The 230084-nt window shown below is 43.5% G+C and carries 248 protein-coding genes, 4 pseudogenes and 7 riboswitches (2 of these 259 running past the window's edge); of the genes and pseudogenes, 64 read left to right on the top strand and 188 right to left on the bottom strand.

From position 1 onward, the window contains the following. The 3 genes from mreBH to NSS75_RS08105 form a co-directional block, all read left to right on the top strand. On the top strand, positions 1-953 hold the 3' portion of the coding sequence (mreBH, locus tag NSS75_RS08115) for a cell shape-determining protein MreBH (RefSeq protein ID WP_024121252.1). The gene continues 55 nt to the left of window position 1, outside the view; only the last 953 of its 1008 coding nucleotides appear in the window; its start codon lies off the left edge, out of view; its stop codon occupies positions 951-953. A gap of 102 nt (positions 954-1055) precedes the next feature. Further along, positions 1056-1187: a protein YkpC gene (locus tag NSS75_RS08110; RefSeq protein WP_024121251.1), complete on the top strand. Its 132-nt coding sequence runs from the start codon at positions 1056-1058 to the stop codon at positions 1185-1187. A gap of 113 nt (positions 1188-1300) precedes the next feature. Beyond that, the gene (locus tag NSS75_RS08105; RefSeq protein WP_024121250.1) at positions 1301-2533 is read left to right on the top strand and encodes an aminopeptidase; all 1233 of its coding nucleotides are present in this window, start codon (positions 1301-1303) and stop codon (positions 2531-2533) included. Positions 2534-2560: 27 nt separating this feature from the next. Here NSS75_RS08105 and NSS75_RS08100 read toward each other — a convergent pair whose 3' ends face one another. Further along, on the bottom strand, positions 2561-3472 hold the full coding sequence (locus NSS75_RS08100) for a ketopantoate reductase family protein (protein WP_268498072.1): 912 nt from the start codon (positions 3470-3472) through the stop codon (positions 2561-2563). 60 nt (positions 3473-3532) lie between these two features. Next, positions 3533-5152, bottom strand: coding sequence for an ATP-binding cassette domain-containing protein (locus NSS75_RS08095; protein WP_024121248.1), 1620 nt, complete (start codon positions 5150-5152; stop codon positions 3533-3535). 184 nt (positions 5153-5336) lie between these two features. Between NSS75_RS08095 and NSS75_RS08090 the strand changes: the two genes are divergently transcribed. Further along, positions 5337-5606 (top strand): hypothetical protein, encoded by a 270-nt coding sequence (locus NSS75_RS08090; RefSeq protein WP_268522373.1) that lies wholly within the window; start codon positions 5337-5339, stop codon positions 5604-5606. A gap of 34 nt (positions 5607-5640) precedes the next feature. Here NSS75_RS08090 and lepB read toward each other — a convergent pair whose 3' ends face one another. The 16 genes from lepB to NSS75_RS08010 all read right to left on the bottom strand — a co-directional run bounded on the left by lepB (position 5641) and on the right by NSS75_RS08010 (position 22044). Beyond that, the gene (lepB, locus tag NSS75_RS08085) at positions 5641-6222 is read right to left on the bottom strand and encodes a signal peptidase I (RefSeq protein WP_213418590.1); all 582 of its coding nucleotides are present in this window, start codon (positions 6220-6222) and stop codon (positions 5641-5643) included. Between the two features lie 142 nt (positions 6223-6364). Beyond that, positions 6365-8266 carry a PTS fructose transporter subunit IIABC gene (locus tag NSS75_RS08080; protein WP_198097619.1) on the bottom strand — a complete coding sequence of 634 codons (1902 nt, stop codon included), beginning with the start codon at positions 8264-8266 and terminating at the stop codon, positions 6365-6367. Between the two features lie 14 nt (positions 8267-8280). Beyond that, complete coding sequence (gene pfkB, locus NSS75_RS08075) at positions 8281-9192, bottom strand: 1-phosphofructokinase (RefSeq protein ID WP_101860676.1); 912 nt, start codon at positions 9190-9192, stop codon at positions 8281-8283. Continuing rightward, entirely contained in the window at positions 9189-9944 is a 756-nt protein-coding gene (locus NSS75_RS08070; protein WP_024121244.1) for a DeoR/GlpR family DNA-binding transcription regulator, read from the bottom strand. The genes pfkB and NSS75_RS08070 overlap by 4 nt, the downstream gene beginning before the upstream one ends. A gap of 278 nt (positions 9945-10222) precedes the next feature. Next, the gene (skiZ, locus tag NSS75_RS08065; protein WP_059352849.1) at positions 10223-11416 is read right to left on the bottom strand and encodes a sporulation-delaying-protein transporter subunit SkiZ; all 1194 of its coding nucleotides are present in this window, start codon (positions 11414-11416) and stop codon (positions 10223-10225) included. Further along, positions 11413-12105: an ABC transporter ATP-binding protein gene (locus NSS75_RS08060; protein ID WP_024121242.1), complete on the bottom strand. Its 693-nt coding sequence runs from the start codon at positions 12103-12105 to the stop codon at positions 11413-11415. The genes skiZ and NSS75_RS08060 overlap by 4 nt, the downstream gene beginning before the upstream one ends. After that, the gene (locus NSS75_RS08055) at positions 12106-13242 is read right to left on the bottom strand and encodes an efflux RND transporter periplasmic adaptor subunit (RefSeq protein ID WP_024121241.1); all 1137 of its coding nucleotides are present in this window, start codon (positions 13240-13242) and stop codon (positions 12106-12108) included. A gap of 4 nt (positions 13243-13246) precedes the next feature. Then, positions 13247-13942 (bottom strand): toxin SDP protection protein YknW, encoded by a 696-nt coding sequence (gene yknW, locus NSS75_RS08050; RefSeq protein WP_024121240.1) that lies wholly within the window; start codon positions 13940-13942, stop codon positions 13247-13249. A gap of 121 nt (positions 13943-14063) precedes the next feature. Next, a complete protein-coding gene (locus NSS75_RS08045) occupies positions 14064-15878 on the bottom strand; it encodes an ABC transporter ATP-binding protein (protein ID WP_024121239.1) in 1815 nt (604 codons plus the stop codon). Positions 15879-15888: 10 nt separating this feature from the next. Further along, complete coding sequence (locus tag NSS75_RS08040) at positions 15889-17646, bottom strand: ABC transporter ATP-binding protein (protein WP_339236895.1); 1758 nt, start codon at positions 17644-17646, stop codon at positions 15889-15891. A 236-nt stretch (positions 17647-17882) separates the two neighbouring features. Continuing rightward, positions 17883-18116 carry a molybdopterin converting factor subunit 1 gene (gene moaD, locus NSS75_RS08035; protein WP_024121237.1) on the bottom strand — a complete coding sequence of 78 codons (234 nt, stop codon included), beginning with the start codon at positions 18114-18116 and terminating at the stop codon, positions 17883-17885. After that, positions 18109-18582, bottom strand: coding sequence for a molybdenum cofactor biosynthesis protein MoaE (locus NSS75_RS08030; RefSeq protein ID WP_024121236.1), 474 nt, complete (start codon positions 18580-18582; stop codon positions 18109-18111). The genes moaD and NSS75_RS08030 overlap by 8 nt, the downstream gene beginning before the upstream one ends. Then, on the bottom strand, positions 18582-19103 hold the full coding sequence (gene mobB / locus NSS75_RS08025; protein ID WP_101860671.1) for a molybdopterin-guanine dinucleotide biosynthesis protein B: 522 nt from the start codon (positions 19101-19103) through the stop codon (positions 18582-18584). Before mobB ends, NSS75_RS08030 begins: the two co-directional genes overlap by 1 nt. Then, positions 19064-20356: a gephyrin-like molybdotransferase Glp gene (gene glp / locus NSS75_RS08020; RefSeq protein ID WP_103671627.1), complete on the bottom strand. Its 1293-nt coding sequence runs from the start codon at positions 20354-20356 to the stop codon at positions 19064-19066. Before glp ends, mobB begins: the two co-directional genes overlap by 40 nt. A gap of 17 nt (positions 20357-20373) precedes the next feature. Beyond that, a complete protein-coding gene (locus NSS75_RS08015) occupies positions 20374-21393 on the bottom strand; it encodes a MoeB/ThiF family adenylyltransferase (protein ID WP_216394611.1) in 1020 nt (339 codons plus the stop codon). 51 nt (positions 21394-21444) lie between these two features. Then, positions 21445-22044: a molybdenum cofactor guanylyltransferase gene (locus NSS75_RS08010; RefSeq protein ID WP_216394612.1), complete on the bottom strand. Its 600-nt coding sequence runs from the start codon at positions 22042-22044 to the stop codon at positions 21445-21447. A gap of 132 nt (positions 22045-22176) precedes the next feature. Between NSS75_RS08010 and NSS75_RS08005 the strand changes: the two genes are divergently transcribed. Beyond that, positions 22177-23142: a sporulation protein gene (locus NSS75_RS08005; RefSeq protein ID WP_216394613.1), complete on the top strand. Its 966-nt coding sequence runs from the start codon at positions 22177-22179 to the stop codon at positions 23140-23142. Between the two features lie 41 nt (positions 23143-23183). On the opposite strand, the gene rok is transcribed toward NSS75_RS08005, so the two are convergent. From rok to ahpA, 3 genes are all read right to left on the bottom strand, one after another. Next, a complete protein-coding gene (gene rok, locus NSS75_RS08000) occupies positions 23184-23759 on the bottom strand; it encodes a transcriptional regulator Rok (protein WP_024121230.1) in 576 nt (191 codons plus the stop codon). Between the two features lie 451 nt (positions 23760-24210). Further along, positions 24211-24669: a thiol-disulfide oxidoreductase YkuV gene (gene ykuV, locus NSS75_RS07995; RefSeq protein ID WP_103671624.1), complete on the bottom strand. Its 459-nt coding sequence runs from the start codon at positions 24667-24669 to the stop codon at positions 24211-24213. 81 nt (positions 24670-24750) lie between these two features. Then, complete coding sequence (ahpA, locus tag NSS75_RS07990; protein WP_010334066.1) at positions 24751-25293, bottom strand: biofilm-specific peroxidase AhpA; 543 nt, start codon at positions 25291-25293, stop codon at positions 24751-24753. A gap of 244 nt (positions 25294-25537) precedes the next feature. On the opposite strand from ahpA, the gene NSS75_RS07985 reads away from it, so the two are divergent. After that, positions 25538-26341, top strand: coding sequence for a mechanosensitive ion channel family protein (locus NSS75_RS07985; protein ID WP_024121228.1), 804 nt, complete (start codon positions 25538-25540; stop codon positions 26339-26341). 34 nt (positions 26342-26375) lie between these two features. Here the strand turns inward: NSS75_RS07985 and NSS75_RS07980 are convergent, their stop codons facing one another. The 16 genes from NSS75_RS07980 to fadH all read right to left on the bottom strand — a co-directional run bounded on the left by NSS75_RS07980 (position 26376) and on the right by fadH (position 40206). Continuing rightward, on the bottom strand, positions 26376-26621 hold the full coding sequence (locus tag NSS75_RS07980) for a YkuS family protein (protein ID WP_010334064.1): 246 nt from the start codon (positions 26619-26621) through the stop codon (positions 26376-26378). A 60-nt stretch (positions 26622-26681) separates the two neighbouring features. Continuing rightward, positions 26682-27806, bottom strand: a complete 1125-nt coding sequence (locus NSS75_RS07975; RefSeq protein WP_185848005.1) for an N-acetyldiaminopimelate deacetylase — start codon at positions 27804-27806, stop codon at positions 26682-26684. Positions 27807-27876: 70 nt separating this feature from the next. Further along, positions 27877-28587: a 2,3,4,5-tetrahydropyridine-2,6-dicarboxylate N-acetyltransferase gene (gene dapD, locus NSS75_RS07970; RefSeq protein ID WP_024121226.1), complete on the bottom strand. Its 711-nt coding sequence runs from the start codon at positions 28585-28587 to the stop codon at positions 27877-27879. A 105-nt stretch (positions 28588-28692) separates the two neighbouring features. Continuing rightward, the gene (locus NSS75_RS07965) at positions 28693-29148 is read right to left on the bottom strand and encodes a flavodoxin (protein ID WP_024121225.1); all 456 of its coding nucleotides are present in this window, start codon (positions 29146-29148) and stop codon (positions 28693-28695) included. 15 nt (positions 29149-29163) lie between these two features. Then, positions 29164-30057, bottom strand: coding sequence for a sialidase family protein (locus NSS75_RS07960; RefSeq protein ID WP_213418584.1), 894 nt, complete (start codon positions 30055-30057; stop codon positions 29164-29166). Continuing rightward, entirely contained in the window at positions 30047-30523 is a 477-nt protein-coding gene (locus tag NSS75_RS07955) for a flavodoxin (RefSeq protein WP_213418583.1), read from the bottom strand. Before NSS75_RS07955 ends, NSS75_RS07960 begins: the two co-directional genes overlap by 11 nt. A gap of 115 nt (positions 30524-30638) precedes the next feature. Next, on the bottom strand, positions 30639-31520 hold the full coding sequence (gene ccpC / locus NSS75_RS07950) for a transcriptional regulator CcpC (RefSeq protein WP_095714699.1): 882 nt from the start codon (positions 31518-31520) through the stop codon (positions 30639-30641). A 146-nt stretch (positions 31521-31666) separates the two neighbouring features. Beyond that, positions 31667-32110, bottom strand: a complete 444-nt coding sequence (gene cbpB / locus NSS75_RS07945) for a cyclic-di-AMP-binding protein CbpB (protein ID WP_024121221.1) — start codon at positions 32108-32110, stop codon at positions 31667-31669. A 138-nt stretch (positions 32111-32248) separates the two neighbouring features. Next, positions 32249-32440 (bottom strand): AbrB antirepressor AbbA, encoded by a 192-nt coding sequence (abbA, locus tag NSS75_RS07940; protein WP_003218673.1) that lies wholly within the window; start codon positions 32438-32440, stop codon positions 32249-32251. Between the two features lie 139 nt (positions 32441-32579). Beyond that, positions 32580-33098 carry a ribonuclease H-like YkuK family protein gene (locus NSS75_RS07935; protein ID WP_024121220.1) on the bottom strand — a complete coding sequence of 173 codons (519 nt, stop codon included), beginning with the start codon at positions 33096-33098 and terminating at the stop codon, positions 32580-32582. Between the two features lie 109 nt (positions 33099-33207). After that, on the bottom strand, positions 33208-33447 hold the full coding sequence (locus tag NSS75_RS07930; RefSeq protein WP_003218671.1) for a DUF1797 family protein: 240 nt from the start codon (positions 33445-33447) through the stop codon (positions 33208-33210). A 190-nt stretch (positions 33448-33637) separates the two neighbouring features. Continuing rightward, entirely contained in the window at positions 33638-34546 is a 909-nt protein-coding gene (locus NSS75_RS07925; RefSeq protein ID WP_103671621.1) for a manganese catalase family protein, read from the bottom strand. Between the two features lie 247 nt (positions 34547-34793). Further along, on the bottom strand, positions 34794-36017 hold the full coding sequence (locus NSS75_RS07920; protein WP_268498099.1) for an EAL-associated domain-containing protein: 1224 nt from the start codon (positions 36015-36017) through the stop codon (positions 34794-34796). Between the two features lie 152 nt (positions 36018-36169). Then, positions 36170-36718, bottom strand: a complete 549-nt coding sequence (locus NSS75_RS07915; RefSeq protein ID WP_024121217.1) for a hypothetical protein — start codon at positions 36716-36718, stop codon at positions 36170-36172. Positions 36719-36813: 95 nt separating this feature from the next. Beyond that, on the bottom strand, positions 36814-39129 hold the full coding sequence (locus NSS75_RS07910) for a glycoside hydrolase domain-containing protein (protein ID WP_339236875.1): 2316 nt from the start codon (positions 39127-39129) through the stop codon (positions 36814-36816). A gap of 312 nt (positions 39130-39441) precedes the next feature. Continuing rightward, positions 39442-40206 (bottom strand): 2,4-dienoyl-CoA reductase, encoded by a 765-nt coding sequence (gene fadH / locus NSS75_RS07905; RefSeq protein ID WP_213418582.1) that lies wholly within the window; start codon positions 40204-40206, stop codon positions 39442-39444. A gap of 144 nt (positions 40207-40350) precedes the next feature. On the opposite strand from fadH, the gene NSS75_RS07900 reads away from it, so the two are divergent. From NSS75_RS07900 to NSS75_RS07885, 4 genes are all read left to right on the top strand, one after another. Further along, a complete protein-coding gene (locus NSS75_RS07900) occupies positions 40351-41211 on the top strand; it encodes a metallophosphoesterase (protein ID WP_024121214.1) in 861 nt (286 codons plus the stop codon). 57 nt (positions 41212-41268) lie between these two features. Continuing rightward, a complete protein-coding gene (locus NSS75_RS07895; RefSeq protein ID WP_081638296.1) occupies positions 41269-41763 on the top strand; it encodes a L,D-transpeptidase family protein in 495 nt (164 codons plus the stop codon). 75 nt (positions 41764-41838) lie between these two features. Further along, positions 41839-43131, top strand: a complete 1293-nt coding sequence (locus NSS75_RS07890) for an MFS transporter (RefSeq protein ID WP_044156081.1) — start codon at positions 41839-41841, stop codon at positions 43129-43131. A gap of 125 nt (positions 43132-43256) precedes the next feature. Further along, positions 43257-43721, top strand: coding sequence for a YkyB family protein (locus NSS75_RS07885; protein WP_268498101.1), 465 nt, complete (start codon positions 43257-43259; stop codon positions 43719-43721). A gap of 42 nt (positions 43722-43763) precedes the next feature. Here NSS75_RS07885 and cheV read toward each other — a convergent pair whose 3' ends face one another. Then, entirely contained in the window at positions 43764-44675 is a 912-nt protein-coding gene (cheV, locus tag NSS75_RS07880; protein WP_024121210.1) for a chemotaxis protein CheV, read from the bottom strand. 207 nt (positions 44676-44882) lie between these two features. Here cheV and NSS75_RS07875 point away from each other — a divergent pair, with 207 nt between their 5' ends. Together NSS75_RS07875 and NSS75_RS07870 are read left to right on the top strand one after the other, a co-directional pair. After that, positions 44883-45044 (top strand): hypothetical protein, encoded by a 162-nt coding sequence (locus NSS75_RS07875; RefSeq protein ID WP_003238943.1) that lies wholly within the window; start codon positions 44883-44885, stop codon positions 45042-45044. 201 nt (positions 45045-45245) lie between these two features. Continuing rightward, positions 45246-46415: an aminotransferase A gene (locus tag NSS75_RS07870; protein WP_024121208.1), complete on the top strand. Its 1170-nt coding sequence runs from the start codon at positions 45246-45248 to the stop codon at positions 46413-46415. A gap of 10 nt (positions 46416-46425) precedes the next feature. Here NSS75_RS07870 and kinA read toward each other — a convergent pair whose 3' ends face one another. Both kinA and NSS75_RS07860 read right to left on the bottom strand, forming a co-directional pair. Next, entirely contained in the window at positions 46426-48258 is a 1833-nt protein-coding gene (kinA, locus tag NSS75_RS07865; RefSeq protein WP_268498103.1) for a sporulation histidine kinase KinA, read from the bottom strand. Positions 48259-48420: 162 nt separating this feature from the next. After that, a complete protein-coding gene (locus NSS75_RS07860; RefSeq protein ID WP_142396192.1) occupies positions 48421-50535 on the bottom strand; it encodes a penicillin-binding protein 2 in 2115 nt (704 codons plus the stop codon). 338 nt (positions 50536-50873) lie between these two features. Here NSS75_RS07860 and NSS75_RS07855 point away from each other — a divergent pair, with 338 nt between their 5' ends. Then, on the top strand, positions 50874-51653 hold the full coding sequence (locus tag NSS75_RS07855) for a CAP domain-containing protein (protein ID WP_024121205.1): 780 nt from the start codon (positions 50874-50876) through the stop codon (positions 51651-51653). 39 nt (positions 51654-51692) lie between these two features. Here the strand turns inward: NSS75_RS07855 and NSS75_RS07850 are convergent, their stop codons facing one another. Both NSS75_RS07850 and NSS75_RS07845 read right to left on the bottom strand, forming a co-directional pair. Next, entirely contained in the window at positions 51693-52559 is an 867-nt protein-coding gene (locus NSS75_RS07850) for an NAD(P)-dependent oxidoreductase (RefSeq protein WP_339236861.1), read from the bottom strand. 137 nt (positions 52560-52696) lie between these two features. Next, a complete protein-coding gene (locus NSS75_RS07845; RefSeq protein ID WP_095714838.1) occupies positions 52697-54664 on the bottom strand; it encodes a methyl-accepting chemotaxis protein in 1968 nt (655 codons plus the stop codon). A 157-nt stretch (positions 54665-54821) separates the two neighbouring features. Between NSS75_RS07845 and NSS75_RS07840 the strand changes: the two genes are divergently transcribed. After that, complete coding sequence (locus tag NSS75_RS07840; RefSeq protein WP_339237591.1) at positions 54822-55487, top strand: GNAT family N-acetyltransferase; 666 nt, start codon at positions 54822-54824, stop codon at positions 55485-55487. A gap of 29 nt (positions 55488-55516) precedes the next feature. On the opposite strand, the gene splB is transcribed toward NSS75_RS07840, so the two are convergent. The 7 genes from splB to NSS75_RS07805 form a co-directional block, all read right to left on the bottom strand. Then, on the bottom strand, positions 55517-56545 hold the full coding sequence (gene splB, locus NSS75_RS07835; RefSeq protein ID WP_024121198.1) for a spore photoproduct lyase: 1029 nt from the start codon (positions 56543-56545) through the stop codon (positions 55517-55519). A 77-nt stretch (positions 56546-56622) separates the two neighbouring features. After that, complete coding sequence (gene splA / locus NSS75_RS07830; protein ID WP_044156104.1) at positions 56623-56862, bottom strand: splAB operon transcriptional regulator SplA; 240 nt, start codon at positions 56860-56862, stop codon at positions 56623-56625. Between the two features lie 90 nt (positions 56863-56952). Continuing rightward, entirely contained in the window at positions 56953-58665 is a 1713-nt protein-coding gene (gene ptsP, locus NSS75_RS07825) for a phosphoenolpyruvate--protein phosphotransferase (RefSeq protein ID WP_024121196.1), read from the bottom strand. Next, on the bottom strand, positions 58665-58931 hold the full coding sequence (locus tag NSS75_RS07820) for a phosphocarrier protein HPr (protein WP_010334034.1): 267 nt from the start codon (positions 58929-58931) through the stop codon (positions 58665-58667). Before NSS75_RS07820 ends, ptsP begins: the two co-directional genes overlap by 1 nt. Before the next feature lie 98 nt (positions 58932-59029). Continuing rightward, positions 59030-61129 (bottom strand): PTS glucose transporter subunit IIABC, encoded by a 2100-nt coding sequence (gene ptsG, locus NSS75_RS07815; RefSeq protein ID WP_339236858.1) that lies wholly within the window; start codon positions 61127-61129, stop codon positions 59030-59032. Positions 61130-61360: 231 nt separating this feature from the next. Next, complete coding sequence (gene glcT, locus NSS75_RS07810) at positions 61361-62227, bottom strand: ptsGHI operon transcription antiterminator GlcT (protein WP_038954190.1); 867 nt, start codon at positions 62225-62227, stop codon at positions 61361-61363. A 61-nt stretch (positions 62228-62288) separates the two neighbouring features. Then, the gene (locus NSS75_RS07805; RefSeq protein WP_339236855.1) at positions 62289-63254 is read right to left on the bottom strand and encodes a LacI family DNA-binding transcriptional regulator; all 966 of its coding nucleotides are present in this window, start codon (positions 63252-63254) and stop codon (positions 62289-62291) included. 106 nt (positions 63255-63360) lie between these two features. Here NSS75_RS07805 and NSS75_RS07800 point away from each other — a divergent pair, with 106 nt between their 5' ends. Beyond that, positions 63361-63486: a hypothetical protein gene (locus tag NSS75_RS07800; RefSeq protein ID WP_010334030.1), complete on the top strand. Its 126-nt coding sequence runs from the start codon at positions 63361-63363 to the stop codon at positions 63484-63486. A gap of 53 nt (positions 63487-63539) precedes the next feature. Here NSS75_RS07800 and papB read toward each other — a convergent pair whose 3' ends face one another. Continuing rightward, positions 63540-64634 carry a di/tri-peptidase gene (gene papB / locus NSS75_RS07795; RefSeq protein ID WP_101860656.1) on the bottom strand — a complete coding sequence of 365 codons (1095 nt, stop codon included), beginning with the start codon at positions 64632-64634 and terminating at the stop codon, positions 63540-63542. Between the two features lie 163 nt (positions 64635-64797). On the opposite strand from papB, the gene NSS75_RS07790 reads away from it, so the two are divergent. Beyond that, on the top strand, positions 64798-65013 hold the full coding sequence (locus tag NSS75_RS07790; protein WP_024121191.1) for a hypothetical protein: 216 nt from the start codon (positions 64798-64800) through the stop codon (positions 65011-65013). Between the two features lie 31 nt (positions 65014-65044). Here NSS75_RS07790 and NSS75_RS07785 read toward each other — a convergent pair whose 3' ends face one another. The 5 genes from NSS75_RS07785 to NSS75_RS07765 form a co-directional block, all read right to left on the bottom strand. Next, entirely contained in the window at positions 65045-66958 is a 1914-nt protein-coding gene (locus NSS75_RS07785; protein WP_101860655.1) for a heavy metal translocating P-type ATPase, read from the bottom strand. 238 nt (positions 66959-67196) lie between these two features. Next, positions 67197-67697: an endospore biogenesis thiol-disulfide oxidoreductase StoA gene (stoA, locus tag NSS75_RS07780; RefSeq protein ID WP_049809925.1), complete on the bottom strand. Its 501-nt coding sequence runs from the start codon at positions 67695-67697 to the stop codon at positions 67197-67199. 49 nt (positions 67698-67746) lie between these two features. After that, positions 67747-69084, bottom strand: a complete 1338-nt coding sequence (ykvU, locus tag NSS75_RS07775) for a sporulation protein YkvU (RefSeq protein WP_024121188.1) — start codon at positions 69082-69084, stop codon at positions 67747-67749. Positions 69085-69201: 117 nt separating this feature from the next. Then, a complete protein-coding gene (locus NSS75_RS07770; RefSeq protein WP_339236850.1) occupies positions 69202-69831 on the bottom strand; it encodes a cell wall hydrolase in 630 nt (209 codons plus the stop codon). Between the two features lie 297 nt (positions 69832-70128). Further along, complete coding sequence (locus tag NSS75_RS07765) at positions 70129-70323, bottom strand: hypothetical protein (RefSeq protein ID WP_010334023.1); 195 nt, start codon at positions 70321-70323, stop codon at positions 70129-70131. 164 nt (positions 70324-70487) lie between these two features. On the opposite strand from NSS75_RS07765, the gene NSS75_RS07760 reads away from it, so the two are divergent. Next, on the top strand, positions 70488-70673 hold the full coding sequence (locus tag NSS75_RS07760; protein WP_003232446.1) for a YkvS family protein: 186 nt from the start codon (positions 70488-70490) through the stop codon (positions 70671-70673). A gap of 120 nt (positions 70674-70793) precedes the next feature. Here the strand turns inward: NSS75_RS07760 and NSS75_RS07755 are convergent, their stop codons facing one another. The 9 genes from NSS75_RS07755 to NSS75_RS07715 form a co-directional block, all read right to left on the bottom strand. Next, positions 70794-71084, bottom strand: coding sequence for a DUF3219 family protein (locus NSS75_RS07755; protein WP_024121186.1), 291 nt, complete (start codon positions 71082-71084; stop codon positions 70794-70796). 282 nt (positions 71085-71366) lie between these two features. Next, a complete protein-coding gene (locus tag NSS75_RS07750) occupies positions 71367-72302 on the bottom strand; it encodes a glycosyl hydrolase family 18 protein (RefSeq protein ID WP_024121185.1) in 936 nt (311 codons plus the stop codon). A 95-nt stretch (positions 72303-72397) separates the two neighbouring features. Then, entirely contained in the window at positions 72398-72583 is a 186-nt protein-coding gene (locus NSS75_RS07745; protein WP_101860652.1) for a LysM peptidoglycan-binding domain-containing protein, read from the bottom strand. Between the two features lie 40 nt (positions 72584-72623). Next, positions 72624-73823: a glycosyltransferase gene (locus NSS75_RS07740; RefSeq protein WP_101860651.1), complete on the bottom strand. Its 1200-nt coding sequence runs from the start codon at positions 73821-73823 to the stop codon at positions 72624-72626. 489 nt (positions 73824-74312) lie between these two features. Beyond that, a complete protein-coding gene (queF, locus tag NSS75_RS07735; protein WP_024121183.1) occupies positions 74313-74810 on the bottom strand; it encodes a preQ(1) synthase in 498 nt (165 codons plus the stop codon). Between the two features lie 17 nt (positions 74811-74827). Beyond that, a complete protein-coding gene (queE, locus tag NSS75_RS07730; RefSeq protein WP_185848010.1) occupies positions 74828-75559 on the bottom strand; it encodes a 7-carboxy-7-deazaguanine synthase QueE in 732 nt (243 codons plus the stop codon). Beyond that, a complete protein-coding gene (queD, locus tag NSS75_RS07725; protein WP_101860649.1) occupies positions 75552-75992 on the bottom strand; it encodes a 6-carboxytetrahydropterin synthase QueD in 441 nt (146 codons plus the stop codon). The genes queE and queD overlap by 8 nt, the downstream gene beginning before the upstream one ends. 1 nt (position 75993) lies before the next feature. Then, positions 75994-76653: a 7-cyano-7-deazaguanine synthase QueC gene (gene queC / locus NSS75_RS07720; protein ID WP_024121180.1), complete on the bottom strand. Its 660-nt coding sequence runs from the start codon at positions 76651-76653 to the stop codon at positions 75994-75996. A 128-nt stretch (positions 76654-76781) separates the two neighbouring features. Then, positions 76782-76826, bottom strand: a riboswitch (PreQ1 riboswitch). A 213-nt stretch (positions 76827-77039) separates the two neighbouring features. Continuing rightward, positions 77040-78080 carry a hypothetical protein gene (locus NSS75_RS07715; RefSeq protein ID WP_101865223.1) on the bottom strand — a complete coding sequence of 347 codons (1041 nt, stop codon included), beginning with the start codon at positions 78078-78080 and terminating at the stop codon, positions 77040-77042. Between the two features lie 364 nt (positions 78081-78444). Here NSS75_RS07715 and clpE point away from each other — a divergent pair, with 364 nt between their 5' ends. From clpE to motB, 3 genes are all read left to right on the top strand, one after another. After that, complete coding sequence (gene clpE, locus NSS75_RS07710; RefSeq protein ID WP_339236844.1) at positions 78445-80544, top strand: ATP-dependent protease ATP-binding subunit ClpE; 2100 nt, start codon at positions 78445-78447, stop codon at positions 80542-80544. A 376-nt stretch (positions 80545-80920) separates the two neighbouring features. Next, positions 80921-81736: a flagellar motor stator protein MotA gene (gene motA / locus NSS75_RS07705; RefSeq protein WP_024121174.1), complete on the top strand. Its 816-nt coding sequence runs from the start codon at positions 80921-80923 to the stop codon at positions 81734-81736. Beyond that, entirely contained in the window at positions 81708-82493 is a 786-nt protein-coding gene (gene motB, locus NSS75_RS07700; RefSeq protein ID WP_024121173.1) for a flagellar motor protein MotB, read from the top strand. The genes motA and motB overlap by 29 nt, the downstream gene beginning before the upstream one ends. 39 nt (positions 82494-82532) lie before the next feature. Here motB and mhqR read toward each other — a convergent pair whose 3' ends face one another. Next, positions 82533-82970 (bottom strand): MarR family transcriptional regulator MhqR, encoded by a 438-nt coding sequence (mhqR, locus tag NSS75_RS07695; protein WP_024121172.1) that lies wholly within the window; start codon positions 82968-82970, stop codon positions 82533-82535. Between the two features lie 191 nt (positions 82971-83161). On the opposite strand from mhqR, the gene NSS75_RS07690 reads away from it, so the two are divergent. Beyond that, entirely contained in the window at positions 83162-84682 is a 1521-nt protein-coding gene (locus tag NSS75_RS07690) for an ATP-binding protein (RefSeq protein ID WP_339236840.1), read from the top strand. Positions 84683-84709: 27 nt separating this feature from the next. Here the strand turns inward: NSS75_RS07690 and NSS75_RS07685 are convergent, their stop codons facing one another. Next, on the bottom strand, positions 84710-85141 hold the full coding sequence (locus NSS75_RS07685) for a hypothetical protein (RefSeq protein ID WP_024121170.1): 432 nt from the start codon (positions 85139-85141) through the stop codon (positions 84710-84712). Between the two features lie 86 nt (positions 85142-85227). Next, positions 85228-85485 (bottom strand): aspartyl-phosphate phosphatase Spo0E family protein, encoded by a 258-nt coding sequence (locus tag NSS75_RS07680; RefSeq protein ID WP_024121169.1) that lies wholly within the window; start codon positions 85483-85485, stop codon positions 85228-85230. A gap of 202 nt (positions 85486-85687) precedes the next feature. On the opposite strand from NSS75_RS07680, the gene NSS75_RS07675 reads away from it, so the two are divergent. Further along, a complete protein-coding gene (locus NSS75_RS07675) occupies positions 85688-86008 on the top strand; it encodes a YkvA family protein (RefSeq protein WP_095713434.1) in 321 nt (106 codons plus the stop codon). Between the two features lie 40 nt (positions 86009-86048). On the opposite strand, the gene NSS75_RS07670 is transcribed toward NSS75_RS07675, so the two are convergent. From NSS75_RS07670 to NSS75_RS07650, 5 genes are all read right to left on the bottom strand, one after another. Continuing rightward, positions 86049-86585 (bottom strand): acireductone dioxygenase, encoded by a 537-nt coding sequence (locus tag NSS75_RS07670; RefSeq protein WP_101860644.1) that lies wholly within the window; start codon positions 86583-86585, stop codon positions 86049-86051. A 15-nt stretch (positions 86586-86600) separates the two neighbouring features. Next, a complete protein-coding gene (locus NSS75_RS07665) occupies positions 86601-87230 on the bottom strand; it encodes a methylthioribulose 1-phosphate dehydratase (protein WP_105990711.1) in 630 nt (209 codons plus the stop codon). Continuing rightward, the gene (gene mtnX / locus NSS75_RS07660; protein ID WP_339236834.1) at positions 87188-87895 is read right to left on the bottom strand and encodes a 2-hydroxy-3-keto-5-methylthiopentenyl-1-phosphate phosphatase; all 708 of its coding nucleotides are present in this window, start codon (positions 87893-87895) and stop codon (positions 87188-87190) included. The genes NSS75_RS07665 and mtnX overlap by 43 nt, the downstream gene beginning before the upstream one ends. Then, the gene (gene mtnW / locus NSS75_RS07655) at positions 87892-89109 is read right to left on the bottom strand and encodes a 2,3-diketo-5-methylthiopentyl-1-phosphate enolase (RefSeq protein WP_339236830.1); all 1218 of its coding nucleotides are present in this window, start codon (positions 89107-89109) and stop codon (positions 87892-87894) included. Before mtnW ends, mtnX begins: the two co-directional genes overlap by 4 nt. Before the next feature lie 84 nt (positions 89110-89193). Beyond that, positions 89194-89294, bottom strand: a riboswitch (SAM riboswitch). Positions 89295-89332: 38 nt separating this feature from the next. Beyond that, on the bottom strand, positions 89333-90529 hold the full coding sequence (locus NSS75_RS07650) for a pyridoxal phosphate-dependent aminotransferase (protein WP_339236827.1): 1197 nt from the start codon (positions 90527-90529) through the stop codon (positions 89333-89335). 93 nt (positions 90530-90622) lie between these two features. Between NSS75_RS07650 and NSS75_RS07645 the strand changes: the two genes are divergently transcribed. The 3 genes from NSS75_RS07645 (at position 90623) to mtnA (ending at position 94007) form a co-directional block, all read left to right on the top strand. After that, positions 90623-91402: a carbon-nitrogen family hydrolase gene (locus tag NSS75_RS07645; protein ID WP_095713439.1), complete on the top strand. Its 780-nt coding sequence runs from the start codon at positions 90623-90625 to the stop codon at positions 91400-91402. Between the two features lie 83 nt (positions 91403-91485). Beyond that, positions 91486-91640: riboswitch (SAM riboswitch) on the top strand. 104 nt (positions 91641-91744) lie between these two features. Beyond that, positions 91745-92938: an S-methyl-5-thioribose kinase gene (mtnK, locus tag NSS75_RS07640; protein ID WP_142389213.1), complete on the top strand. Its 1194-nt coding sequence runs from the start codon at positions 91745-91747 to the stop codon at positions 92936-92938. Positions 92939-92945: 7 nt separating this feature from the next. Continuing rightward, positions 92946-94007 (top strand): S-methyl-5-thioribose-1-phosphate isomerase, encoded by a 1062-nt coding sequence (gene mtnA, locus NSS75_RS07635; protein ID WP_103671600.1) that lies wholly within the window; start codon positions 92946-92948, stop codon positions 94005-94007. Positions 94008-94042: 35 nt separating this feature from the next. On the opposite strand, the gene NSS75_RS07630 is transcribed toward mtnA, so the two are convergent. The 3 genes from NSS75_RS07630 to NSS75_RS07620 form a co-directional block, all read right to left on the bottom strand. Continuing rightward, on the bottom strand, positions 94043-94168 hold the full coding sequence (locus tag NSS75_RS07630) for a hypothetical protein (RefSeq protein ID WP_024121158.1): 126 nt from the start codon (positions 94166-94168) through the stop codon (positions 94043-94045). An 89-nt stretch (positions 94169-94257) separates the two neighbouring features. Further along, positions 94258-94755 carry a methylated-DNA--[protein]-cysteine S-methyltransferase gene (locus tag NSS75_RS07625; RefSeq protein WP_024121157.1) on the bottom strand — a complete coding sequence of 166 codons (498 nt, stop codon included), beginning with the start codon at positions 94753-94755 and terminating at the stop codon, positions 94258-94260. Continuing rightward, positions 94752-96968, bottom strand: a complete 2217-nt coding sequence (locus tag NSS75_RS07620; protein WP_024121156.1) for a PAS domain-containing sensor histidine kinase — start codon at positions 96966-96968, stop codon at positions 94752-94754. The genes NSS75_RS07625 and NSS75_RS07620 overlap by 4 nt, the downstream gene beginning before the upstream one ends. Before the next feature lie 253 nt (positions 96969-97221). On the opposite strand from NSS75_RS07620, the gene NSS75_RS07615 reads away from it, so the two are divergent. Further along, on the top strand, positions 97222-98244 hold the full coding sequence (locus NSS75_RS07615; protein ID WP_059292898.1) for an acyltransferase family protein: 1023 nt from the start codon (positions 97222-97224) through the stop codon (positions 98242-98244). Positions 98245-98285: 41 nt separating this feature from the next. Here NSS75_RS07615 and NSS75_RS07610 read toward each other — a convergent pair whose 3' ends face one another. The 4 genes from NSS75_RS07610 to htpX all read right to left on the bottom strand — a co-directional run bounded on the left by NSS75_RS07610 (position 98286) and on the right by htpX (position 101189). Then, entirely contained in the window at positions 98286-98456 is a 171-nt protein-coding gene (locus NSS75_RS07610; RefSeq protein ID WP_024121154.1) for a hypothetical protein, read from the bottom strand. A 2-nt stretch (positions 98457-98458) separates the two neighbouring features. After that, entirely contained in the window at positions 98459-98614 is a 156-nt protein-coding gene (locus NSS75_RS07605) for a hypothetical protein (protein ID WP_024121153.1), read from the bottom strand. 155 nt (positions 98615-98769) lie between these two features. Further along, positions 98770-100119 (bottom strand): Ktr system potassium transporter KtrD, encoded by a 1350-nt coding sequence (gene ktrD, locus NSS75_RS07600; protein ID WP_024121152.1) that lies wholly within the window; start codon positions 100117-100119, stop codon positions 98770-98772. Positions 100120-100292: 173 nt separating this feature from the next. Continuing rightward, the gene (htpX, locus tag NSS75_RS07595; RefSeq protein WP_339236821.1) at positions 100293-101189 is read right to left on the bottom strand and encodes a protease HtpX; all 897 of its coding nucleotides are present in this window, start codon (positions 101187-101189) and stop codon (positions 100293-100295) included. 171 nt (positions 101190-101360) lie between these two features. On the opposite strand from htpX, the gene NSS75_RS07590 reads away from it, so the two are divergent. After that, complete coding sequence (locus NSS75_RS07590) at positions 101361-102062, top strand: DUF1836 domain-containing protein (RefSeq protein ID WP_024121150.1); 702 nt, start codon at positions 101361-101363, stop codon at positions 102060-102062. A 133-nt stretch (positions 102063-102195) separates the two neighbouring features. Beyond that, complete coding sequence (sspD, locus tag NSS75_RS07585) at positions 102196-102390, top strand: acid-soluble spore protein SspD (RefSeq protein WP_010333988.1); 195 nt, start codon at positions 102196-102198, stop codon at positions 102388-102390. 10 nt (positions 102391-102400) lie between these two features. On the opposite strand, the gene NSS75_RS07580 is transcribed toward sspD, so the two are convergent. The 4 genes and pseudogenes from NSS75_RS07580 to NSS75_RS07565 all read right to left on the bottom strand — a co-directional run bounded on the left by NSS75_RS07580 (position 102401) and on the right by NSS75_RS07565 (position 106280). After that, positions 102401-103546 carry an anti-sigma factor domain-containing protein gene (locus tag NSS75_RS07580; protein WP_216394629.1) on the bottom strand — a complete coding sequence of 382 codons (1146 nt, stop codon included), beginning with the start codon at positions 103544-103546 and terminating at the stop codon, positions 102401-102403. Further along, the gene (gene sigI / locus NSS75_RS07575; RefSeq protein ID WP_044156149.1) at positions 103543-104298 is read right to left on the bottom strand and encodes an RNA polymerase sigma factor SigI; all 756 of its coding nucleotides are present in this window, start codon (positions 104296-104298) and stop codon (positions 103543-103545) included. Before sigI ends, NSS75_RS07580 begins: the two co-directional genes overlap by 4 nt. Before the next feature lie 262 nt (positions 104299-104560). Then, positions 104561-105477 (bottom strand): annotated as a pseudogene (locus tag NSS75_RS07570) (TerC family protein). A 134-nt stretch (positions 105478-105611) separates the two neighbouring features. After that, positions 105612-106280 (bottom strand): DedA family protein, encoded by a 669-nt coding sequence (locus tag NSS75_RS07565; RefSeq protein ID WP_095713448.1) that lies wholly within the window; start codon positions 106278-106280, stop codon positions 105612-105614. 189 nt (positions 106281-106469) lie between these two features. Here NSS75_RS07565 and NSS75_RS07560 point away from each other — a divergent pair, with 189 nt between their 5' ends. From NSS75_RS07560 to NSS75_RS07550, 3 genes are read left to right on the top strand one after another with little or no spacing between them, the layout of a single operon-like run. Next, positions 106470-108872: an EAL domain-containing protein gene (locus NSS75_RS07560; protein WP_339236816.1), complete on the top strand. Its 2403-nt coding sequence runs from the start codon at positions 106470-106472 to the stop codon at positions 108870-108872. A gap of 39 nt (positions 108873-108911) precedes the next feature. Further along, entirely contained in the window at positions 108912-109847 is a 936-nt protein-coding gene (locus NSS75_RS07555; protein ID WP_081638290.1) for a Ku protein, read from the top strand. A 3-nt stretch (positions 109848-109850) separates the two neighbouring features. After that, complete coding sequence (locus NSS75_RS07550; RefSeq protein ID WP_024121143.1) at positions 109851-111686, top strand: DNA ligase D; 1836 nt, start codon at positions 109851-109853, stop codon at positions 111684-111686. 27 nt (positions 111687-111713) lie between these two features. On the opposite strand, the gene NSS75_RS07545 is transcribed toward NSS75_RS07550, so the two are convergent. Then, positions 111714-112727 carry a glycosyltransferase family 2 protein gene (locus NSS75_RS07545; protein WP_024121142.1) on the bottom strand — a complete coding sequence of 338 codons (1014 nt, stop codon included), beginning with the start codon at positions 112725-112727 and terminating at the stop codon, positions 111714-111716. A 12-nt stretch (positions 112728-112739) separates the two neighbouring features. Further along, complete coding sequence (locus tag NSS75_RS07540) at positions 112740-114431, bottom strand: DUF6044 family protein (RefSeq protein ID WP_213418569.1); 1692 nt, start codon at positions 114429-114431, stop codon at positions 112740-112742. A gap of 202 nt (positions 114432-114633) precedes the next feature. Here NSS75_RS07540 and NSS75_RS07535 point away from each other — a divergent pair, with 202 nt between their 5' ends. Beyond that, the gene (locus NSS75_RS07535) at positions 114634-115443 is read left to right on the top strand and encodes a metallophosphoesterase (protein WP_101860633.1); all 810 of its coding nucleotides are present in this window, start codon (positions 114634-114636) and stop codon (positions 115441-115443) included. Between the two features lie 22 nt (positions 115444-115465). Here the strand turns inward: NSS75_RS07535 and NSS75_RS07530 are convergent, their stop codons facing one another. Then, positions 115466-116017 carry a hypothetical protein gene (locus NSS75_RS07530; protein WP_024121139.1) on the bottom strand — a complete coding sequence of 184 codons (552 nt, stop codon included), beginning with the start codon at positions 116015-116017 and terminating at the stop codon, positions 115466-115468. 93 nt (positions 116018-116110) lie between these two features. Here NSS75_RS07530 and NSS75_RS07525 point away from each other — a divergent pair, with 93 nt between their 5' ends. Then, on the top strand, positions 116111-117232 hold the full coding sequence (locus NSS75_RS07525) for a glycosyltransferase (RefSeq protein WP_198097648.1): 1122 nt from the start codon (positions 116111-116113) through the stop codon (positions 117230-117232). Between the two features lie 18 nt (positions 117233-117250). Here NSS75_RS07525 and NSS75_RS07520 read toward each other — a convergent pair whose 3' ends face one another. The 3 genes from NSS75_RS07520 to NSS75_RS07510 all read right to left on the bottom strand — a co-directional run bounded on the left by NSS75_RS07520 (position 117251) and on the right by NSS75_RS07510 (position 118278). Then, positions 117251-117715, bottom strand: a complete 465-nt coding sequence (locus tag NSS75_RS07520; RefSeq protein ID WP_081638289.1) for a MarR family transcriptional regulator — start codon at positions 117713-117715, stop codon at positions 117251-117253. Positions 117716-117852: 137 nt separating this feature from the next. Further along, positions 117853-118035 (bottom strand): hypothetical protein, encoded by a 183-nt coding sequence (locus NSS75_RS07515; RefSeq protein ID WP_024121137.1) that lies wholly within the window; start codon positions 118033-118035, stop codon positions 117853-117855. Between the two features lie 87 nt (positions 118036-118122). Beyond that, positions 118123-118278, bottom strand: coding sequence for a hypothetical protein (locus NSS75_RS07510; protein ID WP_010333974.1), 156 nt, complete (start codon positions 118276-118278; stop codon positions 118123-118125). A 193-nt stretch (positions 118279-118471) separates the two neighbouring features. On the opposite strand from NSS75_RS07510, the gene tnrA reads away from it, so the two are divergent. Continuing rightward, on the top strand, positions 118472-118804 hold the full coding sequence (tnrA, locus tag NSS75_RS07505) for a MerR family transcriptional regulator TnrA (protein ID WP_003239028.1): 333 nt from the start codon (positions 118472-118474) through the stop codon (positions 118802-118804). A gap of 43 nt (positions 118805-118847) precedes the next feature. Here the strand turns inward: tnrA and mgtE are convergent, their stop codons facing one another. From mgtE to NSS75_RS07470, 7 genes are all read right to left on the bottom strand, one after another. Continuing rightward, entirely contained in the window at positions 118848-120203 is a 1356-nt protein-coding gene (gene mgtE, locus NSS75_RS07500) for a magnesium transporter (protein ID WP_024121136.1), read from the bottom strand. A 17-nt stretch (positions 120204-120220) separates the two neighbouring features. Then, a complete protein-coding gene (locus NSS75_RS07495) occupies positions 120221-120343 on the bottom strand; it encodes a hypothetical protein (protein WP_010330178.1) in 123 nt (40 codons plus the stop codon). Between the two features lie 95 nt (positions 120344-120438). Continuing rightward, positions 120439-120605: riboswitch (M-box (ykoK) riboswitch) on the bottom strand. 108 nt (positions 120606-120713) lie between these two features. Continuing rightward, entirely contained in the window at positions 120714-120851 is a 138-nt protein-coding gene (locus NSS75_RS07490; protein ID WP_003218541.1) for a transcriptional regulator SplA domain-containing protein, read from the bottom strand. A 75-nt stretch (positions 120852-120926) separates the two neighbouring features. Beyond that, entirely contained in the window at positions 120927-121439 is a 513-nt protein-coding gene (locus NSS75_RS07485; protein ID WP_339236808.1) for a PepSY domain-containing protein, read from the bottom strand. A gap of 92 nt (positions 121440-121531) precedes the next feature. Continuing rightward, the gene (locus NSS75_RS07480; RefSeq protein WP_198097649.1) at positions 121532-122212 is read right to left on the bottom strand and encodes a PepSY domain-containing protein; all 681 of its coding nucleotides are present in this window, start codon (positions 122210-122212) and stop codon (positions 121532-121534) included. Next, the gene (locus tag NSS75_RS07475; protein ID WP_103671592.1) at positions 122209-123573 is read right to left on the bottom strand and encodes a HAMP domain-containing sensor histidine kinase; all 1365 of its coding nucleotides are present in this window, start codon (positions 123571-123573) and stop codon (positions 122209-122211) included. Before NSS75_RS07475 ends, NSS75_RS07480 begins: the two co-directional genes overlap by 4 nt. Then, positions 123573-124262, bottom strand: coding sequence for a response regulator transcription factor (locus NSS75_RS07470; protein WP_216394634.1), 690 nt, complete (start codon positions 124260-124262; stop codon positions 123573-123575). The genes NSS75_RS07475 and NSS75_RS07470 overlap by 1 nt, the downstream gene beginning before the upstream one ends. 101 nt (positions 124263-124363) lie before the next feature. Further along, positions 124364-124475: riboswitch (TPP riboswitch) on the top strand. Positions 124476-124571: 96 nt separating this feature from the next. Here NSS75_RS07470 and NSS75_RS07465 point away from each other — a divergent pair. Genes NSS75_RS07465 through NSS75_RS07450 form a run of 4 tightly spaced genes read left to right on the top strand, consistent with a single transcriptional unit; the run spans position 124572 to position 128142 of the window. Beyond that, the gene (locus NSS75_RS07465; protein ID WP_044156171.1) at positions 124572-125177 is read left to right on the top strand and encodes a YkoF family thiamine/hydroxymethylpyrimidine-binding protein; all 606 of its coding nucleotides are present in this window, start codon (positions 124572-124574) and stop codon (positions 125175-125177) included. Further along, entirely contained in the window at positions 125174-125773 is a 600-nt protein-coding gene (locus tag NSS75_RS07460) for an ECF transporter S component (RefSeq protein WP_216394635.1), read from the top strand. Before NSS75_RS07465 ends, NSS75_RS07460 begins: the two co-directional genes overlap by 4 nt. Beyond that, complete coding sequence (locus NSS75_RS07455) at positions 125760-127403, top strand: ABC transporter ATP-binding protein (protein ID WP_198097651.1); 1644 nt, start codon at positions 125760-125762, stop codon at positions 127401-127403. Before NSS75_RS07460 ends, NSS75_RS07455 begins: the two co-directional genes overlap by 14 nt. Further along, on the top strand, positions 127378-128142 hold the full coding sequence (locus NSS75_RS07450; RefSeq protein WP_095713462.1) for a CbiQ family ECF transporter T component: 765 nt from the start codon (positions 127378-127380) through the stop codon (positions 128140-128142). Before NSS75_RS07455 ends, NSS75_RS07450 begins: the two co-directional genes overlap by 26 nt. A 33-nt stretch (positions 128143-128175) precedes the next feature. On the opposite strand, the gene rsbRB is transcribed toward NSS75_RS07450, so the two are convergent. After that, positions 128176-129009 carry an RsbT co-antagonist RsbRB gene (rsbRB, locus tag NSS75_RS07445; protein ID WP_024121127.1) on the bottom strand — a complete coding sequence of 278 codons (834 nt, stop codon included), beginning with the start codon at positions 129007-129009 and terminating at the stop codon, positions 128176-128178. A 222-nt stretch (positions 129010-129231) separates the two neighbouring features. On the opposite strand from rsbRB, the gene isp reads away from it, so the two are divergent. Both isp and metE read left to right on the top strand, forming a co-directional pair. Beyond that, entirely contained in the window at positions 129232-130191 is a 960-nt protein-coding gene (isp, locus tag NSS75_RS07440; protein WP_024121126.1) for a serine protease Isp, read from the top strand. Positions 130192-130322: 131 nt separating this feature from the next. Then, positions 130323-130478: riboswitch (SAM riboswitch) on the top strand. Between the two features lie 128 nt (positions 130479-130606). Next, the gene (metE, locus tag NSS75_RS07435; protein ID WP_216394636.1) at positions 130607-132895 is read left to right on the top strand and encodes a 5-methyltetrahydropteroyltriglutamate--homocysteine S-methyltransferase; all 2289 of its coding nucleotides are present in this window, start codon (positions 130607-130609) and stop codon (positions 132893-132895) included. A 37-nt stretch (positions 132896-132932) separates the two neighbouring features. Here metE and NSS75_RS07430 read toward each other — a convergent pair whose 3' ends face one another. Further along, positions 132933-133559: a histidine phosphatase family protein gene (locus NSS75_RS07430; protein ID WP_198097758.1), complete on the bottom strand. Its 627-nt coding sequence runs from the start codon at positions 133557-133559 to the stop codon at positions 132933-132935. Between the two features lie 131 nt (positions 133560-133690). On the opposite strand from NSS75_RS07430, the gene NSS75_RS07425 reads away from it, so the two are divergent. Further along, positions 133691-134161, top strand: a complete 471-nt coding sequence (locus NSS75_RS07425; protein ID WP_216394637.1) for a nucleoside deaminase — start codon at positions 133691-133693, stop codon at positions 134159-134161. Between the two features lie 4 nt (positions 134162-134165). Here NSS75_RS07425 and NSS75_RS07420 read toward each other — a convergent pair whose 3' ends face one another. Together NSS75_RS07420 and NSS75_RS07415 are read right to left on the bottom strand one after the other, a co-directional pair. Next, positions 134166-135269, bottom strand: coding sequence for a glycosyltransferase family 2 protein (locus tag NSS75_RS07420; RefSeq protein WP_216394638.1), 1104 nt, complete (start codon positions 135267-135269; stop codon positions 134166-134168). A 119-nt stretch (positions 135270-135388) separates the two neighbouring features. Continuing rightward, positions 135389-135799 carry an organic hydroperoxide resistance protein gene (locus NSS75_RS07415; protein ID WP_095713467.1) on the bottom strand — a complete coding sequence of 137 codons (411 nt, stop codon included), beginning with the start codon at positions 135797-135799 and terminating at the stop codon, positions 135389-135391. 143 nt (positions 135800-135942) lie between these two features. Here NSS75_RS07415 and NSS75_RS07410 point away from each other — a divergent pair, with 143 nt between their 5' ends. Beyond that, positions 135943-136386 carry a MarR family transcriptional regulator gene (locus NSS75_RS07410; RefSeq protein ID WP_095713468.1) on the top strand — a complete coding sequence of 148 codons (444 nt, stop codon included), beginning with the start codon at positions 135943-135945 and terminating at the stop codon, positions 136384-136386. 29 nt (positions 136387-136415) lie between these two features. Here NSS75_RS07410 and NSS75_RS07405 read toward each other — a convergent pair whose 3' ends face one another. From NSS75_RS07405 to NSS75_RS07365, 9 genes are all read right to left on the bottom strand, one after another. Then, positions 136416-136841, bottom strand: coding sequence for an organic hydroperoxide resistance protein (locus tag NSS75_RS07405; RefSeq protein WP_216394639.1), 426 nt, complete (start codon positions 136839-136841; stop codon positions 136416-136418). 130 nt (positions 136842-136971) lie between these two features. After that, complete coding sequence (gene proA, locus NSS75_RS07400) at positions 136972-138219, bottom strand: glutamate-5-semialdehyde dehydrogenase (RefSeq protein ID WP_339236792.1); 1248 nt, start codon at positions 138217-138219, stop codon at positions 136972-136974. Positions 138220-138230: 11 nt separating this feature from the next. Beyond that, entirely contained in the window at positions 138231-139328 is a 1098-nt protein-coding gene (gene proB, locus NSS75_RS07395) for a glutamate 5-kinase (RefSeq protein ID WP_216394641.1), read from the bottom strand. A gap of 361 nt (positions 139329-139689) precedes the next feature. Next, complete coding sequence (gene purU, locus NSS75_RS07390) at positions 139690-140592, bottom strand: formyltetrahydrofolate deformylase (RefSeq protein ID WP_024121117.1); 903 nt, start codon at positions 140590-140592, stop codon at positions 139690-139692. A gap of 70 nt (positions 140593-140662) precedes the next feature. Next, a complete protein-coding gene (locus NSS75_RS07385; RefSeq protein WP_024121116.1) occupies positions 140663-140980 on the bottom strand; it encodes a multidrug efflux SMR transporter in 318 nt (105 codons plus the stop codon). Beyond that, complete coding sequence (locus NSS75_RS07380) at positions 140980-141318, bottom strand: multidrug efflux SMR transporter (RefSeq protein WP_024121115.1); 339 nt, start codon at positions 141316-141318, stop codon at positions 140980-140982. Before NSS75_RS07380 ends, NSS75_RS07385 begins: the two co-directional genes overlap by 1 nt. An 82-nt stretch (positions 141319-141400) precedes the next feature. After that, a riboswitch (guanidine-I (ykkC/yxkD leader) is annotated at positions 141401-141513 on the bottom strand. Positions 141514-141545: 32 nt separating this feature from the next. After that, positions 141546-142061 (bottom strand): GNAT family N-acetyltransferase, encoded by a 516-nt coding sequence (locus tag NSS75_RS07375; RefSeq protein ID WP_024121114.1) that lies wholly within the window; start codon positions 142059-142061, stop codon positions 141546-141548. Continuing rightward, the gene (locus NSS75_RS07370; protein WP_103671580.1) at positions 142051-142578 is read right to left on the bottom strand and encodes a DinB family protein; all 528 of its coding nucleotides are present in this window, start codon (positions 142576-142578) and stop codon (positions 142051-142053) included. Before NSS75_RS07370 ends, NSS75_RS07375 begins: the two co-directional genes overlap by 11 nt. A gap of 113 nt (positions 142579-142691) precedes the next feature. Continuing rightward, on the bottom strand, positions 142692-143423 hold the full coding sequence (locus NSS75_RS07365) for a DUF421 domain-containing protein (RefSeq protein WP_024121113.1): 732 nt from the start codon (positions 143421-143423) through the stop codon (positions 142692-142694). A gap of 157 nt (positions 143424-143580) precedes the next feature. Between NSS75_RS07365 and NSS75_RS07360 the strand changes: the two genes are divergently transcribed. After that, positions 143581-143805 (top strand): hypothetical protein, encoded by a 225-nt coding sequence (locus NSS75_RS07360; protein ID WP_103671579.1) that lies wholly within the window; start codon positions 143581-143583, stop codon positions 143803-143805. Positions 143806-143880: 75 nt separating this feature from the next. Here NSS75_RS07360 and hmpA read toward each other — a convergent pair whose 3' ends face one another. Continuing rightward, positions 143881-145083 carry an NO-inducible flavohemoprotein gene (hmpA, locus tag NSS75_RS07355; RefSeq protein WP_339236787.1) on the bottom strand — a complete coding sequence of 401 codons (1203 nt, stop codon included), beginning with the start codon at positions 145081-145083 and terminating at the stop codon, positions 143881-143883. A 251-nt stretch (positions 145084-145334) separates the two neighbouring features. Beyond that, complete coding sequence (locus NSS75_RS07350) at positions 145335-145853, bottom strand: acyl-CoA thioesterase (protein WP_024121110.1); 519 nt, start codon at positions 145851-145853, stop codon at positions 145335-145337. A 188-nt stretch (positions 145854-146041) separates the two neighbouring features. On the opposite strand from NSS75_RS07350, the gene NSS75_RS07345 reads away from it, so the two are divergent. Then, entirely contained in the window at positions 146042-146902 is an 861-nt protein-coding gene (locus tag NSS75_RS07345; RefSeq protein WP_103671577.1) for a dimethylarginine dimethylaminohydrolase family protein, read from the top strand. Positions 146903-146991: 89 nt separating this feature from the next. Further along, positions 146992-148038, top strand: a complete 1047-nt coding sequence (pgl, locus tag NSS75_RS07340) for a 6-phosphogluconolactonase (RefSeq protein WP_024121108.1) — start codon at positions 146992-146994, stop codon at positions 148036-148038. A gap of 41 nt (positions 148039-148079) precedes the next feature. Here pgl and NSS75_RS07335 read toward each other — a convergent pair whose 3' ends face one another. From NSS75_RS07335 to proG, 10 genes are all read right to left on the bottom strand, one after another. Continuing rightward, complete coding sequence (locus tag NSS75_RS07335; protein WP_101865257.1) at positions 148080-149063, bottom strand: oligopeptide/dipeptide ABC transporter ATP-binding protein; 984 nt, start codon at positions 149061-149063, stop codon at positions 148080-148082. Between the two features lie 12 nt (positions 149064-149075). Further along, on the bottom strand, positions 149076-149966 hold the full coding sequence (locus NSS75_RS07330) for a C40 family peptidase (protein ID WP_339236782.1): 891 nt from the start codon (positions 149964-149966) through the stop codon (positions 149076-149078). Beyond that, positions 149963-151063, bottom strand: a complete 1101-nt coding sequence (gene ykfB / locus NSS75_RS07325) for an L-Ala-D/L-Glu epimerase (RefSeq protein ID WP_095713478.1) — start codon at positions 151061-151063, stop codon at positions 149963-149965. Before ykfB ends, NSS75_RS07330 begins: the two co-directional genes overlap by 4 nt. 2 nt (positions 151064-151065) lie before the next feature. Further along, positions 151066-152001, bottom strand: a complete 936-nt coding sequence (locus NSS75_RS07320; protein ID WP_024121105.1) for an LD-carboxypeptidase — start codon at positions 151999-152001, stop codon at positions 151066-151068. 107 nt (positions 152002-152108) lie between these two features. Next, positions 152109-153740 (bottom strand): dipeptide ABC transporter substrate-binding protein DppE, encoded by a 1632-nt coding sequence (dppE, locus tag NSS75_RS07315; protein ID WP_038954184.1) that lies wholly within the window; start codon positions 153738-153740, stop codon positions 152109-152111. Between the two features lie 18 nt (positions 153741-153758). Further along, entirely contained in the window at positions 153759-154766 is a 1008-nt protein-coding gene (locus tag NSS75_RS07310) for an ABC transporter ATP-binding protein (protein WP_101860744.1), read from the bottom strand. A gap of 4 nt (positions 154767-154770) precedes the next feature. Then, positions 154771-155733, bottom strand: a complete 963-nt coding sequence (dppC, locus tag NSS75_RS07305; protein WP_024121102.1) for a dipeptide ABC transporter permease DppC — start codon at positions 155731-155733, stop codon at positions 154771-154773. Positions 155734-155738: 5 nt separating this feature from the next. Continuing rightward, entirely contained in the window at positions 155739-156665 is a 927-nt protein-coding gene (gene dppB, locus NSS75_RS07300; protein ID WP_101860745.1) for a dipeptide ABC transporter permease DppB, read from the bottom strand. 15 nt (positions 156666-156680) lie between these two features. After that, positions 156681-157505 (bottom strand): D-aminopeptidase DppA, encoded by an 825-nt coding sequence (dppA, locus tag NSS75_RS07295; RefSeq protein ID WP_024121100.1) that lies wholly within the window; start codon positions 157503-157505, stop codon positions 156681-156683. A gap of 127 nt (positions 157506-157632) precedes the next feature. After that, positions 157633-158451, bottom strand: coding sequence for a pyrroline-5-carboxylate reductase ProG (gene proG, locus NSS75_RS07290; RefSeq protein WP_103671572.1), 819 nt, complete (start codon positions 158449-158451; stop codon positions 157633-157635). A 181-nt stretch (positions 158452-158632) separates the two neighbouring features. On the opposite strand from proG, the gene htrA reads away from it, so the two are divergent. After that, positions 158633-159988 carry a serine protease HtrA gene (gene htrA / locus NSS75_RS07285; RefSeq protein WP_216394645.1) on the top strand — a complete coding sequence of 452 codons (1356 nt, stop codon included), beginning with the start codon at positions 158633-158635 and terminating at the stop codon, positions 159986-159988. Positions 159989-160144: 156 nt separating this feature from the next. Further along, positions 160145-160321, top strand: a complete 177-nt coding sequence (locus NSS75_RS07280; RefSeq protein ID WP_181000322.1) for a hypothetical protein — start codon at positions 160145-160147, stop codon at positions 160319-160321. A gap of 125 nt (positions 160322-160446) precedes the next feature. Here the strand turns inward: NSS75_RS07280 and NSS75_RS07275 are convergent, their stop codons facing one another. The 4 genes and pseudogenes from NSS75_RS07275 to NSS75_RS07260 form a co-directional block, all read right to left on the bottom strand. After that, positions 160447-161418 (bottom strand): glycosyltransferase family 2 protein, encoded by a 972-nt coding sequence (locus NSS75_RS07275; RefSeq protein WP_103671570.1) that lies wholly within the window; start codon positions 161416-161418, stop codon positions 160447-160449. Positions 161419-161428: 10 nt separating this feature from the next. Then, positions 161429-163603: a glycosyltransferase family 39 protein gene (locus NSS75_RS07270; protein ID WP_216394646.1), complete on the bottom strand. Its 2175-nt coding sequence runs from the start codon at positions 163601-163603 to the stop codon at positions 161429-161431. A gap of 8 nt (positions 163604-163611) precedes the next feature. Beyond that, a pseudogene (locus tag NSS75_RS07265) lies at positions 163612-163692 on the bottom strand (hypothetical protein); the annotation flags it as partial. A gap of 166 nt (positions 163693-163858) precedes the next feature. Further along, the gene (locus tag NSS75_RS07260; protein WP_216394647.1) at positions 163859-164809 is read right to left on the bottom strand and encodes a ring-cleaving dioxygenase; all 951 of its coding nucleotides are present in this window, start codon (positions 164807-164809) and stop codon (positions 163859-163861) included. Between the two features lie 394 nt (positions 164810-165203). Here NSS75_RS07260 and steT point away from each other — a divergent pair, with 394 nt between their 5' ends. The 6 genes from steT (at position 165204) to spoIISC (ending at position 169690) form a co-directional block, all read left to right on the top strand. Beyond that, entirely contained in the window at positions 165204-166520 is a 1317-nt protein-coding gene (steT, locus tag NSS75_RS07255) for a serine/threonine exchanger (protein WP_339236772.1), read from the top strand. Between the two features lie 276 nt (positions 166521-166796). Further along, entirely contained in the window at positions 166797-167414 is a 618-nt protein-coding gene (locus NSS75_RS07250) for a DUF47 domain-containing protein (protein ID WP_010333926.1), read from the top strand. Between the two features lie 12 nt (positions 167415-167426). Continuing rightward, entirely contained in the window at positions 167427-168428 is a 1002-nt protein-coding gene (locus NSS75_RS07245) for an inorganic phosphate transporter (RefSeq protein WP_268498197.1), read from the top strand. Positions 168429-168537: 109 nt separating this feature from the next. Further along, complete coding sequence (gene spoIISA / locus NSS75_RS07240) at positions 168538-169284, top strand: toxin-antitoxin-antitoxin system toxin SpoIISA (protein WP_024121091.1); 747 nt, start codon at positions 168538-168540, stop codon at positions 169282-169284. Continuing rightward, positions 169284-169454, top strand: a complete 171-nt coding sequence (locus NSS75_RS07235) for a type II toxin-antitoxin system SpoIISB family antitoxin (protein WP_024121090.1) — start codon at positions 169284-169286, stop codon at positions 169452-169454. The genes spoIISA and NSS75_RS07235 overlap by 1 nt, the downstream gene beginning before the upstream one ends. A gap of 83 nt (positions 169455-169537) precedes the next feature. Beyond that, on the top strand, positions 169538-169690 hold the full coding sequence (spoIISC, locus tag NSS75_RS07230) for a three component toxin-antitoxin-antitoxin system antitoxin SpoIISC (RefSeq protein WP_151174960.1): 153 nt from the start codon (positions 169538-169540) through the stop codon (positions 169688-169690). On the opposite strand, the gene NSS75_RS07225 is transcribed toward spoIISC, so the two are convergent. The 38 genes and pseudogenes from NSS75_RS07225 to NSS75_RS07040 all read right to left on the bottom strand — a co-directional run bounded on the left by NSS75_RS07225 (position 169687) and on the right by NSS75_RS07040 (position 197268). Further along, the gene (locus tag NSS75_RS07225) at positions 169687-170778 is read right to left on the bottom strand and encodes an acyltransferase family protein (RefSeq protein ID WP_255004241.1); all 1092 of its coding nucleotides are present in this window, start codon (positions 170776-170778) and stop codon (positions 169687-169689) included. The two genes, spoIISC and NSS75_RS07225, sit on opposite strands and share 4 nt — an antisense overlap. A 76-nt stretch (positions 170779-170854) precedes the next feature. Further along, positions 170855-171751 carry an N-acetylmuramoyl-L-alanine amidase gene (locus NSS75_RS07220; protein WP_216394649.1) on the bottom strand — a complete coding sequence of 299 codons (897 nt, stop codon included), beginning with the start codon at positions 171749-171751 and terminating at the stop codon, positions 170855-170857. 12 nt (positions 171752-171763) lie between these two features. After that, the gene (locus tag NSS75_RS07215; protein WP_024121086.1) at positions 171764-172027 is read right to left on the bottom strand and encodes a phage holin; all 264 of its coding nucleotides are present in this window, start codon (positions 172025-172027) and stop codon (positions 171764-171766) included. A gap of 12 nt (positions 172028-172039) precedes the next feature. Next, positions 172040-172309 carry a hemolysin XhlA family protein gene (locus NSS75_RS07210; RefSeq protein WP_024121085.1) on the bottom strand — a complete coding sequence of 90 codons (270 nt, stop codon included), beginning with the start codon at positions 172307-172309 and terminating at the stop codon, positions 172040-172042. Positions 172310-172364: 55 nt separating this feature from the next. Continuing rightward, complete coding sequence (locus NSS75_RS07205) at positions 172365-173204, bottom strand: phage portal protein (RefSeq protein WP_216394650.1); 840 nt, start codon at positions 173202-173204, stop codon at positions 172365-172367. Positions 173205-173247: 43 nt separating this feature from the next. Then, complete coding sequence (locus tag NSS75_RS07200) at positions 173248-173412, bottom strand: XkdX family protein (protein ID WP_185848046.1); 165 nt, start codon at positions 173410-173412, stop codon at positions 173248-173250. After that, positions 173409-173738: an XkdW family protein gene (locus NSS75_RS07195; RefSeq protein WP_216394651.1), complete on the bottom strand. Its 330-nt coding sequence runs from the start codon at positions 173736-173738 to the stop codon at positions 173409-173411. Before NSS75_RS07195 ends, NSS75_RS07200 begins: the two co-directional genes overlap by 4 nt. A gap of 10 nt (positions 173739-173748) precedes the next feature. Next, positions 173749-175557 (bottom strand): terminase, encoded by a 1809-nt coding sequence (locus NSS75_RS07190; protein ID WP_339237589.1) that lies wholly within the window; start codon positions 175555-175557, stop codon positions 173749-173751. Positions 175558-175596: 39 nt separating this feature from the next. Next, positions 175597-175863: pseudogene (locus NSS75_RS07185) on the bottom strand (terminase); the annotation flags it as partial. A gap of 2 nt (positions 175864-175865) precedes the next feature. Further along, on the bottom strand, positions 175866-176138 hold the full coding sequence (locus NSS75_RS07180; RefSeq protein ID WP_198097782.1) for a hypothetical protein: 273 nt from the start codon (positions 176136-176138) through the stop codon (positions 175866-175868). Further along, positions 176135-176713 carry a YmfQ family protein gene (locus tag NSS75_RS07175; protein WP_339236762.1) on the bottom strand — a complete coding sequence of 193 codons (579 nt, stop codon included), beginning with the start codon at positions 176711-176713 and terminating at the stop codon, positions 176135-176137. Before NSS75_RS07175 ends, NSS75_RS07180 begins: the two co-directional genes overlap by 4 nt. Continuing rightward, positions 176697-177743, bottom strand: a complete 1047-nt coding sequence (locus NSS75_RS07170) for a baseplate J/gp47 family protein (RefSeq protein ID WP_044156236.1) — start codon at positions 177741-177743, stop codon at positions 176697-176699. The genes NSS75_RS07175 and NSS75_RS07170 overlap by 17 nt, the downstream gene beginning before the upstream one ends. After that, on the bottom strand, positions 177736-178161 hold the full coding sequence (locus NSS75_RS07165) for a DUF2634 domain-containing protein (protein ID WP_024121077.1): 426 nt from the start codon (positions 178159-178161) through the stop codon (positions 177736-177738). The genes NSS75_RS07170 and NSS75_RS07165 overlap by 8 nt, the downstream gene beginning before the upstream one ends. 58 nt (positions 178162-178219) lie before the next feature. Next, positions 178220-178486: a DUF2577 family protein gene (locus NSS75_RS07160; protein WP_106020452.1), complete on the bottom strand. Its 267-nt coding sequence runs from the start codon at positions 178484-178486 to the stop codon at positions 178220-178222. Continuing rightward, positions 178486-179463: a phage portal protein gene (locus NSS75_RS07155; RefSeq protein ID WP_103671559.1), complete on the bottom strand. Its 978-nt coding sequence runs from the start codon at positions 179461-179463 to the stop codon at positions 178486-178488. The genes NSS75_RS07160 and NSS75_RS07155 overlap by 1 nt, the downstream gene beginning before the upstream one ends. A 15-nt stretch (positions 179464-179478) precedes the next feature. After that, positions 179479-180138, bottom strand: coding sequence for a LysM peptidoglycan-binding domain-containing protein (locus NSS75_RS07150; protein ID WP_185848049.1), 660 nt, complete (start codon positions 180136-180138; stop codon positions 179479-179481). Next, positions 180131-184156 carry a transglycosylase SLT domain-containing protein gene (locus tag NSS75_RS07145; protein WP_339237585.1) on the bottom strand — a complete coding sequence of 1342 codons (4026 nt, stop codon included), beginning with the start codon at positions 184154-184156 and terminating at the stop codon, positions 180131-180133. The genes NSS75_RS07150 and NSS75_RS07145 overlap by 8 nt, the downstream gene beginning before the upstream one ends. Before the next feature lies 1 nt (position 184157). After that, positions 184158-184307: a hypothetical protein gene (locus tag NSS75_RS07140; protein ID WP_003239113.1), complete on the bottom strand. Its 150-nt coding sequence runs from the start codon at positions 184305-184307 to the stop codon at positions 184158-184160. 29 nt (positions 184308-184336) lie between these two features. Beyond that, positions 184337-184783, bottom strand: coding sequence for a phage-like element PBSX protein XkdN (locus NSS75_RS07135; protein WP_003232676.1), 447 nt, complete (start codon positions 184781-184783; stop codon positions 184337-184339). 89 nt (positions 184784-184872) lie between these two features. Then, positions 184873-185316: a phage tail tube protein gene (locus NSS75_RS07130; RefSeq protein ID WP_003220592.1), complete on the bottom strand. Its 444-nt coding sequence runs from the start codon at positions 185314-185316 to the stop codon at positions 184873-184875. A 1-nt stretch (position 185317) separates the two neighbouring features. After that, entirely contained in the window at positions 185318-186718 is a 1401-nt protein-coding gene (locus NSS75_RS07125; RefSeq protein ID WP_024121072.1) for a phage tail sheath family protein, read from the bottom strand. After that, positions 186718-186930 carry a hypothetical protein gene (locus NSS75_RS07120; RefSeq protein ID WP_059336109.1) on the bottom strand — a complete coding sequence of 71 codons (213 nt, stop codon included), beginning with the start codon at positions 186928-186930 and terminating at the stop codon, positions 186718-186720. Before NSS75_RS07120 ends, NSS75_RS07125 begins: the two co-directional genes overlap by 1 nt. 2 nt (positions 186931-186932) lie before the next feature. Next, on the bottom strand, positions 186933-187373 hold the full coding sequence (locus NSS75_RS07115; protein ID WP_101860758.1) for a phage portal protein: 441 nt from the start codon (positions 187371-187373) through the stop codon (positions 186933-186935). A gap of 12 nt (positions 187374-187385) precedes the next feature. Then, complete coding sequence (locus tag NSS75_RS07110) at positions 187386-187874, bottom strand: HK97 gp10 family phage protein (RefSeq protein WP_339236755.1); 489 nt, start codon at positions 187872-187874, stop codon at positions 187386-187388. Then, positions 187871-188227 carry a YqbH/XkdH family protein gene (locus tag NSS75_RS07105; protein WP_326324158.1) on the bottom strand — a complete coding sequence of 119 codons (357 nt, stop codon included), beginning with the start codon at positions 188225-188227 and terminating at the stop codon, positions 187871-187873. Before NSS75_RS07105 ends, NSS75_RS07110 begins: the two co-directional genes overlap by 4 nt. Continuing rightward, positions 188224-188607, bottom strand: coding sequence for a DUF3199 family protein (locus NSS75_RS07100; RefSeq protein WP_103671556.1), 384 nt, complete (start codon positions 188605-188607; stop codon positions 188224-188226). Before NSS75_RS07100 ends, NSS75_RS07105 begins: the two co-directional genes overlap by 4 nt. A 23-nt stretch (positions 188608-188630) precedes the next feature. Further along, a pseudogene (locus NSS75_RS07095) lies at positions 188631-189569 on the bottom strand (phage major capsid protein); the annotation flags it as partial. A gap of 21 nt (positions 189570-189590) precedes the next feature. Further along, a complete protein-coding gene (locus NSS75_RS07090) occupies positions 189591-190418 on the bottom strand; it encodes an XkdF-like putative serine protease domain-containing protein (protein WP_024121065.1) in 828 nt (275 codons plus the stop codon). Positions 190419-190437: 19 nt separating this feature from the next. Then, positions 190438-191928, bottom strand: a complete 1491-nt coding sequence (locus tag NSS75_RS07085) for a phage portal protein (RefSeq protein ID WP_024121064.1) — start codon at positions 191926-191928, stop codon at positions 190438-190440. Next, the gene (locus NSS75_RS07080) at positions 191929-193230 is read right to left on the bottom strand and encodes a PBSX family phage terminase large subunit (protein WP_024121063.1); all 1302 of its coding nucleotides are present in this window, start codon (positions 193228-193230) and stop codon (positions 191929-191931) included. It abuts the gene before it with no gap. Beyond that, positions 193227-194018, bottom strand: coding sequence for a terminase small subunit (locus tag NSS75_RS07075; protein WP_024121062.1), 792 nt, complete (start codon positions 194016-194018; stop codon positions 193227-193229). Before NSS75_RS07075 ends, NSS75_RS07080 begins: the two co-directional genes overlap by 4 nt. A gap of 117 nt (positions 194019-194135) precedes the next feature. Then, complete coding sequence (locus NSS75_RS07070) at positions 194136-194645, bottom strand: sigma-70 family RNA polymerase sigma factor (RefSeq protein WP_024121061.1); 510 nt, start codon at positions 194643-194645, stop codon at positions 194136-194138. Positions 194646-194761: 116 nt separating this feature from the next. Further along, on the bottom strand, positions 194762-194968 hold the full coding sequence (locus tag NSS75_RS07065; RefSeq protein ID WP_024121060.1) for an XtrA/YqaO family protein: 207 nt from the start codon (positions 194966-194968) through the stop codon (positions 194762-194764). After that, complete coding sequence (locus NSS75_RS07060) at positions 194955-195314, bottom strand: hypothetical protein (RefSeq protein ID WP_024121059.1); 360 nt, start codon at positions 195312-195314, stop codon at positions 194955-194957. Before NSS75_RS07060 ends, NSS75_RS07065 begins: the two co-directional genes overlap by 14 nt. An 84-nt stretch (positions 195315-195398) precedes the next feature. Continuing rightward, positions 195399-195566 (bottom strand): hypothetical protein, encoded by a 168-nt coding sequence (locus NSS75_RS07055; protein ID WP_024121058.1) that lies wholly within the window; start codon positions 195564-195566, stop codon positions 195399-195401. After that, positions 195566-196366: an ATP-binding protein gene (locus NSS75_RS07050; RefSeq protein ID WP_185848054.1), complete on the bottom strand. Its 801-nt coding sequence runs from the start codon at positions 196364-196366 to the stop codon at positions 195566-195568. Before NSS75_RS07050 ends, NSS75_RS07055 begins: the two co-directional genes overlap by 1 nt. Beyond that, complete coding sequence (locus tag NSS75_RS07045) at positions 196266-197102, bottom strand: phage portal protein (RefSeq protein WP_339236745.1); 837 nt, start codon at positions 197100-197102, stop codon at positions 196266-196268. The genes NSS75_RS07050 and NSS75_RS07045 overlap by 101 nt, the downstream gene beginning before the upstream one ends. Beyond that, positions 197089-197268, bottom strand: a complete 180-nt coding sequence (locus NSS75_RS07040; RefSeq protein WP_095713505.1) for a hypothetical protein — start codon at positions 197266-197268, stop codon at positions 197089-197091. Before NSS75_RS07040 ends, NSS75_RS07045 begins: the two co-directional genes overlap by 14 nt. A 178-nt stretch (positions 197269-197446) precedes the next feature. Here NSS75_RS07040 and xre point away from each other — a divergent pair, with 178 nt between their 5' ends. Further along, on the top strand, positions 197447-197788 hold the full coding sequence (gene xre / locus NSS75_RS07035; protein WP_024121054.1) for an HTH-type transcriptional regulator Xre: 342 nt from the start codon (positions 197447-197449) through the stop codon (positions 197786-197788). A gap of 160 nt (positions 197789-197948) precedes the next feature. After that, positions 197949-198545 (top strand): ImmA/IrrE family metallo-endopeptidase, encoded by a 597-nt coding sequence (locus NSS75_RS07030; protein WP_103671551.1) that lies wholly within the window; start codon positions 197949-197951, stop codon positions 198543-198545. A 45-nt stretch (positions 198546-198590) separates the two neighbouring features. Here the strand turns inward: NSS75_RS07030 and NSS75_RS07025 are convergent, their stop codons facing one another. Together NSS75_RS07025 and NSS75_RS07020 are read right to left on the bottom strand one after the other, a co-directional pair. Then, positions 198591-199427 carry a manganese catalase family protein gene (locus tag NSS75_RS07025; protein ID WP_339236738.1) on the bottom strand — a complete coding sequence of 279 codons (837 nt, stop codon included), beginning with the start codon at positions 199425-199427 and terminating at the stop codon, positions 198591-198593. 54 nt (positions 199428-199481) lie between these two features. After that, complete coding sequence (locus NSS75_RS07020) at positions 199482-200105, bottom strand: poly-gamma-glutamate hydrolase family protein (RefSeq protein WP_024121051.1); 624 nt, start codon at positions 200103-200105, stop codon at positions 199482-199484. Positions 200106-200514: 409 nt separating this feature from the next. Between NSS75_RS07020 and NSS75_RS07015 the strand changes: the two genes are divergently transcribed. Further along, complete coding sequence (locus NSS75_RS07015; RefSeq protein ID WP_024121050.1) at positions 200515-200742, top strand: hypothetical protein; 228 nt, start codon at positions 200515-200517, stop codon at positions 200740-200742. A gap of 248 nt (positions 200743-200990) precedes the next feature. Here the strand turns inward: NSS75_RS07015 and NSS75_RS07010 are convergent, their stop codons facing one another. Further along, complete coding sequence (locus tag NSS75_RS07010) at positions 200991-201938, bottom strand: N-acetylmuramoyl-L-alanine amidase (RefSeq protein WP_339236734.1); 948 nt, start codon at positions 201936-201938, stop codon at positions 200991-200993. Between the two features lie 109 nt (positions 201939-202047). On the opposite strand from NSS75_RS07010, the gene NSS75_RS07005 reads away from it, so the two are divergent. After that, on the top strand, positions 202048-202302 hold the full coding sequence (locus NSS75_RS07005) for a YciI family protein (protein ID WP_213418546.1): 255 nt from the start codon (positions 202048-202050) through the stop codon (positions 202300-202302). Positions 202303-202343: 41 nt separating this feature from the next. On the opposite strand, the gene phrA is transcribed toward NSS75_RS07005, so the two are convergent. Further along, positions 202344-202478, bottom strand: a complete 135-nt coding sequence (phrA, locus tag NSS75_RS07000) for a phosphatase RapA inhibitor PhrA (RefSeq protein WP_024121047.1) — start codon at positions 202476-202478, stop codon at positions 202344-202346. Next, positions 202468-203604, bottom strand: a complete 1137-nt coding sequence (rapA, locus tag NSS75_RS06995; protein ID WP_081638280.1) for a response regulator aspartate phosphatase RapA — start codon at positions 203602-203604, stop codon at positions 202468-202470. Before rapA ends, phrA begins: the two co-directional genes overlap by 11 nt. Before the next feature lie 203 nt (positions 203605-203807). Between rapA and NSS75_RS06990 the strand changes: the two genes are divergently transcribed. Together NSS75_RS06990 and NSS75_RS06985 are read left to right on the top strand one after the other, a co-directional pair. Then, positions 203808-204272 carry a DinB family protein gene (locus tag NSS75_RS06990; protein ID WP_101860768.1) on the top strand — a complete coding sequence of 155 codons (465 nt, stop codon included), beginning with the start codon at positions 203808-203810 and terminating at the stop codon, positions 204270-204272. A 335-nt stretch (positions 204273-204607) separates the two neighbouring features. Then, on the top strand, positions 204608-205372 hold the full coding sequence (locus NSS75_RS06985; RefSeq protein ID WP_044156273.1) for a sulfite exporter TauE/SafE family protein: 765 nt from the start codon (positions 204608-204610) through the stop codon (positions 205370-205372). A gap of 38 nt (positions 205373-205410) precedes the next feature. Here NSS75_RS06985 and NSS75_RS06980 read toward each other — a convergent pair whose 3' ends face one another. The 13 genes from NSS75_RS06980 to NSS75_RS06920 form a co-directional block, all read right to left on the bottom strand. Then, positions 205411-206904: an altronate dehydratase family protein gene (locus NSS75_RS06980; RefSeq protein WP_339236725.1), complete on the bottom strand. Its 1494-nt coding sequence runs from the start codon at positions 206902-206904 to the stop codon at positions 205411-205413. Then, entirely contained in the window at positions 206901-208340 is a 1440-nt protein-coding gene (locus NSS75_RS06975; protein WP_339236722.1) for a tagaturonate reductase, read from the bottom strand. Before NSS75_RS06975 ends, NSS75_RS06980 begins: the two co-directional genes overlap by 4 nt. A 78-nt stretch (positions 208341-208418) precedes the next feature. After that, positions 208419-209420: a LacI family DNA-binding transcriptional regulator gene (locus tag NSS75_RS06970; RefSeq protein WP_024121041.1), complete on the bottom strand. Its 1002-nt coding sequence runs from the start codon at positions 209418-209420 to the stop codon at positions 208419-208421. Positions 209421-209507: 87 nt separating this feature from the next. Beyond that, entirely contained in the window at positions 209508-210776 is a 1269-nt protein-coding gene (locus NSS75_RS06965; RefSeq protein ID WP_024121040.1) for an MFS transporter, read from the bottom strand. A gap of 45 nt (positions 210777-210821) precedes the next feature. Further along, on the bottom strand, positions 210822-211658 hold the full coding sequence (locus NSS75_RS06960) for an SDR family oxidoreductase (protein WP_095713512.1): 837 nt from the start codon (positions 211656-211658) through the stop codon (positions 210822-210824). Next, a complete protein-coding gene (gene uxuA / locus NSS75_RS06955) occupies positions 211655-212734 on the bottom strand; it encodes a mannonate dehydratase (protein WP_101860771.1) in 1080 nt (359 codons plus the stop codon). Before uxuA ends, NSS75_RS06960 begins: the two co-directional genes overlap by 4 nt. Positions 212735-212757: 23 nt before the next feature. Continuing rightward, a complete protein-coding gene (locus NSS75_RS06950; protein WP_339236714.1) occupies positions 212758-213777 on the bottom strand; it encodes a zinc-binding alcohol dehydrogenase family protein in 1020 nt (339 codons plus the stop codon). A 4-nt stretch (positions 213778-213781) separates the two neighbouring features. Further along, positions 213782-214795, bottom strand: coding sequence for an ureidoglycolate dehydrogenase (gene allD, locus NSS75_RS06945; protein ID WP_106022260.1), 1014 nt, complete (start codon positions 214793-214795; stop codon positions 213782-213784). Between the two features lie 105 nt (positions 214796-214900). Next, complete coding sequence (locus NSS75_RS06940; RefSeq protein ID WP_095713516.1) at positions 214901-216280, bottom strand: MFS transporter; 1380 nt, start codon at positions 216278-216280, stop codon at positions 214901-214903. Positions 216281-216358: 78 nt separating this feature from the next. Further along, positions 216359-217780 (bottom strand): glucuronate isomerase, encoded by a 1422-nt coding sequence (uxaC, locus tag NSS75_RS06935; RefSeq protein WP_268498244.1) that lies wholly within the window; start codon positions 217778-217780, stop codon positions 216359-216361. 200 nt (positions 217781-217980) lie between these two features. Next, entirely contained in the window at positions 217981-219159 is a 1179-nt protein-coding gene (locus tag NSS75_RS06930) for an NAD(P)/FAD-dependent oxidoreductase (protein WP_024121033.1), read from the bottom strand. Positions 219160-219198: 39 nt separating this feature from the next. Next, positions 219199-219615, bottom strand: coding sequence for a DUF1641 domain-containing protein (locus NSS75_RS06925; RefSeq protein WP_010333866.1), 417 nt, complete (start codon positions 219613-219615; stop codon positions 219199-219201). 374 nt (positions 219616-219989) lie between these two features. Beyond that, on the bottom strand, positions 219990-220499 hold the full coding sequence (locus tag NSS75_RS06920; RefSeq protein WP_268543478.1) for a cupin domain-containing protein: 510 nt from the start codon (positions 220497-220499) through the stop codon (positions 219990-219992). A 132-nt stretch (positions 220500-220631) separates the two neighbouring features. On the opposite strand from NSS75_RS06920, the gene NSS75_RS06915 reads away from it, so the two are divergent. The 3 genes from NSS75_RS06915 (at position 220632) to fetB (ending at position 223229) form a co-directional block, all read left to right on the top strand. Beyond that, complete coding sequence (locus NSS75_RS06915) at positions 220632-221603, top strand: multidrug resistance efflux transporter family protein (RefSeq protein ID WP_216394666.1); 972 nt, start codon at positions 220632-220634, stop codon at positions 221601-221603. 121 nt (positions 221604-221724) lie between these two features. Continuing rightward, complete coding sequence (locus NSS75_RS06910; protein ID WP_216394667.1) at positions 221725-222477, top strand: ATP-binding cassette domain-containing protein; 753 nt, start codon at positions 221725-221727, stop codon at positions 222475-222477. After that, on the top strand, positions 222477-223229 hold the full coding sequence (gene fetB / locus NSS75_RS06905) for an iron export ABC transporter permease subunit FetB (RefSeq protein WP_216394668.1): 753 nt from the start codon (positions 222477-222479) through the stop codon (positions 223227-223229). Before NSS75_RS06910 ends, fetB begins: the two co-directional genes overlap by 1 nt. A 75-nt stretch (positions 223230-223304) precedes the next feature. On the opposite strand, the gene NSS75_RS06900 is transcribed toward fetB, so the two are convergent. After that, complete coding sequence (locus tag NSS75_RS06900) at positions 223305-224123, bottom strand: uroporphyrinogen-III synthase (protein ID WP_339236703.1); 819 nt, start codon at positions 224121-224123, stop codon at positions 223305-223307. A 178-nt stretch (positions 224124-224301) separates the two neighbouring features. Between NSS75_RS06900 and NSS75_RS06895 the strand changes: the two genes are divergently transcribed. Beyond that, the gene (locus tag NSS75_RS06895) at positions 224302-224487 is read left to right on the top strand and encodes a hypothetical protein (protein WP_024121027.1); all 186 of its coding nucleotides are present in this window, start codon (positions 224302-224304) and stop codon (positions 224485-224487) included. A gap of 67 nt (positions 224488-224554) precedes the next feature. Here NSS75_RS06895 and NSS75_RS06890 read toward each other — a convergent pair whose 3' ends face one another. The 3 genes from NSS75_RS06890 to NSS75_RS06880 all read right to left on the bottom strand — a co-directional run bounded on the left by NSS75_RS06890 (position 224555) and on the right by NSS75_RS06880 (position 227550). Next, complete coding sequence (locus NSS75_RS06890) at positions 224555-225094, bottom strand: AAA family ATPase (RefSeq protein WP_339236699.1); 540 nt, start codon at positions 225092-225094, stop codon at positions 224555-224557. A gap of 63 nt (positions 225095-225157) precedes the next feature. After that, positions 225158-226336 carry a macrolide family glycosyltransferase gene (locus NSS75_RS06885; RefSeq protein ID WP_103671537.1) on the bottom strand — a complete coding sequence of 393 codons (1179 nt, stop codon included), beginning with the start codon at positions 226334-226336 and terminating at the stop codon, positions 225158-225160. 23 nt (positions 226337-226359) lie between these two features. Beyond that, positions 226360-227550, bottom strand: coding sequence for a cytochrome P450 (locus NSS75_RS06880; RefSeq protein WP_339236695.1), 1191 nt, complete (start codon positions 227548-227550; stop codon positions 226360-226362). Between the two features lie 389 nt (positions 227551-227939). Here NSS75_RS06880 and NSS75_RS06875 point away from each other — a divergent pair, with 389 nt between their 5' ends. Further along, positions 227940-228218, top strand: a complete 279-nt coding sequence (locus NSS75_RS06875) for a hypothetical protein (protein ID WP_024121023.1) — start codon at positions 227940-227942, stop codon at positions 228216-228218. Between the two features lie 31 nt (positions 228219-228249). Here NSS75_RS06875 and NSS75_RS06870 read toward each other — a convergent pair whose 3' ends face one another. From NSS75_RS06870 to NSS75_RS06860, 3 genes are all read right to left on the bottom strand, one after another. Further along, positions 228250-228867: an NUDIX hydrolase gene (locus NSS75_RS06870; protein ID WP_024121022.1), complete on the bottom strand. Its 618-nt coding sequence runs from the start codon at positions 228865-228867 to the stop codon at positions 228250-228252. 92 nt (positions 228868-228959) lie between these two features. Continuing rightward, a complete protein-coding gene (locus NSS75_RS06865) occupies positions 228960-229547 on the bottom strand; it encodes a DUF4352 domain-containing protein (RefSeq protein WP_095713524.1) in 588 nt (195 codons plus the stop codon). 289 nt (positions 229548-229836) lie between these two features. Then, positions 229837-230084: the end of a DUF1641 domain-containing protein gene (locus NSS75_RS06860; protein ID WP_106020477.1), read on the bottom strand. Its footprint extends 313 nt past the window's final position; only the last 248 of its 561 coding nucleotides appear in the window; its start codon lies beyond the right edge, outside the window — the gene reads right to left on this strand; it ends in the stop codon at positions 229837-229839.

Genomic DNA, 230084 nt, shown 5'->3' with positions numbered 1-230084 from the left:
ACAGCAAAAATAAAGGAATCATCTTAAATGAACCTTCTGTTGTCGCAGTAGATACAACGACTAAAGCAGTGCTTGCGATCGGGACTGACGCGAAAAATATGATCGGTAAAACACCGGGAAAAATTGTCGCTGTCAGACCGATGAAGGACGGCGTTATCGCTGACTACGACATGACAACTGATTTGTTAAAGCACATCATGAAAAAAGCCGGAAAGAGCATCGGCATGTCGTTCAGAAAGCCGAATGTCGTTGTGTGCACACCATCAGGCTCAACTGCAGTGGAACGCCGCGCCATCAGTGACGCGGTGAAAAATTGCGGAGCGAAAAACGTCCATTTAATTGAAGAACCGGTGGCAGCTGCAATCGGAGCGGATTTGCCGGTTGACGAGCCGGTTGCTAACGTGGTGGTAGATATCGGCGGCGGGACGACGGAAGTCGCGATTATTTCCTTTGGAGGCGTTGTCTCCTGCCATTCAATCAGAATCGGCGGAGACCAGCTTGATGAGGATATCGTTGCTTTTGTGCGGAAAAAGTACAATTTGCTGATCGGTGAACGTACAGCTGAGCAGGTTAAAATGGAAATTGGCCATGCATTGATTGAGCATGTGCCGGATGCAATGGAAATTCGCGGACGTGACCTTGTGACGGGGCTACCGAAAACCATTATGCTTCAATCAAATGAAATTCAAAACGCGATGCGTGAATCTCTCCTTCATATTCTTGAAGCGATTAGAGCCACACTTGAGGACTGTCCTCCTGAATTAAGCGGAGACATTGTCGATCGCGGCGTAATTTTAACAGGCGGCGGGGCGCTTCTTAACGGGATCAAAGAATGGCTGTCAGAAGAAATCGTTGTACCTGTACACGTGGCGCCAAACCCGCTTGAATCCGTGGCAATCGGCACCGGCCGTTCTTTAGAGGTGATTGATAAGCTCCAAAAAGCGGTTAAATAATCCTTTTCTCGCAAAATCTCAGAAAGTAATTGAAATTCCTGCTTCTTTTTTCCTCTCTCGCTTCATATTGTGGGAAATGGAGAAACGATAAGGAGGAAACAGATGCTTAGAGATTTAGGAAGACGGGTAGCGATTGCAGCCATTTTGAGCGGAATCATTCTTGGAGGCATGAGCATTTCACTGGCAAACATGCCTCATGCGCCTGAAGGTACTGTAAAAATGAATCATCCATAAGTGTTGAAAAGCCCAAAACCATTTTGTTTTGGGTTTTTCTCTTTGCACTCCTTTCTTTTCTTTATAGGAGATTATTTGATATGATGAGAAAAAAGCACGAGGAGGAAAGATTGATGGATACATTTTCAGAGAAACTAAATACATATGCCCAGCTGGCGGTTGAGGTCGGGGTTAATGTCCAAAAAGGCCAGTATGTGGTGGTAAATGCTTCGACGGAGGTACGCGATTTCGTCCGTCTGATTGTAAAACATGCATATGAAAAAGGCGCAAAAAATGTAACAGTGAATTGGCAGGATGACGAAGTGGCCAAATTAAAATATGAACTGGCGCCGTTTGAAGCCTTTGAAGAGTATCCTGAATGGGAAGCGAAAGGCAGAGAAGAGCTTGCCAAAAAAGGAGCTGCTTTCATTTCAGTCGTATCCTCAAACCCAGATTTACTGCAAGGTGTAGATTCCAAACGGATTGCCGCCTTCCAAAAAGCTGCAGGCAAAGCGTTACATACATACAGACAATACATTCAATCTGATAAAGTGAGCTGGACTGTCGTCGGTGCTGCATCAGCAGGTTGGGCTCAGAAAGTATTCCCTGGCAAATCAGAAGAGGAAGCGACACAGCTTCTGTGGGAAGAAATTTTTAAAGCAACACGCGTAAACGAAGAAAACCCAATTCAAGCGTGGATCAATCATGATCAAAACCTTCATGAAAAAGTTGATCATTTGAACCAAAAACATTATGCCGCTTTACATTACCAAGCAGAAGGAACTGATTTAACAATCAAGCTGCCGAAAAAACACGTTTGGGCAGGTGCCGGAAGCGTAAATGAAAGCGGACATGAATTTATGGCCAATATGCCGACAGAAGAAGTATTCACACTGCCGCAAAAAGACGGGGTTGACGGGTTTGTATCGAGCACAAAACCGCTAAGCTACGGCGGGAACATTATCGAAAACTTCACGCTCACATTCAAAAACGGCCGTATTGTTGACATTAAAGCCGAAAAAGGAGAAGACATTTTAAAAGAATTGGTCGAAACAGATGAAGGCTCTCACTATCTTGGTGAAGTAGCTCTTGTTCCGTACGATTCGGCTATTTCACAGTCAAATATTCTTTTTTACAACACTTTATTTGATGAAAATGCGTCAAATCACCTGGCGATCGGCAGTGCCTATGCTTTTAACATTGAGGGCGGAAAACAGATGTCTCGCGAAGAGCTTGTCAAAGAAGGCTTAAATGAAAGCATTACCCACGTAGACTTTATGGTTGGTTCTAAGGATATGAACATCGATGGAATTACTGAAGACGGAAAAAGAGAACCTATCTTTAGAAATGGAAATTGGGCTTTTTAAATAAAGAAGGAGGCTTTCGCCTCCTTCTTATTTTTTTGCTTCATACATTTGCAGATTGGCATAAACTGTTTCTAATATTGGTGTTGAAAGAGACAAACGCTTTGCTTTATCAAGCAAAAAGCCGTGCAGATGATCTCCTTCAGTCGTTTGGCCATTTTCCATATCACGGAGCATGGAGGATTTCATATGATAAGACATGCTTGTCATTGTGCGGAAGCTGTCTTCTTCAAGTTCTGGATCAGCCGGAACTCCTTCCTTGCGCAAGATCATGCCGATTTCCCCAATGAGTGTTCGCGCAGTGTGCCGCCCGCTCTCTGTTTCAAGGATTGGTCCAAGCGGTCTTTGAAATAAGGTTGTCATTCCTGCTTGTGCTGCAATAAACAGATATTTTTTCCAGATGTCTTTCTCAATATGCCCGCTAATGATGACCTCTGCCTTCACTCCTGCAAATGCTTCCTCAAGCTCTTTTATCCGTTCCGTGCGCTCACCGTTCCATTCACCGAACACAAAACGATGCGACGCACTTGTATGGTTGATTTCTCCCAGATTGTTTAAAGCACTTTCTATGAAGCACAGCCCGCCCAGCACCTGATCTTTCGAAAATGCCGTAAACAGCTGCTCGTAGTGACGATAACCGTTTAAGAAAGGAATAATAACTGATTCACTGTGGACAAAAGGTTTGACATCACTAATCACCTGACCGAGTGAATATGCTTTAGAAGCGATGATGATCACATCAAACTGTTCTTTTTCTCCTGCAGTGATTACTGCGGGCTGAAAGGACACGTCACCCTTTTCACTATGAATAACTAGCCCCGTTTGTTTTAACTGTTCAGCTCTTTTTTGGCGGACAAGAAACGTCACCGCATTCCCTTTCTCTGCAAGCCGTCCGCCAATATAACCGCCTACTCCACCTGCTCCGGCAATTAAAAATTTCAAGTTAATGTCCCCTTTCTTTTCTATGTACAAAAAAAAGCAGAGAATTCTCTGCTTTTTTTATTACGCGTATAGTTCAGCAAGTTTTTTCTGCACATCAGCATTTTCAAGGAACTCGTCATAGCTCATTTGCTTGTCAACAATGCCATTAGGTGTAATCTCTATGATTCTGTTGGCAATCGTCTGTACAAACTGGTGGTCATGTGATGTAAACAGCATAGCGCCTTTAAAGCTGATTAAGCCATTATTGAGCGCTGTAATAGATTCTAGGTCTAAGTGGTTGGTCGGTTCATCCAAAATTAAAATATTGGCGCCAGAAAGCATTGCTTTCGAAAGCATGCAGCGAACCTTTTCTCCCCCGGATAAAACATTTGCTTTTTTGTGTACTTCTTCACCGGAAAATAGCATGCGTCCTAAGAAGCCGCGTAAAAAGCTCTCACTTTGGTCATGAGGAGAATATTGGCGAAGCCAGTCTACAAGATTTAAATCACTGCCTTCAAAATATTCGCTGTTGTCTTTAGGGAAGTACGCTTGAGATGTCGTTACGCCCCATTTAAACGTTCCGCTGTCAGCTTCCATTTCCCCGGAAATGATTTTGAACAAAGTAGTAACAGCCAATTCATTACGCCCTGTAAAAGCAATTTTATCTTCTCTATTCATAATAAAGCTGACATTGTCGAGAACTTTTACACCGTCAATTGTTTTCGTTAATCCTTCTACCCGGAGAACATCATTACCGATTTCTCGTTCCGGTGTGAAGTTGACGTAAGGATAACGGCGTGAAGACGGTTTAATATCATCAAGAGAAATTTTATCAAGAAGTTTCTTTCTTGAAGTCGCCTGTTTTGATTTAGACGCATTTGCGCTGAATCTGGCCACAAACTCTTGTAGCTGTTTAATTTGCTCTTCTTTTTTCTTGTTCGCTTCTTGAGAAAGCTTCAAAGCAAGCTGGCTTGATTCATACCAGAAATCATAGTTTCCGACGTAGATTTGGATTTTGTTAAAATCAAGGTCAGCAATATGTGTACACACTTTATTTAAAAAGTGACGGTCATGGGATACAACAATCACAGTGTTTTCAAAGTTAATCAGAAACTCTTCCAGCCACTGAATTGCCTGAAGGTCCAAGTGGTTCGTCGGCTCATCAAGAAGCAGAACATCGGGCTTGCCGAATAATGCCTGAGCCAAGAGAACTTTCACTTTTTCGGAACCGCCAAGGTCTTCCATCTTCTTCGTGTGAAGATCTTCTGAGATGCCGAGACCTTTTAGAAGGATCGCAGCTTCACTTTCTGCTTCCCATCCGTTCAGCTCTGCAAATTCACCTTCGAGCTCTGCCGCACGAATTCCGTCTTCATCCGAGAAATCAGGCTTCATGTAAATTGCGTCTTTTTCCTGCATGACCTCGTATAAACGCTTATGTCCCATAATTACAACTTTTAGCACTTCATACTCTTCGTACTCAAAGTGGTTCTGTTTCAGGATGGCAAGACGCTCGCCAGGACTCATATGAACATCGCCTGTCTGAGGCTCAATTTCTCCTGATAACACTTTCAGAAACGTTGATTTACCAGCACCATTGGCACCAATTAACCCGTAGCAGTTGCCTGGGGTAAATTTAATATTTACATCTTCAAATAACTTGCGATCCGCAAAGCGCAAGCTCACATTATTTACAGCAATCATTTAATATCCTCCATCATGTCTATCATCATTAAAAGTATACCATGAATGGAAGACAAGAGAAATGCTTCCCTGATAAAAGCAGGCAGAAACACTTCTACACTAAAAGGGAAAAGCTGTGGTACAATTGAAGGCAAAGAGGATGCATCCAGATGGAAAATCATACATTCTTACTCGGAGGAACACATTGAGGCTTTTAACACTGACTGAATATTGCTTATTGATCTTTTTTACAGGCTTTTACCTTGCCGTAACTGGCTTTACCGCCAAAGATATCGGCTTATATATCGGGATCGCCCTGATTTATATCTTCTCCCATATCTTCTCTAAACGGTTATTAGAAAAACGCGGCAAAGAGAACAAGCAAGTGCATCTTTTCTTCAGTGTGCTGGCCATTATCGGTTCAGTATTTGTCACTGTATTATGTATTGCATTGATCGCTTCTTTTTCCAAATAAAAACGCCTGCTGTCCAAAGGCCAGCAAGGCGTTTTTATTTGGTTTGGCGCATTTCATTAAACGGGAAAAATACAAACTTCGACGTACCCACAATCCGATCTTCCGCAATCAGTCCGAGGCCATTTCTGCTGTCCATGGAGTTTAGCCGGTTATCCCCCATGACGAAATATTTGCCTTTCGGTACTTTCACCGGGCCAAAGTCGCCTGTAAGACTGACACCAAGCTTTTCTGCCTCTTTTTTGTTTTTAGACAAATAAGGCTCGGCAACTTTTTTTCGGTTTATATAAAGCGTGTCATCCTTCATTTCCACGGTTTCTCCAGGCTTACCGATCAATCGTTTGACGTAATGGATTTTTGAAGTCTCACCATTGATAATGACGATATCTCCCCGCTCCAGGTCACCGATATAGTGTACCGTTTTATTGACAAACAGTCTTTCGCCGTCATGTAAAGTGGGGTACATAGATGAACCTTCGACTAAATACGGTTCAAATAGGAAGTGGCGGATAATGAGTGCCAGCAGGACAGCAATGACAATTGCTTTTCCCCATTCCCAATACGTATTGGTTTTTTTCTTCCCCGCTTTTTCAGTTTTTGTTTGATTTTCTTCGGTCAAAGTGTTTCCTCCTAGACGATTGCTATGTCAGTTGTTTCCCTTCTTTTACTTTATCATAATTTATTATAAAATACATAACTTAACCGCGCTGCCGCGAGAAGATAGAGAAAAAGCGTCCTTTAGTAACAGGACGCTTTTTTCCTTATTTTTCAGTTACAGGTTTTTTTACGATACCTAGGATAATCGCCATAACCACAGCACCAATTACAATACTTAATAAGTAAAGGAGCGGATGGTTTGTAATAAAGGCTACGAATATGCCCCCGTGAGGTGCAGGAAGGGTTACACGGAAGAATTCAGTTAATCCGCCGGCAACCGCTGCACCGACCACAGCCGCTGGAATGACGCGAAGCGGATCAGCCGCAGCAAACGGGATTGCGCCTTCTGTTACGAAAGCCGCACCCATGAAGTAGCATGTAATACCTGCTTCACGGTCACGCTGAGAGAACTTGTTTCTGAAAATTGTTGTTGCAAGTGCGATACCTAGCGGAGGAACCATACCGCCGGCCATGATCGCTGCATGAGGCGCATAGTTGCCTGCATCAATCATCGCGATACCGAACGTGAAGGCTGCTTTATTAAGCGGACCGCCCATGTCGATCGCCATCATACCGCCTAAAATAATACCCATTAACACCAAGTTTCCAGTACCAAGGCTTTGAAGCCAGTCTGTTAAGAAATTCATGAATGCTGCTACAGGTGTATTGATTACAAATTGCATTAATACGCCAGTGATAAAAATACCAAACAGCGGATAAATCAATACAGGCTTCAATCCATCAAGTGACTGAGGGATAAACACAAATACTTTTTTCAATAAAATCACGACATAACCAGCAAGGAATCCGGCAATCAAACCGCCTAAGAATCCAGCATTCGCTTGAGTGGCCATAAACCCGCCGACCATACCAGGAGCAAATCCCGGACGATCTGCAATACTCATCGCGATAAAGCCGGCCAGAACTGCAACAATCAGTTTTAATGCATTGTCGCCGCCGATAAAGTTCAATGCTGCAGCAAACGTATTGTAGCTAGGATCATTCGGATCTGAAGAATGGATACCCCAGAAGAATGAAATTGCAACGAGTATACCGCCGCCCACTACGAATGGAAGCATGTTGCTGACACCGCTCATAAGGTGCTTATAAAACGCGTTTCCAATGCCGCCAGATTTGGCTTTTGGTTCATTTTCATCACTTTGAGCAGAAGAACCGCTGCCGCTGCCTTGATAAATCGGTGCGTCTTGATTCACCGCTTTTTCGATAAGCTCTTGCGGACGTCTGATACCTGCCGTTACTGGAACCTGAAGCACGCGTTTGCCTTTAAAGCGCTCCATTTCAACCTGCTTGTCCGCTGCGACAATGATTGCAGGTGCATCTTCAATTTCTTGAGCAGTTAACTTGTGCTTAATACCGCTTGAACCATTTGTTTCAACCTTAATCTCAACACCAAGCTCTTTCGCTTTTTCTTTAAGGGCATCCGCTGCCATGAAAGTATGGGCAATACCTGTCGGACAAGCTGTAACCGCTAGGATTTTACCTTTTCCGGCTGGTGCTGGTGCCGTTTCTTCTTCTTCCTCTTCGTCATCATCTTTATCATGCTGATTGATAATGTCAATAATCGCGTCTTCTGATTCAGCTTCAAGCAGCTGTTTGCGAATTTCTTCACGCATTAACAGCGTAGACAGTCTTGACAGTGCTTCAAGGTGAGTGTTGTTTGCACCTTCAGTCGCTGCAATCATGAAGACCAAGTGTGCCGGCTGGCCGTCTAGTGATTCATAATCGACACCGTCTTTTGAACGCCCAAACGCAATCGCCGGGTTGATAACGCTTGCCGTTTTCGCATGCGGAATAGCGATTCCTTCACCGATACCCGTTGAACTTTGGCTTTCACGATTTAAAATGGCTTCTTTGTAGGCTTGTCTGTCATTTAATTTTCCAGCCTTATCAAGAACTGTGACCATTTCGTCAATAACGTTTTCTTTTTCTTTGCTTTCAATATTAAGCTTTATCGTATGCTTCGTTAAAAGCTCAGTTATTTTCACTTTTGTTTCCTCCTCTATAGACGTGTGACCTTAACTTCAGGAAGAAGCTGCTGGACAAATTCTTCTGTACCAAGTTCCTCAGAAAACGCGGTAGCGCTGCCTGATGTAACTCCTAAGCGGAATGCCTCTTCAAGCGGCAGCTGCTTGGAAACACCGGCAAGAAAACCTGCAACGACAGAATCTCCTGCTCCGACTGAGTTTACCAATTTCCCCTTTGGTACGTTTGCAAAGTAAACGGCATCCTTCGTAAACAGAAGCGCTCCGTCACCGGCCATGGATACGATTACATGCTCAGCGCCTTGTTCTACAAGCTTTTTCCCATAAGGAACAGCTTCTTCAACAGATGAAATCGTCGTTCCGAACATTTCACCAAGCTCGTGATGGTTCGGCTTCATCAAAAACGGTTTCATTTCTGTTGCTTTCATAAGCGCTTCGCCAGAGATATCTAACACAACACGCGCGTTCTGCTGTTTGCAAGCCTCTGCGATTTTTTCATAGGTATCTTGAGGCAGTGAAGATGGAATGCTTCCAGCAAGAACGACAATATCCCCCTCTTGCAAAGATGTAAACTGTTCTAAAAAGGCATTGAAATCTTCGTCTGAAATCGTTGGTCCCTGACCGTTAATTTCCGTTTCATCACCAGTTTTCAATTTCACATTGATGCGGGTATCTTCTTTTACTTCAGAAAAAGCTGTTTCCAGGTTTTCTTCGCGCAAAAATGTTTTGATATATTCTCCGGTAAATCCGCCGATAAATCCGAGCGCTTTTGACTGAACATGATGTCTTTTCAGCAGTCTCGATACGTTGATGCCTTTTCCCCCTGGATACTTTGTATCGTATGCGGAACGGTTCAGGCCTCCTACAGTAAAATCTTCAACGTGAACAATATAATCGACAGATGGATTAAGTGTTACAGTATAAATCATGGTTTCACTACCTTTACGACAGTTTTTTCTTGGTAATTATCGAATGTAAGCTCTTCAGCGTCAGTCGTAATGATTGTTGCGTCGCCTATGCCGGCAAATGCCGAAAATGAAATTTCTCCAAATTTCGAAGGGTCCGCTAAGACGTAAGCGTGTTTTGCCTGTTTGACAGCCTTCGTTTTCAAAAGGGCTTCATCAGGGTCAGGCGTTGTGAAGCCGGCCTCTGTATGCACACCGTTTGCCCCCAGAAAACTCTTATCGAATCTGTACTGATCCATGGCAATCAGTGAAGCGCCTCCGATAACCGCACCCGTTCTGTGCTTTACATATCCTCCAAGCAGATAAAAAGATATTTCTTTCCTTATCAATGCGTCGATGTGCATAACCCCGTTCGTGACCACAACGATATCTTTGCTTTTATCCATAAAATCAATCATGTGCAAAGTCGTCGTGCCCGCATCGAGATAAATGCAATCCCCTTCCTCCAAAAGTGAAGCGGCTTTTTCAGCAATCTTCAATTTGTCTTGAAGGTTTTTGGATGATTTTTCAAGCATATCAGGTTCAAGTCTGATATCGGAAAGCTTGGCAGCTCCCCCGTGAACACGCTTTAAAAAACCGCGTTCTTCAAGCGTCGATAAATCTCTTCTGATTGTAGATTCAGAAGCATTTGTAAGATTTATAAGCTCTTGAATCTTTACCACATCACGCTTTTCTATTTGATCAATAATCAACTGATATCTTTCAGGAGTTAGCATGCTTCACCTCCTAATGAAAACGTATTCATTTTGAATACAATTTCATTGTAAACGCTTTTTTTACAATAGGCAACTAAAATCATTCAAATTCATTCAATAACTATCAAAATCTTTCACGTTTCTCCATATTAACGTATGTATATAGGGTTTGTAAACTGTAAATTCGACAAAAATAAGGACAATTGTATGACTTTTTCTTCTTATCTTAATGTAAAAAGTCTTTTATATTCATAGTAAAAAGCACCAAACATAAAAAAACCTCATGCATATGCATGAGGTTACTCGTAACGCAGCGCTTCAATCGGATCGAGCTTGGCAGCTTTATTTGCAGGAAGCATTCCAAAGACAACGCCAATAAGCATACTGAACAGCACGCCTCCGCATACGACCTGCCAGGATACTAATGACGGCCAGCCGGCAATGGCAGAAACCAGCGCGGCCCCTCCGTATCCGATCCCGATCCCAATCAGTCCGCCGATAAGCGTTAATACGACTGATTCGATTAAAAACTGGGTCAGAATTTGTCCTCTCGTCGCTCCGAGAGACTTCCGAATCCCAATTTCCCGCGTTCGTTCTGTCACTGACACGAGCATAATATTCATGACACCGATTCCGCCGACTAAAAGCGAAATGCCTGCAATTGAGCCGATAATCGTGGTCATGATTGTTGTGATCTTTCCAATTCCTGCTGCAATCTCTTCCATGTTCATTACTTGATATGAATCCTCAGTGCCATGATGGTCATTCACCAGCTGTGCCGCTTCTTTTCCGATAGATTTTATATCATCAGCCGATTCGACCTGCAATGACACATTACTGAAGTCACTTGTACCGAAAGACGATTTCATCATATTAAACGGCACATACATTTCACTTAGTCCGAAAGACAGCAAACCTGTTTCCTTCTTCAGCACACCGATAATTTCCACAGGCTGTCCGTTTACCCAGACAACTTCACCGAGAGGAGAGGATTTATCAAACAGCTCTTCTGCCATTTTTTGCGATATAATGCCCGCCCTTTTTCCCGCAAGAAAGTCATTATCAGTAAAGGTTCTCCCGCTTTCTATTTCTAAGGAATTGACATTCATATATCCGTCGTTAATTCCGTTAATGGTTACATCGGTTTCTTCCTCATGATAACGCGCCTTCATGCTTTCAGAAGTCGATGCAACCACTTGTTTTATCCCTTCTATATCTTTTAATCCGCTAATATCGTTTTCTGTGAAAGTTGACTCCGTTACGGCGTTCGGATTGCTTGCAAGCTCTTCGTCACTCGGCATGTAGTATAGTTCCACCGTATTTCCCGGACCGCTGATGGACTGCTTAAGCATCTGCTCGCCGCCCTGTCCTACAGCAACGACGACAATAACAGAACCAACACCAATTATGATTCCGAGCATCGTTAAAATGGAACGCATTTTATGTGCAAGAACAGAGCTCAAAGCCATTCTGACGTTTTCTAACAGACTCATTCCCCCACGCTCCTTTGTCCGGAGCCGGGAGGAACAATTTCTCCGTCTCGCACCATAATGACCCGGTTCGTGCAATCTGCAACTTCCGGCTCGTGGGTGACAAGTACAATCGTTGTTCCCTCGTCGTTTAACGCTGTAAATTGGTCCATAATCGCTGCACTTGTTTTCGTATCCAACGCGCCAGTCGGTTCATCCGCCAAAATTAATTTTGGTTCATTGACGATTGCCCTCGCAATGGCCACACGCTGCTTCTGACCGCCGGATAACTCATTCGGCATATGAAGCATCCGATCGGCTAATCCGACCTTTTCTAAGGCTCTTTCGGCTCTCTCTTGGCGTTCTTTTTTTCCAATGCCGGAATAAATCATCGGCAGCTCGACATTTTTTTTAGCGTTCAGCCGCGGGAGAAGCTGGAATTGCTGAAAGACAAAACCGATGGATTTGTTGCGGACTGCGGCCAGTTCTCTGTCTTTATAAGAAGAGATGTCTTCGCCGTCCAGCTTATATATACCGGAAGTCGGACGGTCTAGACAGCCGATAATATTCATAATCGTTGATTTTCCCGATCCTGACGGCCCCATGATCGAAACGTATTCCCCTTGATTGATGTTCAAATCAATCGAATGAAGAACATCAAACGTTTCTCTGCCGATCTGGTAGCTTTTTCGCACATTTGAAAGCTGAATCATTTATGCTTTCACTTCCGTTCCGTCAGCCAAATCATCAGCAGGATTTAAAATGACCTGATCATCCTTAGAAATTCCTTCTTTTATTTCCGTTACATCATCTGTTACTTCCCCGATTTTGACGTCGACTCGCTTGGCTTTACCGTCCTTTACTGTATACACATAATATTGATCATCTTCTTTTTTAACTGCCTTAGAAGGAAGCGTATTGGTTTTCCGCTTATCCGTTTCTATATTCATAATGAATTTAAAACCTGGCTTTCCTTCAGGAAGATCACCTTTTATTTTGACTTGAAGCGGGTATTGTACCGCCTGATCTGTGCCAGCTGCTGCCGCGGCGTTATCCTGCTGATCCGGCACTAGTCCGACAGCTGAAACTGTACCTTTCCATGTTTTATCCTGAATGACATCTGAAGTGAGTGTGACCTTTTGGCCTTTTTTGACTTTAAGTGTATCGTATTCAGACAATTTTCCTGCAACGACAAGATCTTTAGGATTGCCGATATGTATGACGGGCTCTTGAATATCTGACTTTTTTGATGCCGCTTCCTGGTTGACAGAAATCACAGTGCCTTCGATCTCGCTCTTCACTTGAAGATCTGACACTTGATTGGCAAGCGACTGCCGCTGAAGCTCAGTTTGCTTTAATTCAATTTGAGCCGTTTTTTCCTGCATTTCAAGCTCTGTGCGCTCAGAGTCAACTTGTTTTTCTGCTTCTTTCTTTCCAAGCTGTTTTGTCAGTTCTTTTTCTTTACTGTCCAACGCTTGTAGCTTTTGTTGAATTTGATCGATTTGCAGCTGGTTCGATTCAGAGGTCAATTGATTCTGTTCTTTTTCCAGACTAAGCTGCTCGTTCGTATAAGTGACTAACGGCGTACCCTTTTTAACTTTGTCGCCTTCCTTTACTTTAATGTCGTTCAAAGTTCCTTTATCGGCTTCATAAAACACATATTGTTCATTTGAAAATTTAAGTGTGCCTGGAACCATAACCGTTGACGATATCTTTTTTTCTTCTAGATTGCCCGTCTCGACCTTCTGGCCGGCGCTGCCGCTTGTCGGAGCGGCAGACCGGTAAATATTAATTCCTATAAAAAGAGCGACTAATGCTGCAATCCCAATTCCAATCCAGACTTTTTTCATCTATTTATGCACCTGCCACAGAGTTTATCGCCCCTGAAACAAACGAAAATGCGACCAAAAGGACGAAAAGAATAATAACGGATATCCACCCTGCTTTTTTGGAGATGCCTCCCGTTTTGTGAAGACCGATCGCTAATAATACATAGCTCCAAATGCTGAAGATTTCAAATGTATTTAATACATTGGCTAAAGGCATGTCTGAAGGAATAATTCCCGCAAGTGACGTCATGCTGTAAAGTGAACTTGTGTCAGTTGTAAAAGCAACAATTCCGTTGATCAATAATCCTAAGCTGCTGATTAAGGAGACAAACAGACCGAGAGAAAGCATTTTCTTATACGTCGTTACGCCTCCTGATATTTTCACACAGAGCCAATAAATGAGAGGTGCAATAAATAAAGCTGCAATTCCGCCGAGAATCGAACCTGCCATTGCTCCAAACTTGGTAATAGTGGCGACAGTTGAAATCTGCTCAGGCGATAAACCTTCAGTATCCGTCGCTTTAAGAAGCTCGCTATAATCCGTTCCGAGACCCTGCAATACAGCACCAACTATGATGATTGCCGCAACAATCAAGAGCGGGCCCCATACAACCGGCCTTTCTCTTATTCTCTCAAATTGAGTTCCAGGACTTGTGATCACTCCAAAAAGGGATGGCTTTTCAGTTGACACTCCGCCGTTTTTTTCTACATTTGCTTCCATATATAAAACCTCCTTGAACATATCTAGCTGATAATACGAAAGGATCTAAAAAAAGTTTCATATTTTTTAAAAAAATATCCAAATCATTCAAAAGGCCTTCAGACTTTCAAACTGAAGGCTTTTATTCGGCAGCTATGCTGTATTGCGCTTTCACCAGTCCTGCATAAATACCTCCTTTCGCAAGCAGCTGTTCGTGGCTGCCCTCTTCCATTTTCCTGCCGTGATCAAGAACGATGATATGGTCGGCGTCGCGGATCGTGGACAATCTATGGGCAATCATGACGGCTGTACGGCCTTTCAGCAAAGTTTTTAAAGCCTGCTGGATTTTGACCTCTGTCTCTGTATCAATGCTTGCCGTGGCTTCGTCAAGAATGATAATAGCAGGATCTGCGAGCAGCGCTCTTGCGAAGGAAATGAGCTGGCGCTGACCGGCGGATAGTACGCTGCCCCTTTCTTCCACTTCTGTTTCGTATCCTTCTGCTAAACCAGATATAAACTCATCCGCTCCGACTGCTTGAGCAGCTTTTACCACTTCTTCGTCTGACGCATCCGGCCTTCCGAAACGAATATTTTCCATAATCGTTCCCGAGAAAATAAACGTATCTTGAAGCACAATGCTGATTTGAGAGCGTAAACTGGCAATGGCCAGGTCTTTTATCGGAGTGCCGTCTATTTTAATGGTTCCTCCTGTTGCATCATAAAATCGGCTGATTAAATTGGCAATCGTTGTTTTCCCGCTCCCCGTGTGTCCGACTAGTGCAAGTGTCGAGCCTGCAGGAATAGAAAAGGAAACGGCATGAAGTGCTTTTCGTTTTTCATCATAAGAAAATTCAACCTCTTCAAAGCTGATAAGGCCTTTAATATTTTTCTTGTGAATGGCATCCCGCTTTTCCTTGACGTTCGGCTGTTCGTCTAAAAACTCGAAAATCCGCTCTGACGAGGCCATCCCCATTAACAATTGGTTATAAACCTGGCCTAACCTTGAAATAGGCTCCCAAAACATGCCTAAATAGAAGGCGAAAGATACGAAGACACCTATTGTAATGGTTTGGTTCATGATGAGTGTGGCACCATACCATATTAATACAGCCGTTCCTATCGCATTTGTCATTTCTACCAGCGGACGGAACACAGCATTTTTTCTTGTTGCTTCCCGCCATGATTGATAGTTCTCCTGATTGACTCCGTCAAAATACGCCATGTTTTCTTGTTCCTGCGTGAAAGCCTGCGTTACGCGGATACCTTGTATGCTTTCGTTTAAATGGGAGTTCAGCTTTGATTGCTTCAGACGCACCGTTTGCCATGAACGGCGGATTTTTTTTCTGAGACTTGTTGAAATAAAAAACATAATCGGCAGAGTCACCATGATGGCTATGGTCAGTTCAGGACTCAGCGTGAATAAAATGATGACGACTCCCGCCAAAAGCAATAAATCTGTTAATAAGTTAATCACGCCGCTTGTGAAAAGCTCCTGAAGGGAGTTAATGTCATTCATAATTCTGACGAGAATAGACCCTGCCGATCTCTGATCAAAAAATCGGTGGGACAAGCGCTGCACATGGGTAAATAAATGCTGGCGCAAATCGTAAATGACATGCTGGCCAAGCTGGTTCATCCATCTGATCCTTAGCATATTGGCTGCATAATTAACAGCGTATAAAACGCTGATCAAAATAATCAGCTGCATCAGCAATTCCGAATTCTTTGCTGTAATGGCTTGATCGAGAACATAAACACCGATCAGAATAGGAATGACAAGCTTCACAGCAGTCCCAATCAAAACGGTGAGAAAAGAAAGCGGCAGAATTGTTTTTCGGTACGGTTTGACATAGCTTAACAGCCGCCACATTTGAGCCCAGTTAAACGGTTTTTCAATGATTTCATCTGAAGAATAATAGAAACGCTCCAAAATCCCCTGTTTTTTTGCTTGTTTCATATGTTCCTCCCTATCCGACCTGATGCGGCTCATTTATCATATTGACATCCCGGTATTGCAAATCGTATATCTTTTTGTAATAGCCGTTCTTGGCAAGAAGCTCTTGATGATTGCCTCTTTCACGAATGCTACCTTTATCGAAGACAAGAATTTCATCTGCGTGTTTCAGTGAAGATATGCGGTGAGCGATGATAAAGGTTGTGCGGTTTTTCATGACTTCTTTTAACGCAAGCTGTATGCTGTGCTCAGTTTGCATATCTACTGCACTTGTGGCGTCATCTAATATTAAAATGCTCGGGTTTAAACAGATGGCTCTGGCAATAGCAATGCGCTGCTTCTGGCCTCCAGAAAGCCCCAGCCCCCTTTCTCCAAGCATGGTGTCATATCCGTCAGGCAGTTCCATAATAAAATCGTGGGCCTGAGCTCTTTTTGCCGCATTTATAATGTCGTCCATCGAAGCATCCGGCTTCCCGTATGAAATATTTGATCGAATAGTAGATGAAAATAGGAATGATTCTTGAAGTACAACTCCAATATTTGAGCGAAGGGTTTTTAATGAATAATCTGTGATAGGTTTATGATCAATGGTGATGATTCCGCCTGCAGGACTGTAAAATCTAGTGAGGAGCTGTGTGACTGAGCTTTTTCCAGATCCTGTAGGACCCAAAAGTCCGATCATCTTTCCGCTTTTTGCTTCAAAGCTTACATCGGAAAGCGCGTTCGTTTGTTCATTTCTGTATGTGAGAGTTACATCTTTGAATGAGACATCTCCGGTTAACTTTGGCTGATGTAAAGCATGAACGTGGTCTTTGATGTCTTCCTCTTCATCAAGAATGTCTAACAGACGCTCTCCTGAGGCTTTTGCCTGAGAAAACATATTAATCACAAAACCTAAGTTCATAATCGGCCACATCATATAATTGACAAGACTGAAGAAAGCGACAAGCTCACCCGGATTCAGCTGATTTTGCATGACCAAATAGCCGCCGTATGAAAGAAGAGCCACAATACAAATATTGCCGATAAACTCCATCAGCGGAAAATAAGCAGACCAGATGGATGACGTTTGTAAATATTTTGTTCTGTAGGCCGCATTTGCCTTATTAAAGGCGCTGATTTGAAAATCTTCTCTTGATAGTGACTTAACTGTGTTGATGCCGCTGATATTTTCCTGCACCTTTGTATTGAGCTTTGCAAACGATTTTCTGATGCCTCGGAAGGCGGGGTGTACTCTTTTGTCAAACTGATATACCGCGACCGCCAGAAAAGGCAAAGCAGCGATTGTTACCAGCGTAAGCGGAACCGAATAGTAAAACATGACCGATAAGCAGATTGCAACCAGCAAGCCGAATCGAATAAACTCAGCAAGCCCGTAGGATAAAAAAAACCTGAGCCCTTCAACATCGGCTGTCAGCCTGGACATCAAATCACCTGTTTTTGCGTTGTCATAGTAAGAAAAAGAAAGCCTCTGCAGTTTTGCATACAGGCCATTTCTCAGCCGATAAACAGATTTGATGCCAAACATATCACCTAAATACTGATGAAAAAAAGTGGCGGTTCCTTTTACAGCCATAACCGCAATAAATCCCAGACTGATCCATGCTGCAAGCTGATACTGCCTCCCCAGTACGATCTCATCAATCGTAATTTGCAGAATGATCGGATAAACGACCGTAATGGCTGTCATCAAAAGCATCGCCAGAAGCGACCACATAAACACCTTTCTGTACGGCCAATAAAATGCTTTTAATCTTTTAAATGTCTCCATACCCAGCACCCTTCCAGTTTTTTCACCCTTACTATATCGATTCCAGAAATAAATTTCTATTATTTTTCAAAAATTCAATCTAATGGTGGAGATAGTCTCTTACTTTATATGGCGGGACTTATGTAAATAAATGCTTACAGAAAATCATTGTATGCAGGATGATGAGCAGGATATGCAAAAAAAGAGGGATATGACTTTTAACGCAAAAACCGGACGGCTTTATCGCCGTCCGGTTTTCATCCCCCGCTGACAGGTGGAATAACAGCCACCGTGTCACCGGAAGATACTGAGGTATTTTCTTTGACGTAGTTTTCATTTACAGCAATCATAGCCGTATCAATTGATTCAAGTCCGTATTGTTCCTTTAATACCGCTTTTATATCATCGATTGTTGCTTGTTCCATATCAATTTCAAGCGTTGACGTGCCGGCCTTTTCAGCAAGTCCCGCAAACAAAAGAATGTTAATCATGCTGCTCTCCCTCACTTACATCTGGTTTTCCATTCGGATAAGCTGTTGTCTCAAGCTGGTCACCGATCCATTGCTCTCCGTCTTCCCAAATTTCTTTTTTCCAAATAGGCACAATCTGTTTAATGCGTTCGATTGCATACTCATTGGCTTCATAAGCGGCTTTTCGATGGGGAGAAGACACAGCGATGACAACTGCCGCTTCGCCGATATCCAGTACACCGATCCGATGTGTGATAGCAGCCGAAGCACCTTTCCATTTCTCTTCTATTTCAGCCCCGATTTGGGCCAGCATCTGCACAGCCATCGGTTCATAAGCCTCATATTCCAGCCGGATTGTTTTTTTTCCGTTTGTCCACTCCCGAACTGTCCCGATAAACGTGGTAATAGCTCCGGCTTCCCGTTTCTCTACTTTTTTTATGATATCTTCAGTAACGATGGGTGTTTTCGTAATCTCAAACCTTCCCATTACACAGATTCCCCTTTCAGCTGTGAAAGCACAAAATCAACTGCGGCCGGATCATCCGCGTGAAAAACGGGTAATCCTTGGTGTGCAGCCATTTGTTCTTTTTCTCTGTATATAATTGCGATTATATTTACTGCCTGCAGTTCAGCCAGATCATTCTTATCTCGTACTATTACTACTTTAGGATAAGGAGCTTTTTTAAAGCCTTCTATGAGCAGGCAATCCATATCAAGAAAGCGATATAACTCGATCAGCTGCGGGAGATCCCATTTACGGCGGGCCGTAAGCTGTAAAACACCCGCTCCTTCTACTGCTGTTACTTCAGCTCCCGCAGCTTGGTAACGGTCAGTGTCTTTTCCTTCAGTGAATGCTTCCGGTTCACCGCCATGACCGTGATGCTTCAGGCAGCCTGCATGCAGTCCCTGTTGTGCGGCTTTTTTAAGAATACGCTCTATCAACGTTGTTTTTCCGCTGTTTTGGAATCCTACAACTTGGACGATCGGGAAAGGACGGACCAAGGCCACTCACTTCCATTCTCTTCTCTGATCAGCAGCACGTGGACCGTTCTGCCTGATTCGTAACCTCTCGTACCGCCCGGCAGGATGATAAACGCATTCGCTTCTGCAAGTGAAGTGACAGAGCTTGACTTATCTAATCCAACGGGAGCCGCTAACAGCTTTCCTTCCTGATGGTGTACATAAGCACGTACAAATCGGGTAAAAGGATTCGGCTTCGGAAAGTCCTTAGTCAAAACAGCTTCTGCGCAAATTGGATGCGGTTTATCATGAAGCAGCCATGACCGGATCATCGGTTTTACAAACAGTTCAAAACCGACATAGCATGCCGACGGGTTTCCTGACAGCCCAAACAGCAGCATATCGTTTGCATGAGCCACAGTCGTTACACTTCCCGGGCGCATAGCAACTTTATTAAAGAGCACATCAGCTCCGAGCCTTTCATAGATTTCAGGCAAAAAGTCAAAGTCACCCACTGACACGCCGCCTGTTGTGATTAGAAAATCAACCTTTTCCATTGCTTTCTCGACCGCAGCAAAGCTTTGATCAAGATCATCGGAGATTTTCCCTAAATAAAGAGGTGAAGCGCCCGCTTCGATAACTTGTGCATATACCATACTGGCGTTGCTGTTACGGATTTTCCCCGGCTCCAGCGGGTCACTGACATTCAGCAATTCAGTGCCGGTAGCGATAATCCCGACAACAGGCTTTCTCACGACAGGCACAGAAGCGTATCCAAAGGTTGCCAGAAGAGCTGTTACCCCCGGGGTAATTCGCGTGCCCTTTCTGACTAAAACGCTCCCTTTTTGAGCATCTTCACCTGTTTTTGAAATATTGTCCCCTGGCTGGAAGCGGCGTTTTAAAGACATAAACGGCTGACCATTCTCTTCAAAGGCTTGAGTCAGCTCAATCATGACCACGGCATCCGCGCCTTTTGGAATTTGCGCACCTGTCATGATCCGCACTGCCTGAAACGCAGCAAGTTCTTTCTCAGATACAGCTCCTGCTCCGATATGGTCAATGACCTCAAAGCGGACAGGGTGCTCGCGTGAAGCTTCAGCCGTATCACATGCTCTGACAGCAAAACCGTCATATGGCGAACGGTCAAATGCAGGCACATGGTGATCTGCCGTTACATCTTCAGCTAAAAATCGGTGAAGGCTGTTTTCAAGCGCCACCCATTCTGTTTCCCCTCGTTTTTGAAATCGGCTGACACGCCGAACAGCTTCATCTACCGGTATCGGTGTTCTTTTCTCCAGCATTCTGAACCCTCCTGTTGTTACAATCCGATTACTCTTGCCAACACAGAATTAGCTTCTTTCACATCACTTGTTCCGTGTATCAGAGCCCGTCCGTCATTAAAAATGACGATTCTGAAATTTTCATAATAGATATGAAGCAAAAATGCATTGGCCTCTACCTTGCCGATTGTTTTCAGCCGACTGGCGAGCTCCTGCTTCGGTATTCTTTTTAATGACTCTGATCTGACTTGAACCGTATTACGGCCGCACAGCACAGCAGCTTTTGGCGTGTTCCAGTCTTGAAGATAAGGATAAACTGCGTGTGCGCCGCATGACGGACAATCTTCGACTCGTACATTGCTAACGTTGATTTTCATATGTGAATTGTTCCAGACATCAAACGTGACAAAGCCGCGCTGTATCGCTTCTGTGTTTCCCGTTAACAGTTTCAGCGCCTCCGCCTGCTGATAGGCTGAAACCATATGGACCGCAGGCGGAATAATCCCCGCTGTATCGCACGTCGCTCCGCCGACAGGAATTTGCTCAAACAAACAAGATAAACAAGGTGTCTCCCCCGGAATAATTGTCATGAACATCCCTTGGCTGCTTACACAAGCGCCATAAATCCACGGTGTCTTTGTTTTCTGAGCTAGATCGTTGATAAGCATGCGTGTTTCAAAATTATCTGTTGCATCGATGACAACATCCGCTTTTTCAATCAGCGGTTCAAGCGTTTCAGCCGTCCCCTCTGTAACGTATGCCTCAATATGTATGCCGCTGTTAATAGCGGATAAATGTTCTTTGGCAGCCATAGCTTTTGGCATGCGGAGTTCCGCATCGCTTTCTGTATAGAGCTGCTGCCTTTGCAGATTGCTCCATTCTACATAATCACGGTCAATGATGGTGACGGTTCCAACTCCCGCTCTCGATAGCCCTTCAGCTCCGGCTGTTCCGAGCGCTCCTGCTCCTACGATCAGCACGCGGCTGTCTGCCAGTCTTTGCTGTCCCTCTTCTCCAATTTGCTTAAATCTGATTTGCCGTGAATAACGCTCTTCCATCAAACCTGATCTCCTTATCTTTTATGTCAATCATACCATGATTTCCCCCCGTCAGTCCCAGCAGGAGAATGTCTTGAGTTCATTCAAACGCCTATAGTCATGTCGTGTATTAATATTCATAAACTCTTCCGGCACTGCCGCGATTTCCTCTGCCTGTACGTACCGAACTGAAATACGGTCTAAGAAATCTGATAGTTTTAATTTTTTCTCAGATAGCTGTTCATATAGAATAGGCATGATCCTTTTATGATACAGTGCTATCAATGGCTGCACTCGTCCGCCTGATATCGGGATGACTGCGTCCGTATCGGCAGTTACCATGCGCCTGAGCTCCGCCATCGTCCTTTTTCGTATCAGCGGTGTGTCACAGGATAGAATCGTATAAAGGTCACCGTCTGTCTTTTCAAAAGCAGTATAGATACCAGCCAATGGGCCCATTCCTTGGAACGGCTCCGCGTCTTGATACACTTCGATTTCGCCATTCTCTTGAAATCTATCGATAAACTCGGGACGGCTGATGATGACCGCTTGCTCACCCAGCGACTTTTTAGCCCATTCGTAAAACATTCGGCCTCTCCATTTTACAAACGCCTTGGGCTCCCCAAACCGGCGTGAGGCTCCTCCTGCTAAAAGTACATTTATATGTTTCATGCTCTCACCTCTAGTTACCAAAAGCATAGCAAAAGCAAGGCCCCAACGCCAATGCTTGTCTGTTTATTAAAGAGGAATAGCTGTTCAGTATTTGCATATTGTAATGTTAACATCATGAGGGAGATGGTTCGATTGAAAAGAACAGGTCCTTTTTTCCATGACGTGTCACAGGAGAACCTTTATTTAAAATCAGAGCTGTCAAGGTGCCGTAAACTAATTTCCGAGCTTGAGGCAAGCTACTTCCATCAGAAAAATAACAAACTGCTCAAAGAAAATACCAATATGAAAGAAAAACTTCTGCAGCTGTCCGCTGAGCTAAAGCAAATGTCAATGAAAGAACAACACGCCTCCTATACGAGCCATACACTGCATCAAATGAGAGCCGAACTGCTCGATAAAATCGTCACCTTGCAGGAGCTTCTTTCCGCAGAAACCTACAAACGCAAAACCGAAATCGAAGAAAAACATAAGCTTCATATCGAAAAAATCAAAATTGAGGAAGAAAATAAAAATTTGCATAAACAAATTATTCATCTTAATACCTCTATCCAGCGGGAACAGAACGAATTGTTTCAAGCCAAGCAGCAAGCTGAAACGATAAAAGCCGAAAACGGACGCTTGAAAGAGCAAATGATAGAAAAAGAATACCAGCTAAAACATATCAAAATAGAAATAGATCATATGAAAGACCGAATCATAGAAACGAAAGAAAGGCTGCTTGAAATAGAAAAAACGAAAGAAAAACTATTTCAAGAAACTATTATTTCGTACAAACGGCAGCTTGATGAAAGTGATGCCTGGATTGCTTCTCATTTTGCCGATATTGATGGCGGTGCGAAACAGAAAGAAAAAACGGCAGAAGAAGCTCAAACCGTTTACGCACCGTCAAGTCATGTAGAGACCATCCTTGAAGATGTCACAAAACAAGTAAATGAGCTTCAAAAACAGCTGACCAGAGCCCAATCATCTGACCAGCTTATCAATCATAAAATTGAAGAGCTGAAGAGCCGTGCCGCCGAAGAAAAACCTTATCAAAAATGGGTGTATAAGCTTAATCTTGAAAAAGAAAACAAACCTTCACCGAAAAAAACCCAATAATAAAAAAACTGCTTGAGCTCCCAAGCAGTTTTTCTGTGTGCTTATTCTGTTGCTGATTCAGCTGATTCGATGTCACCCTCTAAAATGTACTGGCCGCGATACGGTTTTTTCACTTCCGGATACATTTTAATTAAACTTTGCATAAACGTTGTCATATTAGGGATTTCAAGACCGCTTTCCTTTTCAATCTCTTTTTGAAGTTCGGAGCTCTTAATTGCCGCGTTGTGGCGTTTTAATGTTTTAATAGCCGCTTCACGCAGTTTAGCTGCTTTAGATCCCGGTCTTGCCGTTCCTCTTCTTCTTCTAGTCGCTCCATCTGGTATACCGGCAGGAAGAGAGGAAATAGATTGAAGCTGAGGCTGGGCGGACTGCTGCTGTGATGGCGGCTGATAGCTTCTGATTTCCTGAGCTGCAAGCTCGGCGAGAACTGGCAGAGAGTCAGTTTTTCTTTCAGAACGGAACTCCTTTTTCGTTTCGGAAGTGCTTCCATTTCTGTCCAGCTCTCTTAATTTTGCGTATATTTTATCGCGTTCAATTTGATATTCACGAATGACTTTTACTTCAGCTTCATTTAATTGTTCTAATCGCAAGCGCAAAGCTTCTCTTTCATTAAACATTCCTCAATGTACCCCCTATCAGAATTAACATCTTTAATTAAGATATTAGATTACAAAAGTAATTTTATCAACTATTATTTTAGCATTTTACTATTATATTTACTCTATGAAAAATTCCTTATTTTCTGAAAATGTTTTATTTTTTAACAGACCTCTTTATTCACAAGGGTTCAAGAGCTTATGTCAGTCATTTGGAATAAAGTTGAAAATATATCTTTTAATTACTTCTTTAATGAAATTTAGTGTAATATCTACAATTTTCGCGTGCAGGGATATGAAAAATATCTAAATATGCAGAAAAACATAAGAAATTAGGTCTCGTTTTTAGAAGATAAATCATTAAAAAGCGTTTTTCTTATACCCAAATATGGAAAAATAAGCTTCTTACTCTTTTCCTTTTTTGCGCAAATAAAAAAACCTGATTAGGATCAGGTTTTTAATTTGCGCAAAATTATTCAGCTTCTTGTTCTGTTTCAGCCAGAACGCGGTTCACACGTTTTTCAAGCATTTTCATGCCGCTGCCGCCGGCTTGAAAATGACGAAGCTGTCCGGTTTTATCAAACACATAGTACGCAGGCACATACTCGTTTTCAAATGCGTCGGTTAAGGTATGGTCGCTGTCAACAAAAATAGGCTGAGTAATGTCATGTTCAGCAGCTACTTCTTTGATTTTGTCGAGATCCAGGTCATCTTCGGAACGAGGCATATGAACAGCTACAACGTTCAGCTTGTCTTGATATTTGTCACGGAATTCATTCACCTGCGGCATTGCTTCTTTGCACAGGTGGCAGCTGATGGACCAGAAATGAATAAGTGTCGGTTTTTCTCCAATCAGTTGTTCTTTTGTTACTTCACCATTGAACCAAGCTTTTTCTCCTGTCAATTCAGGCATTGGCTGACGTAATTTCATCGCTTTTCCCTCCTAGTGAGCAGTAAGAGTCAAAAAGGCCTAACGAATTGTTAGACCTTTTTCTTTCGTTCTCAAAAAGAATTAAAGTGTTTTTTGACCTGGTTTCCAGTTAGCCGGGCATAGTCCGCCTGTTTGAAGTGCTTGAAGTACTCGAAGCGTTTCATCAACGTCACGGCCGATGTTGTTATGGAAAACCGTTTGATATTGTAGCTCGCCTTCAGGATTGATAATAAACAATCCGCGAAGTGCAACGCCTTCTTCTTCAATTAAAACGCCATATTCACGGGATACTTCATGGTTAGTATCAGCAGCAAGCGGATATTTCAGCTGACCAAGACCATTTTCTTTGCGGTCTGTGTTGATCCACGCCAAGTGAGTATGGATTGTATCAGTTGAAACGCCGATCACTTCAGCATCAAGATCTTCGAATTCGTCATAACGGTCAGACATCGCTGTAATTTCTGTCGGACAGACAAAAGTAAAGTCCATTGGATAGAAGAAAAGAACCGTCCATTTATCGTTTTTCATGTTTTCTTCAAGACTTACTTTGCCAAATTCCTTATTTGCAAGGACTGCTTCCATTTCAAAACGAGGAGCTTGTTTACCTACCATACGTTCTGCCATATGTATCCCTCCAATTGATAGTTTGGCTTTAAAAGCCAGATGAACAAGAAAATAAAGGAAAATATTCCTTATTTCGTCAATAACCTCACAATGACTATTATATCGAACCGCATTTTCCCAGTCAATTTTTAACAAAGAATACATGTCTTTGCCTTCGACATTTTACGGTAAAAAGTTTAACATGTTCATGTATAGGGAAACAAACTTTAACATGCTGCAACACATTCAGAAAGGAAGCTCCAACATGGATTTTATTACACAGTATGATTGGACAGGTCTTGTCACCAGTGCGGGTGTTTTACTCATTAAGCTCGTCATTATGATTTGCTTATATTTTATCGTTCGATCTGTAGGCATGAGAATTATTAAACATCTATTTGCAAAATTTGAAGCCCAAAACAGCCTGTCTATCGGACGCGCTCACACGCTCCGAAGCCTGACACTTAACGTATTTGCTTACATATTGATTTTTATTTTTTTCGTTATGGTTCTGGATTTGTTTCATTACGACCCGAGCGCTCTTTTAGCAGGTGCGGGAATCGTAGGTCTGGCGGTCGGTTTTGGCGCCCAAGGCCTTGTCAGCGACATCGTGACAGGTTTTTTTATTCTGCTTGAAAAACAATTGGATGTCGGAGATTATATAACCGTTGCGACCTTTGACGGAATTGTGGAGCAGGTCGGTTTAAGAACGACCCAAATCCGCAGCTTTGACGGCACACTGCATTACATTCCGAACCGGAACATCACAAATGTAAGCAACCATTCCCGCGGCACGATGCAGGCGCTGGTTGATATTAAAGTCCCGGCTGAAAGAAACCTCGATGAAACCATTCATATCTTACAACATGTATGTGACGAAACGGCAGCTGCTCTTCCGCAAATAAAAGAGGGTCCTAATGTCATTGGCATTCAAGAGCTGGGAACCTCTGAAATTGTGATCAGAGTCATTGCCAAAACAGAAAATATGGAACAGTGGCGGGTCGAACGAGTGCTGAGAAAAGAAATAAAAACCGCACTCGACCGCGCTTTTCCTAAAGAAACAGAATAACAAAAGAACCGAAGCTTTTGCTTCGGTTTTCACTTTACTGAATTCTGCTTTCAACTTCGCTGCAAATTTCTTCAGCAGTCATCCCGGAAGCTGTAATGACCGGTGCTTGTGTTACTGTATCGGCAATACCTTGCACATTGTTGTCTAGCCCTGTTACGACACAGCAGTCACAGCCTTTTGCATCTGCAGGACTTTTCATCATGACAACGTCATATCCTTTTTCTCTTAATGCAGCTTCTACATCTGATAACGACTGTTCAATTCCTATTTTTTTTGTCATAAAGAACACCTCCGTTAAATAGGGTGCTCATCATATGGCATTTTATTCTTTCCATTGTACTTAATTGGCATAAACAGAAAAATAACCTGTCATCACGTTAACCGCTGTTTCGATCGCATTTTCATCAGGATTCAGCTTCGCGTGATGGAGTCCGTGCGCGGAATCAGCGCCGAGCCAGAACATGAAACCCGGGTACTTTTTCAGCATGTAGCCAAAATCCTCTCCTGTCATCGCTTCTTTTGCTTCGATTACTTGTGCCAATTTTTGCTCAGCAACAAAAGACATAAACTCCTCTGTGAGCCCGCTTGTATTGTAAACTTGGTGATACACAGACGGATACGTCACTTTTCCTTTACAGCGGAAGCCGATTTCGATTCCCTTTACTAAATCTTCGATCCGTTCCTTTACCTGCTTCATGGATTCTTCAGAAAGCGTGCGGATTGTGCCTTCCAGGTGAGCTGTTTGCGCAATGATATTTTGCGCGGAGCCGCCCGTAATCGTACCGATAGTAATCACAGCGCTGTCCAGCGGGTCTGTGTTTCTGGAGATGATCGTTTGCAATTGAGTAACGAGTGTGCTTGCCGCTACAACCATATCCTCAGCTAAGTGCGGATAAGCGGCATGCCCCCCTTTGCCTTCCAGGTCAATGACAAGCTCTGATGTATTCGCAAAAAGCAAACCGCTTTTTGTCGCAATGGTGCCGACCGGAAGCTCTGGAGCAATATGAAGCGCAGTGATGAGATCGGGCTGCCACTTTTTTAAGACGTCGCTCTCAAGCATCGGTTCCGCTCCGCCTGGCCCTTCCTCTGCCGGCTGAAATAAAAAGAGCAGATCATGCTTAACAGGGTGATGAACAAAGTGGTCGATGATGCCCAGCGCAACCGTCATATGCAAATCATGTCCGCAGGCGTGCATGTTGCCGTGATGCTCTGATGCGAATGGCAGCCCTGTCTGCTCTTCGATTGAAAGCGCGTCAATGTCCGCTCGGTATCCGAGCATTTTGTCCGGCGCTGTTCCGTTCACTTTCACAAAAAGTCCGGTTCTCCATTTCTCAATTTCAATTCTGTCTTTCGGATATTGCTCCAAGACGTTTAATAAATATTGCTGTGTTTTGAATTCCTGAAATCCAAGCTCGGGAATACGGTGCAGATCTCTGCGAATTGCAATGAGCTCCTCTTTCTTCATTTTCATTTCCTCCTGCCTATACGAATAAGGCGTGGATATATCATCCACGCCTTTTTGATCAAATCATTCCTTACAGCTGGCGTAATTCCTGCTTGATTTCGGTTTTGCCTTTTGTTTTCTCATCGATATCTTTAATTTTCTTAGCAGGTGTTCCCGCAACAACTGTGTATGGCTCAACATCGTTCACTACGATCGCTCCCGCAGCGACAACAGCTCCTTTACCGACTGTTACACCTTCGAGTACGACAGCATTTGCACCGATCACAACGTCGTCTTCAATGACAACCGGTTTAGCGGATGGCGGCTCAATAACGCCCGCAAGCACAGAACCCGCACCGATGTGACAGTTTTTACCGACAGTAGCTCGTCCGCCAAGAACAACGTTCATATCGATCATTGTACCTTCTCCGATAACTGATCCGATATTGATAGAAGCCCCCATCATGATGACTGCGTTATCGCCGATTTCAACTTGGTCGCGGATGATCGCACCCGGCTCGATGCGCGCTTTGACATCTTTAAGATCAAGCATAGGAATCGCAGAGTTGCGGCGGTCATTTTCTACCACGTAATCTTCGATTTTGCTTTGGTTTTCTTCAATTGCTGTTTTGATTTCGCTCCATTCACCGAAAACAACACCAGTGTTTCCGTTTAGAAAAGCTTTCGCAGATTCACCGAAATTGATTCCTTCCAGCTCACCTTTTACATAAACCTTTACAGGTGTAGATTTTGTGCTATTTTGAATAAATGAAATAATTTCATTTGCGTCCATCATTTTCATATGTATAGTCCTCCTCCTGATTTTCTACCTCATTACTGTATCAAAGGAAAGATACAAAGACAAGAAAAAAAGGAAACACCCGCTCGGCAGTTCCCTTTGCATCTATCAGACAGCACAGCCGCTTTTTCTGGCAAATTGTCTGCCGAATTCCTTTAATACTTCTTCTTCTTCCCCTTCAGGATTCATTTCAACCTTTACGGAAGGAAGCACAATTTCGCCGCCTCGTTCTTTTATTTTCTCTTCAAGCGTATCTACAGCACCGCAGAAATATTCATATGCTGTATCACCGGAACCGAAAACGGCGCATGTTTTTCCGGTAAAGTCAAGGGCTTCCATTTCTTCGGCAAGGTCAAGAAATTCGTCAGGCAGATCACCGTCTCCCCATGTATAGGTTCCTAAGATGATATGTTCATAATCATTAAACAGCTCGGCATCATCAATGTCCATCGCTTCAAATCGATCTACTTCCGCTTCCGCCTCCTGAAGACCCTTTTCAATCAAATCAGCCATGGCTTCTGTGTTGCCTGACATCGTTGCGTAAACCAGCAAAATCTTCCCCAATTCCGTATTCCTCCTCTAATGAATCATTGCTGAAACTTCGTACGGCTGGACAAATTTACATTCATACAAGCCTGCACAAAAGAAATTTTCTTTTTGATTGGCGACTCTCCATCCATGACCTTTAATAGTATCGAACCATTTTAGCTCTCGGGCCTCAAGATCAGCCTGATAAATCCTCGAATAGCCATTTTCATCTTGAGCCGTTGTGACATAAATAATGCCATCATCCTCTGAAATATCAAGAAACGATTCTTCTTTTTTGATCATGCTGGAATGTATCGTGACTTCTTCAGCCGTTAAAATATGTTGTGCAGTGACGGCTCCGCGCTTTCCTTTTGCAGAGCCCATTGCAGCAACCAGCCATTTTTCATCGAACATAAGCATGGATGCCGTCATACGGCTGTCTTCTTTTTTTACCATTCGGACAGCGCCTTGTTTGAAATCGTAAGCCCAAATCCCTCCGAAACATTCGTGTATTTGTGTACCAATATAAAGATTCCCGCCATGCAGACACAGTGAACGGATAACAGGCGGATGTTCAAATTCCGCAAAGGGTTTGGCAACCCGCCACGAAATACCGAAGTCTTCTGATACATAAATGCAGTGCTTGCCATGGGCGCAAACAAATCCATCATTCCTGCCGGTAATCGACCACACTGTCGCATTTGTCGGGAAGCTCGACATCGTCCAGCTTTTCCCTTCGTCAGATGAACGAATGATCGTTCCCTTTTCACCGACACCGAATAAGTAAGGGCCGATGTAACTTATGCAGTGTATTTTCGCTTTTAAACGAAAAAGCTTTTTCCAGCCTTGTTCCAAAGAATAATGAAAAATGCCTTCTCTTTTCACAGCCACAAAATAGCCAGAAAACGCCGATGCCGCAACAGCTGTCGCCCCTTTATGAAACATGGCTTTTTCCCTTGTTCACAAAGTCTGCCCATGCAAGAAAACCTCTTGCAAATTCTCTGCAGCTTTCCACGTCATCATCCGCTTCAGGGGCAAGCTCAATTTTAAGTGTTTCTTGATAGACAGCAGCTCCCGCCTCTTGCAGCATGTCACTGAACAAATTGACAGCCTCGCAAAACTTTGGATAAGAGTAATCCCCCGAGCCGAAGCAAGCTGTTTTCAAACCGTTCAGCTGGAGCTGTTGAACCTCTTCGAAAAAGTCCTCTGCTTCGTAAGGCAAATCGCCATCTCCCCATGTGTAGGTGCCAATGAGCACATAATCATAAGAAGTCAGAGCCGATGCTTCCGCGTCATCCATATCGATGCAATCAATGTCTAAACCATATTCCTGCAGTGTATCTTTTATAATTCCGGCAATGTCTTCGGTATTTCCTGACATGCTGGCATATGTAATCAAGGCTTTTGCCATGTTATCACCTCATAATTGATAATGATTTTCAATATCATATGTATCACTTTAAATGATAATGATTTTCATTGTCAATATATAAATAAAAAAAGACAGCCTTTTGCTGTCTTTTCTCTTAAAATGGGTGCTCTTGATCAAGCATCTCCTTTACAACTGAAACAAAAGCTTGAACTTGCTTCAGTTCAAAAGCAGGTTCATAGCCTAATAACCAGGTATCCCGCCCGATAGGGTTTCCTTTAGCGTCTAACAGAGGCATTTTATTGACTTTGTCTTCGTTCTGAAGGGTAACAGACGGCAAAATCGCATATCCGATCCCGTGCAGCGCCATCTGTTTGCACGTTTCAATCTGATCAACCAATATAGTCTGTTTTGGCGACGTTTTAAATTTTTGATGCCACCAATGCTGAATCTCTTGAAAATAAGTGCTGTCGCTTTTAAATTGGATAAACGGCCGTTCTGTATGAGCAATATCTTCTATACAAGAGATTTCAGTGTCGACTAAATACAGATGGTCTGTCATTAAATAGTCTTTGCGGCCTTTCCACTCGGGGTTTCCTCTAATAATGCCAATATGAACCTGATCTTCATAAAGGCTTTTCAGCATTTCGCTGCTCCAGCCGGTAATGAGCGAGACCTTTGCATTCGGATACTTTTCCACATACGTTTTTAGAACTTTTGGAAGCCAATGCTGGCCGATGATGGAGGCGACGGCAAGCTTCAGTGTGCCGTGAATTTCCCCTTCGAGCTCATCGATATTTTCTCTAATTCTGTCCTGCTCTAACGTAACGTCATTCGCAAACTGAATGATTTTCTCTCCGGCCGGCGTTACTGTCAATCCTTTTTGGGATCTTAAAAATATCTTTGTCCCCCACGCCTTTTCAATGGTTTGTAAACGCTGAGATAAAGCCGGCTGGGATACAAAAAGCCGTTCCGCCGCCTTTCTCATATTTAACTCCTCAGCTAAAACTACGAGCATATGAAGCTCTTGAAGCTGCATGTCGTCCTCCTTTTTATTATCAATAAGTTTTTCTTATCTTCTATTCTAATAAAATCTTAGTTTATGATTCAAGTCCTTTTCACCCCAATTTATGTATGCGCTTTCTTTATTGCTCTGCAAATAGAATAAAAAATAGGCTGAGCAGCCTACTTGTTTAATGAGCGAATATGCTTATTCAATTCCTTCAAAACCACTCTTCTTGTGAAAATCCCCTCAAAGACCTGATCATCATTTTCAACGCAAACAAACCCGTTATCAATGACCATGCTGAACCCTTTGATAATCGGATCATTTATATGAAGACGCGGAATATCAGTCAGCATAACTTCCTCAACGGTAATTTGGTCAAGCTTTTCAAATTCAATTCTTTCAAGACCAAAAATGCTGTTCATGATCATATTGGTTCCTATTAAGCCGTGTAAACGATATGACGCATCCAGCACCGGGATGGCTGTGTACCCTGTTTTTGTCAGCACTAATAAAGCGTGCTCCAGGTTGTTCCCAACTTGAACGTGCGCTACTTTGTCCGCCTCAATCATAAATTGTCCGACTGTTGCCTCAAGAAGCTGATCTGATTGCAAGCTTATCATGTTTTCGACCCCTTTTCATTTTCATCAACACATACATTCCCTATACTACAATAATATAAACTTTATCAGTATTTGTCGAAAAGTTTCCCTCAATAAAAAAGATACTCTTTGGAGGAGTATCAATTATAAGGTGTGCCATTAATTTTCAAATCGAAATCGGTCGTATAGCGTTACAAGTTTTTTGTAGGTGGTTCCGTCAACGTTTTTGGTTCCTGTCTCTATATCGTTGATCTCACTGCTTAAAAGCTCGATAGCATACTCATGATTGATCAGGATATTCAGCAGAAGTTTTTGTTCTTCTTCTGTAAATCGTTCACCGATAAGACTCATTCGTAATCAGGCCCCCTGTTTTATACTGAATACCTCTGAAAGCAAGAAAACTTACTTTCAGCTCTACCGCTAGAATAAGTAATCAGAAAACAATCGTCAACCGCATAATTCGACATTTCCCTCGGCTTGCGAGCCGGAATTATTTTGTGAAACGATTTGCATAGCTGAAGGCTGTGTATGAATCCGGTTTGATTTTAGCCTCAATCCCCATTGAAGTAATGCGCCCTGTCATTTCTTGAATCAGTTCTTTTGTAAGCCCTTTTTTCCCAATATCCAAGTGAACCTCAAATGTAAGATCCGCCCCTTCGCCTGTAAAAGGCAGGAGCAGATCGGTAATATCCATCAAGTGTCCATCCAGAATATAGGCGGCTGTTTCTTGACTGTACGCCGTTTCTAACGAAATCTTTTCACGAAGGCTATGTATGGGTCTGTCGACTGCGTGGTTTTTCAAGCAGCCCCAAGCTCCCTTGCCTGTACGATGCAAATGTAATGCAGTAATAAACTTTGTGTAATCACGATAAACCTGTGAATCGGTTCCGATCGATAACACATATGAAGAACGGGGATCCCTTCGAATAAAGGCTTTAAGCCGCTCCATCACATCTTGAAAGGTCATCTGTGCTTCTGAAAGATTATAAAACAGAAAAGAATCGGCCATGACGACACTCCTTTTCAAGGATTTACAACCATGAAACAAGTATGTTCCTTACCGTTTATTTCGATTACATGCTGCAAAGCGAAAGCTTGTTTCCCCTATATCAAGAGTCTTACTGCAGAAGTTCAAAGATTTCGATTGAAACCATGTCGATATTATCAAACGGATATGTGTTCGGCTTTTCACCTTTTTGGAAAACCGTCAGTTCAAACGTTTGATTTTTTTCGAAATATTTAACACTGCATATTTTCTCACCATTTACTTCGAAGTAGCGCTGCATTGGCTCGTTAGCCGCTTCCGCCGTTTCTTGCAGACTTTGCAGCCGTGTGATGATACCCATTAATTGTGACATTCTAAAAAAAGACTCCTTTCAAAAAACAACTTCAAATCAACAAGTATTTATTATAATACAAGTTCTATTGAGCATCATACCATAAAGTCGGACAGGATGGCATTTTCCCTGCTGAATTTAAGAAAAGAAAAAAAGTGAAAAAACTATTTTTACGTAGTTTGAGGCTTTTTTTGGAATGTCATACACACAATTAAGATTTTTTTGATATTCCGGCAGAATCCAACAGCCTTTTTGCAATTTCGTCAAAATCCTCTTTTGAAATCCCGGGAGCAAATTCCTCCGGCACTTCTCTGAAATCAGGAACGGGCGCTCCCTTAGGGCTCCCCTCAATGACATGAAGCTCACTGCCGTCTATCGGATGCTCACCTTTCCAGATTTTATTGATATCCTTGTAATCCGTATCACTGAATGTATACAGCTTCGTATGAATTCCCTGCTCTTCGAATTTTCTGGCTGTATCAAAATGTTTATTATCAAGATTCGGGATCGGAAGCATTTTGCCGATATTTACGCCAGTCGCAATCTCAAGCGCTTTGGCATACGCCACGATATGAACGCCGCCGCGCACGAGCAAATAACCGATCATTTCTCTGGCCACCGGATGATCAGTCATTTCATACACTCTCATTTTGTGAGTTCGGGCGCCGCATTCCAGGAAAAAGTTATGGAGCAAATCCAGCACCAGGTTTCCGCTGTTAAACACATTTTCACCGGTCCAGGCTTTCCCCATAGAATCAAACGGATAAGACGTTTGAGCCGTTTCAATAAAATGCTGGGAATTTCGTTTATTTTTTGCATCTCTCATCGGTGTAACGTCGGGATCACCTTTAAATGTCGAACCTGTCAGCATTAAGGATATCGTATTAGACACAAGCTCAACATGGCCGAATTCTTCAGCGGTAATGCTTGATACGAGATCGTAAAACGGTTTTAATTTTTTCTTGCTGCGAAAGTTAAAGGACTGGAACATATAATTATTGAGAGTGGACATTTCACCAAATTTGCCGCCTAACAGCTCTTGAACCGCCGCTGCCGCATTTGGGTCAGGATGCTCTGGGGTTGGAAGGTCAATAAGCAGTCTGTTGCTCCTTTTGAACATGTTTTTACCTCCTAGTGCCGTTGTTTACCACTAATAAGGTTTATTGTTTCTATGGATTGTCTTATTCGTTGACAAATAAAAAACTTGGCGGGGGTAGCGCCAAGCTTTTCGGATCTTGATCTGATAGAGGGGTTGGGGAACAGAGAGTAGCTTCTCTCTATAATTAAATGATAATGATTATCAGTATCAATGTCAATCGTTTTTTGATATTTTTTTCAATTCATAAAAAAAACGGCTCTTCAGCCGTTTAAATCAATCCATCCTGCTCATATAAATAAGAATACGGCAGGTCTATAAATAAATATATTTGATTATCCATCGGATATGAAAACGTTCTGATCATTTCGCCTGTTTCCAAATCGCTGTACAAATCACTGAAAAACCCTTTTCTGAGGTTTCTCATTCTCATGATGTTCTCCAGAAAATAAGGACGCCAGCTCCAGTTCTTCTCCGTATACTCCGGCTGATAAATCCATTCTCCGTCTTGTTTAAAAACATTTCCAGTCAGCTGATCGCCTTCTCCATCACAGATATAAATTCTAAAGCTGCAATCCGTCAGCTCTTCCGCCAGCTTTTTAATAAAATCATCATCCGGGGACTGGCTGTTTTTCCGCAATGATGTAACAGCTTGGTGCACCCGTTTGTAAAACTGTTCAGAGTGCTCATAGACGGTTTCTAGTTTCTTTTTCTCATGAGTGATAAATTGGTGAAATTCAGTCTTAAGTCTTCGCTTCAATACATCTCTCTCTAAAAACGTTTCTGACGGGGACACCAAATAATAGCCCTGAAAATAGCGGCCGCCGTTTCTCCATGCGTATTGAAGCTGAAAATTCGCCTCAATATCTTCGTAAAGCAGCGCCGCACCGATTTTTCTTGCTAATAATGAAATGCTGTACAGCACATGCTCATAAGACGGAGATGGCTGTGAGATTTTCAGCGCCTGTAAATCGATTTTTAACAAATCTGGCGATAGCAGCGCAATTCTGTCCAGATTGCTGCTTTCTTTTCCGATATTATCAACTGCTATTTTGATTCCGTATGTACGATAGTAGGCAAGCATATGGTAAAGCTGCTCAATGTCCCCTTCAAAATTGTGTTCCGTAATTTCAAGCACGAAACGATGAAGTTCGATCCCTCTCGCTTCATATTCTTTCAGAAGCTCAAGAAAGCTTTCGCCGTGATCAAGCATTAAAAGATTGGCATCCTGATTCATAAAAATCAGCAGATCAGAATCCGCTTCTAAAAAGCGGTCAAGAGCCTGGCGGATAATTCTGTTATCAACCTCTAATTTATATTCTTCGGGTATCCCCGCATCTAAAAAAAAGGGTCCGAGACTTTGAATTTCTGAATCTGCCAATATACGTCCCAGCACCTCATATCCGACGATTTTCTGCTCCTCGGCACTGAAAATCGCCTGGTAATATGGGAGGACATCATCAATGTTCGTTAAAATATCAAGTGGATCCAACATGTTATCACCTGCTTCTCTATCTTTGTCTGATTATACGCACAATTATAACTACACCACAAATTTCAAAAAAATCATAGTATGGAAAAGAGGGTCGTATGGAGTATGTTAAAAGAAGAGGAAAATTTTTTTGAGATTATCAATCTACAGACTGGTTAATTAAGAATTTTATTCATTTGTTTCACAATAACCAAGACAAATACAAAAATAACAGCATTATAACTAGCAGCTGTCCAAAAGTAAAGATTCCAGTCAGTGCCTTTATACATCCAATCATCATCATGTTTCATATTATAGAAAGTTCCTTTTTTATCGTAAGTGCCAAATGTAAGAGTTGTTAAACCGGCGACACTCTTTGAAACGTCAACTCCATACATTGAACCGACATTGTCAGTATAGTTTATTTTCATATGCGTGTAATCAGATAAAACTTTTTCTACCCGCTTGGTTGGCAGAGACACATATAATACAGCTGACGTATCTCCTCCGGGCCCAGCCAAATACTCTCTAGCTTTAATAAATTTTGTTTCATCAGGAAAATCTATGTGGTATAGTTTTTCAAATCTTATTATTTCATTAGAAGTAAGATTTGTATTTTGATAATACTCTGGGGAAAAAGCACAAATAATAAAGTACCAAATATTAAAGATGATAACTAAACTGCTTAAAAATAATACAACTAACTTTTTTAACAATTTCTTCAATGAATCACTCCTTAATCTTTAAAAATTATATCATAAATTTGAATAGAAAATAAAACAAGCGAACGACCAGTTTTAACGTTCGCTTGTTTTGCAGTTTATTCAGATATCATTTTTTTCTCAATAACATCTCTAAATGCTTGTGCTGTTATTTTTCCAATCTCTTCACTATAATCCTCAACATCAAAAGCACGTTTAAAGGCTAACCTAATTGGAACAACAACTGGGTCAAGGTTTGTATTTAAATAATACTCTGCTTCAGAGAAAATTTTGTCTAACGAACCATCAAATCTATTATTTACAAATTGAGTGAACCTATTCATACAGTCATTATTACTATAATAATCTCTAATTGCGATATTTAGAGGTTGTGCATTAGCACCAACTGATGTTTTATTCGCTAGATTAATTGCATCTACATCACTAAATAAATCATCTAGGCTAAATTGATACATATTACCTATTATTTTCATAGCCGCATCATAAGGCGAATTAAATTCATGAGCGTGTAATTTCATGTCCTGTATTGTTGTTAATAGATCTCCAGTCCAACCAGCAAAATCTCGTAAAGTTTGAGAGTAACCACCACTATAAATAATGGCATTATAAGTTGCCATAAGATGCTGCGTTCCTATGACAGTTTTTGATATAGGATCAACAATTCCATTTACTAGGTCTTCCCCTAGCGCTTTATCTGCCCATTCACGATAAATAGGATCAATCTGGCCTGCGGTAGGGACCCACTTCCACCCTTTGTAGTCATCCTTTCTTAAATACTGGGCAACCAACTCATTAGCTAATTGTGTTTTTTCTACCCCATTATTTAAATCGCTTTGCATTTGAGCATATTTTTCAGCAGTTTCATATAAAACATCAATTTGATCAAAAAACTTCTTATTCTCTGAAGACACTATATTTATGGTATTAACTCCATTATCCAAACCTGAACAAATATCATTATCAATTTCAATCATTCCAGAACCATTTCCAACAGTAATTGTTGAAATTTGGTCAAACGCCCAATTGTAAGGCAAAGGATATCCTAAGTTTCCGCTAAAGCCAGTAGACATCCCACTTACAAAACTTGCAAATGCTAAACCTTTTTTAGAAACTATAGTACATACATTCCTAGGGGCATAAATACCAATTTTGTAAGTTGAACCCAAAAAACCGTTCATTATTTCATTTATACCTTCGAAGTGTGGAATAATATTGTTGTTTAAATCGTTACCATATGCATCATAATCTACTGCAAAGTATATTACAGTGTTATTTTTAAACCCGTATTCTTTTGCTGCTTTATAAGCAGCAAACGCATCTTTCTTTCCTTGTTCTTTATTAAAATAATTTGTTGCTCCCCCATAGGTTTGATAAATCGGAAAAACATTTAAACCTGATTTTAAGATTGTTTCTAATTCACCTGGTTGTATTTTTTTATTTAGTGTACTCCCCGGCGCATTTGTTAGATATCGCCCTACAATCTTATAACCTGCCCTCTTAAGGGACTCCGCCCTGTCCGATGTAATTTGAGTAATTGAGTCACAAGCAACTCCTTTTCGATTAGGGTCTCCAGTACTTACTAGAAGTGAAGCCCATGTTTGAAAGTCGGCAGTACCACTCTGTTGTAATTTTGCAAAAGACTGAAAAGCCTTTACTTTTGATCTTACAGATTCAGAGTATACTCCATCAAAAGGAACATTGTAGCCATTAAAGATTAGAGCAGCTTGAAATAAATGAATAAAACTGTTTTTTTCATCTGTTTCTCCAATTCTTAATACAGGAATCAATCTTTGAGTAGTTGGTCCAAAATTCCCATTAGCTATACTATCACTTAACCCTTCCTCGTACTGTATTGCATAAACAAGAGACTTTTGAGTATCCCTTGAATACAGGCCATCACAGGGCATAAAATAGAAATTCTCTCTATTGTTATATTTATTATTTAGCCATTGCTGTATTGAACGAACTTTCTCTGACGCCCCATTTAAAAGGATATAAGAGTCCATGTTTAATAAAGCTTTAAACACTTTAGGCGTTACTACACCGTCTGTTTTAGAAAGCCCCATATGCAATTGCATTTCTGCTATCGCGCCTTTCGTTCCCTGTCCAAATGTACCCGTTAATCCACCTGGACCATAACCTTTACAATATAGGGCACCTTGAACAATTTTCACAATATTTTTTTTTGAATTAGATGACATAGAAATTGGGCCTAACTCTCCAAGCTTTCTCAAAGTTGTAGGACCAAAGCTGTCGGAAGTCTGTATAATTCCCAATTCTAGTTGTAAGGCTCTAGTTAATGCATACATTGTTTCCCAGCCAGTTTTCCCATTTTCCTCAATGGGATTATAGCCACTTTTCCCCTTGTACGTTTCATTGAGCCATTCCTGAGTTAATAATACCATTTCGTCCATTATTTAACCTTCCTCCCATAATAATATAAACCTAATTAATTCATTCCTATAATTCCTCTTTTTAGTTAAAGAGGTAATTATATGAATGTTTTAATCTAAGTTCTTCATACTTCGCCTCCCCTTTTGAAATATAACTTTCATATATTAGGTGGCTTACGTATGACACCAATTCCTCTTAAACAATTAGAGCTTTATGTGTTATCTTAATAGGTTTAATTGGATAGGAAGAAGGTTAATTTTGGAGGTTAAACTTTTAAACATAAAAATTTCACTTAATAATTTCAATATTTACTGATAAATATTATTGTGAAATTAAAACGGATAAGGATTCAGCCATTGCCCCCCATCCAGAGTGACACATTCCCCATTCATATAGGACGCTTCATCAGAAAGCATAAACGCGGCCAAAGCGGCGATTTCCTCGGGTGTGCCAAGCCGGCCGAGCGGCACACTGTTCAGCGTACGGGCTTTCGCTTTTTCCGATTCAAATAGCTTCTCTGCACCGCCTGTTCGTTCAATTGGACCGGGTGCAATCGCGTTTGTGCGGATTCCGTATTGACTGCCCCACTCTACGGCAAGAGTTCTAGTGAGCGACAATACGCCAGCTTTTGCCGCAGCGGAATGAACAACCCCCGCTCCCGCTCCCCACGCATATGTGGCGGCCATATTTAGAATAACACCCCTCTGCTGATGCTCAATCCAGTGCCTGGCTGCGGCTTGGCTGCAAAAAAACGTACCATTTAATACAATCTCAATTACCGCTTTCCATCCATTGGGCGTGAGCTTTTCTGCCGGGCAAATAAAATTGCCGGCCGCATTATTAATAAGTGCATCAAGACGCCCAAACACATGTAACGCTTCTGCAACCATTTTTGCTGCCCCAGAATCAGAACGGACATCCATTTGAAAACAGGCAACTTGGCCCTCAAAGGTTTCAATTTCTTTTTTTGTTTCTTCAAGTGCTTCATGGTTCCGCCCTGTTATCATGACATTCCAGCCCAATTCGGCCTGTTTTTTTGCCATTGCTTTTCCCATGCCGCTTGACCCGCCGGTAATAATAACAACCTTTTTTTCCATTGTATGATCCCTCCTATTATGAATGAGTATTCATTCAATATTATTCTATCATTATATGCCAGCTGCTGTCAGCACATGCTGAGATGAGATTTTTTCAAGTTACAGGTGATATAATAGAAAAACTCTACTAAAGGTTGGTTTGAAATGAAAAAGATGTCCAGAAGACAATTTTTAAAAGGAACGCTCGGCGTTTTTGCGGCCGGGGTTTTAACGGCCAGCGGGGGATATGGCTATGCCCGCTATCTGGAACCGCATATGATTGAAACTACTAAACACACGATTAAAAGCTCTCTCATTCCCCATGGATTTGACGGTTTTAAAATCGTGCAGTTCAGTGATACACATTTAAGCGATTATTTTACGCTTGAAGACTTTAGAACTGTCATCCTGACGATCAATGAAACTAAGCCTGATTTAATTGTTTTTACCGGGGATATTATCGATAACCCTGATACGTATCAACATTATCAGGCAGTGATTCCTTTTTTGAGAAAGCTGCAAGCACCCTTCGGCAAGTTTTGTGTTTACGGCAATCATGATCACGGCGGCTATGGAACCGATGCTTATAAAAGCCTGATGTCATCAGGAGGTTTTACGGTATTTCGCAACGCCTATCAAAAATTGGCGCTCACAGACGGCAGCGAAATTGAGATCGCTGCGCTCGATGATTTAATGCTCGGCAAGCCCGATTATGAAGGCACCCTATCGAAACTAAGCGAGAGGCTGTTTTCCATTTTGCTCGTCCATGAGCCTGATGCTGCCTTGAATACAAAAACATATCCTGTCAATCTGCAGCTATCCGGACACACACACGGCGGGCAGATCCAGCTGCCCTTCTACGGACCGCTTATTACGCCTCCGTACGGAAAAGTCTATACCGAAGGAATGTACCAAACAGGCGACACTCATATTTATGTGAACCGCGGCCTCGGGATGACGAGACTGCCTTTGCGATTTCTGGCTAAACCTGAAATCACAGTCTTTACATTAAAAAGCACAACTTAATGTAGCAGAATGGGTTCCTCATCAATACTTATAAATAAAAAAGGGAGGATGAGGAAACTGCTTACGTACCAGATTAAACAAGGCGATACACTCACCAGCATCGCGGCCGATTTCAGAATCAGCACCGCTGCTTTGATTCAAGCCAACCCTTCGCTGCAATCAGGAGTTATCGCCGGACAGCGCATTGTCATCCCCGGTCTGCCGGACCCAAATACGATCCCATATCATATTGCAGTCTCTATTGGGGCTAAAACCCTTACTTTGTACCAAAATAATCAGGTAATAAAAACTTATCCGATCGCCGTCGGTAAAATATTGACACAAACACCAACTGGCGAGTTCTATATTATTAACCGCCAACGCAATCCCGGCGGCCCATTTGGCGCTTATTGGCTGAGCCTTTCAAGGCAGCACTATGGAATACACGGAACGAATAATCCCGCTTCGATTGGCAAGGCTGTGTCTAAAGGCTGTATCCGCATGCATAACAAAGATGTTCTAGAACTCGCTTCAATTGTGCCAAACGGAACAAGAGTCATGATTAACCGGTAATGTTTTCTTATTTGTTTCAAAAACAGGCGGTTTATAATATGATAAAGTGGGACCTTTAGGGTAAGGAGCGTTTTTATGGATATATTTAAAAATCGTAATTTTGTTCGTCTATTTTTCGCAGCACTCGCTTCTCAAATGGGCACGACAGTAGGCAACATGGCATTTGCTTTTTTCTTGCTGGACCGCTTCAGCAGCCAGCCTTCTTATACAACCTTGGCTGAACTGATGTATTCCCTTCCTACAGTATTTGTGTTTTTGCTTGTAGGAGTCGTTGCGGACCGGTTTGACAGAAAAAAAGTCGCGGAAAACTGTGATTGGATCAGAGCCGCCCTGACTGTCGTACTTTTTTTCACTTTATTTACCGGCAATATTCCTCTTGTTTTCTGTATTTTGTTTGTCAGAAGCGCTGTAACCAAGTTTTTCTTTCCTGCAGAAAACAGTTTAGTACAAGCCATCCTGCCGAAGGAGCATTATGCGAAAGCGGCCGGGCTTAATCAGATGCTTTTTAGTATCTTTATGGTATTTGGCGTTGGAATCGGTGCTTTTATGTATAACACAATCGGAATTCATGGAGCGATTATTCTTGATTTTGTCAGCTTTATTATTTCCGGCCTGCTTATCCGCACCTGCCGGATTCCGAAAGAAGCCAGACAGCCGAACGGCACATTTAACTGGAGACAAGCTTCCGTCAAGGATTCGATAAACGATTTTAAGGAAGGCATTGTCTACATTTTAAAAAACAAGCTGCTGGCCTCTCTTATTTTCGGTTTCTTTGTTTTTGGTTTTGTGAACGGAGGATTTGCTGTATTGCCAATGTTTACAATGAAGTATGGACTGGCCCCCGACCGTTATGAATGGCATACATCAGTATTTACGATCGCAATCGGGTTTGGTCTTTTGGCAGGAAGTGTGATCGGCACGTTAATCTCTAAAAAAGTGAAGCCTCACTTTTTAATGTCGGTGCCGATTTTAATTGCGGGCTTGCTGATTTTTGTCCTTGGCTACACCAAAGTTTTATGGGTGTACTATGCAACTACTTTTGTACTGGGGATGTGCATCGGTCCGGTAAACATCGCCATTGGGGGATGGATGCCTAAGATTGTCCATCCGAAGCTGATGGGACGTGTAAGCGGCTGGCAAGATCCTTTTATGATGTTTGCGCAGTCTTTGACACTTGGCTTAGTGGCGCTGTTATTCCCTAAGTTTGTATCAAACATCGATTATCTGTATTACGGCATGGGCGTTTTCATCTTAGCTGTTTTCATTTTCTATTTTGTCGCACTGCCAAAATACAGTGCGCAGGCTGTAGAAGTGAATGTACAGGAAACATTTCAGGCTCAGCCGAAAAAGAAAGCAAAATCTGTATAATATAAGTTGAAAATGCGCTTTTTTTCCATAGAAAAAGCGCATTTTTGCATTCAATATTTGCATTTCAACCATAAAAAAGTATAATCTAATCATAAGAAATTTGATAAGAGCAAAGGAGAGAAATAATGGACGACCATGCATACTCGAAAGATCTGCAGCCAACCGTAGAAAATCTTTCAAAAGCAGTTTACACTGTGAACCGCCATGCAAAAACCGCCCCCAACCCTAAATACCTATATCTGCTGAAAAAACGGGCTTTGCAAAAGCTTGTCAAAGAAGGTAAAGGAAAAAAAATAGGGCTTCATTTTTCAAAAAATCCAAGGTTCAGCCAACAGCAATCGGACGTGCTTATCTCAATCGGAGACTACTATTTTCACATGCCTCCAACTAAAGAAGACTTCGAACATCTTCCGCATTTAGGTACACTTAATCAGTCGTACCGAAATCCAAAAGCTCAAATGTCTTTAACAAAAGCAAAACACCTATTGCAAAAATACGTCGGCATGAAAGAAAAGCCGCTTGTGACGAATCGCCAGCAGACCGCTTATCATAAACCTGTCTTTAAGAAACTCGGCGAGAGTTATTTTTAATCAAAAAAGCCGATGCCACTTATGGCATCCGGCTTTTTTTTATTAATCGATCACATACGTATCCACTTTTTTAATCAGATCGCTGATTTCCGGCTTGCTGATTTGCTCATCGGCGCCGACCACTTCTCCCCGGTGACGCAAATCATCTGTAATTAATGATGAGAAAATCATAATCGGCACATCAGAACTCTTCGGATTGTCTTTAAGCAGCTTTGTCAGCCTGTGTCCGTCCATTTTCGGCATTTCAATATCACTGATGATCATATCGATTTGTTCTGTTAAATCATTGCCGCTTTCGGTAAGGTTCATGATATAGTCATATGCGTCTTTTCCATTCTCAAACGCTGTAATATTGTTGTATCCGGCTTCGGTTAATTCATCTTTTAAGAGACGCATCAGAAGCGGTGAGTCTTCTACAATGATAAGCTTTTTATCAGTTCTTCTTTCATCAAAGCCCTCGGTATGCATATTGTACGTATCAACACCTGAGTCTGATTCGATATCATAGATGATTTTTTCATAATCAGGCAAAAAGATCATCGTTTCTTCCAGTTTGATAATCCCTGTGAGGTGCCGCTCCATTCCTTGATTTAAGGAAGTCGGTTTTTCAATCGCTTCCCATGAAACTCTATGAATTTGAGAAACAGACCCGACATGGAAAACAATTTTTCGCTTATTAAATTCGGTTACGATATACTTCTCGTCTTTTGATCCCTCAGGCTCCACCCCGAAAAAGGAAAACAGGCTGATGACTGGGAGAATTTCTCCTCTTAGTTTAATCATTCCTTCTACATGCTGGTGGGAGTGAGGCACTGATGTGACCTCGACAGGCTGAATAATCTCTCTTACTTTCATGACGTTAATGCCGAAAGCATTGCCACCAACGCCAAACTTCACAATTTCTAATTCATTTGTACCAGAATCCAATAAAATTTCGTATTGTTGTAACGACAATTCAATCCCTCGCTATTCGCATTCAGTATTGTACTGTATATATCGGCGAAAATTATAAAAAATGAATGGTGAGGCTATTCAAAATCCTATTCTGGCGACAGTTATGCTGATAACCTTAAAAAAAGAAACTTTTTTCCTAATCACCATTGACTTTCCAACTGACAGTGATAAAATAGTCAAGGATTTTTCCAAAGAAGGGTGTAAATAATGGGTACTTTAGTAATATTTAAAGAAAATGAAATGACTGTTTTAGAGGATATCAGTGAAGAGACTTATCTTCATATGAAGAAAGAATCTGCTGATCTTCAAGAAGAGCATCCCCCGTACATGATTTGGCACGAAGACCTTCATTTTGACTATGGTTATTGATGAAATTGGCACATATAAACAATAATAGAACATGATACAATAAAGACAATCAAATCGCTGGTTGTCTTCTTTTTTTCTGAGAAGGAAGGTATGTTTAGTAAATAGGCGCATACAATCGAAATATATAGGTTAAAAAGGTGACAAATGGCCAGCTAGTGGTAAAATAGGAGAAACTCATTATATATATTAAGGTGATGAATTATGGAACATTTGCTGAATCCGAAAGCCAGAGAAATTGAAATTTCAGGAATACGCAAATTCTCAAATCTTGTATCTCAACACGAAAATGTCATTTCACTTACGATCGGCCAGCCTGATTTTTTCACGCCGCATCATGTGAAAGCTGCCGCAAAAAAAGCCATTGATGACAATGTTACGTCATACACTCCAAATGCCGGCTACCTGGAATTGAGACAAGCTGTTCAGCTTTATATGAAGAAAAAAGCGGACTTCAACTATGAAGCTGAAAGTGAAATAATGATCACAACGGGAGCGAGCCAAGCCATTGATGCAGCTTTCCGCACCATTCTGTCTCCCGGCGATGAAGTCATTATGCCAGGTCCGATATACCCGGGTTATGAACCTATCATCAATTTATGCGGTGCCAAGCCTGTCATTGTTGACACGACGTCTCACGGGTTTAAACTCACAGCCCGGCTGATTGAAGAAGCTCTGACTCCCAATACCAAGTGTGTCGTACTTCCTTATCCGTCAAACCCTACCGGTGTGACATTATCTGAAGAAGAGCTGAAAAGCATCGCGGCTCTATTAAAAGGCAGAAATGTCTTCGTATTGTCAGACGAAATATACAGCGAATTAACATATGACAGACCGCACCATTCGATTGCAACACATTTGCGGGATCAAACCATTGTCATTAACGGCTTGTCAAAGTCCCACAGCATGACGGGATGGAGAATCGGATTTTTATTCGCTCCGAAAGACATAGCAAAACACATTTTAAAGGTTCATCAATACAATGTGTCATGTGCGTCCTCTATTTCTCAGAAGGCAGCGCTTGAAGCTGTGACTAACGGATTTGACGACGCCCTGATTATGAGAGAGCAGTACAAAAAACGGCTCGATTATGTGTATGACCGCCTCGTGTCTATGGGTCTTGATGTCGTAAAACCGTCTGGCGCATTTTATATTTTTCCTTCTATTAAATCCTTTGGGATGTCTTCGTTTGACTTTAGTATGGCTCTTTTGGAGGATGCTGGTGTGGCGCTTGTGCCCGGCAGCTCGTTCTCAGCGTTTGGTGAAGGATATGTAAGGCTGTCTTTTGCATACTCGCTGGACACATTAAGAGAAGGATTAGATCGTTTAGAATTATTTGTACTAAAGAAAAGGGAATCGATGCAGACGATATAAACAACGGCGTTTAAGCCGTTGTTTTATTTTTTGGAAATGAGATTTTAAACGCTGTGCCTTTATCCGGCTGGCTGTCTACATGGATAACGCCTTGATGATTCTCAATGATATTAAATGTTACCATCAGCCCGAGTCCCGTTCCCTTTTCTTTTGTCGTTAAAAATGGTTCTCCAATACGGTTGAGCACCTTTTCAGGTATGCCCTCCCCTTCGTCCTTGACGGTAACATGAACAGAATGCTTATCCTCTGTTACGATAATGTCTACAGTGCCTCCGTCAGGCATAGATTCTACTGCATTTTTTATTAAATTAATGAATACCTGCTTCAGCTGATTTTGGTCCCCGTTTATATAAATGCTGTCTTTCTCATAACGGGTTCTGATGAAAATCCCGTTTAAATTCGCCTGGGTTTCCAGCAGCGCAGAGACTTCACCAATTAGTTTTTTTAAGTTCAAATGCTCTTTCACGGCATTCTGCTGGGGCTTCGCCAGCATCAGCAGTTCACTGAGTATTAATTCAATTCGGCTGAGCTCAGAGAATACAATGTCAAAATAATGTTCATTTCCTTCCATCGTCGGTTTCATCAGCTGTAAAAACCCTTTGATCGCGGTCAGCGGATTGCGGATCTCATGCGCGATTCCCGCTGCGAGCTGTCCTGCGATAGATAACTTTTCTGATTTAAGCATGAGTTCCTCTGTTTGTTTTCTCTCAGAAATATCACGCAGAATGACTTGGACAGCCGCTTCACCGAAAAAGGTCGTCGGAATGCAGACCATCTCCGTGTAGATGACCCTGTTCTGAAAGGTAAACCATGATTGTTTAACGATTTCCGATTCTGTTTTTTGCTCGGCAATGTTTTGGATTCTCTCTTTCACGTCCTCATGATCGCAAGGGTGGAGCTGATCGTATATATTTTTGCCGATTAAATCCTCATAGGTCGCCGCTTCAAACAGCGAAATTCCCGACTCATTCATAAACACCCATTTCCCATTATGAATCACAGCAATAGTATCGATTGAATTTTGAATCAGCAGCTGATATCGTTCACGGCTTTTTTGCAGGATGGTTTGGAATTTTTTCCTTGAAGAGATATCGATTAGCAGAAGCAGTTCAGCCTGCTGGTTTTTGTAGACGGTCGGGGACGCTTTCACTTCTAAATGAACAGGTGTGCCATCAAGCCTTTTCCACGTCTGTTCAATCATTCCGACTTCTATTCCTTTTTGCATTCGTATAATTCTGTTTTTCACGATATCATGATACTCTTCCTCAATAAATTCATAGGACCATTTGCCAATAACAGCATCCTTGCTTTTTGCTCCCAGCATGGAAAGCATCGCGCTGTTTACATAGACGATTTTGCCGCTGACACTGATGCATAGCGGGCTTGGAAGATTTTCAACTAGCCGCTCATAATCATCCGTTATATATGTAGTTGATTCCGGGTTCTCAGGCTCAATTTCATGTTTTTCGCAGTTAAGAGGCTGATGCCCGGACTCTTCTTCGAGAATCTTCATTTTCAAAATGATTTCCCGTTCCGTCCGCTCAGCTCTCGTCGTCACAATTTCTACTGCAGCCTCCACCCATACAATCGTATGATCTTTTTTAATGAAACGAAAGGTGCACGGCATCAGATGATGTTCATTATAAAAATAGCTTTCAACTAAAAATTGGTCTTCCTCATGCAGAAATGTCTTGAGGAATGATCCGATCATTTCTCCCTGGAGATAACCCAGATACAGTTTGGAGTTGGCTGATATATAAATGATGCGTCCATTAGAAGCCAAGACTGCATGAATATCGGTTTTCGTTTGAAATGGCTTAACATACTGCGTATCCTGTTCCACAGAATCCCTCCTTTGCATGATCATCATGTTCGACATTTACAGATTGACTTTTACCTAGTATGATTCGCTAGAAAATGAGTATTCTCCTTCTATTCTTATAGTGATCTCTAATTTTTGAGTAAAAGAAAGGGCACACAATCTGTCAGATGTGCACCCTGTTTTTTATTTTTTGCTATTTTTCTTTTCGAGCTCTGCGTAAGCGTGTATGGCTCTTTTGGCGATAATTTTATTGATTTTATCGTCATCATCTACTGACGGCACAACGACACTAAAGGCGACCTTAGGTTTTTTTGACGGATAATAACCGACAAATGTTAAGTTATACGTTTTTTTCCCCCACCAATTCCGATTTGTGCCGTAATAAAATGTTTCTGCTGTTCCAGTTTTTCCCGATACATCTTCTGTAAAAGTATTTTTAGCTGTTCCTGAAGAGGTTACTAATTTCATACCTGTTTGCACTTGCTGCAAATCACTTTGGGAATTATTGATCTTATTCAGCACTTTAGGTTTCCTTTGCTCGATTGCCTTACCGAGTTCATCTTTTTTGCCTGGCTCATGTATGCTTGTGACGATTCTAGGCTGTACACGGTACCCTCCGTTTGCAATCACAGAAATGTACTGCGCCATCTGAAGCGGTGTATATGTATCATATTGACCAATTGCCAAGTCTAAAATTAAGCCCCCTACAACATCAGGTGTCGTTTGCATTCCTGCAGATTCCTGCGGCAGGTCAACACCAGTCTTGACTCCAAGGCCAAACTGGCTGTAGTAATTTCTCATTTTGAGCAGATCCTTCTGATCAGCAGGAAGCGGTCCACGCGGCTTATACGTTACCCCAGCTATATGCATAGCAACATTAAACATATATACGTTTGAACTTTTTTGCAAAGCCGTTAATTCATTGATGGTTCCCATATTTGTGTAAGATTTTTTTATGAGGTTCGTTCCTAAATACATCGGTGCATCATGGAAATATTTATAATGCGGAATCCCATCCTGATAGCCCGCGAGAACGGTTGCACCCTTTACTGCTGATCCCATTTCATATTGGGTTGTAAAAGCACCGATCGCATAATCTTGAATCTTATTTGTTTCTAAATCTATCTTTTTTCCTGCCATCGACAAAATATCGCCGTTATTCGGATCCATCATCACAACAAAGGCCCGGTCAAGCATATAGTTTCCGCGTGCGCGGCTATTTCTCACTTCTTCTTCCACAATCTTTTCTACCTTTGCCTGCAGCTCCATGTCAAATGAAAGCCGAAGATCATAGCCCCTGCTGCCTTTGTCGATTGTTTTCTGGCTGACGACATTTCCTTTATTGTCTTCCACGTATTCCACTTTTTCTTTATGAGAATTTAAATAGTCCTCATATTGATACTCCAAATAACTTTTGCCGACTCTGTCATTACTCGCATAGCCTCTCGTAACATAAAAGTCTTTCCGGTCGCTGAGCAGCCCTTGATCAGGTGTTGTGACACCTCCAAAAACGGAATAAAGTGTTTTGTCATAAGGGTATTTTCGTGTCCAATCGTTTACGACATCTATCCCCGGCAGCTCTTCTAAATGCTCAGACACAATAGAAATTTCATCATATGTTAAATCATTTTTCGGTCTTTGCGAGGAGTTTTTCTTTTCATCAAGCAATGATCCATTTTTGCCGTTGCCGTTGCTGTCATTTGGGTCCATCGCTTTTACAATCTGAGGTTCATACGCATTCCCGCTTGAAAATCTTGTGTATATGGCCGCGGTTTGCATTTCTTCGTCATCCCGCTGGATGGCCTTCAATTCTTCAGCCGGGACGCGTTCAACTTGAAGCTTGTAAGCCTGTGTCCCCTTCAGATTGCTTTCAGATTCCTTTAACAGGCCGAGAGCTTTTTTTGGATGAGAAGCGAGCCAGTAATCACGTAAATCTCTATCCTTTAAAAATTCGGTATCAATATCGATCAAAGCGGCAAGCCGTTTAGCTGTTTTGATTTTGTCCTCTGTTTTTGTGCTTGATGTTGAGACATACACAATTTCCGGCACGCTCTGGTTATCAACAGCCACTTTCTCGTTTCTGTCATACATCTTCCCCCGAGGCGCTGGGTAATACGCTGTCTTCGCATTAGCTTTCTCAGCGTTTTCTTCATGCTGTTCGCCTTCGACAATTTGAACAACGCCAAGCTTAAAGATTAATGCAGTAAATAGAACAAAGACCGCTAGGAAATACAGATTCATTCTGATTGCTCTGTTTCCTTTGCGCTTTTTCTTTGGTTCACGTCCTATTTCAGTCACTTCTGGTTACCCCTCTCAAATCATTCAATATATTTACATATACTGTTTTTAATTGTAACACCTTTGTAATAGTTGTTACAGCGAAAAGAGATAAAAAAAGTTGTCAATATTGAAATACATTAAAATATAACTAACGATTCAAAAAATAGGAAGCTATGTAACTGTGAGATAAAGTCACTACATACGCGTTACTCGCTTGCCATCAGCGGTTCAGCGCGTTTTGATTACAAAAATGACAATCGCCATTTGTCAAAGGAAAGTGATGGATTCTTTATGACAAAAAAGCTATGTTATGATTTTTTTGTAGAAAACAAACAACTCTAGGAGGTTACGAACTAATGAAAAAAGCATTTATTTTATCAGCTGCCGCTGCGGTGGGATTATTCACATTCGGAGGCGTACAGCAAGCATCAGCGAAAGAACTCTCCTGCCAGCCTGTGGTAACGGTCAAAACGGGGAACACAGTGCAAAACCTTACACTTAAGGATGTAGTGAAAAAGCTACATATTAAAACAAATATAAAAACACTAAACGCGGCTAACGAAAAAGATCTCGAGAAGCTTCTTCAAAAGCACGCGAAACAATCCAACATGAAGATTCAGGATGTTCAAAAGCCGGAAGCTGCAAAGCCAGCCCAAAAGGCTCCTGAAAAAGCCGCTGCTGATAAAAGCACTGCTGCTAAAGCACCGGCTACTCCTGAAAAAACAAGCAATAATACAACAACAGCTGCACCTTCATCTGTAAGTGCATATGAGAAAAAAGTTGTTGAGCTGACAAATGCAGAAAGACAAAAACAAGGTTTAAAACCGCTACAAATTGATGAAACATTAAGCAAATCTGCACATGCAAAATCACAGGATATGAAAGACAAGAACTATTTTGATCACCAAAGCCCAACTTACGGCTCACCGTTTGATATGATGAAATCTTTCGGAATCAGCTACAAAACAGCTGGTGAAAACATTGCTAAAGGACAAAAAACACCTGAAGAAGTAGTAAAAGCTTGGATGAACAGTGAGGGCCACAGAAAAAACATTCTTAACCCTAACTTCACACACATCGGTGTCGGTTATGTTGAATCCGGCAGCTACTGGACACAGCAATTCATCGGAAAATAATAAAAAAGAGATTGCCTGTTTTGGACAGGCAATCTCTTTTTATTTCACCCAAAGCTTATATATACTTTGGGTCCCGCTGTTTTCTTCTCCTTGTGCGGCAAGTTGGTCATATAATGATTTCGCAAGCGACAAGCCTGGCATTTCTTCACCCATTAATTCAGCTTCCTCTAAAGCAATTCCCATATCTTTGATAAAATGCTTTACATAAAATCCTGGCTCGAAATCACCTTTCAGCATACGCGGGGCGAGATTTGATAATGACCAGCTTCCTGCCGCTCCAGTTGTAATGCTCTTCAGGACATTTTCCGGCTGAAGGCCTGATTTTTGGGCATAAGCCATCGCTTCGGCTACACCGATCATACCTGCTGCAATCGCGATTTGATTACACATCTTTGTGTGCTGTCCGCTTCCTGCCGACCCTTGATATTGAATATTCTCTCCCATTAAAGTGAAGATGGGCAGGCAAGCTTCAAACGCTTCTTTTTCTCCTCCGACCATAATCGCCAGTGTTCCGTTTTGCGCGCCAATGTCACCTCCTGAAACAGGTGCGTCTAAGGCAAATAATGATTTTTCTTTGGCTGTCTCCGCAATTTTTTTGGCTAATGACGGTTTGGAAGTCGTCATATCAATGAGATACGCGCCTTTTTTAGCATTTTCAATAATTCCGCTGCTGCCGAAATACACTTCTTCTACATCACTGGGATAGCCTACCATTGTAATAATGATATCTGCTTCTTTCGATAGATCTTTTACAGTGTCTTTCCACACCGCGCCTTTTTCCAGTATGCTGTCCGCTTTTGCTTTTGTCCGGGTATACACCAATACGTGATGTCCATCTTTAAGGATATGTGAAGCCATACTGTTTCCCATTACTCCAAGACCGATAAAACCGACTGTTTTTTTCAAGAAAATTCCCCCAGACGTTAGATTTCATTTAGTTAAAATTTATCATTTTCTAGACTACCATATCTAGTAATCATATAGTAGAGTCTAAAAAATAAAAAAACCCAAAACTTGAAAAAGTCCTGGGTATCCAATGATGATTATAATGTAAATTTAGCAATAGCGTTCATAAGCTCTTGGCTTGCATGTTTTAATGTATCAGTTGAGTGTTTGACTTTCTCAAGCGTGATCAGCTGTTCATCGGTTGAGGCGTTGACTTCCTCCGCTGCAGCAGCCGATTCCTGTGATATAGCTGAGATACTTTGAATCGCTTCAGAAATGGCAAACTGTTCTTCACTCATTCTTTGTATTTCTTCGTAAATTTGATCAATACCTTGAACAAGTGACTGCATTTCCGCGGTGATGGTGTTTAATACTTCACCAGTCTCATGAATTGCGCTGTTTTGTTCATCATTCATTTTACTTGCTTCAACCATTGCATGGGAAGCCTCTTTTGTTTCAAGCTGAATCAGCTTCACTGTCTCACTGATATGCTTGGTGGAAAGCGCTGACTGCTCGGCAAGCTTCCGCACCTCTTCAGCCACGACTGCAAATCCGCGTCCGCTTTCACCGGCTCTGGCTGCTTCAATACTGGCATTTAAGGCAAGTAAATTGGTTTGATCCGAAATATTTGAAATCGCAGTAACCACTTCTTCAATATTCTTCGTTTGATTTTCCAAATCCAGCAGCATCGTTTCGACTTTCTTTGTTTCCGTATTGGCTTCGTTTGATTTCATCAGCAGCTGGCCGAGCGCGTCAAGCCCTTTATAGCTTGCATCCTCTGAGGATTTTGAACGTGCTTTCATGCCGCCTGCCTGATCAGCAATTCGTCTGATTTTAGCAGACAGGTTTTCTGATTTTTCGTTAATGGTCTCAACTTCTGAAGCCTGTTCCGTTGCCCCTGCTGCCACTTCTTCGATCGCTTTCGCAATTTGTCCACTCGTTTCATTGGTTTCAGCGGAGACAGCTGTTAATTGTTCAGAGGTGTCAGACACTTTTCCTGAAGAATGTCTGACTTGTTCCACCATTTCCTTCATGTTTTCAACCATCTGATTAAAGTCTCTTGTTAACATGCCGACTTCATCCTTGGTCTTTGACTCTGCATGCACTGTCAAATCGCCTGCAGAGACGGCCTTTGTTTTTGCAATCAGCTGCTGGATCGGCCCGGTTATTGTTTTGGCGAGGAAGTAGCTGAGAATAATCGTCACCGCCAGCGCGATGAGTGAGATGAAAAGGTTCGCCCGATTCATTTTATCTGAAATCCACATTAATTGATTTGTGTCAAATTGTGTTCCGACTTTCCATCCCGTTTCTCCAACCGTTTGATACACAATCATTTTTCCCTTTGCATCTTGTATCCCGTTTTTGTCAGATGCAATGGTTTTTAATGTTTGGTCCTTGGAGATATTTGTTCCTTGGTTTGACGGATGTGCTAAAAGATTGCCGCTTGCATCAGCTAAAAAAGCAAAGCCATTGTATGGCACCTTTTGCTTATTTACCATGGTCTGGATGGAAGAAAGTTTCAGATCATAACTGGCAACGCCTATCACCTTCTGCCCGTCAAGAACTGCTTTTGAGGCTGTGACGATCATTTCTCCCGTCACGACATCTTTATAGGGTTCCGTCCAGACGACTTTATCCGGTGTTTCAGCCGCGCGCTTATACCATGGTCTAGAAACCGGATCATAATCTTCTGCAAATTCTGCTTTCGGATATGTAAACATTTCTTTTTTTGCGGTGCCTATATAGGCCATCGCCACATAATCATCGTTTTCTTTAATTTGTTTAATGTCATCATTAAACAGCCTGGCAGCTTCTTTACTTGAATTTGTCACAAACGCACGTGTTAACTCTCCATTTGCCAATCTTAACAGCGAAATGTCATAACTCTTTAATTGCAGTTCGATATTTTGTTCAAGCGAGTTTGTTACGTTTTGTGTCGTGTTTTTCCCATCCTCTGTAATCATCGGTTTTAACGTCAGGTAAGAAGAAAGCATCAAAAGAACAACTGTGACGATTAACATGATAGAAACGAAAACAGCAATCTTCATGTGAAGTTTTTTAAACAAACCAATCCCCTCCTATTTTCTATATCGGCCTTTTCACCCAAAAAATGAATAAACATAAAATAAATTATAATGAAATTACAAGATATTTACTGAAAATTCAAACTGATTGTGTTTCAGCAGTTTGGATTACGATATAATAAACAGCACAAGGAGAGTGATTGTCATTTTTAAACAGATGTATGTCCATAATGGCATTAAATTTGAGCGGCTGACGATCAGAAATTATTCAAGAACAGACATTGAGGGATTGCTTTCTCTGCAGAAAGAGTGTTTCCCCCCTCCATTTCCGCAGGAATTGCTGTGGTCAGAAGAACAGCTTGACAGCCATATCAACACCTTTCCGGAAGGCGCCTTATGCGCGCTGGTTAATGGTGAAATCGTCGGTTCGATGACTTCCCTTATCGTGCAATTTGATCCTGATGCTCCCGAGCATACATGGGCGGAGACAACAGATAACGGCTATATTACATGTCATGATCCGCAGGCAAATACGTTATATGTAGTTGATATTTCGGTTTCACCGCATTACCGGAAGCTTGGAATAGGGAAATGGCTGATGAATACGATGTATGAATTAGCCGTTGAAAAGCGAATGGAACGGTTACTCGGCGGCGGACGTATTCCTTTTTATCATAAGTGCGCCCATAAGATCAGTGCTTCACAATATGTAGAGGATGTTATAGAAGGAAAAAAGAAAGATCCTGTACTGTCATTTCTCCTCCATTGCGGCCGTTCACCGCTCTGCATCGTCAGCAATTATTTGGACGATGAAGAATCCTTGAATTACGGGGTTTTGATGGAGTGGAAAAATCCCTTTTTATGAAAAAACGAGCTGTAAAGCTGACAGCCCGTTTACGTGAAATATTCAATTTTTGCATTAGGAAAATACGTATCGATATAAGATTCAAGCGTTTCCCGAAGCACATGCTCTTCATCTTTCTGATAAATATATTTTCCGATCCCGTAGCGTCCCCATTTATAGCGCCGCTTTTCTTCATCTAACTCAAGCTTTGTTTTTGGATAATTCTTCTCAATGACTCGTTTCGCCGGCTTCGTAAATCGATGCTGAATCAATTCAAAGGTAATATCATGTCTGACATCTTGCGGCAAAGCGGCATCAAGTTTTTCAAACAGATGTCTGTATCCTTCCTCCCAGCCTTCATGGATGTAAATCGGCGCAACAATAAAGCCTAGCGGGTAGCCTGCTTTCGCTACTTTTACAGCCGCTTCAATCCGTTTATCGAGAGGAGAAGTTCCCGGCTCAAAATTCTTAATCACATAATCAGCATTTATGCTGAATCTGAATCTTGTTTTCCCGTTATGTTTCGCATCCAAAAGGTGATCAACATGGTGAAACTTCGTGACAAATCTGAGCTTGCCAAGCTCACTCTGTCCAAAATGTTCAATGGCGTGCTTGAGCGTATGTGTCAAATGGTCGATGCCCACAATATCCGAGGTACATGAAGCTTCAAACCTTGTAAACTCCGGTGCACGTTCTTTCATATACTGATCCGCCTGGTCCAAGATTTCTTCGACATTTACATAGGTTCTGATATAAGGTTTTGTTCCCATTGTGGTTTGTAAATAGCAGTAATGGCAATGCCCCATACAGCCTGTCGCAAACGGGATCGCATATTCAGCTGACGGTTTTGAAGAATCAAACTTTAATGTTTTTCGGACACCGATTACTAAAGTTGATTTTGCATTACGGTATTGCTGAAGATGGTTTTTACCAGGAATATTGCGCACTTGGTTATGGGACGTCGTTTCTCTGATTTCGATGCCCATTTTTTCAAATTTATCATGTAATTCCTGTGCCAATGGATATTCCATTGCTCTCGGTTCAATATAAACGAGCTGCGGAACAAATGGGTTCTGCATGGTGCCACATCCTTTTCCTTTTCTACCGTTACTTTTCTCATAAGGCGGAAAGGATATGAGTTGTAATGTTTTCCTTGTTACTCGTACGGATCGATATCAAATAATTCTTTGTAAAGTGTTTTTGCTTCTTCATAGCTTGCAAAAACAGCATCATCCTCAGCAAACGGATGATAGGTTTCAAATATAAACAGGGAAAGCTCACCCTCATGGTATGGGTGATGCACAATTTCAGCTTCCTTTATATGAGCAACATTGGCGGCGTGCGGATTTCTGTAGATGACGTAGACTGTATCTCCTGCGTTAAATTCGTTTGACATTCTATCCCTCCTAGCCATGTTATTGTGCCCCGCTGCATCCCTGATTATGAAAAAAACCAGACAGGCCGGAGGCCGTCTGGTTTTTGTGAATTACTTGAATGTTTCTTTTACGAACGCGACAACTTCTTCTGTCGTGCTCATAGATAAGATTTTCTCTTTGAATGACTCAGCTTCTTGTTTAGACAATTTGCTGATTTGTGTTCTTGCCGGAAGGATAGAAGTTGCGCTCATTGAGAACTCATCTAAGCCTAAGCCAAGAAGAATCGGAATCGCAATTTCATCTCCTGCCATTTCTCCGCACATGCCGACCCATTTTCCTTCTTTATGTGCCGCTTCAATTACAAGTGTAATTAAGCGAAGGATTGCAGGGTTGTATGGCTGATACAGGTAAGCTACACGTTCATTCATACGGTCAGCTGCCATTGTGTATTGGATCAAATCATTTGTTCCGATACTGAAGAAGTCAACTTCTTTAGCAAACTGATCAGCGATAACTGCAGTTGACGGAATCTCAACCATCATACCGACTTCGATGTCGTCAGATACAGTTTGTCCCGCTTTGACAAGCTTTTCTTTCTCTTCAAGAAGGATCGCTTTCGCTTCTTTGAATTCGTTAACTGTCGCAATCATAGGGAACATGATTTTCAAGTTTCCGTATGTACTTGCACGAAGCAGCGCGCGAAGCTGTGTTCTGAAGATTTCTTGCTCTTCAAGGCAAAGACGAATTGCTCTGTAGCCCAAGAACGGGTTCATTTCTTTAGGAAGCTGCAGGTAAGGAAGCTCTTTGTCTCCGCCGATATCAAGTGTCCGAACGACAACTGATTTTCCTTCCATACGCTCAAGAACCGTTTTGTAAGCGTCAAACTGCTCATCTTCTGTAGGCAGCTGATCTCTTCCCATGTAAAGGAATTCTGTACGGTAAAGACCAACTGCTTCTCCGCCGTTTTCAAGAACACCCTTCACATCATCAGGAGTACCGATATTCGCTGCAAGCTCTACATGATGGCCGTCTTTTGATACAGTCGGTTCATTGACCAGCTTCGCCCACTCAGCTTTTTGAGCTAAATAAGCGTTATGTTTTTCTTCATACTCTTTTACAGTTTCCGCAGAAGGATCGATAATGACATCGCCATTAATACCGTCAACGATAACAGTCACGCCGTTTTGGATCGTGCCTGTAGCCGCTTTCGTTCCGACAACTGCAGGAATCTCAAGAGAACGCGCCATGATGGCAGAGTGAGATGTGCGTCCGCCGATATCAGTTGTGAATCCTTTTACGAACTCACGGTTTAATTGAGCCGTGTCAGACGGTGTTAAGTCTTCAGCTACAATAATAACTTCTTCTGAAATCATGCTTGGGTTTGGAATTTCAACGCCAAGCAGGTGGCCCGTTACGCGTTTTGTTACGTCGCGGATATCTGCCGCACGCTCTTTCATGTATTCATTATCCATAGATTCAAACATGGTAACGAACATAGAAGACGTTTCTTTTAAAGCGAATTCAGCGTTTACAGAATCAGAGCTGATTTTTTCTTTCACAGGATTCAGAAGCTCAGGGTCACTGAGAACTAAAAGGTGAGCAGAAAAAATATCAGCTTTATCCTGACCCAGTTCTTTCAAAGCATGCTCTTTGATTTTTTCGAGCTCTTCTTTAGAACGTGCAATCGCTTCATCAAAACGGCTTACTTCCGCTTCAGAATCAGAGATGTTTTTCTTTTCAACCGTTAAATCTGGCTCTTCAAGCCGGTACGCTTTTGCAATCGCGATGCCGGCTGAAGCACCAATCCCTTTTAATTCTTGCATTACTCGCCGAGTCCTTCGCTTTTCATTGTTTCTTCTAAAGCGTTAAGAGCATCGTTTTCGTCAGCGCCAGCAGCAGAAATTGTGATTTCAGCGCCTTTAGCGATTCCAAGAGACATAACACCCATGATTGATTTAAGGTTTACAGTTTTGCCGTTATATTCCAAATTAACGTCAGCGTCGTATTTGCTTGCAGTTTGTACAAGAACTGTTGCAGGACGAGCGTGAATTCCAGAATCTGCAGTTACTTTGAATGTTTTTTGTGCCATTTTTATCATTCTCCTTTTAACTTAAAGCTATATTACTTCACAATATTATATCATACAGCCGTACTTGTCATCTGACAAGCACAGCGTACTATATACCCTTATTTTTCAATCTTCACAATGTCTTCTTGCTCTCTGTTAACTGATCCGCTTGCCTTAATGCTGACTGTTTCTCCTTCAGCAAGGTTCGTAAATACGATCGGTGTCATGAGAGATGGTACATTCGGTTTTACTGCGTCCAAATCAACTTCAAGAAGCTTTTGTCCAGGCTCAACGCGGTCCCCTTCTGATACGAAAGACGTAAACCCTTCGCCCTTGAGGCTGACCGTATCAATGCCGAAGTGGATCAAAATTTCTTTTCCACCGTCGGATTGCAGGCCGATTGCATGTTTTGTCGGGAAAACATTTAATATTTTTCCTCGTACCGGAGAAACGACGATGCCTTCAGAAGGAAGGATCGCAAAGCCGTCACCCATCATTTTTCCTGAGAAGACTTGGTCAGGAACATCAGTAATCGGGTGAATTTCTCCAGCAATGGGAGAAACAAAGACTTCCTCGCCAATTTCATTTTGCAGCGGTTCTGCAATGACTTCCTCAACCTGCTGCCCTAATTCTTCCTCAGCGGATGTTTTCGGTTCAGGTCTTGGTTTGCGTCCCGCGATGATGTCCTGCATTTGTGTTTTTAATCCGTCAGAACGCGGTCCGAAAATCGCCTGAATATTGTTGCCCACTTCCAGAACCCCGGAGGCGCCAAGCTGCTTCAGACGGTCTTTATCAACCTTTTTCTGATCGTTTACTGTCACACGAAGACGAGTGATACAAGCATCAAGGTGTTTGATGTTTTCCTGGTCACCCATTGCCTGCAGGATCTCGTAAGGAAGGTCGCCTGCTTCTCCTGTTTTCCCGGATGCTGCTGTTTCAGCTGAAGCATCCTCACGGCCTGGTGTTTTCAGATTAAATTTGCGGATCGCAAATCGGAATCCGAAGTAGTAAATAACCGCAATCCCTAAACCAACAGGGATGACAAGCCACCATGCCGTCCGGTTCGGTAAAATGCCGAAAAGGAAGTAGTCAATTAAACCGCCGGAGAATGTCATACCAATCTTAACATTCAACAGCTGCATGACCATGAATGAAAGCCCTGCAAACAAACAGTGAATCGCAAATAGGACAGGGGCAACGAATAGGAATGAGAATTCCAATGGCTCTGTGATCCCTGTCAGGAAGGATGTCAGTGCTGCTGAACCCATAATACCTGCAACAAGCTTTTTGTTTTGCGGTTTTGCTTCATGATAAATCGCAAGTGCCGCAGCAGGAAGACCAAACATCATAAATGGATATTTACCTGTCATGAACGTACCTGCTGTTAATTGTACGCCGTCTTTAATCTGCGCCATAAAGATGCGCTGATCCCCGCGGATGATCTCTCCGGCTGCACTTTTGTAGCTGAAGAATTCATACCAGAACGGCGAGTAGAAAATATGATGCAGACCAAATGGAATAAGCGACCGTTCAATGACCCCGAAGATAAATGCAGCTAGGGTTGGATTCGCTTCCACTAATCCAGTTGAAAAAGCATTCAATCCATGCTGGATCGGAGGCCAGATCACTAACATAATAAGACCCAGAATCAGTGCGGAAATTGACGTAATAATCGGTACGAAACGTTTACCCGCAAAGAAACCAAGATATTGCGGCAATTCAATTGTATAAAATTTGTTAAACAACAATGCTGCCAGCACACCGACGATAATACCGCCGAATACCCCTGTCGCCAAGGTAGGTATGCCGAGCATGTTTACATATGCCGGGTGGTTTTCCGTGAAGAACTTGGCTCTTTCGATTGAATCGGAAGGAATGGTTCCGTTTGCAAGAAGAACCGCACTCATGGATACGTTCATCACCAGATAACCGATAATTGCTGCTATCCCGGCAACTCCATCTCCGTTGGCAAGCCCGATGGCTACACCTACTGCGAAAAGAAGCGGAAGGTTATCGAAAACAATCTGCCCAGCGCTTTCCATCACACCCGCTACGAGCTGAACATTGTCATTGCTTAGGAAATGCAGGACTTGAATCATGTCCTTGTTTTGCATTGCATTCCCGATCGCAAGCAAAATACCCGCCGCAGGAAGAATCGCAACTGGAAGCATAAGCGCACGCCCGATTTTTTGGAGAACGCCGAATAATGCTTTAAACATAAGAATTGACCTCCTCTTTTTACTAGTCTGACCTTACAGCTAAAAATCATGACAACGAATTCACAGGCGTAAGTCTTCCAGTTTAACCGTTTACATTTGCCCTTTTACACAACAAAAAAGGCATGAGCAAAATAGGGTGCGCAAAAGAACGAGAATGACCTTCCCGTTTTTTCCCCTCAATCACTCATGCCTGATCGGATCAGTAACACGTTTTTAAAGGATAAACTGAATTTATGAAATTTTATTGGTTAATCGGTACAGATGAAGCGTGAGATAAACCGCTTCCGCCTCATGAACTGGTTTCTTCAATGTTTGCTGCAAGATTTTAATCAATTTCCAAGCTGTATTGTAGCATAGCGGATATTCATTTTTCAATAACAACATTAATTTTTCTGGTTCTTTAGTCGGTTCCTCTTTTTTAATTCTTTCTATCGTAAATCTGATGTGCCGGATAAGCCGTAAATAGTTGACGCTTTCCTTATTTACTTTCATTTGAAACGAGTCTTCAATCACCTCTACAAGCTGCGCCATCAGCTGAGAGTGCTTATTGACTTCGGACAGCGGGCGATTCGTCAGGGCTGAATGAATATGCAGGGCGATAAAACCGATCTCTCCTTCCGGAAGGCAGATGCCCGCTTTTTCATTGATCATATCAATGACTTCTTTGGCAATCTGATATTCATCCGGATAAAGTGACTGCGTCTCCATTAAAAAAGGATTTTTCATATCAAAGCCCTGCTGCTGCCTTTTGATTGCAAATGCAATATGGTCAGTCAGTGCAATATGAATATGTTCATTTAGTGAGCGGTTTGTCCGATTGCTGATATGGTATATGACATCGTTTGAAATATCAACGAGCTTTTCATCAACATAGTCGAGGAGCTTTTTAAACTGCTTCTGTTCCTTTTCGTCCTTTAAAATGAACATTTTATCGTACCCTTTATCTTCAATCACATCATCTTGTTTTTTTCCGAAACCAATTCCTTTTCCGATCAAAACTACTTCACTGTATTTATGATGAGAAGCAATTAATACGTTATTATTCAGTACCTTTTTCACTGTAAAGGACCCATTCACGATCCTCAGCTCCTTTGTCATTCAATACCTCATATCGTACATAACGAACGGAATGCGCGTCAAACCTTTTTTCATGCTTTCACTAAACAGTCGATCTTTCAATGAGACGGTAATCAAGAACTCTGCTTTCAATCGGCTGACCTTGAATCCTTTTTTCCAGCATGGAAAACGCCTGCTTGCCCATTTCCTTCGCTTGAATATCGATAGTTGATATCCCAAGCAATTGGCTGATTTCATGGTTATCAAAGCTTAAGATCGCAAGTTCATCCGGAACAGACACTTTCTGAGCTTTCGCTTCGAGTAAAAGCCCTGCCGATACCTGGTCATTCGCGACAAAAATAGCCGTCGGCCTTTCTCTCCAGTTGTTCCATTTATGAAAAAGCGCTTTTCCATCGTTCATTGTAATCGCTTTCTCAATCACCCATTCTTCATTGAATGTTTCTCCGATCTCTTCCAATGCTTCTTTATATGCTTTGATGCGAAAATGACTGTTCATGCCTTTTTTTCTCGCTAAGCAAATCGCTATTTTTTTGTGCCCTTTGGCGATTAAATAGTCGAGTCCGTCCCGGAATGCGGCTTGATGAGGAATGCTGATTGTGGAAAACCCGCCCTTGTTTGAATTCTGACAAAGCAATATCGGCCCTTCCCACTCCTTGAGCTTGTCATCAGACAGCGCCTTCGAGCAAAAAATCAAACCGTCAACCTGGCGCTGTTTTAATTGGGACAGCGCAAAGATTTCTTTCTTCACGTCATAATTTGTCTGGAATAAAGAGAGGTGAATACCTGATTCTGCGGCAGCGTCTGAGATTCCCGCCATCAGTTCCGCAAAATAAGGAAGGCCGATCGTCGGCATCACAACACCGATCATGTTTGAAAACCCCTTCGACAAATGCACAGCGTGGACATTTCTTGTGTACTCCAACACTTCCATTGCTTCAAGCACTCTTTTTCTTTTCTCTTCACTTACATAAGGATGATTGTTTATGACTCTGGAAACCGTCGTAACGGAGACACCGGCTTTGTCTGCAATGTCTTTAATATTAGCCATAAATTCCCTTCTTTCTGATTTCCCTTGATCTGGAATGCGTTTCATACAATACGATAAGAACGTACCGACAGATTAGATGTTTTTTTGCTGAAAGGAGAAGATATAAATGGGTTTCTTCATTTTAATTGGATTATGTCTGGCCGTTCTGGGCGGAAGCTGCCTGGCTGTAAGACCGCTCAATCAAAAACATGAAGTGAAACCATTTCGGACGTTTGATGATTTTTTTATTTAAAACAGATAAAAAAGGACGATGTCGAGAACAAAGTCCTTTTTTATCTCTGCCTGTTACGGCAATATCGTTAATTCCTTCGGATATTGAGTAAGCGCAACCGCCCCGTCTTTTGTTACGTGAACGTCATCTTCAATGCGTACGCCGCCAACATCCGGCACATAAATGCCCGGTTCGATTGTGTAAACCATTCCTTCCTGCAGCAGCGTGTCATTGGCTTTGCTCATTGACGGGTACTCATGCACTGAAATGCCGAGACCATGGCCCAGCCGGTGAGGGAAATATTCTCCGTATCCGGCTTTTTCAATGATTCCGCGGGCAGTTAAGTCCAGATCTCCGATTCTCACGCCTGGTTTGCTTGCTTCTATCGCGGCTTTTTCCGCTTGGAGCACCGTCTCGTACATTTCTTCCTGCTTCGGATTGATTGTTTTGTAAGCAAAGGTTCGCGTGATATCAGAGCAATAGCCGTCCATAATAACACCCAGGTCAAACAAGACAAAATCGCCTTTCTTTAATGTGGCTGTTCCCGGGTTTCCGTGAGGCTGACCTGATTTTTTCCCGAATAGCACCATTGTCGAGAAAGACATGCCCTGAATTCCTTTTTTCTTCAACTCATACTCAATCTGAGCGAGAACTTCCACCTCACTGATGCCTTCACGCAAAGCAGCTGTTCCGACTTCAACACCAAAATCGGCAAGCTTCGCCGCCTCTTTCAGCAATTTAATTTCATGCTCGTCTTTCATCAGACGAAACTGGTTAAGTGTTTCTTCTGCTGATACAAATTGAGCCCCTCCAGCTGAATGCTTCAGTTGTTCGGCACGCGAAAGCGAGATTGAATCCTTTTCTACGGCAAGCGTATGTATGCTGACATTTCGTTTTTTGAGTGCTTTTTCAATGAGCTCCCATGGATTTTCGTGATCGGCATAGCCAATAATTTCGTGATTCCATCCGGCATTTCGGGCCTGGTCTGCCTCCATTCCCGGACAAACGAAAAATGGCTCCTCCTCTTGAAAGATAAACAAACCCATTACACGTTCATGCGGCTCTGTATAAAAACCGGTTAAGTAAAATACATTTTCTTTCGTATGAATAAATGCGGCAGTATGCCCCGCTTCCTTCAGCCATGAAGAGACGCGTTGTATTCTATTCATTTCTTGTTCCTCCCTGCCTTTTGCCATGCATTGTTCTTTATATATTGTAACAGGTTTTACGGGTGTTTGCCTTTCACGGCGACTTTCCGTTTTCCATCATTTTATTTCCTGCCGGTCATCTTGTATACTGAGAGGAGAGTTAAATCGCAGGGAGTTGTTCCGTTTGCTGATGAATTTTTTCAGACGTAAGGCAGTTGTTCTATTAACAGTTGGGGGAATTTCCGCTCCTTTTGTCGGTATGAAGCTGGTGGATTTTTATTATTACAGCTCTATCATAGGCTGTGCAGCCGGCTTCCTTTGCTGCATCCTGGCTCTCATCATTGTGATGAAAAGGCCGGATCAAGAGAAAAAGCAAAGGAAGGTAAAACTTGATCCATAAAAAAACAGCAGCCCATTTGGACCGCTGTTTTTTATTTTAAAAGCCTTAAACCGTTTAGAATCACCAAGATCGTACTTCCTTCATGGCCTATAACGCCAAACGGCAATTCCATCACCTGTAAAAAGTTTGCGCAAATAAGCAGGCAAATGACCGCGAGAGAAAATACGATATTCTGCTTTACAATCCTGTTCATTTTCCGTGATAAACGGCACATTTTTACGAGTTTTTTCAAATCGTTTTGCATGAGCACCATATCAGCAGTTTCAAGGGCCACGTCTGTTCCGCCGCCCATTGCAATGCCGACATCCGCCGCTTTTAGTGCCGGCGCATCGTTGATTCCGTCTCCGACCATTGCAATCGTCCCGAATTCTTCTTTTAATCGTTTCACTTCATTTACTTTTTGGTCAGGCAGACATTCTGCTGCAACTGTTGTCATTCCCGCTTCCTTCGCTATCGCTTGAGCCGTGTCCTCGTGATCTCCCGTCAGCATGGCCGTTTTAATCCCCAGACGGCTCAGTTCATCCATGACTTCTTTTGCTTCAGGTCTGATTTGATCTTTCAAAGCGATACAGCCGGCAATTTGATCGTCCTTTTTCACAAACACTATGGTTTGGCCGTTTTGAATGATATCTGATGCAGATTGTTTCAAAAATTGTGCTGACAATTCTTCCCCAATAAATCCTGCCTTTCCGACTTTCCATTTGGCACCCGCCACTTCAGCCATTACACCAAAGCCTGACGTTTCTTCGATTGATATGTAGCCGGACTTGTTGATGCCGCGGCTTTCAGCGTAGCCGGCAATGGCTTGCGCGAGCGGATGGCTGGACTGCTTCTCAATCGCATAGACAGCTTCAAGCACTTCCGTTTCTTCATACCCTTCCGCCAGTCTGACCGTCTCAACCGCGGGCTGGCCTTTTGTTACAGTCCCCGTTTTGTCAAAAGCGATCATTTGCACAGATCCCAGCTGTTCAAGAAATACACTTCCTTTCACTAGCATGCCGTTGCGGGCGCCATTTGAAATCAAGGACAGCGCTGCCGGCATGATGGACGCGACAAGTGCGCAAGGTGACGCCACCACCATAAATACCATCGCGCGATAAAAGGTTTCACTCCAGCTCCAGCCAAGTGCAAAGTGCGGCACAAACAACAGCAGCCCCACCACGATCAGAACGCCTTTTACATATGCATTTTCAAATCGTTCGATAAAAGCTTGCGCAGGTGACACACTGTTTTGCGCAGATTCCACCAATTTGATAATCTTTCGGAATAAAGAATCTTCGCTTGCTTTTGTGACACGGACGGTCAAGGAGCCGTTTCGATTAACAGTTCCCGTATACACAGCGTCGCCGGTGTTTTTTTCTACGGGCATCGATTCGCCCGTTAACGCTGACTCGTCAAGACTTGTAGAACCAGATTCAATGATTCCGTCAGCTGCCACCCGTTCTCCAGGTTTGATTACAATCGTATCACCAGCCTTTATATCTGCAACCGATACTCTTTTGGTTTCACCGTTTACAATCAGCGTTGCTTCTTCAGGCTCAAGCTTCATTAAAGAAGTTAAATCCCTGCTGCTTTTATTCATCGTGTATGTTTCTAAAGCTCCGCTTAAGGAAAAAATAAAGATTAAAACGGCACCCTCTGCCCAGTACCCAATCAATGCGGAACCCACGGCAGCGAAAATCATTAAAAGCTCAACATTCAGCGTTTTGGATTCGAGCGTTTCTTCGATTCCTTCTTTCGCTTTAGCAAATCCGCCGATGACAAAGGCCAGCAAATATAGCGTTACCGATAACAACTGATGTGAGGAAAGGAGCCAGCCTGCTAAAATAAGAGCACCTGACACAAGGGCTGCGATAAGCTCCGCATGCTGGGACCAGCTTTTTTCTGGCTGTTCTGTCTTTAATGGCTGATGCTGATCTTGTTGAAGCATCACTTGTTCATTCATATCGAATTCTCCTCCCTAATTGAGAACGCAAATCATCTTCATTTCTCTTATAAAAAACAAAATCGCCGCCCAGAAGGCAGCTTCATCGTTGATTATTTCATGATGTCTTTCTTAATTATAGCATGCAGAAAAAGAATTTCAATTATAATTATTTTAATTTCTTTTTGATAATAATTATCATTAATGTCTGTTCACCTTTCATTATATGACAAAAAAGCTGAAAGGCTACGCTCTCAGCTTATTCTTTCGTCCATTCTTTCAATTGTTCAGCCGTCATCGGCCCCACTTTTGTTTCTTCAATTTCACCCTGTTCATTCAGCAAAAACGAGGTGGGAATCGTTATAATATGATATTCCTTCATTAAATCCCCTTTTGTGTCGAGAACAATCGGAAAGGTCAGATGGTTTGCTTTGATAAAGTCTTCAACGACTTGCTGATTTTGTTCTGAATTCACTAAATTGACCGTTACCAGCTTCACACTGTCAGATCGATGAGCCTCGTAAAATGATTGGAACTGAGGAAGTTCCTTTTTGCAGGGCGGACACCATGAAGTCCAAAAATGCAGGATCGTTTTCTGTCCTTTATTTGGGATGGAGATATCCTCTCCTTCTATCGTTTTCATGAGGAAAACCGCAGGAACAGCAGGCTGTTTAGTGGCAGCCTGTGCCGAAAGAGGCAGCCATGAAATCATAGCAAATAAGATCAGGCAAATAGCGAGGGGCAAGCGTTTTGTCAACATGGAATCTTCCTTTCATGCTTTTCAAATAGCTTGCCCCGCTAGAGATTTATCATCCTTCAATCCGCGGCGTTCGGTTTCCTCCCGTCAGAAAAACAGATACACGCAGCGCTTTGCAAATCGTTGTATAATGTAGGCTCGTCAGCAAAATCATGCCTGTATTCATCCCAAGGATAATCCCGAGCATTTGCAGGTTTTCCATTGAACCCAGCACATACATCATACTCAGCGCAACGAGATGGCTCCACACGTTGTGATAAAAAGCTTCTTTGACAAAGCCCATCCCGATTAAACATGCCTGAAGGGGCATCACAAATAAATGAAAGAGAAAGTACGGCCACAAAAGCTGCAAATAATACTGTGCTTCAGGAGAGTGAAAAAACAGATGGGTCAGGGGCTCCGCAAACTGGAACATGATCCAGACAGCCGGTATACCATATCCCAACGTGATAAAGATCGACTGCTTCAGCCTTTTTAATACGATGTCATATTGTGAGAGAGAATAAGCTTCAGAAATACTGGGAATCATGACGACCATTAACGAATGGGCGATAAAAGCAGGAAACGACCCTATTGTCACAGCCACTCCGGCCAGCATGCCGTATTGATCGATGGCAGTTGTCCCGGCAACGCCCGCTGCCAAAAGCGCTCCTTTTACTAAAAAAGGCTCAATGGCGTTGACTACAGCGTGGAAAATGCGCAGTCCGGTTGTCGGAATCGATACGGCAAGCAGTCTTTTTCTAACATCTTTCCCGCGTAAATGGATATGCTGCTGAACCGATACCGCACGTCTTGCCAGGATAAACTGTGAATACAAGTAAACAAGCACGATCACATCGCTCACGACAAGGACAAACAGCGAAATCAGCACAGCCATGTCCAGCTCAAACGAGTACCATTGAAAGAAGATGAACAAGCACAACAGCTGAATGATTTTTTTCAGGACATTAGCGATTGCGATCTTCCCCATTTTTTGCACACCCATAAAGTAGCCTCTGGCAATTGACGTAAAGGCGACAATAGGAATCAAGCCGATGACAATTCCTTTGATAAACGGGTGATATGTATCAAACACCGGAATAAAAGGAAGCGCAATACTGGCGGCGGCGGTGGAAAAGGCCGTGAAAACAGCTGTCATTCTGAAGGCGTGCCTCAGCATGCTTTCATGGAGCTTTGGATTTGATTCAGCGATAAATTTAGAAATTGATATTGGCAGCTCCAAGCTTGCGATGACAATAATTAAAAAGATGGTAGGCAAAATACTCATGTAAAGCCCCATCCCGTGCTCGCCAAGCTCGCGCGCCAAAATCATATTCACGACAAATTCAAGGCATTCAGCGAAAAAGGCGGCAATGGATAAAAGAATAATCCCTTTTACAAATCGATTCATGATGTCTCTCCTTGTCTCTTGTACTACCAACATCATATGAGACAAGTTCAAAAATTATTTTATTTTTACTCTTTCTATAAAAAAAAGCACAGCTGAGACCAATGGTCTCTTCTATGCTTATATGGCAAAGACATGCCTGCCGATTTTTTCAATGATTTTCCTTGAGCGAATCCAGTCATCTGACGCCGTTTTCGGGTTATAAAAGAAAAGGGCTTCTGTTTCTCTGTCCTTAGATGACATCGCTTCTTCAACAGCCTCAATTGATTCTTTGTCTGGCTCTTGATTAATGCTTCCGTTTGCGACAGGTTCAAAGGCATTTTTCTGATAAATAACCCCTCTGATTGTATCGGGAAAGCCCTTCTTATCCGTCCTGTTCAGCACAACGCTTGCAACAGCGACCTTGCCTTCATAGGATTCGCCCTTCGCCTCTGCGTGAACGAGTCGGGAAAGCAATTCTTTTTCAGACTCAGAATAAGTTTCTTTCTTCTCATTCGTTTTCTCTGATTGTTCTTTTTCTTTCTTTTCAGTGTTCGCTGATAGCTTGATCGGCTTTATTTTTTTCTTGTCCTCATCAGCAGACAGTGAAGAGAAAGATGTGTCTGTGTCGTGATTTATATGGGTAAGCAGCTTAGCTTCTTCATGTTTTGTCTTCTTTGCGTTCAGTAGTGAAGCTTGTGTATGTTCAATTTTCGAAGCAGGCATGAAACAAAGAAGAAAAACAGCTAGCGCAGTAAATTTTGTCGTCATACAGTTTCCTCCTTAAAGTGCTCAAAAAACACTTCATAACCTTAACAAGAGATCAAATCAATTTCACGGAAAAAGATTTTCCAACTCTCCCAAACAGGTATCAGGATGGAATATACCGGGTGACGCACTGATTAATGGCAAAAAAACAGCGTGATTTTCTATAAATCTTGTCATTCCAAGGCATATTTATCCATTTTTGTAATTTTACATTTTATTTACGTCTGTTACATCATTTGTAATAAAAGCCTGGCGTTCTGTCATATATGATAAAAAGGCTTCTCACTTATGAGAAACCTTTTAGCTTCTTGGCTGTTCTAAATATTGAAACACCACATCTCCGCCTTGCTGGGCAATGCCTCGGAAATGCTTAAAATCGTCCTGTTTCGATAAAACGGCCCTGAAATCAAGAAAGTGTTCTTTTTGGACTCTCAATTCTTTTATTTCACCAGTACGAAGCTGTTCAATCTGTTCTGTTATGTCTTCGGGACGCAATCAAAACTCCCCCTTATCAATCTTTGAACGAAAATCAATATATCATTTTTCCTGCGCCAGGACAATTCCTTAGGACGATAAAACTCCTTATCGCTTTACTTCTCAATAAAAATACTGTTTAATACTTTCAAAAGGAATTATTATGTTTAAAGGAGAGGAAGCTTGTGAAAATCGCTAAGGTCGGAAACGTCATTGAATTTAAAAACGGATTAACCGGTGTTGTTGAAAAAGTTAATGAGAATTCTGTTATCGTAGATGTTACCATTATGGATAACTATCGGGATCTTGAGCTAGATTCACTGACTGTTGTTAATCATAAAAATTACAAGATCATCAGAGACTCCTATTAAATCCTCCTTCATCCACACGCATTCGCAAAAACTGCAAGACGAACAATTAAACACCTTACATATCAAATTAGCTTTCTCAAAAGCTGCCGGCCGGCAGCTTTTTTACATAAAAAACACCGATTATGAATCGGCGTTCGTGTCTGTTTCCGTTATTTCGATATAAAATTCACTCACGGCTCCCGCTTCGTACAGGTTGGTCAATGACGTTGAATAATTTGTGATTTCACCGCGGAAGGCAAGATTTTGTTCCGGAACTGCGACGTTAAATGTCTTTTCATATAACAGCACAGCGATATCATGATAAGTCTCACTGGTAACATGTAAGGTAAAGGCAATTTTCCGCTTCGGCTCGCTCTCTTCTTGATATGTTGACATTTCTAACGTGACATCGTTTAAACGCAATGTTTTCACTCGGTATCACTCCTTATCAGTTCATGCATCTTAACATAAAGCCGTTAACGTTTACAATGAATCTGTTCTGAGCATTATTTTAACCATTTCTTTAAAAAAGACGCCTTTACAAACATACGTTCGATATTTTATAATAAAACAGACGAGCTGCCATCCAGCATCCCGTCTTTTCATTAGAAGGTGACGAGTGGCATTCCCCCCGGATTCACTCGTCTTTTTTATGTATAAAATCCCCTGCATTCCGCAGGAGAAACTATATTAACGATTATTAACCGCCTCCGCTTATATATTTTTAAACACTCTATTCCAGACTGACGAATCTTCTTGTCCAAGACTCCAGCTGCCAAGACCTTTTAGGTTATATTTTTGAACGAGTTTTATTTTTGCTCTGAGTGACTGTTCATTTTCGAACCATAATGTATATGTTCCTGGAGGTAATAGATCCTTCTTATCGTGTTTGATCGTAAAAACAGCTTTTGGAGACTGACTCTTTATGTCAAAAATAATTGTACCGTTATGCCTTTTTACTAATGAGTTAACAAGGTAAAGTGAAATGGCTTGTGAGTTAGATTGGTCTTGCATCCAGCAACGGCCATAGAAAGGCAATCCTAAAACCAGTTTTTTGGGAGAGATTTTTTGGGCTAGAGCATATTGAATGGACTTTTCCACCCATCCTACACTTGCAGTAGGCCCAGCAAGGCGGCTTTCATCATAGGCCATAACCATTAGATAGTCCGCATGTTTAGCTAAATTCTCATAATCATATAATCCGTGCCAGCCCTTCGTCCAGCCAAAAGGATTTGCTGCCACTGCAACTGATACCTCTTTGTGCCTAGGAATACCTTTTCTTACTAATCTAACGAAATCCGTAAATGCCTGCCGATCTTTCTCTGTAAGGTTTTCTATATCGATATTGACCCCGTCTAGATCCAGTTCTTCTATTGCATTAGAAATTTGTTTAGCCAAAACCACTCGTTTCTTTAACGCAACTCGACCCAAATCCTGATTCCAATGATTGCTTAAAAAAGGAACTACTTTTAATTTTCTTCTATGAAGAGCTTTAATCACATCAGGATTAGCTGAACGGAGAAGTAGTGATCCATTTTTTCTGATATAGAAAAAGTCAGGTGACACGACTTTTAATACTCCGTTCGTTTGATCAACATGATGAATAATATCATAACCTAATCCAGAATAGAAATAGCTCATTTGAAACATCTCATAACCCCTTCATTCTCAAAGATATCAAGTTTTAACAAATAAAATATGAAGATTGATCATTCCAATTTGTTTCGTTTCCGAAACCTCATAAATTACCTTTCTCTTATCTTTATCATTTGTCCGGGATAAATTCTATCTGAAGAAAGCTTATTAAGATTCATAAGTTGTTGTACCGGAATATTAAAGGATTTTGAAATCGTCCATAATGTATCCCCGGATTCCACACAATATACTTCATATGTCACGGGAAATTCCATATAACGAGGCGTTCTTTTCACTTCTGTTTTGGTTTTTTCCCTTCATTTATATTACTCTCCTTTAGAAAAATTTATTTTTAACATCTCTAGACCGTTTCTTTCTAATCTTAATGATTTGTCCCGCATATATCTGATCTGATTTGAAATGATTTAGCTCCATGATTTGTTTAAGGGGAATATTATACTTTATGGCGATTTTCGTTAATGTTTCACCGGGAGCAACATGATGGATCACGTAATTTTCTTTGAGAACATCAACATAATGAATGGTTTCCTCTAGGTTTCTTAAGATTCCTCTGCTTTTTAGCACCTCAAGCATTCTCTCAGCTCTATGCCGATAGGAATCATTCTTTACAGCCTTTTTACCGTTTATCCGAATCTTCTTTCTCTCGCTATCATGATTCAAATAGTATTTAACCTTTTCAAATGTTTCTTTTGGGGAAGATGAAACGATGAGATCGCGGCCAGGTTTGAATTTACCTCGAACTGCTGGGGTATCCGATGTCAATAAAACCCCTCCGGAACCAAGAATCTCATAGGTGCGCTGCGTAAGCTGGCTTTCACAGTTTTGCAAACCGAGAATGATTTTTGCTGAACTGTAAACTTTATATGCTTCAGTATAATCAAGGTATCCATGAATCCAATTCCGGGGAATTTCTCTTCCTATATGTTTGCTCATTTTCTCCCAATTTTTCCCCCAAAAATCAATGCGAATACCATTTTGTATGAGAGGACGAATAAGCGTTTTTAAAGAGGACGAGCGGAACACTTCCGGATGTTCTTCAAGAAAATTAGGGTAAGCATTAGCCACCACCGCTATATCACAGCTATATTTGTCCAATGGTTTAATCTGATGATGTATACTTTCGTGATATGCAAAGTCTAAATGAGCCGCTTTTATCCCCATCCTTTCATAAGTTTTACACAGAGAAGGTGTAACGGTGAAAACAAAATCCGGTTTCATCTTTTTAATTAACGGGATAGTAAAGTTTTGAGTGTGCAGCGGGTCTTCAGTTGCCCAATAAACGAGGGGGATCTTCACCTTTTTAGTAGCATTGCGGATCCAGGCTTGCTTTTCTCTTGAATGCTCTGGTGTCCAACCCATAGATACGATTAGATCTGGTTTGAATTCTTCTATCATTTCAGTAACATTTTCCCGACTTACAGGGCCCGAAATCATTACGGTATGGCCTGCTTCACTAAACCCATTTGGTAAACCATAGAGCCACATAGGATGACTCTCTAGAAAAAGAATTTTCACACATGTTCGTCCTCTCTTTCACTTTTTTATGCTCTACTTATTGGTATGTATTTGTAATATAACTTGTGACGGTACTAGTCTATACAAAACGTTCAGATATGAGATGACGTAATAGCTTCCTGAAAAATTACATTCTAAGAGAACGAAAAATAATCGTTTCTCTCGTCGACACGAAAAAATATAACAGAAGCTGAAAAATACTTTCGGTATTGCCGGATACGCCATCCATATATAATGAGAAATAAAAATTATAATCATCATTTAATAGCTTGTGCGGATGCCCCACAGAAAAGAAAGCGATCTACAAAATACTTTCCTTTGATTTCGCTAGACTTTCTGCCAAAAAAACTTACGTTAATATATTGATTTTTGCATAAAAGAAAAAGACGTACACATTTGTACGTCTTAAATTACCTCTGCAATATCAACTTTTCACTGCATAAAAGTCACACTAGGTCACACTTTTATTGGACTTAGTGTGGGTTCTCATTAGCGATTATCAATCGTCTCCGGATACAAGTCATGATTCATCATACGGTACTCGGCCATTTCCTCATACTTCGTGCCAGGTTTTCCGTAGTTTGTGTACGGATCAATGGAAATTCCGCCTCTTGGCGTGAATTTGCCCCATACTTCAATGTAGCGCGGGTCCATTAATTCAATCAAGTCATTCATGATGATGTTCATGCAGTCTTCGTGGAAGTCTCCATGGTTTCTGAAGCTGAACAAGTACAGTTTTAGTGATTTGCTCTCCACCATTTTTTCATCAGGAATATAGCTGATGTAAATTGTTGCAAAGTCAGGCTGCCCTGTTTTCGGACATAAAGATGTAAATTCAGGGCAGTTGAATTTTACAAAGTAATCACGGTTTACATGTTTATTCGGGAAGGATTCGAGCACGTCCGGCGCATATTCGAATAAATAGTTTGTTCCTTGGTTGCCAAGCAGTGTTACACCTTCTAATTCTGATTCTTTTCTTGTCGTCATATTTATCTTCCTTTCTATTAAACTCCTCGTTTGTTGCCCCATAACAGGGTATGCAGCTGCGGAAGCACTCTGACAAGATTCAGCTCCGCATCGGCAGCTACCTGATCAACGAGCGCTTCATATTTTCCAAGCAAATGTGCAATGAGTGATTTGTCGTCTGCCGTATGCACATCATCGTTACCGACTTGCAAATAAAACGGTATTCCCGGGTAGCGTTTGTGTACAGTTTTGGCAAACTCGAGATCTTCATCATTAAAAATGACAACCTTCAAGCTGACAGCATGCTGTCTGTTATTCTCTTTCAGTGATGTCAAAATGTGATCCAGCTTATTAAAGTTCGTCACCATTTTCGAGCTTGGCGGTTTTGGTGAAATCGTCAGATCATCGATCAGTGTAAACCAATCCTGATAGACTGTCCCCTGTGTCTCGAGAGCTGCACGGATATTGTTTTCCTTCAGCAGTTCTATCAAAGCATCCAGCTGTTTTAACAGCGCCGGGTTTCCGCCGGAGATTGTTACGTGGGAAAACGCGTCTCCCCCAATCCCCTTAAGCTCTGAAAAAATCTCCTCGGCTGTCATCCAGCGAATATCTTTTTTAGCAGATCCGTCCCAAGTGAAGGCGGAGTCACACCAGCTGCAGGAGTAATCACAACCGGCCGTGCGGACAAACATTGTCTTCTGTCCGATCACCATGCCTTCCCCTTGAATCGTCGGGCCGAAAATTTCTAATACAGGAATGCCTTTAGCCATTCAAACCACCCTTTTTCGGACGGTATACACAATAACTGGTCGGTGTTTCACGGACAAACACCTGCACACAGCTTGGTTTATTCTCAAGTGTGTTTAAATAAGCCTGCACTTTGTCATAGATCGTTTTCGCCACGACTTCAGTTGTCGGCAGTGAATACCGGTCTTCCTTAGAAAATTCTTCATGATCATTTAAAAGCGTATGGTCATATGAGCCGTGAACCAGCTTTTTGAGCACACTGAAATTCACGAGAAAGCCGGAATTGTCAAGCTCATCACCGGCAACGGTAATATTTACGGTATACGTATGCCCGTGAACCCTGCTGCACGCTCCCGCACTTTCACGCGGAATAAAATGAGCAGCAGAAATTTGCATGTCCTTATTCAATTCAAATGAATAAGGATGCTGGACCTGTGGATATATTTGAGATAACAATTTATGCCCGCTCTCCTTTCATCGCCATATACTCTTCATAGCCTCTGGAGCGAAGATGACATGCAGGGCATTCGCCGCAGCCATCTGCGATGATGCCGTTATAGCATGTAAGCGTGTTGTTTTTCACAAAATCAAGCGCGCCAAGCTCATCTGCAAGCTTCCACGTTTCCGCCTTATTCAGCCACATGAGCGGTGTATGAATCACAAATGGCTTCTCCATGGCCAGGTTAACCGTCACATTGCAAGATTTAACGAATTCATCACGGCAGTCAGGATAGCCGCTGAAATCCGTTTCGCAAACGCCCGTGATAATATGGCGGGCGCCAATTTGGTACGCCAGGATAGACGCAAAAGATAAGAATACTAAGTTACGGCCTGGAACAAATGTTGATGGCAGCTCGCCGTCTTTTGCTTCAATTTCTATATCATTTCTCGTCAGGGCATTAGGCGCAAGCTGGTTCAAAAGTGACATATCAAGCAAATGATTTTTCACACCAAGCTTATCCGCAATCCCCTTCGCCACTTCAACTTCCTGCGAATGACGCTGATTATAATGAAATGTTACAGTTTCAACTTCTTCAAATTCCTTTAACGCCCACAGTAAACATGTGGTACTGTCTTGGCCGCCGCTGAATACGACAATTGCTTTTTCCTTTTTCATGATTCCTCTCCTTCTCCGCTATAAAAATCTCGGCGAGAGACATCGCTACAACTGTTAAATATAAAAAAACACCTTTTTGGAAAGGTGCTCTAGAAAAACATAAAAAAGGCCGTATCCAAGGATACAGCACGTCCTTAGTTTTTTATAGAGGGTGTAGCTAGAACCTCTCCCGCATATCGAACGGATTTTCTTCAATTTTTCACTTCTGCTATCTTACCATAATGTTGTTTTTATTGACAATAAAAAAGATAGCCGAAAAGCCTGTCTCATTTTTTCCGCCTTGATCCTTTTACACAGCGAAAATACCTAATTAAGATCCGTTTCGGGCTGGCGCAGGGTCTAACATAAACATTTGCTTCATTATTATATATGTTTCAATATTGTGATTACAAACTGCGCCGGGGGAGCTTTTTACAGACCAAAGCGCCTATGAAAGCCAAGCTCACATAGCCAAACAGTGGGTAAATGGTTGAAATGAGCTTGCCGTAGCCGATTTGACTCGTGATATAAGCCGTAATCATTATTGCCGCAAAAATATATTTACTTTTTATAGGAAGAAAGCTCTTCACTTGTTTTTCCAGCCCATAAAGGTTTCCGATCACCGATGTGAACACTTCGCCGAATATAATCAACAAATAAATCAAATGTACAGATCGCGCGAAGAGGTAAACCACTTGAGCCATCGGAATATCGTACAAAAATACATCCGGGAGCATCGACAAAGACAAAAAACTTGCGGAAAGCACAATTGTCAGCATTGTACCGCCGATGAAAGCGCCTTTTTTTATCACCTGTTCCGAAGACATTTCATTCGCCAGCGGCACCAAAACAGCCTGGGCAAGCGATAAATTCAAGGCTCCGTACGACACTGCTGATAATAGCCAGTCCCATCGATGCGGCCACACCCACTGAGCTGTATTCCGCGTCTCACTGAAAATAAATGAATCGGCCACCACAATCATAGAAAAGATAATCAAAAGCGGTACAACAAACACATTCACACCGAAAATGCCTTTTACTCCTCTTGTCATCACAATCAAACTTAATCCAATTGTGATCAGCATTCCAATCTGAGCGGACATCCCAAGCTGTTCCTCAAAAAGCGCTCCTGCCCCCGACAGCATGACAGATGTGACACCGAGAAGAACGAACAGCATAAAGACATTGATAATCCGTCCGGCAGCCGCCCCGAACAAGTATATATTCATTTCCTGATAGGACTTGGCATTGATTCGCTTTGAAATGATCATCAGCTTTGCGCCTAAAAACGTGAACATCCCGCCGCTTATAATAATACCAAGCAATCCGAACCAGCCGAACTTCAGAAAAAACTCAACAATTTCCCTGCCAGTTGCAAATCCCGCTCCGACGACTGTGCCTACATACACAAAAGCGAGCTGATGTGCAGACCCTTTTGATTGTTCCATTTCTCCCCTCCGAACCAACCGCAGTATTGTCCTTTTAGCCTTTTTATAGCCTATGAGACAAGTTCCTTGAAAAGACGAACAAAACATGTTTTACTGTGTAACAATTCAAAAATATTTTTGAGCAAAAGCCTTGAAAGTCAAAAAAAGTCAGAGTATACTATTCATCAAAGAAGGTCAAACCAGCCGTCTTTTTATATTATTTCATTGGTCAAAGTTAGTCAAAAACAAGACTGCTTTGAGCAAATGGTTTTGAAAGCCAGTGAATCTGGCGTATACTAATAGTCAAAGAAGGTCAAATAAGTCGGCCTTTTTTTCTAAACCGATTGGTCAAAGATGATCAAATTTTATAAGGAGGTTTTGGCAAATGCGTTGTCAACACTGTCATCAAAACGAGGCGACGATTCGCCTTAACATGCAAATAAATTCCGTTCATAAACAAATGGTTTTATGTGAAACTTGCTATCACGAACTGACCCGTAAACCTTCAATGAGCATGGGTCCTCAATCTTTCGGTTTTCCGTTTGAACAAGCATTCCAGCCGAAAGAACAAAGCGCAGCTAAGCAAAGCGAGAAAAAAGGATTGCTTGATGAACTGACGCAAAATATTACAAACGGCGCAAAAGCCGGTCTGATTGATCCCGTCATCGGCCGTGATGAAGAAGTTGCGCGTGTGATCGAGATTCTTAACCGCCGCAACAAAAACAATCCGGTTCTGATTGGAGAGCCTGGTGTAGGGAAAACAGCAATTGCAGAAGGGCTCGCTTTAAAAATCGCTGAAGGCGATGTTCCAAATAAATTGAAAAACAAAGAGCTTTACTTGCTTGATGTCGCATCCCTTGTTGCAAACACTGGCATCAGAGGTCAATTTGAAGAAAGAATGAAACAGCTGATCACTGAGCTGAAAGAGCGCAAAAATGTCATTCTTTTCATTGATGAAATTCACCTTCTCGTTGGGGCAGGCTCTGCAGAAGGCTCAATGGATGCAGGTAACATTCTCAAACCTGCTCTTGCCAGAGGCGAGCTGCAGGTTATCGGAGCGACAACACTGAAAGAATACCGCCAAATTGAAAAAGATGCTGCGCTGGAAAGACGTTTTCAGCCTGTCATGGTGCAGGAGCCTACAATTGAACAAGCGATCAGCATTCTGCAAGGAATTAAAGACAAATACGAAGCATACCATGGCGTGACATTCAGCGATGAAGCACTGAAAGCCTGTGTCACTTTATCATCACGCTACATTCAGGACAGACATCTGCCGGACAAAGCGATTGATTTATTAGACGAAGCTGGATCTAAAGCCAACCTGTTAATTGATGATTTGAATGATGAAGATGCAGCTGAACGGCTGACTGCAATTGAAGCAGAAAAAACAAAAGCGCTGGAAGAAGAGAATTACGAATTGGCAGCAAAACTCCGTGATGAAGAAATCGCACTGGAGAAAAAACTGAACAGCTCTTCTTCACATTCCGCCGTCACAGTGGAAGCTGAGCACATTCAGGATATCGTAGAACAAAAAACAGGCATTCCTGTGGGAAAACTGCAGGCAGATGAGCAAACAAAAATGAAAGAGCTTGAAGCAAAGCTTCACGAACGCGTCATCGGACAAGAAGCGGCTGTTCAAAAAGTGGCAAAAGCGGTCAGACGCAGCCGCGCCGGCTTAAAATCAAAAAACAGACCAGTCGGCTCCTTCCTCTTTGTCGGACCAACCGGCGTAGGGAAAACAGAGCTTTCTAAAACCCTGGCGGATGAATTATTCGGTACGAAAGATGCCATTATCCGTCTCGATATGAGTGAATACATGGAGAAACATGCCGTATCGAAAATTATTGGTTCACCGCCTGGATACGTCGGTCATGAGGAAGCCGGACAATTAACGGAAAAAGTGCGCCGCAATCCATACAGCATCGTGCTGCTTGATGAGATTGAAAAAGCGCACCCAGATGTTCAGCATATGTTCCTGCAAATTATGGAGGACGGCCGCTTAACGGACAGCCAAGGCAGAACCGTAAGCTTTAAAGACACCGTCATTATTATGACAAGCAATGCAGGCACTGGTGAAAAACAAACGAAAGTCGGTTTCCAATCAGAAGACAGCGTGATTGAAGAACAAACATTAATTGATTCACTCAGCATGTTCTTTAAACCTGAGTTTCTCAACCGATTTGACAGCATCATCGAATTCCGTTCCCTTGAAAAAAAGCATCTGATCAAAATCGTCAGCCTTCTTCTTGGAGAATTGGAAGAAACATTGGCAGAACGAGGCATCAGCTTGAGTGTTTCAGATGAAGCGAAAGAAAAAATCGCTGAGCTGGGTTACCATCCTTCATTCGGTGCGCGCCCGCTCAGAAGAACGATCCAGGAATGGGTTGAGGACGAAATGACTGATCTGCTGCTTGACAATAACGAGATTGCAAGTTTTCACGTCACAGTAGAAAATGATAACATCAAAGTTCAGGCAAAATAAAAATCAGCGGCTTCCTTTTCAGGGAAGCCGCTTTTTATGTGAAAACCTTCTCTCGTCCGAGAACATGTCATTCCATCCCCTGAAGCGCTCATCTCCTTCTTTCTTTAAGGAGGGATGGAGCATGTTTATCTATAATGAATATTTATTTCTATTGTTATACGAAAACCGTTTAGAGAATCAGATACGCACCAATCAATCCCGGCACCTTAAAACCCGCGGCCTTTTTCATGCTGAAAAGCCTGCGTTTGTTTATTTCTCCCTTCTATGTATCTTCCTTGAATATTTCATGAACAATTTCACAATGTCCCTAAAGTTCCAGACACTGATACCGATATTAACCATAGACAAGCTAGTAAAAAAGGATTTGGTGAAAATTATGGATAAAACTTCGATTATCGGTATTATTCTTGCTTTTGTTGCATTGAGTGTGGGAATGGTTCTGAAAGGCGTCAGTTTCGCTGCTCTTGCAAATCCCGCTGCCATTTTAATTATCATCGCCGGAACGATATCAGCGGTAGTCATTGCGTTCCCAACGAAAGAAATCAAAAAAGTGCCTGTGCTGTTCCGTGTGCTATTTAAAGAAAACAAACAGCTGACAATAGAAGAACTCATTCCTATGTTCTCTGAATGGGCTCAGCTTGCACGCCGTGAAGGCCTGCTGGCTTTGGAAGCAAGTATTGAAAATGTAGATGACGCGTTTCTGAAAAACGGTCTCAGCATGGCTGTTGACGGGCAAAGCGCAGAATTTATCAGAGATATCATGACTGAAGAAGTTGAAGCGATGGAGGAAAGACACCAGGCCGGAGCCGCTATTTTTACACAGGCGGGAACTTACGCGCCGACACTTGGGGTGCTCGGTGCTGTTATCGGACTGATCGCCGCACTTTCTCATATGGACAATACAGATGAGCTTGGTCACGCCATCAGTGCAGCCTTTGTAGCCACCCTTCTCGGTATCTTTACGGGATATGTATTATGGCATCCTTTTGCAAACAAATTAAAACGCAAGTCAAAACAGGAAGTCAAGCTCCGTGAAATTATGATTGAAGGCGTCCTGTCCGTTTTAGAAGGACAGGCACCGAAAGTGATCGAGCAGAAACTTTTAATGTACCTTCCTGCGAAGGACCGTTTGAAATTTGCAGAACGAGAAGGAGAGGCGCAAAATGGCGAGAAAAAAGAAGAAGAAGCATGAGGACGAGCACGTTGATGAATCATGGCTGGTTCCTTACGCCGATATCCTTACCCTTCTCCTAGCATTGTTTATTGTGCTGTACGCGAGCAGCTCGATTGACGCAGCTAAATTTCAAATGCTTTCAAAATCATTTAATGAAGTCTTTACAGGCGGGACCGGCGTATTGGATTATTCCAGCGTCACCCCTCCTAAAAATGAGTCAGACGGAATCGACGAAGTGGAAAAGGAAAAAGAAGAGAAAAAGGAAAACAAGAAAGAAAAGGAAAAAGCAGCTGATCAAGAAGAACTTAAAAACGTGCAGAGCCAGGTGGAAAAGTTCATTAAAAATAAAAAGCTGGAGCATCAGCTGGAAACAAAGATGACTAAGGAAGGCCTGCTGATCACGATTAAAGACAGCATCTTCTTTGATTCAGGAAAAGCGACCATCCGCCAGGAAGACATTCCGCTTGCAAAAGAGATTTCAAACCTTCTTGTGATTAATCCGCCGAGAAACATCATTATCAGCGGACATACAGACAATATGCCGATTAGAAATTCAGAATTTCAGTCCAACTGGCATTTAAGTGTGATGAGAGCCGTAAACTTCATGGGGCTTCTGATTGAGAACCCTAAGCTCGATGCCAAAGTGTTTAGTGCCAAAGGCTATGGTGAGTATAAACCGGTGGCCTCCAACAAAACTGCGGAAGGCCGAAGCAAAAACAGGCGGGTTGAGGTTCTCATCTTGCCAAGAGGCGCAGCGGAAACAAATGAAAAATAGTAAAAAAGGAAGCCTGATCTATCACAAGGCTTCCTTTTTTTACTTATTATGAAACTGTTTTGCGTTTAATCCTACTCTTTTTAACATTTCAGTGCACATTTCAACTTCTTCTTCGCTTAATACGCTGATCATTTCATCAATTTCAGCTGCATGATCAGGGAAAATATCATCCAAAAGACTGATGCCTTTTTCGGTAATTTGTGCAAATGTTACTCGTCTGTCTGTAGGCGACGCTTTCCGAATAAGGAGCTCTTTTTGCTCAAGCTTATCTACGACGTAGGTGATGCTCCCGCTGGCCAAGAGTATTTTATCCCCTATCTGCTGCAGCGGCTGATCACCTTTATGATATAACAGCTCCAGCACAGCAAATTCAGTAGGATTCAGTCCATGCTTATGAATATGCTTATTCATATGATCATTAATAGACCGATACGCGCGTGACAGCACGATAAATAACTTCAGTGATTTTTCTGTCATGTCTCAATCATCCTTTTAGAAACCGTTACAGAGAAACATTAATAAACAAATACCGAAATGTCAATAAAAATCTTTCCAATATTTCTCTTCTTTTTTTTATTCTTGTGAACAACATATTTTTCTTAATTATTTTGGTTATTTTTTCTTATTAAACAAGAAGAAACAATGATATAATACCTCTAATCAGGTGTATGTTGGAGCGATGCAAATTGAAAATACTAAAAGGCGCCTGCGGGAGAATTAAGCTTTATATTGCACTAGTAGTGATTCCGGCACTCGTCATAAGCTTTTTCGTCTATGAAAAAGAAAAAGAAACAATAGCTGCAGAACATAAGCAAGAAGCCAGTGTTATGCTGAACCTTCACCGCAACAAAATAAATTATTTAATCGGGGAAACAAAAGCGAGAATGACGTCCTTGTCTATCGCTATCGACAGACCGATAGATATGAATAAAATGAAAACTGTTTTGGAAAAAACGTTTGATTCCGAACCAAGGTTTTCCGGTCTTTATTTTCTCAATGCTAAAGGAGATGTCACTGCCAGCGCAACAGAATTAAAAACTAAAGTCAATCTGGCCGACAGATCCTTTTTTACAAAAGCGAAAAAAACAAAAAAGACTGTCATTACAGACAGCTATTCAAGCAGGATCACAGGCCAGCCGATTTTTACAATTTGTGTTCCCGTGCTGGATGAAAAGAAAAATGTCACAGATTATCTTGTGGCAGCTATACAAATTGACTATCTGCAAAACCTGATTAACTTGCTGAGCCCTGATGTCTATATTGAGGTTGTGAACGAAAATAACAAAATGATTTTCTCAAGCGGACAGGCTTCTCACGCAAGAGATCAAAAACCTGTCAGCGGTTATCTTGATGATATCAGCTGGAATATGAAAGTATATCCGAATCCTGTCACAATAGAAGAGCTGAGTAAAAGCCTTGTGCTCCCTCTTTCCTGTATTATAGTCTTGCTGAATATTCTTTTTATTCTTGTACTTTATTATTTGCTGAAGCGGCGGACCCAGCTGGAACGCACGGAAAATGAGCAGCAAAAATTAGAGCTGATCGGAACGCTTGCTGCCAGCACGGCTCACGAAATCCGCAATCCGCTCACCGGCATAAGCGGTTTTATTCAGCTGCTGCAAAAGAAATATAAAGGTGAAGAAGACCAGCTGTATTTTTCAATTATCGATCAGGAGATTAAACGTATCAACCAAATTGTGAGTGAGTTTTTAGTTCTCGGAAAACCGACAGCTGAGAAATGGGAGCTTAACTCGCTTCAGGATATTATCGGAGAAATTATGCCGATCATCTATTCTGAAGGAAATTTATATAATGTGGAGGTAGAGTTAACATTTTTAACTGATAAACCTCTAAAAGTAAAATGTACAAAAGATCATATTAAACAAGTCATTTTGAATGTTGCGAAAAATGGCCTTGAGTCTATGCCGGAAGGCGGCAAACTCACAATTTCCTTAGAAGCAGTTGATAAAAAGGCCATTATAAAAGTGATGGATAACGGTGAAGGGATATCACAGGAAATGCTGGATCATATCTTTCTTCCATTTGTCACTTCTAAAGAAAAAGGAACCGGCCTCGGGCTAGTCGTATGTAAACGGATCGTGCTGATGTACGGAGGTTCCATTCATATAGAAAGTGAAGTACGAAGAGGAACCGAGGTTACTATTACCCTCCCCGTCTCCTCTTCCTAGCCCCCTGGCAGTCTCAGGAGGGCTTATTTATTTTCGTGAACGGGTATTTTCATTCTCCTTGCTTACAGCTCCTCCTGAAAAGAAGAATCGAATCAAACGCAAAAGCATTTTCAAAAGCAAAAAGATGAAAAAGAACACCAAAAAGCCTTTTAACCCTTCCGTCGCATCTAAAAACTCCATATTTCCCCGTCCGGTCACTTTTTGCTGAATCTCAATTGCAAATACGATAACAATGATGATCGTTACGGTATAGATAAAGGACAAAGCCGTCAAGCTCCATTTAGAAAGCCATGTAAATACAGCGTGAGTGACAGCGAAAAAGAAGATGCCAAATATTCCAATCACCCAAAAATGCATTTCTTTGTCGGTTAATTGAATGCCAAGCATCCCGCATATCGAAATAAAAGCATCATGAAATTGGTTTATCATTTCAGTAATGACTACCGCCAGTTCTTTCATCAGTTCCCTCTTTCGTATGAAATTTTCCCAGAAAAAAAGAGCGCTTCTGAAAAGCTCTCTCTTTATATATGCATCAGATAGCGCCGCTATTTATGTGCATCATATGCAGGCATGACGTCTCTTCGGGGCCACAAGCCTAATTTCTTCACAAGGCCTTGAATTCCTTTGGAATGTTCGTTTTCTTGCATGAGCTGGTGGTATTCGTTCATTAAAGAATCCAGCTCCTGACTGTGCCTGATTGTGTCATGCCCTGTAAATCCCTGCTTACTAGCGGCGTCTATCATTAACTTTCTTTTTTCATCAATAGACACCAGCAATCTTTCTTGTTCAGAAGAACAGCCCATTCAATTCACCCCTCGCCGCTAAGAAATAGGAAACAAGTTTGATTGGGTTATTGTGCATTATTACAGATTATACTTTATTTGTAAACATATTTTTATTAAATAACTTAATTTTTCATTTATAATAGATATATTGATAGGATTAGAAGAACAATACCCAGACGAAGACCATCTTAAACACACCGGCAGGCAGGAGGAATGCTAAATGAAGAAAAAAAAAGCGATAATGCTCGGTGCGGCAGGCGGAAAAGCTATTCTGAAAAGGAAAACCCGCAAAAAATTAATCAATCATATCACGATCTTTTGTCAAATGCTTCGCGATTGGCGAAACGGTGACTATCCCCGTTCACAGATTAAAACACTGTTGCTTCTGACAGCTGCTATCTTTTATATCATCATGCCGATTGATATGATTCCGGACTTCGTGCTCGGTTTAGGAATTCTTGACGATGCTGCCGTTCTCGGTTTGATTTGGACGCTGGTCAAAAAAGAAATGTCCCAATACGAAGAATGGCGTTTACGATAAACAAAAAAAGCCCCGCCTTTATGGACGGGGCTTTTTCTTCTTATTGGTTCACGCTGTCTTTTTCATAAATCGGAACCCAGCCTTCAGATGTTACAAAGATCCGCACCGCCACAACTTTTCGATCCTCTTGAAGCGTGAAATAATGGCGGATATTTTCAGGTACCGAGATTAAATCTCCAGGGTTTAAACGGACATCAAAAAATGTGCCGTCCTTGCCTTGAATGACGAAAATTCCGTGTCCGCTTACAATAAAACGGACTTCATCGTCTGTATGGTGATGTTCTCTTTTAAAGTTTTCAAGCAGTTCATCCAGTTTCGGATTTGCGTCAGACAAAGAAATAACATCTTGGGCTTTGTAGCCGCGGCGGGCTGAGATATCTTTAATTTCAGCGTCGAAGGTGTCAAGAATTTGCTGTTTTTCTTCTTCAGACAGGGCATATTTTTCTGAAAGCTGTTCAGGGAGCTTGGCGATATCCCATTGCTCATAGATCACCTCTTGGCTGTCCAGAAAGCTTGCCACTTCCTCTTGATTTTCAATCGTTGTATTTGCATCATCATGAATTCGAATTGTTGCCATTTGCGGTTCCCCCTTTTATTTAACCAGCTGATGCTGGAGTGTTTTCAGCTTCAAATGATAGCTGAATAAAAATTCATATGCTTCAAGCACTCTTTTCGCTTCAAATGCTGTTCTTCCCCAAGCAGTAATGCCATGGTTCCGGATCAGGACAGCTCCTGAATCTCCAGTAACCTGATCCGCGAAAAGCGCTGCGAGAGTCGGAATATGAGCCGGATTTTCTATAATTGGAATGGACACTTCTGCATTCTCTTCCCACAGGCCAAGCGCTTTTATAATTTCTTGGCCTTTAAAAGTGATTTGATTTTGATCTCCATACAGCTCTGAGATGACGTTATTGTTGACCGTATGAACATGAAGACAGCATCCGGCATTTGTTTTATTGTACAGATGCGTATGCAAAAGCGTTTCCGCTGACGGTTTCAGATGATGTCCGCTTTCGGCAGGCTCTCCGTTCTGATCCACCAACAGGAAGTCTTCATCCGTTTCTTTTCGTTTATCTTTTCCGCTCGCCGTTACGAGAAATTGCAATGGCTCATCAGAAACCTTGATGGACAGGTTGCCGCTTGTCGCCGGAAACCAATCTCTTTCTGCCAATTCCCGTTTTACTTCAGCAAGCTCGAGCCAGCGCTCTTGTTTTGCAGCCATTTCTTTACCTCCGTTACGTCTTCAATCGCTTTCTTTATTTCGTGAAAATCATGGTATGGGATATGATTCAGATGATGCTCCTTGCATTCATTTAATAAATAATCCCTTGCAAAGCAAAGATCAGACAGCTTTGCCGCCTCTACATCGGTAACGGAGTCACCGATCATGATGATATATTGATCAGGCTCAGAAAGCTCGTTCATAACAGTCGGCTTGCAGCACCCGCATTGATTTGTGCATGTGCCTTTGCAAGAATGAGGCCAATCAATATGAATGAATTCGTTCTCAAATGACGCACGGTTGCAATAAATATGATCTTTCTCAACAATTCCTTCAAGCAGCGGATAGACAAAAAAGTCCATCCCCCCGCTTACGACATAAAACGGGAGTTCATGCTTGTTAACAAATGCGACAAATTCCCGAAAGCCGTCCCGGATTTTTGCGTCTTCTAATACGAATCTCGTAATCTCCTCTTTTAAGCTGCTCGGCAGAAGGCCGAACATTCGTCCGACGCCTTCTTGGATCGACATCGTTTTGGAGAGCACGCCGTCTTTTAACGCCGTCCACTCCGGCGGAGCGAATGTTTTCATAATGTTTATAATGTTGTCGTTCATCGTGATGGTTCCATCAAAATCACATATCATTAACGGTTTTTGAGTCGTCATACGGCTTCAGCCTTTCCCCATTTATCAAGCGCAAGCTTCAAATCTTCGCATTGACCGGCTTTTTCTTCAATCGGCTCCGCCTCCAAAACCGCATCAATAATAGCTCTGAACGCTTTGCCCCCGCCTTGGGCGCCGTTTGGATGTCCGTGTATGCCTCCTCCGGCGTTAATAATATGATCGATGCCAAAATCACGCATGAGAAGCGGAACCATACCAGGGTGAATACCGGCGGACGGAACGGCAAATGTCTGTTTAAAGGCATCTTCTCTTACGCATTCTTCATGAATCGCCAGCGCGTCTTCTCTAGGAAGCGCAACTGAACCATATGGAGAAGGAAACAGACTGAAGTCAGCGCCGCAATATCGGTTTAATTTTCCAAGCAAAAGAGCATGGGAAAACCCGTACAACGGTGAGGATGTAAATGCCCCGCTGACTGCTGGGTGCGCCATAATGGGGATTGATACGTCCGGATCTTCCGCAAGGCTTTGCATGACGTCCAAACTGTAAGCGAAGACATTCAATAAAAGCGCATCCGCTCCCAATTCAGCAGCGCGTCTTGCTTTATCTTTAAGCTCAGCCGTTCTACCAGTCAAATTCACTGCATACAGCGTTTTATGGCCGGTCTGCTCGTATGTTTCTTTCAAAATTTGTTTTCCCTCTGTAATTCTTGTTTCAAAAGGTGCTAAACCCGTCTCAAAGAAAATTTCATCGTCTTTGATTAAGTCAACCCCGCCTAGCGCCTGCTGCCTGAGCTGTTCTTTAATATCACTCAGGTCCCTTCCGATGACCCCTTTAAAAATGCTCATTAACAGCGGTCTTTCAAACTCTCCAAGCATCTTCCGGATGCCGTATACGCCAAACTTCGGGCCCGGAAGTGTTCGCTTAAACGCTTCAGAAAATTCGAGATCTATTAACTTGATTTTTCCGTCCAGCGACAGCTTGCCAAACACAGTTGTCAGCAATGCCGGAATATCCTGTGAGAAATTTACCTCGGGATAAGCAATTGTGATAACCGCTTGTTTCCCTGATGCAAGATGTCCCTCTCTCTCCTCGACCTTTACAACCCGTCCCTTATGCTTTTGCATCTGCTCCTGCTTCACCAGAGGCAGATCAGTCCAAGAGCCCACCGTCAATCCAGTTGCGATTTGTTCTGCTTTTTTCTCCGTGTCGGCTCCCGGCTCGGTCAGGAGATATGTTGCTAATAATTCACTCATGCCAGAGCTCCTTTCATTTTTTAACCCATATAAAAAACCTCTTCAAACAGCAATGCGTCTAAAGAGGTTTCGTTTCTCGTCCGAATCTTATCTCTCAGCCGCCAGCTGCAAGAATTAGCACCGTGCTTTACAAGTCGGTTGCCGGGCTTCATCGGGCTCGTCCCTCTGCCTGCTCTTGATAAGAAAATATAGATTTTATAAATTATTTTGAATTATCCCACCGTTAAAGAATCTTGTCAATGCTTTTTTGGGTAAACAGGTTTAGTTTGCCAATTCGATGAGCTGCTTCTTTAAGCCTAGCTTCACTCGTTAAGAGCCCCACTCTGACATACCCCTCGCCATATTTACCAAAGCCGTTTCCTGCTGCAACCGCCACATTCGCTTTTTCAAGCAAGAAATCTGAGAATTGCTCAGAGCTATAGCCTTCAGGCACCGGCAGCCACGCAAAAAATGAACCCGCAGGCGCTGTTACATCCCAGCCAATTTCCCTGCATGCCGCTATCCAAGCGTTGCGCCTGCTTTCATACCGGGCATTTTGCTCCGCTACGCATGTCTGCTCAGATAAAAGTGCCGCCTCGGCAGCCTGCTGGGTTGCTTTGAAAAGACTGACAAACATATGGTCTTGATAAAGATTGATCGCTTCTATGACCGAGGCGTTACCAACTGCAAAACCGACCCGCCAGCCCGCCATATTATATGTTTTGGACAGCGTGTAAATTTCTATTCCGATATCCTTAGCGCCTTCAGTCTGCAAAAAGCTTAAAGGCTTGTGTCCGTCAAAGCCCACTGCACCGTAAGCAAAATCATGGACCACACAGATTTCGTTTTCTTTCGCAAAACTCACCGTTTCTCTAAAAAATTCTGCGGTAGCGACGGCTCCAGTCGGATTATTCGGATAATTCAAGTACATCAGTTTCGCTTTTTCTCTTACGTCAGGGGAAATGCTTGCGTATTCAGGAAGAAACGCATTTTCCTTAGTGAGCGGCATCATTTCCATATTCGCTTTCGCAAGCGTGACACCGGACCAATAATCTGGATAGCCAGGGTCAGGAACCAAAATCGTATCCCCCGGATTTAGCAGGCATTGCGGCAGCTCGACAAGACCGGCTTTCCCGCCGAATAATACGGCTACTTCAGTTTCCGGATCAAGCTGAACGCCGTATTCTCTTTTATAAAATGCAGCCGCTGCTGATTTAAGACTGTGCGAACCTCGAAATGAGGAGTATTTATGATTTTCAGGCTGAGCAACGGCTCGCTTCATTTCCTCAACAATATGCTCGGGCGTCGGCTGATCCGGATTCCCCTGCCCCAAATTGATGACATCATGTCCTTCCTTCAGCTTTAGGTTCACTTTCTGCACAAGAGAAGCAAAGAATTGTTTAGGCAGTTCCTGCAGCACTTGAGAATGTTCAAATTTCATCTGTTTTCACCTTCTAAAAAAATCTTGAAATGATAGTCCAGTATCATATATGGTTAAATGAAAAAAGTAAAGAAAAATATGGGGTGTTAAAAAATGAAATGGACCATATCTTGTCTTCAATTTGATATTTCATACGGAAAACCTTCAGAAAATATAAAAAAGGCTGAATCTTTAATTGAAAAAGAGAGTAAAAATGCTGACGTTCTTGTTCTCCCTGAATTATGGACGACTGGTTACGACCTTGCCAAACTTGATCAGCTTGCTGATGAAGACGGGCTCACTGCTCAAAGCTGGCTGCAAAAAACCGCAAAAAAACACGGGGTTCATATTGTCGCAGGATCTGTTGCTGTCAGAAAGGGTTCTGATGTTTATAATACAATGTTCATCGCAGATAAGGAAGGACGAATCATTAAAGAGTACAGCAAAGCCCATCTTTTTCAGCTGATGGATGAGCATGAGTATTTATCAGCCGGTTCCGAGGACGGATACTTCGAGCTTGAAGGCGTCAAAAGCTCAGGACTGATCTGTTATGATATCCGTTTTCCGGAATGGATCAGAAAACATACGACTAAAGGCGCTAACGTGCTGTTCATTTCTGCGGAATGGCCTCTGCCCCGTCTTGATCATTGGAAAAGCCTGCTTATTGCGAGGGCTATTGAGAATCAATGCTTTGTCGCTGCCTGCAATTGCACAGGATCTAATCCCGATAATGAATTCGCCGGGCACAGCATGATTATTGACCCTTGGGGACGCATATTGGCCGAGGGCGGCCGTGAAGAAGGCATTGTCAGAGCGGAAATTGACCTTCAAGAAAGCGTTGAGGTGCGGGGAAAAATTCCTGTTTTCGATGATATCAGAAAAGATTTATATTAAAAAATATATTGACAATTCAATCACACACCTGTTACTATGTTCATCAACTGATAAATTAGAATTGTTTAACAAGTGAATATATTCTCTTATCGAGAGTTGGGCGAGGGATTGGCCTTTTGACCCCAACAGCAACCGACCGTAATTCCATTGTGAAATGGGGCGCATCTTCTTGGCGCCGAGACTGAGGTCTCGTAAGGCACGGTGCTAATTCCATCAGATTTGATCTGAGAGATAAGAGAGGCGGGACATGATTGTTAAGCCTCCTTCTCTCTGAGAAGGAGGCTTTTTTACGGCCATTCGCGGCACACATAACAAGATATTACATAACTGGAGGTAATGACGATGGCAGTCACAAAAACACCTTTATACGAAACGTTAAATGAAAGCTCCGCTGTCGCACTGGCGGTGAAACTCGGCTTATTTCAAAGCAAAAGCACGCTGACATGCCAGGAGATCGGCGACGGAAATTTAAACTACGTCTTTCATATTTATGACCAAGAAAATGACAGGGCTTTGATCATTAAACAGGCGGTTCCTTATGCAAAAGTTGTCGGGGAAAGCTGGCCGCTGACAATCGATCGGGCAAGAATCGAAAGCAGCGCACTGATCCGGCAGGGTGAACACGTCCCTCATCTCGTACCGAGAGTTTACTATTCAGATACTGAATTGGCGGTTACGGTCATGGAGGATCTTTCTCATATGAAGATCGCTAGAAAAGGACTTCTTGAAGGTGAAAATTATCCAAATCTGTCACGAGACATTGGCGAATTTTTAGGAAAAACGCTTTTTTACTCTTCTGATTACGCACTTGAGCCTAAGGTAAAAAAACAGCTTGTTAAACAATTTACAAATCCTGAGCTCTGCGATATTACCGAAAGACTCGTATTTACAGATCCTTTCTTTGATCATGATACAAATGAATTTGAGGAAGAGCTTCGTCCATATGTTGAAAAGCTTTGGAAAAATGACAAGGTCAAAGTTGAAGCGGCTAAGCTGAAAAAGTCATTTTTAACATCTGCCGAAACGCTGATTCATGGCGATCTGCATACAGGAAGCATTTTTGCCAGCGAGCTTGAGACAAAGGTGATTGATCCTGAATTCGCTTTTTACGGACCAATCGGTTTTGATGTTGGCCAATTTATCGCCAACTTATTGTTAAATGCACTCAGCCGTGACGGTGCTGATCGAGAGCCATTATATGAACATGTAAAACAAGTGTGGGACACGTTTCAAACAACATTCAGTGAAGCCTGGGAGAAAAACAGTCTCGATGTGTATGCCAAAATCGACGGTTATCTCGCTGATACACTCAGCCATATTTTTGAAGAGACAATTGGGTTTGCCGGCTGCGAACTGATACGCCGCACCGTTGGTCTTGCCCATGTGGCAGATCTGGATACAATCGTACCGTTTGATAAGCGAATCGAAAGAAAACGGCTGGCGCTGGAAACCGGTACTGCCTTCATCGAAAAACGTTCACAATTAAAAACCATAACGGATGTTATTGAATGTTTTAAGTTACTTGTAAAGGAATGATTCACCCATGACCAATTCATTTGCTGTTCCGCGTTCTGTTGAATGGAAAGAAACAGCCATTAAGATTTTAAATCAGCAAAAGCTTCCTGATGTTACGGAATATTTGGAGCTGACAACGAAAGAAGAAGTATTTGACGCGATTGTCTCACTTAAAGTTAGAGGAGCCCCGGCGATCGGCATTACGGCAGCATTTGGGCTCGCGCTGGCGGCAAAAAACATCGAAACTGATAATGTGGCGGAATTCCGCTGCGAATTGGATAACATCAAAAATTATTTGAACAGTTCAAGGCCGACAGCAATCAATTTATCATGGGCGCTCGAGAGACTAAGCCATTCAATTCAAAACGCCATTTCTGTAAATGAAGCAAAAACCAATCTTGTCCATGAAGCGATTCAGATTCAAGTCGAGGATGAAGAAACGTGCCGTATGATCGGCCAAAACGCGCTTCAGCTTTTCAAAAAAGGCGACAAGATTATGACAATCTGCAATGCCGGTTCTATCGCGACAAGCCGCTATGGAACCGCGCTTGCCCCGTTTTATTTGGCGAAACAAAAGGATTTGGGGCTTCATATTTATGCTTGTGAAACCAGACCAGTTCTTCAAGGTTCACGTCTTACTGCTTGGGAACTGATGCAGGGCGGTATTGACGTCACTCTGATTACGGACAGCATGGCAGCCCATACGATGAAAGAAAAACAAATTTCTGCCGTCATCGTTGGCGCGGACCGAATTGCAAAGAACGGAGATACCGCGAATAAAATTGGCACTTACGGACTTGCTATTTTAGCAAACGCCTTCGATATTCCGTTTTTTGTAGCAGCACCTTTATCTACTTTTGACACAAAAGTAAAAAGCGGGGCTGATATCCCGATAGAGGAACGGGACCCCGAAGAAGTCAGGAACATTTCCGGCGTCCGAACCGCTCCGGCTGAAGTGCCTGTCTTTAATCCTGCTTTTGATATTACACCACACCATCTTATTTCTGGGATCATCACTGAAAAAGGGATTATGACCGGTTCCTATGAAGAAGAAATTGAACAGCTGTTTACAGGCGAAAAGGTTCATTAAAAAACCGCTGAAGACTTTGCTCATATTGGGCCGAGTCAGCGGTTTTTTTGTTTGCTCATATTCATATCGATTATTTCATCTTTTTGAGCGCTGGATAAGATATGCAGTTTTACAAGCAGCTCGGCAAAAACGGCAATTTTCTCAGAGCGGCTCGGCTTCAATTGCTTTGTCCTCCTCTTTCATCAGACCAACTTTTTTAACTTAGTAAAATCATATGTCGGCGGCGAAAAAAGGGAACGTGCCATATGTTTTATTTTTCTTTATAGGAGATTTGCTCGATGCTAAGCAAATAAGCTTTGATGTCAGTTTTACTTCCGGCATACCCTGTTAACGTGCTGTTTTTGCCGATCACTCTGTGGCACGGGACAAATATCGGCAGGTCATTTCGTTTATTTGCCTGTCCGACAGCGCGTACTGCTTTCGGACTTCCGACCGCTACGGCAATGTCAGCATAGCTTCGTGATTCGCCATACGGAATCATGGCAAGCGCCTCCCATACTTTTTGCTGAAAAGGCGTGCCCTTTTGGCTCAATGGCAGTGAGAATATCTTTCTTTCTCCCGCAAAATATTCGTGAAGCTGCTTTTTCGCTTCTGCCAAAAAAGCCGTCTCCAACTGCTCCGTATTCTCAACAGATTCTTTCCACTGCATCAAATCTTCCTTACTGAGGAAGAGACGGGTGATGCTGCCTTCTTCCTCGACAATCGCGAGCTCCCCGAGCGGCGTTTCCGCTGTCGTATAGTAATTCATTCGTCTAACCTTCTTTCTTCAAAATTCTGCCTGACGGGAAGTGTAAGATGGAAAACAGTCCCCTTTCCTTCTTCACTTTCCACCATTATTTTGCCTTGATGTTCTTCAATAATTTTATAGCTTACCATAAGCCCGAGTCCAGTTCCCCGTTCCTTTGTTGTATAAAATGGTTCTCCTAGACGCTTTAATTTATCCTCTGTGATTCCTACTCCTTCGTCTTTCAAAGATATAAGAATATGATCTTGATCAGCTTTTTTGATCGTCACATAAATATTGCCGCCGTCAGGCATGACTTCGATGGCGTTCTTTAATATATTGATAAAAACCTGTTTCAGCTGATTCGGTTCACAGTATATCGGCGGAATGTCTCCGACTAAATCCAGATGCATTTGTACGTTGCTGAGATTGGCTTGCGCGTTAAGAAGGTCTAATGTGTCTTTCATAATTTGTGTCACATGTTTTTCCTCATACATGATAGCCTGGGGCTTGGCTAAAATTAAAAACTCTGTGATGATGGATTCGATGCGCTTTAATTCTGAGGTGATGACGTTGAAGTAAAGAGAATAGTCTCCCTCCACACTCCCTTTCAGGAGCTGAATGAAGCCTTTAAGAGCTGTCATTGGATTTCTGATTTCGTGAGCGATACCGGCAGCGAGTTCTCCAACGACATGGAGAGTATCAGATTTGCGAAGACGCTCTTCCAGTTCTTTTCGCTCTGTGACATCTTTAAAGATAGCCAGGTTCATATTTTGAATAATATTTCGTTTAAACGAAAATTCTAGTTTTCGATTATCATTGCTGCTCAGCAAAAATGGAATCTCATTGTCCATTTCATCGAAATTGATCTGCCTTGCCGGCGATGCCAGATTTTCTATTTCATAGGAAGAAATAATATCAAGCAGGCTGTGTTTTTTCAGTTCTTCATGCGGCAGGCCCAAAATATTGCTCGCTAACGGGTTGGCGTCGATGATTCGGTACTGATTGTCGAATAATACGTTGCCGTCCATTGAGCCGTTGAACACTTTTCTGAATTTGAGCTCGCTTTCCCGAAGCTCCTTTTCCATCCGCTTTCGGTCACTGACATTTCTTAAAATTGTTAAGTGCTGGTTTTCAAGTATTGTCCGCTTTGAAGTGAATTCAAGCTCTTTGAACTGCCCGTTGCCCATTTGAAACAGCATCTCTTCTCTGATCTCACCGTATTTTGCATATTTTCTCTTCGTCAAGCTGTATTTCTGCTGAGAGTCTACGAGAAAATCACACAGCTTTCTTTTTAACAGCAAATTCATCGGCAGCTCAAAAATTTTACAGGCTGACTGATTGGCCTTAACGATTCTTCCGTCATTCGACCAGATGATAATGGCGTCCATGGCGTTTTCAAAAATTTCTCTGAAGCGCTCCTCACTTTTAAATAGCTGGAGCTCCATGGACCTCTTCTCTGTGATATCCCGCATAATCGACATATAAAAACCGCTGATGATATTAGACGTAATCGTAAATTCAAACAGCTTCTGATCTCCTGAACGAAGCCTGACAGGCAGCTCGCCTTTTGCTTTTCCCTTTCGATAAAGCGTGTGCCAAATATTATCGAAATCTTTTCGCGATCCGCTGTCTATGAATTGATACAGCGACAAATGTGACAGCTCATTCTGGTCGATTTCAAAGCTTTTGCAAAAGGACAGATTGGCATCAATAAAGCCGCCGTCTTTATCAAATAAGACGATTCCGTCGACAGCTCTGTCAAACAAGTCCTTAAAAAGCTGTTCATTCATGGAAAATTCCCGCTCCAAAATTTTCTTTGAAGAAATGTCTCTCATAACGACAAAAAAGAAATCCTCGCCAATCCCTCTTTTGGCAAGAAACTCAATATATTTTGTCGCTCCGCTGTCCAGCCTGATCGGAACCTCCTTCCACAGAAAACCTTTCTTAAAAAACTTCTTCACGGAAAGGTCCAGCTCATCCTTTGGAATAGAAAACAAAAAATCAAAAACGGAACGCTTTTTCAAACCTTCCGCATCTACTTGAAGCATTCTCGCTGTTGCTTCATTTGCCTGCACGATTTTCATTTCATTATCACATATAAAAATAGCATCGAGCGTATTGTTCACAATCACTTGATGCTGATGTAATTCCTTTTTCAGCCGATCATTTTCTTGTTTGAGGCGCTTCAGTTCCTCTTTCAGATCTGAATTTGTCTCGACATCGAGAGTTTCCATGCGTAAACACTCCTTCTTCAAAACCTATCCCTCAATATTTCTACATATTGCATGAACTTCCTTCATTCGCCCTATACATTTCAGAAAATTTCAGCGTGATTACATAAAGAAGACATTTTCAACGATCCTTACCGTCACTTTACATCGTCCTAACAATCAGACGTTTTTTCAAATCCTTTTTGATCTTTTATTTTAAAATAAATACCAACAGGGAATAATCTTTTAGTGACTGATTTAAAGAGAAGGTGATGCTATGAGTAAATCGCGAGACAGTTATTTTGACAATGCAAAATTCTTATTGATATTCCTTGTTGTTTTCGGTCATATTCTTCGATCTTTTATTCATGATAACAATTTTATGCTCTACCTCTACAAGTTCATTTACACGTTCCACATGCCTGCCTTTATTCTTGTATCCGGTTATTTCGCCAAAGGTTTTAAACGCGCCGGATATGTGAAAAAGCTGGCGGTCAAGCTGATTATTCCATATTTGATTTTCCAAAGCATCTATTCCGTCTTTTATTACATTATTCAAGACGAAAGCATGACAAATGTGAATCCGATTGATCCGCAATGGTCGTTATGGTTTCTGGTAAGCTTATTTTTCTGGAATATCCTGCTCTATCCTTTTTCAAAGCTTTCTAAGCATTGGGCGCTGTTTGTCAGCTGCGGCATCGCCGTGCTGATCGGCTATCTCGACTTTGTCAGCAGCACACTGAGCCTGTCCCGGACATTTGTATTCTTGCCGATGTTCCTTGTCGGATTTTACTCGAATAAACATCACTTTGATTTACTGAGATCAAAACGAGGCAAACAGATTGCGCTCGGTGTGCTCGCCGCCGTATTTGTCATCTGCTGGGGCATCGATTTTGACTATTCATGGCTGTTCGGCTCTAAGCCGTACTCATCATTTGGCGATGTCACCTTGGCAAGCGGCCTCTCCCGAATCGGCTGGTATGTACTTGCCTTTGCGGCAACCTTTAGCTTTTTAGCGCTTGTTCCGCAAAAACGCTATTTCTTTACTAAGTGGGGAACAAGGACATTTTACGTATACCTGCTCCATGGATTTATCATTAAAACACTCAGGCAGGTCGGGCTTGAGGATGGACTCACTGACTATCAAAACTTAGTCATCCTGCTGCTCTTAACTGCAGCCCTTACCTCCATTCTCTCAAGCAATTTCGTCAAAACGGTTGCTCAGCCGTTCATTGAACTGAGAATGACAGGCTTGCTGCAGCTAGTCAGAGGAAGCAGCAAAAATGCCTATTTAAAATAGCATAACACCTCTTAAGCGGCATGCCGCCTAAGAGGTGTTTTTTATTTTTGTTTTTTCTCTTTTTTCTTTTTCGGCTTTGTTACTTCAAGGGTTTCAATGATTTTCCCGGCGTTGTAATCCCCAAGCTCACTTGAGAATTCTTCCTCAAGCACCTTCTTATTCATCGGCTTTTTATGATTCTGCATGTCTTTGCTGTGCTGGTTCTTTTTCATGATCACGCGCCTCCTTGCTGACCTTGTTTGGAATTGCGATTGGCCCCTCGGAAATTCGGGTCGTCGTGATATTGAGTCTTATATGCATTTCTGTCCATACTCTCAGTCGGTGTATTGTTATTTTTTATGGCTTCATCGACCTCAGCCTTACGTTTCATAGAAATCCTCCTCGCCAGTATTTTCTAATTTTTATTTCGCTTGAAAATGCAGGCCAGCTGATTAACTGCAGCTGTTTATGTTAGGTTCTCCAACTGGTCCCGGGTCACACATCTTTTTTTTGGCAATAAAAAAACACCGCAGATGCGGTGTTTAATTATCCGATAATCACTCTTTCCTTCGGATAATGGTAATTTGCTTCAATTTCTTTTCTTCCGATCAGATAAAGGAAAGTCAATATTCCGATCCGCCCGATAAACATTACGATCATAATGACACATTTTCCTACGTTGCTCAAATCAGCGGTAATGCCAAGAGACAGACCAGTCGTTCCAAAGGCCGAACATACCTCAAACAAAAGCTCCAGCAGAGAATGCTTTTCTGTCACTGTAAGGATCAGTGTCGCTCCAAAAACGAGCAAAATCGCCATCATTGTGACCACAAGAGACTTCATCAGATCTGCTGGGTGCAGCTCCCGTTTGAATACTTTTACCGCTTTATTGCCGCGTGCAAAATGAAACAGCGCAAGCAGATTCAAGGCAAAAGTTGTTGTCCTTATGCCTCCCCCGACTGAGCTTGGCGACGCACCGATAAACATCAGCGCGCACATAAAAAACAACGTGGGATCCGACAGCTGGCTGATATCAATTGTTGCAAGCCCGCCGCTTCGGGTAGCTGTTGATTGAAACAAGGATAGAAACAAAATATCATGCCATGCCTTTCCTGCAAACGAGTGGCTTGCTTCCAGCGCATAGATGCCGATGGCGCCGAACACTACGAGTGAGCCAAACATAATGGTCGTGATTTTTGTAAAAAGCGTAAACGGATATCTCCGATGCTTTGAAAACAAGAAGTCCTTTACTTCGACAAGCACCGGAAAGCCGATCGCTCCGAATATGATCAAAAGCATCGTAATAAACTGCACAAAATAATCATGGCGGAATGGAACCATGGAATTTCCTGTTATATCAAACCCGCCATTTGTGGTAGCGCTGACACTTGCAAAAAACCCGTGTAAATAAGCTTCCTGAAAGGAATCATAGTAGGTTAAAAAATAAGTGCCAAGTATGATTCCTCCAAAAAATTCAATCCACAATATAAGAAAAAGAACCTGCTTCATTAAATTGACAATACCCGAAAACTGGGATTGATTTTGGTCTACCATAATCAATTTCCGTTCTTTAAGGCCGATTCTTTTTCCCATGATCAGCCAAATAAACGTTCCGAGCGTCATAATCCCGATTCCGCCAAATTGCAGAACGAATGCCAAAATAAAAATGCCTGTAGTGCTGAATGTATCAGCTGTATCCACAACCGTCAGCCCCGTGACGCTGACTGAACTGACAGCCGTAAAAAGCGCGTCAATAAAAGTCCAATCCGCTCCCTGCTTATGGGCAGCCGGCAGGCTCAGCAATATCAGGGCCACAGTTACTGCGAGAAAGTAATATAATGCAATCAGCTGGGCCGGAGATAATGCCTGTATCAATTTTCCAAGCTTTAATCTCATGTGAAATCCTTCTGCCTCTCTTTTAAAGTACGGTAATTATTCTAAAGATATTAGATCCATTTTTAAAGGCTTTTGCGAAACATTTTCTTAACTTGCATATTTTTTTATTATTTTAGTCAAAGTGAAACAGAAAAAAAACCTCTGAGGGTTCTCAGAGGAAGGATGTTTTTATTTTATTTAGCTTCTAATCGTCTGATTCTTTCATCTAAATCAGGGTGAGTAGAGAAAAGCGATGACCGCTTCTTGCCATTAATCTTTAGTGTTTGGACAGCTGTCTGATCTTCTTCCATGATGCGGGAAGAATAGCTCTTAAGCGTTCGAAGAGCATGAATCATCTTATCCTTGCCGGCAAGATCCGCTCCTCCCCGGTCAGCATGGAATTCACGGTGGCGTGAATACGCAAAAACAACGAGGCTTCCGAGAATTGAAAAGACAATCTGAAACACAATTATTGCGATAAAATGAACAATCGGAGCAAGATCTTCCTTAACAAAGCGGCTCGCGATCCATGCAGCGATCCGTGATAAAAAGACGACAAAGGTATTCACAATACCTTGTAAAAGTGTCATTGTCACCATATCACCATTTGCAATATGAGCGACCTCATGGGCAAGCACGCCTTCAACCGCAGCATCATCCATTTGATCAAGCAGGCCTGACGACACAGCGACAAGAGAGCGGCGTTTTGAAGGGCCAGTCGCAAACGCATTCACTTCGGATGAGCGGTAAATTCCGACCTCCGGCATCTTCGTTAAGCCGGCAGAGCGGCTTAATCTATAAACACGGTCAACCAATTGCTGCTCTTCATGGCTAAGTGTATGTTTCTCCGGATTCAGCACTCTGACGCCCATCATTGTCTTTGCCATCCATCTGGACATCGCAAGAGACGTAAAGGAACCGACAAAACCGACGACTAAACTGAATACAAGAAGCGCAATAGGATCTATACCGCCATCAGCTGTAAAGTACGTCCCAACTCCAGTGACAGAGCTTATGACAGATAAAACAATTCCGATCGTTGTAAGCACCAAAATATTCGTTAAAATAAACAGAAAAATTCTTTTCGCCATAATAACCTCCGTTATTTTTAAGATCAAATGAACCTGTATATTTAAATTATAAAACATCTGTTTGAAAATGCAAGGATTTAGACGTATGATGTTAATGTATTGCTGACGCTTTAATAGTGCATTTATACATAGAGATTATATCCGCGTCAAATTGTCTTGAAGAGGTGAACAATGAATATTTTTAAACTCACTCGAATTGAGATGGTACGGCTGCTCTATTCCCTTAAAGGCCTGGGAGACATTAGCCCGCTCGACATCCTCGTTAAATCGGCGAATATGTCAGCGGAAGAAGCGGCAAGCCATCTTCAAATTCCAGAATTTCTTACAAGATATGAACGAAAAAAACAGAAAAAAGAATACGGCCTGTCAACCAACGAAATCGTTGAGCTTGGCAATTTATGCGAGCTGACTTCGTTAAAGTCAACCGCGATTCAAAATTGGGTGAAACGCGATATCAAAGACCTCATTGGCCATCCTGAGCTGGGTAAAAAGTATTCAGTTGAACAGGCAGTGATTCTTTTAATTGTACGTGACTTAAAATCCATTTATGACTTTGAACACATACGAGCTATCTTAAAAGTTGCTTTTAACACCATCTCAGACAGATCTGATGATGTCATCAGCCCGTTAGCGTACTATGAAAGCTGCGCGCATGTGCTGCATGCCATTTATCACCAAGATACTCCTTCCATGAAGGAATCAAACCTCCAGCAGATTGTCGAACAGGAAACAGACCTTCTTCGTCACCATTTTGAAGAGCTGAGTGACGCCCAATGGGTCAAAATCAGGCAGATTATTGCCATTACAGTTCTCTCCATTTTGACGTTCCATATTCAGGCGACCGCGAACAAAATGACCGCTGACATACTGTAATCAGGAGGTACCCCCGGCAAATTGCCGGGGGTTTCTTATTCCCCCACAACAATTGCCAGCATAAATAACCCCCGTACATTTCAAACTAAATACGCGTTAAGAATTTCTTAATAGAAAAAGGAGATGAAAAAAGATGGCGAGCAGAAATAAACTCGTTGTTCCAGGGGTGGAGCAGGCACTAGACCAATTTAAACTTGAAGTGGCTCAAGAATTCGGTGTGAACCTTGGTTCTGATACAGTTTCACGCGCTAACGGCTCTGTAGGCGGGGAAATGACAAAGCGTCTGGTTCAGCAGGCACAATCACAGCTAAATGGCACAAATAAATAAACTCAGGACTCTATTCGCCGGGGGCACTCGGCGAATCTTCTGTTTGAGCTGATTCATTATTGCTGCTGTAGCCATTTGGGTTACGGTGGTAAGAAGCATTATCCCGATTAGATGAGGAATGATCCTTTCCTTTTTCACCGTTATTCCAATTTTTGCGATTTTTGCTATTCTTGCTATTCTGTTCACCATTGTCTTCTTCTTCATTTCCGTTATCTTGAGGAACTTGTGTAGGGGTTTGCTCAGTATCCCCATCTTTTTCAACTTTCGTGTTTTCATCTGATTCCTTTACATCTTTATTCTGTTCACTATCATCATTCTGCGTGTCAGTTGTATCTTCTTTCTGTGAATCCGTATCATCCAGCTGTTCATTTTCTCCTTGTTTGCTGTCCTGATCGTCTGTCTGATTCGTGTTTTCTTCCTCGCTGCCGGTATTTTTTTGATCCTCTTCCCCGGATTTTTGAGAATCTTCATTTGGATCTTTCATGTTATTCTTTTCATTCGATTTTATGTAGCTGCCTGTTGATACGCCTTCCTTTTTTGCTTTTTCTCTCGTTTTCATATCTGTTTCGAGAGATTCCATGCGGTATGTTGTTTTATATTTTTCCGTTACATCATTCAGCTGTTTTTTTACTCCTGATTTATATGTATCGTCATCCGTATTTTCATAAACAGTGGAAATCAATATTTCTTTCGATTCCTTTACATATCCATGCTCGCTGCAATCCGTAATAATATCGTCTATCACCTTTTTAAAATCAGTCTCCTCCCAATCATCGATGTCACTGATAACCTTCTTGCCGTCATCATTTAAGGGCGTCAGTTCGATCACTTCGTAATCGCTGTTTAACGCCATTTCGAAGCTTGGATTGATATCTATTGTCATATACGCATAGGCCTTGTCATTAGAGAAAACGGGGAGGATAATAAAAATAAAAAGCATAATAGCAGTCATCGAAAAAATCCCCATTTTGAAAGGGCGCAGTCTTAAAACATCAAAAAAGCTGGCCCTTCTGCCCATGCGTGTCTCACTCGGAAGCATGATTTCTTCTCCGATTTCATATGTTTGGCGATCATTTTTTGCTTTTAAAAATTGTCCGTCAGGGGTCAGCAACGTGACGAATTTTTTATTTTTCTCTACTATGATCCCTCTTCTCATGAGTGCAGCACCCCTTTAAGATAATCTTTTAAATAAATATAATCACCGGTAATGATAATGCACATTGCAATGATATATTTTCTGTTTCTCTCAATCGTTTTTCTGCTTACTGAAACGAGCTGTTCGAGCTGTTTAACAGGAAGCTGTTTCTTCGTATAAAGAATCGCAGCTAATTCTTCATGCTCGACAAGAGTGAGCGCCACCTTTATGGCGTTTTGCCTTGCGTCCGCATGCTTTGGAGAATGTTCAAGCAGCTCTTGAAATGAAAGTCCGTAGTCTTTGAGCTGCTTTTGAAAATACAGAATTTCCTCCCGCCTCTGTTCCTGTTCTATCTGGCGGCGGTATTCATCAATAGAAAGCTCGGCTTCAATCAGGCTTTGTGAGGATTCCTGATCGTCACCCTCCTGTAAATCCATATTAATATTTTGAGCGGTTCTTGCTTCTTTTCTAATGTAATCAATGACTTTTCTTTTTATAATAAGCTCTGCGAATGCGAGCAGCGAATTTCCTTTTTCAGGTGAGTACTTTTCAATAGCTTCGTTAAATGCAATCAGTCCGATGCTGAACTCATCGTCTTTTTCATCTATATATCGTTTACAAACGGATGAAACCGTCTTTGCGATAAATGGCTTATATTGCTGTATCAACTCGTTTTGCAGATCTTTATTGCCTTTTTGTATGCTTTCAACAGATTTTTCAAGCGTTTGCTTCTTTTTTCCCAATTTAAACAAAAGGCTAAGCACTGGTTTCACCTCAGTTCCTCCCTATAACTACTCATTAATGATAGCTAATTTGATAGGGAATCGCAAAGGAGAAAAAGAAATATTGATTTCCAATGTCTCAATTATGACAATCATTCTCACGTACTATACAGGATTTCGTGCCTTTAAAGAGAATTTTGGGGGTTTTAAAAGAGGTTTTTGTAACAAAGCTGTTATAAAAATGTTATTTTATTTCGTCTGTGAAAACGCTTCAAACATGAAAAGACTCTGCTTTTCAGCAGAGTCTTTATGATTAAGCCCTTTCTTGGCTTCTGTTATTTTGTTCGTTTTGTGCGTCTTCCGCCTGTTTTTTTGAGCCTGACATAAACCAGCCGCAAACTGCGATCGCCGCTAAGACACCCCAGAAAATCACCTTCCATGTCCCTGAGTGGATAAAGTGCGAGGACACTATGGCGATGTCATCATGTGCGAGTGTATATAAAGCAAGCTTTACCCCGACCCATCCGACAATAACAAATGCTGCTGTTTCTAGGCTTGGACGTTCCTTTAAAAGCTTAACAAACATCGATGCCGCAAACCGCATAATCACCAGTCCGATAATGCCTCCGGCCAAAATAACGAAGAATTGTCCTCCATCAAGTCCGCCGATCTTTGGAAGTGAAGTTCCCGGCAGCGTAACGGCCAGAGCGACTGCCGCTAAGATGGAGTCAACAGCAAAAGCGATATCTGCCAGTTCAACCTTTAATACAGTCGGCCAAAATCCGCTTTGCTTCGTCACCTTATGATTGTCTTCTTTCTTAAATACATATCTTTTGAGCAAGTGGCTTGCTGCAATATACAGCAAGTAGATCGCGCCAATGGCTTGAACCTGCCATACGTTCACCAAAAAAGAAATAGCGAATAAAGAGCCAAATCGCAGAACAAAGGCGCCTGCCAGCCCATAAAACAATGCCTTCTTTCTTTGCTCCTCCGGCAAATGTTTTACCATAACCGCCATCACTAGAGCGTTATCGGCGGCTAAAATACCTTCCAGCCCGATCAAGACGAGAAGAACCCAACCATACTCCAATAATAATGCTGCATCCATAAATGATACCCTCCCAAAAAAGTTGTTTTCTTTCTCTTCATCCGATCTTATGCCGGCCGGACATGCAAAAAAGACCTTTGCCGACATAAGGCAAAGGTCTTGCTAGACATGAATTCAGGCATGCCAACAAAGCCGATGGATATCACTATCCATGAAATGACGACTTTGTTTCCGGAACATTCCGGACGCTACTCCCCTTTGGGATTTCAAGAAATATCATATTATATGTCAATGATATGCGGAGCGAGTTTATTTGTCAACGCTTATTTTTTAAAAAAACTGAAAAATGTTCAGACTGCATTCGTTTTTTCCTCTTTTTTATCACTAAATAGAGAACAAACAAGATCAAAATGGCGATCCCGATCGGAAGCATATATTGGTCTAGAATAGAGCCAACGTCTTTCCAATTTTCTCCGAGCTTCACACCGAGATATACATAAACAAATGTGATCGGCAGCATGGCGATAAACGTGTAAAGAGAAAACACCCAGACATTCATTTTTGCGATGCCGCATGGTATAGAAATCAGGGTGCGGATCCCCGGCAGGAAGCGGCCGCTGAAAGCGACAAAACCGCCATGTTTTTTAAAAAATTCATCCGATTTGTCAAGAGCCTCAGGCTTTATAAAGAAGTACTTTCCGAAACGTTCAAGAAACGGCCTGCCTCCATAACGCCCGATCCAATACAGGGTGAGCGGACCGGCGACTCCTCCTAATGATCCTGCCAGAACAGCGCCGGCAAGCGTCATGTCACCTTTCGATACCCAATACCCAGCAAGCGGAAGGACAATTTCGGCGGGAATAAATTCAATACAGAGCGCCAGAAAAATTCCGAAATAAGATAAGCTTTTAAATGCTTCTATCCAGGACATAACCAATTCTTCGATCATCTTCACTTCCCTTTTCCCTGATCTATGTATACACATTTTTGTTTTTCACTCAAAACATCAAAATGATTTTAACATATTTTTGACGGTCAGCAGAACTAAAAACAGAGAATCTTCATTTCAAGCGTTTTTCTGACAATTTCTCCAGGCATATAGACTGAAATTCTTTAGCTGACAGCCGATATTAAGGAGAGTCAACAAGACTGGAACACACGGGGGAATCTCCATATGGAATTACACGCAACATATAATACAACACTCATATGTTTATCTATTCTTATTGCTTGCGCAGCATCGTTCACCTCCCTTGAACTTTCAAGAAAAGTCACCATTCATACAGGATTAAAAAGCAAGGTATGGCTGATTGCAGGCTCTATCATTATGGGCTTTGGGATTTGGTCCATGCATTTTATCGGCATGATGGCTGTTCATACGGAGATGCCGATGCATTATGAACTGGCGCCTTTAGTTGCCTCGATTGCAGCTGCTGTTTCTGGATCATTTGTTTCTTTATATATCGTCAGCCGTTATATCCTAACCTTTTACAGACTGCTTACAGGATCGGTGGTGCTGGGTGCATCGATTTCATCTATGCATTATATCGGAATGTCTTCCATTTCCCGGGTAATGATGATGTATGAACCGCTGCTTTTTACATTATCCATTGTCATTGCCATTGGAGCTTCTTTCGTCTCACTAAAGATTTTCTTTGACTTGTCCATGAAAAAACCTGCAGACCATTTGCTGATTTATAAAATAATCAGTGCCTTAATAATGGGAATTGGCATATCGGGAATGCATTATACAGGAATGATGGCCGCTACATTTTATGAGGATGTTGCACCTCCCGACCATCATATGGAAGTCCATACATTCGATTGGTCTATTCTGATTGCCTTAATCGTCTTCTGTATTCAAACGTTATTATTATTCAGTTCTCATGCTGATCGAAAATTCATGAAACAAAATGAACGCATGAAGGATAACGAACAGCGGTTTCAATCTTTAATCATTCATAATATTGATGCGATCTTTATCCTGTCATTAAAAGGAGATATTATTTCTTCTAATCATGCTGGTGAGGATATGATGAATAACTTCGGCCTAAACCATCAAAATTGGAATCATTATATGTCGCCAAAAATCAATGCGCTTTTTAAGCAGGTCAAAAGCGAAAAACAAGCCATTAACAGCGATACCAATCTTATGACGGACAAAGGCCAGTTTCATTTGAATATTACGTTTATTCCTGTTGAGGTGAACCAAGAACTGGACAGCATATATGTCATCTGTAAAGATGTGACAAAACAGTACAGGGCCGAAAAAAAAATCCATAGAATGGCTCATTACGACTCACTTACAGATTTACCCAACAGAAGGCATGCGATCTCCCATTTAACAAAGGTCTTGAATCGCGAGCATGCCTTGGATTATAACACCGTGGTATTTTTCTTAGATTTGAACCGGTTTAAGGTGATAAATGACGCATTAGGCCATAATGTCGGCGATCAGCTGCTCCAGCTCGCGGCTAAACGGCTTTCATCCGTTATACCGGATAATGGATTTATCGCACGGCTTGGGGGTGACGAATTCATTATTATTATGACTGACGCCAATACCGGAACGGGAGAAGCCGATGTTTTGGCTAAAAAAATCATTCAGCAATTCAAAAAGCCATTTAAAATTCAGGAACACACCCTTATTACATCCGTCAGCATCGGAATTGCGATTTCTCCTAAAGACGGAACAGACGGCCCTGAATTGATGAAAAAAGCAGATATGGCAATGTATGCGGCCAAAGAGCGAAACAAAAGCAAATACAGATACTACTCTTTCTCAATCGGCAATAAAGAAACCGTCAAGCTTAATCAAGAAATGGAGCTGAGGGAAGCGATTGATAACAAGAGATTTGTCTTGCACTATCAGCCGCAATTCAGTACAAGAGATCAAAAAATGACAGGTGCTGAAGCGCTCATTCGCCTTGTCACTCCCGACGGCAATCTGCGTCCGCCTGGAGAATTCATCGGTGTTGCCGAAGAAACCGGCCTTATTATTGATATTGGAAAGTGGATTATTGATGAGGCGTGCAGGCAGGCAAAAGTGTGGCACGACAAAGGATTTGATCTTTCTGTCGCCATTAATATTTCCGCCAGACAGTTTCAATCGAAGGAACTGATTCCGCTCATCAAGAATACACTTTCTAAATACATGCTTCCCCCTCGCCTTCTTGAAGTTGAAGTAACAGAAAGCATGACTATGGATAATCTTGACCACTCCAAAAAGGTTCTATCTTCTTTAACCAAATTAGGCATCAGGATCAGCATTGACGATTTTGGCACGGGGCATAGTTCTCTAAGTTATTTAAAGGACTTTCCGATCCACAGGCTGAAAATCGATAAATCATTCATCGATGATATTCAGACACACCCAAAATCAGAACAAATTACAGGTGCCATTATTGCCATGGGCCATCAGCTGTCTTTACAAGTCATTGCCGAAGGCGTGGAAAACTCCGGCCAAAAACAGCTGCTTGACGAAAAAGGCTGTGACCATTTACAGGGCTTCTTTTTCAGCAGGCCGATACCGCCCGAACAGCTTGAACACTTGATATTGAACCAGCCGCCGCGTTAACAGCGCCGGCTGTTTTTTTATACCCATAAGTTACTACACATGAATCCCCCCTCTCATCTCCACAATAATGAAAAAAAGGGGTTCATCGATATGCATACAATGTGGAAGGGATCCATCAGCTTCGGTTTGGTGAATATCCCCATCAAGCTTTATGCCGCCACAGAAGACAAAGACATCAAACTGCGAAGCCTTCATAAAGAAGATCATGCGCCAATTAAATATGAAAAAATGTGCACCAACTGCGAAAAAACGCTCAGCCCTGACGAAATTGTGAAGGGATATGAATACGTAAAAGGAAAATATGTCGTGCTGACTGATGAAGATTTAAAAAGCCTAAAGCAGGAGCATGAAGAGAAAGCAGTTGAAATTGTCGATTTTGTTCAGCTGCAGGAAATTGACCCGATATATTTTAACCGCTCCTACTTTGTCGGACCCGGAGATAACGGCACGAAAGCCTATACTCTTCTTCGCGAGGCGCTTCGATCCACCGGAAAGATCGGGATCGCCAATATGACGATCAGGTCGAAACAGCAGCTTGCCATTCTCCGCGTATATGAAAATTGCATCGTAATGGAATCCATCCATTATCCCGATGAGGTCCGTAGTGCTGCCCACGTACCCGGAGTGCCTGATCAATCAAATGTAAATGATAAAGAATTGCAAACCGCCATTACACTGATAGATGAGCTGACAACTGAATTTCAGCCGGAACAATATGAGGACACGTATCGAAAAGCCTTGCTGCAAAGAGTCAATGATAAGCTGGAAAATAAAGAAACAGCCGTCACTCCTGACAAAGCGCCTCCTCGTGAGGATGTGATCGACCTGGTCAGCGCACTTCAAGCCAGCATCGATCGAACCAAAAGGCCGAACCGGGAAAAACCAGCAGCAGCACCTGCCGAAGGCGGAGAACCGAAAGGAGCCGGAGAAAAAAAGCAGAAAACCACTAGAAAAAAAGTCTCCGGCACATCATAACCAATGGCGTTTACCATGCAGCCCGTCCTTACTGCGTCACCTCCAAAAGGAGCGGAATGGCGTTACGAAGTAAAATATGACGGGTTTCGCTGTATTCTCCGCATTAATACGTCAGGCGTGACATTAACGAGCAGAAATGGCTTAGAGCTTAACAGCACCTTCCCTGAAATTGCTAACTTTGCCGAAACTGCTTTTCAGCATATAGAAAAGGAACTTCCGTTAACACTTGACGGAGAAATCGTGTTTTTGGCGAATCCATTCCGTTCAGATTTTGAACATATTCAAGTGCGGGGACGTTTGAAAAGGCCGGAGAAGATACAGGAATCCGCAAACTCTCGGCCTTGCTGTTTTCTCGCATTTGACCTTTTGGAACGAAGCGGACAAGATGTATCGACTTATTCCTATATTGACCGAAAAACATCGCTGCATGAGCTGATGTCTGCTGCAAAGCTCCCGGCTGAGCCAAATCCTTATGCAAAGGAAACCATTCAGTATATCCCCCCCTACCAGCACTTCGATCCGATTTGGGAGAAGGTAATAAAGTATGACGGAGAGGGAATTGTAGCAAAAAAAATCAACAGCAAATGGCTCGAAAAAAAACGGTCATCTGATTGGCTGAAATATAAAAACTTTAAACATGCCGATGTTTGTATCACAGGATTTAATCCTCACAATGGATTTCTGACGGTTTCTGTGTTAAAAAACGGTGTAATGACGCCTGTCGCCTCTGTATCACATGGGATGAGCGAGGAAGAAAAAAATGCAATACGCGCGATTATGGAACAGCACGGACATAAAACAGCATCAGGTGAATATACGCTCGAACCATCGATCTGCGCTACTGTCCAGTACTTAACGATTTTACAAGGCACGCTTCGAGAGGTTTCGTTTGTCAAATTTCAATTTCAAATGGACTGGACCGACTGCACCTTTGCACAGCTTGTGCGCCGCTCAAAGCCGGTTCATCCAAAACTGCAGTTTACAAGTCTGGATAAAATCATATTTGAAAAGCATAAAAAAACAAAAGAAGATTTCATCCAGTATATGATTGAAATCAGCGACTACCTGTTCCCGTTTCTCAAAGACCGTGCTGTCACGGTTATTCGCTATCCGCACGGATCAAGGGGCGAATCCTTTTTCCAAAAAAATAAGCCGGATTATACACCGGACTTTGTCCAATCCTTTTTTGACGGTAGCCATGAACATATTGTCTGTAAGGACCTGTCCACCTTATTGTGGCTTGCCAATCAGCTCGCTTTAGAGTTTCATGTTCCTTTTCAAACGATTACAAGCAGAAGGCCGGCAGAGATTGTCATTGATTTAGATCCCCCGTCCCGAGATGACTTTCTGATGGCTGTTCAGGCAGCAAATGAACTCAAACTGCTCTTTGAATCCTTCGGCATCACATCGTATCCGAAGCTTTCCGGCAACAAGGGGATTCAGCTTTACATTCCCTTGTCACCAGAAGCATTTACGTACGAGGACACACGCCAATTTACACAGCTGATTGCCGAATATTGTACCAATGCATTTCCAGACCTATTTACAACCGAACGCCTGATCAAAAACAGGCATGGAAAATTGTATCTCGATTATTTGCAGCATGCTGAAGGAAAAACGATTATCTGCCCCTATTCCACCAGGGGAAACGAGCTTGGCACCGTAGCGGCGCCGCTGTATTGGCACGAGGTGCAGCCATCTTTGACACCGGCGATGTATACAATCGATACCGTCGTTGACCGGGTCAAGAAACACGGATGCCCGTTTTATGAATTTTACCGCAATCCGCAGGATGAACCTCTTGCCGCTATTTTGAATCAGCTGAAGAAAAAGAGCTGACTTATCCGGTCAGCTCTTTTTGTTGTTTCAACTGTATTTTTTCTCCAAACGCTCACTTTCCTGGCGCTGCAGCGGGCTCAAGGGTTCATTATACAAATCGATATCCACCGCATATTTCGGCCGTCTTTTCACTTCAGAGAAAATCGTTCCGATATATTCGCCGATAATCCCGATTCCCATGAGCTGCAATCCGCCCAGAAACCAAATAGAGATGATGAGAGACGCCCAGCCCGCATTTGTGTGGCCAAGCATTTTTTGAATGACTGCGCCAATCCCCGCCATGGCGCTTACCAAAAATAATAGAAAACCCAAAAGCGTAAAAAAGCGAATCGGGGCCACACTGAAGGATGTGATTCCGTTAAATGCGAATGAAAGCATTTTTTTCAGCGGATATTTCGTTTTTCCGGCAAAACGTTCTTTGCGGTCATACAAAACTTCGGCTGACCTGAAGCCGATCATAGGAACGATGCCCCTTAAAAACAAATTGGCTTCCGGATAGCGCGCGAGTTCTTCAAGCGCCCTTTTATTCATTAAGCGAAAATCGGCATGATTGTAAATTAACTTAATCCCAAGCTTATTCATGAGCCGGTAAAACCCTATAGCGGTCGTGCGCTTAAAAAAGGTATCGGTTTTCCGGCTGCGGCGCACGCCGTACACGATTTCAAAACCATCGTGATATCTCAGCATAAATTCTCTGATAACAGAGATATCATCCTGCAGATCGGCATCAATCGAAATCACGCAGTCTGATTTTTGCTTTGCTTTATGCAGACCTGCTAAAAGCGCTTTTTGATGTCCGACATTGCAGGCTAATTTTAATCCGGTTACCTTCTTGTTTTTCACACTTTCCATGGCAATCAAAGACCAGGTGCGGTCTTTGCTGCCGTCATCAACAAATAAAATTTTACTGTCTTCGGATATCATTTTTTCTTCCATTAAGCTGTTTACAACCTCCGTCAGCTGACGGCTTGTCTCTTTAAATACTTCCTCTTCATTGAAACACGGAACGACGATGGTTAACACTGGCTGTGGCTGTTTCAATCGATATCCTCCTTATTTTGTTTCGTATAAATAAATGCGCCAGGCGGAATCTTTATGGTCAAATGTTTTCACGAGCGCCAGGTGGTTTTGGTCAGCGTTCATGATGGGAACCGCAGAAAAAATATATTGTCCGCCCATTTGTTGAAACACATCTGTATTTAATTCAAGATGATTGATTGTTTTTTTCGAATTCTTTTTAAAGTCATATCGTTTGCCAAGCTCATCGACGAACAGATAGCAGCGGCTCCCCCATTCATCAAAGTATCGTTTCAATTGGGCGTTTTTTTCCAGCTCTTTTTCAATGATTTTTCTAAATTCATATTTATATGAGAGCGGGTACAGGTTGTTATATGTATCTAAGGTGTAAAAACCGTTGTATTGGGCAATAGACGGATGCAGACCGATACTCGCCACCCTGTACGAATCTTGCGGGCGCCCGATATACTCCTTAATTTCTTTAAATTGGTCAGACGCGTAAAATTCACGAAACGTCGGCGCGTTGTAGTGAACGCCATACGTATACTCCTCATTAAAAGGCGCAAGGACCATCAGCTGCGCAGTAACTGCCGCATACACCAGCCATCGCCACTTTTTCCCCATCCGCCAGATGAGGTACAAAGCGAGCGCAAAACTCATGTAGATCACCAGCGGGCGCAAAAAATGAAAACGGGCAAAATTAAATTCAGCTAAAAATGCAAATTTCTGCTTTGGAACAGCCCATATTTTGTTGAACCAAAACGCATACCACAGTGACAGCGCATAATTCAGCACGCAGAGAAAAAGATAAACGTTTTCTTCCCTTGTCCGATTTCGTTTGAACAGCACAGCAAAAAAGACGAGTAATAAGATTGGAAGAATCACAACGGTATGAACTGTCATGACATGGTTGTGTCCGTAGACAAAGTTTTTGACGGACAAACGCAGAGAGTGCCAAACATCATGCCTTGATGAAATAAATTCAATCCGGTGCATCGGCGCGTGTGAAATCAACATCGAATAGACAAGCCGGTACTCGACAAATAGATAAATACTTGTCATAAAAGCGATGCTGCCTAAGAAAATGAAATTCCATTTTCTTTTTGTGATGACATCATACAGCCAGAAGCATGCCATCCCAGCCAAGAAAAAGAAGAAGCCTAATACAAAGCTTGAATACAACGGCAGCAAACCGAGCGTCAGCCATTCTCTCCATGAGATATCCCCTTTTCGGATATTCAAAAAAGCCCACAGCGCCAAAGGGTATCCAAGCGTGCTCAGCATTCCAGAAGGCCAAAAAGGCGTTAAGGCAAATGCGAGCGATACGCCAATTCGGATCAATGCCGCTTTCTCCTCCGGAATCACATGTTTCTTCAGCAGCACATACATTCCGAAGAAAGCGACAACTCTCGTAATGGTCTGGCTTACCGCATAGGCGGTCATAGAAGAAAACAACGCGTGCAGCCAAACAATTCCGCTCCACTCAGTGCCGAACGCATCCCGTGGCAGTCCGTTAATGATTTGCGGAATGGCAGCATCAACTTTGCCGATGATTTCTCCGCTGTCGGCCAGCACCTTGTACCAAGCGATATTGGAATCCAAATTATCGTGTACGCGAATATGGGCGTCTTCCTTCAAAATAAAAAGCGGGGAGACATACAGCAAAAGGAGAAATAAAGCCATCAAAAGATAATATGTTTCTTTTTTGTGTTGTCTTAATCGTAACATCCCTAACACATCCATCTGTTATTCTGACTTCTATTGGGCATGATCTGCCTCACCTGTCAAAATTTATTATCCCTTTTCCCTTCTAAAACATTCATCAAATGACAATCCTTTCTGCATTTTTCAAACTGGTCTTCAACCCATTAATTCCCGCTATCCATAAGGCTGGATCACTTACTATACTGGTAGAAGGGAGGGGATACATGTGTTCATCTTACTTTCATTGGTCATACTTGCTGTTATGCCATTTATATATAAAGCAAACCGCAACACAAAAGATGTGAAGGTCAACACGATTTCAATTGATCAGCAAGACGGCCTTCCAGTAAGAAAAAAACTGAATATCCTTCATTTATCGGATCTTCATTTAGAAAACATTTCTGTTTCGCCTGATGAGCTGTATCGTTTAACAAATAATCAACCTGTAGACCTCATTGCGCTTACCGGAGATTTTCTTGACCGGAAACGAAATATTCCAAAGCTTGCCGGCTACTTGCAGGCACTGCAACAACTGAAGCCTGCGTATGGTATGTACGCGGTGTTTGGCAATCATGATTATGTATTAAAAGAAAAGGACTTTCAAAGATTAAAGCGAGTGCTGGAGGAAAATGGCTGCATTACGCTGCAAAATGAACATGTTCACATCAATACTGATGCAGGGCCTGTTAATATTATCGGAATTGACGATTACAGTACGAATCGCAGTAAAATCACAAACTCTTATAAAGGCCTTCAGAATGGCTATCACCTTGTATTGACACATGATCCAAACATTATTTTAGAGATGCAGGATATTCATTTTGACTACCTGTTATCAGGCCATTTTCACGGAGGGCAAATCCACTGGCCAAAGCCGTATCATTTGGTGAAAATGGGCAAGCTTGTACGTATGAATATGATTAAAGGTCTTCATTATCATCACGATAAACCGTTTTATATCAGTGAAGGTTTAGGACAAACTGGCGTTAATATCCGTGTAGGAAGCCGCCCCGAAGTGACTTTCCATCAAATTTAAAAAGACTGTGCTGACCATGGCATCAGTCTTTTTTTTGATAGGTGTGCTGAAGCTTTTCTTTCGAGATAAACAAATAGGATGAATTCGGCAGATTTCGCAAGCTCACTGGCTTTGACGTTAAATATAAAATCGGCATATGAGTGATTTTTTTAAAGGATCTGTAAAAAGGATTGACCGGGGTTACCACGTCAAAGCCGAGCCTTTCTACCCCTTTATCAAGCATTGTAATGCCAATGATTCCTTTGATTTTTTCGCTTTTTTTATGATTGTTGATATACTCCAGCAGCATCGGCATTGATTGATATACTTTTTGATAAATAATGATTCCTTTTCTGACTGCGCTTTCAATGCTTTGCAGTTCCCTGATCAGCTTGATGTTGTGCAGATGGATTTTAACGAGCACATCGTTTTTTCTTATATGCGTTCCGTCACTCAGCACGACATGATGCCCTTTGTATTTCGTCAGTCTGACTCGAAAGACGCATTTTCGCTCATCTTCAATCAAAGTCAGCCTCGAAAAAAAGAAATAAATCGGGTCAATTACTCTCCAAATGGAAAGGAAACAGGTTTTCATCTCTTCACCTTCCTTATCATCAAAAAAAACACCCTTATATTTTGTGATGATTTTCCCCAAAATATAGTTGCCATATTTTTAAGGAGGACGGACATGACAAACATTCTTATTTTTCCTTTTTTAAGCATTTCCACCGGGCATCATCATGTTGCTGATACCCTGAAGGCTGATCTGGAATCTAAAGGACTGCATTCAGAAAAAATTGATATCTTTTCACATACGTATAAACGTTTAGAACAACTGTCCTCCTCAGCTTATTTAAAATGGATTCAATATTTCCCGAAAACGTACAGCGGAATATACAAGCTTCTCGCTTGCGGAGAGTGTAAAAATGTCAAACGCTATGCCATGTATGAATGGCTGTTTATGCAAAGCATGAGACAGATTCTCAAAGAAAAACAGCCTGATATCGCCTTCTGCACACACGCCCTGCCTTCTTACCTGCTAAACCGGCTGAAACCGGAATATCCAAACATGACCATTGTAAATGTATACACGGATTTTTTTGTGAATCAGGTATGGGGGCGGAAGAACATTGACTACCACTTTGTCCCGATCATGGATATCAAGAAGCAGCTCATGACCGAAGGAATCAGCCAGGAAAAAATATTTTTGACCGGCATTCCCGTTCACCGGGCTTATGAAACAGGAACCGCAGAAACCTGTCAGCATCGTCCGCCTTATACCGTCATGATTACAGGCGGCAGTATGGGAGTCGGAGGTATTTTTAAGCTGGTCCAGGAGCTGTCCCCAGGCGGAAACATCTTATACAAAATATTATGCGGCAGAAACGAAAAGCTCTACCGCTATGTCAAAAGTTTACAACATCCTTTTATCGAAGCGATCCCATACCTTCACAGCAAAGCAGAAATGAACAGTCTGTACGCACAAGCCTCAGGCGTCATGACAAAGCCAGGAGGCGTAACCATCAGTGAATGCTTAAAGAAAAGGCTTCCGGTATTTATCTATCATGCGCTGCCGGGACAGGAGGAAATGAATGTGAACCTGTTAAAAGAACGGCAGCTTGTCACAGATATAAGAAACTGGGATATGAAGCGGGCAGAGGAACGCATTTCCGCATTTTTTCAATCGAATGAACGGGCAGCAGCAGAGAAGCAAGTCAGGGAGTATCTTGGCCAAATGTGTGACCGGGAGATTGGGGAGGTTTTAAAAAGGATATTAGATGAATGTGAACATAAAAAAACACCCTCCTGAAAAGAGAGTGTGGAATGACTAACGAAACAGTAAATGCTGGCTGTGAATACCTGCTTTCTTCAGCAGGAGGATCAGCTGGTCCTGCTCATCAGACGAAAGGCCTGAAAACGCTCTCGCTATACGGAGCGCATGGATTGGATAAATTTTATCCAAATACTCATTCCCTTTATCCGTGAGATGCGCGTAAACGGAGCGTTTATCTTTCGGGTCCTGCTCCCTGACTAAAAACCCGTTTCTTTCTAGCTTGTCAATGACATATGTGACGTTTCCGCTTACAAGCAGAAGTCGCGACCCAATTTGCTGTAATTTTTGCGGGCCTCTCGTATACAAAAGTTCCAGTACGGCAAATTCTGTGGGATTAAAGCCGTGCTCTTTGCTGTCACGGATGCTGTGTTCAGACACACTTTTGAAAGCCCTTGCAAAAACTCTGTACAAATTCATCGCACGCTCAACTTCTTCTTCGTTAAACGATAATCTCATCATATCTACCCCGTATATAGAATTTTTATAAAAAAATAATGAAAACCCTTACATATAATAAGAGTTTAATGCCCTTATTATTTTTATTCGCTATAATTCGAGAAATTCCTTTTCAGGAAACAAAAAAATCCTTATACTCGTTATTTTGTATAAGGATTTTTTTGGTGATATGGGATGCTGCGAAAGAAATATGCGTATTCCTTCCGCAGTTCAGAAAGTGTCATTTTGTTCATTACTTCTTTATTATAAACTCCGATTTGAAAGAGTTTTTCTGAATAATGGCTTCGTTCTTTTTCTAATGCAGTTTTCAATAAATTACTCATAGCGTCCTCCTTCATTTTAAGGTATCCTCTAAATAAGATACTCTTTTTAAATGAATGTGGTGTGAATCTAATGTAAAGAATTTATGTTTACGAAGATTTTCGGTAAAGTCCGTTTTGAACTGATCTTAAAAGCTGAAAAGCATGTTCTCCGGCAAGCTGCATAAACGTTTCAAGCATTTCATCCCGTTTCATATCCAACTCGATTATTTCCTTTGCCAGTGAGACCGCTTTTTCTTCCTCCATGATTATCCTTCCTCCTCATTTAATCGTTACATAAAGGATAAAACGCGCTTATAGGTTACGCATCATTCTTGTTAATTTTTCTGCCGTATTTTTTCAAAAATCTGCTATTTCATGTTAGAAAATATAACAAGCGTCAGGTTTTTTCTCTATGTTTTTTATATACTATTATCAAAAGACATCCAGGGGTGGAAAAATGACCACAGAAGATCATTCTTATAAAGACAAAAAAGTGATTTCAATCGGGATTGTCAGTGAATTGACAGGGTTGTCCGTAAGACAGATCAGGTATTATGAGGAGCGTAAGCTGATTTATCCGCAGCGTTCTTCAAGGGGAACGAGAAAATATTCTTTTGCCGACGTCGAGCGGCTGATGGATATCGCGAATAAACGCGAAGACGGCGTGCAGACAGCTGAAATTTTAAAAGATATGCGCAAAAAAGAACAAATGGTAAAAAACGATCCGCAAGTCCGAAAAAAAATGCTGGAGGGGCAGCTTAATGCTCACTTTAGGTACAAAAACCGTTAAACGATAAAAGTCCGCCTCGCAATCTGAGACGGACTTTTATCGTTTATAATGAGTGAATGAATGCAGTCGCAATACCAAAGTAAATTAATAATGACAAAATATCATTTAACGTCGTAATGAGCGGACCTGACGCAATGGCCGGGTCTACATTCAGTCTATGCAGAATAATGGGGATGATTGTTCCGGACATCGTGCCGATAATTAAGGTCAGCAGCAGTGAAGAGCCGACAACAAATCCTAAAAGCACATTCCCCTGCCATATAATGGCGATCACCGTAATTAAGACAGAACAGACGGCACCGATATAAATACTCGTTCTGAGCTCCCGAAAAATCAGTTTCACAATCGTTGTTTTATTCATTTCTTCTTTAGATAAACCTCTGATGACAACCGCGAGAGACTGTGTTCCTGTATTCCCTGTCATCCCTGACACCATCGGCATAAAGAATGCCAGCGCCACGACCTGCTTCAGCGTATCTTCAAAATAGCTCATGATGCTGCCTGAAATCAGCCCGATGAACAAAAGCAGGATCAGCCATGGAAGGCGGCGGTATGCTGCAACATATGCTTTTGTATCGAAGGTAATGGCTTTACCTGATGCGGCGAATTTTTCGTAGTCCTCATCGGCTTCCCGAATAACGACGTCGATGATATCATCGACCGTCACGATCCCGACAAGCACATTGTTTTCTTCCACAATCGGAATCGCTAAGAAATCGTAACGTTCAATCAGCCGCGCCACTTCTTCCTGATCTTGAAGCGCGTCTGCTGCAATGACACGGGTAAACATCAAGTCTTGTACCTTTTCTTCCGGTTCCCCGAGAATCAAATCGCGATATGACAGAACGCCGACAAGCTGCTTACTGTCATTTATAACATATAAGTAGTTGATAGACTCTGCGATTTCCGCGAAACTTTTTAGTTTGACGACCGCGTCTTTTACCGTGTAATGCTGAGGAATCCACACATAACGGTTGGTCATCATGCGCCCCGCTGAATCAGCCGGGTAATTCATAAGGAGCTGAACAGCTTTTGACTCTGATGCCTCCATGCTGGATAAAAGCTGCTCCTTCAGTTCTTCATCCATTTCTTCAAGCAATTGAGCGAGGTCATCGTTGTCCATTTTGTTCATGGCGAGTGTTGCTTTTGTTTTTCCGACTTTATTTAAGACGGCTAGCTGAAATTCCCGTTCCAGTTCGCCGATCATATCAGTAATATCATCAACAGTTAAATAAGATAAATAGCGGGCGCGGTGTTTTTCCGGCATTTCTTTAAAAATAAACGCCATATCATAGGGCTGAAGCTCATCAATAACACTTCTGAAATCCCTGATTTTTCCGTCTCGCAATAATATAATGATGCGTAAAATGAGTTCGTCATAGGTCATGTTTTGAACCATCGGGACTCGTACCTCCTCTACGGAGACGTGCCGGCCTCGCCAGAAGGTGCGGCAGATCGTCTCCTCATCGTGTAATCAATTGTCTTGCTGTCATAGTATATGGGTACTTCTTCAGATTGACTCGAATGGGGAGAATCCATACTCCGCACCTCCTTTTTGTTCAACATTTCGTTTTCAAGGCATAAAAAAAGCCTTCTGGATTGAAGGTGAAAGAAGCACGGCAAAAAAAGCGTGCGGGCGCCTTCAATCGTAGAGCTTTAGCACTGTATGGCATAGGAGCAATCATCCAGCTGCATTAAAAATCACCTTATGTCGATGATTTCTGTTGACCCATTGGCGTCTTTGGACATTTTTGGGCAGCAGCGTATCTCCATACAGGAGCCTCACCTAACGAAGTTCGTAATTGAATTGACACACTGAGATTACAGAAAAAAACAAGCTATGTCAACTTAAAAAAGTTATTTATGCGTTTACATCTCATCAGATGAAATAAAATAAGGGCCTTAGCCCTTATTCTGTTGTTTGCGTCTCATCATCTTCTGAAAGCAAATGATAGGTTTCATGAAGAAATAAGGCGTATTCTCCTTCCTTCGTCGGATGTGGAACATACTCAGCCTGATTGATGTATTGTTCTTCTTTCTTTTCCAAGCGCTTCGCCTCCTTTTCTTATTAGATTGTCCAAAAAGCGGCTCGTTATCATGAAAAAACCCCGCGGGTGCGGGGTTAGTCGTCTAATTCCTGTTTCATAATACGTCCGTCCTTTGCAGAGATGTCAAATTCTGCTTCAGTCCCTTGTTTCGTTTGAACCTCAATTTCGTAGATATAAGCACCGTCGTCTTCATCCAGCTTGCTTTCTGTGACGGTTCCAGCTGTTTTCTTTAGAGCAATCTGTTCTGCTTCTTCTTTTGTCAAAACAACTTGCTCTTTTTTCTCTTTTAACGGGTCATTGAGCGCTTGTTTGGTCTTGATATCCACATAAACATCATAATCTTCACCGTCTTTTTCGATTTCAACTTCATAAGCTTCTTTGCCATTATAGATGTCTCTGTCGATGTCATCCACTGTTCCGTCAACAACTGTTTTGGCAATGGACGCCGCTTCTTGTTCAGTAAGTCCGCCAGTTTCAGAAACAGACTGTGTATGTTCATTATTTTCTTTCGCAAACGCGTTGTAGCTGAATCCTCCGGCCGCTAAACACCCTGCTAATAAGCCAATCATCCATCTTTTCTTCAGCATATGTGATTCCTCCCTTGTTCGTTATGAGTTCAGTTTACACACTCAACATGAAAGGAAAACGAGAGAAAGATGAGAATTTGATGAGAAAACCATTAGTCTTCATAGATAATATTAGAAACTTTGCCGGTATAGGCGTTTATTTTCACCGTAGCTTCCTTGTCATTCGGGAGATCAACATCTACTTCAAACAGGAGAGTGCCTTCGCTTTCTTCCAAATCGGCGTCATCCGCTTTTCCTCCAGCCTCACGCTCTGCAATGGCTTTTGCCTCTTTTTCCGAAATTGTTGTCTTTTGTTTGTCTTTGCTGCTGATTTTATCAGCGGACACCACCGCTTTTGTCTTCATATCTACCTTCACTTCGTATGTTTCCCCATTATTTTTTTGAATGGTATACGACGCAACTCCGTGTTTTCGCGTGTGTTTTTTGACGGTGCCCGGCACCCTCACCAGAGCGAGGTGCTCAGCTTCTTTTTCTGTCATCTCAGATGTGTTCGTCTTTTTCACTCTGTTCATTGACAATATGTCGCCCGATTTAGCATCAGCTTTTAGAAAATAAATTCCTTTTGGATTTTCCAGAGTCATATCATACGTTTTTTTATCATTGGATTGCGTCACTTTTGTGATGTCGCCTTCATAGGAGGTTTCTACTTTTTTTATGACTGCCTCCTTTGACAGCACGTCCTCATGGGTTTGCTGAATGATAAGAACCGCGCAGATGACAATGGCTAAAACGGCTGCCGCAGCAGCAGCTCCTGTTTTCATTCGTTTTGTCATAGCGCTCCCCCATTCTGTTCTTTAAATTGCATCGTGACATTTGTTCCCTGTCCCGGTTTGCTTTTTACAGACAGGTCAATACCATGCTCATCGGCAATATGTTTGGCAATGGATAGACCTAAACCCGTTCCGCCTGTTTTGCGGTTACGCGCCTCATCCGCCCGGTAAAAACGTTCAAACAGACGCGGGATATGCTCTTCAGGTATGCCGATTCCTTCATCCCTTACAGACAAAAACGGACGTCTGTTATTGAGTCCTGCGGAAATCACAATGGCCTTGTCACTATACTTTATGGCATTATCAAGCAAAATCGTCAGCAGCTGCTTTATGCGTTCTTCATCTGCCGTTACAAGCAAATTCTCCTTGTCCGTCTCGAGAAGGATATCGCGTTTATAAACCGGCTGGAGTGTTTGTATGACTGCGCGCGACACTTCGATCAGGTCAACCGTTTTCAGATCAAGCTCCAGTTCTTTATGGGTCTTGGCCAGCGTAAGCAGCTGATTGGTCAGTTTTTTCATATGGACCGCTTCTGAATGAATAGCTTCAATGGATTCCTCAAGCACTTCAGGCTTTTTTGCCCCCCAGCGTTTCATCAGATTGCTGTAGCTTTCAATAATGGTGAGCGGGGTTTTCAGCTCGTGTGAAGCGTCTTGGACGAATTGCTGCTGTTTATCGTAGTGCTCTTTCAGCATGCTCGCCATCTCATTAAAGGTCAGCCCCATTTGATACAGTTCGTCATGCGACTGTCCTTCCAGAGAAATTGTTTTGAATGCTTTTTCTCTCTGTATGTCTTTCATTGTTGTCACCAATTGTCTGATTGGATTGGTGATATGGCGGGCGAGTAAGCTGCCGGCAAAGAAGGAAGCGATACAGACAGCCGCGCTGGCCGCAATTAAGATGATTCTTAGCAGAAGAAGACTCTCTTCTGTATGCTCCAGCCTTTCCACGAGCTGAAGCGATACGACTTGTCCGTCTGTCCAAATGACCGGGACAGCTGCTGCTGCAAACAGTTTGCCTTCATGCTTTGTCACGTCTGTCGTTTCCCCGCTGTGAAAAGAAAGAGGGAAGTCTTTATATGCTTTTTCCTTTGTGATGGTCATGACGGCTTTCCGATCCGCACTCACTACCCGCACCATTCCATTTGCCGGAAGATAGGCCTGCAGCATATCCTGCAAAGCCACTCCTTGTGTTTCGGCGGTATGAAGAGCTTCGGCGATATTGTCCGTTTCATCGGCAAGACGGGCCGCATCCTTTGAGGTGAGTGCCGATGAAAAAATGAGATAGACCGCAGTATGAACCAATACTAATAAAATCAACAGCCAAATGGATGTATAAAGATGAATCTTTGTCTTCAGCTTCATCATTTACCCTTAATGGTATAGCCGACCCCGCGTACGGTATGAATCAGCTGTTTTTCGTAAGGATAGTCCAATTTTTTTCTGATATATCTTATGTACACGTCGACGACATTTGTATCACCGATGTAATCAAACCCCCATACAGAGCTGAGAATTTGCTCTCTCGTCAGCACTTGCTGCGGATGCTTCAGCATATAGACGAGCAAATCAAATTCCCGGGGCGTTAATTCAACTTCTTTGTCTCCCCGTCTGACTTCACGTGTTTTCTCGTTCACCTGCAAATCGTCATATGTCAAAAATGTGCCGATATCCTCTGTTTTGCTTCCGGTTTGGCGGAGTGCCGCTCTGATTCTGGCAAGCAATTCTTCAATTTCAAACGGCTTGGTGACATAGTCATTCGCACCGATGTCAAGCCCCGTTACCTTATCTGGAACGCTGTCGCGGGCTGTTAATAAAATAACCGGTGTCTCTTGATCCGTTTTCCTCAGCCGGCGCAGCACTTCAAGCCCGCTCAACCCTGGCAGCATGACATCGAGCAGCAATAGGGAATACGAACCTTCCGTGACCGCGTTAAGTCCTTCAGAGCCATTATGTTTGATGGTGACGCTGTATCCTTCATATTCCAATTCAAGCTGAAGGACCCTGGCGATTTTTTCTTCATCTTCCACAATTAATATGTGCCCTTTTTCCAATTCCGATCATCCTCTCATGTTCCTATATGAAAAAAATGATTTCATTGTTTACAAAATGATTCTTATCATCTATTATGATGTCAAAATAAAAAATTGTATACGGAAAGCACTAGGGGTGCTGTTATGGCTGAGATAAAGCGCGCAAAAACGCGCTTTGATCCCTTATGACCCGATCTGGATAATACCAGCGTGGGGAAGTGCAGGTTGACCGAAAGGTGTATTTTTTCGTGCGCTTACTCGATCTATGACTGCATATTCCCTAAGGATATGCAGTTTTTTATTTTACCAAAAAAACAGGAGGTCAGAGAAATGGACAACTTATGCGGTACAAGCAGAATCGCCGGATTTCGGTTCTCTTTATACCCGATGACAGATGATTTTATCAGTGTGATCAAGTCTGCGCTGAAAAAAACGGATACGTCAAAGGTTTGGACAAAGACCGATCATATCAGTACAGTTTTGCGCGGATCGATCGCTCATGTATTCGACGCCGCTAAAGCCATCTACCTGTATGCAGCAAATAGCGAAAAGCACATTGTCATGAACGGGACGTTTTCCATCGGCTGCCCGGGCGATACACAAGGAGATACATATCTGACAGCAGATGAAAAGCGAGTCAATGAAGAATCTGTTCACGACCTGAAAGCAGAGGCTCCATGCCAATTTGCACTTTATCCGATGAATGAGCCGAATTATATGGACATTATCATGAAAGCTGTTGAAATCGCTAAGGCTGACGGCACCTTTGTACAGGGTGTTCATTACGCAAGTGAGGTAGACGGAGATGCACACGACGTGTTCCGGACACTGGAAGCCGCTTTCCGCATGGCAAATCAGCAAACAGCCCATGTCACCATGACCGTGAACTTCTCGGCAAACAGTCCATCAAGAAAACAGAAAGCAGGGATAAAATGAAAAGCTGGAAAGTAAAAGAAATTGTCATCATGTCTGTTATCAGTATTGTTTTTGGCATTGTGTATTTAGTATTCACCCATTTCGGAAACGTACTTGCAGGGATGTTCGGGCCCATCGCTTATGAACCGATTTACGGCATTTGGTTTATCGTGTCGGTGATTGCCGCGTACATCATTCGTAAACCGGGCGCGGCCCTTGTTTCAGAAACCATCGCAGCTCTCGTTGAATGTTTGCTGGGAAATCCTTCAGGCCCGATGGTTATCGTTATCGGCATTGTTCAAGGTCTCGGAGCAGAAGCTGTATTTCTTGCGACACGCTGGAAAGCTTATTCCCTTCCTGTGCTGCTTCTGGCGGGTATGGGGTCTTCGGTGTCCAGCTTTATTTATGATTTCTTTGTTTCCGGTTATGCGGCGTACTCACCGGGCTATCTGCTCATTATGCTTGTGATCCGTCTCGTTTCAGGTGCGGTCCTGGCCGGCCTTCTCGGAAAAGCTGTCAGCGATTCTCTCGCATATACGGGTGTCTTAAACGGAATGGCACTCGGAAAGGAACTGAAAAAGAAACGGAAACGGGTATCAAATCATGCAAGCCTATAACAAGTTGCTTTCGGTTGACCGGCTTAGCTTTTCATATGAAGAAAACGAGAAACCGATTTTTCAGGATATAACGTTTGAGCTCCAAAAAGGAGAATGCGCTTTATTGTTAGGGCCGAGCGGGTGCGGAAAAAGCTCGCTTGCCCTCTGTTTAAACGGGCTTTACCCTGAAGCTTGCGACGGGATGCTGTCTGGGCATGTATTCTTATTTCAAAAAACGATCACTGACGCTGAAACCTCTGAAACAATCGCTCAGCATGTCGGAGTCGTCTTTCAGGACCCTGAGCAGCAGTTTTGTATGCTGACAGTAGAGGATGAAATCGCCTTTGGATTGGAAAATCTGCAAATCCCCCAAGAAGAAATGGTGAAGAAAATTGATGACGTTCTGGAAAAATTACACATCACTCATGTAAAGGAAAAAACGATTTCCACTCTGTCAGGGGGACTGAAGCAAAAAGTCGCGCTCGCCTGTATTTTGGCAATGGAGCCTGAGCTTATTATTCTGGATGAACCGACTTCCCTTTTAGACCCTTATTCAGCACGGGAATTCGTTCAAATGATCAAAGAGCTTCAGCAGGAAAAAGGCTTCGGCCTTCTCGTGATCGAACATCAGCTTGATGAGTGGGCGCCTTGGGTTGAAAGAACAATCGTACTGGATGGAGCAGGCAAGAAAGCCTTAGACGGGCCGACTAAGGATATGTTTCAGCATCACTCAAACATGTTAAGAACAATGGGAATCGCTGTGCCAAAAATTTGTGGCTTACAAGAAAATGTGAGCATACCGTTTACATTGTCAAAAGAAACGCTGTTCAAGGAACCCTTCCCTGCTGGGCCTGCTGAAGAAGCGGCGGTTCTTTCTGCTGAACACGCGGTGCAGGTCCAGAGCTTATCGTTTTCAAGAGGACAGCAGACCATTTTCAAAGACATCAGTTTTTCATTGCGTGCAGGCTCTTTGACGGCACTTGTCGGGCCAAACGGCACAGGAAAATCTACGTTGTTGTCTGTTCTCGCCCGTTTGCTCAAACCGAAAAGCGGCAAGATTCTTCTGCATGATAAGCCGCTGGAGTCTTACAAAGAAAAAGAGTTTCGCAAACAAATGGGATTGGTTTTCCAAAATCCAGAGCACCAGTTTGTGACTGACACAGTATATGATGAGCTGCTGTTCGGCCATGCGGCAAATGCCGAAACCGAGAAAAAAGCGCAGAACCTGCTGCAGCGTTTCGGCCTTGCACATTTGGCGGACCACCATCCGTTTGCGATCAGCCAAGGGCAAAAACGGCGGCTGAGTGTCGCCACAATGCTGATGCACGATGTAACGGTTTTGCTTTTAGACGAACCGACCTATGGCCAAGACGCCAAAACAGCCGCTGAATGCATGGAAATGATTCAGCATATCCAGACAGAAGGCACCGCTGTCCTCATGATCACACACGATATGGAGCTTGTATCTTCATATGCTGACAGCGTGCTTGTGCTTCACGGCACACATTTGGCCTTTGACGGAACACCGGAACAATTATTTTCTAGGGAAGCCGAGCTCGTCCAAAAAGCAAAGCTCACCCTCCCCCTTCGATATGAATGGATGACATACCAGCAGGAGGTGCGTGATGAAGCAGCCGTTACATCTCATTAACCCGGCAGTAAAAGCAGCGGCGGTTTTTTGCTGTGTCGTCATGCTGTCGTTTATTTACAATCCTTACACACCGGCGTGCTTTTATATCATGATTGTTGCGGGTGTCTTGTTTGCGGCCAGAATACCGCTGAAAAAATGGCTTTTGTTCACGATTCCGTTTTTGATTTTAGCATTCGGCTGCGTATGGACAGCCGCTGTTTTCGGCAAGATTCCGACGACCGCAGATAATTTTCTGTTCCAAGCCGGCCCTTTTTCGATCAACAGTGAAAATGTGGCTGTCGGCATCTCGCTCGGGTTTCGGATTTTGTGCTTTTCTGCCTTATCAATGATGTTTGTTTTTACAACCGATCCGATTTTATTTATGCTGAGTCTTGTGCAGCAGTGCAAGCTGTCCCCGAAGCTTGCATACGGCGTCATTGCCGGATTTCGTTTTCTCCCTCTGTTAAAAGAGGAGGTCCAGCTGATCCAGCAGGCACATAAAATCCGAGGCGGAGCGGCGGAAAATGGATTAAAAGAAAAAATCAGCGCGTTAAAGCGCTATACCATCCCGCTATTAGCAAGCGCGATCAGAAAAGCGGAACGAACAGCTCTTGCGATGGAATCAAAAGGATTTACAGGCAGCCGAAACCGGACGTATTACCGGTCGCTTACCGTCAGCCCGCGCGACTGGCTGTTCTTTTTCCTCATTCTCTTGTTATTCGCAGGATCTTTTCTTGTGTCTTTATGTTTTACCTCATAGAAAAAGCCGCTATGTTGAATAGCGGCTTTTTTATTATTGATGATAGTTCAATGCTTGGGCAAGATTGGTTTTAATATTAATGTTCGTAAAATCAATTCCAAGCTGTACAGCGGTTTGCGCAATTTCTGGTCTGATTCCAGACAATGTGGATCTGACACCGATTAAAGTAAGCGCCTCAATCAATTTAAAGATTTGGTGCGCCACCATTGTATCAACAACGACGACACCTGAAAGATCGATCAACAGATGCTCAACGCGTCTTTTCGCACATGCATTAAGCGTGTTCTCAAGAATAAACTTTGCCCGTTCAGTATCAATATCACCGACAAGCGGCAGCAGAGCTGTCGTTTTGCTCAGAGTAATGACAGGCGAGCTTAATTCCAGTATCATTTCTCTCTGGGCATTTAATTGCTGTTTTGCATTCGATTCAGCGTGATCGACGAATGTATAAATGGTAAAATCAAAAACTTTCACAATCAAATCGGCCCATTTTTGTTTCTCTCCCGGTCCAAATGCCGACTCGTTTTCTTCTGCGAACTTCTCAAAATACTTCGTATATAATCTTCGGTTTCTCATAAACTCACGGATGACGTATTGCACCGGGGTATCGAGATGTTTTTGATCATTCGTCAGCTCAATAACCCATTGTTGAAATTCATCGAGAAATTGTTTTTCCGGTAAAACATACATGTAATTCAGATGCCGGTAGAACTCTCTGTCCTGCTCTTTCAGCTCCTCGGTTACAGTTGCATTATGTAAGGCATAAATCGAATTCGGATCGCTTTCCTCCATTGTGTCAATCCATTCCTCGGCCATTTGTTCTACATGCTCAGAAAAAAACGCAAATATTTTTTCATTCAGTTTCATCACACTGCTCCTTTCCCAACTTCTATTATAACTTGACTGACAGCTGAATCCCAGCCATACACGCTAGAGACATCCATTATTTTGAAAATTACTAATCCATTGGATTGTATCCTATTTTTTCAAAATGCTTCAAACGACACTGTCCGAGCGGCTGCTTTTTTCATATAATGTGAGATAACACCCTTGTATCCACTTGCAAGCATAAAAAAGGAGGGCTTTTTTATGAATGGTGAAATCCGCTTGATCCCGTATGTGACGAATGAGCAGATCATGGATGTGAACGAGCTTCCTGAGGGTATTAAAGTGATTAAGGCGCCAGAAGTGTGGGCAAAAGGGGTTAAAGGCAAAGACGTAAAAATTGCTGTATTGGACACCGGCTGCGATACAAGCCATCCCGATCTGAAAAACCAAATCATCGGCGGCAAGAATTTCACAGATGATGACGGCGGCAAGGAAGATGCCATTTCCGACTACAACGGACACGGCACACACGTTGCCGGAACGATTGCGGCTAACGATTCAAACGGCGGCATCGCCGGAGTCGCGCCTGAGGCAAGCCTTTTAATTGTAAAGGTGCTGGGCGGTGAAAACGGCAGCGGAAAGTACGAATGGATTATTAACGGCATTAACTATGCTGTTGAGCAAAAGGCTGATATCATCTCAATGTCCCTTGGCGGACCGAGCGATGTGCCTGAACTGGAGGAAGCGGTCAAAAACGCCGTCAAAAACGGAGTGCTAGTCGTTTGTGCTGCGGGAAATGAGGGTGACGGCGACGAACGCACAGAGGAGCTTTCCTATCCTGCTGCGTATAATGATGTAATTGCGGTTGGATCTGTTTCAGTAGCGCGTGAATCGTCAGAATTTTCAAACGCAAATAAAGAGATTGATCTTGTTGCACCTGGTGAAAACATTTTATCCACTCTTCCCAACAAGAAATACGGGAAGCTTACCGGCACTTCAATGGCTGCCCCTCATGTCAGCGGAGCGCTTGCTTTAATTAAAAGCTTTGAAGAAGAATCTTTTCAAAGAGAGCTCTCTGAATCTGAGCTTTATGCGCAGCTGATCCGCAGGACACTTCCGCTCGATATCGCAAAAACATTGGCCGGGAATGGATTCCTGTATTTAACCGCTCCTGATGAGCTATCGGAGAAAGCAGAGCAGTCACATTTACTGACCCTATAATATTATTTTTCTCATATAATATATACTGTAATTTGTAAAAAAAATTTCAAAATCTTTGTTGACAATGAATTTGAATTGCTGTTAAGATTACCAACAAATGATTCAACTTTTCAAAAAATTAATAACATTTTCTCTTATCGAGAGTTGGGCGAGGGATTGGCCTTTTGACCCCAACAGCAACCGACCGTAATTCCATTGTGAAATGGGGCGCACTGATTTTCGCGCCGAGATTTATATCTCTTAAGGCACGGTGCTAATTCCATCAGATTGTTTCTGAGAGATGAGAGAGGCTGTATGTTTTGCAAAAAAGCCTCTTTCTCTCATGGGAAAGAGGCTTTTTAGTTGTGAGAAAACCTCTTAACAGCCTGTATCCGCGGGTCAACAAGAGTGTTTTACATATAAAGGAGGAGAAACAATGACAACAATCAAAACATCGAATTTAGGATTTCCAAGAATCGGACTGAACAGAGAATGGAAAAAATCGCTTGAAGCGTATTGGAAAGGAAACAGCGATAAAGATACGTTTTTGAAGCAAATCGATGAATTATTCTTATCCGCAGTGAAAACGCAAATTGACCAGCAGATTGATGTTGTGCCTGTTTCTGATTTCACACAGTATGATCATATTCTTGACACTGCGGTCAGTTTCAACTGGATCCCGCAACGCTTCAGACACCTGACTGACAGTACAGATACATACTTCGCCATCGCCCGCGGAATAAAAGACGCCGTATCAAGTGAAATGACAAAATGGTTTAATACAAACTACCATTACATCGTGCCGGAATATGACGAGAGCCTAGAGTTCCGCCTGACAAGAAACAAACAGCTTGAAGACTACCGCCGAATCAAACAGGAGTACGGCGTTGAAACAAAACCTGTTATCGTCGGCCCTTATACGTTCGTCACGCTTGCAAAAGGCTACGAGCCATCTGAAGCTAAAGCAATTCAAAAACGTCTCGTGCCGTTATATGTACAGCTTTTAAAAGAGCTTGAAGAAGAAGGCGTAAAATGGGTTCAAATTGATGAACCTGCGCTTGTCACCGCTTCAGCTGAGGATGTACGCGGCGTAAAAGAGTTATTCGAGAGCATCACAAATGAGCTTTCTTCCTTGAATGTACTTTTGCAAACGTATTTCGATTCTGTTGATGCTTATGAGGAGCTCATTTCTTATCCTGTACAGGGTATTGGGCTTGATTTCATTCATGATAAAGGCAGAAACCTGGAACAGCTTAAGACACACGGCTTTCCGAAAGATAAAGTGCTGGCAGCCGGTGTCATAGACGGACGCAACATTTGGAAAGCGGATCTTGAAGAACGCCTGGATGCCGTGCTTCATATCCTCAGCATTGCACAGGTTGATGAATTGTGGATTCAGCCTTCCAGCAGCCTGCTTCATGTTCCGGTAGCGAAACACCCAGATGAGCATTTGGAACAAGATCTGCTGAACGGATTGTCCTACGCGAAAGAAAAACTGGCAGAGCTGACAGTTTTAAAAGAAGGCTTAGTATCAGGCAAAGCCGCCATCAGCGAGCGAATTCAGCAAGCGAAAGCGGACATCAAAGCGCTCAAGCAATTTGCAACAGGAGCCAATTCTGAACAAAAGAAAGAGCTTGAACAATTAAGCGATAAAGACTTAAAGCGTCCGATTCCGTTTGAAGAACGCTTAACCCTGCAAAATGAATCTCTCGGACTCCCGCTTTTGCCGACAACAACAATCGGAAGCTTCCCGCAGTCTGCTGAAGTACGCAGCGCACGCCAAAAATGGCGGAAAAACGAGTGGTCTGATGAACAATACCAAAACTTTATCAACGCGGAGACGAAAAGATGGATTGATATTCAGGAGGAATTGGATCTTGATGTTCTTGTTCACGGTGAATTCGAACGGACAGACATGGTTGAATACTTTGGTGAAAAGCTGGCCGGCTTCGCCTTTACGAAGTACGCCTGGGTTCAATCATACGGTTCACGCTGTGTACGCCCGCCGGTCATTTATGGAGATGTAGAGTTTATTGAACCGATGACAGTGAAAGATACTGTATACGCTCAATCGTTAACATCCAAGCATGTAAAAGGAATGCTGACAGGTCCTGTTACCATTTTAAATTGGTCTTTCCCTCGGAACGATATCTCGAGAAAAGAAATCGCGTTCCAAATCGGACTCGCCCTCCGCAAAGAAGTAAAAGCGCTTGAAGACGCGGGCATTCAAATCATTCAAGTCGATGAGCCAGCCCTGCGTGAAGGCCTTCCGTTAAAAAACCGTGATTGGGATGAGTATTTGACTTGGGCTGCCGAAGCATTCAGATTAACAACCTCTTCCGTGAAAAATGAAACACAAATTCATACACATATGTGCTACAGCAACTTCGAAGACATCGTCGATACGATCAATGATCTTGACGCTGATGTCATTACGATCGAGCACAGCAGAAGCCACGGAGGATTTTTGGATTACTTAAAAGAGCATCCGTATTTGAAAGGGCTCGGTCTTGGTGTTTATGACATTCACAGTCCACGTGTCCCGTCAACTGAAGAAATGTACAACATTATCGTTGATGCGCTTGCCGTATGTCCGACTGACCGTTTCTGGGTAAATCCTGACTGCGGTTTAAAAACAAGACAGCAGGAAGAAACAGTCGCAGCCTTAAAAAATATGGTTGAGGCGGCGAAACAGGCAAGAGCTAAGCAGACACAGCTTGTATAATACGAAAACCATCTGCAAATGCAGATGGTTTTTTCTTTTAGAAAACGGGAATCGGTTTTCGATGCTCCCCATCCCCTTCTTTTAGTATTTTGGCTGTTCCATTTTTATCAAATGCCACAAGGCTCAATGATGTATCATGTATGTAAGCAGAATTCCATATGTCATGAATGCCTCTTCCCTTTATGATATTTAACAGCATTAATATAAAGACAGAATGGGTAACCAGAAGAATATTCCCGGAAGAATGGCTGTCTAAAATCAATTGGAGAGCCAGCCTTGCCCGGCTTTCGAGGTCAAAAAACGTTTCACATCCCGGCTGGCGATATGCTTCAGGATGATGAAAATAAGCATGAAAAAGATCAGGTTCATCTCTTTCAATATCCTCTTGTTTTTTCCCTTCCCATGGCCCCAGCGACATTTCTCTGAATATACGATCTTTCACCAGCGGCAGGCGGCGCGGTCCCAATATAGCTTTTGCCGTCTCTTCTGTCCGCTTGCTCGGGCTGATGTAAACCTGATTGAATTTAATATCCTTCAGCCGTTCTCCAAGAGCTCGGGCATTGTACAGCCCAAGTTCTGTTACACCAGAATCCAGCCAGCCCTGCATTCTTTTTTCTACGTTCCAATGTGTCTGTCCATGCCTGGCGATATACAAATGCAGCATATGCTCCCCCTCCCTTTTTTCATCTTAGCAAATCCCCCAAATATTTTGTTTATTTTTCATTTTTTTGAGAATGTTTTTTGTACTTCTTTTCGGCTATACTTATATCATTCGATCGACTGGGAGGGTATGGGATGAATCATGAAACGTTTTTAAAGCGGGCTGTCGAGCTTGCTCGTGAAGGAGTGAACGCTGGAATCGGCGGGCCTTTCGGAGCCGTTATCGTGAAGGACGGGGCCATTATAGCCGAAGGACAGAACAACGTCACTACAAGCAATGATCCGACTGCCCATGCGGAAGTAACTGCTATTCGAAACGCCTGTAAAGCGCTTGGGACATACCAGCTGGATGACTGCATGTTGTATACGAGCTGCGAGCCATGCCCAATGTGCTTAGGCGCCATCTACTGGGCCCGGCCGAAAGCCGTTTACTATGCTGCTGAGCATACAGATGCTGCTGAAGCCGGTTTTGATGATTCATTCATTTATGAAGAAATTGATAAATCTGCTGAAGAAAGAACGATCCCCTTTTATCACGTGACTCTCGCGGAGCATTTATCCCCGTTTCAAGCATGGCGGGATCTTGCCAACAAGAAAGAATATTAAAGGATCAGGCATGTGCGGCCTGATCCTTTGTTAATTCACTGAGCAGCTGCTGTGCCTGAGTACACCTCGGGTTTGCTTTCAGCGCTTTTTGCAAATATAAAACGGCTGCCATATGTTGAGGCAATTCAGCGTGACAGACGCCCAGCCAGCAAAGGGATCGAAAATCAGCGGCTCCTTTAACCTGTACGTACTGATGGTTTTCACCTTGCGTTTGCAGACAGGATTCAAATGCTGTAATCGCTTCTCTGACTTTTTTAAGCTGATACTTCATTATCCCTTTGTAGTAGTAAAGGGTGCTGTAATCTGGATAATGCCGCAGTGCTTCATCAATATCCCGCTCAGCTTCTTCATACCGTTCAGAATCAATGAAGAGTTTAAACTTGATATAATATAAAACCGCTGGAGGAATTTGCTTTTTGCTGTTGCATTCATTTATGCACTTCATTGCCAGGCGGATGGCTTTGCTCTGTTCACCGCCTCTGTCGTACTCAGCTGCTTTCTGATAAATGAGAAGCGGGTCGGCATATGACGTCAATAATTCTGTATTCAACATGCTTAAATTACGTTTATGCTTACACTTTGCCTCCTGCTCCAGATAGCCGTAATGGTGAATAACACAAGGGAGAGAGAAAGCGCCGCTTGCCTCCTCACCCACGGGCTTTTCGCAAATTCTTCCCTTAAACGTTATCTTCCGCTGATTCCGTATCAGCCTGATCTGCATTTGTTCAAATGCTTCGTTTTCATCCCATTGCTTTCCCGTATAGTTTATAACCTTTACGTAACCAAGGGACTGCCTGCAGTCATTCAGCAGTGAACGCAATAAGCTTCCCGTATCCACGTCTAACTCTTCATCTGCATCCAAAATCAAAATCCACTCACCCTTGGCATGCTGTAAACTGATGTTTCTTGCCTGCGAATAATCCTGTGTCCATTGATGATGATAGACCTGAGCATGAAAACTTCTGCAAATTTCTACGGTTTGATCGTTTGATCCGGTATCAACGACAATGATTTCATCAGCAATATGCTGCACGCTTTCTAAACAGCGGACAATATGACGTTCTTCATTTTTGACAATCATACAAACTGACAGCTTCGGTCTTTTCATTCGCTCACCTTTTCTCTAGTCTGAATCCACCTATACTACATGTATTCACACTTCGAAAAGATCATAACCAATCCGTTCATATCAAAAAAACATCCTGAGAACTCTCAGGATGCTGCAAATTATTTTAATTCCAATTTTACATCAACATTTCCTCTTGTCGCTTTAGAATAAGGACAAAATTCATGAGCAGCCTCGACAAGCTCTTGGGCTTTATCCCGATCCAATCCCTTTGTATTGACGACAAGTGTGACTCCGATTTTAAAGCCGCCGTCACTTTCATCCTTCATGAGGCTGACCTGTCCTTCAATTTCTGAATCAATGTCAATATTTTGTTCTTTGGCCACGTGTTCAAGCGCGCCGCCAAAGCATGCTGCATAACCTGCGGCAAAGAGCTGTTCCGGGTTTGTTCCAGTTTGTCCTTCTTTTTTTGCATTGGGCATGACAATGTCAAAATCGAGAACCCCGTCATCTGATTGAATATGTCCTGAACGTCCGCCGCGAGCAGTGGCTTTTGCTGTAAATAATGCCATTTGTTTTCAGCCTCCTTATTTGTCTTTAGTTGTTATATTTCCCATACACATCTTTTTAAACATGTTTTGTTTGCCGAGAATAGGAAAAGTGGTGATTTTCAGCTACAATAGTATGTAATGTCAGAAAGAGTTGGTGAACACAGATGCAAAATGGATTTGATCATATGAAATTAGAGAATCAGCTTTGTTTTTTGCTTTATGCGAGTTCGCGGGAAATGACAAAGCAGTACAAGCCGCTGCTTGAAAAGCTGAATGTGACATACCCTCAATATTTGGCTTTGCTTTTATTGTGGGAACACGAAACACTTTCCGTCAAAAAAATGGGCGAGCTTCTGTATTTGGATTCCGGAACGCTGACACCGATGCTGAAACGGATGGAGCAGCAGGACTTGATTACCAGAAAAAGATCTGAAGAGGATGAGCGGTTGGTGATGATCAGCCTGACAGAGAACGGAACGTTATTAAAAGAAAAAGCGGCTGATATTCCGGGAACGATTCTGGGACTCTCAGGCCAGTCCGGCGAGGAATTAAAACACTTAAAATCGGCTCTATATACATTGCTTGAAACGCTGCACCAAAAAAAATGAGGATGCCCTATGTGAGGCATCCTCATTTTTTATTCAGCGACTTCCAATGTGACATCGATATTGCCGGATGTTGCTTTTGAATAAGGGCAGACACCGTGCGCTTTTTGGACAAGTGCCTGTAATTCTGATGCACTGACTCCTTTTCCTTTCACCTGCAGCGTCACACCCAGTTTGTAGCCCTGATCTGCTTCATCCTTTAGCAGGCTGACATGCGCTGTAACCTCTGTCTCCACTTTTACTCGTTCTGTTCTTGCTACAAGCTGAAGTGCACTGTCAAAGCAAGCTGCGTAACCTGCCGCAAACAGCTGCTCCGGATTTGTCGCTTTTTCTAATTTCTTTGATCTCGGTGTTCCCGGCATTGCGACATCGAGCTCGAGAACGCGGTCTGATGAAATTACCTTTCCTTCTCTTCCTCCTACGGCTGAAACAGACGCTGTAAATAATGGCTGACTCATTTTTGTATCCCCCTAAATATATTTTATACAATTAAATTGTACACAATCTAATTTGCGGTGTCAATTTTTTAGTGCACAAAAAAAAGCTTATTCCGTTACGAGATAAGCTTTTTCATCGAACATTGCCCCGCTATTCGCGAATTTGTCCTGTTCCTTTAATGATATATTTTGTAGAAGTTAATGCAGGAAGCCCCATCGGTCCTCTTGCATGAAGCTTTTGTGTACTGATGCCGATTTCTGCTCCGTAGCCAAATTCAAAGCCATCGGTAAAACGGGTCGACGCGTTATGATAGACCGCGGCGGCGTCTACAGCCGTTTGAAAGTAAGCCGCATGCTTATCGTTTTCAGTTAAAATGGCTTCAGAATGATTAGTGCCGTATTTCTGGATATGCTGCACAGCTTCCTGTACACTTTCAACCGTCTTTACACTGATGACAGGCCCTAAGTATTCCGTTCCCCAATCTTCTTTTGACGCCTGTTTGCTTGAAGAATGAAGCCCGCATACGAATTCATCGCCGCGGATTTCGACTCCCGCTTTTTCCAGCTGCGTCAGCAATTCTTTTCCGTGCTGCTCTGCCCACGCTTTGTGGATCAGCAGTGATTCAATCGCGTTGCACACGGAAGGGCGCTGCGTTTTGGCGTTTATGACAATCTTTTCAGCCATTTGCTGATTTGCCGTTTCATCTATGAAAATATGACAGTTGCCGGCTCCGGTTTCTAATACCGGGACTGTTGATTCTCTTACAACGAGATCGATCAGTTTTTTTCCTCCGCGCGGAATCAATACATCCAATCCGTCATTTAACGTAAAGAGTTCTTTTGCTGTCTCTCTGCTCGTATCCTCAATCAGCTGCACAGCGTTGATTGGAAGCGCTGATTGCTCAAGCGCTCTGTGAATAACACTGACGAGTGCTTTGTTGCTGTGAATGGCCGAGGAGCTCCCCCGCAGGACAACCGCATTTCCTGTTTTCAGGCAAAGGGTAGCCGCATCAACTGTGACGTTTGGCCTCGCCTCGTAAATCATTCCGGCAACACCGAGCGGCACACGGATTTTTTCAATAAACAGGCCGTTCGCTTTTTCAATTGTTTCAAGAGATTCGCCGACTGGGTCAGCCAGATCAATCAATAGCTCTACCGCGTCCGCGATGTCGCGTATGCGTTTCTCATCCAGCGTGAGACGGTCAATGACATCGGGTGTTAACCCATTTGCTTTTCCGTTCTCAATGTCTTTTGCATTTTCTGATAAGAGAAAATCCAATTCTTTACGGAGTCCATTTGCAATGAGACTGAGCGCCTCATTTTTTTCAGCCGTTGTTTTCATCATCATTTCAGCTGCTGCTTCTTTCGCCAGCTTCGCTTTTACAGAAACTTCACTCATTTTTCCGCCCCCTAGTCTTTTAAGTTGACCCAGTCATTCCTGTGAATGACCTCAAACGTTTTGTCAAAATCAAGCTCATTGCTTCGTTTGCCTTTTGCCTCCATAATCTCCTCTGATGAATAATGGGTCTGGCCTTTGCCGATCACACCGCCCGGTCCCCGGACTTCCACGACAGCCCCTTTTGGAAAGCTCCCGTTCACGCCCACTACGCCAGCCGGTAAAAGACTGCTTCCGTTATGAACCATCGCCTCTTCGGCACCCGCGTCAATGACGATTTCCCCTGATATCGGCGAGTGGAATTGAATCCATTGTCTCGTATTGTTGACTGAGGATAGCTCCTTGTCGCCGATATAAGTCCCATCTCCCCTGCCGTCTAAAATATCCGCCAGCTTTTGTTCGCCGCTGCCTGTTCCGATGAACACTTTGACCCCAAGAGACAGTGCGGTTTGTGCAGCTAACAGCTTTGATTTCATACCGCCCGTGCCGACCTTTGATCCGGCTGAACCCGCGTATCCCAGCAATTCAGGGGTGATCTCCGGCAAATAATCAAATCGTTTCGCATCAGGATTTTCATTTGGATTGGCATCATACAGCCCGTTAATGTCAGTCAGGATCATGAGCTGGTCTGCATGAATTAATCCGCTGACCAAAGCAGAGAGCATATCATTGTCGCCAAAAGTCAATTCTTCAACAGACGTAGAGTCATTTTCATTAATAACCGGGATAACACCGCGCTCCAGCAATTCCATAATCGTTGCATACGCGTTTCGATACCGCTCTCTCTTCGAAAAATCATTTCTCGTCAAAAGGATTTGCCCCGGGGTAAGTGAGTATTGTTTAAATTGATTCATGTATTGCTGCATTAACAGTGTTTGTCCGACCGCGGCTGCGGCCTGCTTTCCCTTGAGGGTAACAGGACGGGACGGATAACCGAGACTGTAAAACCCCGCCGCTACTGCTCCCGAGGTAATCAAAATCATTTCATGCCCCGCTTTTTTCAAAAGAGAAATTGCCTGAACGTGTTCTCTGATTTTTACCTCATCAATGCTTCCTTTGCTATTTGTAAGCGAACTGCTTCCTATCTTCACTACTATTCTTTGTTTTTTCATTTATTCTCCTCCGCGGCTCTTCGCCAGCCAACTTACAATAAAAAAACCCATTTCATCCTCATTAATAAGGACGAAATGGGTTTCCGTGGTACCACCTTGTTTGAACGCACTTCAGCACGTTCCGCTTCCCTGTAACGCCAGGTTATGCGCCTAGGTTTTCCCCCTAAGACTCCAAGGCAGGTTCGGCAGGTTTCATGCGGCAAAATGTTTCAGCCACTCATTTTGCTCTCTGTCACAGAAAGGTCTGCTTACTAATCCTCTTCAACGCTCAATGATTTTTTTATATTATGCAAAGAAAAAAGCCTCTTGTCAAGGTTTTTTCCACATCAAAAAAGCCCGCATTGCGCGGGCGTCTGGCAGTCTAGTTAAAGACAATGGTTTTATTTTCGTGAACGATGACGCGGTCTTCCAGGTGCCATTTCACAGCGCGGGCAAGAACGCTGCGTTCAATCGTTCTGCCGATATTTTTCAGCGCGTCGGCATTGTCGCGGTGGTCAACACGCTCAATGTCCTGTTCAATGATCGGCCCTTCATCAAGGTCATTTGTGACATAGTGAGAAGTTGCGCCAATCAATTTGACCCCCCGCTCATAAGCCCGTTTATACGGATTGGCACCGATAAAAGCAGGCAGGAAGGAATGGTGGATATTGATGATTCGATTCGGATGAGCCGACACAAAATCAGGCGTTAAGATCTGCATGTAGCGAGCAAGAACGATCACATCAATATCATATTGCTCCAGCAGTTCAAGCTGCTGTTTCTCAACTTCCGCTCTGATATCTTTGTTCGCTTTTAAATAGTGGAATGGAATGTTCAGCGGTTCAACAAGGTCTCTCGCATCTTCATGGTTGCTGATGACAACCGCGATTTCCGCCATGAGATTGCCTGTTTGCCATTCCCAAATGAGCTCATGCAGACAGTGAAGCTCCTTTGATACAAAAATAGCGACACGCTTCAGCTCGCTGGCCATCGTTAAGCTCCACGTCATGTCGAATGTATCCGCAATAGACGAAAACGCGTCCTGGAGTTTTTCTTTTTTCTCCTGAATGCCTTCACAGTCGAAGTCAATTCTCAGGAAAAAACGCCCGCCTTCAGGATCTGTCGTATATTGATTGGATTCAATAATATTGGCGCCATGTTCTAATAAAAACGCAGAAACCGCAGCAACAATTCCCGGCTGATCGGGACAGCTGACCAAGAGACGCCCTTTATCTTCATTTCCGTCACGGTATTCATTTAACCGCTGGGTCATATATGATTTCATGAATAATCCCTCTTATCTTTGTAAGTCTAAACTAATTATCCATTATACTGAAGATTTGATAAAAATCAATTTATGACAGAATTTTTAAACCGACGGCTGAGCATAAGATTAAAGCGATAAAGAAGATTCGTTTGGCGTCTTTCGGCTCATTGTAAAAGAGAATGCCGATAAGCGCCCCGCCCGCGGTGCCGATTCCTGTCCAAACGGCGTAAGCGGTGCCCATCGGAATGGTTTCCATAGCAAAAGATAATAAGGAAAATGAGGCGGCAAAACCGATAATGATCAGCACTACCCATTTGGGGCTTTTTTCTTTCGCAAATTGATTCATAAGTGCGACGCCTGCCATTTCCAAAAATCCCGCGCCTAATAAACTGATCCAATGAAGCATTATGCCTCGCCTCCTTTTTCATCAGCCTCATCCTGTGTCACAAGCTTCAATCCGATCACACCGATTAAGAGCACGCCGATTAACAAAAGCTTCGGCAATCCGACCGGTTCGTGAAACAGAAACATTTCACTCATCACCGTTCCTGCCGTGCCAAGGCCTGTAAAGACGGCGTATACTGTACCGACCGGCAGGCTGGCTGTCGCCTTCATTAACAAATAAAAGCTAACTATGATACCGACGGCAGTTCCGCTCCATGTTAAGACTGAGTCAGCATGCTTTAAGCCCACAACCCAAACAACCTCAAACACGGCGGCTAGCACAACCAATCCCCATTTCATATCACATCATTCCTTTCTATTTATGCAATAAAATTCTCCGAAAACAAAAAAACCCCGGACAGTCGACTCATAATGAGCTTGACTCTCCCGGGCTTTTTTCCCTCCGTGTGCATATGCGCTGTTATGATGCGCATATGTGTTTTCTCTCGGACCAGTCCATGTTAATTAACATGCGGAACCCTAGAAAACTTTATCTGGTCTTATGATACTACACCTCGACGCTGTCTTCAATTGTAAGATTTTCTTTCATACACAGCGATCGGTTTATTCCATTTTCTGATCGTCCGGCTGTAAAGCATGCCGATTTTCTCTGCCACCCGTAAAGACGCTTTGTTATCCGGGTCAATCAAAGCCGCAATTTTGCCGTACTGCCGCTCCTTGAAACCATAGTCCAGGCAGGCTTTGGCCGCTTCTTGCGCATAGCCGTTTCCCCAGTGCCGGCGGGCAAACATATAGCCGATTTCCATTGCCGTTTCATTTTCGGTTTGCTGAGGCACGATTCCGCATTGGCCTAAAAAATCCCCCGTCTGTATGTCTTCGGCGATCCAGAGACTGACCCGGTACCCTTTTTCATTTCTTTTGTTCCAAGCAATCCACTCGCGGGTTTGCCGTTTATCTTTTAAACCGGAATAATATTTCATCACTTCAGGGTCGCTGAAAAGCTCAAGTAAAGATTCTTGATCCCGGTCCTCCATACAGCGCAAACGAATCCGTTCGGTCACAAGCTTCGTTTCAGCGCCCATTTTTGATCATATCCTGCTTCCATTCTTTTTTAAGGGCTTCAATATGAGCTTGATGATAGCGATTATGATCCGCCATATGCCATATCCCCCATCTTACTGTTGCCTTGTCACCCTCGTAAGAAAGCGTCTGATGCAAATCGTTCTCCGTCAAGGTCTTACATACCGATTTCAGCTCGTTTATGACATGTTGATGTCTTGTCAAAAGTTCTTCTAAACCCAGCTGATTCTTTGGTTCAGGCAATCGTCCGCTTTCATCTGTCATCGGGCCGTAAATGTCTTCAATATGTTCTGGGACCCGATTCTCCTTTATGCGCCACACCCATCTGATATCAACATTTGCGATATGCTGCATCAGCTGTGCCGTGCTGTTTTTTGTTTGACAGCACCCCTTATAATATAGCTCTCTGTGAGTCATGCGGCTAACAATGGATGCCAGACGGAGGCTGTTTTCTTCCACTGCGGAATACAGCAGACTGACTGTCGGCGCCATGTCTTTTCTAATGAATAAGTCCCTCATGTTCCATTCCCTCCTTACCTATGTGTACATTTTGACGTAAGGGGGAACATTTCCTTTGCAGAAGGCACAATCTAATCTATCAAAAAAGCGCCGAAAGAATGTCGGCAGCACATTTAATTGTTATTCCCAGGCTTGTACAAATACGGATCATGGTGCGCATCGTTGGATGTATTCAAATCGAGTGAGATGTCACCGCGGTCATTTAACGTGCCGAGCGTGACCAAAGACAGCTGTTTTGGGCTGTGCCCTTTTTCCTCAAGCTTTTCAAACAGCCAGCTTCGGTTTTTTTGAAGGTACTTCAAATTGTGATCAAGGATCTCGCCGTCCAATATAAGGGGTATCGGGATAAAGTTCCGTTCAGCCTCCATATTCAAATCCCGCACCTGCACTGCTCTCGCTTCTTCTGTCGGGATCACGCTTACTTCTCCCGTTTCTTCAATGATGGCAAGATCAATATCAGCCGGATCTGCATAGCCCTTTTCTCTCAGTTTTCCGAGCAGCTCATTGACGGTCAGCCTCTCTTTTTTGAGTCCACGCTCATCGATATCCCCGTTCCGGATTAACACTGTCGGACTGACCACCAGCAGCCATCTCCACTTATTAGAAAGAGCAAGCTTGCTCATCAGAAGATAAAGCAATAAAAAGGCGCCTGCGTAATAAATAGACATTGGCAGCTTGGATGTGAGGATTGGCTCACTGATAATGGTTCCGATTGCGAAGGTCAAAAGCAAATCAAAATTGTTCATTTGTGACACGGCTTTTTTTCCGGCAAGCCGAAACAAAATATATGCAATCGAAAACACGATAACAGGCTTGAATAAAAATGCCCATACCATCCATAACACTGATCATTGCCCTCCATCCGCTAGTCATAATGAATATATTGTTCCCTGTAACTGAAACGCTATGCATATCTTACCTCTTCATCCAGCACCTAAATAGGCGAACGTGCAGAATACAGGCACATAACATAGTAGAAACTCATGTTATTGGAGGGACAGCATGAAACATCAGCATAAGAGTGCCAATTGGCAATATGAAAGCATACAGTCAAAATCCGCAGCCTATCAGCCATACCATACAGCTGACAGGCTGGCCGGTTTAGAGCTTAAAATGGAGCATTTGATCAGAGCCATCGAGGTGAACAATGAATTGCTGAGAACGATTCAAGAGCAGCAAAATCGCGTATGCTCAAGCGGAGGCGGATCAGTCATTGTGCGGATGTAGAAGAAGGCGCTCGTCCGCCTTCTTCTATTTTCCTAAAAAAAGCCCTTCTCATATAAGAAAAGAGCTGCGTGTATGTTAAGAAATGGACTGTGCCAAACTTAATTGAGGACCGAACAGTTCGTAATGGATAGACTCTGGCGCTGACCCGAGCTCCGATACAAGCTTATGCATTTGAGTGATAAATGACGGTGAACCGCAAATATAATAATCCGCATCTGTATTGGCGATCAGGCTTTTGAGGAACTGCTGGTCAATTTGACCTTCATGAAATTGAATGTCACCCGCGCGGTCTTCTTCTGTCGGCTCGCGATACACAAATGCCGTTTTAACAGAAGAATGCTCTGCTGCCTCTTCTGCTTCATCGCGCAGCGCGTGGTATTCACTATTTTTCGCGGCATGGATAAACAGAATCTGCCGCTCAGGCTGTTTGGAAACAGACGTTTTCAGCATGCTGATCATAGGTGTGATGCCAACTCCGGCACTAAGCAGAACGAGATCTTTGCGGGATGAAGAATCTAAAACAAAATCTCCTGCCGGTGCGCTGATTTCTAATGAATCCCCCTCATGCAGCCCTTCGTGTAAATAAGAAGACACAGCACCGTCTTTCTTAACTGAAATTCGATAATAGTCTTTTCCCGGCATATCAGACAAGCTGTATTGACGGATATGCGTATATTCAGAATCAGGAATCCGGACTTTGATGCTGATATACTGCCCTGCTTGAAATTCAGGTAACGGCTTGCCGTCTTCCGGTTTCAAATAGAAGGATGTTATTTCTTTGCTTTCATGCACTTTTTTCGCAACGACGAAAGACTTATACTCCTTCCATCCGCCAGTTTGGTGTTCCGCTTGTTCATACATTTCTTCTTCAATTCCGATAAAAGCGTCAGCTATAACTCCATACGCTTTCTCCCACGCCTGCATAATGTCAGGGGTCGCTGCATCTCCCAAAACATCTTTAATCGCAATCAGCAAATATTTGCCGACAATCGGATAATGTTCAGGCTTAATACCGATACTGCGGTGTTTATGGCCGATTTGTTTGACGACCGGAATGATATTGCCAAGCTGGTCAATATTGGCTGCAGCTGCAATAACGGCATTTGCCAGAGCGGTACGCTGTGTTTTTTTCTTTTGATTTGTTTGATTAAAAATGTTTAAAAGCTCAGGATGATCTTGGAACATGAGGTCGTAAAAACGTCCTGTAATGGATTCTCCGTGCTGCTGTAATACTGGTACAGTGCTTTTTATGATTTCGATTGTTTTGTTATCTAACATCGTTTAACAACCCTTCCGAAAAGATGTATTTAAAATATATCTTTAAAATACATGATCTTACCTTTAAAAGATATATTCAAAATGAATCTTTAATAAAGTTGTCACAAAATTATCAATTTAACGTGACAATTGTTGCTTTTTTATAGAATCCCCTAGCAAAAACGGACTAACCTTTGTAATGATCACCATTATCAGCAAATTAATAGAAGGCACAAAAAAACCCAAAACAACGTATGTTTTGGGTTTCATGTTTACCAAGGCTTGTCTGTTCCAAGCGCATTTGCCAGCGCCTGACTGTGTTTTTTTCGGTTTTTCCGTTCACTGGCACGCTGAACCGCTGTGTTATGCAGCATGATTTCCTCTTCTGTTTCCGGTACAACTCTCGGCACAGGCACCGGCTTGCCGTTTGAGTCTAATGCGACAAAGGTCAAAAAGGAAGTCGCGGCGAGCTCCCGTTCACCAGTCATCAGATGCTCTTTGATGACTTTCACAAACACCTCCATGGAAGATGTGCCGACCCAAGTCACATATGATTCCAAGCAGACAGACTCCCTTTGCCCGATCGGTTTCAGAAAATCGACAGAGTCCATCGAAGCCGTTACCGTATCACGTCTGCAATGGCGCGCTGCGGAAATAGAGGCAATATCATCGATATAACTCATCAGTTTTCCGCCAAACAGCGTATTATGATTGTTCGTATCGAGAGGGAATACCCTGCTGGTTTTCACAACCTTTGACTCTTTACAATATTTTGTTTCCTGTGCTTCCATACCTTTCTCCCCTTTGATGTCTGATCGATTAGTAAATGCACTCATATTCTCCTATTAAACAATATTCTCATCCATTTGTCTAAAATTTAAAATGATTTGTCTGTCAGGTTTTCTTTCTTAAATGTTTAATGATTTGGCTGACAAGGGAATAATATACGTATTCTTCACACGGTCAGGAGGAGAAACAAATGGATGTATCCGTTCCAAAACATCAGCACAAAACGGTATGCCAAACAGAATATGACACCTTGAAGAAAGTTATTTTATGCAAACCCGAGCATATGACAATTAAGGACGTTATTAATGAAACCCAAAAACATTTTGAAGATGACAATATTCAGGTCAAAACCGCCAAAGAGCAGCACAAACGCTTAGTAGAAGAGCTCAGGTCACACAGCATTGAGGTCATCCTTTTGCCTGTTCAGCACGGACTGCCTGAGCAGGTATTTACCCGGGATATCGGTTTTGTCATCGGGGAAAAAGCCTTTCTTTCCAGCATGACTGAGCCCATTCGCCAAGGGGAAGAAGCTGTGATAAAAGAATTTTTCCACAATCAAGGAATTCCTTATACCCGGATGCTGGATACTAGCATTGAAGGCGGGGACGTCGTCATAGATGGCGATACCGTTTATGTCGGAATCAGCCAGCGCACGGACATCTCAGCGGTCGGCCAGCTGCAAGAAGAGCTTCCTGAATATACCATCATCTCAGTTCCGCTCCATGAAAAATTTCTGCATCTGGACTGCGTATTTAATATCATTTCTGAAAGCGAAGCATTAATCTACCCTGAAGCCCTTCCGCAGCAGGAAGTCGATATGCTGGCAGAGCGTTACAATCTCATTGAGGTACCCGAAAACGAACAATTTACACTTGGCACAAACGTCCTGTCTATCGGCAGAAAGACCATCATCAGCCTGCCGGGCAATCGTCATGTGAATCGTGAATTATCCAAAAGAGGCTATCACATCATCGAAATTGACTTGTCAGAAATTATCAAATCAGGCGGTTCCTTCAGATGCTGTACGATGCCGCTCATTCGAGGCGATTGAAGAATACTCCCCTTTTTCATGTTTTGAACAGCGTATTTCTTTAAGATACGTTAATATAGAGATGACATCATTTTTAAGGGGGAAATCGCATGACAAAGTACATAGGATATGTCGGAACATATACAAAAGGCGGAAGTGAAGGCATTTATTCATTCGAGCTGGATACTGAGAAAAAAACACTCAGCGAGCCAAAACTTGCCGCAAAGCTGGGAAACCCCACATATGTGACGCCGAATAAAGACAACACGATTCTTTATTCAATTGAAAAAGCAGACGGTAAAGGCGGTATTGCTGCCTATAAAATCGATAAAAACAGCGGCGAATTAACATTTCTGAATCATCAGTTAATCGATGGCCCATCGCCATGCCACGTGAGCGTCGATGATCATCAGCAATTCGTATTGACAGCCAACTATCACAGCGGGAAGGTGCACGCTTTTCCGGTTCAACAAGACGGAGGTTTGCAATCTCCCGCTTCAGAAGCCGCCCATACAGGAAAGGGTCCGCATGAAAGACAGGAAAAGCCGCATACACACTATGCGGGCTTTACACCTGAACATAATTATGTCGTAGCGGTTGACTTAGGAACAGATAAGCTGTACACCTATAAGCTGAAAGACGGTGAATTAACTGAATCCGGAAGCCATTCCTTCGCTCCCGGTGCAGGCCCTCGCCATATCGCTTTTCACCCGAAAGAAAAATACGCATATGTCATGACAGAATTAAGCAATGAAGTGATTGCGCTTGAATACAATCCGACAGCCGGCGAATTCAGAGAACTTCAAGTTGTCTCTGCCATCCCTGATGATTTCACAGATAACAGCCAGGGAAGCGCCATTCACGTCACTCAGGATGGGCGTTTTGTTTACGTTGCAAACCGCGGCCATGACAGCATCGCTGTGTTTGAAGTAAATCAATATTCAGGCGAGCTGGCATTTGTGGAAAGAGTATCGACTGAAGGAAACTGGCCTCGTGACTTTGTGCTGGATCCAACGGAGACCTTCCTTGTCGCTTCAAATGAAGAAACGGGCAATCTCGTATTGTTTGAAAGAGACACAGAGACAGGCCGGCTGACGCTGCTTCCTTCAACCGTTTCTGTCCCTTATCCGGTGTGCGTGAAATTTTTACAGCAATGATAAATGAAAGCTGGCTCCCAACAACGGAGCCAGCTTTTTGTTTATCTTACCTTTTCTTTCGTTTCAGCATTTCGATATAAATGGCAGGCAACGAAACGGCCGGCTTCGATTTCTTGAAGCAAAGGGCGTGATTCCCCGCATTCAGGCATCGCCTCCGGGCAGCGCGTCCGAAACACACAGCCGCTCGGCGGATGTACCGGACTCGGCAGCTCCCCTTTTAAAATGATGCGCTCACGCTTGTCCTCTAATTCGGGGTCCGGAATCGGAATCGAGGACAGCAGCGCCTTCGTATACGGGTGCAGCGGTTCACGATACAATGTGCCGCTATCTGTAATTTCCATCATGTGGCCTAAGTACATAACGCCGATCCTGTCGCTGATATGCTTTACCATCGATAAATCATGGGCAATAAACAGAAATGTGAGCCCTTTTTCTTTTTGAAGCCGCTTCAGCAGGTTGACCACTTGCGCCTGAACCGACACATCAAGCGCAGAAATCGGTTCGTCCGCTACGATAAACTCCGGATTCAATGAAAGAGCTCTGGCAATCCCGATTCTCTGCCTTTGACCGCCGCTGAATTCATGCGGGTAACGGCTGCCGAAATCCGGGTGAAGCCCCACTGCCTCAAGCAGCTCGTCCACAACGAGAAGCCGCGCTTTATGGGTATTGTAAAGATTGTGAATTTCCATCGGCTCTAGAATGATTTCTCGAACGGTCATCCGCGGATTGAGCGATGCATAAGGGTCCTGAAAAATCATCTGCAGTTTGCGGTTATAGGCAAACTGCTCTTTCTCACTGAGGGCGTGAAGATTTGTTCCGCGGTATTTGACGCTTCCTTCTGTGGGATGGTAAAGACGCATCAGCACTCTTCCCAAGGTTGATTTCCCGCAGCCGGATTCTCCGACAAGCCCGAACGTCTCCCCCTCATGAATCTGGAAGGTTACCCCGTCGACCGCTTTGACTGTTCGCTTTTTCCCTGCGTCAAAATGCATTTTCAGCTGACTGACCTCTAGCAGTGGTGTCATGTGTCTCCCTCCTCATTCTGAAAAACAGCGGCGTGCCGCACAAAGCTCTTTTTCATATCCTGTATCTTTCAGCGTGATAATTTCGATCGATTTCCCTGTTTTAGGAGAATGGAGCATTTTTCCGTCTCCTATGGACAGACCTACATGATGAATTGCTCCATTTCCTTCCTCATATGCAAAAAACAGCAGATCACCTGCACCGATGTCGTGAAGCGGCACTTCCTTCCCTGTTTTCGCCTGGTCTCCCGCATCACGGGGAATCCTGTATCCATTTGCTTTAAATACGCTGTACATAAAACCAGAGCAGTCAAATCCAAACCCGCTTATACCTCCCCATAAATAAGGAAGCCCGAGAAACCTTACCCCTGTCTGAATGATGTCTTCCGCCGTTCCTTTCTTATTCTGAACAAGCGCCGCATCAGTTTGTCGCAGGAGCCTATCTCCAAAAGGAGTCGCTACCTTGAAAAAGCCATTCTCTTCTTCAATCAGCGGCAGAGCAGTTAAGAAGCTCAGTTCAATTTCCTTATCTCCGGTATCCCCATACAAAAAAGCTGTTGGTTTGCTGATCGCCACGGTGTGATTCGATTGTGGGAGATTTGTGTTTTTCAGCTGGTTCTTTTTCATCCAGCCCGGATAACCGCGTTTATCCTTGCGGGATGACTGGCCGGGCACAACGACAGACACCCATTCATCCTGTTCTGCCGTGACCAGCACCTCCTCACCAAAGAGAACCTGCGTCTGGATCACATTATCTGTACATAACCCAAGCCGCTGATCATAGGTCATGCTATTGAGCCATTCTCTGATCGACACGGTTGGATCGAGCATTTTGTAATCAAATGGACGAGGTGTATCAGGTGCTGTCCATATGTTGGCAACTGCTGATATAACAGTATGGTTCATGTCTCTATCCCTCCTTTCTGATGCACGACTCCGGTAATGCCAAGACCAGCTTTGTCAGGCATCGTAATCGTGCTGCCGCTGTAAATAATCCCGCCCTTGATCAAATCCGTTTTCAGCATGAGCGGGGCGTCGAAATCAAAGCGGGTAATGTTTTTTTTGCTTGCCGCGAAATGCGCCGCAGCTGTTATGCCAAGCTTTGTTTCGATCATGCTGCCGACCATGCACTCCACCCCGCAAATCTCAGCCATGGCATTGATTTTCTCTGCACCGCTGATTCCTCCTGCCTTCATCAATTTAATATTGATCAGATCGGCGCTGCGGGTTTGAAGGACTTCGAATGCCTGTCGCGGAGTAAATACACTTTCATCAGCCATGATTGGGGTGTCCGTTGCATCCGTAACTTTCTTGAGCCCGGCAAGATCATCCTTATGGACAGGCTGCTCGACAAGCTCAATGTCCAGGCCGGCATCCTCCATTTTCCGAATGGCCGTTACCGCTTCTTTCGGCACCCATCCCTGATTGGCATCCAAACGCAGCTTTACCCCAGGCCCGACACGCTTTCTGATTTCTTGAATACGGGAGATATCTGTCTCAATGTCATCTCTGCCAACCTTTATTTTTAGCGTTTGAAAGCCTTGTTTAAGAAAGCTCTCTGCATCCGCCGCCATCTCTTCAGGCGAGTTCACACTGACGGTGTAGTCCGTTTCAAGTGTGCTTCGATATCCGCCGAGCATTTGGTAAAGCGGCTGTCCGCTCATCTGCGCCCAGCCGTCGTATACAGCCATTTCTACAGCTGCTTTTGCGCTTTGATTCCCTTCCAGAAGATGCTGGATGTCATGCAGAATGGCCTCGCAGCCGGACAGTCTTCTTCCAAGCAGTGCCGGCTTTAAGACGTTGTGAATCGCACTTTCAATACTGTCCATGCTGTCTCCGGTAATCACAATTGTCGGAGGCGCTTCTCCCCATCCGATTGCGCCATTATCATAAGTGATCGTGACGATAACAGATTCGGCCGTATACACTGTGCGAAGCGCCGTTTTAAACGGCTTTGTCAGCGGCACGGCGACCCGTTTCGTGTCTATTTTTGTGATCTTCATACTCAAAGCGCCCCTTCAGAAACGCCCGCCTCAATGACGACCGTTTTTTCGGCTGTATCCATGGCAGCGTGCGCACCGATCGGAACGGCAATACTCGGCGAACAGTGGCCGATCTTAAACCCTCTAAGAGCAGGCCTTCCGGCGGACACAATATAGTCTTCGAGCACCTGCTCAAGTGTCAAAGATTTCTCCCGCTTCACCGGGATGCAGTTATGAAAATCACAAACAAGAATACCGGCTGCGTCCGCCAGCTTCCCTGCCATTTTCAGCTGATTCAGCATCCGGTCAATTTGATACGGCTCTTCATCAATGTCTTCAATAAACAGGAGCTTTCCCCTCGTATCAATTTCAAACGGCGTGCCGAGTGTCGATGACAGCAAGGAAAGATTGCCGCCGACAAGCTCTCCTTCCGCTTTTCCCGGAACAAGCACCGTCAGCGGAGAAAGCTTTTCTGTATAGGTGAATACTGTCTCTTGAAACAGCTGCTCATACGACGCTTTTGTCAGGGGATGAACGTCTTCCAGGCCTATATCTGAGCTGAGCATCGGCCCGTGAAAAGTGACGAGGCCCGTGTTTTGATGGATGGCGGTATGTAAAAACGTAATATCACTGTATCCCCAAAAAATTTTAGGATGTTTGCGGAGCAAGCTGTAATCAATGCCTGAAGCGATCCGTCCCGTGCCAAAGCCTCCGCATGCGCACAGCACCGCTTTCACCTCCTGGTCTTTGAACATCTCGTGCAGATCAGCCAGCCGCTCATCATCCTGTCCCGCTAAATAGCCGTGCTGGTTTTTCAGCGCCTTGCCCAGCTTTACCTGAAGACCGAGCTCCTCTAAAAACAAAAGCGCCGTTTCAAGCTTTTTCGGATCAGGCGGGCTTGCAGGTGCGATGACACCGACTGTATCGCCTTTTTTCAGTGCGTTCGGCTTGTGATTCAACTCCGATCAGCTCCCTTCATTTGCTCTGCACCCTACGTATACGTGAAAATAAGAGAAAAAATACCGCTCCTTCACATAAAGAGAGCAGTATTTTCTCAATCGCCGCGTTAGTTTTTATCGGCCCATTTTAAATCGATGTAGCCGACAGGGTGCCGGACGATGTCCTTTACATGTTCGTTTTGCAGATTGACCTGATTATAGAAATACACCGGAATGATCGGCGCTTCATTGATGAGAAGCTTTTCCGCCTTATGCATGAGTGAAAAACGCGTTTTTTCATCCGCTTCATTTTTCGCCTGTTTCATCAGCTGATCATATTCTTTGTTGGTCCAGCCTGTGCGGTTCATTGAATTTCCTGTTTGGAAGGCTTCCAGAAAACTGATAGGGTCCGCATAGTCAGGCAGAAATGAGCTTTGTGAGAATTGAAACTTAAGCGCTTTTTGCTCCTCTAAAAACACGTTCCACTCCATATTGGCCAGCTTCACATCGACGCCAAGGGTGTTTTTCAATTTTTGCTGGATGGCTTCAGCAATCTTTTTATGCTCCGGTTTCGTACTGTAAGTAAGCGTGACCGCAGGCAGCTTGTCATACTTCTCTTCCTTCATTCCTTTTTCCAGCAGCTGCTTCGCTTTGTTTTCATTTGGTGTGATCAGGTCTCCGCCCCCTTCCCGAAAGTCCTTGCCGTCAGGCTGTGTAAACCCGGGCGAAACAAAAGCGTGTGCCGGTTTTTCATTGTTTTTCGTGACGTATTTTACGATTTCCTTCTGATCAACAGCCATTGCGAAAGCTTTTCTGATGTTTTCATTTTGAAACGGCTCCATATTGACATTAAAGCGGTAAAAGTATAAACCCGCCTGATCAACGATGTGCACGTTGTCTTGATCCAGCAGCTGGTCACTTAGCTCAGCCGGTACGTATGCGGTGTCCAATTCACCGGACTGGAACATTTGGTAATCTGTATTTCTGTCACTCACCATTGCCCATTTCACTTTGTCAAGCTTCACGGTTTCTTTATCCCAGTACGTATCGCTTTTTTCCATTGTGATGCTGTCATCATGCTTCCATTCTGACAGTTTAAACGGGCCGTTTCCGACAAATGTATCGGCTTCAGCAAACCACTTTGGATTTTCTTTGTCGACTTTTTCGTTAACCGGAAAATACGCCGGGTTTGACACCACGCTCAGGAAATATTTTTGCGGTGCGGCAAGCGTCACTTCAAGGGTGTGATCATCCTTTGCCGTCACCTTCACATCGTCTCTTTTCCCTTTTCCGCTGTTATAGGCTTCGCCGCCTTCAATAAAATAGCCGAGAAACGCGGAAGAAGCTCCTGTTTTCGGGTCAAGCATCCGTTTCCAAGCGTATTCAAAATCTCCGGCTGTCACAGGGTCTCCGTTCGTCCATTTCGCATTTTCCCGAATCGTAAATGTGTACGTTTTCTTGTCTTTCGACACAGACCACTTCTCTGCCATCGCCGGCTCCGGTTCATTGTCTTTGCCGAGGCGCGTTAACCCTTCCATGATGTTATTTAACGGCTGCCAAGACACGTTATTAAAACCGATCGGCGGATCAAACGAGGTCGGTTCATTTTCATTATTTAAGTACAGTACCTTTTCTCCGCTTGTCTTTGCCTTATCTTCTCCGCTTTCTTTTCCAGCCTGCTCATTAGCTGTACATCCCATCAGCGCAAATGAAAGTCCCAGTGCAAGGCCCATTCCCCATAGCTTCTTCACTCTCTTCATCCTCTTCCCCCTTTTTCGTTATTCATCCTTCGCTCCCGGCAGCACCGCGTGCTCAGCCCGTTTATCCTGAAGCCAGCAGTGAACAGCGTGCGTGCCGGATCGAACGGTTTGATCAGGGTATACCCTGTCGCACACGATCATTCTGCTCGGACAACGGGCGGCAAATGGGCAGCCCGGCGGCGGTGAAAATAAATCCGGCGGCGTGCCGTCAATCGGAATCAGCTCCGCGCCCTCAAGATCCAGCCGCGGGACAGAATTCAGCAGCCCTTTTGTATAAGGGTGCTGCGGCTTGTAAAATATATCTTTTCTCGTGCCAATTTCCGCTATTTTTCCGGCATACATAACAGCCACCCTGTCAGCAACCTGGGCAACCACGCCTAAATCGTGTGTGATCAAAATGACAGAAACCTTTGTTTTTCGCTGAATCTCTTTAAACAGTTCCAGTATTTGCGCCTGTATGGTGACGTCAAGGGCAGTTGTCGGTTCATCCGCTATTAAAATATCAGGCTCGCAGATCAGCGCCATCGCAATGACAATCCGCTGTCTCATGCCGCCGCTGAATTGATGGGGGTACTGCTTCAGGCGTGCTTCAGGATCCGGAATGCCGACCAATGCAAGCATGGACAGAACCTCTTTCTCAGCCGCCTTTTTCGTCATCCTTTTGTGACGAAGAAGCGCTTCCGCCAGCTGGTCGCCGACAGTCAGCGTCGGGTTTAGCGCCGTCATCGGGTCTTGAAAAATCATTGAAATGTCCGCGCCCCTTATGCTCCTCATTTCTCTGTCAGAGAGACGGCAAAGGTCTTTGTTTTTAAATAAAATGCTGCCGTCTGTCACCTTCGCTGAATAGGGCGGGAGCAGTCCCATAATGCTTTGAGAGGTGACGCTCTTGCCGCAGCCCGATTCACCGACAATGGCAAAGGTTTCGCCTTTGTACAAATCGAAGCTCACGCCTCTGACCGCCTGAACCGTCCCGCCGTAAGTCGTAAAAGAAACGTGCAAATCATTGACTGACAGAACTTTCTCCATACAGCTACCTCCTTAGCTTAGGGTCCAGTGCATCCTGCAATCCGTCCCCCAGCACATTAAACGCGTACATCGTTAACGAGATGAAAAAGGCAGGAAAGAACAGGCGCCACCAATGCCCGGACAAAATGGTCGGCAGGCCGTCATTCGCCATCACACCCCAGCTGGCAAACGGCGCTTGAATGCCGAGACCGAGAAAGCTCAAAAATGATTCTGCGAATATGGCGGTAGGTACAGTTAAAGTCATTTGTACGATGATCGCGCCCATTGTATTCGGCAGCAAATTTTTGCGGATGATGCGAAAGGTTTTCGCACCAAAGGTTTTCGAGGCGAGCACATACTCGTAATTTTTTATTTGCAGCACTTGGCCTCTTACAATTCTCGCCATGCCGACCCATCCCGTAACAGTCAGCGCTACGATAATGGTGCCGAGCCCCGGACCCATCAAGACCATCAGCAAAATGACAACAAGAAGATACGGCAGCCCGTACAGCACTTCAATAATCCGCATCATGACACTGTCTGTTCTGCCGCCTTTATAGCCGGCAATGCCTCCGTAAATGACACCGATCAAAAAATCAATCAGTGCGGCCATCACTCCGACAAATAACGAAATCCTCGCTCCGTACCATGTTCGTGTAAACACATCCCGGCCAAGCTCATCGGTACCGAACCAATGATCTGCAGAAGGCGGAAGATTTTGTTCTGTCAGCGATTGGCGCTCGACACTATGAGGAGATAAAAAAGGACCGATTGCTGCCATCACAAATAGAAATAAAAGAATAAAAAGCCCGGCCATCGCTAGTTTATTTTTCTTCAGCCTCCTCCAGGCATCCTGCGCATAGGACAAACTCGGCCGTTTGACTGAATCGGTCTCTTGGGTCTTTTCCTGATTCGAAACAAACCATTCGTCCGGCACCTGAGCGTGCTGCTGCGGCTGGCGTTCATCTGTTTGTACAGGGAGATTCATACGCTTCACCCTTTCTTATGCAGTTTAATGCGCGGGTCCAGCAGACCGTAGGCCAAGTCGACCAAAAACAGCATTACGATCAAAATGACGCTGTAAAAAACGGTCGTTCCCATAATCACGGGATAGTCCCGCTGATTAATGCTTTCGACAAAATATTTTCCCATTCCGGGAATGGCAAAGATTTTTTCAATAACAAAACTTCCTGTTAAAATGCTGGCAACGAGAGTTCCCAGTACGGTAATGACGGGCATGAGCGCGTTTCTGAGTGCGTGTTTTACGATAATTTTGAACGGAGACAGCCCTTTTGCTTTCGCTGTGCGGATATAATCCTGTGTCAGGACTTCGACCATGCTTGATCTTGTCAGCCTGGCGATAATCGCCATCGGTCCAACTGCAAGCGCTGCGGTCGGAAGCACCATATGGATCGGGCTCGTCCACGTAGCGGCGGGAAATAGTTTAAAATTGACGGCAAACTGCTGAATAAGCAACGTCGCCATAATGAAATTCGGGATGGAAATGCCGAGTACCGCGAGGCTCATCGCAGCGTAGTCCAAAAAGCCATTGCGGCGCAGCGCGGCAGTTACGCCAAGTATCAGCCCTGAGATCACAGCAATGACAATCGCTGCCATCCCAAGTTCGAAGGAAACGGGAAATCCGCGTTCCAGCATATCATTTACGCTGTCTGACGGTTTTTTAATAGAAGGGCCAAAATCGAATGTAATGATGGATTTTAGATAGATGATGTATTGGATAATGAGAGGATCGTCTAAGTGATAGTAGGCTTCGAGATTTCTTTGAACCGCTTCATTTGTGCCCCTCTCCTCATTAAAAGGAGATCCGGGAATGACCTTCATCAGAACGAAAGTCAGGGTGGTAATGACCAAAATCGTAGCTGCCATTGCCCAAAAACGCTTCATTATATATCTTGCCAAAGCCTTAACACCCCTTTAGCAGAATGATGTTCGCATTGCCAGTTCAGTCATGACAAGCATAGCCTGATAGGCTTCAAGCATATCCTTCGCCTGAAATTGAACGGTTGTGGTTCCCGGTTTGATTTCTGTACCCGGCATTAGATGAGCCCACTCAGCTTGACCGTAATTGGCAAATTCAATGCTTAATACAGGCCTGTCAGGCGGTGTAAGCGGTTTAACTTTATCTTTGTTCTGCAAGGCATATGCGGTTTTTTCTGTCAGCAGCCGGCCGGCTTTCGCAGGCGACAGACATTTGACTGCAGACCTTGAAATCGTTTGTTTAACAGCAGCTGTCGTGACATTCGGGATGAGCTCTTCAGCTTCTTTGGCCGCCCGGTCATCACCGGCTACCATTATTACCGGGACATCGTAATAACCGGCAACGTAAGCATTTAATCCAAGCTCACCGACAGGCTGATCATTTATGTAAAAATGACGGACACCGAAAATCATGCTATGAGACATGACACCGGGAGTTGAGGCTCTTGCGTGATAACCGAGAAACAAAGCACCCGTGAAAGTATCATCTAGCCCCTGCACCATTGAAAATGGTTTAACATCGCCGGAGATCAAATCTGCCTCGGGATGAAGCTTTTCAATCATCAGATTATTCATTTTCGAATGGCTGTCATTCACCAGCACCTCCGTACACCCGCTGTTAAACGCTTCGGTAATACAGTAGTTTGCTTCTTCGGTCATGATCAGCCGTCCGCGTTCATAATTACGCTTGCCGGAATCAACAAAGGTATCATCCGGAAGACCTGAAATACCCTCCATATCTACTGACATGTACAGTTTCATAACGCTCCTCCTTTTTTACTAAATTATGAATATTCTAACAGATTATATTAAAAAAAGAGGAAAAATGCAATATAGCTGGGAAAAATCACTAACGTTCAGAGATAAAAAAGAATCCTCTTTCAAGGATTCATGTTTCTTTTGCTGCCTGTTCTGTCAGCTGCTCATATTTTTCGAGTGTTTTTTCAAATACTTGATCAAAAACATGCGGCACAGAGGCACGTATCACCGCCGCTCCCTCCCCTGTAATTCCGCCTTTCGTTGCAACACGGTTCAGCGTCTCCTCAAAGGACATCTTCTTTTCGATCAGCAGCTTGCCTGTCCCATACAGTGAGTGTATCAGGAAATCAAAGGCTTCTTCTTTTGTCAGGCCGCTGTTTCTCACAGCCGACAGCGCTAATTCTTCAAACACTGCGGCGATGAAGCCCGGAGCAGAGCTCGTCAGATTACTGGCGGCATCCAAATTTGATTCTTTTATTTCTCGCACACTGCTGAAAGCCGATAACAATTCATCCAAACGTTCTTTCTTCTGTGCCGCCAGTGCTTCACTGTGAACAACCAGTGAGATGCCGGCTTCCGCTTCAGATGTAATGGCCGGAATCAACCGTGATATTCCAGCTGCCGTTTCAGCCTCTAAAAGCCGCAGAGGCACACCAGCCGCAATGGATACAATATGAGTATTCCGGTTCACATACGGGTGAAGCCGGCGTACTGTTTCAATGACATGGAGCGGCGGGACACATATAAAGATCAAGGCGCACTTTTCCGCCCATATCTCAAGCGGTTTTGCCGAAACGTCTGGATAATCAGCGAGCAAAGCCTGAAGCCTCTCTCCCTTAGTTCTTGTCTCAACAAACAGCTCATTTTCCTCTACTTGTTTATGCTTCAACAGCTGCCTGGCGATCATATCCGCCATGCTGCCATACCCGATCAATCCGATTGACTCCATCGTTTCAGCCCTTTCATGTACAATATTCCTTATAAAGTGTACCGTTTTTCGCACTTTTTCACAATTTCCCATAATATTTTCATTTTTATCCCACAGTTTTTGTTTATGATAAAATCAAGTCATAAAACTGCCATAATCAAAAGGTAATGAGTTGAAAATAGAGAGAAACGGAGTGAACATGATGGATAACTATCGTGACGAAAATAAAACAGAAGGACAAGAGAATGAGGTTTTTTTAACGAAAGAGAATGATCAAAACCCGTCTTACTCAGCCCGCAATGTGATTCATGATCAAGAGAAGAAAAAACGCGGATTCGGATGGTTCAGGCCGCTGCTTGGCGGAGTCATCGGCGGAAGTCTCGCCCTTGGCATTTATACGTTCACACCGCTTGGCGACCACGATTCTCAGGACGCAGCGAAACAGACGTCCAGCCAGCAGCAAACTCAATCTGTTACAGCTAAAAGCACATCCTCTGAATCAAGCAAAAGCTCGACAAGCTCATCTGCATTTAAGAGTGAGGATTCTTCTAAAATCTCAGATATGGTGGAAGATCTTTCACCGGCGATTGTCGGCATCACAAACCTTCAGGCTCAGTCAAACAGCTCTTTGTTTGGCTCTTCCGGTTCCAGCTCTGATTCAAGTGAAGATACAGAAAGCGGCTCAGGATCGGGTGTCATTTTCAAAAAAGAGAACGGCAAGGCTTATGTCATTACGAATAACCACGTTGTAGAAGGCGCAACTTCACTCAAGGTGTCTTTATACGACGGCACTGATGTGACAGCTAAGCTCGTAGGCAGTGACTCTTTAACAGATTTAGCTGTTCTTCAAATCAGTGATGACCACGTAACAAAGGTAGCAAACTTCGGTGATTCATCAGATCTCAGAACAGGCGAAACCGTCATTGCGATTGGAGATCCGCTCGGAAAAGACCTGTCTCGCACAGTAACACAGGGAATTGTAAGCGGCGTGGATAGAACAGTTTCAATGTCAACCTCAGCCGGTCAAACAAGCATTAACGTGATTCAAACTGATGCCGCGATTAACCCGGGTAACAGCGGCGGTCCATTGTTAAATACAGACGGTAAAATTGTCGGCATTAACAGTATGAAAATCAGTGAAGATGATGTTGAGGGCATCGGATTTGCCATTCCAAGCAATGATGTAAAACCGATAGCTGAAGAATTGCTGTCTAAAGGGCAAATTGAACGTCCGTATATCGGTGTCAGCATGCTCGATTTGGAACAGGTGCCGCAAAACTACCAGGAAGGCACACTTGGCTTATTCGGCAGCCAGCTGAATAAAGGCGTATACATCCGTGAAGTCGCTTCAGGCTCCCCTGCTGCAAAGGCCGGGCTGAAAGCTGAAGATATTATCATCAGCTTAAAAGGAAAAGAAATCGACACAGGCAGCGAATTGCGAAATATCCTATATAAAGACGCAAACATCGGCGACACCGTCGAAGTGAAAATCCTCAGAAACGGCAAAGAAATGACGAAAAAAATCAAACTCGATCAAAAAGAAGAAACACCTTCTTAAGAAAAGCGCCTCAGGCCGCAAAAGCGGTCTGAGGCTTTTTATTAGACAAAAGACCTATCTGCTCTATGAAACTTTCTGCCGAGACACCCGTATATGATACAGGCTGACATCATTCTAATCAGATGCTTGAAGCATTGTTTAAAAAGGAGGAATGACATGAAAACCGTAGGATTGAGCATAATTTGCGCAGGATTGGCTTTTCTGATGCTGAGCTTTCTCCTTCCTGAATCAACATTGGCATGGGGAGTTACACTGGGGACCAGTATTCTATTAAACATAACAGACACTGCTGTGATTATGCGTTTCTTAAAAAACCCTCAATCTAACAGCTGATTTCAGCTCGCGGTGAACCGCAGTGCAAGTTCACAGTCTCTTCTTCCTTCCCTATCAGCATCTTTTACTTTGATCACCATACAGCACATAAAAAACCCCTGTCCGTAATGGACAGGGGTTTCAGGTTAGGACATATGCTGGTCTCTATAGAGTCTTTTATTTTCAATCCCGTACGATTTCTGTACGATGTAAAGCGGCCGGTCTTTGGCTTCATCATAGATTCTGCCGATATATTCACCAATCATGCCCAGTATCAGAAGTACGATGCCGCTGAACAGGAGCTGGATGACGATAAGCGATGACCAGCCGGTAATGGTGCTGTCGGTGAACAGCTTCAAATACAGTACGATAAACATATACAGAAATCCTGCGCCTGACATTAAGACCCCGACATAGCTTGCCAGTTTCAGCGGTTTATGTGAAAATGTCGTAATGCCGTCCATTGAAAGCTTCAGCATTTTCTTAAGCGGGTATTTCGTTTCTCCGGCAAGCCTTTCATCACGTACATACTCAACTGCTGTTTGTTTGAAGCCTACCCAGCTGACGAGTCCTCGGACAAAAGGATTTTTTTCCTTTAATTTTTTCATTTCATCACAGACTTTTCTGTCCATGAGACGGAAATCCCCGGTATCAATCGGGATATCAATATCTGTCATGCTGCTGAGAAGCCGGTAAAACATGGCCGCTGTCTGTTTTTTGAAAAAGGTTTCCCCTTTTCGTTTTGTCCGGACGGCGTATACGACCTCATAGCCTTCCTTCCACTTTTCAATCATGTCTAAAATTAACTCAGGAGGGTCCTGCAGATCGGCGTCAATGACGGCGATTGCATTCCCCTGTGCATAATCCATTCCCGCTGTAATCGCGATCTGGTGCCCAAAATTCCTGGAAAAATCAATGATTTTCACTCTCGGATCAATCAGACTGTGGTCTCTTAAAATCTCAATACTGCGATCTTTGCTGCCGTCATTGACAAATAGCAGCTCATAGTTTTCCTTCGTTTGATCCATGACCTCTTTTAAGCGCTGATAGGTTTCATGAATGACAAGCTCTTCATTATACACAGGTATCACAATTGAATATTGAATATGTCTGCTCATGTTTTTCCTCCTATTCATCAGCATGTAGTTCGTATAATGCAGCTGACTGGTTCATTCCGCCAGGCCCGCCGCCCATTTTGCCGGTTTGGCCTGAAGCGTTGCTCTCGCTTGACGTACCTGATGAATCAGTCTGATCAGGTGATGTCTGCTGATCAGCGCTTGACTGCCATTTATCAGAAGAAACTTTCTTGCCGTTTTCTTGAACCCATTCGACAATTTCATTGTTTCCGCCTTTCCCCATTCCTGAAGCCAAGAAGTATTTCACTTTTCCTTCTTTTACGAGCTTTTTAAATTGAGTCAGCGTGATGGCCGGGTCAGAACCGCTGAATCCGCCGATCGTCATGACGGCCTTTTTCGTTTTGATAATATACGGAGCCGCTGTGTTTGAATCAGTTGTGGCGAATAAATATTCCGCTCCGGAGTTGTTTTCTTCTAAATACTCAATTAATTTTTCATTTACACTCGACTCGTTCATTCCCATGCCTTTTCCGCTGCTTGAAGAGAGCTGCGGCCCTGTTTCAGGAAGAGAGCTGTTTCCTCCGTACAGGAGAGGTGTGCTTGCCCAATAAATCGGCATCACAAGCAATACGAGAAGACCTGCAAGTGATATATAATATGTGAGCGGTTTTTGGCGCTGTTTAAAAATCAAAAGAGCAATGGCAGATAACGCACCGATAACCCCTACGCCGATACTCCATCCAACACCGATTTGATCGTTGTAGTTTCTCAGAATAAACAATTCAAATCCTGTTGTGGCAATCATCGCCGCCGGCAAAAGCCAAGACTTCCAGCCTGTATGGTTTCGGTATAACTGAACGAGCGCAACCCATCCAGCTCCGACAAGTGCAGCAATCGGCGGCGCCAGCATAATGAGATAATAATGATGGAAAAATTCTGCTACGCTGAAGAATCCGGCAATCGGCACAAGCCATGCAACCCAGAACACCGTCTCCTTCTGCTCAACAGATAATCTTCTTCTTTCTCTCGAGCCTGCAATCAGCAAGCCTGCCATTCCAAAAAGTGCAAATGGCAGCAGCCAGCTGATTTGATCAGATAGTTCTTGTTGGAAGAGCCGAAGCGGGCCAGGTGTTCCCGTTCCGAACATTCCTGTACCTGATTGCATTTTCGATCCGCCTGAACCGCCCTTACCTCCGTCGCCGCCTTGTCCGCCTTGTCCGCCATCTCCTCCGCCGTTTGGAGGGCCTCCTTGACCGCCGCTTGGCATTTCCCCATTGGATGGCGGTGCCGTCATATTGCCATTTGCAGATTTGTCATCGTTTGATGTACTGCTGCTTGATGACTGATTAGGCGGTGCTTGAGCGTCAGATGAACTGTTCTCCGCAGAAGGCATTTCTTTTGCTGTGTCTCCGCCTGACCCGCCCTGACCGCCGCCGGAATTTTGTCCTGTCAGCCGCTGAATTCCGTTGTATCCGAAAGCCAATTCCAAAACAGAGTTGGTCTGGCTGCTTCCGACATAAGGGCGTTTGCTGGCAGGGATATTGTCAACGATGAGCGGCCATGATAACGAAACTGCCGCTAACACGACTAATGCGCTTCCTAAAGAAATGATTTTTTTCTTGATTGTGGCATTTGCCGCAATCAGGTAGAACAATAAGAAAGCCGGTAAAATCATATAAGCTTGAAGCATTTTTGTGTTGAAACCTGCACCAACGACGAAAAATGCTGCTAACAGCCAGATCAGCTTTCCTTTTCTGATGGCTTTAAAGAGAAGCCATGTAGCCAGCAATAAGAAAAATACCAGTAATGCATCAACATTGTTTGTCCGGGCCACAGCCACCGCAATCGGTGTACATGCCATGATGAAAGAGGCGATTCTTGCTGCCGTCTTACCGAATGTCGGTTTTATTAACAGATACATTAAAAGGACAGAACCTACACCAGCAAGTGCCTGAGGCAGGATGACGCTCCAGCCGTGCATACCGAATATAAGTGCGCTGATGGTTTGTATCTGGAACGTAACAGGCGGTTTATCAACCGTTATAAACCCCGCCGCATCGAATGAGGCATAGAAAAAATTATGAAAGCTTTGCATCATACTTGTGACTGCAGCGGTGTAATAAGGATTCACCGTATCATCATTCCAGATGTTATAGATATTTAAAAATGCAGATGCGAGCAAAATGAGAATCAGGAAGATGTCCAGCTCGCGTTTTTTCTTTTCCACGTGTGTCTTCACTCCTTTTCGTCTAACTTTGAAATAGTGTAACAAGCAAATGTGAAAAAACTATTAATAAACAAAGGCAATATTTTTGCCAAAACCAATTCATACGATCAGTCCTTAAAAGCAAAAGTTTTCGGGTCTTTATCCTGATCTAAATCTGATGTTTTGTACCTAATCATCCATGCTATTTATGTAAGCCGTTTTTGAACAAAAATAGCCTTCCGGTGACGCCGGAAGGCAAAGAATCACAATATATCGTTATTGAATCGGCTTCAGTCTTGCTTCGATTTCCTCTCTTCTATGCTCAAGATATGGCGGAAGAGCGATGGTTTGGCCAAGCTCATCAATTTCTTCATCAACCATAAAGCCCGGACCATCTGTAGATAACTCAAACAGAATGCCATTCGGTTCTCTGAAATACAGCGCCTTGAAATAGTAGCGCTCAACGATACCTGAGTTGCTAAAGCCTTCCCGGCTGATGATGCGGTGCCATCCGGCAAGCTCTTCTTCGTCTCTCACGCGAAATGCGACATGATGGACACTCCCTTTTCCTTGACGTTCGCGCGGAAGATCATTACTTTCAATTAAATGGATTTCTGTGGCCGCACCGCCTTCTCCAGATTCTAAAATGACCGCTGTTCCCTGCCCTTCAACCGGCTCTCGGCTGACCTCTGTAAACCCAAGAATATTGGTTAATACATGTAATGTTGGTTCAGCGTACGGCACTGTCAATTCAACAGGCCCTAACCCGCGAAATGAAAATTCTTCCGGAATGCCGCTTTGTTTAACAGGCAGACCATAACCTTTGCCTTTCTCATCAGCAGTCAGCACAAGGCGCTGTCCTTCATGATCTTCGAACGCCAATATGTCACGTCCGGCTCTTTGGGCGATGCCGCTATGCGCTACCTGATGCTCTTCAAAACGTTCTTTCCAGTAATGCAGCGCTTCTGTGCTTGGAACACGTAATCCAATAGAAGAAATACTGTTTGTTCCCGCATGAAACGGCGCAATGCGGGGAATCTCAAAAAACGTCAGTTCCGTTCCCGGATTTGCCACTTCATCTCCGTAGAATAGATGGTACATCGTCGGTTCATCTTGGTTTACGGATTTTTTGACGAGTTTTAATCCTAATACTTTACTATAGAAATCTAAGTTTTTTTGCGCGTCAGCTGTTAATGCGGACACGTGGTGAATGCCGTTGACTTTCATATGCTGTCCCTCCAGGTCAATTTATCTCGATTTCGAGATATTATATTAAAGATGTATATTTATTTTCCTAATTACAAGGTATTTTATTCACATACGAAAGTCAACATATCAGCTTCATCTAGGTCCGGCATCCTGCTAAGTCCCGCTGTCAGCCGTTTAATGTGCTCACTCTCCGCTTGAACACCTTTCGCAAAACACGAACTTTAGATAAGATTACACTTAATTTCATTCGTTTCAAGAGATAGTAAATAGACGATTTCACAGATTTTACGAATGGAAATAAAGCAAATATCGAAAATCAGAAAATTTATTTTATTTCACTTTTCTAAAATAGGGTTTACAATATGAAAAATAGATTCTTCATCACGAAGCTTCATCATAGGAGGTTAAGGACATGCATACTGAAGAAAACGGTTTAAAAAAAGAGATAGGCCTCTTGTTTGCCCTTACTCTTGTTATTGGAACCATTATCGGTTCCGGCGTTTTTATGAAGCCCGGTGCTGTGCTCGCTTATTCAGGAGACTCAAAAATTGCGCTATTTGCGTGGCTGTTGGGCGGTATATTAACGCTGGCAGGCGGACTGACGATTGCAGAAATCGGTACGCAGATTCCGAAAACAGGCGGACTTTATACGTATCTTGAAGAAGTATACGGCGAGTTTTGGGGATTTTTATGCGGCTGGGTGCAGATCATTATTTACGGCCCGGCGATTATCGGGGCACTCGGTTTATATTTTGGATCTTTAATGGCGAATCTTTTCGGCTGGGGTTCAGGACTATCAAAGGTAATCGGTATTATCGCAGTTATCTTTTTATGTGTAATTAATATTATCGGTACAAAATACGGCGGTTTTGTTCAAACACTGACTACGGTCGGAAAGCTGATTCCGATTGCTTGTATCATTATTTTCGGCCTTTGGAAAGGCGATCAGCATATCTTTACAGCCGTAAACGAAAGCATTTCTGATATGAATTTCGGTGCAGCCATTTTGGCCACATTGTTTGCTTATGACGGATGGATCCTGCTTGCGGCTCTCGGCGGAGAAATGAAAAATCCTGAGAAGCTTCTGCCTCGCGCAATGACTGGCGGACTGTTAATCGTAACAGCCATTTATATCTTCATTAATTTTGCGCTGCTTCACATCCTGTCCGCAAACGAAATTGTGACACTTGGAGAAAATGCGACAAGCACTGCTGCCAGCATGCTGTTCGGTTCAATCGGCGGAAAGCTGGTCAGTATCGGAATTATTGTCAGCATCTTCGGCTGTTTAAACGGAAAGGTTCTTTCTTTCCCGCGTGTGACCTTTGCGATGGCAGAACGAAAACAACTGCCTTTTGCTGAGAAATTGTCCCGCGTGCACCCGACATTCCGCACACCGTGGATTGCGATTTCTTTCCAAATCGCTGTGGCGATCATCCTGATGCTCATCAGTAATCCTGATAAGCTTTCTGAAATCTCTATTTTTATGATCTATATTTTTTATGTGATGGCCTTTTTTGCAGTATTTATTCTTCGCAAACAAACAAAGGGAAAAACACGTGCTTACAGTGTTCCGCTTTACCCGTTCATGCCGATATTGGCGATCGCAGGTTCATTCTTTGTATTGGGAAGCACACTCATTACAGACACATTAAGCTGCGGATTATCAATTCTCATCGGTCTGGCCGGACTCCCTGTGTATTATTGGATGCAAAAACGAAAAGCCAGCTAAAAAAAACGGTTCCCTTGTTTAGGGAACCGTTTTTTGGTGAATCAGAAGATAAATGTTGACAAAAAAAACACAACTTTTGATATACTTTTTACGTTAACCAGAAAGATTTTGCAAACTTGGTTCGTTTTTTTGAGGTGAAGTAGGCCAAAATAAGGAGACACGTTTTATCGAAAAAGTCAAGCCGCGTTTTTTTCGACTTTTCCTGTTTTTTTTCGACAAAAGGCTATATAATAATTTGATGTGTGCATTGTTCATTCAAACTATGGAGGGTTTTTAATGATAAGAAGAAAAAAAGATAAGTTCTCACTCCTTTTAACAGAAATTGCAAAGAACATAGACGAAACTGCAGAATATTTTTTGAATTTTAAGGTCACTAACCAAACGACGCTTAAAGAGTTTGCAGATACGTTAAAGGAATATGAAACAAAAGGTGACAATCATGTTCATGTCATGATCAAAGAGCTTAACAAAGCATTCATCACTCCTATTGAGCGCGAGGATATCCTTCAGCTGACAAACAGCCTGGATGATGTGCTTGACGGAATCGAACATTTCTCTGCCATGATGGAGATTTTCTCAATTACTTCATCAGACGAGCATATCGATAAATTCAGCGGATACATCAGAGAATGCGCGAAAGAAATTTTGATTACAATTGAGCTGCTGGCAGAAAACCGCTTAAAGGATATTCAGCCTCACGCGATCAAAATTAAAGAGTATGAGCACAGCTGTGACAACCTGCACAGAAAATCATTAAAGAATCTTTTCGGAAATGAAACAGATCCAATTAAAGTCATTCAATATCGTGAAATTTACGAAACACTTGAAGAAATTGCCGATTCGTGCCAAAGTGTTGCCAATAATCTTGAAACCATCATTATGAAAAACGCGTAACGAGGGGTAAAAATGGATATTCTATTTATATTAACGATACTAATAGTCATTTTTGCTCTGGCGTTTGATTTCATCAACGGGTTTCATGATACGGCGAACGCAATTGCGACTTCAGTATCAACAAAAGCGTTGAAACCGCGCCATGCCATTATAATGGCGGCAGTGATGAACTTTGTCGGAGCAATGACGTTTACAGGTGTTGCCAAAACCATTACGAAAGATATTGTAGACCCTTATACTTTGGAAAATGGCTCTGTTGTTATTTTGGCTGCTTTAGTCGCAGCAATAGTGTGGAACCTGCTCACTTGGTATTACGGCATCCCAAGCAGCTCATCCCATGCCATCATCGGGGCGATTGCCGGTGCAGCCGTTGCGGCAGCCGGATTTACTGCGTTAAATTATAAGGGCTTCATTAAAATCATTGAGGCACTCATCTTATCACCAATTATTGCCTTTGTCCTTGGTTATATTCTTTACAGCATCGTCAAGCTGATCTTCAAAGACAGCAATTTGGCGAAAACGAACAAGCAATTCCGCAGAGTGCAGATTATAACTGCTGCCCTGCAATCCTATACACACGGAACAAACGATGCGCAAAAAGCAATGGGAATTATCACAATGGCTCTCATCACAGCAAATTTACATACTTCTGCTAATGATATTCCAACCTGGGTGCAATTCGCCTGCGCGACAGCCATGGGTCTCGGAACTTCAATCGGCGGATGGAAAATCATTAAAACCGTTGGCGGAAAAATCATGAAGATTCGTCCGGTAAACGGTGTATCCGCTGACTTAACCGGGGCAGCCATTATTTTCGGCGCCACATTTATTCATTTGCCGGTCAGTACAACCCACGTCATTTCTTCATCAATCCTTGGCGTCGGTGCATCACACCGGGTAAAAGGCGTAAACTGGGGCACAGCTAAGCGGATGCTCATTACATGGGTCATCACGCTTCCGATTTCAGCGACACTTGGTGCCATCGCCTACTTTATCTTAAATATGATTTTTTAATGTTTCACCGCTTCTGTCAAAGGAGCGGTTTTTTTGATGAAACAGGAAAACCAGCCGCATTTCTAGAATACAATAATCAGAACCTATTTCAGATGCGAGGGATTGATGTATGCTTTTATTCTTTCAAATCATGGTCTGGTGCACTATGGCCGCTTTAGGCTTATACGTATACGCCACGTGGCGGTTCGAAGCGAAGGTCAAAGAAAAAATGTCCGCCATCCGAAAAACATGGTATTTGCTGTTTGTTTTGGGCGCCATGATATACTGGACATATGATCCCTCTTCCCTGTTCACAAACTGGGAACGGTATGTCATTGTCGCTGTCAGCTTTGCTTTAATTGACGCTTTTATCTTTTTGAGCGCTTATGTGAAAAAACTGGCCGGCAGTGAACTGGAAACAGACACAAGAGAAATTCTCGAAGAAAACAACGAAATGCTCCACATGTATCTCGATCGGCTGAAAACATACCAATATCTATTGAAAAACGAACCGATTCATGTTTATTATGGAAGTATAGAAGCATATGCTGAAGGAATTGATAAACTGCTGAAAACCTATGCTGATAAAATGAATCTGACGGCCAGCCTTTGTCACTATTCGACACAGTCTGATAAAGACCGGTTAACCGAGCACATGGAGGATCCCGCTGACGTGCAAACGAGGCTGGATCGAAAGGATGTCTATTACGACCAGTATGGAAAAGTAGTGCTCATTCCCTTTACAATCGAGACACAGAGCTATGTCATCAAACTGACGTCTGACAGTATTGTAACGGAATTTGATTATTTGCTTTTCACATCATTAACGAGCATATATGATTTGGTGCTGCCAATTGAGGAGGAAGGTGAAGGATAATGGAAAACGCGTTTCAAAACGGATGCCATCCGCGGGCAAAGAAACCGTTTAAAATCCTGAAAAAACGTTCAACCACCAGTGTCGCAAGCTATCAAGTCAGCCCGCACACAGCAAGAATCTTCAAAGAAAACGAACGGCTGATTGATGAGTATAAACGAAAAAAAGCATGATCACACTAAAAGGACAAGAGAAACAGCTCTTGTCCTTATTCCTTTTCTTAAGGGGTTACATATAATAAAACAAACAGAGGATAATGTCAGGTGATACAGTGAAAAAATTGGTGCGGCGTGTGAAGGTTATTGATTACGGGAGGTTTGGCTTTTCCGGGTATTCGCTTCGGGTGAGGGAGCGGAGTGCCATGATATTGAAACATTTAAATAAACGGACAAAAAAAAGCGACACTTAAACAATATGTCGCTTTTTATATTCATCATTTTTATCTGTTTGATTAAGGAGCCTTGCATAAATGATTTCTAAATACCTCATTGGATAAATGATATATTTCACTATCCGGTTAAATGCACGCGATCCAAATAGATACGTTATTCCTAATGCCATCGTAAAACAAATAATCAACCGCGTGTCAGGGTTTTGCTCGTTTAACCAACTATTGTGATTAAAAAGCGGAAAGACAAAAATCATATGAAATAAAAAGATAGCAAGTGAGTTTTCTCCCCATTGGGTCAACTTGCTTTTACTAGCACCAACTGCATTTAATATTAAATAAATGCCTAACACAGCCAAGGAATAATGAAAAAGTACAATCCCTGTATAACTAAGATTCTCTATATGGAACTTTTGGTAGCCAAGGAAACCAAAAAACAGCTGATCAAATTTATCATTATGCTCATCCAAAATAATAAATACCAATACAGAGACAGATAAAGTGAAAAATAATTTAAACTTAAATTTGTCTAAAGAGCTGTATATTTTATACATGAGATCTTTTGAACAATAAAAACCAGCCAGGAAAAACGGAAGGAAAACAAAGGTTCTTAATATAGACAGTGTTTGCGTATGCATGTTGCTATAATATATTTTGATAAACTCTATAATTTGATCTGCATAAAACCTGGAATAAAAGCTTAGCCCCAGCAACAAAATCAGCAAAGCTGCCTGTAAGATTTTTCTCACGTTAATTTTTTTTAGAATGATAGCCAGCGCATACCAGCTGCCCAGACTGACAATATACCATAAATGAGTATGCGGGCTGCCGTAAGTAAATTGAATGACAGAAAAGTTCCCTGCGTAGTAACGGTACACACAGTAAAAGGTTTGAAAAATAACATATAACAGTATGAGATTGATAACTTTTTTGATTGATGGCCTTTTGGAAAAATAACCATTTAGAAAAATAAAAGCAGGCATGTGGAATGAATAAATGATTTCAATCATATTTTCCAGCCCGCTTTTACTGACACCCAGCAGATGGGCAAATACAACCAAAAATATCAATACGCCTTTGACGTTATTTAATTTAATATCTTTTTGCACAGTATGACCACCCAAAATACAAATTTCTCATATTCAGTATGGTTTTACTAGCAGACGTTGTCAATGTTTTCTTTTTCTACAAAACTAATAGAGTACTGATCTTCGCTTTTGTCGCAGGTCCGTAGATACCGTCGGCGGGTAGACCGTTAACAGACTGAAAACGCGCAACCGCGTCTGCTGTTTTCGGCCCATAAATGCCGTCAATTCCGTTGTTCACAGCTCCTTTATCAGGATAAAAGTAGAGAGCCGCCAGCGCTCGTTGCACCTGAAAGACGTGTTCGCCTGAGGTATATGGTGTTGTCAGCTGAATGATACCGTCAGGGAGCGGATAGAGTTCTGGCTCTGCAGCGGACGAAGGAGCACTTACAATTAACACTTGACCAACCTGAATGAGATTCGGATCTTCGATATTGTTCCACTCTTGCAGCTGAGCAACAGTAACACCGAACGCTCTCGCTATGGATGTAAGTGTGTCACCTTTTTTTACGACGTAAGTTTGGCTCCCGCCACCGCCAATTCCCGCTTTAAACGAGTCCCACGTATCCAACAGTTTTCGAGGGCATTCCTTCCCTGACCAATATTTGTGAGGCACGACGTTAGCGAGGCTGATACCGTGTTCATCCATCAATGTTTTGATCAGCCACTGGGCATTAGCTGTTGCTTGTGCAAAGTCGCCATCCGCATTTTCACAAATTTCAATCCCAATAGAAGCCCGGTTGCCGCTTCCGTTCCCGTCTCCTGCATGCCAGCCGTTTTCATTTAACGGCAGATGCTGATAAATCTCTGTATCATCAACTGTAAAATGCCAGCTTGTCGCCGTATCAGGGTTTTTCAAATAGCGGGCATGCGCTTGGGCATCGGCGCCTGCTGCCGTATTCGCTGTATTGTGTACGGTAATATAAAGAGGTGTCATCGCGTAGCCTGGGCGGTTATTGGCACCGACCGGAATAAAGTCTTGAATAATGTTAACCATTTTCATCTCTCCTTATTTCGTCAGATTATTTTCCTTTAGCAAGTCGCGTTGCTTTTTCCCTTTTTCTGTTACATAGTTGTTTTTAAACCAAGCTGCTAGTGTTGTCCCAATTGTGAAGATCACTGATCCTGCTGAATACAGAGCATCTGCAAGCTGATTCACCTGCTCTTCCTGTATGTCCAATGGTGATTTGCCAAACATCAGCATGCTCTGGTTGATGAGCGCAAGCAAAAGAAGCACCGTCCTAGTGACCGTGCCTTTATCATACGTTTTCATGATAATCCCCCTTTAATGCTGCAGCAGGTTGTACATAATGGCGATGGCTCCGCCTATGATACCTGTGCACACTGCTGTAATGATGGCACCTGTAATGGTGCGCTTAATCCATGTTGTATTTTCATCAATTTTGTTTAATTTTTCGTTCAGCGTCATGATTTGCTGGTCTTGCCGGTCAGACACGCGTTCCAATGCCGAAACTCTCTGTTCGAGCGCTTTTTGCTCGCCTTTCATGTCTGCTAAATCCTGCTGAAACACATTAACATCTATGTCTTGCTGCATCATTCACTCCTCCTTTACATGCGGATCACCTCCTTTCCGAGGCCAATTGCAATGGTTAAGAGACCGCGGTTCCTTTAATTGATAGACTCCCGCCGGTCATGCTGGCAATCTCCATTACGATCTCCTTAAAGCCTTTAATATCAAAGGACCAAGCCTCATCCTTGCCTAAGGTGCTGCAAGCGGAAGAAGCATCATCCGATTTCACGCCTCTGATTGGAAGTTTCTGTCCTGACACAGATTTCCCCCAAAATTTCACCTCACTCGTTTCCGCTGTGCCGAATACTTCAACGAGTAAATGCGCGGCACCGTCCACGGGTAAAGCAGTACCTTCGCCGGCGGACTCGGCATTTTCATGAAAAACAAAGTCAAACGTTTTGCCAGCTTCCACTTTCAACCGCCCATCGTCTGTTTGGTTTTCCTTCAAATCGATTTGCAAAGGAAGATTTTCATTTAAGCGTACGTCCATTTCACCTGCGCCGACTGATTGATATAACACAAACTCCGATTGCTGGAGATTGCCGTTAACATACCGAAATCGGTAATAGCGTTTCGTGATATACACCCAGTCAGTCGCTGTCAGAACACCTGCAGCAACATTAACTACTGCTGTCGTTGTCCAGACATTGTTATTGTCGCTTTCTTCTATAAAGAGCGTGCCTTCACGATCTGCATACGCCCAGCCCTTTACTTTAGAAATCAGAACTGCGCCAAGCCGGTCTTGTCCGAGCTGACTGTATGCCTCAGTGGCCTTTAACGCGGCATTTGTTAAAATCTCCGCTACACCTGAGAGATTTGAAACAGGTGTGACAAAATCGGTTTTTTCTCCTCTATACGGCTTTACAGCTCCAGCTTTTCCAGTCTTATCGAGAGGAAATTCATATTGATACTTGACCATTTTTATCCTCCTTTTCATGTAAAAACGAGCAAAATAAAAAAGCCTACATGGCTTTACCGGTAATTTCTTCATACTGGCCAGAAGTGATCAGTTTTTTGTTCACGCCTTCTGCCAGATCCTCAAATGAACAGTCTTGATATGCGATGGCCTGTTTCACCATATCCGTTGTCGCCCACTCATAGTAGAGGGCAAGCACCCAATAATTCATTCAGCACTCTCTCCTTTCAAAGATAATAATGAAAGCTTTATATCTGACAGCTCGCTCCCCAACGTTTTGTTTAGCTCTTCAAGCTTTTTGCGTGCCAGCTTTTCTTGCGACAATTCCTGAGCAAGCAGCTCCACCTGATCAGGCGGCTCGTACGGAGGATTTTTTTGCGATTCCTCCCACCAGGCTTCCAGTTCTTTTTGCGTCGGGATCGGGGCGCGCAGGTTCCACTTTTCAATGTAGGAACCATCTCCGTCATTCCGCAGCTCGAAATCTTTTCTTGGCACTGCGTCAGGGTATTTGTACATGATTGCATCGTATAATATCATTTTGTACCTCCTATCGTACAGGGTAATTTTGGCCACCTATTTCTGTTATATCAAAGTAGTTGTACCAACCTAAACTATCTGTGATATAGCGTTGTGTCTGCCCGTTATATCCAACATACAAATAAATCTCAATATAGTCTCCCTTGTTGACAGATACTGTTGCTGCACCATATATACCTATATTAATGTTCGTATTATCTTCGGGATTCGAAGGGCTGATTCTATAATGTGCGATGTTTTTATATCTACTCCCGTTTACATATATAGATGTTTCATAGTTTGCATATTCTAAATAATTTTCTATATATATACCTGCATTGACTAAATACATTCCGTCATTCGGTACAACAAAACGGTTGTTTGTAGCATCAAAGCAGTTATGGCTGTCTTTTATTTTCCTATTGAAATTAACTTTTTGAGACTCGCCTTTTGTTAACAACTGTTTTCCAGTAGTACCAATATTCGCGTGAGCAAATCCAGAAATTTTCTGCCAAGCCGTCCATCCTGAATCTGCCCACCAATGGCGGATCCAAGAACCTGTGTTAGTAAAGTAGGAGCTAGATTCATTTCCAGTTCCATAAAAATACTGAGCAAATCGAAAATTACTATGCTTTTCATTTTTTACAATTCCATAAGTAAGCGGGTATCCTGTTGTGTTATTGGCTCCTATGTCCATGAAAGTAATACCAGCTGGGTAATCATTTCCGCTTGTTCTCGCATCTTGGATTGCATTTGAGCCGGTAAGCACGGTTAATTTTTGATTTGTATAATTTGTGTCAACATAGTTTTTAGCATTAGACAAAGCTTTATCCGCTTTAGCTTGTGCGCTGGTTTCAGTTTCAACCTTGTTCCATCCTTGCCATGCAACAGTGCTTCCATCATAATAATTCGTAAAGACATTGTTTCTGTAATCAGTAGCAAAGACCCAACCAAACATACCTTTACCGTCGGTTGATTGGCTAGTCAAATGAAATACGCCTCTAATTGAAAATGGAGATGGAGCATTTACAGCTTTTCCATGTGCATAAAATGTGCCCATGCCTCTACCTTGATCAATTATTTTTTGAAGAATGTCCTCTCCTTCGTTTGCTGCAATGGACACCCCTCCTATATCGCTTGTTATTTTAGTAAGCTGAGCTCCATTCCATTTGCTTCTCTCAGCAGATGTAATGTGTATTACTGAATCCTTAGCATGATTAGATACCTTTGCCTCTGCCCCAGCTGTTGTCTCTAATTCAATCCACTCGGACCAGTTTCCTCCTGATATCGTTTTCCGATACGTTTTATTAGCATTATCAAAAGCGATAATCTGACCGTAATCACCGGCAGCATTGATTGTCCATATGCCCCTGACCGAAGTACCTGGACCATTTAACGTTTTTGACATCGAGGTGAAATGAACCATTCCAGCGTTCTTCGGAACAATTTCATGGAAATCATCTGTTTCGCTTAAGTATATTTTTGCTTGACCGTTATCTGCTGTGACTTTAAAAAGCTGACTGTTATTCCATTTGTCTTTGTCTGATTGTGTGACATGTATGTCCGCCTTACCTGCATGAGCGTTCACTTTTGTTTGAGCGCCCTCCGTCGTCTCTAATTCAATCCAATTTGACCAGTTGCCGTTTAAGAGAGTTTTACGGAAAGTTTTATTATCATTTGTCATCACAATTACATGACCATTTAATTTGCTGTCACTGCAAGTCCAAAACCCTCTTCCTGAGCCGCCTGGTGAATTTAGAGGCGTGCCAGTATAAGAAAAATAAGTCAATGTAGGATAGTTCAACAGTTCTGTATGGAAATCACTCGTGATATTGAACATAGGTTGTCCATTATTATTTGTAATCTTAGATAACTGTCCACTGTTCCATTTCACCCTCTCTTCCTCTGTAATATGCCGCACCTGATTTTGCTCATGTTCATCAAAATCCGTCTTGGACGCCTGCTGCACATTGTCCACATTCCCCAGCCCGATTTGCGCCTTTGTTGTGTTGTGGGGGTTGTTCATGTCGTTTTTGTGGGCAGCCAGGTCGGTGTGGGCGTCTTTTATGCCTTTTTCCCAGCGGTTGACGTCGTCCTCGTTAATTGGATCATCCGGAAGCCAGTCTGTTTTTTCTTCGTATGCCATGTTTACACCACCTCAAAGGTAAATCTGAAATCGAGTGTTCTGTTTTCACTCACGTCCAGGTCTGTTTTTCTTTCTGTAATGACATTGCCCAGCTCGTCAACAATTTGTACCGTTTCGATATGCTTGATGTCTTCCTCACGTTTTGTCAGAACGGTGACTATCGCTCCGGCAATGGAGAGCTCCACTATTTCTGTTTTTTGTCCGTTAAGCAGTACGTGATCAATTCTGCTTTTGAGATCGGCAGCTGCACGTTCTCTGTATATGGTTGAAATCAAGTTAAGACCACCTCATTATTGTTAAGGGTGACAGAATAACCGACCTTCAGCTCACTGGCTGTTCGGTATCTTCGGTGATTCAGGATGACTGTGTCCTTTATTTGGAGCGTCTCATTCAATCCGCCTCTGAGCGTATACGTCAGATGTGCCGGCTTCATATTTTCCAATGCTTCGATCAGCTCATTCATGTGCTGGAGATCATCAATATTGATGTCTACATTAAAGCGGTATTCACCGGGCAGCAGGCGGACTTGTGCCGACGGTTTTTTTAAGAAACGGTTCACCGCCTGCTCAATGGCCCTGTAGGTGATCGGCGGGATGTTCGACATCTTCGAAATGAGCCGTAATCGCCTGATTTCATCGGTGTCTCCCGATTCCCGCGGCACGTTTAAAATCTTTTCCCAGCGGCTAAGCCCCCATGTTGCTGTCGGGACAAATAACTGGTCTGTCAGATCAAATATGCTGTTATTTTGCTGATCAAACTCAGGTGCTTCCGCTTTCAGCAGCTCCGACATTTCTTTTAAGCTGGTGAGAAACGGCGGCAGATATGAAATCATGTCATCTTGTTTGCTCAATGATATTCACCTGCCCAAGCTTAGGGATTTCTACGTCGCTCAGCACTAAATTTTCGGAAGTGCCGTTGATTTTAATATTTGAATAATCACTGACAGACGGCGAATTATAGACGATGTTATTAATTTGAGAAAGGCGGATAATGTTATCTTCGAATGCCATTTTCTTAAAGAGATTTAAAACGCCTTCTTGAATTTCTGTCTTTACTTCATCAATCGAGTGATTGACTTCTGGAAGCACCTCGGCAGAAATCTCAACTTCCTTCCAGACCGCGCTCTCCACTGTGACAACGGCTCCGATTGGCGCCTGTCCCTCGCCCTGACCGGGCTCAGGGTCAATATAGTCTTTCACTTTTTGAATTAAGATTTCAGAAGCCGGTTCAAGATTGGCATTCGTGACGACAATTTTAACCGTCCCATCTCCGTTCCAAAGCGGGAAGATCTTTGCCTTTCCAACACCGTCCACTTCTTCAGCCCACTCTTTATAATGCATTTTATTGGCGCTGACAGCCTCACGCCGAACCCTCGTAAAATACCGTTCTCTTAAACTATCGTCTCCTTCTTCTTCACGCCCCGGAATCAGGATTTCTTTGACAATGGCTTTTTCCAATCCCGGGATGGTATCCAGTGACAACAGATTGCGTCCGGTCAGATTGGCGTTTCCTGCTTCTCCCGGCGTTTCACAGACAAGCGTCCCGTCTCCTGTATATTGAAAATAAAGATTGTCCACATAGAAGCGGGAGCCTTCAGGAATTCTGACGCCAGCTGTGAACTCCCCTGCTCTCACGGCCTTTGTTGCAGCTGTCCGTTCAATCCCCGCTTCCGCAGCGCGCCGGTCCAAAAATTCTCCTTGCGCAGTATCAGAAAACACAAGCTCAAGCACGGTATCAAGCCATATATACGACTTCGCAAGCTCGGCTGCCGCTGGGGCTAATGCGTTATAAATAACACTGCCTTCTCTCGTGTCAATATCTGCGGAGATGCTGTTCAGCATACGCTCCATAATATCTTCAAAGGTCTGATCCTCAAACATCTTCGCCAATCACCTCCTCAATCTCAAGCGATCCTTCATCTGTCTCGACTACAAAGGAAACATGAAACGCATCGCCTTGTTTTTCTATCTCAAAGTCTGTTACAGCGGAAATACGGTCATCATAAACAAGTGCCTCTTCTATGAGCCTTGGAATCTCCATTTTTTTGTAGGCATCAGTCGTCTCATGATCTGTAAGCACGTCCTGAAGCTCATTTCCGACATTATGGCTGTAAACTGAATACGCATATCGTTCAGTTTGTAAGGCGATATACACAAACTGCCTGATTGCTTCAAGCCCGGTAATCAGCTCATTTGTAATTCTTCCGTTTTCAAAATCTATTTTGTAGGTTTGCGAGGTTTCAATGACTTCGCCGTCATCTTCAATATCCTCAAACTCCACTTCTGGTGTCAGGGCCATGATGCCCACTCCTTTATACATGCTAAATAAAAAACCACTTCGTCCGAAGCGGTTTTGTTTACAGTTTATCTAAAATAAAAAACGATTGCCCGCCTGTCAGAGCTGCAGTCATGACGCGATCCCCCAACTCGAGTGCATCATCTCCTCCGGACTGCAACCGTTTTGGGATGATGAGGGCGTCAGCCGGTATAATCAGTTTGCTGTTTTCTTTTAATTTGATTTCAACAGGAGAAACCGAAACCACCTCAGCTGGGAGCAGCTCCACCGGAGATTCAGCATCAACCGCACCGACGGCCAAATGTTTGATGGCTTCACTCAGTCTCATCAGGAAACCCCTTCCGGCATCGTATTCTTTTCGACAACATCAATGGTCATCGTATGTTTCGTTCCTTTAAACTCATGCCGGTCTGTATCTACCCAATAGGTTTTTTTGATACCTGCCTCCGGAATGGATATAAAGACAGGCAAGCCGCTCTGCACTTCTGGAATGCCGATGGCCTGAATATTTTTCAGTTCTTTTTTTACGCCCTTTTTTTCAGCAAGTCGTACGTCGGCCCTCTGCTGAAGCTGCGCCTGGTTAATTTCGTCTGTTACGGTCTCCGTATATTGAAGCACGCCGTATTTGTTTAAGCCTGAACTGTCCTTCGCAGACGCTTTATACGTCTTATTATCCTTCTGGCGGCGCAGCACCACCCGTGTTGCGGTATCATTTATAGACGTGCTGTATTGGTAGCCCGTAATATTGACGCCGGTTTCCAGCACCCATATCTCCGACGGATCTGGCCAAGCGCGCAGACCGAGCTTTCCTTTTTCTGAATACAGCTGATAATTCCGTCCCGTCTGGCTCTTTGTCTGTTTTAAAGCCTTCAATATGATGTCGTACAGGCTCGTATCATTTTTAATCACAAGGCTTTTGATCGTATGACTTGTGTTCGCAATAGAGGTTGTCGGAATTTGAAAATCATTGGCGATCCTCCTGATCATCTGGTCAGCACGCTGATTGGAAAACACGTACACATCCTGATTTTTGACCAGATATTGCAGCATATCGTACGCACTGAAGGCAAGCGTATGTTCATCAGGCGTTCGGGCGAAGACGATTCCGCGGAAAAGCTCTTTTCCCTTCCACTTAAACAAGACGGTATCTCCTTCTGTGACGCTGTAATACGTCTGGTCGCCCTGTTTAATGACGATGGTCGCTTCTATGGAGCGCGGCGCTTGATATCGGTGCCCCTCCAGCGACACGCTTTCCGCTACCAGTTCAAGCCATTCTGTATCTTTAATGACGAACAATTCTATCATCATACATCACCTGCTTCATTGCGGTATCTTTAATTTTTGACCGGGAAAAATCCAGTGGCCCGGCTGCCTGATATTTCGTTTACTTCGCTTGATCATCGCTGTTTTATTGGCGTTCCAAATTTTGCGCCATTGCGTGCTGTTCCCGTAAAATCTGCCGGCAATGTCCCAAAGCGTGTCTCCCTTTTTTACTGTATAGGTTTTCGGAGAAGCCTTTGACGGACGTTTTGCCTTTGTTTTTTTCTTTTGCTTGATTTTTCGGGGTGAGGCGGTTTTGTATTCTTTTAGTACAATATCAAAATCCCTGTCTCCTATCTCTTTGTCACCTTCACTGTATTTAAGGCTTTCAATGCTGCATGTCATATTGATTTTTGTTCCTGTAATTAAAAATTGAACAGGCTTTTTAGCCTTCATCCATTTTTCAATTTTAACAATGGCGTTCTCTGGAGAAGGGATATTCTGATATTCAGCTATCGGGCTGTATTTCTTCGGAAAAAACGAAGAGAACGAAATTTCTTTCGCTCCCTGTTCGTCAATAAATGTAAGGTCACCGAACTTAGCTACTTTAACCGTCTCATTCTGAACCGTATTTGAAATATTCAGCTGGTCGGGAAGTACGGGGAGCCGCAGCTTGTCCTTCCCTTGTGAAATCCAAAATTCATATACGGATTTAGTCAAATGCAACGACTCCCTTCGTTCCAATATTGATATCCTTTTGCAGTTCGTCTATAAGCGCCTGCTTGATTTTCGCTGCAAGAGTTTCAGCGTCTTGTCCATTATGGAAGTGCTGGTCACCATTAAATTGAATATAAATTTCTTTTGATCCGGATACTGCTGTCGTTGGCCGGCTTGCCGAAGTAACAGCGGAGACTTGGCCTGATGAAAGCTCAGACTGCTGGGATTGAGACGGATCTGTCACTTCCATACCCAGAGCTTGCGCTGCTCTCTGAAGGAGGTAGCGGCCGCGTATGCCTCGCTCCTCCGGAATGATCCATTCCCGCTTGTTTCCTTCACCGACACGGGCGATTTGTTCTTTTGTGATCAGTCCGCCGTTGGCATAACCGACATAGGGACCTCCACGTTTTAAGCTTTTAATACCAGGTACATTATCAATTGAGCCGTATCTGCTTTTGATATAGCCGATAGCGGCAGCAGCGTTGTGAATCGGATTTCTAATGTTACCCATGCCCGGTGCTTTATGAGCATTAAATGTGGTCGGGACTGTCTGCATGAGTCCTTGTGATGGATTTCCCGCCTTCGCGTTGCTATCCCACAGGTTAATAGAGTTCGGGTTGCCCCCTGATTCATACTGAGCAATCGTCATCAATCCTGGAAGCCAGCTTAATGGTGTCTTTGTGGCCATCATTGCAGCCATAAGCCACTGCTTCACATTTCCCCCTACTGCACCCATTCCGGAATAAGCAGCTGCCAGTGAACCGGCTTGCTTTTCAGCGTATTTTTTCACATCGACAGAATCCAATCCTTTTACTACACCGACAGATGCAAAGCGACCGAGACTCATCATAACTCGAGAAGGCGAATGGATATCTAATTCTTCACGGAAAGCCGTCTCAACTTTTTTCGCGAGTTCCTTGGCGGCTTCATGGACTTCACTTGCCTTTGAAGTCATACCTGAAACAAAATTCCCAATCATGCCGCTTCCCCAGCCGTTTGATGATTCTTTAGAACGGACAAACGGTTTATTCACATGAGTGTTAACGTACTGATCAGTGCCTGTTTGCGAACTATTTTGTCCGGAAGCAAACCCTTTGATTGTACTGCTTCCCCATGATGAAGATTTGTTTACAGTAGCTTGGAACGGTGTTTTGACTTTTGATTGTAAAAAGCCGTCTGTTCCGGTTGCTGTGCTGTTTTGCCCCTTAGCATAGCCGCTTACCATCTGTTTTCCGTAATTTGGTGAAGAAGAAATCATTTGTGAAAATGGCGTATTGATGTTTTTCTTTTTCCAATCTTCCATTTTGACTGGCTGATTGCTGATGCCTTTACCAAAGCCTTCTGAAAATTGCTGTCCGAGTGTGGACGCTTGGCCTGTAAGATTTGCAGTGTCCATTGATGGAGAGGCTGATCCTGATACCGGACTGGCAGCTGCTCCTCTTGAAACAGATACCGGGCTTCCAGCAGAAGACGAAGCGGTTCCCATATCGTCTACGACTTGCATACCAAGTTTAGACGCCGCTTGTGAAAGAAGCATTTTACCTCTGCCTCGGTTGTTATCAACTGGGATAACGAATTCCTTGCCGGCTTCACCGATCCATGAGATGGTGGGTTTGGTGATGTAGCCGCCTGTGGCGTTCCGATTCAGAGATTGTTGAAGAACAGTCATATTTGTTGGAGACTGAGAAAAAATGTTATTAGTAGTTGTTTTAGAACTAGCTTTACCTTTCGAACTCTTTTCACTTGTTTTTTTCTCTAGATGAGTAATTTCCTGTCCTCTGTTTGTTACATTTGTAAAGAAACCACCGACTGCATCTTTAACATATCCTATACCTGAACTAGCAGCATCTTTCAAATCAATTACCCATTGAAATTTCTCAGCAATTTTCTCTGCTACTTTAACCAATGGTTCTTTCACATGTTTATTAAACCAAGTTTCAATTCCATCCCATGCATCCTCAAAGAATTTCCTTGCATCATCAAATTTTTCTTTTATTGAAGTTTTAATATCTTCTACTTTTGTGACAATCGGGTTCCACACATTATCATAAAACCAATTCGATACACTGGACCAAATATCAGAAATAGTAGTCCATGCACCATTGATTTTACTCCAAATCCATGTTGCCGCAGTTGTTACTGCTTCACTCACAGGGTTCCACACATTGTCCATGAACCACGTTGAAACAGTAGACCATATGCCTGAAATAACTGTCCAAGCGTTACACAATCCAGTCCATATCGTTGTAGCAACTTTAGTAACTGCTCCGCTTATTGGATCCCACACGTTATCCTTAAACCATGGGTAGACAATGTTCCATACTGCCAAAATGCCATCCCATGCATAAGCAAACAAACCTACTATAAAATTAATTACGGGTACAGCTACATTATAAATAGGCGTAAACACATACTGGTCAAACCAAGTTGAAACTTTACTCCATGTATCTTCAATCCAAGTAATAGCACCATTGGCAGTATCAGAAATAGAATTCCATTTTCCACTCCACCACTCTTTGTTAAATAGTGAATTGCTTATGTTCTCCTTTAACTTAGAAGTATCAAACATCTTACCAATGTTCTTACCTGCTTCTTCGCCGCCTATTCCGCCTACTAAACCGCCGCCGACTCCGCCGATAGCTCCCCCGATTACTGTACCTTCCGGACCCACAAAGGATCCGATTGTCGCACCAGCCTCTGCTCCGGCAGTTGCTCCTGCTTCTGCGCCGGCAATGCGTCCTCCGATTGAACCAACCTTTTCACCAGCATTATCTTTATTGATTCCAGCTAGATCGAACATTGCTAAAGCAGATCCTACGTATGGAACAGCCTTACCCATTCCTCTGAACGCTTTTCCTAGTTTGGATGAATCCTTCCCTAGCGATTTTAAGCTTCCGAGCCAGTTCTTGAACTTCGAACCAGAGGACCGTGGCGCACTTTCACCGGATGTGCCGCTCTGGCGTCTTCTTATTACCTCTCCAGGAACCCTAAGTGTTCTGTTTGGAGCCTTTGTCGGGCTTTTCTTTTTTTTATAGGTTTTTCTATTTTTACTGCCCGGACTGTTACCCCCGTCTTCACAGCAGCAACAGCAACAATTTCCTCCTGTATTACGGTTAAGGACTTTATTATCCGTTTCAGAATTTTCACCAGAATCGTCCTTTTTTTGAGGTCCTAGAATTTTATCAATGATCTTATCAAACACATCATTTTTCAGCTTTTCTATCAATCTTTCTTTGAAACGATCCAAAAAAGCTTTGCCTATTTGGTTGAGCGTATCCTTAATCCAAGGCCAAGCTGACTTTGTCCACCAATCCTTCAGCCATCCTTTGATTTTCCCGACCCAGCCAGGTTTTTGATCAGAACTTTTGTCAGCGCCTTTATCCGAAGCTTTGTCTGATTCTTTCTTAGATTTGTCTTTATTAATCGGGCTTTCTTTTTTATTGATTTTGTCTGATATTTTTGTCTTAACAACGACCTTTACATAATAGGTTTTTTCAAATTTCTTCAAAAGTGCTGTTAATCGATTCACTGTTTTTGTAATTTCATCGATAACTTTTAATTTGACTGTATATCCGTTTTTCAAATTTTTCTTGATATAACCAATAATCTTTTTAACGGCTGAAGTAACATTGTCATCTGGAACCAAAAGGAATGATAGTTTTTGTTTAGATAGCATCTTCTTTATTTTTTTGTACGCAGCTGCTGTCCGGTCTACCAAAGATACAGTCAGCTTCTTTTCTTTCGGCAACCGTTTTAGTTTTTGTTCAATCGCTTCCAGCTTTGAAGTGGCTTGGTCATCAAGTACAACTTTGATTTCAAGTGATTTCGCGAATTTCAAAATAATGTAGTCATTTATTTTTCTCAGCCGGTAAAATGCCTGATCTTCTGCTCTGATACTAATTTTGATTTGCCGATTAATGGTCTTTACTTTTTTTTCGACCTCTTGGAATCCTTTATGTATCCGTTTTAGTTTTTTAGATACCTTGTCTTCGAGATCAAAGCGGGCTGTTAATTTTGCGATTTTAATTCCCTCCTCTCCTTGATTCTTTTTCTAATAGATCTAACTTATATCCAATCAACCCAAATAAAAGAGCTTTAAAGTGCTTTGGTGCTTCATATAATTCAAGAAGCTGGGATGGCGAATAATGAAGTTCATGCATTGCATAATACAAATACACAGTTTCCTTATCGCCATCCTTTACTAGTTTTTTGCTTCTTCTTCTAGATCTTCAAGATCATCTTCAAAACCATTGATTTCAATTGCTTTATTCAGCCAGTTTGCATATTCTCCTCCCACCGATAGTACACGTTTGGCGACTTCCACCGGGTCTGCTGTTTTGTATGCCTCTCTTAAATCTTTTGAACGAAAATCCGGATAAATAGTGGATTCGATGGCAATTCTCGCATAAAAGCGCTGGGAGTCTAAATCTTTAACGCGTCCGCGGCCTTTCACATTTTTAAATGTTGTATTTTCTTTCTCCAGTTCATCAATTCGTTCGGTGGTAATTGGTTTTAAAATAAACGGTATGACATTCCCTTTTTTATCAACAAAACGTTTAGAGATCGGCACTTTGATTTCTTCGGCTTCGATTGTTTTTCCCGGCATAAAAAAGGAAAGATCATATACGTTTTCGTTCTTCTCGCTCATGTAAAAAACTCCCTTATCTTTAAATTGATTTCATCATTTAAAAACAGACCTTTCTCAGAAAGGTCTGCTTATGGCTTGTTCAGTTTTGATTAAAACGTGTCAGAAAGCTTTTCAGGCACGTCGAAGTCTTCAAATGTAAACGGAACTTCTTCCTCTAATGCTTCTGAATCGACATCGAGGCTGGCGATTTTTGCGGAGTCGAAGTTTACGTCGTAAAGCGTGACTCTTTCTGTTCCTCTTCCGGAAGATTTATCATCTAACACAGCCTGCAGGGTGAAATAAGGATCGCTGCCTTTTTTGACGTAATCCATCATAAGGATCACAAATTTTGATGTGACTTTGTAAAACGTCGCTGTGCCTGTTCCGTTTGCGCCTGTTGTTTTATGGCCTGTCATGCGGCGGCCCATAATATTTACTTCAGACTTGTTTTTCTCCACATTTGCTTCAAATGTTTTGATATGCGCCATTTCTTCGCCATCGAGAAATAAGCGTCCTTCTTTACCTGAAATCGTGTTTTGTGCTTTTAATGCCATATTAGTTTACCTCCACATTAAAGTAGAATTTTTCTGCTGCGTCGACAGGCTGTACAGCAAGGTCAATCAAGAAGCCGTCACGGTCTTCATTCATTGAAATTGTGATATCTTGATCAGAATCAAAACCGGTAATACCGCCCGCATCCTGAAGCGTTGTCATGTATTGCGTAATCATCGTTTTCACATACTGAAGCCCGTCTTCAGAGGCCGGGATGTCGCTTCCGCTTCCCTTTCTTGATTTGATTAATGCTTTCAGCTCGCGTGTTAAATCGTTATTGACGGCGTCTAAGACACGGACGATTTTGTTTTTCGCAAACTTCTTGTTTTTCTCAGCCGTAAATGTGACAAGTGAGTTAATGTCTTTTTCTACGCTTACCGATTTATCGCGGGCGTCAAATGTGAATAAAAATTCGCCTTTTCCTAAGCGTTCCACAATCGCGTCGTGGTCAAGGCGGTTTAAGACATCAACGGCACCTTCATACTCCACAAATGTGAGAGATTGGTTAAAGGTTGCTCCCGCACTTGCGCCGGCTACCCACGCCGTCGCTTTGTCCGGTGTCACTTCTGTTCCGTCTTCCAGCAGCACACCTTCTGTCACGTTGATGATGCCTTCATAGTCACCGCTGTAGTTGGCTGTTACCCCTTGGACTTTTTGCCCTTGACCGTCACGCAGACGCTTAATGAATGCGGCAAAGGTCGCCTTCAGCTGATCTCCTTCTGCAACCGGCAAAGCGATGACATCAAAGCTCTCTGTTTCAGCCGCAGCCAAGAAATCAGTATAGTCTGAGTTGACCGGCGCTTTATCTGTACCGCCGGATAAACGGATACCCGCAGATGCGTTCAGCGTCTCGGCAGCCGTGTCTCCCTCTGATCCAGTCAGCGGAATTGAAGAGGAAAGATCTCCTGTTCCGGTAAATGTCACATAGCCGTTTGCTGTTAATTCTTCAGCTTTTTTGACAGTCTGTTTATCCACTTCTGATTCATCCATATACGTTGTGACATCAAATGACGCTGCATCCAGTACATTTTCATTAATGCGGATGATGATGTCATTCCCTTTTGATCCGCCGTATAGAGCAGTCGCTTTAACGCCTTCGGCAATATCGGCAGATGCTCTGACGCCTTCAGTGAGGCGGTACATCAATACCGTTTTCGCGTTTTTCTTCGCTTCACGCAACAGTAATAAAGATGGATCGTCGATGCTGAGACCCACTTTTTTGTTTAAATCCTCCACGCTTGAAATGGAGACGAATGTTTTCGCTTCGCCCCAGCTTGATGCGACCGGAAGTGCGACCGTCCCCCGTTCACCAAGTGACACCCGTTCCTGTGCCGTCGTTTTAAAATTGAAATAAATGCCTGCACGGTCCTTTTCTTTTCCTGCTGTAAATGTTCCGCCATTCATTATTGCATGACCTCCTTAGTTAAAAATGTTTGTATCAATTGACTTGCCTCTGATTTCGTCAGGCGTGTTTTGTCCACGCCAAATAAAGCCCCCTGAAGGATCTCCGGCTTAACGCCGAACAGTTCCTTTGCGTGCTTGATCAAATCCGCTGTATCAAAAAGAGCTTCCCGGCTCTCTGTATGTACAGCCTTCGCTTGTTTCTGCTTTGCCACCGCTATTTCACCCCGCTGTTCATATCGATATCCTGTAAGACAGGCTGTTCTGTTTTATGATAATAATATCGGCTGCTCCACCTGATCACCATGGCCGCCTCGCCCCTGTCTCCCACCCTTGTCTCAATTCGGGTGATACGAAGCATATCTCCTGTCTCGTCACCGGATTCACTGAGCAGCGGAACTATATTTCTCGCTTCTCTGATGGCATCCGCGAGCCTGTCCGCTTCATCGAGCGCCTGCACGGAGTCAAGATGAAACAGCTTCACATTGAGACTGTAGGTTTTTTTAAATGTGGAGACTGTATCTGTTTCTTCAAAAACAGATGGCGCAGGGACATATAAAGACGGCACTTGAAACTGATCAGGCAGCTCGCTTTCATAAATGGGAACAGACCACTGGCTGTACAAAAAAGCCATGATCGATCCTGTTTCGCTGTTCATCCGGCTCCTCCTTTACATCTTTTTCAGCCACTGGCGCAATTTATGTTCCATTGATTTTGCAAACAGCTGTTCATATAGAAGCAGTGCATGCTCCCAATAGCTCGTGCCGGGTATCCATTTTTTCTTGAGTGCCATGCCTGTGGAAGAAGCCGGATCATAGATAAACCGTGAGCCTTGAAAATGCCCCGGCACCCATCTCACATCGTCCGCTTTCGACGTCCAGTGGCCGTCATTGAGAAAAGAGGCATATTCAAGCTGGGTCCCGACCTCAAGTGAGAGTCCGCCGCTTTGTACCTTCCAGAGGTTATCCTCTGAGCCTTTCTGAAAGGAGCTGAGCAGTTTTTCTGTATCTATCGTTTGCATGCTGATGAGTTCAGATTGTACGATCTCCAGAAAATCTTGCCCACACTCTTCAAGCCACCGGGACGCCTCGCGGGAAAAACCGCCGGATGCCGCTTCTTTTAACGATGCGTTCAGCTGTTTAAGTCCCGCTATCTTCATAGACTTTCATCTCTGACAGCGATGACTTCCCAATGATGGTGTCTGATCTTTTTTGGCAGCTTCAGAATATAGCTGTTGTGTTGCCAAATGATTTTGTCGTTCATCCGGATATCCGCAGAGAATGGAAAATGAACAAGCAAGCTGTGATACACGGTTTGATCAGGCTCCTCCTGAATCAGCTGCTGCGTTTTTTCTGTAAAGTAGCAAGGGACATTTTCTTCATCAGGTGTATTCGGATATGAAAATACCGGCTGAAGCTTGTCCGCCGGAATTCCGAATCGTCCTGCCAGCGGCGGCTGCGCTGTTGCATGATAAATATCACAGCGATGGATCAGCATCTGCTGATAACTCATAACGACCGCACCTTCAATCTGGCAGACTCCGGAACATAGTCCGGTGCGATAAACTCTTCCAGCAAATGATATACATCGGGCTTTTGAATGCCGGCTTCACCGGAAACCGTGTAGGAGTAATCCCCCATTTTCTCAGACTGATATCTTGATGCGGCTGATTCGTCGCTGTTTACTAGCGCAAAGTATTGGGCGAGCTTCAGCAAAGCTAATCTCGCCTTTTCAGGGAGCGGGTCGTAGATGCTGTCTGTAAAGCTGTGCCCTGTAATGAGGGCCGCTTCCGATTCCGCCTCGATGATATCCTGCGCCAGCAGTTCTTCCGGCCTGTTTTTCACCTGGTCATAGACCGAATAGGCGGCAACGTCCGTCGGTTCGATGAGCATATAAGCTGGCCACCCCATTTCGATTATTCTTTTACGTTAATTAATTTAGCGCAGGCATCCTCTTCCTCGAACTTGCTGTCCAGCTTCGCCGTTAAGACAATGATGAACTTACGGGAGCGGATATCCTTGTCGACTTCAATTCGAATATTGCGTGAGAAGCCGAGAATGATATTTTTCGGATGTGTCAGAATGATATCGGACGCATCATATTGCGCGTCTCCCTCTCCGACTGCGTACGGCTGGATATTGGATACCCCTTTTACCGGTACGCCAAATGCTGTGGACAAGCCGCCCTGAACAGCCTGGTCCCCAAGATTTGTCTGGCGGTCCGCCACACGGTCCTTCCATTCAACTTCTAAGCCGTGCGATGTATAGAATCTGAATTCCTGAGGGATGCGCAAATATTTTGGCGGAACAGCCTTTAAGCCTTTTTTAAATGTCGCTCTGGACAGTTCTTCACCATTCATATCGACGATGTGGGACACTGCTTGTTTACGGATGCCGTCCAGCTGCGCCAGGTATGGATCTGCTGATGCAGTATCTCCGTTTACGATCAGCTCTTCAATATCAACTGCCGCCCGCTCTGCTAAAATTTGCATGATCGTTTGCTGCAGTCCGCCTTTTTCAATATTGTTTTCGAGCGTGTCGTACGTAATGTTAATTTCCGCAATGACTTCCTTTGTGTTCAGCTGGACAGTGCTTGTCGTCGGAACCGTCAGTTCGTCTGTTGTCAGCGCCTTTCCTTCTTGAGCCGCGCGCAAAATACGCTGGCCGAAACCGATTTTCTCAAATTTTTGCGAATCGTTTTCCATTTGAATCACACGGGATTCACTGAAAATCGTCGGCGTGTTTTGCACCATGCGGATAAAAGCTGATGCTTGTGCAGGGTTCATGAGCCCGCCGCTTTTTAAAGCAGAAAGCGACATTTCCGCTTTCCGAATGATCTCTTGATTTCTCAATTGATTTCCTCCTCTTTGACTGGTTTACAGCAGTCCGCTCCAGATTGATTTTTTGACTTGCTCTGTATTGCCGGCCGCATCGTCCGCCGTCTGTTTAGAGGCTCCCCGAGCTTTTTCCAGGGCCTCAATGCGTTCGATCAGCGGGGCAATCATGTCCTCAACGAGCTTCTTCAGGCGCTCGTCATCTCCCGTCTGCTCCGGTTTTTCCTCTGTTTCTGTGTTTTTTTCAATTGTCTCCAGCCGTTTGAGCAACGGATACAGCGCATGCTCGATTGATTCCCTCATGTCTTCTTTCCTCATTTCTTCAGTCTCCTTTCCTGTTTTGTCGGCCAGCAGCTGCTTAAATACGCTTAGAAATCCGGCTTTTTCAACCGGTTCTTCTTCATATACATCAGCAGTGCCCGCCATGCTGTAGCCGGTGATGATGCCGGCTTTGATTTGTTCCCACACCTCATCTGACGCTCTTGTCACAAGCACCCACGAGCCCTTTGTAATCCGTTTTGTTCCGATGATAAAATCATCGGGCGCCACATAGGATTCAACGACCACGCCTGTGCCGCCTTCAAAGCTGTGATTGATATCAATCTCCCGCGCGTCTGCAAGAAAGCCATGCGCCGCTTTTTCAATTTCTTCTGCGGTCATATAGTCGCCGTGGGCATCTGGAACATCAGGCTCATACACAATTCCGTATACGAGCTTTTGTTCATCCTGCTCGCTTTTCGTAAACAGCCGAACTTTTTTTTCAAATGACGGAGGTTCGGCTGACTTCGTAAAGAAAAATTCTGTCTGGTTTGCCGCCTTGTCCACATAGCTGACAAAGCTGATTTTGGCATTTTTCAATTCCCGCGCCACCTGCTTGATTCACCTCCCTTCAGGACGTTTTGATATCTTCGATGCTGTCCTTCAGCTCCTGCATAAGTGCTGTCAGATTTGTCTTTTCAGCATCCTGTCCGGCAGGGCGTTTGTAAATGTCCTCCGGCCACTCCTCAAGCGTTTTGCCGAGCACCCGTCCGGCAAGGTCTCGCAAATCATTCGGCGAAACGGCTCCAGCTGTAATAAAAGGACCGAGCACTTTCGCAATCTCAAGCGGATCACGAAAGTCCGGTCCTTTTAATGTCAGCCTCACATCATGAAGATTCAGCTCCGGCAAAAGCAGTGTGTTCAATTTGTTGACAAGCGTTTTCCGCTCTGGCTGAAACACCTGCTCCTCCGTAATTTTTCTCGCTGTATCAGCCGTAGCCCGGTTGTATTCCTGAGCTTCTCCCGTATAAAGCGGGGGCAGACGGAAAGCAGAGCGCAGCTTATTTCTGCTTTTTTCATCATATTCAAGAAACAAGGCGTCGTTTTGCAGGATTTCCGCAAGGGATTTGATTTCCACAGAAACCGGTGTGATATCTTCACCGCCGTGAAGGTCCTTCTCCTTCGCGATGCCTTCCGCCTCAATCAGAAGAAATTTATGGGCGTTTTCCACACCTTCAAGGTCATTCATATACTCCTGCAGTTCCCGGTAAGAAGCTTCAGACAGCATCCCGTTTTCCACCGTAATCGCCGCGGGTACGTGACGCCCCTGCTTAAAGTACATAAAATTGAGCTCTTCCGCTTTCCGGGCGCCGTATAAATTGACGATATTGCCTACCCAGCGGGGCACGCCGTATACGCCGCTTCCGATTTTAAGATGGATCACTTCGTTTGCTTGGTGCTTTTCAGCCAGTGTGCTGACATATTCGCCCGTGCGCATGTCCATTTTTCGGGGATCGCCGTATTCTTTGAAAAATACTTTTTTTCCATTGATCATCTGTACAAATTTCCGAAACCGTTTTTGCCTTTTGATTCTCTTCACTTTTCCGTTTTCTTCATACATAAAAGATACTTCAACAGGCTCGCCGGCTCCGCATACGCGCATATATTTCACATCCAAATATTCAATGCCGGCCGGTTTTCCCATCCCGTCGCGAAGTACTTCCATAAAGCCGTTTCCGGTTTTTTCCCTGTCTTCAATGGCATAGCCTAAAATCATTTCAGCAGATTCATCAAAGTGAAGGCATTTGTAAAAGGCTTCAAGTCTGGCCCAGTCTTTTTCTGCTTTTTTCTTTTTCTCCTGGTCGACATCCGTGGCGTTGACATCAAACGTGTACTCCACATCAAAACCAAAACCAGTAATATTCACTCTGTACGCATCAATGCATTGCTGAAGAATGGTTGAGTATTCAGCAATTGTTTTGAGCTCGGTGATATTGTAGGGCGGAGCGATGATATCCTCTCCGTACAAATCAGAAAAGTCGTCTTCATAAATTTGCTTTGTTTGAGGAGCAGATGCATTGGCTTTTAAAACCGTTGCTCTGACTGTTTGATTGTGCGGCATTTATGACCTCCTCCTTTCTCGGTTCGGACGGATTCGTTTTTGCGCTGTTTCCTTCACATCTGCGACCTCATAATCATCGAGCGCATACCAAATAGCAGAAAGCGTATGCGGGTCAATCGTGAATTCATCTTCAATCAGCGCGCCGTTTTTATCTTTGGCGTACGTCAGTGTCTTGAGCTCATAGATGACATTTTCACAGCGGTCCGAACAGAAAATTTTTTTGAAGCGTTTGACCTTTTTGGTGTATTGAAGCCTGGAGCCGGGAAACTTCCTGGCTCCGACCATCCGAAAACCCTGCTGGCGGAAATATTGAATGCTTTTCGGCTCAGCAGAGTCGGCTTTGATCATTTCCTGTGTTTTAACCAATTCCTGCAGCTCCTCAGCCGTCTTGTCATCTGTCATTTTGTTTTTATAATACTCCCAATAAATGTAGAGATATTTCTTATCAGGATCGACGGCGAGACGGACGACAGCATTGTAGGATTCTTCGAAACCAAAATCCATGCCTGTGCGAAGGATCGGCTGGCTGATGGCGGCAATACGTTCTTCGATACGGTCGTGCGGGAGCACCTCAAACTGCGGTAGCACCCTGATTCCATTGACGCCGAACCTGCCTTTACGGGCAATTCGGTATAAGTCAGGATCATATTCCTTCAGTCCGTCAAGCTGCCTGATATAGCTTTTCGGGAGAAAGAGGTTGTCGTTTGCCGTGGAATGATGGTAATACGTATCTCTCCTGACAAGTGTCCGCTTTTCGTAAAGCTCGCTGTCATCCAGCACAAACCGCTGATTGCGTTCATCCCGAAAAAAATGCCGGTACGTCCAATTGGAGGTGCCGACGGGATTGGTGGTGCAAATCATGTGCAGCTTCAGCTCAGGGTGGCGAAGACGGCCGATTAATTCCTTAAAGCCTTCATACTTCACCTCAGAGCACTCTTCAATCCATATTAAAGAAATGTTGTGAACAGATTTCAGCTTCGCCGGGTTGTCCATTCCTTTGAACATGATCCGGCTGCCGTTTTGAAACCGTAGCTGAAGCGGGGAAGAAAGTGCTGCGGCTGCCTTCGTGAGACCAAGCTCTTCAATCACCTCTTCAAATAAAGCGAAGGTCGAATCCCGGTGGGTATCGAACACCTCGCGTATGACGAGCGCCGTCCGCTTTTCCTTCAACAGCTTTAACACGATTTTCAGCGCCGTATGATAGCTTTTTGATGAGCCGTAGCCGCCGACGAGAAACTGGTACGTCTGCTCCCAATTGAACACGTAATCTTCAAAATGAGGATTGATTTCTTTTACAATCATGCCTTGTCCTCTTTTCGTTTGATCATGATTTCAATTGGCTCGCGGCCGTCATCAGTTTTTTCCGCTTTTTGTTTCGCGAGCTTTAACTTCTCATTTTCTATTTTTTGTTTAAATTGATCCGGAAACAAATCAAAGTATAATGACAGCTTTTCAAGTGCTTTCATCTTATCGGCAAGCTTAATGGCGATGCCTTCCTTGCCGAGCTTTGCCTCCGTGACAATTGTGCCGTCAACGAGACCGGAGTCTTTGACGTCGACAAAGCTGATTTCCTTCATGATCGGGTTATCATCTTCATCAAACAGCGGTCCCGACTTTCCGACGGCCTGCACCTCTTTTTTGCCAAAGGTCACATAATCCGTGATATCGGCGAACGCGATTTTGACATATACCTGCAAAACGTCCATCGCTTCAATAAACACTTCATTCACCATTTCTTTTTTTATCCGCCTGATTTCAGCGGCAACCTTTTCATTCTTTAACAGCCTGCAGCCCGTCACATGGGCGCTGTCCGGAGAATAGCCCGCCTTGATCGCTGACTGTGTCGCATTGAAGCTTTTTACGTAGTACAGGCAGAACAGCCGCTGCCGTTCATTTAATTCATCGTTTTCTATGCGGCGCTGCTTATGTCCGTTTTCAGAAAACAAGGCTTCTTTCCATCCGTCCTGTTTTTTCCAGATGCCGATTGTTTTCGCCGAAACGCCGATTGTGTCTGCAATGGCCCGGTTTGTGATATTTCCCTGATGGTGCTGATAGATTGCTAATGCTTGTTCTCTCTGTTGTGTTTTCATGCTACGGCATCACCGCCACCTCCAGCATGGATTTCTATTCATAAAAGCGGCTGGTTATGCCGTCCGCTTATGTGTCATGCTCTTTTCACTTATAGGTGGCAAACGTATGACAAGCATTCAGGCAAGCGATCGGTTTATTTCCTCCTGCTGTCTTTGCATCTTTAATAAAGCCCGTTTGATTGTTGTCTGCACAGTTGATTTTTTGACGCCAAGAAGATCGGCAATGCGTTCATAAGAAAAGCATTCCACCTTGTGCAGCAAAAACATTTCTTTCTCCCTGTCCGTTAAAAGGGATAAAGCTTCTCGGATTCTCTCCCTGTCTTCCTCAGATACCTGTCCGTCCGGCTCAAACATCATATCGCAAGAAAATGATTCTATGATTCTTGGATCTTTGATCATCAGCCGCTGATACGCATCACGCCGGTCAATCGCCCGTCTGATGCCGGGCTGTCTTCCTTTTTCAAGCCATTCTGTTACATATTCAAGGTCTGTGATGATGTTTCTGATAATCTTTTTATCCTTCATGTCCTCAGCTGAGAGCACTGATTCATCTGCTTCAGCGAGCGGTTTATATTGTGTTCTTGTTTGTTTTAATGTGCGTTTATATTCAAATAATAAGTCTTGCATTCTATGATTCCTCCTCATTTGTGCAATAAAAAAGCGGACACCAATCAACGCACAAATGCTGTGCATGTTGATCAGTGTCCGCAGGCTTTCCGTCTTGGACGTATTCTTTTTTCGCTTTAATTTAATTTGTAGCCGATTTCAAATTCTACGCGGGCAAGGTCTCCCTTTCTCGTTTCAACAAGCGTTTTCCCGTGCTCCGGAGCTTCTGTGATCCAGGCTTCTTGCTTTATGCCGTCGACTATAATAACGCGGATTTTCCCATCCTCAAGCTGGCTGTCGAGCGTGATGGAATCAATATTTACGAGTTTTTTAGGGTTGATCATATGTCATTTCCTTCCTTTCGGGTTCAGCGCTTTTGTTGGCTGCTTCTAATACCTTTATGATGTGCTCCTTTGAATGAGCGGAATTCCCGTTCAGAAAATCCAGCGCCGCTTTAGCCGCTTCCTTCAGCTCAGGTGCGGCTGCCATCAATTTGGCATTGCTTATTTGCGAAAAAGAGCTGAGGTCAAATACAGCGGCGATCAGCCGGCCGTTTGAATAAGGGAATCTCTCTTTTTCTTCTTCACTGTAAGCAGAATAGATATAAATTGGCTTCTCATCCCCGCATGCGACAGCACGCCACGGCGCAGGACTCATTTCAAATTGTTTTGTTTCCGGCATCTGCTTCACTTCCCGTCATCCTTGTACCATTGTTCGATGTTTTTTTCTGTCCGCTTCGCCCGAAACAGCAACGCGAACAGAGCAGCCAGCTGTTTAATCACGGGCATTCAGCCCCGCTTTTCCGGCTGTCAGCATTTGTTCCAGCTTTTGAATAACCGGCGTTAAATCATTGCCGGACCGGCAGTTCGGACATGGATGAAAAACCGCTCCGATCCCGGTATGTTCAACAATTACTTTCTTTGTCTTACAGAGCTTGCACATTATCTGATGCCCTCCAATCTATGATTCAGGTCATACGCTGTTCCTTTGATAATCACTAAATAATCACTGCACATTTCATAGATTCTCGTGCCGATCGCTTCATCAACCCGGACGAGCGTTTCAATCGTAAGCTCGCTTGAAAGCAGAATCGGTTTATGATTTAAGTAGCGGTAGTTCAAAACGGAATACATTTGTTCCAGCTGCCAATCAGTGGCGCGCGGTTTGCCGTTTACCGGTTTAAAGAGATCATCAATGAACAGCACGTCTGCCTGCTTTATTCGGTTCAGCTTGGCTTCCAAAAGATCAAAATCATTTTTTAAATCAGTAAAGCCTTCGACGAACGGAAAATAAATGACCGGCACATGGCGCTTTCTCATCAGGTCATTGGCCGCAGCGGTAAGAAGATGTGTTTTCCCGGAACCGGGCTGACCCAAAAGGGCGATACTGTTTTTCCGGCTGTCCTTGATTTGTTCATAATCCGCCACAAACTCTTTGGCGCATTCAAACGCGTCCTTGACGGCCTGCGGCTTCCCTTGGGTGCGGAATTCATGAAAGCCAAGCTGTCTGAAGGCAGGAGTAATTTCACTGACGCCAAGCAGCCGTTTTACTTTTCGTTCTGCCATACAGCTGCACATTGTCCACACTTCCAGACCGTCTTGCCGGCTGAGATATCCTCCCTGATCCTTGCATCGCTGGCAATCATACCGGCTTGCGTCTGATTCGGCCGGTTTGTCCGCCAGTAATGGACGTCTCCCTTTTCTCAACTCGTCTAAAATCTGCTCGATTGTATGTTTTGTCATTACTTTCATTCCTCTCATGGTGTATTGCGGCGGTCTTTTTAGCTTGCTGCGCGAAAAATCGGTCTTCGATGAATTTCGAACAGTAGCGAAAGGCCTTTATCGTTTCTGAAGCAGCGGTTCGCCGGTTTTCAAAAGCTTGAAAACATTCCTCAAGCCATTTGATTGTTTGCGTTACAGGAACGCCGATGGCGACAATACGGGCGATGGCTTGATAATCTCTGGAGGAAGGATACACGGTGCGTCCTTCTTGAGCCGACCGTAATTGTGTAAACCGCTTCGCAATGTGATCCACTGCATCATCAGCAGCAGCATATGTTTTTGTTTTATCTATATTAGAGCGGTCTTCTTTGTCCTGTGCCAGCGGCGAAAATGACCGCTCATTATCGCTGCGGTGTGCAGTTTTGTCCGATCTGAAGCTGAATTTTTTAGAGTGCTTCACAGAAATCATGAGTCCGTATGGCGCGCGGGCAGCCTTTATGTATCCATGTCTTTCAAGAAGCTCCAGCCATCTTCTGACTGTTTTTTCACTTACACCGAATACTGCCGCCATCTCTCTTGCTTTTAATGGCTTATGGCCGAGCACAATTCCCCAGCTCACGCCATCCTTTTCATTTTCTTTTGTCGTTGAGCTGATAAACCAGAGAAACAGCCACAGGGCCGAGCCTATTTTGTCATAATGTTCTGAATTCAACAGCCCTGAATACATAGGAAAAGGATAGCTTTTATCCATTTTCATTGCGTTTCACCTCTTCTTTTAACAGCAAGTACGCTTGAAATTGTTCTCGATTTTCAAATTGGAATACCGGAAGGCCGCATGCCGTAAAAGAAATGGAGCCGCCGGATTGTCCGAGATGGCGCTGATCTATCGGATGTTCACTAAAAACGATTTGAATCGGATGCATGTGATCACTCCCCCGATTTGTTTTTGATACAATTCGTATCAACTGTTACCAAGTATAAACGATACATTCTGTATCATCAAGTTATTTTTGATACTTTTTTTATCATAACTTTATTTTGATACAGATTGTATCTATAATCATAAGTAACTTAGGGAGTTTAAAAAAGAGAGGTCATAGTATGATAGGCGGCAGATTGAAGAGTCTCAGAGGGAAAAGGACACAGGAAGAAATCGCATCTCACATCGGTGTATCGCGCGCACGATATTCTCATTATGAAAACGGGCGAAGCGAACCTGATTACGACACACTGCAAAAGCTGGCTGATTACTTCCAAGTGACAACGGATTACTTATTAACAGGAAAAGAAAAAAAATCTGATGATGATATGTTTTCTGATCCGGACTTGCAGCTCGCATACCGGGATATGCAGGATTTTTCCCCTGAAAGCAAACAGCAGGCCATCGAATTTATCAACTATTTAAAAGAAAAAGAGAAAAACCGGAAACCGAAAAACAAATAAATATTTCTCTGTTCTCTAAAACATATAAAAAATAGACCGATATAAAGAAAAAGTGTTTATTTTTTAAAGAAAAGGGAAAGATTTCAACACACTTTTTAGTCCTAAACGGGCTTTTCTTTCTCGCTACAAACAGAACATATGTTCGAAAGGGAGTATTCAATTGGGCGATTACTTATCACATCTGGAGGAATACGTAAAAAATTTATACAGCCGGCTGGGCATCACCTCTCCCCATCACATTGACATGCTGAAAATCGCAAACGATCTTGATATATGGGTTCATTTCGAGGATATGGGAAGCATGATGGTGAAATACGACGGCATGTACAGTATCATATTGAACCAAAAAAAGTCCCAGGAAGAGCAATGGGAGGATTTTGGCCATGAACTGTGCCACGTATTAAAGCATGCAGGCAATCATTTTCAGATGAACAAGCTCTTCAGGGAGCTGCAGGAATTTCAGGCGAACCAATTTATGTACCACTTCTGTGTGCCAACCTTTATGCTGTTGCAGATGGAACTGCCGCAATGGAGAAGTCAGGCTCTTGCAACCATTGCGACGGTATTCCGGGTAACAAAGGACTTTGCTGAGAAAAGACTTGAAATGTTTGAACGGCGTAAAGCAGGTATTCAATTTCAGAAGCGGCTTGCTTATTTATTATCTGATAAGCGGCCAAAAGCGGAATATGAGGAAGATCAGCCCCCATTACTGGTAGCGGAAGCAAAAGCACTGTACAATATCAGAAGGCGCGGCTGACATGAAAACGGGCTGGGGACATATGTCCTCAGCCCGGCAGAGAAACTAGCATTTTGACATGGGAGGCATCGTATCATGCAACCACTTCGGTGCCGGTTTAAAATGAGGTTCCGGACCAAATGCAATCGGAGCCGGTATATATCTGAATTCTCCCCGGCCGTCAAATGATTCACCGTGAGCCCACCTTCCTTGTGAGCTTTCATCCCCTCTGGAAAAGTTAAACAGGTCATAGGATACTTCCTGCTTTTCTAGCTCACGCGGAAATGTCGTGGGAACGACAATATCCCGTTCTCTTTCTTCCAGCTCTTTAATCGCTGCATACCACATATTTTGATGATAAGTATCCCTCGCAATCAAAAATGACAGCATATCTCTTACCCCGGGATCATCAGTCATGGCGTAAAGCCGTGTCACCTGAAGGCGCCCCTGGGCTTCCGCATTTAAGTTTGCACGGAAATCCGCCAGCAGATTTCCGCTTGAGATAATGTATTTTGCATTCCACGGATAACCCTCACTATCTGATGCCATCGCACCCAAGCCGGACACAATAGCGTGCTGAGGATTCATCCCTGACATCACTGCTGCAATAGCGGGGTTGCTTTTGTAAGCATTCTCCTGTACATCAGCGGGAGCATCATCCAGAAGCCTGGAAATCATCGTAGCCAACATTTCCACATGTCCGATCTCTTCCGTCCCCACATCACATAGCAAATCTTTATACTTGGCATCCGCCCTGCAGTTAAAACCCTGAAACAAATATTGCATCATCACACTAATTTCACCAAATTGGCCGACCAGCACCTCTTGGAGCTTTTTCGCATAAACAGGATCCGGATGGGAAGGCTTTGCCTGATACTGAAGCTCTTTAATATGATAAAACATCGTTTATTCCTCCCTGCGCATTCAAACAATCACAGCATATGAAGGAATAGGCAGTTATTGCAGGTCCTGCTTGCTTCTTCCATAAAAACCAAGCTTAACGGCATTCACATATCGAGAAAAAAGATTGTTTTCTATGTATTGTCCCTTACGGCAGCCAAAATTGTGAAACAGCGCGCTCCGCTGCGCCGTACTCAATTCCAGCTGCAGCCCCATCTCCCTTTTCGTCCGATTGACGATATTTTGCGGATGAACACCTGCCAGCCGGTCTTTTTCACTGACCAGTTCCGCACTGAAACCTGCCTCATTCAGCAACTCGCAAATGGCTTCTGCTTTTATCCGATCCGCGCCCCCGACCAATGTATGCGGCTTTTTCAGATCATGATAGCCGTGAAATGCCAGCGCGAATCGGTGGGCGTTTACTTTTTCTATGGCAAGCGGTTCATCAAAACGAGTGCTTGTCAGGTGGAGCGAACGGTTGTTGCGCTGCTTCAATCCTTCAAAGATATAAATGGAACTTTGATCAGCAAATGCCCGCACCAGTTCGCTGACGCCCGGCTCAATTCTTCCGCCGTGAGGGCCGATGACAATATGCTCGCTCCCGCTGTTCTCTTCATAAATAATCCGGTATTCCGATTCAGACGCAGAAAGAGATAAAAAACTGTCATACATATCTTTCATGTTAAGCGCTCTCCTTTATCAGTCAGCACCAGTTTACTCTACTCATCTATGAATGAAAACCTTTTTATCGTATTTCCATATCAGGAGATATATGAAGGGATTTATCGATATCTTGCTGGAATGTGTCAACTCTTTCAACAGCTGAGGCGATAGAAAAGTAAGCACTTATTTTACTAGAAAGAAAAACTGCGGCGTTTAAATGGGGGCCTTATGCGGTCGATCTACAGGTGGATTAAGTATAAATGTTATAAATCATTCTTTTAAAAGGCTTATGTAAGCTGGCACGCTATCCATTTTTATCAGTTTGTTTTTGAAAACAGCCTTTTTTTGATAACGAATACATTTGACCATACCATCTCTTTTTTAATCCATATAATAAAACTGATCAAACATTAAAGGAGGCGTTAGTATGGGTTATTATAAAAAATATAAAGAAGAGTATTACACTTACAAAAAGAAGTACTACAAGAAGTATTACGACCACGATAAAAAGTATTATGATGATCATGAGAAAGATTATGATTGCGACAAAAAATACTATGACCATGACAAAAAATATTATGACCACGGCAAAAAGTGTTATGATCATGACAAACATGACTATGATTACAAAGTAGAATATAAAAAGTATTACTAAACCTGTAACGTTCTATTTCTTTTCCCCGGTGATCACCGGGTCTTTTTATTTTCTATTTTATTGCTCGAAGGTTTTTTGCTTTTCTAGATTTCTTGTTAACTTTATGCCTAGCAAATTGTTCATAACTCTTAACATCCTATTGTGGCACGGCACTCTCCTGCTGTGCCAAATCAGTCAAAAGGTTCTTGCTGCCGTTTGTATGTAAGGTAAAAAAGGAAGCTCCATCCAAGTGAAGCTTCCTTTTTTCATTATAGTTTTTGTTCAATTTTAGCTTTCGTTTTCGGCCCGTAAATGCCGTCTGCCGTTAATCCGCTGACAGATTGAAAGCGTTTGACAGCATTTGCTGTTTTTGGCCCATATACACCGTCCACCCCATGATTCTTCGCCCCTTTATCAGGATAAAAATAAAGAGCTGCCAGCGCAGTCTGAACCTGCTTTACTTTTGTGCCTTTTGTCAGCGGGCTCGTTACTTTGATTACCCCCGATGGCAGCGGATAAGAGGATGCGGCATGGCTTTTAGAGGAAGAGGCAGTCCCGGAAAGCTTGATCTCCTGTCCGACTTTAATGTAATTTGGATCAGTGATGTGATTTAAGCTTTGCAGAGTTTTCACACTGATACCGTGTGATGCTGCAATGCCGGACAGCGTATCTCCTTTTTTCACATGATACACTTGCGCAGAAGGAGAAACCTTTTTCGCTGAGGCGCTTCCGTTTAATTCCGCTTCAATTGCCGCCTTGACTTGCTCCCAGCGCCCCTCTGATAAAATGCGGTGCGGGCAGTATTTTCCGTTCCAGTCTTGGTGCTTTCTGACTCGATCAATTCCCCAGCCCCGCTCCTTCAAAAGCTGTGCCACAAAAGAGATCGCCAATGCCTCGGCTGCCTCGTACTTTGGGCCTCCCGATTTGCTGTAGCAAATTTCAACGCCAATCGACTTGCGGTTTCCTGTACCGTTTGTGCCGTCACCAGTATGCCAAGCGTTACGGTTAAGCGGCAATCCCTGAATCACCTCTTTATCATCAACCGCGAAATGAAAGCTTGTCGAGCTGGTGTTCCCGATCATGTAGCTAATTTCGTTGGCAGCGGACGCGTCGTTTGCCGTGTTGTGAATGGTAATATATTCAGCGGACATCGCATTCGGGCATTTCAGCGCGTACTTTGCCTCAGAAACCACATTTTTCTTCACTTGAATGCTCACCTATCATCTCTCCTTTTTCTTTTTTCATCAATAGGTGGCATTCGTAGGACGAAAAGCACCGCTATATGGATAATTGTGCTAAACTAAAGTTCAAAAGGAGGGGGCATTCTTGAATACGTACTTAATGCTGACTACCAGAACAGATCAATTCAATCAGGAGCATGTAGCCGGACACTATGAATTTTTGGACCGCCTGCAGGCAGAAAAACGCTTAAAAATGTTCGGTCCTTTCAGCGACGCCACAGGCGGAGCATACGTCATCAAAGCGGGCTCACTGGAAGAGGCGCGCGAAATCGGACAAGCTGATCCATTGGTGTTCAGCGGGTCCTCTGAGCTGACCATTAAGGAATGGAAGCTGAAATAAAAAAGACCCTTCCGCAACCGGAGGGTCTTTTTTTGTCATCTTCATGTTTGATTGCGTGCCGCAATATGAAATGTTTTTCCCTCTGTATCTGCTGTTTCTCCTGCATGGACCATCACCTGAGTAAAGCTGAACCCGACCGCAACGAGCAACAAACCTGTCATCCATTTAGATTTCATATAAACAATCTCCTCTCTGGATTTGTTTTTGTGCGTGCACCATTTTCTCATAAAAGGAAAGTGCTTTTTCAGGCTGTCCATTCTCTATATAGTATTGGGCAGCATCATGCGCCAGCTCTTCAATGTAAGGATACAGCATATGTTCTTCAAGAAATTGAAAGGTGTGTGAGACTGATTCTGTGTCAATGTTTTTTCCGTATAACGCATGTAAAAATTGAAAAAGCTCCACGAATAATTCATCACTATACTGACGGGCGATTTCCAATCCTTGACGATATTGCTTTTGCGCTTCGGCATCATTTTTTTGTTTATACAGAACTTGTGTTAATGAGTAGATAGAATGCGGAAGATTATCGAACTTTTCCGACTTGCAAATAGAAACAGATTTCTCAAAGTATTCGGCTGCCTTTTGCAGTTCACCCATTTTCTCGTAACAGTTTCCGAGATTGTAAAGGGCCGAACTGATCAGGCGGGGATTGCCTTCTTTCTTTGCAAGATCTAAAGCCAGTTCTAAATGGGGCAATGCTCTTTCTGGATACTGCATATCATCATAATTACCTGCAATAACGAATTCACATTGGATTCTGCGGACAGTGTACGTTTCATACATCTGATACGTTTCTAACGCCTGAACGGCATAGCTCATAGAGACATAAGTCTGCTTTAAATTGTAAAAGATCTCAGCCATTTTAAAAGCAAATTCAGCTTTTTCAATGTCGTCTGACACAAGGGCAAGGTTCTTTTCTGCCCTCTTATAGTACATCATGGCACTGACAAACATTTTCTGCTTAAATTCATACATCCCGCGAAAAAAGTTAAAGTAGTATTCGAGCAGTCCTGTCAGCTTGTACTGATTCCCCTCGATGTCTTCTAATAATTCTGAAAACTCTAGCTGCGAGGTGTCCTCTCCCAAAGGCTTAATGTAATCCAGCATAACACGGTGCCTAAATTCCATTAAAGAATAATACAGCAGCAAATCTTGATCTTCTTCCATATCCTCGATTTCTCTTTCTACTTCGAGCTTGACCCGTTCGGCTTCAGCTACGTGAAACTGCCGGATATGGGTATACCATTCATTAATTTTAAGCCCGACATAAGAGGACGGAATAGTCTGCTTCATCCTCAATTAATCCCCCCTTTTATATACCCGAGATATGTCATATTTTATCATATTTACAAGAAAAAGAAGAACGCAAAAAGACCGCAATTGTCGAATTTCGGCTAACCGCAAAAAAATACAATCACTTCTCAGCATATTGCTTGTTAATTTATGCCCATTGATATAGGATTTCATTGCACCATTTATTTTTACATATGGAGGAGATTCTATTGAGCCAATCCACTCAAATTGTGAGTCACTTTTTGTCACATCGCAATGTGACGATTGAGCTGACAGAAAAAATCAGCAAAAATCATTACAGCTACAAACCGACGGAAACATCAATGTCAGCAGAAGAGCTTGTCAAGCACATCCTGACGACTTTCCATCTGTTCGCAAATGTCATTAAAGAAGGCAATGCCTCACCTTTTCAAAACCAGCAGGAAGAAACGGAAACAGATCTCAATGTTTTGGCTAAAGCGTTTACAGAAAAAACGGCTGCCATCCTTGAGCAGCTCACTGAGGAACACCTTGACAGAGAAATTGACCTGACAGCCACTTTCGGAAGAAAAGTCACTGGCAGCGCATTGCTTCAGCTTGCGATGGAGCATGAAATTCACCATAAAGGCAACCTGTTTGTTTATGTAAGGGAAATGGGCCATACGGAGCTGCCGTTTTATCAGCAGCGCATGTAACCTAAAAAAAGATACCTGATCTAAAGGTATCTTTTTTATTGCCTTCAGTTCACTACCGTATCCAATATACCGCGATTCCCAGTGACAGCCGGTATTTGCATATAGCTGACTGGTTGACCTCATTCAGCCAAATACCGACCGGAATTACCTGTTTTAACCGGTCAAACTCAATCCCATCTCGTCCTGACACTCATTATAGGGCAAATGAATAAAGATATTGAACATACAAAAATCAAAGAAACATCCGTACAAATATTCAAAAAATTTAATTGATTAAAGCGACCTAATCATATATAATCTGATAAAAATAGTCGGGTTTTCAGGAGGCCTTTATCATGAGTGTTAGCATCATTTTGATGGGTTTGTTAGTCGGTGTCTTAGTCGGATTGACAGGTGTAGGCGGAGCTGCGCTTTTAACTCCTCTTTTAATAGTGCTTGGAATCAATCCTTCCATTGCAGTCGGTACGGACCTTGTCTATAACTCGATCACCAAGCTGTTTGGTGTTGCGTCCCATTGGCGGCAGAAAACAATCAATTTTAAATTGGTAAAATACTTAGCCATCGGCAGTATTCCGAGTGCTTCTATAGCCATTGGCATACTTCATTTGTTCCCCGCCTTCCACCAGCATCAGGAAGAGATTATTAAACACGCTCTTGGTTATGTGTTGACCCTAGTTGCCATTTCGATCATCGTCCGCCTGTTTCTGGACAAAAAACTTCGCCCGAACCGCTGGCAGCTGATGCCGCTCGAAGATAAGCGGATGCTTACGATTCTTATCGGTGTCGTGTTTGGGTTTATCGTCGGCTTAACGTCGATCGGTTCCGGCTCGTTGTTTGCGATTGCTATGCTGTACTTATTTAAAATGAAAACATCCGACATTGTCGGAACAGATATTGCGCATGCTTTTCTGCTCGTTACTGCGGCAGGTATTTTAAACGCAAGCTTCGGGAGCGTTGATTATTTGTTAGCGGCCAATTTGCTTATCGGTTCCATTCCGGGGGTGCTGGTTGGCAGTCATCTTTCACCTAGATTTTCACCCCGTCCGCTGCAATTTATTATGGCATCCATTATCTTAATCAGCGGTTTGAAGCTGATTTAACCAAGAAGGCTATCCTGAACAGGATAGCCTTTCTTGGTTTATAGCGTCACACCCGATTTAAAAATGGCAAGCTCTCTGAAGTCGTTTTTTTCGTGATTCACGAGCTCTCCGCTTGCAACCTTCGTGATATAATCGATAAACTCACGAAGCACAAATTCCTCATGAACATCATCCTCTGCTAAGAGACCTGCGTTAAAATCAATCCAGTGCGGCTTCGTCTCGTACAGCTGTGTATTCGTCGCCACCTTTACCGTTGGAACAAAAGTGCCGAACGGCGTGCCTCGTCCTGTTGTAAACAGAACAATGTGGCAGCCGGCAGCAGCCAATGCGGAGGAGGCGATTAAATCATTGCCGGGCGCGCTCAATAGCGTCAGTCCGTTTGTCTGAAGCACTTCACCGTATTTTAATACATCCGAGACAGGAGAAATCCCCGCCTTTTGCGTGCAGCCCAGCGATTTATCCTCAAGGGTGGAAATGCCGCCTGCTTTGTTGCCTGGCGAAGGGTTTTCGTACACCGGCTGATCATGCTTTATAAAATATTGTTTAAAATCATTGATTAAATCGACAATTTTATGGAATACCTCTTCATTGGCAGCCCGCTGCATCAGCAGCGTTTCCGCACCGAACATCTCCGGCACCTCCGTCAGCACCGTGCTGCCTCCCTGCGCAATGATATAATCAGAAAATCGTCCGAGCAATGGGTTCGCTGTGATGCCGGAAAAACCGTCAGACCCACCGCATTTCAACCCTATTTTCAGTTCAGAAAGCGGGATGTCTTCCCGTTTATCCCCTTTGGCCGCTTCATGGATGTCCTTCAGCAATACGACACCTGCCTCCATTTCGTCTGTCACCGACTGGGATTCGAGAAATTTCACCCGATCCTTGTTGACATCCTGAAGCGCTTTTTTCATTGCTGCCAGCTCGTTATTTTCACAGCCGAGCCCCAGCACCAAGACACCGCCGGCATTTGGATGGCGAATGGCGTTCAGCAGGATTTGCCTAGTATTTTCGTGATCATCGCCAAGCTGTGAGCATCCGTATTGATGTTTTAGCACTAATACGTTGTCAAATGGGGCAATATCCCCCGTTTCTCTGACAAACCGCTGAAGCATTTTTTCGGCTATTCCATTGACACAGCCGACGGTTGGCACGATCCACAATTCATTGCGAACACCGGCATTGCCGTTTTCTCTTCTATATCCTTTAAATGTTCGGTCCTCATGTGTGTATGGATTTTGTTCAAATCTCGGTGTATAACTGTACGTTTGGATATCAGATAAATTTGTTTTTGCATTATGAACATGAATATGCTCCCCAATAAAAATATCTTTTAACGCATGCCCGATCGGAAACCCGTATTTGATGATGCTGCCGTTTTCCTTTATATGCTGCAATGCAATCTTATGGCCTCTTTTAATATCATCTTTTACTTCAATCGACACGCCGTCCGCGTTCAGTTGCTCTCCCTTCTGAATATCACGCAGAGCAAGCAAGACATTGTCTTGTCTATGAATCTTTATAAATGATTTCACAGCACTTTCCCCCTTTGCAGACAGCATTGTTCAAGAGCCTGCTCCATTCCCAGTACTTGAATATGATTCAAGTAAGCAGCGACTCTCTCAGTCAGCTTCGGAATTTCATTCAGATTTGCTCCCCACAGCCATTGTTCTCCTAATAAGGCTGAAGCGATACGGAGCATATCTCCGGTCTCCTGATTCCAAACCTCTTGGAAAAATTGAAGAACAGCCGGGTCATCCTGCATTTCCTTCTTTCGATAAACATACAGAAGCGCGCTGAATGAAAACACTAAACGTTCAGGAAGCTGTCCCTTTTGTTCAACATATTCCTGAAGGGTCGGCAGGTTTCTCGTTTTGAACTTTGACACTGAATTCAGTGCAATGCTTTCCACATAATGTTTGATGTACGGGTTTTTAAAGCGACCCAGCACATCCTCCGCATATTGAGTAAGCCCTTCCATTTTCAAAACAGGAAGTATTTCATCATGAATCAGCTCCTCAACAAAGCGCCCCACTGCCGGATGTTCAACTGAATCACGCACCGTTTTCAAACCGTATAAGGAAGCCACTGGCGTCATTGCCGTATGCGCGCCATTTAAAATTCTCACTTTTTTCGTCCGGTATGGAGTCAGATCGCTAACAATCTTTGTATGGAGACCAGCTGCCGCAAAGGGCAATTCTTCTCCAATCCAATTCGGCCCTTCAATCACCCATAAATAATACTGTTCTCCCACAACAACCAGTTCATCTTGATAGCCTAATTCCGCAGTGATCTCATTAATGCTGTCTACAGGAAAACCGGGAACAATACGGTCTACTAAACTATTACAAAACGTGTTGGCGTTCTGAATCCATTGCGTAAACCCCTCTTCCAGCTCCCATAGATCAGCATAATGCAGAATCGCTTCCTTCAGCTTTTGCCCGTTATTCTCAATCAGCTCACACGGAATCAAGACACACCCTTTTGTCTCGTCTCCGGCAAAAGCCTGGTAGCGAAAGTACAGAAAAGCTGTTAATTTCCCTGGAAATGTTTTTTGCGGCCTATCCTCTAAGCGGTCTTCTTTCTCACAAACAATACCAGCTTCGGTCGTATTAGAAATGATAAAACGCAGTGCTTCGCTTGAAGCCAACTTTTTGAACTCGTCATAGTCGGAAAACAGATCAATCCCGCGGCTGATTGAATTGATAATCATCTTTTCGTTTACCGCTTCTCCATCCTTCATTCCCTGTAAAAAAAGAGTATACAAGCCATCCTGGTCATTTAATCTTTTGATTTTCTCTGAACCTCTCGGCTGTACAACCGCGACACTTCCATTGAAATCAGTATGTCGATTCAATTGCTCAATTTGCCAATCGACAAACGCCCGCAGAAAATTTCCTTCTCCAAATTGGAGAATCCTTTCCGGATACTGTGTATAGCTTTCGTACAATTTTTTATTCAGCTTTTGCACCGTCATTGCCTCCCTTTCGGATTTATGCACACGTTAACATTTTTCTCTATAAAGAATGCCCGCTGGAAAAACGGGGCATCATGTCGTGATATCTTTTACTGAATCACGCACCATAAACTCTGTGTTTTCAAAGATTTTTTCTGCTTTCGTATCAGGTGTGCTGATCAGCTTCAATAATTTTTTTGCACCGAGCACGCTGATTTTTTCAACAGGACGTTTCACTGTAGAAAGCCTTGGCGTGATATATTGCGAAAAACCAATATCATCAAATCCGATGACAGATATATCATCAGGCACGCGCATCCCCTTGGCAAATATGGCATTCATTGCTCCGATCGCCATGTCATCATTCGAACAAAAGACAGCGGTTGGAGTGTTCGGAAGCGCCAGCAGGCGTTCCATCGCCTGAAAGCCGCTCTCCATATCGTATTGCCCTTTTACACTGTATTCATGTTTGATCGGTATATGATGGCGAATCAGCGCTGCTAAGTAGCCTTCCTTTCGCTGCTGAGAGGATTTAAATCCTTCGATTCCCTCAATGATGGCGATGTCTTGATGTCCGTTTTTAATCAAGTATTCTACAGCTTCCTGAGAACCTTCCTTGTCATTGGACAATATGTTGGTAATGCCCCTGTCATCGACATCCCGGTTCAGCACGACGAGCGGGATCTTTTTTTCCCGAATATGATAAATAAAAGAATTATCAATATCGCTTTGACTCATTAAAATAATGCCGTCATATCTCATTGGTGTTACAGAGTCATAGCTTTTCAGATCATCAATGCCGCGCACATACAGATTGTACTCTTCGCTGATTGCTTGGTTTACGCCTTTTATGGTATCAGCGAAAAAACTGTGTGAGGTTCCGTTTGTGATGCTTGTAAAGAAAAGCCCGATCGTATGGGATTTTTGCATTGCAAGGCTTTTTGCATTCACATTCGGTGTATAGTTGAGCTGTGAGGCAAGCTCCAATATTTTTTTCTTTGTGTGTTCTTTAATATAAGGGCTGTTATTGAGTGCTCTGGAAACGGTTGTGTGGGATACGTTTGCAAGTTTTGCGATATCTTTAATGGTTACCATCTATTTCCCTTCCTTATCATACCGGCTGCGATTCGTTATTACATATTGTATCATCAAACACACCGCCTCTCCCACCATATTTCCAGATTAATAAGAAACCGTATCATCAGCATGCGTTCCTGCTGCGCTGCCGATGATCGGCCGCACAAAACGGATGACAGCCAGTGAAGCGAAGACGGCCAGCCCTCCGGCAAGTAAAAATGCGCCAGAAAAAGTACCCGTCCGGTCAACAATAAAGCCGGTTAAAGCGGGACCGATGATGCCTGCGGTGTTGGCGAGAAAATGCATGAATCCGCCAACAGAACCGACATTCTTTTGGTCGACTACATCCTGAATAACAGCCCAGTAGATCGCGCCCGTCAAATATAAAAAGAAGACAGACAGAGCCACGAGCGTAACAGCGCTTACAGTTGTGGTGACAAGCCCAGCTAAACCAATCAATACCGCGGAAGAAAACAAACACGTGACGAGCACGACTTTACGCGAAAACAGCACGCCTTTCCGGACTGTTTTTTTGTATACATAGTCCGAAACAAATCCCCCGGCTGCCAGGCCGATAAATCCTAAAATCCACGGAATGACTGTGATGACACTCATTGACCCAACACTTAATCCCCGCTCCTCGACAAGATAGCTCGGAAACCACGTCAAAAAGAAGAAGAGGATGTAGTTGTAAGCGAAAAAAGCAAACGCCGTGAACAAGACTGTTTTTTGTTTCAGATAAAAGGTCAGCGGAATTTTCTCCTCAGGAGCGGCTTCAACTTTCATCGCAGGTGCATTGCCCATTGGCTCAGCCGGCTTTTCTTTTACGAATTTTAACCAGAGAAAAGCCCAAATCAATCCGATGATCATGATGAGAACGAAGGAAACCTTCCAGCTGAATGCAACGGCGATCATGCCGACAATTGGTCCGGAAATGGCTCCGCCAAGGGGCGTTCCGCTATTTGTGACTCCGACAACAGACGCCCGCTGAGTCGGCGGAAACCAGTTATTGACCATTTTATTGATGGTCGCCGAAAGCGGCCCTTCCCCCATTCCAAACAAAATTCGTATGATCAGCAGGCTGACAAAGCCAAAAGCCAATGCAACTGCTCCGCTGAACAGCGACCAAACGACCATGGCCACAAATAAGGTCAATTTTGCTCCATAGCGGTCGGATGCCACACCGCCAAGAAAATTGAAAACGGCATATCCAATCGAAAAACTGCTGAAAATCAAGCCCATTTGTGTAGCGGACAGTGTGAGATCATCCTGAATGAATGGAGCTGCAATGGACAATGCCGAACGGTCCAGATAGTTAATCACACCAGCCAGGAACAAAAAAAGGATGACTGGAAGCTTATCTTTAGAAAACATCTCAACCTCACCCCTATGTTGGTTCAGTATCTGTATCTGCTTTCGTCACACTCCTGAATAAGCCATAAAACCTCCATCGACAGGAACGGTGATGCCGGTGACAAAGCCTGAATAGGAATCATCCGCCAGCCAAAGAAGCGTGCCGAGCAAGTCCTCCGGTTTTCCAAATCGCTTCATCGGTGTTCCCGCAATAATTTTTTTAGAGCGGTCTGTAAAGCTTCCATCCTTATTGATCAGCAGATCGTGATTTTGTTTTGTCAGAAAAAAGCCTGGTGCGATTGCGTTAACCCTCAGTCCGGTTTCCGCAAAATGCACAGCCAGCCACATTGTAAAATTATTGATTGATGCTTTGGCCGCACTGTACGCCGGAACCTTCGTCATAGGTGAATAAGCGCTCATTGATGAGATATTCACAATGGCTGGTGAGTCTGCCTTCAGCAGTTCCTTTCCAAATACTTGGGTAGCCAGAAATGCCCCAGTGAAGTTGGTTGAAAAAACAGTTGAAAATCCGTTTTCATCCATGTCAAAGAATGATTGCCCTTCTCCTTCTGCTTCATATGTCTCCACATCAGTAATCGCAGCGGGATGATTTCCTCCTGCTCCATTGATTAAGAGATGAACAGCGCCAAATCGGTCAAGGATATCAGTCTTCGCCTTCTCTAGCGACGTCCTGTCCAGCACATCAGCAGAAACGGAACATGCCGTGCCGCCAGCTTTCGTAATTTCCCTCACAACCTCTTGTCCTGTTTCAGCTGACCGGTTCAGTATCGCCACCTTCATGCCATGGCGGGCAAGCTCCCGGGCCATGGCCGAGCAGAGCACACCGCTGCCCCCTGTGATAACAGCAACTTTACCTGCCAGTCGATGATGAAGAGGAATCATAATTCCACCTCTTTTTTCGCCATTGATTCGTACGCGTCCCACAGTCCGTTCAAATACATGATGCCTAAAGCGCGATCGTATAAGCCGTAGCCCGGACGGCATTGCTCTCCAAAAATATGGCGACCGTGATCCGGCCTGACATATCCGTTGTAATCCTGCTTGTGCAGTTCTGCCATGACCCCTTGAATATTAATCGAACCGTCCTTTGTCAGATGAGACGTTTCAATAAAATCCCCATTTTCAAAAATCTTCACATTGCGGATGTGTGAAAATGGAGCAAGCCCGGCATATGTTTTAGCAATTTCCACCATGTCATTGGCGGGATTGGCCCCCATGGAACCGGTACATAAGGTGATGCAGTTAGAAGGTGAGTCTGATATGGCCCGCAGCTTCTCATAGCTTGCCTCTCCTGTGATAATACGCGGCAATCCGAAAATCGGCCAAGGCGGGTCATCCGGATGAATGGCCATTTGAATGCCATGCGCTTCAGCAACCGGCAGAATTTCCTTCAAAAAAAATGATAAATTGTTCCACAGCTGTTCTTCATCGACCGTCCTGTAGGCCTTAAACAGTTCTTTGATCCGAGCCATTTTTTCAGGCTCCCACCCTGGGAGTGTCAGGTCAGACGCTTCTTCCACCGTCCGGATCAGCTCTTGAGGCTCCAGGCTCTCCACTTTGGCTTTTTCAAAAAACAGAGCGGTTGAGCCGTCTTCCAGCGGACGGAACATGTCGGTGCGTGTCCAGTCGAAAATCGGCATAAAATTGTAGCAAATCACTTTCACGCCAAAAGCAGACAGATTGCGGATGGTCTGCTTATAATTTTCAATGTACCGGCCGCGTTCTTCGCTGCCCAGTTTAATCGCTTCATGAACGTTCACGCTTTCGACAACCTCCGCATGAAAACCATGGGATTGTATATATTCCGTCTCGGCTTTGATTTCCTCTATTTCCCACACTTCCCCGGCAGGTTTGTGATGGAGAGCCCAGACAATGCCTTTCACCCCGGGAATTTGTTTCACGTGTTCAAGTGTGACTGTATCGTTGCCTCGTCCATACCATCGAAATGTAATATTCATCCTACACCTCCGGATTGAGCCTTTTAATCAAATGTGATCACTGCCTTCCGCACCTGATCTGGATGCTCCTTGATAAATTGAAACGCGTGATGGACATCTTCAACTGAAAACGTATGGGTGACGAGCCCGTTATGCGCTAACCGGCCTTCATTCAGCAGCTTTACAACTTTCGGAAACTGATTTGTCTGGAGTCTTGAGCCGGTAATCGTGACTTCTTTTTTTGTAATGGGGAGCTGAGAAATTTGTGACGCTCTCTCATCAAATCCAAGCACCACCACACGCCCTGCCGGAGAAACAACATCAACGGAAAGCTCAAAAGTCGCTGGGAGACAGACAGCATCAATGACTACATTGGCTCCTTCATTGCCCGTCCATTCCCGAACCCGCTCAGCCGCATGTTCTGTTTGAACATTCACAACAGCGTCGGCACCGTTTTCTGTAGCAAATGTCAGCCGCTCATTATTTAAGTCGGTTATCATGACGGAAGCACCCGCTAGCTTTGCCATTTTTAACACACAGATGCCGATAGGCCCCGCCCCCTGAATCAGAACGCGATCACCCTTTTCCACCTGTCCCCGCCAAACAGCCTGGGCACCTATTGTATAAGGCTCGGCCATAACTGCCTCCTCCCAAGGCAGCTCTTTTGAAACCGCGTGAAGCTGCTTTTCAGGAAGCACAACATATTCCCGCATCCCGCCGTCTTCATGAACGCCAAACACAGAAAGCTTCGCACAAACATTTGGCCGGCCTTTACGGCAGGCATAACAGTTTCCGCAATAAGAAATCGGTTCAATCACAACATGGTCTCCGGCTTTCAGGCCTTTAACATTCGCACCAACCTCCTCCACTTCTCCCGTTACCTCGTGTCCGATTACTCTCGGAAGGGTCGCAAGCGGATTCGTGCCATGATAAATATGCATATCAGAACCGCAAATTCCGACTCGTTTTACTTTGACGAGCACCTCATCAGCCTTTGAAAGAACAGGCTTTTCCATGTCTGCTGTCACCAAATCATACGCTTTTCGCACTTGAACCGCTTTCATTTTCTCACCTGCTTTTTAAAAATTCATACACGCTCCGAGCAATTGAAATTCCGTGTTTCCTGTTTCTTTCCTCATGCAGCTGCTCCAATTCGCCAGGCACATACACTCGCTCGACTCCTCTAGCCGAAGGTGATTGCTGCAGTTCATCAAGCATGGCGTCCATCTGCTCTAAAAACGTATCTTGTCCGGTAAAATAGGACGGATGGATCGCGCAAACATAATGTCCAAGCTTCCTATTTTGATCAAGATCGCCATACATTTTAGCGATATGCGGACCAAAAGCCGCCCCAGCCAGCAAACCTGAAAACACATCCACCACAACAGATAGCCCGTAGCCTTTAGGACCCCCGAACGTTGAAAGTGAGACGACCTTGTGAGGGTCTGTTACCGTCTCTCCGTTTTCATCGACTCCCCATCCTTCTGGTATTTCTCTGCCCTCTTCACGCGCCTGCAGAATCTTTCCAAATGCCACTTTTGACGTCGCCATATCTAGGATAAACGGTTTTTTATGCTTTGCCGGCACACCGTAAGCAATTGGATTCGTGCCTAAAAAAGGAGACCTCCCGCCAAACGGGACTACAATACTGTCAGTATGAGACATAGCGATTCCGATCAGTTTTTCCTCAGCCGCTTTTTGCACAAAATAACTTAACGCTCCGCAATGGCTGCTGTTTGTCGCGGTGACCATGCCAACACCATTTTTCTTTGCCATTTCAATGGCATGAGCCATCGCCTTATCGGCAATCACATGGCCGAACCCGTCATCACCGTCCAGCACTCCTGTCACCGGCCCCGTTTCTTTAAAAATGGGACACGCTTTTGGATTGATGCCTCCAGCCCTCAGCCTGTTCACATAATGTTCTGTTCGCAAAACACCATGAGAATTCACATTGCGTAAATCAGCATGTATGAGCACGTCTGCTACTTTTTCGGCATCTCGTTCATTCAAATTGGCGCCGATCAGCTTTTGCTGAACCAGTTCCTTCGCTTCTTCAGCGGAAATCGTTACCGTATTCAATTCAATAAAGAGCCTCCTTTCTTTCAGTTTCATCACTTAGCGAAAACCCTTACAAATTATTATTACTTGCGAACTATTCAAAATATTCTTTATATGATTGTTTGATCAGTTTCTATGCTGAAGCTCTTCGACAATCTGTGCATGTTGCTGATCTGTCAGTTTATAAAGAAAACCGATAATGACCATAGCTAATGCCAAAGCAATGGCGGGATACAGAAGAAGAAGCGCTTTAATGCCGAGCAGCGCCTGTGCCGTCTGGGCTACGTTCGGCATATATCCGACAAGCCCCAATCCGATCCCGGAGAGAAAACCAGACAATGACTGAGCAAGCTTTCGCGAGAAGTTAAAGAGGGAATATGTCGTTGCTTCTTTCCGCTCACCGGATTTCCACTCGCCGTAGTCAATGATATCTGAGACAAGCGCCCACGTAATGCCATTGGGAATACTGATCCCAATAAACGCGATGCTTGCAAGGATGGTAAACACATATACATTTGAAGGAAGCATAAAGTTGATCAGATCCGCGGCAACACTGATGCCGAAACCGATCATTGCGGTTTGTTTCTTTCCAAACATCTTGACGAGCTTTGGCAGAAACACGACGCCCAAAAAGGAAGATCCAATAATGATAAAGTTCATATAAGCCATCAGTTCGACATTGCCTAGGTTATATTGTGCGAAGTATACGAGCATTGCGGATTTAATGTTGTATGCGGAAATCGAAAAAATGGTCATCAGGACAAGGGTTAACAGCGGTTTGTTCGTTATAAACGTTTTGACGACAGATGAAAATGTTAATTTCTCTTTTGGCGCTTCCGCAATAACAATACGTTCCTTGCAGTTGCGATAGCAAATATAAAACCAAAGCACACCGAGAACAGCAAACAATCCCATGACCACCGGATAGCCTACCTTCGGGTTATCAAACTTGACGAGCAGCGGCATGACGGCCACGCTCGTGATAAACAAAGCCCCGAGTGAACCGATTTGGCGAAAAGTAGAGATAGAAGTCCGGTCTTCAGTATTTTGAGTCATCGCCGCTCCCAATGAACCGTACGGAATGTTTACAAATGAATAGCCCACGCCCCACAGTATATAGGATGCATACGCATAAATCAGCTTGCCTGTCGTTGATACATTCGGGGACAGAAAAATAAGAACAGTAAGCACCGCAAGAACAATGCTGCCGATTAATAAATAAGGCCTGAATTTCCCCCGCCTGCCGATGTTTTTGCGATAATCAATTGATGAGCCGACAATGGGGTCTGTTACAGCCGCAAAGAGCTTGCTGACTAAAAAAATACTTCCCGCCATTGCGGCCGGAATTCCCGCCACATCAGTAAAATACTTTAATAAATAGATTTGGCCTAAATCAAACATAAAACCGTTCCCAAAATCACCAAAACCATAGGAAATTTTCTCCTTCAGCGAAAGCCTCTTCTCCGTTTCAATCGACACAACCTTATTTTCCAGTTCTGCTCGCATCTTCCACCTCTGTGTCTTAAGAATTTTCGATGAGATGTCCGCTCAGTATGACGCTGGCTATTCTGAGCGGAACTTATTTTATACGTTTGCCTTTTCTTCTTGAAATTGAAAATATTGTTTCGCATTGTGATAGCAAATGCCTTGTACGATACCGCCAAGAAGCTCCATATCTTTCGGCACTTCACCGTTTTCAGCCCATTCGCCGATCAGATTGCAGACAATCCGTCTGAAGTATTCATGGCGTGTATACGACAAAAAGCTTCTGGAATCAGTCAGCATGCCGATAAAACGGCTGAAAAGCCCGACATTTGACAACGCTTTCATTTGATCAAGCATCCCATCCTTGGAATCGTTAAACCACCATGCTGTGCCAAATTGTATTTTCCCAGGCGTGATGCCGTCTTGAAAGCTATTTATCATGCTGGCAATGACATAGTTATCATTTGGGTTGAGCGAATATAAAATCGTTTTCGGCAGCTGGTTTTTCATTTCGACTGAATTCAGCAGCCTGTACAAAGGCTTCGCAATTTCTTCGTCATTCATAGAATCATAGCCTGTATCCGGCCCCAATTTCTTCATCATTTTCGTATTCGTATTTCTGAGTGCATTGATATGAAACTGCATCGCCCAGTCAAGCTCAGCATACAATCCGCAAAGAAATTGAAGCGTATATGTCTTGAATTTCTTCTCGTCTTCGTAAGAAACCTGTTCCCCGTTTAATCTTGAGGTAAAAATGAGGCCCGCTTCCTCTTTGTCCGTTTCGGCAAACACCATTGAATCAATCGCATGATCAGATACTCTGCCTCCGACTGAATGGAAGAAACGCACTCGTTCTTCAAGAGCCTTCAAAAACTCATCATAGGTTGTAATCGAAAGTGACGCAGCCTTTTCAAGCGCCTGCACCCAATCCGGGAAGCCTTCGCGATTGATTTCCAGCCCTTTATCCGGCCGAAATCCCGGCAGCACACTGACAGGAAAATCTTTGTCCTCTTTTAATAATAGGTGGTACTCGAGGGAATCGACAGGGTCATCGGTTGTGCATACTACTTTTACATTTGATTTCACAATGAAATCCCTTGCCCCGAAGCCTTCTCCTTGCAGCAGTTCATTCGTCCGTTTCCAAATATTTGGCGCCGATTGCTCATTTAATATCTCATAAATCCCAAAAAATCGCTGCAGCTCTAAATGGGTCCAATTGTAGAGCGGATTGCCAATCGCCATCGGTACTGTTCTCGCCCATGCCATGAACTTCTCCTCATCAGCTGCATCGCCTGTAATGTATGTTTCTTCAATTCCATTGGCTCTCATGATGCGCCATTTGTAATGGTCTCCATACAGCCAGGCTTCTGTCATGTTTTGAAATCTCTTATTTTCATAGATTTCTTTCGGACTCAAATGGCAGTGATAATCAATAATCGGCATGTCTTTCGCATAATGGTGATAGAGGTTGACAGCGGTTTCATTTTTCAGCAAAAAGTTTTCTCCCATAAAGGGTTCCATGTCCTCACCGTCTTTCATTCTATTTCAAAATGTTAACGTTAACATTTTGATTTGTTTTTATTTTACCTTTATATTCCTCTGGGATCAATCTCTTTTTAAAATTTAAATGTTAACGTTAGCAAATAAGCGCAAAAAAGACATTGCCGTAAAGCTGCCTGAAAAGACCTCTTTTTGGCAATGTCCGATTTTACAAGAAAGGATTAGTAAGCCAGGCTGAATAGTCCTTTAATGTGTGTTAAGTAGCGTACGTTACTTGCTTCTTTCATCAAGGAAGCAGGAAGACCTTTAAGCGGTGTAGAATTAGCACCAATGATGGCTACCGCATCTTTGCGTCCAAGGCTTGCAAGTGTACCAGAGTTTACTGGCTGGAATGTTTCAAGTGTTTTTCCTTCTAAGTAAGCGAATAGGTTGTAACCGATCAGCTCACCCATTTGCCATGCGATTTGTGCAGTTGGCGGGTATGGACGGCCGTCTGCCGCAAAGTAAACTGCGCTGTCACCGGCAACAAATACATCTTCATGAGATGTAGATTGAAGGAAATCGTTAACTGTCGCACGGCCGCGGTTCACTTCAAGACCTGATTCGCCGACTAAAGGATTTCCTTGTACGCCGCCAGTCCAAACAAATGTGTTGGCAACAACTTTTGATCCGTCTTTCAGATCAATCACGTTTCCTTCTACATTTGTAACAGGAAGGCCTGTTAAGAACTCAACGCCGCGTTTTTCAAGGCTTTTAGTCGCGCGTTCGATAAGATCATCCGGAAGAACAGGAAGGATTTTCGGACCTGCTTCAACCAATTTCAATTTGATTTCTTTGTGGTCTACGCCGTATTTTTTCGCAAGGTTCGGCATGATGTCAGCAAGCTCACCGACAAGCTCAACGCCTGTTAAGCCGCCTCCGCCGATAAGGATTGTTGCATCCGCTTCGTTTTTCGTTTTAGAGTACTCGCGCACACGGTCTTCAACGTGGTTGAAAACTTTGTTAGCATCAGCAGCAGATTTAAGAACCATGCTGTTTTCTTCAAGTCCTGGGATGCCGAAGTAAGCAGTGACAGAACCAAGGCCTACTACTAGCGCATCATAAGTTAATGCAGAACCGTCAGCAAGCGCAACCTCTTTTTTATCAACAGAGAAAGAGCTGACTTCCGCAATTTTAAGATCAATGTCTTTGCCTTTGAAAAGTTTTTCTAACGGCATTGCAACCGCTTTTTCAGACACGTTGCCTGCTGCAAGACGGTGTAATTCCGTAATGATTTGGTGAGTTGGGTATTTGTTTACCACTGTCACGCGTGCTTGTTCTTTTGTGTAATGTTTGCGAACTGTTAAAGCAGAAAGAACACCGCCATAACCAGCGCCTAAAATGACAATATGTTTTGACATCGTATATCCTCCGTCCTTTATATCAATTTGAATCTGAGATTATTTTTGTTTTTCGTTCATGATTTCAAGGTAGCTGTTAGCAAAACGGAACAGCTTTTGAGCTTGAGGATCTTTCAGCATGCGCAACAGGCCGAAAAGTCCAATCGTTTCGTTGCTAGCATCCGCGCGGTCTTTCGCTTCGATTGCAGTCGCAGCCACTTCTTTTGCTGTTTCTTTTACAGGCTCAAGAATTTCAGTGATTGCACCGACTGTATCGCTTTTCAATACTTCGTCAGTCGCAACAGACTGAGCGAAATCGTAAGACTTCGTTAAAATATTCACTAACTCAGTCAGCTTTGGAAGCTGGTCAACTAAAACAGTCAGTGATTCTTGAACTTCTGGCTTTAACAGCTGATCAATAAGATCTTGCTGGCTTTGGCTGACAGACGCATTTGTTTGATCGATTGTTTCTGGCATATCCAATTCTCCTTTACTATAAGCAGTATGCTGATTTTTTGGAAAGGGTAGTGCCTCTCCCTGATCTCATGTTTGAAAGCATGAGAAGAAGGATTGTGAATTCGTGCACAATCATTCGCAAAAATAAATGTTTACTACCCAGTTTTTCATCTTGCCATATTCAGTATTATTTTTATCTCAAAAATAAACCATTGAATAAGTCAAAATCCTTTACTCTCTCTGAAAATAGCAAACATAAAAAACTCCAATTTGATTACCTTCTATATGATAACACTTTTTGAACAAAATTTGAACGTGAATTGCTTCGATTATGAAATTAATTTATATGGTGCCCGTGTCATAACATTTCTTCAGCACTAGTTATTGACAATCCATCAATTTTCTCCCCTACGCGTTACCCATATGTCTAATAGAGGTTCTCTTTTTCCTGTAACTGGATCCAATGCCGGAAGTACTGCTTGCTCTATATTCTCTAGCGCTGCCGCTCTTTCATCCGGCTTTCCCGTCTTCATATCATACCGAGAACCGTCTGGATAAGCGCCGATCACGGTAAAATCGGGGCTCGCGCTTAGCTTTTTATGGCCGACACCGGCTGGGATGACCGCTGCGTCGCCTGTTTTGATAGGAACAGCAGCTCCTTTTTCTCCCCCAAATTGAATAACAGCCTCCCCTCGGACTGCGATTAGGACTTCATGCGTGTTGCTGTGATAATGATGGTACGGAAAAACACTGCCCGACCAGCTGTTTAGCCAGCCATGCCGATTGACGATCCGCTCTGCCTGTTCAGCACGTCCCATAAAAACATTTTTATAGATAACGAGCGGAAAATGAGGGTGATTTGGAACCCTGCCGTCATCCTGAAAAAAGTACGTTTCTGTTTCCATCATTTTCACCTCCCTATTTCTGTCTTCCACATATATTGATCCGTAAAACATCATTATTTTCTCACAATTCCGTTGATCTGTATCATCCCGGGTAGTATAGTATAAAAAAATAATGCCAGAATGAGGGATTTGATGAAAGCGATCATAATCGGAATATTGGCTTCTCTCTTTTTCGCCGTTACCTTTATTTTAAACAGGGCGATGGAATTATCCGGAGGCAGCTGGCTTTGGAGCGCCTCGTTACGCTTTATTTTTATGGTTCCGTTTTTATGTCTGATTGTCATAATGAAAGGGAAGTTCGTTCCTCTTTTACAAGAGATGCGGAAAAAGCCGTTTTTTTGGATAAAGTGGAGCTTTGTCGGCTTTGTTCTTTTTTATGCGCCGATCACGTTTGCCGCCGCATTCGGGCCGGGCTGGCTCGTAGCCGGAACATGGCAAATTACCATTGTAGCCGGTGTGCTGCTGTCTCCATTTTTCTATGAGAAAAAAGACACGCCTGGAGGCACTTTGCTCGTTCGGCAAAAGATTCCCCTTGTTTCGCTGGGCACTTCCGTCGTCATTCTGATTGGGGCAGCGCTGATTCAGCTCCAGCATGCAGAATCGCTTTCCGGAAAAATGCTGCTCTTCAGCGTGCTGCCGGTTGTCATTGCGGCTTTCGCCTATCCGTTGGGAAACCGGAGAATGCTTGAGCAATACGGAGGCAGGCTTGATACGTTCCAGCGTGTGCTGGGAATGACCCTTGCAAGCCTTCCATTCTGGCTTGTATTGGCAGCTTACGGCTGGTGGTCAGATGGCCTCCCGACCGCGGGACAAACCGTTCAATCCTTTATCGTTGCCGTCAGCTCAGGCATCATTGCGACCGTTTTATTTTTCTGGGCAACGGATATGGTAAGAGATAATCCGCAAAAGCTTGCTGCTGTTGAAGCAACACAATCCGGGGAAGTGATATTCGCTTTGCTTGGTGAAATAATCCTGCTGTCAGGTGTTTTCCCTTCCATTTTATCGTTTGCCGGATTAATGATCATTATTGCCGGAATGGTGTTACATACCTTCGCTTCCCAACAAAAAACCAAAGAGAAAACTCAGTCAAATCTGACTGCTTAGCAGCTTCTGGAGAATGGGCGAAAGCCCGTTCTCCTTTCTTTTTAACGCCTTCCAAAAGAGACCTGTTTCACGTTATATTTATGTATAGTCTAAGCCCACTTAACTGAAAGGTGATATTTTAATGGAAGCAAACAATCAAAAAGACGATATACCAGCGATCTCATTCACATCTGTGCGAAAAAGCTATGAACAAGAGGGACAAACCTATGATGTATTAAAGGATGTCACCGGAGACATTAAACAGGGTGCAATCGTGGCCGTTTTGGGCCCTTCCGGTTCAGGAAAAAGCACACTGCTGTCAATGTGTAATTTGATGAAAACACCGGATCACGGTGAAGTGAAGATTTACGGAAAGGAAGTCAGAGACTGGAATGTGAATGAACTGAGGCGGACGGCCTCCCTTGCCTTTCAATCCGCTCCCGTCCTTGACGGAACGGTACGTGACAATCTGAATCTGGTACAAAAGCTCCACCAAACCCAGCTTTACTCTCCTGAAGAGCTCGCTTCACTGACAGGCCTGTCTCCAGAGCTGTTAGACAGAAGCGCCAAGGATTTATCAGGCGGACAGCGGCAAAGGCTTTCACTTGCCAGAACACTCGCAAACCCTTCCTCCATCCTATTATTGGACGAAATTACATCTGCCCTGGACCCTGTTTCTGCTCTGGAGATTGAAGAGCTGATCAAAAGGCAGCAGCAAGAGAAAAAACTGACGGTGATGTGGGTGACCCATAACATGGAACAGGCGAAACGAGTAGCCGATACCATTTGGTTTATGGCTGATGGCCGGCTGTTGGAAATCGCGGAGACAGACACATTTTTCTCGCATCCTCAGCATGAAGCAGCCCGTGAATTTTTGAAGGGAGGCACACGGTAATGGATTACCTTTCTCTCTCATTCACCATGATCTTTGTGCTGATTGCCTTGTTTTTATCAAAATCCTTTAAAGCCGGCGTTGAAAAAGATATGATGATTGCAACGATCCGGGCGGCGGTACAGCTGCTTGTGATCGGTTATGTGCTGTCGCTGATATTTCATGGGGATCACCCTGTGTTTATCCTGCTGATGGTGCTGTTAATGCTGGCGGTGGCGGCGCAAAACGTCGTCAAACGAAAGAAAATGAAAATCGGTTCTTTTTGGAGGGTGTTTGTGGCGTTAGCGATTGTAGAAATCGTCACCCAAGGCATTCTTCTGGCACTTCACATCATCCCGCTTACCGCACGGTATGTCATCCCCATCAGCGGAATGGTCATCGGAAATTCAATGGTGCTCGCGAGCCTGTTTTTAAACCGGCTCAGCTCCGAGGTCGGGGTGCGCAAGGAAGAGATTCAATTGATTTTGTCGCTTGGCGGCGCACCAAAACAATCCATACAGCATATCCTGACTTCCGCCATGAAAATGAGTATGATCCCAACGCTCGAAAGCCAGAAAACATTAGGGCTCGTCCAGCTTCCCGGCATGATGACCGGCCAGATCTTAGCTGGCGCCGATCCGATTCAGGCGGTTCGCTTTCAGCTTTTGATTGTTTTTACAACGATGGCGTCAGCCGCGCTGACTTGTGTCATACTCAGCGTGCTGACATACCCGTCATTATTTACCGCGCATCAGCAGCTGAAGCAAAATGGTTAACATTATGACAGCGATTTCGGGATTTGCAGATCACATAAAAGCCGCTTCTCAACAGAAAAGCGGCTTTTGTGCTGGTTATTCCCCAGCCATTTCTTCATAATACCGTGAAAGTTCAATAATCATCGCGCCCATCCGCTCAATCTCCGGAGCAAGCAGCCTTGTGATGCCTTCTTCCCGCAGCGCTTCAGCAGTCACTTTTCCGACAGCCGCTGCGATGGCACGCTCTTCGAATACAGCCTTCACTTCATTGATAAAGCCGCGCTCCTTGGCAAATTGAAACAGAGAACGAACCTGAATCGCCGTGGTAAAACAAACAGCATCCAATTCACCATTCAGCAGTTCCCGGCATAACTGTTCTACCGTTTCCTCCTCTGGCGGGATATGCTGATAAGGGAGAATCGGCAAAACTGAAGCTCCTTTTTCCTCCAAAAATGCTATGAGGGCAGGTGCATTTTCTCCGTGAAGCTGCACCATTACTTTTTTTCCTGAAAAGTCGTAAGGCTCCAAGGACCGGATCAATCCGCTGGTTGTCCCATCTTCATCAGAAGCCTCTGCGGTGATTCCAAGCTTTTTTAACGCAGACAATGTTTTGTACCCTCGGCACGCCGCTTTAGCCTGGCGAATCGCCAGCAGAAACTCGTCCTTTACTCCGATTTTCTCTGCCATCTTCACAAGCGTCTCCGTACCGATGCCTGTCGTAAAGATCACCCAGTCGGCTTTTTCTTCCGCAAATTTGCGCAGCTCCGGCTCCACCTGCTCCTCTGCCAAGTACACTGTTCCTTGGAGAGGCCGGACGACAGAAATTCCGCCCTGTTTTTCAATGATTGTGCTGATTTCTTCCGTTTTCCGAGAACCGCCGATCGCAACGCGTTTTCCATGTAAACCTTTACCCATATCCGTTCCTCTCCTCTTTGCCAGCTTAGGCTTTATATGTATATAACCTTTAATAAAGCTATTGTGTCGCAAACCAAGGGAGAAATCAAGATGAACCAAATGTCTCTCATTACCCGTTGAATACACCGGATGCATGCTGTAATATAAACAACAGACACGCTTTAACGGAGGATCGACCATGGAAACAAAAGAAGAATACGAAACAAAAGGCTACGACACATCGGTTATTTATGAATTCAACGAATATCCCGACGTCCATAGCGGACGCTGTGATAATTGTAACTATACGCTTTTTAAAAGCTCCGTAAAAGGCGGAAAGTTTTTGAGAGAATGCCGGAGATGCGGGATGAAAAAGAATATTTAATAGATGGTGTTCGCGGGTCAGGGGTTAGCCTCTGCACCCGAGAACAAGCTGGAGAAAGCGGGATTCATTATTTTATTTTCGCTGCAGTCTCCAGCCCTTTGTATATCATTCCCACCGTCTCTTCCGGCGTCATCTCTGACGAATCCAGCCACAGGCCAAGACGCGGTGTTTCTGACTGCAAGACGGCATCGAGCGATTCAATGCTGATATCTCCATATCCTTTTTTCTTGCGTGCTGATTCTCTTGCGGCTATTATGTCAGCTCGGGGTGCCAACACGATCACATACAATGGACGATAACTGATCAACTTCACCATTTCTTCTAACATAGGTCCGATGATCACATCCTGCACCACCGTATGAAACCCCGCTTCAGCATACATATCCGATACGTTAGCCGCCAGCCGGTAGCGAAGACGCAACTGTTCCAGCGCCTCAGCTGAAGGAGTGTCTGACATTTGCATTTCGCCGTTTACAATCATTTTTCTAAATACATCTCCCCTGACATGAACGCTCTTGTCTAAACGCTCAGAAAGAAGCTGGGCAACTGTGGACTTTCCCGCTGCCGTCACCCCTGTAATCAGATAGACGGCGTTTTCTTTACACATTGCATCCCATCCTTTTTAAAAGAAGAAAAACCGAAATCTCAGCAGATTTCGGGTGCAAATATGTTATTGCGGAACGACAGACTTTTTTATGAAGGCTTCAATTTCCGCGGCTGCCTTCTCCGCTCCGCCTGCTTCTTTTACGTCTTTCTGCATGTCTTTTACGCGGCTGAGCATTTCTTTATCTCCGGATACGTCCTGAACTGCCTTCTGCAAACGGGAGACGCTGACCTCTTCTTTCGGCAAATAGACGCCGAGGCCTAATTCATCAACACGCCGGGCAGTGAGCTCCTGCTCATACATTTGCGGAATCACAACAAGCGGTACCCCCGCATTCATTGCCTCCATCGTACTGTTCATTCCCCCGTGAGAAACAAACAGATCGGCTTTCGCTAAGATATCCAACTGCGGAACGCGCTGGCGTACTGTAAAGTTGTCAGGAATGTCACCTAGACTGTCAGGTTCAATTGATATCCCTGTTGACATCACAACATGCCAGTCGGAATTCCGAAATGCATCTATACACATACGATAAAATTCCGGCCATGCGTTAAAAGCGGTTCCCAATGAAATCAGCATGAGCGGACGATTGCCTGTTTCCGGCAGCAGGCTCTCTTGTTCACCTCGTTTTCCAAGTGAAGGGCCGACAAAGCAGAATCGCTCATCAAAGGTTTCGTTTTTAATCTGAAAAGACTTCGGCATAAAGACAATATTTAACGCTTCCGGTATAGCCAAGTGTTCAAATGAGACAGCCGGTAAGTTTTCTTTCTCAAGGTAAACCTGGAAATCGGCCTCCGCTTGTTTGAGTTGCTTGAGCATCTCTTCACTTCCAAGCTGGAAGGATTCATTTTGCGCATAGGAAGAACAGAGCCTGACGGCCGGCACATTCAGCTTATCAGCAAACAATTTTCCCGCAAATGCGATAAAATCATAAACGATAAGATCAGGCTGGTCATTTTGATATAATTCTTCAAGCTGAGGCAAGATTTCGAGCGATTCTTTTAAAATGCTAATCGGTGTTTCATTTTTCTCTATCATTTCCTTAATGCGTTCCGGTTCCACGTTAATCGTAGTTTGATATAAAAGCGGGCTTGCCCCGGCTTGCTTCACCGCAGGCGCGAATTCCTCAGTCGTCGCATAAGTGACACGGTGCCCTTTTTCACAAAGCTTCTCCACTAACGCAAGAGTGGGATTCACATGTCCGTATGCCGGGATATTAATAATTGAGATATGATGCTGTCTCATCATTTCAGCCTCCAATTTTCATATTATATGTTGACGTGAAAACTCTTTAGTCCGTAAATCACGCTATTTTCAATCGGGGTGATACTGACCGGCTCCATATGAGAAAACGTTTGAGTCAATGCCGTTAACGCGATGGCTGCTTCAAGCCGTGCAAGCGGAGCCCCAAGACAAAAATGAATGCCGTGGCCAAACGCAATATGCGGATTGGGATGACGGTGAATATCAAACATGTGCGCCCTGTCAAACTTCACTTCATCACGATTTGCAGACGCCACAAACGCTAACACCATGTCGCCTTCTTTCATCTGATGGCCACCAATCTCCGTATCCCTCTTGGCAATTCGCCGCAAAACAGGTGCAGGCGCCCTGAAACGCAGAGCTTCTTCCACCGCCTGAGGCATCAGCTCTGGATGCCGCCGCAATTCGTCATAAACGCCCGGCGTGTCTAAAATGCTGTACATCGCGTTTGAAATCAAGTTCGTTGTCGTTTCGTTTCCCGCCACCAGCAGCAATGTACAAAACGGAATCAGCTCTTCTCCGGAAAGCTTCTCACCGGTTTCTTCCGCTTTAATTAAAATGGAGATGATGTCCTGTTCCGGTTTCTTCCGTTTTTCTTCTATGATGCCGGCAAAAAACGCCGCTAGCTCTTCCTCGCACTTGTTCCGCTCTTTCAGAAAGGCTTTCTCCGCTTCCTCACTTCCATCTCTTGGTGTGCTCACCAAAATATCAGACCATGTCTTAAACGCATCCATATGCTCTGAAGGAACGCCTAAAAGCTCAGATATCACAATGACAGGAAGCGGATATGAGAAATCCTGAACCAAATCAAACTCGCTTCGTCCATGAAAACGATGTATCAGATCATCTGCGATGTCTTGAATTCTTGGTTCCCACTGCTTCATGACACGCGGTGTAAACGCTCTATTGACAACAGAACGGATTTGCGTGTGTCTTGGCGGGTCCATATTAATGATCGAATTCCCGATAGAACTTGTCTGCTCCGGCATATAACTGGAGAAAAGCTCTTTATCCCCAATCACTTTTTTGACATCATCATACAGAAAAACACTCCATACTTGATTGTCTTCATCATAGGTAACAGGAGCTTCCTTTCTCATCGATTCGTACCACGGAAACGGATGATAAGCATCCTGTTTATTTTTTCCGTTCATCAGTGCACGCTGCAAAGCTTGTCGCCGATTTAACACATTCATGCGTTTCCCCTCCCCATGAAAGAAAAGATTCAGCAATTGACGAACTTCACCACCTCCTGCTATCGAAAAAGAGAGGGACATCCATTTTGTCGACTGAAACAGCAGGCAGGTCTTCAAGATGCCGGTGCAGGCATCATATAATCCCCCTCGAATGTTGTTCATCTTACCATAATCTTTCAATTTTTTTCTATTACGCACACCCAATTTGGTTCACAACGTGACCTTAGGCATGCTCATCGATTTTAGAAACGCAATCAATAGCTTATGAAAATCTCACACGTCGCCCTCATCCGCAACGTAAGCACTACTCTAAAAGATGACTTTTCCATTATGTAAAGCATGCTGAAGATATGATTAAATAGAAAGTAAAATGGTGAAGGAGAGAACAAATGACAGCACAGATCAACCGTAAAAAACTAGTTGTCGGCATCGTACTTTCACTTGCATTTGTATTGTTTGTGTTCTCTTTTTCTGAGAGACATTCAAAACCGCTCGTTGAGGGAAAAAAACAGGAAAACTGGCATACTGTCGTCGACAAAGCCTCTGTCGATATATATGGAAGCCGTTTAGTGGAAGAAAGCAAACTAAAACAAAAGCTCGGCCATAAACAAGCCGATTCGGTACTAACCCTTTTGAAGCTAGCCAGCGAAAAACATATTGCCCTGTAAAAACAAAAAAGAGCCTCCGGCTCTTTTTTGTTTAATCCAATACAGTTTTTTTATCCGGATGACGCTGAAAGTCAAAAAGCATACTGAGCTGTGACTGTGTGTTTCGTTTTGGAGAAAGCGGAGGGAGCTTGTCTTCCGGAAAAAAAGCGGCATGGTTCGTCTCAATTCCGGTTTTCTGCTGCCCGCCCGTTATGCTGCATTCAATGAAGATCTTATAGTAATGATAAGGCTGAGGGGGGTGAGGATGCTTATGGCTGTCCAGCACGGCCAGTAATCGAGAAGGCACTGTATCGTAACCCGACTCTTCTTTGATTTCCTTGATCACATTTTCAGCGGGTGATAAACCAATTTCACAAAACCCGCCTGGGAGTGACCACAGCTCGTCATGCTTCTCCCGGACAAGCAATATGCGATTCTCTCGAAATACCGCGCCGCGAACATCCGCCTTCGGTGTCGGATAGCCTTTCTCGCCTTTCCATAAATCAGTGATGACTTCAATGTCCTTCTCCGAGTAATCCGCCATCATCTCTGCGCTGAGCTTCATCAGCTCTTCGTACCTTTCCCTGTCATACACATCCTTGGAAAAAGCAAGCCCCGCCTGTGCGATCGCCTGAATCCGCTGGGCCCGTTCCAGCCATTTGGTTTGCATAATTGATCACCTCACTACCATTTTATACTATCAATCTCTTTTAAATTAAAAAAGCATGCTCCGATTTTCCGGTGACATGCTCAAAAGATACCTTAATTCAGTTTTACGAAATATGTAATATCCTCTGTTTCAAAATTTAAAAATGATGGACTATATGACAGATTAAGGTTTTTTTCTCCTTTTGGAATCACGAAACTGACTGTGCCTGTTACCTTTTTACCCGAGGCTAACTTTCCTGATTTAAGGCTTGTTTTCAGGTCAGCAGTAGATACTATGTTTGCTCTGATTGATTGATCTTTGCCATCTTTCAATTCAAAACCGCCACTCGTATAATTGAAAGACTTGTCGCTTGTATTTTCGATCGTTACCTCAGCTATTAAAAATTCTTCATTATTATTTATTGTTTTTTCTTTCTCGCCAATTTTTGTCTTATACTCGCCTTGTTCTGCCGTTGTATATACTTTATTGACCGAGAAATTTGTGCTGGAAGCTTTAAAAGTTTCGCCTACTTTATACACCTTTTCATCCGTTTTGGTTTCTTTTTCCTCTGTTTTCTTTTCCGTTGCTGTTGCTTCTTTCTTTTCTGTCTTTTGCTCAGCTGACGCATCACTGGACTGGCTGCACGCAGAAAGCGCAAATCCAATCGTTAGCACAAACAAAATGAATAATGCTTTTTTCATTGCCGTTCCTCCATCTAAAGTAATCATTTTCTATTATAATCACGCTTTTCCTTTTCTTAACAGGGAATAAAGTAACAAATTACTCTATCAAATCCATTCATAGTATTGGTCAGCTAATGACATAGATATTTATCCTTTACTGGAAAAAATACTGGACAGGCCGGTGATGGCATATCATTTTCCAAAACAAAAGCTTCTTTGTCTTGTTTCTAATTCGGATATTTCCTCATAGTTCTAAAGACTCATATCAACAAAAACCCGAGCTGGCATTAGCCGGCTCGGGCGGGTGTCAATCTCGCTTATCCATTCCCCTTTTCTTTCGGGGTTCCTGATGATGCTTTTGATGTTCCGGAGGCTGAGTTGTGCGTTCCAGCTCCTTTGTATCTTGTCCCATTCCTTTTAAAAAGGAGAACAGCAGCGTAACCGCTTTGTTGATTTCCGGGTCTTTAAGCGAACGGATGATATCAAAATAACCTGTTTTCTCTTCGCTGTTCTTCTGTTCTACCGCGTTCGCCACACCGGCATTCACTTTCAAAA

The organism is Bacillus sp. FSL K6-1012 (assembly GCF_037964915.1).
GTDB lineage: Bacteria > Bacillota > Bacilli > Bacillales > Bacillaceae > Bacillus > Bacillus halotolerans.
Note: the sequence above shows the minus strand (reverse complement) of the source record. Positions and strands in the feature narration are given on the sequence as shown.

Coding starts and splice junctions, on each gene's coding strand:
- NSS75_RS08040 (WP_339236895.1), bottom strand. CDS start 17,646: ATGGAGACATTTAAAAGATTAAAAGCATTTTATTGGCCGTACAGAAAG.
- proB (WP_216394641.1), bottom strand. CDS start 139,328: ATGAAAAAACAAAGAATAGTAGTGAAGATAGGAAGCAGTTCGCTTACA.
- NSS75_RS07935 (WP_024121220.1), bottom strand. CDS start 33,098: ATGGCCGATTCTTTTCTGTTTTATAATCTTTCAGAAGCACAGATGACC.
- uxuA (WP_101860771.1), bottom strand. CDS start 212,734: ATGAATATTACATTTCGATGGTATGGACGAGGCAACGATACAGTCACA.
- queF (WP_024121183.1), bottom strand. CDS start 74,810: ATGACGACAAGAAAAGAATCAGAATTAGAAGGTGTAACACTGCTTGGC.
- NSS75_RS08015 (WP_216394611.1), bottom strand. CDS start 21,393: ATGGAAGAGCGTTATTCACGGCAAATCAGATTTAAGCAAATTGGAGAA.
- NSS75_RS07750 (WP_024121185.1), bottom strand. CDS start 72,302: ATGTTTCAAATGAGCTATTTCTATTCTGGATTAGGTTATGATATTATT.
- NSS75_RS07245 (WP_268498197.1), top strand. CDS start 167,427: ATGGATATTCTATTTATATTAACGATACTAATAGTCATTTTTGCTCTG.
- NSS75_RS07485 (WP_339236808.1), bottom strand. CDS start 121,439: ATGCTGAAGAAAAGATGGATGATTGGCTTATTAGCAGGGTGTTTAGCG.
- NSS75_RS07625 (WP_024121157.1), bottom strand. CDS start 94,755: ATGAATTACTATACGACAGCGGAAACGCCGCTCGGGGAGCTCGCGATT.
- NSS75_RS07275 (WP_103671570.1), bottom strand. CDS start 161,418: ATGAGCAGACATATTCAATATTCAATTGTGATACCTGTGTATAATGAA.
- NSS75_RS07650 (WP_339236827.1), bottom strand. CDS start 90,529: ATGAAATTTGAACATTCTCAAGTGCTGCAGGAACTGCCTAAACAATTC.
- proA (WP_339236792.1), bottom strand. CDS start 138,219: ATGAGTGAAGTTTCTGTAAAAGCGAAGCTGGCGAAAGAAGCAGCAGCT.
- NSS75_RS07205 (WP_216394650.1), bottom strand. CDS start 173,204: ATGGTCAAGTATCAATATGAATTTCCTCTCGATAAGACTGGAAAAGCT.
- NSS75_RS07160 (WP_106020452.1), bottom strand. CDS start 178,486: ATGAGACTGAGTGAAGCCATCAAACATTTGGCCGTCGGTGCGGTTGAT.
- NSS75_RS07425 (WP_216394637.1), top strand. CDS start 133,691: ATGAATCATGAAACGTTTTTAAAGCGGGCTGTCGAGCTTGCTCGTGAA.
- NSS75_RS06985 (WP_044156273.1), top strand. CDS start 204,608: ATGAGTGTTAGCATCATTTTGATGGGTTTGTTAGTCGGTGTCTTAGTC.
- NSS75_RS07170 (WP_044156236.1), bottom strand. CDS start 177,743: ATGTTTGAGGATCAGACCTTTGAAGATATTATGGAGCGTATGCTGAAC.
- mtnW (WP_339236830.1), bottom strand. CDS start 89,109: ATGAGTGAATTATTAGCAACATATCTCCTGACCGAGCCGGGAGCCGAC.
- isp (WP_024121126.1), top strand. CDS start 129,232: ATGAATGGTGAAATCCGCTTGATCCCGTATGTGACGAATGAGCAGATC.
- glp (WP_103671627.1), bottom strand. CDS start 20,356: ATGCTGGAGAAAAGAACACCGATACCGGTAGATGAAGCTGTTCGGCGT.
- dppC (WP_024121102.1), bottom strand. CDS start 155,733: ATGAATCTCCCTGTACAAACAGATGAACGCCAGCCGCAGCAGCACGCT.
- dapD (WP_024121226.1), bottom strand. CDS start 28,587: ATGAAAATGATGGACGCAAATGAAATTATTTCATTTATTCAAAATAGC.
- NSS75_RS07345 (WP_103671577.1), top strand. CDS start 146,042: ATGGATGTATCCGTTCCAAAACATCAGCACAAAACGGTATGCCAAACA.
- NSS75_RS07715 (WP_101865223.1), bottom strand. CDS start 78,080: ATGGAACAATCAAAAGGGTCTGCACATCAGCTCGCTTTTGTGTATGTA.
- NSS75_RS07335 (WP_101865257.1), bottom strand. CDS start 149,063: ATGACACCACTGCTAGAGGTCAGTCAGCTGAAAATGCATTTTGACGCA.
- NSS75_RS07890 (WP_044156081.1), top strand. CDS start 41,839: ATGGATATATTTAAAAATCGTAATTTTGTTCGTCTATTTTTCGCAGCA.
- NSS75_RS06870 (WP_024121022.1), bottom strand. CDS start 228,867: ATGCAAACCAAATGGCTGGAACGGGCCCAGCGGATTCAGGCGATCGCA.
- spoIISC (WP_151174960.1), top strand. CDS start 169,538: ATGTCAGGTGATACAGTGAAAAAATTGGTGCGGCGTGTGAAGGTTATT.
- NSS75_RS07580 (WP_216394629.1), bottom strand. CDS start 103,546: ATGAGAAGAGGGATCATAGTAGAGAAAAATAAAAAATTCGTCACGTTG.
- NSS75_RS06920 (WP_268543478.1), bottom strand. CDS start 220,499: ATGGAAACAGAAACGTACTTTTTTCAGGATGACGGCAGGGTTCCAAAT.
- steT (WP_339236772.1), top strand. CDS start 165,204: ATGCATACTGAAGAAAACGGTTTAAAAAAAGAGATAGGCCTCTTGTTT.
- mhqR (WP_024121172.1), bottom strand. CDS start 82,970: ATGACAGAAAAATCACTGAAGTTATTTATCGTGCTGTCACGCGCGTAT.
- NSS75_RS07080 (WP_024121063.1), bottom strand. CDS start 193,230: ATGATTGTAAAAGAAATCAATCCTCATTTTGAAGATTACGTGTTCAAT.
- mtnK (WP_142389213.1), top strand. CDS start 91,745: ATGGCAGTCACAAAAACACCTTTATACGAAACGTTAAATGAAAGCTCC.
- NSS75_RS06950 (WP_339236714.1), bottom strand. CDS start 213,777: ATGAAAGCGGTTCAAGTGCGAAAAGCGTATGATTTGGTGACAGCAGAC.
- NSS75_RS07495 (WP_010330178.1), bottom strand. CDS start 120,343: ATGGATTCTCCCCATTCGAGTCAATCTGAAGAAGTACCCATATACTAT.
- NSS75_RS08010 (WP_216394612.1), bottom strand. CDS start 22,044: ATGAAACATATAAATGTACTTTTAGCAGGAGGAGCCTCACGCCGGTTT.
- NSS75_RS07220 (WP_216394649.1), bottom strand. CDS start 171,751: ATGGTTAACATTATTCAAGACTTTATTCCGGTCGGTGCCAATAACCGC.
- xre (WP_024121054.1), top strand. CDS start 197,447: ATGATAGGCGGCAGATTGAAGAGTCTCAGAGGGAAAAGGACACAGGAA.
- NSS75_RS06970 (WP_024121041.1), bottom strand. CDS start 209,420: ATGGTAACCATTAAAGATATCGCAAAACTTGCAAACGTATCCCACACA.
- cbpB (WP_024121221.1), bottom strand. CDS start 32,110: ATGATAAGCTTGCAATCAGATCAGCTTCTTGAGGCAACAGTCGGACAA.
- NSS75_RS07645 (WP_095713439.1), top strand. CDS start 90,623: ATGAAATGGACCATATCTTGTCTTCAATTTGATATTTCATACGGAAAA.
- NSS75_RS07925 (WP_103671621.1), bottom strand. CDS start 34,546: ATGTTCAAAAGGAGCAACAGACTGCTTATTGACCTTCCAACCCCAGAG.
- NSS75_RS07855 (WP_024121205.1), top strand. CDS start 50,874: ATGAAAAAAGCATTTATTTTATCAGCTGCCGCTGCGGTGGGATTATTC.
- NSS75_RS07190 (WP_339237589.1), bottom strand. CDS start 175,557: ATGTTCAATATCACGAGTGATTTCCATACAGAACTGTTGAACTATCCT.
- NSS75_RS07045 (WP_339236745.1), bottom strand. CDS start 197,102: ATGAAAATGGATAAAAGCTATCCTTTTCCTATGTATTCAGGGCTGTTG.
- NSS75_RS07560 (WP_339236816.1), top strand. CDS start 106,470: ATGGAATTACACGCAACATATAATACAACACTCATATGTTTATCTATT.
- ahpA (WP_010334066.1), bottom strand. CDS start 25,293: ATGGCAGAACGTATGGTAGGTAAACAAGCTCCTCGTTTTGAAATGGAA.
- NSS75_RS07975 (WP_185848005.1), bottom strand. CDS start 27,806: ATGAAGAAAGAGGAGCTCATTGCAATTCGCAGAGATCTGCACCGTATT.
- pfkB (WP_101860676.1), bottom strand. CDS start 9,192: ATGATTTATACTGTAACACTTAATCCATCTGTCGATTATATTGTTCAC.
- queE (WP_185848010.1), bottom strand. CDS start 75,559: ATGGCTAAAGGCATTCCTGTATTAGAAATTTTCGGCCCGACGATTCAA.
- glcT (WP_038954190.1), bottom strand. CDS start 62,227: ATGACAAAGGAGCTGAGGATCGTGAATGGGTCCTTTACAGTGAAAAAG.
- uxaC (WP_268498244.1), bottom strand. CDS start 217,780: ATGGAACCCTTTATGGGAGAAAACTTTTTGCTGAAAAATGAAACCGCT.
- NSS75_RS06940 (WP_095713516.1), bottom strand. CDS start 216,280: ATGCGAGCAGAACTGGAAAATAAGGTTGTGTCGATTGAAACGGAGAAG.
- NSS75_RS06965 (WP_024121040.1), bottom strand. CDS start 210,776: ATGTTTTCTAAAGATAAGCTTCCAGTCATCCTTTTTTTGTTCCTGGCT.
- NSS75_RS07405 (WP_216394639.1), bottom strand. CDS start 136,841: ATGAGTCAGCCATTATTTACAGCGTCTGTTTCAGCCGTAGGAGGAAGA.
- abbA (WP_003218673.1), bottom strand. CDS start 32,440: ATGAGTCTTATCGGTGAACGATTTACAGAAGAAGAACAAAAACTTCTG.
- NSS75_RS07260 (WP_216394647.1), bottom strand. CDS start 164,809: ATGAAAGTCAACGGCATTCACCACGTGTCCGCATTAACAGCTGACGCG.
- NSS75_RS07875 (WP_003238943.1), top strand. CDS start 44,883: ATGGGTACTTTAGTAATATTTAAAGAAAATGAAATGACTGTTTTAGAG.
- rok (WP_024121230.1), bottom strand. CDS start 23,759: ATGTTTAATGAAAGAGAAGCTTTGCGCTTGCGATTAGAACAATTAAAT.
- NSS75_RS07155 (WP_103671559.1), bottom strand. CDS start 179,463: ATGATAGAATTGTTCGTCATTAAAGATACAGAATGGCTTGAACTGGTA.
- NSS75_RS07980 (WP_010334064.1), bottom strand. CDS start 26,621: ATGACAAAAAAAATAGGAATTGAACAGTCGTTATCAGATGTAGAAGCT.
- NSS75_RS06890 (WP_339236699.1), bottom strand. CDS start 225,094: ATGTGTAAAGAAAACGCCGTCTATCTGATTACAGGGGTGACGGCAGCG.
- NSS75_RS07050 (WP_185848054.1), bottom strand. CDS start 196,366: ATGACAAAACATACAATCGAGCAGATTTTAGACGAGTTGAGAAAAGGG.
- NSS75_RS07885 (WP_268498101.1), top strand. CDS start 43,257: ATGGACGACCATGCATACTCGAAAGATCTGCAGCCAACCGTAGAAAAT.
- NSS75_RS06875 (WP_024121023.1), top strand. CDS start 227,940: ATGACAGCACAGATCAACCGTAAAAAACTAGTTGTCGGCATCGTACTT.
- ykuV (WP_103671624.1), bottom strand. CDS start 24,669: ATGAAATTACGTCAGCCAATGCCTGAATTGACAGGAGAAAAAGCTTGG.
- NSS75_RS07385 (WP_024121116.1), bottom strand. CDS start 140,980: ATGCTTCATTGGATCAGTTTATTAGGCGCGGGATTTTTGGAAATGGCA.
- NSS75_RS06960 (WP_095713512.1), bottom strand. CDS start 211,658: ATGATTCCTCTTCATCATCGACTGGCAGGTAAAGTTGCTGTTATCACA.
- NSS75_RS07620 (WP_024121156.1), bottom strand. CDS start 96,968: ATGGAAACTCTCGATGTCGAGACAAATTCAGATCTGAAAGAGGAACTG.
- NSS75_RS07555 (WP_081638290.1), top strand. CDS start 108,912: ATGAATCCCCCCTCTCATCTCCACAATAATGAAAAAAAGGGGTTCATC.
- NSS75_RS07870 (WP_024121208.1), top strand. CDS start 45,246: ATGGAACATTTGCTGAATCCGAAAGCCAGAGAAATTGAAATTTCAGGA.
- NSS75_RS07920 (WP_268498099.1), bottom strand. CDS start 36,017: ATGTTGGATCCACTTGATATTTTAACGAACATTGATGATGTCCTCCCA.
- NSS75_RS07615 (WP_059292898.1), top strand. CDS start 97,222: ATGAGTAAATCGCGAGACAGTTATTTTGACAATGCAAAATTCTTATTG.
- NSS75_RS07215 (WP_024121086.1), bottom strand. CDS start 172,027: ATGAAAACGTATGATAAAGGCACGGTCACTAGGACGGTGCTTCTTTTG.
- NSS75_RS06895 (WP_024121027.1), top strand. CDS start 224,302: ATGGAAACAAAAGAAGAATACGAAACAAAAGGCTACGACACATCGGTT.
- NSS75_RS07955 (WP_213418583.1), bottom strand. CDS start 30,523: ATGGCAAAAGCCTTGATTACATATGCCAGCATGTCAGGAAATACCGAA.
- ccpC (WP_095714699.1), bottom strand. CDS start 31,520: ATGCAGCTTCAAGAGCTTCATATGCTCGTAGTTTTAGCTGAGGAGTTA.
- NSS75_RS07125 (WP_024121072.1), bottom strand. CDS start 186,718: ATGAATGGCGGAACATTTACAGCAGGAAAAGAAAAGGACCGTGCAGGC.
- NSS75_RS07130 (WP_003220592.1), bottom strand. CDS start 185,316: ATGGCATTAAAAGCACAAAACACGATTTCAGGTAAAGAAGGACGCTTA.
- NSS75_RS07410 (WP_095713468.1), top strand. CDS start 135,943: ATGCAAAATGGATTTGATCATATGAAATTAGAGAATCAGCTTTGTTTT.
- stoA (WP_049809925.1), bottom strand. CDS start 67,697: ATGTTGACAAAACGCTTGCCCCTCGCTATTTGCCTGATCTTATTTGCT.
- NSS75_RS06915 (WP_216394666.1), top strand. CDS start 220,632: ATGAAAGCGATCATAATCGGAATATTGGCTTCTCTCTTTTTCGCCGTT.
- NSS75_RS06900 (WP_339236703.1), bottom strand. CDS start 224,123: ATGGGTAAAGGTTTACATGGAAAACGCGTTGCGATCGGCGGTTCTCGG.
- NSS75_RS07785 (WP_101860655.1), bottom strand. CDS start 66,958: ATGAATGAACAAGTGATGCTTCAACAAGATCAGCATCAGCCATTAAAG.
- fadH (WP_213418582.1), bottom strand. CDS start 40,206: ATGGAAAAAAAGGTTGTTATTATTACCGGCGGGTCAAGCGGCATGGGA.
- NSS75_RS07020 (WP_024121051.1), bottom strand. CDS start 200,105: ATGAAAGATATGTATGACAGTTTTTTATCTCTTTCTGCGTCTGAATCG.
- NSS75_RS07235 (WP_024121090.1), top strand. CDS start 169,284: ATGGAAAACGCGTTTCAAAACGGATGCCATCCGCGGGCAAAGAAACCG.
- dppA (WP_024121100.1), bottom strand. CDS start 157,505: ATGAAACTGTACATGTCAGTAGATATGGAGGGTATTTCAGGTCTTCCG.
- NSS75_RS07985 (WP_024121228.1), top strand. CDS start 25,538: ATGGATTTTATTACACAGTATGATTGGACAGGTCTTGTCACCAGTGCG.
- mgtE (WP_024121136.1), bottom strand. CDS start 120,203: ATGGTTCAAAACATGACCTATGACGAACTCATTTTACGCATCATTATA.
- ykfB (WP_095713478.1), bottom strand. CDS start 151,063: ATGAAGATCACAAAAATAGACACGAAACGGGTCGCCGTGCCGCTGACA.
- NSS75_RS08110 (WP_024121251.1), top strand. CDS start 1,056: ATGCTTAGAGATTTAGGAAGACGGGTAGCGATTGCAGCCATTTTGAGC.
- NSS75_RS07360 (WP_103671579.1), top strand. CDS start 143,581: ATGAAACATCAGCATAAGAGTGCCAATTGGCAATATGAAAGCATACAG.
- NSS75_RS07110 (WP_339236755.1), bottom strand. CDS start 187,874: ATGAAGATAGCGGGACTTAAACAGCTGAACGCATCGTTAAAAGAAGCG.
- NSS75_RS07250 (WP_010333926.1), top strand. CDS start 166,797: ATGATAAGAAGAAAAAAAGATAAGTTCTCACTCCTTTTAACAGAAATT.
- motA (WP_024121174.1), top strand. CDS start 80,921: ATGGATAAAACTTCGATTATCGGTATTATTCTTGCTTTTGTTGCATTG.
- NSS75_RS07800 (WP_010334030.1), top strand. CDS start 63,361: ATGGGTTTCTTCATTTTAATTGGATTATGTCTGGCCGTTCTGGGCGGA.
- NSS75_RS06865 (WP_095713524.1), bottom strand. CDS start 229,547: ATGAAAAAAGCATTATTCATTTTGTTTGTGCTAACGATTGGATTTGCG.
- NSS75_RS07605 (WP_024121153.1), bottom strand. CDS start 98,614: ATGAAACGTAAGGCTGAGGTCGATGAAGCCATAAAAAATAACAATACA.
- NSS75_RS07100 (WP_103671556.1), bottom strand. CDS start 188,607: ATGCTCATCGAACCGACGGACGTTGCCGCCTATTCGGTCTATGACCAG.
- NSS75_RS07115 (WP_101860758.1), bottom strand. CDS start 187,373: ATGAACAGCGAAACAGGATCGATCATGGCTTTTTTGTACAGCCAGTGG.
- NSS75_RS07610 (WP_024121154.1), bottom strand. CDS start 98,456: ATGAAAAAGAACCAGCACAGCAAAGACATGCAGAATCATAAAAAGCCG.
- dppE (WP_038954184.1), bottom strand. CDS start 153,740: ATGAAGAGAGTGAAGAAGCTATGGGGAATGGGCCTTGCACTGGGACTT.
- NSS75_RS07015 (WP_024121050.1), top strand. CDS start 200,515: ATGGGTTATTATAAAAAATATAAAGAAGAGTATTACACTTACAAAAAG.
- clpE (WP_339236844.1), top strand. CDS start 78,445: ATGCGTTGTCAACACTGTCATCAAAACGAGGCGACGATTCGCCTTAAC.
- NSS75_RS07510 (WP_010333974.1), bottom strand. CDS start 118,278: ATGGAGGAAGAAAAAGCGGTCTCACTGGCAAAGGAAATAATCGAGTTG.
- queC (WP_024121180.1), bottom strand. CDS start 76,653: ATGAAAAAGGAAAAAGCAATTGTCGTATTCAGCGGCGGCCAAGACAGT.
- NSS75_RS07455 (WP_198097651.1), top strand. CDS start 125,760: ATGCAAGCCTATAACAAGTTGCTTTCGGTTGACCGGCTTAGCTTTTCA.
- NSS75_RS07690 (WP_339236840.1), top strand. CDS start 83,162: ATGTTGGAGCGATGCAAATTGAAAATACTAAAAGGCGCCTGCGGGAGA.
- NSS75_RS07670 (WP_101860644.1), bottom strand. CDS start 86,585: ATGGCAACAATTCGAATTCATGATGATGCAAATACAACGATTGAAAAT.
- NSS75_RS07465 (WP_044156171.1), top strand. CDS start 124,572: ATGGACAACTTATGCGGTACAAGCAGAATCGCCGGATTTCGGTTCTCT.
- fetB (WP_216394668.1), top strand. CDS start 222,477: ATGGATTACCTTTCTCTCTCATTCACCATGATCTTTGTGCTGATTGCC.
- NSS75_RS07565 (WP_095713448.1), bottom strand. CDS start 106,280: ATGTGTATACATAGATCAGGGAAAAGGGAAGTGAAGATGATCGAAGAA.
- NSS75_RS07420 (WP_216394638.1), bottom strand. CDS start 135,269: ATGAAAAGACCGAAGCTGTCAGTTTGTATGATTGTCAAAAATGAAGAA.
- NSS75_RS07530 (WP_024121139.1), bottom strand. CDS start 116,017: ATGAAAACCTGTTTCCTTTCCATTTGGAGAGTAATTGACCCGATTTAT.
- NSS75_RS08105 (WP_024121250.1), top strand. CDS start 1,301: ATGGATACATTTTCAGAGAAACTAAATACATATGCCCAGCTGGCGGTT.
- NSS75_RS07055 (WP_024121058.1), bottom strand. CDS start 195,566: ATGTGCAAGCTCTGTAAGACAAAGAAAGTAATTGTTGAACATACCGGG.
- NSS75_RS07665 (WP_105990711.1), bottom strand. CDS start 87,230: ATGGCTGCAAAACAAGAGCGCTGGCTCGAGCTTGCTGAAGTAAAACGG.
- NSS75_RS06880 (WP_339236695.1), bottom strand. CDS start 227,550: ATGAATGTGTTAAATCGGCGACAAGCTTTGCAGCGTGCACTGATGAAC.
- NSS75_RS07135 (WP_003232676.1), bottom strand. CDS start 184,783: ATGAGCGAGAAGAACGAAAACGTATATGATCTTTCCTTTTTTATGCCG.
- NSS75_RS07105 (WP_326324158.1), bottom strand. CDS start 188,227: ATGAGTTATCAGCAGATGCTGATCCATCGCTGTGATATTTATCATGCA.
- papB (WP_101860656.1), bottom strand. CDS start 64,634: ATGAATAGAATACAACGCGTCTCTTCATGGCTGAAGGAAGCGGGGCAT.
- NSS75_RS07430 (WP_198097758.1), bottom strand. CDS start 133,559: ATGCTGCATTTGTATATCGCCAGGCATGGACAGACACATTGGAACGTA.
- NSS75_RS07375 (WP_024121114.1), bottom strand. CDS start 142,061: ATGGGCGCTGAAACGAAGCTTGTGACCGAACGGATTCGTTTGCGCTGT.
- skiZ (WP_059352849.1), bottom strand. CDS start 11,416: ATGAGTCTGTTAGAAAACGTCAGAATGGCTTTGAGCTCTGTTCTTGCA.
- yknW (WP_024121240.1), bottom strand. CDS start 13,942: ATGGAAGCAAATGTAGAAAAAAACGGCGGAGTGTCAACTGAAAAGCCA.
- NSS75_RS07040 (WP_095713505.1), bottom strand. CDS start 197,268: ATGCATCCGATTCAAATCGTTTTTAGTGAACATCCGATAGATCAGCGC.
- NSS75_RS07460 (WP_216394635.1), top strand. CDS start 125,174: ATGAAAAGCTGGAAAGTAAAAGAAATTGTCATCATGTCTGTTATCAGT.
- NSS75_RS06925 (WP_010333866.1), bottom strand. CDS start 219,615: ATGCCAGAAACAATCGATCAAACAAATGCGTCTGTCAGCCAAAGCCAG.
- mtnA (WP_103671600.1), top strand. CDS start 92,946: ATGACCAATTCATTTGCTGTTCCGCGTTCTGTTGAATGGAAAGAAACA.
- NSS75_RS08070 (WP_024121244.1), bottom strand. CDS start 9,944: ATGCTAACTCCTGAAAGATATCAGTTGATTATTGATCAAATAGAAAAG.
- NSS75_RS07550 (WP_024121143.1), top strand. CDS start 109,851: ATGGCGTTTACCATGCAGCCCGTCCTTACTGCGTCACCTCCAAAAGGA.
- NSS75_RS07525 (WP_198097648.1), top strand. CDS start 116,111: ATGACAAACATTCTTATTTTTCCTTTTTTAAGCATTTCCACCGGGCAT.
- NSS75_RS07310 (WP_101860744.1), bottom strand. CDS start 154,766: ATGGAGAAAGTTCTGTCAGTCAATGATTTGCACGTTTCTTTTACGACT.
- NSS75_RS07280 (WP_181000322.1), top strand. CDS start 160,145: ATGAAAACCGTAGGATTGAGCATAATTTGCGCAGGATTGGCTTTTCTG.
- NSS75_RS07200 (WP_185848046.1), bottom strand. CDS start 173,412: ATGAATTATTGGGTGCTTGCCCTCTACTATGAGTGGGCGACAACGGAT.
- NSS75_RS07590 (WP_024121150.1), top strand. CDS start 101,361: ATGAATATTTTTAAACTCACTCGAATTGAGATGGTACGGCTGCTCTAT.
- phrA (WP_024121047.1), bottom strand. CDS start 202,478: ATGAAATCTAAATGGATGACAGGTTTGTTGCTCGTTGCGGTCGGGTTC.
- NSS75_RS07380 (WP_024121115.1), bottom strand. CDS start 141,318: ATGAAATGGGGATTGGTTGTGCTAGCCGCCGTGTTTGAGGTTGTTTGG.
- ptsG (WP_339236858.1), bottom strand. CDS start 61,129: ATGTTTAAAGCATTATTCGGCGTTCTCCAAAAAATCGGGCGTGCGCTT.
- NSS75_RS07165 (WP_024121077.1), bottom strand. CDS start 178,161: ATGGCCCTGACACCAGAAGTGGAGTTTGAGGATATTGAAGATGACGGC.
- NSS75_RS08045 (WP_024121239.1), bottom strand. CDS start 15,878: ATGAAACAAGCAAAAAAACAGGGGATTTTGGAGCGTTTCTATTATTCT.
- NSS75_RS07930 (WP_003218671.1), bottom strand. CDS start 33,447: ATGTCACAATTAATGGGTATCATCACACGGCTGCAAAGTCTGCAAGAA.
- metE (WP_216394636.1), top strand. CDS start 130,607: ATGACAACAATCAAAACATCGAATTTAGGATTTCCAAGAATCGGACTG.
- NSS75_RS06885 (WP_103671537.1), bottom strand. CDS start 226,336: ATGAGACAGCATCATATCTCAATTATTAATATCCCGGCATACGGACAT.
- spoIISA (WP_024121091.1), top strand. CDS start 168,538: ATGCTTTTATTCTTTCAAATCATGGTCTGGTGCACTATGGCCGCTTTA.
- NSS75_RS08095 (WP_024121248.1), bottom strand. CDS start 5,152: ATGATTGCTGTAAATAATGTGAGCTTGCGCTTTGCGGATCGCAAGTTA.
- NSS75_RS07685 (WP_024121170.1), bottom strand. CDS start 85,141: ATGAAAGAACTGGCGGTAGTCATTACTGAAATGATAAACCAATTTCAT.
- NSS75_RS07480 (WP_198097649.1), bottom strand. CDS start 122,212: ATGACAAAACGAATGAAAACAGGAGCTGCTGCTGCGGCAGCCGTTTTA.
- NSS75_RS06930 (WP_024121033.1), bottom strand. CDS start 219,159: ATGTCAAAACATATTGTCATTTTAGGCGCTGGTTATGGCGGTGTTCTT.
- rsbRB (WP_024121127.1), bottom strand. CDS start 129,009: ATGAAACTGAATGAAAAAATATTTGCGTTTTTTTCTGAGCATGTAGAA.
- NSS75_RS07210 (WP_024121085.1), bottom strand. CDS start 172,309: ATGCAGCAAGACATAGATGTTAATGTGTTTCAGCAGGATTTAGCAGAC.
- NSS75_RS07350 (WP_024121110.1), bottom strand. CDS start 145,853: ATGGAAGCACAGGAAACAAAATATTGTAAAGAGTCAAAGGTTGTGAAA.
- splA (WP_044156104.1), bottom strand. CDS start 56,862: ATGTCAAACGAATTTAACGCAGGAGATACAGTCTACGTCATCTACAGA.
- NSS75_RS07450 (WP_095713462.1), top strand. CDS start 127,378: ATGAAGCAGCCGTTACATCTCATTAACCCGGCAGTAAAAGCAGCGGCG.
- htpX (WP_339236821.1), bottom strand. CDS start 101,189: ATGGCGAAAAGAATTTTTCTGTTTATTTTAACGAATATTTTGGTGCTT.
- proG (WP_103671572.1), bottom strand. CDS start 158,451: ATGGAGTCAATCGGATTGATCGGGTATGGCAGCATGGCGGATATGATC.
- pgl (WP_024121108.1), top strand. CDS start 146,992: ATGACAAAGTACATAGGATATGTCGGAACATATACAAAAGGCGGAAGT.
- NSS75_RS07085 (WP_024121064.1), bottom strand. CDS start 191,928: ATGCCGCACAATCAAACAGTCAGAGCAACGGTTTTAAAAGCCAATGCA.
- NSS75_RS08030 (WP_024121236.1), bottom strand. CDS start 18,582: ATGGGAAGGTTTGAGATTACGAAAACACCCATCGTTACTGAAGATATC.
- NSS75_RS06910 (WP_216394667.1), top strand. CDS start 221,725: ATGGAAGCAAACAATCAAAAAGACGATATACCAGCGATCTCATTCACA.
- NSS75_RS07370 (WP_103671580.1), bottom strand. CDS start 142,578: ATGAGGGACTTATTCATTAGAAAAGACATGGCGCCGACAGTCAGTCTG.
- NSS75_RS07475 (WP_103671592.1), bottom strand. CDS start 123,573: ATGAAGCTGAAGACAAAGATTCATCTTTATACATCCATTTGGCTGTTG.
- splB (WP_024121198.1), bottom strand. CDS start 56,545: ATGCAGAACCCATTTGTTCCGCAGCTCGTTTATATTGAACCGAGAGCA.
- NSS75_RS07675 (WP_095713434.1), top strand. CDS start 85,688: ATGAAGAAAAAAAAAGCGATAATGCTCGGTGCGGCAGGCGGAAAAGCT.
- NSS75_RS07900 (WP_024121214.1), top strand. CDS start 40,351: ATGAAAAAGATGTCCAGAAGACAATTTTTAAAAGGAACGCTCGGCGTT.
- moaD (WP_024121237.1), bottom strand. CDS start 18,116: ATGATTAACATTCTTTTGTTTGCGGGACTTGCTGAAAAGGCCGGCACG.
- ykvU (WP_024121188.1), bottom strand. CDS start 69,084: ATGAATCGATTTGTAAAAGGGATTATTCTTTTATCCATTGCCGCCTTT.
- NSS75_RS08055 (WP_024121241.1), bottom strand. CDS start 13,242: ATGAAAAAAGTCTGGATTGGAATTGGGATTGCAGCATTAGTCGCTCTT.
- NSS75_RS07515 (WP_024121137.1), bottom strand. CDS start 118,035: ATGAGTAATTTATTGAAAACTGCATTAGAAAAAGAACGAAGCCATTAT.
- NSS75_RS07195 (WP_216394651.1), bottom strand. CDS start 173,738: ATGATATTATACGATGCAATCATGTACAAATACCCTGACGCAGTGCCA.
- motB (WP_024121173.1), top strand. CDS start 81,708: ATGGCGAGAAAAAAGAAGAAGAAGCATGAGGACGAGCACGTTGATGAA.
- NSS75_RS08060 (WP_024121242.1), bottom strand. CDS start 12,105: ATGATTCAGCTTTCAAATGTGCGAAAAAGCTACCAGATCGGCAGAGAA.
- mtnX (WP_339236834.1), bottom strand. CDS start 87,895: ATGACGACTCAAAAACCGTTAATGATATGTGATTTTGATGGAACCATC.
- NSS75_RS07680 (WP_024121169.1), bottom strand. CDS start 85,485: ATGGGCTGTTCTTCTGAACAAGAAAGATTGCTGGTGTCTATTGATGAA.
- NSS75_RS07820 (WP_010334034.1), bottom strand. CDS start 58,931: ATGGCACAAAAAACATTCAAAGTAACTGCAGATTCTGGAATTCACGCT.
- NSS75_RS07415 (WP_095713467.1), bottom strand. CDS start 135,799: ATGGCATTATTTACAGCAAAAGCCACTGCTCGCGGCGGACGTTCAGGA.
- NSS75_RS07520 (WP_081638289.1), bottom strand. CDS start 117,715: ATGATGAGATTATCGTTTAACGAAGAAGAAGTTGAGCGTGCGATGAAT.
- ktrD (WP_024121152.1), bottom strand. CDS start 100,119: ATGAGATTAAAGCTTGGAAAATTGATACAGGCATTATCTCCGGCCCAG.
- NSS75_RS07540 (WP_213418569.1), bottom strand. CDS start 114,431: ATGTTACGATTAAGACAACACAAAAAAGAAACATATTATCTTTTGATG.
- NSS75_RS07910 (WP_339236875.1), bottom strand. CDS start 39,129: ATGGACGAAATGGTATTATTAACTCAGGAATGGCTCAATGAAACGTAC.
- NSS75_RS07065 (WP_024121060.1), bottom strand. CDS start 194,968: ATGATCAACCCTAAAAAACTCGTAAATATTGATTCCATCACGCTCGAC.
- NSS75_RS07070 (WP_024121061.1), bottom strand. CDS start 194,645: ATGCAAGACTTATTATTTGAATATAAACGCACATTAAAACAAACAAGA.
- NSS75_RS07075 (WP_024121062.1), bottom strand. CDS start 194,018: ATGAAAACACAACAGAGAGAACAAGCATTAGCAATCTATCAGCACCAT.
- NSS75_RS07960 (WP_213418584.1), bottom strand. CDS start 30,057: ATGTTTCATAAAGGGGCGACAGCTGTTGCGGCATCGGCGTTTTCTGGC.
- tnrA (WP_003239028.1), top strand. CDS start 118,472: ATGACCACAGAAGATCATTCTTATAAAGACAAAAAAGTGATTTCAATC.
- NSS75_RS07330 (WP_339236782.1), bottom strand. CDS start 149,966: ATGAACCATACTGTTATATCAGCAGTTGCCAACATATGGACAGCACCT.
- purU (WP_024121117.1), bottom strand. CDS start 140,592: ATGAAATCATATATGACCCAGCGGTTAAATGAATACCGTGACGGAAAT.
- NSS75_RS07805 (WP_339236855.1), bottom strand. CDS start 63,254: ATGGCTAATATTAAAGACATTGCAGACAAAGCCGGTGTCTCCGTTACG.
- NSS75_RS07025 (WP_339236738.1), bottom strand. CDS start 199,427: ATGTTTTATCATATTAAAGAGCTTCAGTATCAGGCAAAGCCTTCCCAT.
- hmpA (WP_339236787.1), bottom strand. CDS start 145,083: ATGTTAGATAACAAAACAATCGAAATCATAAAAAGCACTGTACCAGTA.
- sspD (WP_010333988.1), top strand. CDS start 102,196: ATGGCGAGCAGAAATAAACTCGTTGTTCCAGGGGTGGAGCAGGCACTA.
- ptsP (WP_024121196.1), bottom strand. CDS start 58,665: ATGCAAGAATTAAAAGGGATTGGTGCTTCAGCCGGCATCGCGATTGCA.
- NSS75_RS07770 (WP_339236850.1), bottom strand. CDS start 69,831: ATGACGACAAAATTTACTGCGCTAGCTGTTTTTCTTCTTTGTTTCATG.
- htrA (WP_216394645.1), top strand. CDS start 158,633: ATGGATAACTATCGTGACGAAAATAAAACAGAAGGACAAGAGAATGAG.